The sequence below is a fragment of the Enteractinococcus helveticum genome (genome assembly GCF_001657475.1).
In the GTDB taxonomy this organism is placed as follows: Bacteria; Actinomycetota; Actinomycetes; order Actinomycetales; family Micrococcaceae; genus Yaniella; species Yaniella helvetica.
Genome location: NZ_LXEY01000018.1, coordinates 57,672 through 220,755 on the forward strand (window position 1 = coordinate 57,672; position 163,084 = coordinate 220,755).

Here is a 163,084-nt window from a genome sequence, read left to right on the forward strand (position 1 = left end):
CTCATGAAGGATTAGATCTGGTTGCTCAATCAGAAGCGGAAGAACGCACGGCGAGTTTAGCCGGTACACCGCTGCCGCAAGTTACGGATGGCAAGGTCACCGAACTCTTTGCCGAAAACCCAGCGGTTGATCATGTAACGTTGCGTGCCGAACCGCCCCACGGTCTGGTAGTTATTGTCCATGAGCACAAGCCCATTGCGATGAGTCCAAGTGGCAAACAATACGTGGTGTTTTCTGACGAGGGCACAGAGCTTGCACAGATTCCATCACAGCGAGCTCAAGAGTTTGACCTACCGGTTGTGGCTTCGGCATCGGATGTGACCGACCAAGAAGTCTTCGACACCATTACCGCTGTGCTGGGCTCATTACCCGAAGACCTACGCGAGCAAGTTCGTGCTGCGTCAGGGTCGTCAATCGATTCCATCGAACTCGAACTGAGCTCGGGCAAAATGGTCATGTGGGGAAATAGCGAACAAGCTGAGAAAAAAGCTCAGGTCTTGAAAGCGCTGTTGGGCCTAGATAAAGCAGAAGCGGCGCAAATCTCCGAGTATGATGTTTCTGCCCCGGACTTTCCGGTCACTCGATAGCTTTTCGGCTGTATTTTGCACGATCGTGCCGACACACGGCCGATGGTCATTGCTCCGGTGCGACCTGCAGCATATCGTGTGCTAATGAAGGAAACTTGGACGCAGCTGGAACTTCGTCCCACCACGAACGCAGAATAGGGATCATATCGTGACCTCACCCCAGAACTACCTGGCCGTCATCAAAGTTGTTGGTGTCGGCGGCGGCGGCGTGAACGCTGTCAACCGAATGATCGATGTCGGATTGCGCGGCGTTGAGTTTATCGCCATTAACACCGATGCACAGGCACTGCTGATGTCCTCTGCCGAAGTGAAACTCGACGTTGGGCGCGAGCTCACCCGTGGACTAGGTGCGGGTGCCGATCCAGAAGTTGGTCGTCAAGCTGCCGAAGACCACGTTGAAGAAATCGAAGCCGCGCTCAAAGGCGCAGACATGGTATTTGTCACAGCTGGTGAAGGTGGCGGTACCGGTACCGGCGCTGCACCGGTTGTTGCTCGTGTAGCTCGTTCACTGGGTGCCCTCACGATTGGTGTCGTGACACGTCCTTTCACCTTCGAAGGACGTCGTCGTGCAACAAACGCCGAATCCGGCATCGAAGCACTGCGTGACGAAGTGGACACGCTGATCGTGATTCCAAACGACCGTCTGCTGTCAATTTCTGATCGCTCGATTTCCATTATGGAAGCCTTTGAAGAAGCCGATAAAGTCTTATTATCCGGTGTTCAAGGTATTACCGACTTAATTACCACCGCAGGCTTGATCAACCTTGACTTTGCAGACGTGAAGTCCGTGATGCAGGGTGCTGGTTCTGCCTTGATGGGTCTGGGTGCTGCACAGGGCGAAAACCGTGCCGTGGAAGCTACCGAGGCCGCGATTGCCTCTCCGCTCCTGGAAGCCTCAATCGACGGCGCACACGGTGTGCTGCTCTCCATTCAGGGTGGCACCGATATGGGCCTATTCGAAATCAACGAAGCAGCCCGCATGGTCCAAGAAGTGGCTCACCCAGAAGCCAATATCATCTTTGGTGCCGTGATCTCCGACAATCTCGGTGACGAAGTACGTGTTACAGTGATCGCCGCAGGTTTCGATGATCCGGTTCCCGCCGCTCAGGAAACACCACAGGCACAGGTTGCCTCCCCAGTCGCATCCGTGTCTGCCATCAGCCCGGTCGCAGCACCAGAATCCAATCACGTTGGCCAAACTCACGACGCTGCTTCCAGTCCGCAGGAAGACACCGAGAAATCCAACGTCGAGCCATTGCCTACCGTTGTGGAATCCTCCAGCCGCCGCAACGACGACCTGGATGTGCCAGATTTCCTCAAGTAAGCCACTGATCTACCAGCACCGCACGGACACCGGCCACCAGGTGGGATTCACTTCCGCTGAGGCCGGTAACATGTCCATGACGGTGCTGGCTCAGTCTGAAACGAGTCAAGACACCGCCGACAACCGACGTGAGCTTGAACGCAAGCTTGGCATTGCTCCAGGCACGACTCAATTTGTGTCCCAGATTCATTCCACCACCGTGCTGGCAGCCGGTGACAGGGGATGGGCACAACAGGACACGATCGGTGAAGGCGACGCAATTATCTCACCGGATGGCACTGATCCCATCGCCATTCTGGTGGCCGATTGTTTGCCTGTTGCCTTCACAACCGACTACGGGCCCACCGCAATAGCTCACGCAGGGCGTGTTGGACTATTGGGTGGGATCCTACAAAACACGGTACAGCGACTGCGTGCATACGATGACGATGGCACTGGCAAAATCCAAGCCATCATCGGACCTGGCATTTGCGGTCAATGCTATGAAGTTCCCGAATCCATGCGCACTGAAGCATCTCGCGAACATCCCGAGATTGCCAGTGTGACTTCGTGGGATACTGCCTCCTTGGATTTGCCAGCAACAGCAGAACGAATCCTGCAAGCCGCAAACATCGATGTGCATCGCGTCGCCGAATGTACCTATACCAACCAGCAGCTGTATTCGCACCGCCGGGAACCCGGCATTGGGCGGATTGCCGGTTTTGTCTGGAAACCCTAAAGTTCTCGTCGAATAGTGTGCGACACACCGCACCAACGTGCGTATTTCCAAAGATTTTTGGTGTTTGTCTACTAGGGTCAATAGTGTCCTAGAACCATCAAGGATTTGAGGTGCGCATGGTTAGCGGATTCAAAAAGGCCATGATCCGAATGGGTCTGGCTGATAGTGACGAAGCCTATGAACAAGAGCTTCTAGAAGAAGAACGCAAGACAAGTCCTGCACTAGCTGACGTCCCGGAAAAGTCCGAGACGTCTGAAGCAGCACCAGAACCCGTCAAGCCGGTGGAATCCAAGCCGTCTGGCCCTCGTGCGGTGCCTGACGACAAGGATGACTACCGTGCACCGGTCACACCGATTAAACGTGTGGTCCAGTCCCGAGAGGAAAGCGCTGAAGTGCACAAATTGCGTACTATCCATCCGCGTTCGTACAACGACGCCAAGCTCATCGGTGAAGCGATTCGATCCGGCATGCCCGTGATCATCAACGTCACTGATATGGCAGAGTCGGAAGCGAAGCGGTTGGTGGACTTCTCCGCAGGACTAGCGTTTGGTCTCCACGGTGCGATTGAACGAGTCACCAATAAAGTGTTTCTGTTGACGCCGACGAACGTAGAAAACGTTATTGACGGTCACTCCAGTGCAAACCAGGACGAAGACTTCTTCGACCAGGCATAATGTATGTAGCTGACCACGAAACGCATCGACGAAGAAACTGAGGACTCGTGCAATTACTTTGGACCCTGGTGTACTTGGTGACCACCATTTACTTCTTCATCCTCGTAGTACGAATTCTCTACTCCTTGGTCAATGTCTTCGTACGGGACTGGCGGCCGCGCGGCATGAACTTGATCATTGCTGAGCTTGTTATGACGCTAACCGACCCTCCGCTGCGCTTTTTCCGCCGTTTCATACCGCCACTGCGACTCGGGCAGGTCTCTTTGGACCTGTCTTTCATCGTGGTATTTCTTATCGTGATGATTATCAGATTCATCGCACTTCAAGGCGCCACAGCCTGATTAGAATCAAGTAATATTGCTCAATACAACAGAGATTTAGTCGTAACAGCCACGTCAACTACTCGTTTAGTGATTTACGGTGCTAATGTTATCTAACAGAGACATAAGTAGACGTGAGTTATGCACTCAAACTACTCATCAGAAAACAAAATGTTTTCGTATTTTGTACAGGACCACGTAATTGGGGTGACCACATGGCTCTCACGCCGGAAGTTGTAGTCAATAAGAAATTCCAAGTCACGAAATTTCGTGAAGGCTACGACCAAGACGAAGTAGATGATTTTCTCGATGAGATCGTTGAGGAATTGCGCCGTCTCAATCAGGAAAACGACGAACTGCGCCGTCAAGTAGCGGAGCTAGAAGCTCAAACCGGTGAATCTGCACCCGTACCAGCCCCTGTACCTGCGGACGGTGTTGATGACGAATCCACCGCTGCAGATCTGCCAGTAGTCGAGGCTGAACCAGTCGTCGAAGACGCTGCTGTAGGACCAGAGCCTGAGATTGTTCAGGCTGCTCCTGCCGCACCAGCTGCCCCTGCAGAATCCGCACCTGAATCTACCGCTGAATCAGCAGCCGGTGTGTTGGCCATGGCACAGCGTCTGCATGATGAATACGTTGCCGAAGGCGAGCGTAAGCGCGACGAGATCATTTCTGAGGCCGAGCGCGAAGCAAACCGCATGGTGACCGAAGCGCAAGAAACCTCCCGCAAGACCCTCGAAGAATTCGAAAAGCGCAAGACGACCTTGGAACGCGAAGTCGAAGAACTCCGTGGCTTCGAACGCGATTACCGTTCACGTCTGCGTGCTTTCATCGAAAACCAGCTGCAAGACCTCGATTCACAAGCTCGGGTCACAGACTAACTATTGGCACCTACCCGACAACCGCACGTTGTCGACGCCATCACCAATGGTCGGCTATTTCGCAGAAAATAGCCGACCATTGTGTTTGCAAAACTCTTTCTTGCCCTAGGAGCACCTGTGGCCAAAACCGCTGAGCCAGTTTCTCAACGTGCCTGGTGGATCGCACTGATCCCGATGGTCATTGCGTATATCGCTGACCTCTGGACGAAGCAAGCCGTGCTCGCAAACATGACGGAGGGTCAACGGATCCCCGTCATAGAACCCATCTTGTCCTGGCACTTCATCCGCAACCCAGGTGCTGCATTCTCCATAGGTACCGAGTACACCTGGATTTTTACCATCATACAAGCGGCCGGACTCGCTATTGTCTTGTACCTCATCGTTTTTCGGGCTCGTACCCTGCCTTGGCTGATCACCCTGGGCTGCCTAGGCGCTGGCATCGCCGGCAACTTAACTGATCGACTATTCCGCGAACCTGGTTTCGGCATAGGGCACGTGATCGACTTCATCGCCCTCCCCAATTTTGCAATATTCAATGTCGCAGATTCGTTCATCGTGGTTTCGATCATCGTGATTGTGATTCTCGTGATGATGGGTAAAACACTTGATGGACAACCCGAGACTGATGCCACAACACAAAACCAGTCGGACGACTCACCGGCACCTGGAGATCGTGACTAGGGTAGTGGTATGACCACATCCAAACCACAGCGTCTCACGGTCGAAATACGCGATCGAGGTCGCGCAGACGCTGCTGTAGCCCTGGCAGCGGATATTTCGCGGACCAAAGCGGTTGAATGGATTCAACGCGGACTGGTGTCGATCAATGACGCAACCGCCGTAAAATCCACCAAAGTGCGTTCCGGTGATATTCTCACCATAAGTATTCCAGATGATCCCGACCCGCTTGAGGTGAAAGCAGAACTCGTGCAAGACCTAATCGTCGTTGACGACGAAGTACACTACGTTGTCATTGATAAGCCAGTGGGAGTTGCGGCTCATCCGTCACAGGGTTGGCGTGGTCCCACCGTGGTTGGAGGTCTCGCTGCGCTGGGTATCGATGTGGCAACGTCTGGTCCGCCCGAGCGTCAAGGCATCGTGCAACGGCTAGACGTTGGAACATCGGGACTCATGGTGGTGGCCAAAACCGAAATTGCCTATAGCCGTCTGAAACAAGCTTTTCATGATCGCACCCCGACGCGGAACTATCATGCGATGCTCGAGGGGCTGCCAGATCCACTCAACGGTACGATCAATGCCCCCATCGATCGCATGCCTGGACACGAATGGCGTTTCGGCGTCGTCGAGGGTGGCAAAGAAGCGATCACAGATTATGAAACTTTGGAATCGTTTGGCACCGCGACATTAGTTGATGTGCGGCTTCGGACCGGAAGAACCCACCAAATCCGGGTCCACTTTTCGGCGCTGAACCACCCGTTAGTGGGGGATCTCACCTATGGTGCAGATCCTAGGCTCGCGGCTGAACTTGGTCTGACGCGTCAGTGGTTACATGCCGTAGGGCTTGGGTTCCACCACCCGGTGACAGGTCAGGTCGTGACCTATACCGCGGATTACCCCATGGATCTGCAATACGCGCTCGACCGCCTAAGAGATTAATTATAGAAAACGACTAGACTATCTGACGCGAGTCAATCAACTATCCGGAGGTCGATCGATAGATGGCTGGGGGCAGCGCCCAACGCGATGGTTTTGTTCACCTTCATACGCACACTGAATATTCGATGCTCGATGGTGCTGCAAAACTTGATGAACTATTTGCCGAGGCGAATCGTATCGGTCAAGATGCTCTTGCCATAACCGATCACGGTTATTTATTCGGTGCCTATGATTTCTGGAATAAGGCCCAACAGTACGGCATCAAACCCATCATTGGGATGGAAGCGTATCTGGCACCTGGTCACCAGCATCGAACCGATAAAACACGTATCCGATGGGGAGACCCTGACCAACGTGGCGATGACGTATCTGGCGGTGGTGCCTACACGCACATGACCCTGTTGTCCAAGAACAACACCGGCATGCATAATCTGTTTCGGATGGGTTCATTAGCCTCACTGGATTCCGTTTATGCCAAATGGCCCCGTATCGATCGTGGACTGCTCAATGAGTACTCTGATGGTTTGATTGCTACTACCGGGTGTCCGTCCGGGGAAGTGCAAACTCGATTGCGCCTTGGCCAGTACAAAGAAGCCATCGATGCTGCAGCAGAGTTCCGCGACATTTTTGGCAAAGAAAATTTCTATGTTGAAATCATGCAACACGACCTAGAAATCGAACGCCGGATCTTCAAAGATCTGATTCAACTGTCAAAAGATCTTGCGCTGCCACTGGTAGCAACCAACGACCTGCACTATACCCACCAGCATGACGCCAAACATCACGAGGCGTTGCTGGCTCTACAATCCGGCTCAAAACTCAACGAACCGACCTACGATGAAGGCGGATCACGCTTCGCTTTCACCGGCAATGAGTACTACCTGAAATCTGCGGCTGAAATGCGTGCACTGTTTTCAGAGTTCCCCGATGCCCTGGATAATACGTTGGTGATTGCTGAACAGTGTGACGTCAGCTTTAACACCAATGCCAACTACATGCCAAAGTTCCCCACCCCGCCGGGCGAGGACGAAACCAGCTGGCTCATCAAAGAAGTCAACAAAGGGCTTCGTAACCGTTACCCCCAGGGGGTGCCAGCCGATGTCCAAAAGCAAGCTGACTACGAGCTTGAAGTCATTATTAATATGGGCTTCCCAGGCTACTTCCTCGTGGTGGCAGACTTCATCAACTGGGCCAAGGAACAAGGGATCCGAGTTGGTCCAGGTCGAGGTTCAGGTGCGGGGTCCATGGTGGCGTTCGCGCTTCGCATCACGGAACTAGACCCGCTGAAACACGGGCTGATCTTCGAACGGTTCTTAAACCCAGACCGTGTTTCCATGCCCGACTTCGATGTGGACTTTGACGATCGTCGTCGTAACGAAGTTATTGAGTACGTGACGGAAAAATATGGCGACGAACGCGTGGCCATGATCGTCACATACGGGACCATTAAGACCAAGCAAGCTCTCAAAGACTCCGCCCGAGTATTGGGGAAACCGTTTTCGATGGGCGACCAACTGACCAAGGCGCTGCCGCCAGCTGTCATGGCCAAAGACATCCCGTTGGCCGACATCGAAAACCCAGAGGCACCCCGCTATTCCGAAGCAGGAGACTTCCGGGAACTGTTGCAAACGGATCCAGAGGCACAAGAAGTCTTCGAAACCGCAAAGGGCATCGAAGGCCTGATTCGTCAGTGGGGCGTCCACGCTGCGGGTGTGATCATGTCCTCGGATCCGATCATCGACATCATTCCGATCATGCGACGCCTCGTCGATGGACAGGTCATCACTCAGTTTGACTACCCAACCGCTGAGACGTTGGGCCTGATCAAGATGGACTTCCTGGGACTGCGGAACCTCACCGTGATCTCTGATGCGGTAGAAAACATCAAGCTCAACCGAGACTTCACCCTAGATCTTGAAGGTCTTGAGCTCAATGACGAAGCATCCTATGAACTGTTGGCCCGCGGTGACACGCTGGGTGTGTTTCAGCTCGACGGTGGTCCGATGCGTGCACTGTTGAAGCTCATGCGTCCCGACAACTTTGAAGATATTTCCGCAACACTGGCCCTGTATCGTCCAGGGCCGATGGGCGCGAACTCTCACAACAACTACGCACTGCGCAAAAACGGGTTGCAAGAGGTGACGCCTATTCACGCAGAGCTCGCAGAGCCGCTCGAAGACATTCTTGGCGTGACTTACGGCTTGATCGTCTATCAGGAACAGGTCATGTCGATTGCTCAGAAGGTCGCAGGGTACTCCTTGGGCCAGGCCGACATTTTGCGTCGTGCAATGGGTAAAAAGAAAAAGTCAGAACTGGACAAACAATACGCAAGCTTCCAGCAGGGTATGTTGGATAATGGCTACTCACAAGAAGCCATTACCGCCTTGTGGGACATCTTGTTGCCGTTCTCGGACTATGCGTTTAACAAAGCACACTCGGCCGCTTACGGGCTGGTGTCCTACTGGACGGCCTATCTAAAAGAGCATTACCCTGCCGAGTACATGGCCGCGCTCTTAACCTCGGTGTCTCACGACAAAGACAAGCTGGCCATCTATCTTAACGAGTGCCGGCGGATGGACATCAAAGTCCTGCCACCCGATGTCAATGAGTCTGAACAGAACTTCACCCCTGTTGGCACCGACATTCGTTTTGGGATGGGAGCGGTGCGCAACGTTGGTGCCCACGTGGTGGCCGGAATGGTCAAGGCACGCGAAGAACAGGGTGCGTTCACAACCTTCCAGGACTTTTTCAAAAAAGTTCCGCAAGAAGTCTGTAATAAGCGAACCATCGAATCGGTGATTAAAGCCGGTGGGTTTGACTCCTTGAACTATACGCGCAGGTCATTGCTTGCTGTGCATGAGGAAGCCGTTGACGCGTCCATGGTGCAGAAGCGTCAAGAAGCCAACAACCAGTTCGACTTTTTCTCCCTGCTGGAAGACACTGAAGATGCAGGAATTGATACCGGCTTTGGTATTACCGTCCCAGATCTCCCAGAATGGGATAAGAAAACAAAACTGGCATTTGAACGAGAGATGATCGGGCTGTATGTGTCCGACCACCCGTTGCAAGGGCTGGAACAAGTCTTGGATCAGCACGCTGAACAAACGGTCAGCCAGATTCTTGATGATGAAGGACCGGCTGACGGCTCATTTGTCACGATTGCCGGGCTCATCACCTCGCTAGAACGTCGAGTCGCCAAAACCTCAGGTAACCCATATGCTCGCGCAGAGGTAGAAGACCTTGCTGCATCCATTGATGTGATGTTCTTTGGCAGAGTGTATGAGCCGATTTCCAGTGTTATTGCAGAAGACCTTGTCGTCTCCATCAAGGGCCGAGTCCAACGTCGTGATGATGGCTCCGTGGTGATCTCCGCTCAAGAAATGACTATCATTGACACCACAGATCTCGGTTCTGACGGTCCGTTGAACTTGACGATTCCGTCATTCAAAGCCACCGAACCATTGATCCGGCAACTTGGTGATGTGCTGCGAAACCACTCTGGTACAACGGATGTGAACATCAAGCTCGTGGGCAATCTCAGTATGGAAATCATGCGAGTCGGACCCCAATATAAGGTCAATCCGAATCCGGCCCTCTATGGAGACTTAAAGGTCCTGCTAGGACCTTCTTGTCTCGAATAGGATCGCTTGACACCTCTCGTAAATGCCACCTAGACCTATCGCTTCACTATATGTAGTACCTGTAGGGGTTGAACTACAACTACATGTAGGGATAGTATTTGCTTAGACCTAATTCATAGAGAGGTTCACTTCCCCCATGCACTGTCCTTTTTGTCGACATGAAGAATCCCGAGTAGTAGACTCGCGGTCATTAGAGGACGGTTCGGCAATTCGACGCAGGCGCGAATGCCGGTCGTGCGATAAACGTTTCACCACGATGGAAACCACATCCTTGAGTGTCATTAAGCGCTCAGGTGTGGCCGAACCGTTCAACCGTGCCAAAGTCATCAATGGCGTCCGGAAGGCCTGTCAGGGCAGACCGGTTTCTAACGATGACTTAGCGAAACTGGCCCAGGAAGTTGAAGAATCAATCCGAGCAACCGGCCATGCCGAGATCGATGCTCACGAAGTCGGCCTAGCGATCCTCGGACCGCTGCGTCGACTAGATCAAGTAGCGTATTTGCGCTTTGCTTCGGTGTATCAAGACTTTGACAATCTGGCCGACTTCGAAAAAGCCATTCAAGAATTACGGGAACGCCCCGAAGCGCAGGAACCCCTGCAGACTAAACTGTTCGTTCGCTAAGAGAATCCGGTGGGGCCTGGAAGGGGAAGCCAGGCTCCACCGGTATGCGCGTGTTCAGTTAGCCAACAGTCGTCAAGATCTCTGCGCCGTCGTCAGTGACAACAATCGTGTGTTCGAACTGGGCACTGCGTTTGCGATCTTTGGTCACAACCGTCCAGCCGTCGTCCCACATCTCCCAGGCAATGCCACCCAGGGTTAACATTGGTTCAATCGTAAAAACCATGCCTGGGACCATGACTTCATTGTGACGTGGCGCTGTGTCATAGTGCGGCACGATCAGTCCCGAGTGGAACTCGCGGCCTACACCGTGTCCAACAAAATCTTCGACGACACCATAACCAAAACGCTTCGCGTAGGTTTCGATTACGCGACCAATCACATTAATTTCGCGACCAGGTTTGACTGCGTTAATCGCGCGTTCCAGCGCTTTTTCGGTGCGCTCGACGAGCAGCTTCGACTCTTCGTCCACGGTCCCCACCACAAATGTCTTATTGTGGTCTCCGTGGTGGCCATCCTTATACACGGTGATATCAATATTGACGATGTCGCCGTCTTCTAGCATGGTGTCGTCAGGAATCCCGTGGCAGATCACTTCATTGAGCGAGGTGGTCATGGACTTGGGGAATTCCTTGTAGCCCAGCGTGGAAGGCCATGCGTCCTGAGCGATGATGAACTCGTGGCCAATACGATCCAGCTCAGCGGTAGTGATTCCGGGCTGAATGTGTTGTGCCACCAGATTCATGGCCTCGGCTGCCAAACGTGAGGCCGCGCGGATCTTTGCGATACCTTCGGCATCATACACATCGCCGTGTAGGCCCTCAACGGCCTCTTTTTTCCCCACATAGTCTGGACGTTCGATGTGCTCGGGGACTGGTAGTTGCGGGGCAACATAACCAGGGGCCAACCGGCCTTGCGGCGCGAGTGATCCTGGTTCACCACGCGGTGGCGAAGCGACCGGGTGATTATGAGAATCGGCTGAGCCAGGCTCAACCAAGGAACGAGACGCAAGGTTCGGTGGTGTAAAAGTCATGAACACAAGTCTATCTGCCCGCTAGCTCTATCTGGTATGAAAGAAGTATGACCGAAGAGAAACGCTACTGGTACAACGTCAAAACTGGGGAAGTCGAAGATGGTCCCCAGTCATTTTCCAAAGATCGGATCGGTCCCTTTGCGACGCGTGAAGAAGCCGAACACGCGCTTGAGACCTACGCTCAACGCAATAGGGCCTGGGACGAAGAGGACAAGGAGGATGATGAGTGGGGGATTCTCTAAAAGCTATGATCGTTGTCAGGGAACTCAGCTTTAAGCACGTCCTGACGGTACTGTTTGGCTGCATCTGACAGTACTTGGCCGACATCAGCATATTTTTTAACAAATGACGGAACGCGTCCACGATTGAGTCCGAAAGCATCCTGCCAGACCAAAACCTGACCGGTGGTACCGTTGCCGGCGCCAATCCCAACGGTTGGGATCGTCAGAGCTTCATCCACTGCGGCAGCAACGTCGGCAGGAACCATTTCCATTAGTAACATCATGGCCCCGGCATCCTGCAATACAAGAGCTTCTTCAACCATGCGAGTGGTGGCATCGGCTTCGCGCCCCTGGACGCGATAACCGCCCAGCACATGCTCTGACTGCGGGGTAAAACCGGTGTGTGCTACCACCGCGACCCCGGCGGCTGTGAGTGCTTGAATATGGGGTGCATATTCCACGCCGCCTTCCATTTTCACCGCAGAAATACCGGTTTCTTTGACTAACCGGATGCCTGACTCCACTGCCTGCTCAACGGAAGCTTCATAGGATCCGAACGGCAGATCGGCCAGTACAAAGGCGCGCTGAGTTCCGGCAACCACCGCTTTAGAAAACGTGATCATATCTTCCATGGTCACGCCCAGCGTGGAGTTTTGGCCCTGGACGACATTGCCCAACGAATCGCCAATTAATAAGGTCTCGACCCCGGCTTCATCAAAGATGTGAGCCGTTGTCGCGTCGTAACACGTCAACATGGCAAACTTGCCGCCGGCGTCTTTAATTTGTTGGAAGTGGACGGAACGATACCGTGCTGGAGTCTTTTTCAATACTGAGTACGGGGAATCAACCATGCCAACAGTCTAATGGCACATTGCTATTGTGGTAGGTGAACCCCAGTTTTTGACCGATCGGAAGAGATACCGCAGCCATGGATCGTCAGCAAGAATATGTTCTCCGCACCCTTGAGGACCGTGATGTGCGATTTATTCGTCTATGGTTCACCGATGTGGTTGGTGCACTGAAATCTGTGGCGCTAGCCCCCGCAGAAGTCGAATACGCGTTCACCGAGGGACTGGGCTTTGATGGGTCCTCCGTTGAGGGATTTACCAGAATCTTCGAATCCGACATGCTATTACAGCCCGATCCTACGACCTTCCAGATCCTGCCGTGGCGCGGGGACGAAGAGCAAACCTCACGTATGTTCTGTGACGTCAGAATGCCTGACGGCGAACCCTCGATGGCCGATCCTCGCAATGTGTTACGCCGCACCCTGAACACGGCGGCGGACATGGGATTTAGCTGTTATTTGCACCCAGAAATTGAGTTCTACTTATTCAAAGCGGACCAATGGGATGATCAAGGTGCGCCCGTACCAGTGGACCAGGCTGGGTATTTTGACCATGTGCCGGGCGGCGTTGCCCAGGATTTCCGGCGTGAAGCAGTCTCCATGCTGGAAGCCGTCGGCATTTCAGTGGAATTTTCCCATCACGAAGCCGGATCAGGACAAAACGAGATTGACCTACGCGCTGCAGATGCCCTGTCGACGGCAGACAACATTATGACCGCGCGCACCGTCATCAAAGAAGTAGCCACCCTGCGCGGTCTCCACGCCAGTTTCATGCCCAAACCGTTAGGTTCACAACCCGGCTCAGCGCTCCACACGCACTTTTCGTTATTTGAGTCCGACGCCAACGCGTTTCACGAGCCCGGCGCCGAGTACCAGCTGTCCACAACTGCGCGTCGGTTTATCGCAGGGGTCTTACGGTATTCTCCGGAAATTACGGCGGTGACCCACCAGTTTGTGAATTCGTATAAACGCTTATGGGGTGGCAAAGAAGCACCATCATATGTCTCCTGGGGACATAATAACCGTTCGGCCCTGGTGCGCATCCCACTGCACAAACCGAATAAGGCCGGCTCGGCCCGGATCGAATATCGAGGCATTGATGCCGCCTCCAACCCGTATCTGTCCTATGCGCTGATCATCGCGGCGGGCCTGAAAGGTATCGAGGAAGAGTACGAACTCCCAGAGGCCGCAGACGAAGACATCGGAGGCTTGACCACGCGTGAACGCATGCTCATGGGACATGGTTCGCTGCCAACAACTTTGCATGACGCACTCGGGATGCTCGAGGAATCTGAATTCGTCGCCGATGTGCTGGGTGAAACGGTGTTCCAATCCTTCTTGCGTGCCAAACGCGCCGAATGGGATGAATATCGAGTCAATGTATCGCCCTTTGAGATTCGGCGGTATCTGGACGCCATATGAGTCAGCCTCTGAGCCAACGAACATTATTATCTGCTGGACTGCAAGATACTACCCGTGCTGAATCCCTGTTGCAGTCCAAAGAACTTGCAGGCCTTGACCTCGAGGACTTGCTGAGACAGCTGGCAGTGGCCCCCGATTCGGATACCGCGCTGTTGTTGCTGATTCGTCTGATCGAACGCGACCCCACGGTGGCCCAATTGGTGACCGACGACGCCGCTCGCCCCTTGCTCCGTCTGCTGGGGGCCTCTGAGGCGCTCGGCGAGTATCTGATTCGGCGCCCCGAACACCTCGATATCTTCCGCAACCCGCAGGTGGAGTCGACCCCGGCCAGCGGGGGACTAGTCGATGCTCACGGCCACCGGGTTGACGGGGCAGAGATGCTGCGAGCGCGACTGCTGGAATCGGTTGGCGCAGACCCACACGATCCGACTCCAATCGCCACGATCACTGGCAAGGACGCCTCGGTGGCTCTGCGCATTGCATACCGCCGTCAGCTGGTAGCCATCGCCGTTGAGGATTTGATTGCCGAAGACCCGGTGGAAATGCAACCGGTGGTGTCTGTGTGGTTATCGGATTTGGCAACGGCGGCGCTGGAAGCGGCCCTGGCGGTATCGCGTGCCGAGACGCTTACCCGGCACAACGATGCCAACGACGTGGAATTGACGGTCATTGCGATGGGCAAATGCGGTGCCCGGGAACTGAATTACTTTTCCGATGTTGATGTCATCTTCGCTCACGATGTGCTCGAAGGCTCCCAGTTGACCCGTCAGGACGCCACAGACATTGCCGTGGAGCTTGCAGCAGGCATATCAACGGTGGTCAATCAGCCGGCCCGGGAGCCAGCCCTGTGGGAGGTTGATACGAATCTGCGTCCTGAAGGCCAAGACGGTGCGTTATCCCGCACGATTTCCTCCCACCTAGAGTATTACCAACGCTGGGCGCACACCTGGGAGTTCCAGGCACTACTGAAAGCCCGACCTGTCGCCGGAAGCCTTGAGCTCGGTCAGCGCTACCTGGACACGTTGCACCCACTGATATGGCAGGCTTCCACGCGTGAGGGGTTTGTACGTCAGGTCCAGCGGATGCGTCACCGGGTGATCGACCATATCAGCCATGATCAACGCCAACGTGAGATCAAACTGGGTCCAGGGGGACTGCGCGACGTCGAATTCCCGGCTCAACTGTTACAACTGGTGCACGGCAAGACCGATCCGGAGCTGCGCGTTCGTGCCACCGAAGACGCGCTAGAGGCCCTGCAAGCTGGGAGTTACATTGGACCCAGTGACGCACAAGTGATGACCAATAACTATCGGTTCCTGCGGCTGATTGAGCATCGGGTGCAACTGGTCCAACTGCGGCGCACCCATATGATGCCCGATACCGAACCCGAGTTACGGATGCTGACTCGGTCGGTGCGCCCGATGGGCGGGAAGTGGCCCAAGGACCACGAGCAGTTAGTCAAAGCCTGGCAGGCCACGGTGCGATCGAACCGAACCCTCTTTGAACAAATTTTTTACCGTCCACTGCTACCGTCGACTGCAGCATTGTCACCGGATGATGCTCGGCTGACTCCCGAGGCCGCCACAGCGCGACTTGCAGCGCTAGGGTATCGGGATCCACAGGGCGCGGTCCGCCACATCGAATCGTTGACCTCAGGTGTGTCGCGCCAAGCCAAACTTCAGCGCCAGATTCTGCCGGCCATGTTGGGTTGGCTAGCTTCTGGGCCTGATCCCGATGGGGGACTGTTAGGATTTCGCAAACTCAGTGAGTCGGTGGGCGGATCACACTGGTATTTACACATGCTGCGAGATTCCTCAGCAGCCGGCGAGCGCTTAGCCCATGTGTTGTCCTCATCGCGATATATCGCTGACATGTTGGAACACACCCCGCAGGCTGCCGCCTGGATGGATCGGGATCAGGATCTGATGCCGTTGAGCCTAGAAACCATTCAGACGGAAATGACCGCCCTGATACAGCGTCACCCCAATTTGCCCGACGCCGCACGTTACGTACGAGTGGTGCGCCGTCGGGAAATTCTGCGCATTAGTTTGGCCGATGCTTGCGATCTGGTCGAACAACAACAGGTCTCTGAAGCGCTCGCAGCAGCCGATCAGGCGGCAGTCGAGGCGCTATTACAGTTGGTCCAGGATCACGTCACCGAAAAATGGGGCGGTGCTGGCCCGCGTGCTGAAGTCGCCGTGATCGCAATGGGGCGGCAGGGCGGATATGAGGCCGGATATGGCTCTGACTTAGATGTGATGTTTGTGCATCAACCAGCCCAAGATGTTGCCGTGGATGAGGCGAGCCGTTTCGCGGTGGACGTGGCCAAGGCGCTGATGAGCTTTATGAAGATGCCGATGCGGCCGCCGATCGTATTAGAGCCCGTGTTGGAAATCGATGCGGACCTACGGCCAGAAGGACGACGTGGTCCACTGGTGCGGTCCTTGGACTCCTACCGGGCCTATTACGAACAGTGGGCCGATACCTGGGAGATCCAGGCCCTGCTCAAAGCACGGGCGATCGCCGGACCGTTGCACCTGCAAGATGCCTTCACGCAGTGGGCGGATTCGGTGCGGTACACACACGGGCTCAATGACAGTCAGGCCCAAGAGATTCGGCGAATGAAAGCCCGTGTTGAGGCGGAGCGACTACCCCGTGGCGCGGATCCGGCGCGGCATCTGAAACTTGGTCGAGGTGGTCTCACGGATGTTGAATGGCTGACCCAAACCCTGCAGTTGCGACATGCCCCAGAGCATGCCCAATTGCGCACCACCAATACTCTTGAGGCGCTAGAAGCCGCACGGGCAGCGCAGCTGGTGACAACCCAGGATGCTGAGATTTTGATCCATGCGTGGAGTTTTGCCACCAGGATTCGCTCCGGCATTGTCATTTCGACGGGCAAGGTGTCAGATGTGTTGCCCACCAACCGCGAACAGCTGGAAGCGCTGGCCCGCTGGACCGGGTATGACGCGGGCGAGGTGGGCGAATTTGAAGACGACTACCTGCGCATTACGCGTCATGCCCGAGCGGTGTTCGAGCGGATATTCTATGGGACACCCAGCCCGCGCACGGTCTGAAGATCTTAGCGTTGGATGATGTGCTCAGACATCAGCTGCAGAGCCCGTCGGCGATCTTCTAAAGGACCGGCCATATTCGTCACGATGAGCTCATTGGCGTTGATCCGGGACGCGAAATCATCCAACCAGTCCCGCACCACATCCGGGGTGCCAACGGCCGTCATCTCCAGCATTTGCAGGACCTGTTGACCGGCAACGGAATGGACCAGCTGTTCGACGTCGTCGTCACTCAGCTGGCGGCCTCGGCCAAGCATGGTGCGAATGCGGGCTCGTTTGGCACGCTCCCACAGTTCTTCGGCCCGCTGTTGAGTGTCTGCGATGATCACATTGGCCGCAGCAATAAAGTACGGTTCGGCCAGGTCCTTGGAGGCCGTGAACTCGCTGCGATACAGGGCTGCGGCGGACTCGAGCATTTGCGGGGCAAAGTGGGAAGCGAAGCTGTAGGTCAGACCGAGTTGAGCTGCCAGCTGCGCCCCGAAATGTGATGAACCCAGGATGACCAGTGGCACATTGGTACCGGTGCCGGGGTAGGCGTTGATACCCGGAATACGCGACTCGCCCTGGAGGTAGCTGTGCAGCTCTACTACGTCGGAGGGGAAGCGATCGGCTGATTGGTTGGTGCGTCTCAGGGCCATCAGGGTTTTTTGGTCGGTGCCCGGGGCGCGACCCAAACCTAGGTCAATGCGGTCGCCGTAGAGTTCGTGCAGGGTGCCGAATTGTTCGGCGATCACCAGGGGAGCATGGTTAGGCAACATGATGCCACCGGCTCCCAGGCGAATGTTGGTGGTATGTGCACCCATGTGGGCCAGGAGGACCGAGGTGGCCGATGAAGCGATGGTTTCCATATTGTGGTGTTCGGCAAACCACAGTCGACGAAACCCAAGTTCATCGGCCAAGACGGCCAGCTCCGTGGATTCTTTGAGCGATTCAGCAATCGATTGGCCGTGGCGAACGGTTGCTAGATCGAGAATGGACACGGGGTAGGGTGCAGTCAAGGTACCTCCAGAAACGTTTGATATCTAGAACGTACAGCACCAAGTGAGCCCGGAATTATTCCGCCAACTTCTTGACGGTCACCGCCAACTGCAGGGCTGCTTCGGCGGCCTCTTGGCCTTTGGATTCGTTGGAATCATCCAGCCCCGCGCGATCCAGGGCTTGTGCGTCGTCGTCGACGGTGAGAATGCCGAAGCCCACCGGTTTGCCTGCATCAAGTTGGACTCGGGTCAGACCGGAGGTCACCGCGTCGGAGACGAATTCAAAGTGCGGGGTTTCCCCACGGATGATGACCCCAAGGCACACGACGGCGTCATAACCGTTGGCCAGGGCGGCCTGGGCGGCCAGGGGGATCTCGAAGGATCCGGCAACGGTGATTATATCGTAGGTGGCACCGGAGGATTCCAGGGTGGATTTTGCCCCATCGATCAGTCCGTTCATCACGGTGGTGTGCCATGATCCGGCGATGATGGCGACGTTGAGTCCGGTGGCGTCGACTGCAAGCTGGGGTGCGCCGTGTTTGGCCATGGTGAATGTGCTCCTTAAAGATTTTGGGTGGGAATGACGTGATCGAGTTTGGTGGCCTTGGTGGCCAGGTAGCCAAGATTTTCGGGGTGTTGGCCCACGACCAGCCCGATGCGTTCGGTGACGGTGATGCCGTTGGCCTCCAGCTGGGTGACCTTATCCGGGTTGTTGGTCATGAGTTTGACGTTGTGGATGCCCAGGCTGTCTAGAATTTCTGCGGCGGCCGTGTAGCTGCGTGCATCGATGGGCAGCCCGAGGTGTTCGTTGGCTTCAATGGTGTCCAGGCCGGTGGATTGCAGCTGGTAGGCACGGATTTTGTTGCCCAAACCGATGCCGCGGCCTTCTTGACCACGCAGGTAGATGACGATGCCGCCGTGGGTGCCGATGTGCTCCAGGGAAGCATCGAGCTGGGCGCCGCATTCACATTTCTGGGAGCCAAACGCTTCACCGGTCAGACACTCGGAGTGCACGCGCACCACCGTGGGTTCTGGCGTTGCCAGGGTTGTCTCGGGACCAATCAGCGCCAGGTGTTCGACGCCGGCCTTGCGGTCGCGATAAACCTTCATAGTCAGCGGTCCAAATTCGGTGGGGACCAGGGCCTCGGCGCGCTGGGAGACGTGGCGGTGGGTGATTGTTGCCGGCGCGGTTTCGGGATGGTGATCGTTGAGGGAGGCGATGAGGGCTTCGATCGTAATGACCGGAATGTTCTGGTCAGCCCCCATTTCGATCAGGCCGGGCAGGCGCATCATATCGCCGTCATCGGCTACGATCTCTGCGATCACACCCACCGGGGCAAGTCCTGCTAGGTGCATGAGTTCCACGGCGGCCTCGGTGTGGCCCGGACGCTGCCGGACCCCACCGGATACGGCGCGCAGCGGCAGAATGTGGCCGGGGCGGTTCAAATCACCGGGGGCGGTGTGTTCACCGGCCAGCAGGTTCACGGTGTGGGCGCGGTCGGCCGCTGAGATACCGGTGGTCACGCCCTGAGCGGCGTCCACGGTCACGGTGTAGGCGGTTTGGCGCACGTCCTGGTTATTGGTTACCATCATCGGTAACTCCAGGCGGTCGGCAATCTCATCCGACATCGGCGCGCACAACAGCCCCGAGGAATGTTCGACCATAAAGGCGATGGTCTCGGTGGTCGCCAGTTGGGCGGACAGGATCAGATCTCCTTCGTTTTCGCGGTCTTCGTCGTCGGCGACGATCACTGGTTGTCCGGCGGCGATGGCTGCGATAGCGGCGTCAATGGTGTCGAGTTTCATTTTTCCTCATTGGTTTGGAACTGGATCATGCGGGCAAGGTGACGGGCCAGCAGGTCGGTTTCAAGGTTGACGACCGTGCCCACTTCAGCGATGCCCAGGGTGGTGGCTTCTAAGGTTTCAGGAATTAAGTAGATATCGAAAAAATGTTCAACCGCGCCTGGTTCCGACACCTTGGCCACGGTCAGCGAGATACCGTTGACGGTAATGGAACCTTGGTCGATCAAATACGGTGCCAGCTGCTCCGGCAGACTTATACGCATGCGCGTCCACTTGTCGTCCGGTTCAATTTCGACGACGTTGCCGACGGCTTCGACGTGGCCCTGTACGATGTGGCCGCCAAACCGGTCGGTGACCGCCATGGCCGGTTCGACATTGACCTCATCGCCTGCGGATTTGGTGCCCAACGACGTCAGATTCAGAGTTTGGACCATGACATCGGCGGTGAAGGTCTCAGCGGTAAAATCGGTAACCGTCAGGCACACCCCGTCAATGGCGATGGAATCGCCGCGCGAGACGTCAGTGAGCACTTTGGGCGCACGAATAGTCAAGGCCAGGGTATCTTCCGAGGTTTGGGTGATCTCGGTGATGATGCCGCGGGTCTGTATGATGCCGGTGAACACTAGTGATCCTTCCGCAAGGTGGTAACAAGGTCGGTGTCCAGTCGGTGGACCCCGTAAAAAGTGAAGTTCAAGCGCTCTTCGAGCGTGGAAATGCCGATGTCGCCGATCGCGTGATACGGCCCGCCCAGCACGGTTGGCGCGGTGTAGATCAGGAGCTTATCGACCAGCCCGGCGGCCAGCACTGAGGTGAGAAATCGTGGACCGGCCTCTAAGAAAACGCGTGGTGGACAGCCCACCAGCTCGGTGAGCTGTGCAAAGTCTGCCGCCAAATCGGTGCCGGTATATTGCGGGGCGCGGTCTAGACCACGGTGGTGCAACGCCGGATGTGCATGGACTTTGGCGTCATCGTCCAGCGGGCCGGTTCCAAACACCACCGGCAGGGGTTGATCTTGTGCTGGCACCAGTAGATCACCGGCTGCATCGCGCGCAGTCAAACTTGGATTATCTGCTCCCACCGTGGCTGTGGTGGTAATAATGACGTCGGCCAGCGCGCGTTGGACGTGCACGTGCCGGCGTGCCGTGGCTGAGGTAATCCACTGGCTGGTGCCATCGGCGGCAGCCAGTCGACCGTCTAGGGATTGGGCCCATTTGGCAATGACTTGATCTCGTGACTGGTTGGTAGTGGCGTGCCACGGTGCGATGAGATCTGCGGTGGCAGCCGATTCGATGCCCCCAATAACCTGACGTCCGTGGGCAAACAGTGTGGTTGCGCCACCGCTGGAGTGTGCACCGATATCGGGTTGACCATACACAATGGTGCCAATGCCCGAGGCCAGTAGGGCCTGGGCACAGGGTGGGGTTTTGCCGGTGTGATTGCAGGGTTCCAGGGTGACCACTGCGGTCAGTTCAGCCGGGTCCAGTGAGGGATCGAGTTCGGTAAGTGCGACGATCTCGGCGTGGTCGGTGCCAGCTCCATTATGGAAACCTTCGGCCACGACGGTTCCGCCAGCATCCACGATCACGCAACCCACCTGTGGGTTGGGGTCGTGTGCTGGGCCACGGTGAGCAAGCATAATCGCATGCTGCATTGCCGTAGCAAGCTGGGTGTGGGATAACATCCGGCGTGAATCTCCTATAGAAACAGGTGCGCCGGGAAATGCCGCCAATCTGTGGCGGCGCGTTCCTCTCATCCGGACTAAAGCATTTCGCTTATCACCGTCGGTACCAGAATTTCACTGGATCAGCCCCGCAGGCGCGGGGGTCGCGGACTTTCACCGCCGGTTCGGATTCTCACCGACCCCGGAACACAGGAACTACTGTACACAATGTGGATCACAATTGGCAGTGCTGGACTCTGATATTCGTCATCCAGAGAAATCTTCAGGACATCAGACTGGATCGCCCGGTGCCAATACCCTTGCCGGGTACGGCCCTGCAGCCGCCAACTGCGAGCGCAGTGCCGCAACCTCGGCGTGGTCAGTGGGCAATCCCGGCCCGGCAGCCAACACGGCGTTGCCGGCTAACCGTTGCTCAAGGGTTGACGCATCTGCCAGGGTCCAGACACCACTGAGGCCAGCACTTACGGCCGCCCGGTGCAAGACTTGTGATTGCTGGTCAAAGAATTCCTGGCCGTCGTCGTCACCGATATTTACAAGTAGTACACCCTGTGATGTCAGATGTTGGAGCGTCTCGTGATAGAAATCCGCATCGCTGAGGTGTGTGGCGGTGTCCTTGCCGGTGAAAATGTCAACGATGATTGCATCAAAGCAGGCGTGTTCTAACCTGGAAAGTTCACTCCGGGCATCACCGGTGATCACCGTGAGATCTGTGCCCTGTGGTAGTGGTAGCTCGGTAGTGACCAGTCTGATCAGATCGGGGTCGAGCTCGATGACGGTCTGGCGAGAACCTGGACGCGTTGCCTGCCCATACCGGGCCAGCGTGAGTGCACCAGCGCCCAAATGTAGAAGTCGGATCGGTTGGCCTTTAGGCCAACATGAATCCAGAACATTGCCGATGCGGCGCAGGTACTCGAATCGGATCAAACGGGGATCGTGTAGATCGACATGTGATTGAACGTCGCCATCGATCTCTAGAATCCAGCCGCCGTCATAGCCGGAAGGCACGATTCGAATGCGCTGGGAAAATTTACTCATCACGTACTAGGGTAGCCGCAGTTTCTAGGGGAGTGATCACCACAGCTGAAGATCTCTCCCAATGGTTGACCATGGTCACCAACCACGGCCCAGTACCGTCTGGTGAGCAGCTGTTAGCACCAGAACTTCTTGAGGAAGCACAACGCCCACAGCCGGGGACCGATGGCGAGTGACTGGGCTGGCATCGCAGCGTCGAAGATGTGGAATCAGCCCGTGTAGGGCACTCCGGAGCGATCAGCAGTTATGGCGCGCAGCTCGATGTTGTTCCCAGCAGCGGATACGGCGTGGCAATACAACTCAACAGCTACACGCCAAGCTTGGAACACTACGACAGCATCAACTCGGGGATTATTGACCTCACCGAGGGCAACACACCGCAAGTCGGGACACCGGTGCCAACGATTCGGGACGCAGGCCTGGGACTATTGACCGTGCTGGTCGTGATCCTCATGGTGCGAGGTATCCAACGAGCCGGCGTCTGGGCACAGCGTCGAGCAGCATGGCTGACGTGGCGTTACGGGCTGCGGCTCTTGCCGCAGGCCATCGGGCCGATACTTGCGCTGCTACTGTTTGTGGCGCTTCCGAACATCAAGAACACCTCGATGACCACGCTTGATGTTTTCGGGTCTGGCCAGCTGCGATGGTGTTGGTGCTTGCGCTCGCCGTAACTGGCGCGGCGCTACTGACTGTTCGAATCATACACCGTAGTGCCACAACAGCTAGGTGCCAACTGACCAGAGGTCAGAACAGTCGTGAAGAGCAGTTAAGACTCTAAGCCCCTACCCGGATGCACCGTGATGGTGATCGGGCAGGGGCTCAGAGTATTGGAAGGTCTAGCGGTTAGACGCTGTAGTAGAGCTCAAACTCTTTTGGTGACACCATGGCTTCCATTGGTGCGATCTCAGTTTCGCGTTTCAACTGGATCCAGGTCTCGATGATGTCCTGGGTGAACACGTCTCCAGCCAGCAGGAAGTCGTGATCTGCTTCGAGCGCATCGATAGCCTCTGCCAGCGTGCGTGGTGCCTGCTGAATGTTGGCCGCTTCTTCTGGTGGCAGCTCATAGAGGTCTTTGTCGATGGGCTCTGCCGGTTCGATGCGATTGCGAATCCCATCCAGGCCAGCCATCAATTGCGCAGCGAATCCGAGGTAGGGGTTGCCCGATGGATCCGGTGCCCGGAATTCTAGACGCTTTGCTTTCGGGTTGGACCCGGTGACTGGGATGCGAATGGCTGCTGAACGGTTGCCTTGTGAATAGAGCATGTTGATCGGGGCTTCGTAGCCTTTGACCAGACGCTTATAGGAGTTCACCGTTGGATTGGTGAACGCAAGAACGGCTGAGCCGTGTTTGAGCAAGCCTCCAATGTACCAGCGAGCGGTATCCGATAGGTTGGCATAACCGCGTTCGTCGTAGAACAGTGGTTCGCCGTCCATCCACAATGACTGGTGGCAGTGCATGCCGGAGCCGCCATCTCCAAAGATGGGTTTCGGCATAAAGGTTGCGGTCTTTCCGGCCTCGAGCGCTGCACCCTTGACAATGTATTTGAACAGTTGGACGTCGTCGGCAGCACGCACCAGGGTATTGAACTTGTAGTTAATCTCGCCCTGACCGCCGGCGCCGACTTCGTGGTGAGAGCGTTCCACCTCGAGACCAACCTGGCCCAAGAGCAGGGAAATATCGTCACGCAGATCAGCGTGTTTGTCCACTGGTGGGGTGGGGAAATACCCCTTCATGGTTCTGTTGCGGTGGCCTAAGTTGCCGCCTTCGATCTGTGTGCCGTCATTCCAGTAGGCTTCATCAGAATCGATGGAAACAAAGGTCCGGTTGGGTTGGTCTGTTTCAAAGCGGACACTGTCGAAAATATAGAATTCGGCTTCAGCCGCAAAAATTGCGGTATCGGCAATGCCTGTTGCCGCAACGTAGTCTTCAGCGCGCTGGGCAACCGAGCGGGGGTCTCGCACATAGGCTTCACCGGTGCGCGGTGACAAGATGGAAAACGACATACACAGGGTTTTATGTTTCCGGAAAGGATCCACAAACGCTGTCCCGACATCAGGGATGAGCTGCAGGTCGGAGTCGGCGATGCCGGCAAACCCTGGGATAGATGATCCGTCGAAGAGCTGGCCGGTAGTGAAGAAGTCCTCGTCTACTGATTCAGCGGGGACGTTAAAGTGGTGCTGGCCGCCGATCAAATCGGTGAATCGAATGTCAACGAAGACCACCTCCTCGTCCCGAATATAAGATAAGACTTCTTCTGGTGAGGTGAACATTGTCACTCCATTCATTGCGGACACGATGGTTCAAGCTTAACGACTTTGCACTAGACAATGAAGTTCTCAGCCACACGAGAGGCAGAATGCGGTCTGGCGCACATTGGACTTGCATCGACCAATATCCTGCCGACGACGCGGAACAACTAAGCTGGAACCGATGAGCAACGCACAATATTCTTCTAGAGAACCTCGGTGGGCTGGCGAGTTTTTGGGCCTTCCGGAAACCGGTCCTGCCTCTGCAGCGTCCTATCCGCGCCGAATTGGCGCCCTGTTTGTTGATTGGTTTATTGCTTCAGGTATTGGTTTGATGCTTGCGGCCGGGAATCAGTGGCTGGTGCTGGGCATCTTTGTCGTCATGCACTTCGCACTGTTGTGGTTGTTTGCTACCACTCTTGGCAAATTGCTATTTCGCATTCAAGTTGTTCAAGTTGGTGGGGCTCCAGTCAAGCTGTATCAGGCCGCCATCCGTGCGGTACTGCTCGGTTTGGTCGTACCGGTCCTGATCATCGACCGAGACGGTCGGGGTCTGCACGACAAAATGGCCGGCACCGTAGAGATTCAAATGTAATCTCCACAGTACCGGCCAGTCACCAGCACAAAGGGGGAGCCGGGCTAGCGGCCTCGCATGGACTTGCGGTCTGGACGCATCCGGTAAGGGTCCACGCCCTTTGGAATACCGAGGTTATTCTTTGGTAGTGAAGAAATACGCTGCTCAACTGCACGCACTTCGTGACGGTTCAATGTCTTCTTCATACGTTTGATGGTCGATTTGACCTCGTGCAATTCCACTTCGCTGGGTCCCTTGCCAACTTGCAGTACACGGATCTCAACGTTTGGCAGAAAACGTTCCATATGCTTTCGCTGCTTGTCCGCAAGTTTCTTGGCGCGGTTGTAGTCGCCGTCAGCGACCAAGACGACGCCGGCTTTACCGGTGGCGCGGAACACGGTTTCTTGAGTGCGAGGATTCACAGCGATTGGTTCGTCTTCAACGACCCAGCCGCGACCCAATTGCGACAGGGCAGCACCAGCAGCGCCTGGACGCCCATCAATCTGCGCAAAGGCTGCCTTCTCGGCCTTCTTGTTCATGATGATGATCGCAGCTAGCAGACCCAGTGGAATGAACATCAGCGTCCACAACACCGGTGAGCCCGTCAGCAGACCAATCACCAGACCGACCACCAGTGCAGCGACGAATGCGCCTACCATCCACCAGACCACTGACGGATCGTATTTGCGCGTCATTTTAAAGACATCGCCGATTTGCTTAAAGAAACCACGCTTATTGGCCTTGCCAGCCTTCTTGCGTTCCTTTGCTTCGAGTTTCTCAGCCCTACGGCGGGCTTTTTGGTCAGCCTTGACGGTCTTTATATCCTTTTTTGGCGCTTGTGCTGCGCCGGAAGATTTCTGTTCAGCCATGATAAACCTATTCTAGCCCTAACCCCTGTGGATAACTTAATCGTACCTATGCGCTTTCGGGCATGATAGAGCATACCCGTCCCAGGAGGTGAATCGTGAATGTACCCTTAGCCCAGCGCACCAGCTTGTTGATGGAACGGGTGTCTCCACGGTTAGCACCGAAATTGCTGGAACCACTTGATCAGTGGGAAGTGATACGGCATCTGGGGTCGGGCAGTAGTGCTGAGGTTTGGCTACTTGAGGATAAGATTCGTCGTCGCCAGGTCGCGTGTAAGACACCACGCGATAGTGGCCTCGCTGCGGAACTTTCGCAGGAAGCCAAGCTGGCAGAGCAGCTATCGCATGAAAACATCATCAAACCGATCAATGTCAGTGATGACCCAGAACTGAGTTCCATAAAGGCAGCAACTTTTTGGGAGTTTCTTGCCGGAGGTACTCTGACTGACCTGGTGGGGGCCACGGGCCAGCTGGGCGTGGCTCAGACTGTGACCGTTGTCCTACCGATGATTCAGGCAACCCAGTACCTGCTGGCTCGACAAATCGTGCACGGGGATATCTCACCGCGCAACATTCTGTTTGACCTCACTGGACGTCCTGTGTTAATTGATTTCGGCGCCACGCGGGCTACGGCCCATCACCATGCGCGTACCGGAACACCGGGATTTGTCGCCCCCGAACTCGTTCTGCCATCATCTTCGAAGATGGGGCTGGAAGCTGGCGCGGACATTTATGCTGTAGCCGCAGTGGCGTGGTTCTGTTTGACCGGTACGGTCCCGGGTTCACCCGAGCACCGGGTCCCTTTGACCACGCTGCGGCCCGATTTAGAGGACGAAATCCTGGAGGTATTGGAAACAAGTTTGAGTGCAGATCCGACGATGCGTCCAGATCTCGAGCACCTGCTGGATTCGGTTGCACAATGGGCAATTCCAGAACCCGTCGATTTGTATGCATCGGTAGGGGAGCAATACGAGCTAGTCCTGCCCACCCGACAACCGGAACTCGACACTCCACGAAAGCGGACTTTCAAACGTGATAAGTCATCTACGGCAAATCTCGGTGGGAGCCCTGGCAGCCGCACTACTCCTAGCAAGGGCCGAAGCCGAGTGCCCCAGCGGCTCAGTGTCGCTCTTGGTACTCTTCTACTGGCCTGTGGGGTGGCACTAACTATGACTTATGAATCTGATTCTGTTCAATATTCTTCAACCGCACAAGCCGAGAGCACCCAAATTGCCGGACCGGAAGATTTCCAAGCGGTCATGGACGAGCTTGTAAAAGCACGAAGCACTGCGTGGGCAGCAACCGCACCGGACCAGGTGGAACAGTATGCGTTCATTGATTCAGAAATTTATCATGATGATGCAGAACTTCTCAGCGTGCTGGCAGAGGCAGGACAATACCTCGAGGGGATCCGCATGCGTGCGGTTGTAGACCAGGTGAAACGAACCGGAGACATGACCGTGTTGTCCGTGACGTGGCGGATCGATGGCTACGTGCAGCGCGATGCAGCTGGCGAAGCGATTGAACAGATAGAGCCTCGCCAGGAGGCTATTGAACTTGAGCTCGTCGAGACAGCCAACGGTTGGCGCATGGTAGCCGTTCGGTAGGGAAGCTACCGCGATTCGGCAAAACAAATGCCGCAGAGAAAAATTCTCTGCGGCATTTGTGCGATATCTACACTGCTAGAAACGCCATAGCGTTGCGACCAGGGCTGCGATCACAGCGGTTCCACCGGTGGCATGAGCCAAGCCAGTAGAGATTTCCTCACCACGGTTGATCTTGCGACGACCAAGGAGTGCGGTAACGAAAACCATCACACCCAAAATGAGTTTAATGGTCAATTTGATACGCAGTGCTCCATCAGGGTCACCCATCATTTCAGTGAGTCCGAATAGGACGACGCCGGAGATGATCATGAAGATCGCTCCATACCACTGGGATTTGGTCACTGTTGGGTTCTTGAAGTTGGCGAGCCAACCCCCAACGATGGCTGCCATCGACAGGATGTGAATTGCAATGAAGATTGTCTGAACAATTTCCATAAAGTTACTGTGGTTCCTTTCAGAGGCCCAGCTGGCCGCCGAATTCGCCGCCTTCTAGACGGTTCTTCAACTGGGTCATAAAGCGGCCGGCATCCGCGCCGTCAACGATACGGTGATCGTAAGTCAGCGAGAGGTACATCATGTGGCGGATAGCGATAACATCGTTGCCTTCAGCATCGGTGCTGACCACCGGACGTTTCACGATGTTACCTGGACCAAGGATGGCGACCTGTGGCTGGTTGATGACCGGAGTATCAAACAGCGCACCGAAGGAACCAAGGTTGGTAATCGAGAACGTACCACCGGACAGCTCGTCTGGTTTGACCTTGCTGTCGCGAGTACGCAGTGCCAGATCGGAGATCGCGTTAGCAATACCGGACAGGTTCAGGTTGCCGGCACCCTTGATAACTGGAACCATCAGTCCGCGTTCAGTATCAACGGCAATGCCGATGTCTTCGCGGTCATGGTAGGTGATTTCCTTGGTTTCAGCGTTGTACTCAGCATTGAGTGCAGGATGTGCACGCAGAGCTTCAGTAGCAGCCTGGGTAATGAACGCCAAGAAGGTAAGGTTGACGCCGTTTTCAGCTTTGAAGCGTGCCTTTACTTGGTTGCGCAGGTTGACGATGCGCGTCATATCGATCTCGTGGACCTGGGTCAGCTGTGCTGAAGTCTCCAACGATTCGATCATACGATCGGCAATGACCTGACGAATGCGAGGCGCCTTTTCAGTGGTACCACGCTTGGACGGATCGACTGACGAAGCTGGATCTTTTGGAGCAGGGCGAGAAGCGGCAGGAGCGGCTGCGGCTGGTGCAGCGGCGGCTGGAGCTTCCTGACGTGCTTCATATTCCTTAGCTGCAGCGGCGGCCAGGACATCCTGCTTGCGGATGCGGCCACCAACACCGGTACCGGTTACCTCGGCAAGGTCGACATCCTGTTCACGGGCCAGACGACGGACCAGTGGGGTGACGTAACCATCGCCACGTGGTGTCTCTTCCGGTGAGGACGGGGCTCTTTCTGCTGCTGGTGCAGGAGCCGGGGTTGGCTCTGGGGTTGGTTCTGGTTCCGGTGCAGCTTGCTGTGCGGGTTCCTCAGCAGGTGCTTCTTCAGCGGCGGGTGCATCTTCGGCAGGAGCCGAAGCTGGTTCTGGGGCTGATGCTGTGGGAGCTCCGTCAGATGAACCGACTAGAGCCAGAACCTGTCCTACTTCAACATCCTCATCCTCTTGGACTTTGATCTCCAGAACAGTACCGGCGACCGGGGATGGGATCTCGGTATCGACCTTATCGGTGGAGATCTCGACAATAGGTTCGTCGACTTCGACTTCGTCGCCGACCTCTTTCAGCCAACGGGTGATCGTACCTTCGGTGACGGATTCGCCAAGTTCAGGCAGGGTGACTTCTTGCGCGTCGCCGGAGCCACCACCGCTTGCTGGAGCGGAGGCCTGTTCAGCCGGTGCTTCCTCAGTAGTCTCTTGCGCCGGTTCTTCTGCTACAGGAGCTTCTTCGGCTGCCGAATCATCAGCAGGTGCGTCCGAAGCGGATTCACCTTCCTCACCGATGACTGCCAGTGCCTGACCGACTTCGATGTCTTCGTCTTCCTGGACCAAAATTTCCAGGACAGTGCCGGCGACCGGGGATGGGATCTCGGTATCAACCTTGTCGGTAGAGATCTCCACAATAGGTTCGTCGACCTCGATAGTGTCGCCTACTTCTTTGAGCCAACGGGTTACGGTACCTTCAGTTACCGATTCGCCCAGTTCTGGCAGAGTAATGGTTTCAGACATTCCGTCCGGTTTCCTCTCTATTCCTCTTCTAATGCTCACACGTTCGGTGTTTATGCGCTGGTGGCTGCCATGGTGGTGCAACCATCCGGATGACTAGGCGTGCAACGGGAAGCCGTTGAGCATCATGGCTGCTTCACCCAGGGACTCGTTCTGAGTTGGGTGGGCATGGATGAAGTGGGCGACATCTTCTGGGTATGCTTCCCAGTTGACGATCAGCTGCGCTTCACCAATTTGTTCTGAAATACGGTCGCCGATGCCGTGTACACCAACGATTGGGCCGTGTTTCTGACGAACCATCTTGATAATACCGGTGGTACCGATAATGGATGACTTGCCATTGCCGGCAAGGTTGTATTCCACGGTTTCGACGTTATCTTTCCCGAATTCTTCTTGAGCAACCGGTTCGGTCATACCCACGGAGATAATTTCTGGGGTGGTAAAGGTAACGCCAGGGATGTTGCGGTCTTCGACCTTCAGTGGGTTATTGCCCATGATCTCTTCGATGACGAAGTTACCGTGCTGGTAACCGCGGTGGGCCAACTGCTTACCCTTGACGATGTCGCCGATCGCGTAGATGTTGCCAACACCGGTGTGTAGACGATCGTTGACGGCGACGTGGGCACGATCCATTGGGATGCCAACTTCTTCGTAACCCATGTTTTCGGTATTTGGTTTCCGGCCGGTTGCAACCAAGCAGATTTCGGCTTCGAATTCTTTGCCGTCTGCCAAGGTGACTTTCACACCGTTGTCGGTTTCTTCAACTTTTTCGAAGAAGACGCCCAGATTGGATTTGATGCCAGCCTTGCGGAAGTTGCGAGTGAGCTGCTTGATGATCGCAGGATCTTCGTTTGGTACCAGCGAATCCAAGCCTTCGATGATCGTCACGTCAATGCCAAAGGAGTTCCATGCGGAAGCGAATTCAGAGCCGATCACACCGCCACCCAGCACGATTGCAGATTTTGGTGTGTAATCCAGCTGCAGTGCTTCGGTGGAGGTAATGATTTTGTCCGAGACGGTCAGACCCATGGTGTTGGAAACGGAACCGGAGGCGAGGATGATGTGCTTACCGGTGTATACGGTGCCATCAACATCAATTTGATTTTCAGATACCAGGCGACCGTTGCCGGCAATGGTGGTCACCTTGCGCATTTTCAGTAGCCCCTGCAGGCCTTTGAATTTTCCGTCAACAATGCCGTTTTTGTATTCGCGCACGGCAGACATGTCGACGGTCTCGAAGCTGGCTTTGACGCCAAACTTCTCAGAAGACCTGGCGTTATTTGCCACATCAGCAGCATGCAAGTAAGCCTTGGTTGGGATACAACCATAGTGGAGGCAGGTGCCACCAACCTTGTCTTTTTCAATAAGACCTACGGTTAGCCCGTGGTGTACGGCGCGTAAAGCCGCACCATAACCGGCGGATCCACCGCCGAGAATTAGTACGTCGAATTCTGTAGCGGTTTCAGTCACGATTGATGCTCCTCATCTATGCGGAGGTTCGCCCCGCAGTTGTCCTCGTAAATGGTTTCCAACCACGCGTCCTTTGACTTAGAAATGCCTGGAGTTACCACGGCAGTTTTTTGGACACTTGGTCTTAACCTTATCGGTTCGTACCGGTGTTGTTCCATAAGCTGAGCCACGTTAACTCAGTTGAGGGATTTCTCATGAATCTGGGCCTGATACCTTGTATCAAACATAAGGCCGCTGGGCTACCCCGATCGGTAACACAGCGGCCTTATGGAATGTATTTAGTTGTCGCGATTGGCAACAAATTCGATCAGCGTACGAACCATGGCACCGGTGGCATCTTTGGCAGTGTAACCACGTGGGCTGGATTCATTAAATGACGGTCCAGCGATATCCAAGTGCGCCCATGGTGTGTCACCGACGAACTCTCGCAAGAAGGCTGCAGCCCCTTGCATCCCACCGTAGCGTTCACCGGTGTTCTTCAGATCGGCGACGTTGGAATCGAATCCTGCACGAGCTTCTTCTGGAATCGGAATATCGACGACGATCTCGCCGGTGGTTGCGGCAGCATCAGCCAGTTCCGAGCGAACGTCCTCGGCACCCATGATGCCGGTGGTCCGTACACCCAGGGCAACCATCGCAGCACCGGTCAATGTGGCGATGTCGACGACGACGTCAGGGTTTTCTTCGGTGGCGGCCACTAGTGCATCGGCCAGTACCAGACGACCTTCAGCATCGGTGTTCATAACCTCAACGGTGGTACCACCACGAATCGTCAAGATATCTGAAGGCTTAATGCCAGTGCCCGATGGCATATTCTCTGCCATGGCCAGCCAACCGGTGACGTTGACGTCCAATCCGAGTTCGGCAACAGCATGCAGCACACCAGCTACCGTGGCGGCACCTGCCATATCCGATTTCATGGTTTCCATGGAACCAGCGGGCTTCAATGAGATACCACCGGTGTCGAAGGTAATGCCCTTACCCACCAGAGCGATGTGACCTTTGGCATTATTTGGAGTGTATTCCAGCTTCACTAACCGTGGTGGGTTCGACGAACCCTGGCCCACACCCAACAGGCCCCCGAAGCCACCTTCGGCAAGCGCTGCTTCGTCGTAAACAGTGGCTGTTACGTCGGAATTCTCTACGAGGGCTTCGACTTCTTGAGCAAACGTGCCAGGGAACAGATGCGATGGTGCGGTATTGACGAGATCGCGAGTAATAAAGGTTGCTCGTGCAACGGCAGTGGCGCGCGCCAGCAGCTTGTCGGCATCGGCAAGTTCAGTGACGATCTTCAGGTCTACACCGTTGGTTTGATCTTCTTCGCCGTTGTCTTGTTGGGTTTTGTATCCGGCGAATGAATAGGTGCCAAGCACGGCCCCTTCGGCAATTGCGGTCAGACGCGCAGCACTATCGGCCGGCAGTGCCATGGTGATTTCTGCGGTCCCAGCTAATTTCGCGGTCGCTGCGCCAGCAGCCCGCCGCAGTGCTTCAGCAGAAATCTCACCTGCAGGGGAGTTATCCAACATTGGGGTGCCTTGAGCAGGTGCTTCGGTGGAGCCCAGCCCGGTCAGCACCACGATCTTTGCATCGAAGCCGGTGGTTGAACCAGCAATCCGGGTGACTTCATCGGCCTTGCCTTTGACCCCGAGTGCTTCAAGCTGGTCTTGAATACCAGTCACCGCGTTCTCGTCGAGTCCGGCGGCAACGACGACCGGACCATCGTCGGTGGATTCCACACCAAGTACCAGGGCCTCGGTCTGATCGATTGTGGTGATAGCGGTCAGTTCTGTAGCGAATTCGGCGATGAAACCATTGGAAGCGGCGTTTTGGGCCACGAAATCACGTCCTTGGGATTGCAGAATAGTTACGATTGGTGACTCCATCATAACGAGCCAGCCCAGCTTGCCGGTGGAATAAGTGACATGGGCCTTGTGTTCTGTTAAATAATGTCAATGCAGCATTGTGTCCACTAGATAACGTGAGGAGTCTGCGTGCTCGATCCGATTGATCTGATTCGAATGTCGTCGTCAGCTAAGGAATTACTGGCTGGCAGAAGCCAGACCGACGACGGCGACGACGAATCCCCGGCCCTACACGGCCTTGATTTGCTGGTCGTATTCTCCGGGTATCTCGATGCGGGCAACGTTTCGACGCAATTAGAAAATGTGCTGCTAGAGCGTCTCGATCACCAACGCATCGCCACCTTTGATACAGACCAACTCCTGGACTACCGGGCACGCCGTCCACACCTTCGTTTTGATGGACAGCGCTTCTTCGACTATGAGGCACCCGAATTAGCACTGCATCTGCTCAAAGATCAGATGCAAAGACCCTTTTTGATGCTCAGCGGCCCAGAGCCCGACTATCAATGGGATCGTTTCGTAGCGGCCGTGATGATTCTGGTGGACCAGCTCGATGCAAACCTGGTGACTTTTGTGGATGCTGTCCCACTGCCGGTGCCCCATACCCGCCCACTGGGCGTGACCACGCATGGCACGGCCAAAGAACTCCTTGAAGGACTGGCGACCTGGGCGCCGAAGGGCCGCATTGCCGCAGGTGCCGCACAACTGCTGGAACTTCGAGCAGCCGAAGCTGGGCGCCGCGTCAGCGGCTACACGGTGCATGTGCCTCATTATCTGGCTGATGCAACCTATCCACAGGCTGCGGTTGCCGCGCTAGAGTACATTGGTGCTGCCATGGGGCTGATGCTGCCAACCGAGGAGCTGCGCGAATCGGGACGTGAAGTCGAACAACAGATTGCAGCACAGGTGCAAAACCGGCCCGATATCGCAGCGATGCTGCAGCACCTGGAACAACGCTTTGACGACTACGCGAAAGAACATCAAACCCGCAGCCTCCTTCTGGATCAGGACCAACAGATGCCAGACGCTGAAGAAATTGGCTCGGCGGTTGAATCCTATTTGAGCGATCAGGTTCAACATGATGATGCAGGTCTGGACGACGACGATCGTGGCACAATCGTGAATACCGGCAACATTGATGAGTCACCTTCTGAACCTATGCGGCCTTCTCGCGCCGATGTCAGCCCCAATAGCGTCGAATTCATCACCGACTTCTTTGACGCTAGCGAAGATGATGAAGACTCCGAAGACGCTGAAGACGACGAGACTGACTGATCATCCACAGCCGGTCCGATAACACGGACCGGGCGCCGAGTTATCCACATTCGGCAACCGAGCTCACCCGTAGTCACCGGAAGTGTTTCATGCTTGGGTCATGAGACCTGAGCAAGATGATTTTTCTGTTCCTATTCCAAACGACCCGGCCCAGACCGCATCTCATCATCAAACACCGACACGATATGCGCTCACCGGTGAGCCCAGCACAGAGGTTTTGGCCGATGAAGCCAACCATGACCCGGCCCGTCGTCTTCGGGTGGGCGCTCCCGAAGAGCTACTGGCCTACGTTCAAAGCACCTTGGGATTTCGGCCAACCAATTCTTTAGTCATGGTGGCGTTTGCCCAACGCCAGCTTTCCACGGTAGTTCGCTGCGATCTACCAGAAGCCCTGCACAAGATGCTGCAGTCCGACACCCTTGAAAGTGTTACCTTCTTTGATTTTGGTATCACCGAGACACAAGAGCGCCAGCTGATGGAACTGGGCAAATATCTGGGCCAACTGATGGCTCGTGAACCATCAACCACTGGATGTCTCTTGGTCTATCTGGCCACCGAGGTGAGTGTCTCAGATCCTCACGCGCTCGCAGTTACAGGCACGGTCAACGCGATGTTGACCGCCCAGTTCGGACTGCAAGGCATCCCAATCGAAGAGTCTTGGCTGATTCATCACGACCAGCTGTGGCATTTGCGTTGTGCTGTCACGACCGACTGTGAAATTCAGGGAGAAATTCTGGGTGCTCCTGAATCTACGGAACTGTTTCAGGAGCTCGATCCACAGGGGCAAACACGGTGGCGACCTCAGGGACCAGCTCAAAAGATGATCTTCCCGCCAGCATCATCGGCTGGCTCGAAAAATACTGCACCAACCCAGGAGCTCTTGGAACAACGGCCCAAGGTTGTCCTCAATTGGCTGCAGCGCTGGGACGATCACCTAAGTCATGGTCCGCAAATGCTACACACCGATCAGGTAGCTGAGTTGTTATCGGCAATAGAACACCCGAGACTTCGCGACGCAGTGCTCGCCGTTGCATGTTTTGATCTTAAAACTTCGATTCGCGGCATGCTGGCACTGGAACAATTTCCCAACCAGTTAGCACTCGTTTCAGGCCAGCAGAGTAACCTGCAAGATGGCTTAGCTATTAGAGGATGCCTGTTGGGGGAATCCGAGCGGATTCCGGACTGGCAACGCATCGCAGCCCTAGAGCGCCTGTGCCATCAGTTGCTACCTTTAGCCGATCATCTTTCCGGCGGCGGGGTCGCGGGGATGCTGGTGTGGATTGAGTGGGTGCGAGGTCGAGGCAGCCTTGCTTTGGACTATCTTCGCCAGGCTCGTAAGCATTTCCCCACAGAACAGGTCTTGATCAGCTTAGAAAACGTTCTACGTCATGGCAGAGTCGCGGCTTGGGCCACGCGAACGGAAAGCGCATGGTCGCCACGACACGCAGCCTGAGCGGTGCGAGACGTCAAAGGCGCGCAACCGCTGGGACCTGTGGCATAATGTTCTGGTCTAACGGCTGTGTGGAAAAACTTTTTTGAAAGTTTTTGTCACGATGGGAACAATTCCATCACTTAGCGCGTTACACGTACCAGAGACCCTGCATCCGTACTCGTACATCGGTCGACACCTTGTGTGAACCGAGATGTATTGTGATTACTTCACAACGGACTTGACAGGGTCATAGGTGTGTTGATCGTGTGTGAGCTTATTACTCATACGGCTGCCAAGGAAAGGACCTGAGTGACTACTACTCCAAAACAGGCTACTGCCCAGAAAGCTTCTGCTGTAAAGAAGAAGACCACAGCTAAAGGGACGACAAAGAAGGCAGCTGCTACCAAGAATGGTAAGAAGGCGACCATGGCTTCCGAAGAATCAAACCTTGAAGAAGAATTCGTTGAAGACGTCGATATAGATGTTGAAGACGAAGAAGACTTAGAAATTGACGACGAAGACGAAGAAGTCGTCGACGGTGCAGAAGACGAAGAAGATGACGAAGAGGACGAAGACGAAGAAGTAAAGAAAACAGCTGGTCCTGAAAAACCAGACGTTGCATCCACCATCAGAGCCGGTGGTTTCGTTGTCTCAGAAACAGAAGAAGACGCCCCGCAACAGCGTGCAGTCAATATCGTTGGTGCAACTGCCGACCCGGTCAAAGATTATTTGAAGCAGATCGGTAAAGTCGCGCTGCTTAATGCGGAAGAAGAAGTCGATCTTGCAACCCGCATTGAAGCTGGCCTATATGCCGAGCATAAGATGCAGACAGAAGACATGACCGACCCACGACTTCGCCGTGATATGCAGCTGATCGTTGCTGATGGTCGTCGTGCAAAAAACCACTTGCTGGAAGCAAACCTTCGTCTGGTCGTGTCGCTGGCCAAACGCTACACCGGTCGTGGCATGCTATTTCTGGACCTGATTCAGGAAGGTAACCTCGGGTTGATCCGTGCAGTCGAAAAATTTGACTACACCAAAGGCTTCAAATTCTCGACCTATGCCACCTGGTGGATCCGTCAGGCTATCACCCGCGCCATGGCAGATCAGGCTCGAACCATCCGTATCCCTGTGCACATGGTCGAAGTCATTAATAAGCTGGCTCGTGTTCAGCGGCAGATGCTGCAAGATCTCGGCCGTGAACCTACCCCCGAAGAATTGGGCACCGAGCTGGACATGACTCCTGAAAAGGTCATCGAAGTTCAAAAATACGGTCGCGAACCAATCTCGTTGCACACGCCACTAGGTGAAGACGGCGATTCGGAATTTGGTGACCTCATCGAAGACTCCGAAGCGGTTGTGCCAGCTGATGCTGTTGGATTCACACTGCTGCAAGAACAGTTGCACTCTGTTTTGGACACGTTGTCAGAACGTGAAGCCGGTGTGGTTGCTATGCGTTTCGGCCTCACCGACGGACAACCGAAGACTTTAGACGAAATCGGAAAAGTCTACGGCGTGACGCGCGAGCGTATTCGTCAAATTGAATCCAAGACGATGTCCAAGCTACGTCACCCATCCCGGTCACAGGTCCTGCGCGATTACCTAGAGTAAATCGAGCATTAGTCTGAAACAAAAAATCGAGTGACTGTTCAACGTCGCTCGATTTTTTGTTGACCGAAGTTAGCCCGGTTCTGTCCTGAGACACGAAAAACCTCCGCGCCAACGCTACGACGTTGGTGCGGAGGTTTTGTATTAATAACCGTGCGCGGTGTACTAGTTACAACCGGCCAAACCTATAGACTCGCAGAGCGTTCTTCTTCGAGACGCTTGGTCTCATCCTGCCACACAGCAGCTTGCGGACGAAGGCTCTCTTCAACCTGGCGCGCGTGGTGAGCACAGAAGTACAGTTGGCCGCCCGAGGGTAGTACTGCACGAACGTAAGCTTGGGCTCCGCAACGGTCGCAACGATCGGCGGCGTTGAGGGTTGGCTGCTCAAGACTAGTTGCCGTGGACATTGGGCCTCCTAATTTGTGGTCCAAACTCTGTTAGGTTGGTCCTTCCATCCTGACAGGTTATTTCATTCCTGTGTAGAACAACGCACTGACCATATGTTTTATGCCCGATTGTGCTGAGGTAGCCGCCGGCGAACACCAAGCATAGTGTCAACGTTGAATTCCACTGGTCATGCATGCATATCCAGTGGATCTATATTGCCAGTTGGTGGCGGATTCTCAAAGATCTGGTCAGCGCCATACGCGCCAGGCGAAAGAAGCCCCCTGGTTGCTTCGCTTTGCGTTCAGAGACAGCGTAAATCCCAAACCTCCGGCAGAAACCCACTATTCTTACTTATGTCGACTCGTCGTAAACAGCAGATGAATGCTGTTGAGAACGAGCCAGACTTTTGGTGAACTATCCTCTGAAAGGGTTCAACACTTCGTGGTCAAACAAGCCGAGTACAGCGCACGAAACCTATCAGTCCTGGAAGGACTCGAAGCGGTGCGTAAACGTCCCGGGATGTATGTCGGGTCCACCGATTCACGCGGCCTCATGCACTGCCTTTGGGAGATCATCGACAACTCCGTCGATGAAGCGCTTGCCGGTTACGGTCAGTCCATCGATATCACCTTATTTGCCGATGGATCAGTTGAAGTTGCAGATAATGGCCGCGGTATCCCTGTAGACATTGAACCACGCACCGGTCTTTCAGGTGTAGAAGTCGTATTCACTAAGCTGCACGCCGGCGGCAAATTCAGCTCGGAATCCTATGCTGCAGCAGGCGGGCTGCACGGTGTGGGGGCTGCAGTTGTCAACGCGTTGTCATCACGCCTGGATGTTCAGGTTACTCGTGGTGGGAAAGTCCACCAGTTGAGCTTCCAGCGAGGTAAACCCGGACAATTCCACGATAAAGGAAAACCTCAGCCTGAGGCCGCCTTTACGCCGCTGAAATCAGGGTCTGAAGTCGACGTCGTCGGTAAGGCCAAGCGCGGATTGACCGGCACCAAAGTCCGGTATTGGGCCGATTCGCAGATTTTCACACCAGATGCCCGTTTCCTATATGAAGAATTAGAACAACGCGCACGTCAAACCGCGTTCTTGGTGCCAGGACTGCGCATCACTATTCGGGACGAACGCAACATCGCCGACCCAACCGGTGATGGCCAACCCCGCGAGGAAGTCTTCCAATACGACGGTGGAATCGCCGAATTCGTTGATCACCTGTCTCAGCTGAATCCGGTAACAGATGTCTGGCGTCTGCATGGCGAAGGCACCTTTAGCGAACGGATACCTGTCCTAGACAGCTCAGGGCAGGCCCAAATGCAAGATGTCGAACGTACCTGTGAAGTCGACGTCGCGCTCCGGTGGGACGTCGGTTACGATACGAAAATTCGAAGCTTTGTGAATATCATCGCCACCCCAAAGGGCGGCTCTCACATGACCGGCTTTGAACAATCCCTGACCCGAGTATTCCGCAAGACGGTCGAGGCGAATGCCCGCCGCTTGAAAGCAGGCAACGACCGAGTCGAAAAGGATGATATCCTCGCCGGTCTGACCGCTATCGTCACCGTGCGTTTGTCAGAACCTCAGTTTGAAGGACAGACCAAAGAAGTCCTGGGCACACCGGCAGCTCGCCAAATTGTCTCGAAAGTGGTTGGCGACCAACTCACCGAGATCCTGGCGTCACGCAAGCGTGACGTCAAACAGCAGGTCGATACCTTGCTGGAAAAGATTGTCGCTGAGATGAAGTCGCGCATTATGGCGCGTACCGCCAAAGAAACCCAACGACGCAAGACCGCATTAGAAACCTCTGCGCTGCCGGCCAAACTTGCTGACTGCCGATCGACTGACATTGAGAACACTGAACTGTTCATTGTTGAAGGGGACTCAGCGCTGGGCACGGCCAAACTTGCCCGGTCCTCGGACTATCAAGCGTTGCTGCCCATCCGAGGCAAAATCCTCAACGTCCAGAAGGCGTCTGTTGGAGAGATGCTCAATAATGCCGAGGCATCAGCGCTCATTCAGGTCGTTGGTGGGGGATCTGGACGAAGTTTTGATCTTGAATCTGCGCGGTATGGCAAAGTCATTTTGATGACCGATGCCGATGTTGATGGAGCACACATTCGAACGCTGCTACTCACGCTGTTTTTCCGCTACATGCGACCCATGGTCGAAGAGGGGCGGGTGTATGCAGCTGTGCCACCCTTGCACAGGATTGAGGTCATCAACCCTGGTTCAAAACCCAATGAGGTCATTTACACTTATTCGGAACAAGAGCTGCACACGCGCCTGGGCCAGCTTGAAGCGGAGGACCGGAAGATCAAAGAACCCATTCAGCGGTATAAGGGTCTGGGCGAGATGGACGCAGAGCAGCTTGCTGAAACCACCATGGACCCGCGGCACCGTACCCTACGACGGGTCAACATCGAAGAACTCGAAAAGGCCGAAGAGATCTTTGAGCTACTCATGGGTCGTCACGTGGCGCCCCGCCGTGACTTTATTATTTCGGGCGCCGAAGAGCTCGACCGACAAGAAATCGATGCCTAGCGCTGGTAGTACTGTGCGGTGAGTCGGAAACCCTCTTCCAAAGAGATCCGCGGTTTCCAATCCAGTACTTCCTGTGTTCGACGCTGATCGAACCAATGTGCTGTCGACATTTGTTCAGCCAGAAAGCGCGTCAGCGGGGGTTCATCCCCGCGCTTTTCGGCATCCCAGAATGATTCGATGACACTACCGGCGGTCTTTGCCAACCCGGAGGGCAAGCTCAGGGTCGGTTCGTTTGCCCCGCCTGCGGCAGCAATGCGGCGAAGCATCTCACCGATGGGTCGGGGCTGCCCATTGGTCAAAACCAGGGCTTCACCGTGCGTGCGATGCACTGCCCCAAGACCCGCCACGATCGCTTCGACAGCGTTGATCAGGAACAATGTATCAACCAGTGCGGTGCCACCATCCAGTAGTGGCAGGCGATGCTGTCGTGCCCGATCAATAATTCGTTCTGTCAGTTGAGTGTCGCCTGGACCCCACATCAGGTGTGGGCGCAGCACCAGAACCCGAAAATCATCGGAGTCTGCTGCTAGTGCTAGCAATTCTCCTGCTGCTTTGGTCGCAGCATAATGACCGCGTGCGGCTTCTGGATTAGCAGGGCCAGCCCCTTCGCCAATGATCGAATCACCACTGTGCGCTACGGAGGGTGATGAGATGTGTATCCACCGGGAAACACCTGCCTGCTGGGCCGCTGCCAGCAGGGTCCGGGTACCTTCGATGTTGACGTGTTCATATTCCTCACGAGGCCCAGAGACTGAGACTTTTGCGGCGATATGAATCACGGAGTCCACGTTGGCGACGGCTCGTGCTACCGCGTTAGGGTCGGTGACTGATCCACGAATTTCTTGGACACCATCGAGGCCGGATGCTGAGCGCTGCAGCACGGTCACATGGGCTCCCGCCTGGACTAGCGCCCGGGCAACTCCGGAACCCAAAACACCCGATGCACCGGTCACCAGGACCCGAGAGCCTGTAAAATCATCAGTTTGATACTCAAAATCCACGGATGCAGTTGGCATTATCGGTGCGTCACCTTTCCACCGGCCAGGACCTGAGATGCCCATTGGGCAAGCGCTGGACGGTTGATCTTAGAGTTGTGTCGAATATCGACCGGAACATTGTCTGTGATCAGGACCGCTGCGATATCAACCTCAGTTGCGCCTCGCACCGCATCGGTCAGCTCCGTGGGCGCAAGTCCTGGTTTGAGCGTAGAATCCGTGGGTTCAACGACGGCCACCACTGCTTGAGTGCCCACTGGACCCACACCGACGATAGCAACCCGACGCACTTCTGGCAGGCGTTGAATGTCGTCTTCCGGGCCACCGGGACCAAGGGCTCCGGTCGGGGGTGTCACAATGTGATAGGTTCGTCCTTCGATCCACAGGCGCCCGGCAGCATCAAAATGGCCGATGTCGCCGGTACGGTGCCACTGCAAAGCATCCACGTCGTCGACACGAGTTTGACGGTTGGTGTTGTAAAGCTTGTCATATCCTGCCAGCATGTGCGGTGTGGAGATGACAATCTCGGAGAGTTTCCCGACAGCCTCGCCTGGCTCCAGAAGCTCATCGGCCGGACGCCCTAAGAAGTCCAACGGGGCCATGGCAACTCTGACGACGTCAAGCGGTTTGCCTACACAGACGCCGCGATCTGGTTGGTTGGCAATGGCATGCTGGGTGTGGTGATCAATATCTGTGATCAGCAGCGATTCAGTCATCCCGTAGGGGGAGTGGAATTCGGCATGCGGTACCAGTTTTAATACGTCGTCCATCAACTGGACGGGAACCGGCGCTCCGGCCGAGAGCAGCATGGAGATTTTCTCCAGAGCTTTGCGGTGTTCGGCGGTGAGCTCACCGGCGGTGTCGACCACGTTGTGCAATGCTGCAGGCGAGGCGAAGATCATGGTGGTGTCACCGGCGATCGCGGCATCGGCAAGCGCAGTTGCCGTGAGGGTCGCCGGTTTTGTGACGGACATTTTAGGAGTCACAGATGTTGCACCGATGGCGGGACCCAGCAGCGCGAATGGCGCAAACCCGGCTAACAGGCTTGATCCGGGAGCCACCTTGAGCGTGTGCTGTAGCCGCTGGGTCAACGCCGAGAGTTTCTGATGGGTATAGCGCACGCCTTTTGCAGGGCCGGTGGAGCCAGAGGTGAATAACACGGCAGCTTCTGCTGACGGTTCAGGGTCAGGATGGGTCTCGGTGGCCTGGTAACGTTGCCCGGCATATTCGGTGGCGAAGCGATACATCGAACCGGACAGTCCCAGGGCTCGGTGGGCCAGCGGGTCCATGGTGTGGACGCTGAGGCGCTTACCCGGCAAGTTGGTGGCTCGAGCCAGTGTGAGGCCCGGGGTTTGGCCGATGATCCATGAGGGGGCGGCCGAACGGATTGCGCGGGTCATGCCCTCGATGCCGAGGCCAGCGTCAGTGACCACCGCGACGCCGCCCACTCGTAGCACGGCATATAGAGCAGCGGTGAGATCACGCCCTGGTTCGACAAGCATGGAGACGCGGTCTCCAGGGCGCATGCCGGCCTTTCGCAGGCCGATGGCCATGGCATTGACGATTTCAGCAAGTTTCGCCCAACTGACCTCAAAGGGTTTGCCGCCTCGGTCGGTCACGGTCATGTCGACCAGGGCCTTTGTTGAGGACTCGGCCCAGCGATCCAGGTATCCCCACAGTGGGGAATAGGTGCCCACGGCCCCAGATCCTTTGGTGGCCGTTGGATCCGGGGTGGTGGCACCGGCACCGTCAAGTTGTTGGCGGACCCAACCAAAGATGGGCTCGACGATATCGCGGTCCTCTGCCAGTAGGTGCCCAGCCGTATTGTAGCGATGGATGTCGATGTGTTGGATGCGCTGTAATAAGTCGAGTTGATACCGGTCGAGGAACACCGGATCTTTAGCGCCCCACAGTAACAGCGCTGGGGTCTGGGTGGTCGCTAGGTTATCGGCTACGCGCCGCAAAGCGGGTCGAGACCGGTGGCTATCTTGAGCCGGTATGTCGGCAACGAATCCGCCAATGCCACCACGACGGCTGCGCAGACTATAGGGAGCCTTATATGCGGTTTTGATGGTTCGGTCCAGGGGCGGATTGCCCAGGGCCAGGGTGGTGTCTAAGAATGCGGAGGTGGCCACCGTGGAACCTGGCAGGAGCGGTCCGGCCAAGGCGGCCTGCAATGGTGCTGGAATGGGATCGGCTTCATCATGCCAGACGGCGGTGTTCAGTGAGATCATGCCGGTCGGTGTGAGCCCGGAACCTGCCTGTCGCAGTTGGTCATCGGCAGCCCAACCTAAGGAGACGACGCCACCCCAGTCATGGCCAAGGCTGAAAATTGGGGGTGTGGGGCTGGCGCCCAACACGGTTGCCACCAGTGCATCTAGATCGCGGATGCGTTGAGCAAGTGTGCGATAGGTGGTGGTGGCTCCGGCGGCGGAAGGTAGCGCGTCATGCGTTAATCGTTCAGAAAAGCCCATGTCGAGCTGGTCCGGGGCGATGACCCGAATGACCGGGGCTTTCGGCGCACCGGGACCAAGATCCAGGTTGCCCAGTGCCGCGTCAACCCCGGCCTGTGCCACGTTGCGCCACAAATATGACCAGGTGGGGTTGCCATGGACCGCAACGATGATGGCATCCACATCATCTGGACCATACCCGTGATCTGCTAGGACAGCAGCATTATCTAAGACATGGAACGTGCGGGTGCCGTCAAGGGTTTCAACGTCAACGAGTCGTGACCACCGAGGATCCCACCCCGGCAGGTTTTCAGGAGCAATAATTGCATGTGGAAAGTGCGCCGGTTCTGGGGAGATCATGGGGGACGGGTTCACCACTCTATTTCTAGCATTGCGACGTTGAGACCGGATCCTACACCCATGGTGAGAATGCGATCACCAACTTTGAGGGAGTCGAGTTCTCGAGCCAAGGTAATGGGCAGGGCGGCCGGGCCGATATTGCCCAGTTGTGGGAAGGTTGTCGGAATCCTTGTGCGGTCGATGCCAGCGGAATCGATGATTGCATCGGTATGCATTTGTGATACCTGATGGGTGATGTAGCGATCCATGTTGCGCCAGTTCCAGTCGGCCGGGGTATCGTTCCAGGCATCCATGACAAGTTCGAGGCCATTTTCTAATAGGGCACCAGAATCGGTGTACATGCCATCGTGACCACCTTGGCATAGACCGTGGTGTTGCGTTCCGGCGCGAGTGACGCCGCGCAGAATTTTGTGGCCTTCAGGGTGTTGGTCAGCGCGACCCAACACTGCGGCAGCCGCTCCGGAGCCCAGGGTGAGGGAAGCGAATTGCTGCATGAAATTATCGCGCGTGGTTTGATCGCTCAGCAGATTTTTGACGGTTGCTTCTTGAACGTTTTTTGCATCTTCGCCGGCAACCACGACGGCGTAGTCGATTTGGCCTGCATCAATCAGGGTTGCTGCCAGATCCATGCCATTGACAAAACCAAGGCAGGCATTGGTGATATCGAAGTTGGTGGCCGATGGGGCCAGTCCCATCGTGTTGTGGATTTGCACCGAGACGGCTGGTTCAAGCTGGGTACGAGTCACCGAGGTATTGATCAGCAGGCCCACGGCGTCAGGAGAGACTCCGGCCTCGGCCAGGGCTTTGACACCGGCTTGGGCTGCACCGTGAATATAGTCTTCTGGACCTTCCCACATGCGACGGGCCGTGACCCCTGCGACACGTTCTAGAAGTCGTTTTGGAAGGCGGAGGCGTTTGAGTACGGCTGCGAGTCGTTCATCGAGCATATCCGAGGTGACTTCTAGCGGAGCGGTCACTTCGACCACAGAGAGTAAAGCTGCGTTGTGGTGAATTGAAACCGCATTAGAACTCACGTTGGACTGTCCATTTCTGTGTACTTGCATCGAAACCGGCGCTCGAGCTTCAGTCTCTTGACTTGTCATAACTTCTCAGCTTAGCGCGGTTTTTAACCCCGCGCGATTCACATGAGGTCTCATCACCTTGCAGCATAGTTTCGCCTGCAGTGGACCAAATGTTTGGGGTCACATCAAACTAATGAATGCTGGCACCGTGATCACTAAGACCGCCAGAATTACGACCAGGCCAACCTTACCTGAACTCAACGCGTCTTCGGGATTTAGGAGCCGCAGTAACCGTCGAGATGTTGGAGAGTTGTCTGCTGCATTGGACGGGACGGTTTCGGCGGCGAAGGTTTCGGTTGTATTTAACGTATGCACCAGTGCAGTGGTGAGGTCAGTTCGCTGATGCTGCATCAGGGCTACATCATCGGCCAAAATCTCGGTGAGCTCGGTGACCTCATTAACGGCAACGCTGGTCACCGGGAGCCATGGAGCCGCCTTATGCCAGGCCTGAAATGCCAGACGCAACAGATCGTGGCGCTGTGTCAGGTGAGCGGCTTCATGCGACAGGACCGCATTGAGCTGTGGCGTTGATAATTTATCCAGCAACCCCTGAGAAACGATCGTAAGCGGTTGGTTGACCCCCGGCAGGCAATACGCCAGGGGGTGGTCAACCGGGAGAACGCGGGTGGTTTGCGCCGAATGTGAACCGTCGAGTAATTCGCGGTCATGCTCCTGCAACGAGGCCGATAACAGTTCGACGAATTCACGATGTTTTTTGCGTTGGGTAAAGGTTCGATAGGCGGTGTGCACCAGTACAAGGGCCAGATGTCCAAAGATGATGCACCCCAGTGTGATGGCGGCAAAGCCTAATGGGTGCCATCGCGGGTCGTAAGCCAGACCTTCGATCCCGTCGGATTGGACTACGCGCCATAATTCGGAGCCCCCGCTAAGAATGCCGGGCCCAAAGGGCTGGAGCCCCCAGGTTAGAGGTGCAGTCACCAAGGACAGGCCACCGCTGATACCGATGGCTTGCCAGAGGATCAGTGCTGCACCTGGCGCGCGAGAGGGCCACTTGGCTTGCTGTAGCCACAGTGGCACAGGCCAGGCCAACAGGATTGCTAGGACTGCGAGCGCATACGGTGTCAGAATAGACCTCCGGTCGGCTGGTATCTACTGGTCGCGCGAGCTCAGCAGCTGCTGGACTTTTTGCGCGTCCGACGGATCGATGCCACCAATAAATCGTGCCAACACAGCGTGTTTGTCCACGGCGGATCCCAGCACGTCATTCAATAGCTGAACGGTGTGTTCTTCGCGAGAGGTTGTGGCCGAGAATTCGTGAGGTCGACGAGCATCATCTTTGACGACAAAGCCCTTTTTATGTAGCCGTCCAAGCACGGTGAGGACCGTGGTGATCGCAGGGCCACTTTCATGGCGCTGGGCCAACAGGTCGCGCACCTGGTTTGCGGTCATCGGCTCGGCTGCATCCCACAGTAAGTCCATAATCGCTTGTTCAAGTTCGCCCAATGAGATCCCTTCTATCTTCATCGCAAAAAGCGGTTGGTGTCAGTGATGATCGGCCGCATGAAGCGGCCAGTGTGAGTTCGTCATTCATTGTAGCGGGGTTGTGAGAGGAATTTCTACGTCACGTAGAAACATGATTTCTACAATGCGTAGAAATCTGGTTATGATGAGCGTGGAATGGCTGAAAAGCAGCCGGTATCTGTGCGCTCAACGAACTAAGAACTCCATGTGGCGTGGCGCAAATGTACTTTCCGACGTTTCGATCATCAGCAAGTTGTGCTGGTGGGGAGGGACCCTAATGGATCCTCTTGAGGTAGCTCGGTGGCAGTTCGGAATCACAACGGTCTACCACTTCTTGATGGTGCCGTTGACCATTGGCCTGGGCATCGTCTTAGTGGCAATGCAAAGCGCCTGGCATCGGACAGGTAAAGAACATTACCTGCGGATGACCAAATTCTGGGGCAAGATCTTCATGATTAACTTCATCATGGGTGTTGCCACCGGTCTGGTCCAAGAATTTCAATTCGGTATGGCTTGGAGTGAATACTCCCGCTTTGTGGGCGACGTCTTTGGCGCACCGCTGGCCATGGAAGCACTCATCGCCTTCTTTCTAGAATCGGTCTTCATCGGTATCTGGGTCTTTGGCTGGGGACGCGTGAACCCCCGCATCCACCTGGCAGTCCTGTGGCTGGCCGTACTAGGGTCGGTGATCTCTGCGTACTTTATTCTGGCCGCCAACGCATTCATGCAACATCCCGTTGGCATCGAGCTCGTTGACGGGCGCGCCGAAATGGTTGATTTCTGGGCCGTGATGACCAACCCGACCCTGCTGATCCATTTCCCGCACACCATCTTTGGGGCACTGGCGGTTGCCGGATCGATGCTGTTGGGCATCGCCTGGTACCACCTATGGAAGCGCCGTAAAGACGGCATCGATACGGTGGATGAACAGGGCTACGTCGTCGTTGGCTCCTCCGGCTCCAAGGCCCGGGACGAAGCAGACTATCGCGGCTGGCGCTCATCATTTCGCTGGGGCGGGTGGATCGCCATCGTGGCATTTTTGGGTACGGCCTTTACCGGGCACACTCAAGCCCAGATGATGATCGAACAACAGCCACTCAAGATGGCCTCGGCCGAAGCCGCCTGTCACGACGGCACTGGATTCTCGGTGTTGTCAGTCGCTAGCGGCGACAGCGGCGGGGCTACGACCTGTGACGACGTCGTCGGGGTATTTGAAATCCCAGGGCTGTTGTCCTTCCTTGCCCACAACGACTTCACTACCCCGGTTGAAGGCGTCAACACTCTGATCCCGAAGTATGAAGAAGCCTTCGGCACGCACCTGCCCGACGATCCACGCTACGGCGAACGCGCCGGTGCAGAGATCGAATACCTGCCGATCATGGAAGTCACCTACTGGGGCTTCCGTCTGATGATCACCTTTGGTGGAATTGCCGCTCTGGCGGCAGCCATCGGCCTATTCATCGGACGAAAGGGCACGGTGCCGTATGACAAGACGCTGATGAATATGGCCTGGCTATCGATTCTGGCGCCGTTTGCCGCCAACTCGACGGGTTGGATCTTCACTGAGATGGGCCGCCAACCATTTACCGTGGCGCCCAATCTCAACGGTATTGATCAGGTGTGGCAATTCACCGCAGCGGCAGTGTCACCCGGGGTCAGTGGCGAGGAAATCTTGTTCTCGCTGATCGCCCTGACGTTGATCTATGCGCTGTTGCTCGTCGTTGAAATCGTGCTGTTAGTGCGCTATACCCGGGGTGGCCACCCAGCAGGTATGCCGGAACTGTTAGCCGATGAGCAACACGATGACGACGACCGCGATAAGCCATCGTCCGATGTGTTGTCCTTCGCATACTGATGCGGGCCACAACAGCAATAGAAAGGTAATACATTCTCATGGAATTTCTTCCAACGTTGTGGTTCATTCTGATCGCAGTGCTGTGGATCGGATATTTGGTCCTGGATGGTTTCGACCTCGGCGTGGGCATGCTGCTCAAAGGCTGGGCCAAAAACGAATCCCAGCGCCGCGTGCTCCTCAATACGATCGGACCGGTGTGGGATGGCAACGAGGTGTGGCTGGTTACCGCAGCCGGAGCGACCTTTGCCGCATTCCCACATTGGTATGCCTCCATGTTCGCCGGGCTCTACATACCGTTGACCATTGCACTGCTGGCGCTGATCTTGCGCGCGGTCTCTATCGAATACCGCGGCAAATCCCATAGCCAACGAGCCCGCAATATTTGGGACTGGTGCATGGCCGGGGGTTCCTTCTTTGCAGCTTTCGCCATCGGCGCGATGCTAGCGCTGACCTCAACAGGCTTGCCATTAGACGAATACGGCGACCGAGTCGGCGGACCATTTGCCTGGTTCAATGGCTGGGCTGTCATCGGTGGACTGTCCGTTGTCGGCGTCTCACTGGCCATGGGCTGGGCATTCCTATCCCTGAAGACCCTGGGCGCGCCTCGCGAAGCAGGCAACCACCACCTGCGCCGCTACCTGCCGATCTACCTGCTGCCGGCTGCCATCTGGGTCATCGGAGTGGTGCTGCGCTATCCCAAGGTCGCCTCAGGAGGTATGGTCGTGCTGGCAGCAGCCGGAATGATCATCTCCTGGTTCGCCTCGCGCCAGCGCAAAGAAGGCCTCACCTTCACCGGCATGGTCATCTTCGTAGCCCTGGGTGTGGGAGCGATCTTTACCTCGATGTACCCCAACGTGCTACCGTCTACGATCGATGCGGCCTACAACCTCACGGTGACGTCTTCGTCGTCCTCGGATTACACCCTGACCATCATGGCGATCGTCACCGCGATCTTCTTACCGATCGTGCTAGCCTATTCCGCCTGGAGCTACTGGATGTTCCGCAAACGCCTCGGCGAACAGCACATCCCTGAATCTGCAGTGGTGACGCCGGTCTGATCCCAGAACTCCCAACCTCACGCACCGGACGTCGAGCCTTCATCGGGCTCGGTGTCCTCGCCGCGGTCAAACTCACCGGGTGGATCCTCATCGCCGTGGCCCTGGCTCGCGGCATCAGCCACCTGGCAGCCTCGCTGCCCGCATCCGACGCCGCGCAGCTGCTGCAGCTGCTGTTCAACTCACCGCGCACCGCACCAGGGCTCATCGAATCCCTGATGCAATACACCACCAGCAGTCACTTTCTGACCACCCTGGCGCTCGGCTTTAGCGGTGCCCTCCTCCGCGGACTGGCCCAATGGGGCCAACAGGTGCTGGCCACCCGCGGGGCACTGGGTGAAAAAGAACACCTGCGCGAACAACTCGTTCGCCACCGTCTGGCCGCAGCCGGCGCCCACGCCGACCGGGCCGGTGAAGACACCATCCTGGCCTCCAAAGGCCTCGACGGGCTTGACGACTACTACACCGACTTTTTGCCCGCCCTCGTTTCGGCGGCAATCATTCCCTTAGGCCTGGGCATTTGGATCCTGGTACACGACTGGGTCAGTGCCGTCGTCCTCGTATTGACCCTCCCGCTGATCCCCATGTTTATGATCCTGATCGGCCGCTTCACCGAACACCGCGTCGACGAGGCAGCCTCCGGATTGCACAAACTCTCCCAACACCTGTTGGAACTGGCCCGCGGTCTCCCCGTGCTGGTGGGACTGCGCCGGGCTGGAATGCAGCGCAAAGCGCTCGCAGACGTGTCGAATAGCTATCAGCGCACCACGATGAACACGCTGAAGGCCGCGTTTATGTCGGGGCTGGCGCTCGAGCTGATTTCCACGCTGTCGGTGGCCATTATTGCGGTCTTTATCGGGGTGCGCCTGGTCAACGGCTCCATGGAGCTCTACGCCGGCATCATGGTCCTCACCCTGGCCGCAGAAGTGTATCTGCCATTTCGAGATATTGGCTCGGCCTATCACGCCTCCGAGGACGGCGTCGAAGCGCTCAAACGCGCCAAAGCACAAATCAACCAGCCGGTACCTCACACGATGGCACAGCTGCTGGACACGACAAACCGCGACGAGGACGCCGTTGAATTGCGCGACGTCACGATTGCTTATAAGGCGTTGCGCCGGATCGAGCACCCAACCTACACGGGCCCGGAATATCTGACGCCGCATCAATACGCTCAAATCAAACAGGACAAGGCTGCTTCTGACGACGCCGAGGAGACGGTCTCGGTGCCGCGCTATGCGGTAGAAGGGTTGGAACCGGTGGTCCGGGACTTCAGTATTCGACTCACCCCCGGCCAGTACACGGTATTCGGTGACGCCTCCGGCACCGGTAAATCCACCGTGCTCAAAGCCCTGGCAGGCCTTTTGACCGACACCGAGGCGACTTTTGACGGTCAAACCGCTGGGTTGACTGATCGTCCCGTGGCCTATCTGAGCCAGCACCCCACGTTTGTCAGCGAAACCGTGCATGACGAACTCGGCCTGGCCGCCCAAGCAATCCAACCAGAAGCGGCAGGTGAAACGGCCATGGGGCTGGGGCTGGAGTCCGCCGGACTGGCCGGATACCAGGCCCGACGGATTGACGATTTATCACCGGGGGAGCGACGTCGCCTCGGCTTTGCACGCGTGCTGGTCCGACTGCTCGCCGCCGTCGCCCAGCCCGATTCACAAGGCACCTGGCTGGTGGTATTGGATGAGCCCACCGCGCACCTCGATGCTCACTCAGCCGCCCGCATCCGTACCATGCTGCGGGGACTGGCCGCCGGAACCCTACCGGATGGCTCCCAGCTGCCGATTATTCTGCTGGTGTCCTCACACGATGAACTGATCCATCAAGATGCCCATCAGCTGGTTGGCAACACCGTGGTGGGTTCGCAGCTCGAAGTCGGAGATGACGAAACTCCAGCCGCCGAAGCTGACACCCAGCCCGTCGTAGTGGATGCCGCGCCACGACGCACGGTCGGCTTGGCGGACTGGTTGCGCTTCCTACCGTTGAACGACGGCAAATTCATTGGTGGCATCGGCTGGGCCGTGGCCGCACTGTTATCAGGCGCCTTATTGTCTGCCTTATCGGGGTGGCTCATCGTCCAAGCGTCCTACGAGCCACCCATCTTGTACCTGCTGGCCGTCATTGTCGCAGTGCGCTTCTTCGGCATTGGACGAGCAGTGTTCCGGTATGCCGAACGACTCGCCGTCCACGATGCGGTCCTGAGCTGGGCCAATCGCATCAGACTGAAAGTCTGGGATGCCCTGGGCAGCCAAGCCGGTCAGTGGAATCGGCTCACCCGCTCCGGTGGAGCCCTCTCGGTGCTGATTTCTGATGTCGATCAGCTCCGGGACGCCGTGCCCCGTGTTATTGTGCCGATACCAGCGGCCATTCTGACCTGGTTGGTGAGCACCGGCATTGTTGCCTACATGGCTCCCGGGTCGTGGTGGCCCGCCTTGGTTGCAGGGATTCTGGCCTTTGGCGTGGTGCCCATTGTCGTTCACCTCGTGGATGCCAAAACCACCACCCAGCTGGCGGACCACCGCACCTGGCTGGTTTCTGCCGTCTGGCGGTTATTCGGTTCAGCAGCTGACACCGCAGACAACGGGATGGCGACACGCGCCGCCGATCTCTTCGTAGCATCCGATGCGCGCACATCGGCACCCCTGAAGCGCAGTAGCTTGGCCGCGGGCCTGGGGGAGGGGCTGGCCACTTTGATCTCGGCCTGGGCTGCGGTCCAAACCATGTGGGTTGCGATCAGCAATGGTATTTCCGCGCCGAATACCGCACTGGTTGTGATGCTGATGCTCGCCCTTGCTGAATCCTTCGGATTATTTAGTCAGGCCGCCCAAGAATCTCGTATCCTGAACCATCAGCTGGCCAAACTCTTGCCCTTGTTACAAGAAAGCTCCACGCCCGGTGCCAACTGGGTTGAGCTCGAAAACACCACGGAGACCGGTATTGACACGCTGCGCCTTGATGATGTCACGGTGCGCTATGGACCGGATGCCCCGGTCGTGCTGGATGGGTTATCCCTGACGGCGTCCAAGGGGGATTTCGTGGTGGTCACCGGTCCGTCGGGATCCGGAAAGTCAACGCTGCTGGCCGTTTTGCTCGGGTTCTTACAGCCGGTGGATGGCACGTACCGGTTGGCTACCGCAACCACTAATCCCGCCGAAGCACTGCAGCATGTGGCTTGGTGCCCGCAGGAAGCCTACCTATTTGACTCCACGTTGCGCTCGAATCTTGCCCTGGCCAGAGAACCTTCCCAGCGCCCCACCGATGAAGAACTCTTCGCGGTGCTCGACACGGTGGGACTCACCGACTGGATGGCAAGCACACCAGAAGGCCTCGACACCCGTCTGGGACCGTCAGGGCATTTCATTTCTGGCGGCCAACGTCAACGCGTAGCCGTGGCCCGGGCACTTCTGGCCGACGCCCAGGTCGTGTTGCTCGATGAGCCCACCGCCCACCTGGGGGCCGATGAAGCCGCTGCACTGATCGCCGACCTGCAAACCGCGCTGGCCGACAAGATCGTCATCATGGTCACCCACGACCAACGTTTCGCTTCGATGGCCGACTCCCTCCAACTGCGCTAGGCCAGCCGGGGGAGTCACACCGTCGGGCTAGCCCTGATCAGCGTCCTGGGATGGCAGCACCGGCGAAGCACCTCGGCCGATCACACCGATGGCCGAATCCAACATAATGCCCGAAGCATCGCGTTCGGAGTGCTCCTGCGGCAAGGCCCGAGCCACCCCGCCGGTGGTCGAGGCCAGCGGGTGCGGTCCTGCCCACGCCAGTTCTAACGCAATCTCGCCGCGTAAGAACCGATGCGCGCGCACCCCCTGGGTATTGCGGCCCTTGGCTGCAAACTCTTCCAACGTGGTCACCTTGGCCGTCGGGGAGGCATCTAACATGCCATCCTCGGTCTTGGTGACGGTCACCACCACCGACTCGTCGAGTTCAGCCGCCGGAGCCACACTAAAGGACAACACCTGATCGTTGTCTACCAGTTTCATGCCGGCAATCCCGCCACCAGAACGGCCCTGTGGACGCACCAGCTCGGCGGCAAAGCGCAGCAGCTGACCCGACTCGGTCACAAATACCAACTGGTCGTCATCCTCCGGCGATGCAGCAGCACCAACCACGGTGTCACCGTCTTTGAGGGTAATCGCTTCAAACTCATCCTGGTTCAACGGCCAGTCATCGGCACGAACCCGCTTCACAACACCATTGCGGGTCCCAAGCGCCAACACTCGATTCAACGGCACCATCGCAATGATCTTTTCGCCGCGCTGCAATGTAATGAAGTCACTGACTTTGACCCCGTCGGTCATCGCCGGAGTCCCGGTAGCCTCCTGTAACGCCGGAATCTCCACCACATTAAGGCGAATAATCCGCCCGGTGTCCGTCAGAGCACCGACCTCGCCGCGAGCAGTCGTAGCCACCACCGAGGTATACACATCATGCCGACGACGGCGACCCTGGCCCGTCAGCGGTGTCTGGTCTTTGGTGCGCAACAGGCGACCTGAGGCCGATAACACCACCCAGCACGGATCATCGGGTACCAAGAGTGCGGATGCGGCCGCAGCACGATCAGCCTTCGACGACGACGCCGTCACAGCAGGCGCCAACTCTTCGGATTTGACCAGTTTCGTGCGGCGGGGATCATTAAACTTTTCGGCCATTTCGGCCAGTTCATTCGAGACGGTTTCGCGCAATACCGCATCCGAACCCAGAATCTTTTCCAACGCCTCAATGGCAGCCAGCAGGTCATCGCGTTCAGTTTCTAAATCGATGCGCGAGAACTTCGTGAGCTGTCGCAAACGCAGTTCCAAAATATGATTAGCCTGAATCTCGGTGAGATCAAAGACCATCATGAGCCGCTGGCGTGCAGCTGAGGCATCATCCGACGTGCGGATGATCTCAATGACCTCATCAATATCCACCAGGGCCAGTAACAAGCCCTCAACCAGGTGCAGACGGTCTTTGCGTTTGCCAAGGCGGTGCGCTGTACGACGTCGTACCACCGTGAGACGGTGATCGACATAGACGCTCAACAGATCTTTCAACCCCAGGGTCTGTGGCTGGCCATCGACCAGCGCCACATTGTTCATCCCGAAGTTTTCTTCGAGCGGGGTGTGCTTATACAGCTGGGCCAGCACGGCCTGGGGATTGAAACCGGCCTTGAGTTCAATGACCAGTTGCATCCCGTTGTGTCGGTCGGTCAGGTCTACGACGTCGGCGATGCCCACGACTTTTTTCGCATTCACGGCGATCTTGAGTCGATCAATGATGCGTTCAGGACCGACCCCATAGGGCAGCTCGGTGACGACCAATCCGGTGCGTCGAGCAGAAACTTGTTCAACGTTTACGGTCGCGCGCATCGTGAACCGACCGCGCCCGGTTTCATAGGCTTCCTTGATGCCATCCAGCCCCACAATGCGCGCCCCAGAGGGGAGATCCGGGCCGGGGACAAATTTCATCAGGGCCTTGGTATCGGCCTCGGGATGCTCAAGTAAATGCCGTGCCGCAGCAATGACCTCACCTAAGTTGTGGGGCGCCATATTGGTGGCCATACCAACGGCAATACCCGCCGCACCATTGACTAACAGGTTCGGGAAAGCCGCAGGCAACACGGTGGGTTGTTGCATCTGGTTGTCATAGTTGGGCTCAAAATCCACCGTATCCTCGGCCAGATCCGCCGTCATAGCCACCGCGGCCTGCGACATGCGGGCTTCGGTATACCGAGCGGCTGCCGGGCCGTCGTCAACGGAACCAAAGTTGCCGTGGCCATCGACCAACGGCAAGCGCAGGTTGAAATCCTGGGCTAGACGAACCATCGCATCGTAGATGGCCGAGTCCCCGTGCGGGTGGAGCTTACCCATCACTTCGCCAACCACACGAGCAGATTTAACGTGGCCCTTATCCGGGGTCAGGCCCATCTGGTTCATCATGTACAGAATGCGCCGTTGCACGGGTTTCAGCCCATCACGTGCATCAGGAAGGGCACGCGAGTAGATCACCGAATAGGCGTACTCCAAAAAAGAGTGCTCCATTTCGGATGCAACATCAATGTCGATAATGTTCTGGTCTTCGGTTGGTACCACTGCAGTACTCGAATTCGCCGAAGCCTTAGATTTTGAACGTTTTGACATCTGACCTTTCCCGTCACGTGGATACCACGTCCTGATTGTGGCTTAAGATAATCATATGGCTGAGCAGATAACCAAACGCCCGTATCCGGCCCACTGGGAAGCTGACGTGCTGCTGCGTGATGGCGCTACAGCCCGATTGCGCCCGGTTTCCCCAGATGACGCCGAGGCATTACAAAAAATGCACGAGGGTCAATCCCAAGATTCTATCTACTTTCGCTACTTTACGTATAAGTCCCAGCTTTCAGCCAAAGAACTCGAGCGTTTCACCGTAGTTGATTACGTGGATCGTGTCGCATTTGTGATCCTCCTTGGCGATGAACTCTTGGGGATCGGCCGCTATGACCGGCTCAGTGAATCAACTGAAGCCGAAGTGGCTTTCAATATTGCCGATGCCCATCAAGGACGTGGGCTGGGCTCAATTCTCATGGAACACCTGGCCGCAGCCGCTCGAGAAAACGGTATCCGCTCATTTGTCGCCGAGGTGCTGCCAGAAAACCGCAAGATGCTGACCGTCTTTCAAGCTGCCGGTTTCGATATTAAACGATCTTTTGAAGACGGCGTCGTCGTCGTCGAATTCCCCGTTGACCCCACCGCCAGAGTCCGTGCCGTCATGGAATCTCGTGAGCACCGTGCTGAAGCCCAATCGGTTGCCGAATTGCTGCGGCCTGAATCTATCGCAGTCATCGGTGCCTCCCGACAGTGGGGCTCAATTGGTTTTGCTCTGATCGAGAACATTATCGAAGGCGGGTATACCGGACCCGTGTACGGGATCAATAAAGATGCCTTTGAAGTTGCCGGCATGATCTCACGGGCCTCTCTTGCTCAGGTGCCCCAACACATTGATTTGGCAGTCATTGCGGTCCCGTACGACCAGATCCGATCGGTGGTGCAAGACTGCGCCGCACACGGCGTCAAAGGCCTGTTGATTGTCACCGATGGTTTTGACGGGGAAGAAGGACTGGCCGAACAACGCCGATTGGTTCGTGTGGCCCGTGCCCACGGCATGCGCGTTATTGGTCCTGCCTCGGCCGGGATCATCAATACTGACCCACAAATCAGCCTCAATGCTTCGGTCTCACCGGCGCTACCGCAACACGGGTCCATAGGATTGTTCTCCCAGTCGGCTCCCATTGGAGCAATGCTATTTACCGCCGCCACCCAGCGGGGCATCGGGATTTCTTCGATGATCAATGCGGGCAACCGCGCAGATGTCTCAGGTAACGACGCCATGCAGTACCTAGAGGACGACCGCAGCACGAGTGCTGTAGGGCTCTATTTAGAATCGTTTGGTAATCCACGCAAGTTCTCGCGCATCGTACGACGTCTAGCGCGCAAGAAACCCGTCGTGGTGTCGCGCTCCCACGGGATGGGGCGCCGAATCCCACCGGGGCACGCGACCCGGACCACCGAGGCGCCGCACGGCACGGTACCATCCATGCTGCGCCAAGCAGGGGCAATTGAAACCGACAGCTACACCGCCATGATGGACATTTTGCAGGTGCTGGCTTGCCAACCCGTACCCGCTGGACCACGATTGACCGTGATCGGCAACGCACCGGCACTGAACCGTCTGACCGTAGAAAACGCTCGCACCGCGGGTTTGGAGGTCGTTGGCGTCCAAGACATTCGGATGCTTGATGCCGAACATCCCGTTGAAGAAACCATCCAAGCCGTGACGCAGACTATCGAAACCGTGGTGCAATCTGGACAAACCGATGCCATCATCGCGCTGGTGCAATCGGGGATGTACCAACAGGAAGGAGACGCGGTCAAAGTCGCTCAGGCGATCAACGAGGTTGCCGGGGATACCGATGTGACCATCTTGGCGTCGTTTACCTCGGTGTTGGAAAAGAACTTCCGACCAACATCGGTCATCAGCAATGGCAAACTCCGACAGGGGCCGGTCGATGAGGGTGACGACGCCGAGCGGGTGAAACCCAAACAATTTGGGCTGCCCATTTACGCCTCGGCCGAACAAGCTGTGCACGTGCTCTCCGAATTGGTCCAATACCGTGCATGGCGTGAAGCCGAACGCGGCATTGCGATCGAATACGAAGACATTGATCGGTATAAAGCCGAAGAGTTGGTCAATGAGTGGACCCAGGACGCTACCGGAACCGAACTGGTGAAATTGTCACGAGCCCAAACCGATGAACTGTTGGAATGCTACGGCATTAACGTGCTGCCGTCGCGTCGTTTCCAAACCATCGAAGAGGCCTTGGACTACGCTGACGAATTCGGGTACCCGGTAGCACTGAAAGCTGACAACACCATTTTGCGCCACCGGTTAGATCTGGGTGGTGTGCGACTGAATATCGAAACCCCAGAAGGATTGCGAGCCAATATTGAATCCATGCGTGAGGTACTTGCCCCATATGGTTCCCCGTCAATCGAGGTGCAAACGATGGCGCCAGCCGGACAAGGCTGTATCGTTGCTGCTGTGGAGGACCCGCTGGTTGGACCAGTGATTTCCTTTGGCATCTCGGGTGATGCAGTTGAGCTGCTTGATGACTGGGTGCACGTGGTACCACCGCTGTCTGACCAGGACCTCGAACGACTTATCCGAACACCACGTGCTTCGGCTAAACTATTTGGTTACGGTGATATCCCAGCGGTAGACGTTGAGGGGATCAAAGACCTCCTGGCACGAGTGTCACAGCTCAAAGACGATCTTCCACAGGTTGCCCGCATCCGGTTCAACCCGCTGCTTGCCGCTTCGGAAGCCACCACCGTATTGAAAGCCGAAATCTATATTGCAAATGCTGCAGTACGTACCGACTCGGCACGCCGTGCGCTGCTGAATCATTAATCGTGCAAAGGACGAAAACACATTACGATGCCGTATCCCGTATTGCCAACTGATTTGGCACTCGACATTCAACGTGCTGGTTTCTACCCGCAGCTCGTGGCCGATGTGATGGGCCAACAACTGGGTGACCGGGAGATTCTGAGTCACTATGTACACGTCGAAACCCACTTCAGCTACGACGACTTGCACCGACACATCACGGTTTTGGTGCTAGCACAAGGTAACCTCCTGGCAGCCCTGCACCTCAACGACCTCGAAGATGAAATGGAAGAGGGCCCGGCCAAGGCTTCGGTGGCTACCGAAATCATCCCACTGTCCAAAGTCGGTTCCTGCGTGCTGACCACCGGCTATGATAATCCGCAAAATTACCAGCCCGGCGACCCACCTTCCGAAGTCACCCTGGTGCTCAGCTGGGCCGGAGGCGCACGCATGGAATTCGTGCCCAATCTGTGTGATGATCCCAACTGCGAAGCCGACCACGGCTACTTAGGAACGCGAATCTCAGAGGATCTTGTGCTGCGCATTGCTGGGAAGGCCGACGGCCAAGAAGCCGTCAATAAAGCCCTGGCATTTAGCCGTAAACTTCGCGACGCCATCCTTGATAACGCCTCATGAGTGCCCCGATCCCTGCAGGCTATAACTCTCAGCGTAACCTCACACACGTGATACCTTCGCTTGCCGCAAGCCTTGGTGCACCATCACACAACCATTTGGAGTTACCGCTAGCATCGTCGGCGATCTTGCTGCTTGTTGACGGTCTCGGGCTGGAACAGCTCGAACACTATGCCGCCCACGCCCCAACTTTCCGTCGGGTGATGAAACACCAAGCGGCAGCCCAAACCGAAATGTCATCGGTCTATCCCTCAACGACTGCAGCGGCACTGTCCTCGTTGGGCACAGCCTTGTCCCCGGGCCAACACGGCCTGGTAGGCTACGACGTCTACGACCCCGACCGTCAAGTTGTGATTAATCAACTTGGTGGGTGGGATGAGCGTACCGATCCAGAAACCTGGCAATCGGCCCCAACCGTTTTTCAGCAACTCAACGAAGAACGACAAGCGGGCGTTCACGACATTTGCCCGGTGACGATCTCGTTGTCGGCGTTTGAAGATTCAGCCCTGACCAGAGCTTCGTTACAGGGCCCTCGTTTTGTCGCAGCCGACGATCTTGGTGAACGTTTTATGCAGGCCGCGGAAGCAGCTCAGCAGCCAGGGAATCTGATCTATCTCTACGTCAATGAGCTCGATAAGGCCGGTCACCAACACGGGCCGGGTTCTACGACGTGGTTGGAAGTCTTAGAAGAAATTGATTCACAGGCTCGGCGATTGATCCGAAAACTTCCGACCAGTGTGTTGGTGGCGGTCACCGGAGATCACGGCATGATCGAGGTGAGACCAGAACATCGGATCGATTTTTCTCAGCACGAGGAACTTATTGAACATGTTGCTCACACCGCCGGTGAGCCACGTATGGTGCAGCTGCACTTTGAGACTGCGGCGACTGATGAGCAACGACAAGCCACACTGGCGGCATGGGTTCGACGGTTCGGCGATCAAGCCTGGGTTTTGACTCGACAACAGGCTATTGAAACCGGTTGGTTCGGCAGCGTGACATCTCGGGTTCAACAGCGGATCGGCGACATTCTGGTAGCAGGCTTTGAGCCAGTGGCCTTATACGACGGTAGGCGAGCGGCGCCACATAGTTTTAAAATGGTCGGACACCACGGAGCGCCGACCTCGGCCGAAGTGCGAGTACCGTGGTTGGTGCTGCAAGCGCCCTAAGCTGCCGGCAGCTCAGGCCAGCGCCTGAGCACGACGCGGCTAAGAGTCTTTTCTTGTGCCGAAAATAATCTCGTCCCAACTTGGGACCGTCGGGCGTTTGCGCGAACGACTCGGCTGCTCAAGTTTCTTCGGCTCGTCGCTGGTTGCCTCATCATCAGTATCCTCAGAAGTCTCTGCTTGAGCAGGCTTCGGTACTGGTGCATGCGCTTCTTGTGGTGCTTCATCGTCGTCTGGCACAAATTCGCCTGCTACGACTTCACGTCCATCCCAATGCGCCGGGTCTTCTGCTTCGTCGTCGGACCAGGCGACTTCCACTTCGGTGGTAACTGCCGAAACCTCGTGGTCTAAATCGTCATAGTCTTCTGAGACGATTAACTTAGGTCGGTGGGGGATCGCGGGCTGTTCTTCGCGAGTGATCATCGCGGCCAGTTCGTCATCGGATTCTTCGTCAACTCCTAGACGTTGTCCGCGGCGAGCGTGTAACACATCTAGGAGTTCTTCCTGTGCCTCATTCTGGGCATGAGGTTCGCGTCCTGGAAAGCTATCAGACTCAACATCAAATGGATGATCGCCTACCGTCGTTAAGAAGCCTCGTGTGGACGTCGACGCCAACGGAGAGTCCGCAGGCCCAAATTCACTGAGTACTTGGGCCCAATGGTTGGCATTGTCTAGATGTTGAGATTGCAGCTTGTAGTTCCACAATGCTGGGGGAGGATCCCCAATCGAGGAGTCCGCCAAGCCTTGAACCGAGAAGTTTGCTGAAACGGTCCAGAGAGTGGAATCAGCATCTCGCCAGGCGTCCCACTCAAGAGTCTCTGGATCCAGCCCCATGGCTTCTAGCCGGTGGCTCACCATTTCGCCAAGGAGTGCTGGTTCATCACCAAACACCGCTTCGTAGGCCTGGTTGCCAAGCTGTGGTGCCGCGACTTCAATGTCTTGAGCCTGGCGAGCAATCCAATCACGCTCGGCAATGATCGGTGTGGCGTACACTTCCAGGCTGCTGCGATCATGATCGTGTTGCTCGGCAAGTTCGTCCACTGTCGCGCCGGCGCGCAGCATCGATTGGATTTCGCGCGGAGAAAGCTCTTTGGCTGCCTCGTCGGCGGCGGCAGCTGATGGTCTGCCGATTGGTCGCGTGGCAGCGTTGCGTAACGCGTCGGTGATAGGCAGGTAAAACTCTTCACCGTCACTGTTAGACAAGACCAACTCGTCTGCGTTATCAGCAACTCCCACTAAACGAAGCCGACGAGCGGAATCGTTCCTGATAGTTGAACCCATGCAAGGCCTCCGAACCTATCTACTGCTTCTGTGTGAACTCTGCCATGTATCCTGGTAAAACGCAGGGAATTTACGCGGTGTGGCGCATATTTCAGCGGTCATCTTAGCCACACTCTTGACATCTCGTGATCCCAATTTGCAAACTAGCCCTCAATAAGGTTAGATCACCACGAAACGCGAGACAGAATCTGCCTAAGGTGAATCTGCCTCGCAGCTGTTCACCTTCGTGATAGAACGTAGATCAGCATCTGAAAGAATGCATCAAAAACTGATGCGAACACCTAACCGAATGCGAGATTCATGGCTACGGATTACGACGCTCCCCGCAAGAACGACGAAGAGCTTCGCGAGGACTCCATTGAGGAATTACAGTCACGCCGCACTGACACGCAGTCTGCTGTCGTAGACGAAGATGAAGCCGAAGCGGCAGAAGGATTTGAGCTGCCCGGTGCAGACCTGTCCGACGAAGAGCTGCAAGTGACTGTTCTTCCCGCTCAGCAAGACGAATTCACTTGTGCTTCATGCTTCCTGGTTCGTCACCGTTCGCAGGTCGCGCTTGAAGAAGACGGTCTGCTGTACTGCACCGACTGCGAAGGCTAACACCAGGCGCCCGAGGCGCGACTGTTTAATGCTTTATTGTCGATCAGACAACAAAGGGGCCTATCCGTGATCTTCACGGTTGCCCCTTTGCCTGTTTTAACAGTGAATATCAGCGCACGCCATTATCGTTTGGCTGTTCGCGATTGTCTTCAGCTTGTTCTGCTTCCAGTCGCTGTCGCTCGGCTTCGATTAACCATTCTGGAATATCTTCGTCGTCAGCCTGGACGTCCTCGACCACGTGCATGGAACCACCCAGTGCAGACACCAGCTCTTCTGGGTTGCGAGTCGATGTCAACCAGTACGGGGTACGGTCCTGAGCATCTTCGATTTGAATGCGGACCACTGGTTTAATCCAGCTGCGAAGATGTAGGTAAGCCAGTCCATGGAGTTTTCGGCCTCGCTGAGCGAATGCCTCATCGCCTACGTAACCCATCACCGCGCCAACATGCTCACGCCCAATGGTGGCACGTCCGACCTGGATATGAGTAGTGGTCACGGTAACGTCCGAGGATGAGGCAAATAGCCCGAACGCTGCAATACCAGCCACAATCACACCCGACACAACGCCCCAGCCAATACTTAAGGGAGCTAATGTAAGCCAACCAAGCGCCGCGGCAAGTAATACCAATAACCACATAGACCATGAGGGTCGAAGCGTCTCTTGATAGACGATCGGTGAACCTCCCGGTCCTATTCGTTTGTCCGCATTTTCTGTCATGATCTCCAGCCTACAGGCCTGGCCGAGGAGACTCCTATTTTGGGTGTTACTCACTACCGACGACTAGACTGTGGACCGATACTATTGAACATAAGCGCCAGGAGAGTGCACTGCATGCCAACCTCACCGTCTGACCATGATCGTTCCCCACATCAGCTCAACATCGAGCTGCAACTTCTGGACGACGGTATTGCGCCTCCAACCTATGCGCTCCCCGGTGACGCCGGAGCAGATTTGGTGACCACCATCGACGTGACGCTGGTACCGGGTCAGCGCCAACTCGTCCCGACCGGTGTTGCCGTAGCTATCCCGAATGGTTTCGCTGGTTTCGTTCATCCGCGCTCCGGTCTGGCAACACGGGCGGGCCTGAGCATCGTTAACGCTCCAGGTACCATTGATGCCGGGTATCGAGGAGAAATAAAGGTGGCGCTCATTAACTTGGATCCCAACGAAACCATCGAGCTCAAGCGCGGCGAACGCATCGCACAGTTGGTTATTCAACCGGTGTATCAGGCTGATTTTATGATCGTTGATGAGCTTCCAAACTCCATCCGTCAGGATGCAGGTTTTGGTTCCACCGGTGGTTTCAGTGCTCGGCAGTAAGCTAGAAGCGCCGTCGGGAAGAATTTAAAGGAGAAGTTGTACGATGCTTTTTGGACGCAATAGACACGTTCAAACCGAAACTGTTGTCTTGCCTGAACACCTACGGGACGCAGAAGACGACCCCGTCGCTGATCAACGTCCAGAAGGTCCCTTCGATATTTCCGAAGTTGAGACCCATGACTTCAGCAAGGGCTACATGGACCTGGGGGCAATCAAAGTTCCCGTACGCAAAAATGTTTCCTATCGATTAGAACAAGAACAGTCGAAGCAAAAAGTATTCGCTGTTTCGGCCGTTCATGACAATTCCACGCTGCAAATTCAAGCATTTGCCGCTCCGCGCTCCGGGGGTCAGTGGGAAGAAATTCGTCAAGAGATGTATGACCAGAATAAGAGCGCTCAAGGCGCATCGGTCACCGTCCAAGAAGGCGAATTTGGCAATGAACTGCTCATCCGAATTCCAGCTGAACTTCCAGATGGCCGTAAGGGCGAACGCATCGCACGATTTATTGGTATTGATGGTCCCCGGTGGATGATTCGAGCAATGCTTATGGGCAAAGCAGCCATCCAAAAAGACGAAGCCGACGTACTCTACGACATTTTGAAAAATACCGTGATTGACCGCGGTGAACGTCCGCTACCTGCCCGTCAGATGCTGGAGCTGATACCACCTGAAAGCGTGGTGACGGCCATGCGAGAAGCTGCAACGCGTCGACGCCAACAAGCAAAACAACAACAGCCAAACGCCCAACAATAGGCGCCGGTCAGGAACAATTTATTGCATAACGAACCGGAAACGAGCACGGTCATGGACAACGCGGAACACGAGCCAACAAATAACAAAGAACAGCTCGAACAAGTCGCAAAGAAGCTTGCAGGCCGAACCGCTGTGACAAGATCAGGCGAACTAGATCTTCTGGCGTCAGTCGGTGGGTTTCGCGGCATTGCCGAGGCTATTGTGCCGGCGCTGGTCTTTCTCATCGCGTTCATCATCACCACCGACGTGTGGACTTCAGCACTTTTCGCAGTAGGCCTGGCAGCACTAGCCAGCCTCGTGCGCCTTCTACAAAAACAACCGCTCACACAAGCCCTAGCCGGGGTCTTAGGTGTGGCGGTGTCTGCCGCAGTGGCATTGCTCCAAGATGATGCACGTGGCTATTACGTGATCGGCTTTTACATCTCGGCGGCATATGGGGCGGTCTTCGCTTTATCGATGGCTGTGAAATGGCCCATCATGGGACTCATCTATGGATGGATCCGCGGCGAGGGAATTGGTTGGCAAAAGGACCTCATTCGTCGAAGAAAATACCAAATCGCAACCCTGTTGATGGTGCTGGTCTTTGGGTCTCGTCTGCTTGTCCAGCTCCCAATGTATTGGGCAGATGATGTAGTAGCCCTGGGGACTGCACGTCTTGTCATGGGTGTACCCCTCTACGCGCTGGTCTTGTGGTTCGGCTGGCTGATCTCAAAACCGGCGAAAAACCGACATATGACACGAGCCCAATTTTCATCAGATGCTAACACCCCAGGTGAGAGCGGGACCGAGCCAAGAATATGAACTTACACGTCACGGTGATACATCACACAATGCGAAGCGATACTATGGTGAATGGACATTGATAAATGAATTCCGCGTGAAATTCGGTTTGCCGAGTTACACAATCCAGTACCACTCACACCAAGATTTGAAGCAGGGCGATCAATGACAAGCACAGGTTCACAAACTGCCGCGCATCTGGCAGCACATGACAAAGATGCTGGCCAGATCCTCACACTTGAAGTAGGCGCCATGGCCCACGGCGGGCATTGTGTCGCTCGCTATGATGGTCGAGTCGTTTTTGTACGTCATGCGATCCCAGGTGAAATCGTCAATGCGGCAGTCACGGCAGGGGGAGACGACGCCCGGTTCTGGCGTGCGGATACTGTGTCAGTCGTTCGGCCTTCCGAATTTCGTCGTTCACACCAGTGGAAGCTCGCGGATTCCATCCGTGCCCACGCTTCCGGCCGCTTCCCAGTTGGGGGAGCGGAATTTGGCCACATTACGTTAGAGCACCAGCGCCGTCTCAAAGCGCAAGTATTCCGTGACACCATGACCCGCATTGGCAAGCTCAATGTGGAAGCCGCAGTTGTCGGTATTACCGAAGACGAACCCACTGGATTGCACTGGCGGACGCGCAATGCTTTCTCAGTAACCTCCACAGGCCGGTTAGCAATGAATGTGCATCGTTCGGCCACAGTCGTCCCGGTACGCAATATTCCGCTGGGCGTTCGTCAACTTGATGCCCTGCAGCTGTGGGACATTGATTTCACAGGTGCTGCGCGTGTCGAAGTCGCCACGCCTGCTCACGGTGAAGAAGTCCTCGTGGTGGTCTTCCCGCTGGAGGCTGTTGCAGCAAATAAAAAGCAACTCGAGCAGCATATTGCCCAGTGGCGTAAGCGCATGATCCACCTTCCATCCAAGGTCTCGGTGGTTGTCGGCCTGCGCGGTAAGCAATTTGGGCCACTGGAAATGGTGCGACTACGCGGTCGAACCTGGTTGACCGAGGTTGTTGAAACACAAGGGTTCGGAACCCACACATTTCGGGTATCCGGTGATGGTTTCTGGCAGGTACACCGCGATGCCCCATCAACGCTGGTCGAAGCTGTCATGGACGCGTTGGATCCACAACCAAGTCAAGTCATAGCGGATTTATACGCCGGTGCTGGACTATTCTCGAAGTTCCTTGCCGAGTCAGTTGGCAATGACGGTGTCGTACTGTCTGTTGAGGCTTCTCCTGGTGCTTCGCGTGATGCGCGGAAGAACCTGCACGACCAGAAGCAAGCTTATGTGATCAATGGTCTCACCGATCGCATCATTGGGTCTTGGCTGCAGCGCCCGAAGGCTGCGATGGCCAATGGTGGACTCGACGGTCGTCGAGTCGATGCCGTGGTCCTTGATCCACCGCGGGCAGGTGCAGGTCGAGCCACGATTACGAGAATTCATCAACTCGCTGCTGAAAAGATCGTTTATGTCTCGTGTGACCCCGCATCGTTTGCGCGTGACACGAAATGGCTTGTCGAACACGGGTGGGAAATTGAAGACAGTACGATTTACGACCTGTTCCCAGACACCTATCACATGGAGACGGTGACCACTTTTCGGCCATCGGCTACATTGAGACAATCGCGCGACCTCGGCTAAGTCGCGTTAGAATAAAAGCCACACCGCCCACGCATGCTGTGACCGGGCTGGGCGGTTCGCACCGGCAGTGCCCCTGACGTGTCATTTGCATGCGTTGCGCGACACAGCTTACACAGGACAAAGAATCGCCCCTCGTGGGCGGGAAAAGAGGAGTCCACTGTGACTACAGTTGATAGCTTCGGTTCCAAAGGCGTCTTGGACGTCGATGGTGCTGAGTACGAAATTTTTCGACTCAATAAAGTCGAAGGTTCTGAGAAACTTCCGTTCTCGCTGAAAGTTTTGCTTGAGAACCTGCTCCGCACAGAAGATGGTGAGAACATCACCAAGGAGCAGATTGAGTCTCTGGCCAAATGGGACCCGTCGGCTCAGCCAAACACCGAAATCCAGTTCACTCCGGCCCGCGTGCTCATGCAGGACTTCACCGGTGTGCCCTGTGTTGTCGACTTGGCCACCATGCGCGAAGCCATTGTAGATCTGGGTGGTGACGCTGAACTCGTCAATCCACTAGCACCGGCGGAACTCGTCATTGACCACTCGGTTCAAATTGACCATTTCGGTACCCCAGATGCCGTTGAGCGCAACGTCGAAATCGAATACCAACGCAACGGCGAACGCTACCAGTTCCTGCGCTGGGGCCAGACCGCATTTGACGACTTCAAAGTTGTTCCTCCTGGCATGGGTATTGTTCACCAGGTCAACATCGAATACTTGGCACGCACCGTCATGACTCGCGAAGTCGACGGCGTCCTGCGCGCCTACCCAGATACCTGTGTTGGTACTGACTCCCACACCACCATGGTCAACGGTCTCGGTGTTCTCGGCTGGGGCGTTGGCGGGATTGAAGCTGAAGCAGCAATGCTCGGCCAGCCAGTCTCGATGCTGGTACCGCGCGTTGTCGGTTTCAAACTGACTGGCGAAATCCCAGCAGGTGCCACCGCTACCGATGTGGTCCTGACCATCACCGAATTGCTGCGTGAACATGGCGTCGTCGGCAAATTCGTTGAGTTCTACGGCGAAGGTGTCACCTCGGTGCCCCTGGCAAACCGCGCGACCATCGGAAACATGTCGCCAGAATTCGGCTCGACCGCTGCGATGTTCCCGATCGACCAGGTTACACTCGACTACCTGCGCCTGACCGGTCGTTCTGAAGAAGACATTCGCCTGGTTGAGGCCTACACCAAGGAACAGGGCCTGTGGCACGATCCGTCCAAGGAGATCGAATTCTCGGAATACATGGAACTGGATCTGTCCACCGTCGTCCCATCCATCTCGGGACCACGTCGTCCCCAGGATCGCATCATCCTGGACGACTCTAAAGACCAGTTCCGCAAAGACATCCACGATTTCGCAGACACCGATGAGGCCGGCAAGGGCCGCCCATCCCGCACCGCTGAGGTCGCCCTGAGCGACGGTCGCGAATTCGAACTGGATCACGGCAAAGTCGCGATCGCCTCGATCACCTCGTGCACTAACACCTCCAACCCATCGGTGATGATGGCTGCAGCTGTCCTAGCACGCAACGCCGTCGAGAAAGGCCTGAGCTCCAAACCTTGGGTCAAGACCTCGGTTGCACCGGGTTCACGTGTGGTGACTGAATACTACGAAAAATCCGGTCTGATCCCACACTTGGAAGAACTGGGCTTCTCCATCGTTGGGTACGGTTGCACCACCTGTATCGGTAACTCAGGACCATTGGCACCCGAGATTTCCAAGGCGGTCAACGATAACGACCTGGCAGTAACTTCCGTGCTGTCCGGTAACCGTAACTTCGAAGGCCGTATCAACCCGGACGTCAAGATGAACTACTTGGCTTCACCGCCACTTGTTGTTGCCTACGCGCTGGCCGGCACCATGGACTTTGACTTCGAAAATGATCCATTGGGCCAGGACTCCCAGGGCAACGATGTCTACCTAGCAGACATCTGGCCAGACCCAACTGAGGTCGAAGAAATCATCGGCAAGTCGATCGATACTGAGATGTTCACCGAAGAATACTCGACGATCTTCGAAGGTGACCACCGCTGGAAGGGCCTCGATACCCCAGAAGGCAGCACCTTCGCTTGGGATCCAGAATCCACCTATGTGCGCAAACCTCCGTACTTCGACGGCATGACGCTGCAGCCAGAACCTGTCCAGGACGTTACTGGAGCACGTGTTCTGCTGAAACTGGGCGACTCGGTCACCACCGACCACATCTCCCCAGCCGGTGCTTTTAAGTCCGACACCCCTGCCGGTCAGTACCTGCTCGAGCACGGTGTAGCACGCAAGGACTTCAACTCCTACGGCTCCCGTCGCGGTAACCACGAAGTCATGATCCGCGGTACCTTCGCGAATATCCGCATCCGTAACCAGATGCTAGACGGCGTAGAAGGTGGGTTCACCCGCGACTTCACCCAAGAAGGCGGCCCACAGGCATACGTTTACGACGCAGCCATGAACTACCAGGAAGCCGGCACGCCGCTGGTTGTTCTGGGTGGTAAAGAATACGGTTCCGGTTCATCCCGTGACTGGGCAGCCAAGGGTACCGCCCTGCTCGGCGTCAAAGCCGTCATCACCGAATCATTCGAACGTATTCACCGTTCGAACCTGATCGGTATGGGTGTGCTCCCACTGGAATTCCCAGCCGGTGAATCAGCCGACTCGCTGGGCCTTGACGGTACCGAAACCTTCGACATCTCGGGTGTTTCGGAACTCAACAACGGAACGACTCCAAAGACCGTACACGTCACTGCAACCAAGGAAGACGGCACCAAGGCCGAATTCGATGCAGTGGTTCGCATTGATACACCAGGTGAAGCGGACTACTACCGCAACGGTGGTATTTTGCAGTACGTCCTGCGTCAGATGGCCGCCAAGAACAAATAAGCGGAACACTCAGCTGACACGTCGAACCCTTTGACGTAACGATGGCCCGGTACCCAGACGGTGGGTGCCGGGCCATTACGCTGTATGATGCACCCGAAACCTCCCGGTAGTATCAATACTGCTATACACCCGTATCTATCTCTAGGATTCCTGTGAGCATTCTTCGTATGTACCACACTGCCGACGGCGCGCAACGCCCAACCCACTACCGCGAAGCCTGGTGGGAAGAAGAAGCCGGTGAATTTGTGCTTCACCACGGATCAGTGGGTGACACCGGGACGACTACGGTCGAAAAAGTCGCCGATGCAGCCGAAGCTGATGTCCTGCTGGCATCTTTTGAACAACAGAACCTTACCGATCATTATGTGGATGTAGTCGATACTGAACACGAGACAGTGACGGTCAAAATAAGATTTAAGGGGACAACCCCTACCCAGGTCGAAATGACCAATGCAGAAAAATTCACCATAGCGTATTCGGGACTGCTCGGCTGGAGAGGTCTGGGCACCGTTGATGCATATCAAATGGCACCCGATGAACCGGCGTTTAGTATCGCAGTGCACACGGTGCACCGTAGCAAGGCGATGAAGCTTGCACAGGAAGCGCTTAAGAAGACTGACTTCCGAAGTGACCGGTTGCGGGTAGAACGGAGCTAAACAATGCAATATCGCCGTGTTGGCCATTCTGGACTGGTGGTCTCTGCCGTCGGTTTCGGCTGCAATAATTTGGGACGCTCACAATCTGCTACAGAAGAGCCCGAAGAAGCAATCCGAGTTGTCAACGCCGCCGTTGATGCCGGTATTACGTATTTCGATACGGCTGATACCTATGGCAAGACTCCTGGCCTTTCCGAACAGTACCTCGGACAGGCTCTGGCTACGAGACGAGATCACGTGGTCATCAGCACGAAATTTGGGATGGACATGAAAGGCGCCAATGGACCAGACTTTGGTGCACGAGGATCCCGCAGCTATATCATCACGGCGGTTGATGCGTCTTTGCAGCGCCTCAAGACTGATTACATCGATTTACTGCAATATCACACCCCAGATCCGCTGACACCGATCGATGAGACGCTGGCTGCCCTTGACCATCTCATTACCGAGGGTAAAGTCCGCTACATTGGGCATTCAAACTTTGCTGGCTGGCAAATTGCACAGGCCGAATACGTCGCTCGAGAGTTGGGCACAGAACGGTTCATTTCTGCCCAAAACCACTACAACCTCATGGATCGCAGAGCGGAGTTGGAGGTTCTGCCTGCAGCACGGGCTTTTAACTTGGGGGTGTTCCCATATTTCCCCTTAAACAATGGCCTATTGACCGGAAAATACAATCCCAGCGGAGGACCGGCTGGTGCCCGACTATCGTATGTTCGTCAACACATGGTCAAAAATGCTGACTGGGACCAGCTAACTCGCTATGCACAATTTGCCGAAGAACGCGGCATGAGTCCGGTCGATGTAGCATTTGGTTGGTTAGCGGCGCAAAATCCCGTGGCATCTGTGATTGCCGGAGCTACTCGAGTGGAGCAAGTTCAACAGAATGCGCGAGCTCTTGAATATCAGTTCACGGCGGATGACCTCGCGGAGTTAGACGAGATCTTTCCTGCCGTCGAGAAGATTGCCCTATTCTAAATAGCTCGCGTCGTACGAAAGTAGTTGATCATCAGTACATTCTTCGACATCGCCATAAACATCGGGGCGATCGGGCTCGTAGCGATCATGGTTTGGTCGTTGTGGAGCCTGACGAAGGCACCCCTGAACGCAGTACAACGTCTATGGTGGGTGTTGGCCATCTTCATTTTGCCCGGTATCGGCTCCATCGCCTGGTGGTGGTGGATTAAACGCTATTATCCACGTCGGCATGCCGAGGATCCAACCTGGGACCCGGCAACGAAAGCCTCAAATCAGCAGGTTATGGGGCGTCCACGTCCGAGCCGAGGCCGTTATTCAAATCCGCGGGATTGAGCGCTAGGCCGGTTCGACCTGAACGAGGATCCAGCCGTCTTCAATGGCTGTCTCATGTCGGGTTAACGGCCGTTGGGCAGGACCAGCGATCGCATCGCCCGTCAACTTGTCAAAATTCGAGGCGTGACATGGGCAAACAAACGGAGATGAGGCGTCGTGGTCTTTAACACCTACGATGCAGCCTTGATGCGTGCAGACTGCGGAATAGGCATGCACAACATCCTGGCTTTCGCGATGTATCAACACCTGATTGGCCCCCACTGCCATCTGTACTGATTCGCCAGGTTGCAGATCGTCTAATGCCAGCGCTTTGGTCAAAGCTCCACCGGAGAAGGTGTCTTGTTCAGGGCCGGGTGAACACGCTGATAAGGCGACGGCTGCGGTTGCAGCGGCTCCAGTAGCAGCTAAAAATGTGCGACGGTTCGGTAGTTTTTTACAGCAGCTCATATCGTGTTCAATCCTGGTTTTAAAGCTGGATCTGATGGTGGACTGGATTATTTGTCGAGGGGATCCGGGTCCAAAAGCGCAACTGTGATAACCGCTGAGGTTGCTTGCACTTGCCATGGACGAGCCCCGAGGTCCCGAAGGCGGCGTTCGATTGACTCCGGGGTGATCGGCTCAGGCGGACGCCAACATAACTCACGAAGAGTCTCGGGCAATAGGAGATTTTCTAGTGGCATGCTCTGTTCTTCTGCGACCCTGGCAAGCCGTTTGCGACTTGTTTGCAGACGCCGCGCGGCCAGCGGGTCTTTTTCCCGCCATGCCTTGACCGCTGGGGGAGCCTGAGAAGAAATTCGTAGTGGCGGGACTTTATCAGGGTCCTGCGCAATTTTGATACCGTCTTGGATTGCTTGTAGCCAGCGACGAGCATCTTTAGCCGCAGCACGACGACGCATGCGGGGGATCTTCATGAGTTGGGGGACCGTTCGTGGCCTAGCCTTGGCTACTGCAATCAGGGTGCGGTCATTGAGGAGTTTCCCAGGTGGGAGATCACGAGACTGAGCAAGCTTTTCCCGTGTGGTCCACAGAGAACGAACAATAGCTAGCGCTCTACGATCGGTAATCTCGTGGATCCCTGAGGTCTTGCGCCAAGGATCTTTCCGTGGCGGTTTGAGCGGGCGCGTTAGTAGGGCATTGAACTCTTCATAGGCGATTTCAAGTTTGTGCTCGCTCTGGAGCTCATCAATCATTGCTTCACGCAGTTGGTGGAGCAGCTCAACGTCAAGTGCGGCGTAATTGCGCATGTCTTCAGTCAGTGGTCGTACAGACCAATCCGCTGCCGAATGCTCTTTGGCTAACGTGACGTTGAGTTTGCGCTCCAACAGGGCAGACAGACTTACACGAGGATACCCGAGCAGTCGGCCAGCGAGTTCAGTGTCGAAGAGTTGATCAGGCCACAGACCCGCTTGCCGTAGCGAAGGTAAGTCTTGAATGGCCGCATGTAGAATCCACTCGACTCCCGTCAAGGCTTGCTGTATTGGTTCAAGATCATCCAGGGCTTCAGAGTCAATGAGCCAAATCGTATCGCCATCGCGTTTGAGCTGAATCAGAAAAGCCCGTTGCCCATACCGGTAACCGCTGGCTCGCTCGGTGTCTACTGCAACAGGTCCGGTGCCAGAGCGGAGTTTGTCTGCAGCGTGCTGGAGCTGAGCCGGAGTGTCGATCACTGATGGTATCCCGGCGATAGGTTGGTCGATGAGAACAGGGTCGAGAACCTGTGAGGTCTCAGCGGCGTGCTGAGATTCCTCGGAATCGCCTGCCGTGAGATGCGTGCTAGAAATCGTTACTTCCTTCGATGTGGGCTAAACGGAATGACACCCTCGGTTACGGGTGGTAATCCGGCGAATGTGCAGACCATATCACTCCACGCAGTCAGATGCCGATCAAGATAGTCACCTTCTGGAGTCCAGGACGCACGTAGTTCTAAGTCTATCGTCTCGATTTGCTGATCCAGCATGCCAAACCCTTGGGACAGCACTCGACTTGCGGTACCACCGGGTTGACGGTAGGTGGCTTCAGCGTCATCTAGAGCCTCAACCATCCAAGTCCAAGCGACTTCTGAGACGAGCGGATCTTCTCCCAAATCCGACTCAAGGCGAGTTTTGATATACGTAACAATTCGGAAATTTCCGTCCCAGACTTCCGAATATTCAGGATTGTAGAGCATGATGAAGCGACCAACTGCTAGTGCTTCGCCGTTGCTGGCTGCCACATCAGCAGACATTGCCACCGCATACGGAGCAAGTTTTGCAGGCGCAGGAACCTCGTTGAGCTCGACCTCATCGCGCGTGTTGGCTTGACGCAACTGATCAAGGGCCACTCGAAATGTCTGCGGAGCGGCCTGCAAAGCTTGCGCATGAGACTGTCGTGGATTCACACTCCCAGATTAAACCCCCACTTGAAGGATTTTGTGGACGGCGCGCCGAAAACCTGCTACCGAGAAATTAATCTTGCGATTTTGTCAAATTTAGGCTCAGGGAGTTGATGCAGTAGCGAAGGTCAGTTGGCGTATCGAAACCCTCGCCGGCAAAAACGTGTCCTAGATGTGAGTCACAATTGGCGCACCGTACTTCCACGCGTGTCATGCCTAGAGAATTGTCTTCGATATAGACGATACGTTCATTATCGGTTGGCGCATAGAACGATGGCCAGCCACATCGGGCATCAAATTTGGTCGTTGAAGCAAATAGTTCCTGGCCGCAAGCCCGGCAGGAGTACACCCCAGCATCTTCAGCGTCCCAGTATTCGCCGGTGAAAGGACGCTCGGTCCCAGCTTGGCGTAGAACTTGGAAGGCTTCGGGGCTCAATCGCTGGCGCCATTGGTCTTCCGACAAGGATCGTGCTTGTTCAGCGGCTAGTGGCTCATTGGCTGACTGGGAGAAATCTGATGTGCTTGTCATGTCGCCAATCTATCGTTGGTGACTGGCCAAATCTACTGTTTTGCCTCACTGCAAAACTCGCCATACGCAATCAGGCGAAACGGGTACGAGTGGCTGGCAAAAAACTGTACTTCACGTCAGAATGTTAGGCATGGGTGACAACAACCTGGGTAATTTTGTCCGAACGCCATTTTCCTACACCCAAAATCGTCGAACGAAACGTACCATTCGCTGGTCAGCCGTGGGAGCTATCACTGGGGCCCTGGCAGGCACTGTGCTAGCAGCGATTCCCACGCTTGCGTCCATTTTTGCTCGTACGGTGGTCACTCCGGAGCCACATCCGGCAGAAGATGTTCGCATCTATCGGTATCGGCCTTCCACCGATGACAGGACTCCGGATCTCGTTGACCTTGCGATTACGAATCAGACCACCGTGCGCGGGCAATATGCCTTGGTCTTTCACGAGAGCCAAGGGGTAGCTCGCATCGGTGAGGTCGTGTCAATCGATCGTAAGCAACAAATTGTCACGCGGCAGGTAGAAGAAATTTACAGTGGTGACCTGTCCCAAGCCGTACGCGGTCGCTGGGCGGGGTTCGTGTGGCCTACGCCGCGAGCAGCGGGTTACACGTCCCAAGATGTATGGATTCCGGTAGACAACGGTCTCGCCCCGGCATGGTTTATTCCGTCTAGTCGTCAAACGCAGTTCCATGATACGTGGATGATTACCGTTCACGGGCGAGGTTCTAAACGCAACGAAGGATTGCGGATGATGGGCATTGCTCAACGGATGGGTATGCCAGGATTATTAGTGTCTTACCGCAACGACGGTGAAGCACCGGATGCTCGGGACAAACGCTACGGGCTGGGGGCCACCGAGTGGCCGGACATTGAGGCTGCAATCTTATATGCACTCAATAACGGTGCAACATCTGTTGTCCTGGCTGGATACTCTATGGGGGCGGCGGTCAGCTTACAGCTAGCTCAACGCTCCTCACTGGCCCGTTACGTTCAAGGGCTTGTGCTGATCGGTCCGGTTATTGATTGGTTAGATGTGTTGCGTCATCAAGCTCGGGTCAATCGACTGCCCCATCCGGCCGGCAAATTAGGGCGCTGGCTGATCGAATCACCCTGGGGACGCACCATCACAGGACTGGCAGCCCCGCTAGATTTTCGTCAGCTCGATTGGGTCAGCCGCTCCGGTGATATCACCCACCCCATCTTGATACTGCATTCCCAAGACGACGACTTTGTCCCGATTGGTCCGTCGGAAAAATTAGCGCATAAGAACCGTCGTCTTGTCAGCCTGATTCGATTCCAGCAGGCTCGTCACACGCGAGAGTGGAATGTTGATCCAGTACGGTTTGAATCAGCCGTATTGACCTGGTTGCATGTTTTACTCAATGGGATCTCCCCTTCGCGGCTCAGCCTGGCAGGCACAACACCTGCTGAATAACGGCTAAACCTCTATACTGGGAGGCATTCAATCTACCCCTGACGCCCGTTGTGTTAAACGGGAGAGGAGTTCACTACAGTGGCAGGTCACTCAAAATGGCATACAACGAAGCATAAGAAAGCCGCGCTGGACGCCAAACGCGCCAAAATGTATGCCACCCACATCAAGGCTATTGAAGTTGCTGCTCGGGCCGGTGGGGCCGACCTGGACGGAAACCCTGCGCTAGAGGTGGCGGTTACCAAGGCCAAGAAACAATCTGTCCCCAATGACAATATCGATCGGGCTATTAAGCGCGGCGCCGGGTTGACCGGTGAAGTCGTTGACTATGTCGAAATCATGTATGAAGTTCGTGGTCCGGTAGGATCTGCGCTGCTCATCGAATGTCTGACCGATAACCGAAACCGTGCCGCGTCTGAAGTACGAGCCACCGTTACTCGTAATGGCGGACAAATGGCTGACCCTGGGTCCGTCGCCTTTATGTTTGAACGCCGTGGAGTGGTCCGAGTACCGGCAGAAAACAATGAAGAAGACGACGTCATGATGGCAGTTATCGAAGCTGGCGCCGAAGAAATCGTTCGCTCAGGTACGGCATTTGAAATTATTTCCGATCCATCAGATGTACAAAGCGTCTCAAAAGCTCTTGATGATGCAGCCATCGAATACGAATCTGATGATGTGGAATTCTATGCGGAGATGAAAGTTGAACTGGATGCGAAAGCAGCGAGCTCCTTCGTGCAACTTTGGGACGCCGTTGAAGAACTCGATGACGTGCAAAACGTTTATACCAACGTCGAAATCTCTGCTGAGGTGCTTGAAGAAATGGCAGCCCAGGACGCCTAAGTGACCAATCGACGTGTCCATACAAAAACAGCCGCCGGGATACTGCGTGTCATCGCCGTTGACCCGGGGCTGACGCGCTGCGGTATTGCAGTCGTCGACATCGCTGCGAATCGCAGCGCGCAGCTCGTTGATGTGACCGTGGTAGGAAGTCCAGGTACGGAATCTATAGGTCATCGGTTGTCAGTTATCGACCGAGCCATGGATGAATGGCTTGTGAAGTATCAGCCGGACCACCTTGCGGTCGAGCGAATGTTTGCCCAGCATAATACCCCGACGGTGATGGGCACAGCCCAAGCCTCTGGTGTGGCTATTGCTGCGGCGGCTCGCAAAGACATTCCTACCGCACTATTGACGCCTTCTGAGGTCAAAGCTGCAGTGACCGGTTCGGGCAGTGCAGATAAGCAACAAGTTACTGCCATGGTGACTCGCATATTGAATCTCGAAACCCCTCCGAAGCCTGCCGATGCAGCTGATGCCATTGCGGTGGCTATTGCACACGCGTGGCGTGGGGGACTCTTTGGTCGAGGCCTAGACACGGGCAAACTAACCAGTCCAGCAAGAAAATCTAGATTCGAGAACAAACCTGCGAATTTGACGCCTGCTCAGAAGCTGTGGCTGGCAGCTGAAAAACGAGCGAAATAGGCCTCGAGCCGCCGCCACGACCACAGTCAAGGCGTATAATCACGTGAAAATGATGGTGGATAGCCGTCAGAGGGAGAGCATATGATCTCGTCGCTAACCGGCGAAATCCAACATATTGGGACCGATAATGCCGTGATACAGGTTGCCGGCGTCGGCTACGTTTTTTCGGCTAGTCCCAACACTCTGTCGGCACTACGGCTCGGCAGCGAAGTTACGGTTCAAACATTGCTGATGATCCGTGACGACAACCCAGTCCTTTTCGGATTTGGTACCGCCGATGAACGTGAGATCTTCGAGACGATGATGACCGTCTCAGGCATCGGGCCGCGAATCGCGTTAGCGGTGTTGTCCGTTTTTGACCCCGATGAGGTCCGACAGCACATCGATCAACAAGACGATAAAGCCTTTACCAAGGTTCCGGGCATCGGGCCGAAGTCTGCACGGCGGATCATACTTGAACTGTCTGGCAAACTTGTCCCACGGGATGAGCCAGATCAGCCTTCGACAACAACTAGCCGTAGTAAAGAGCCAGCATGGAAAGATCAAGTCCAACAGGCGCTTATTGGTCTTGGCTGGAACGAAAAAGATGCGCTGAAGGGTATTGCCAACGCGTTGGAAACGAATCCAGATCTGGCAGAATCCCCTGACGTTTCAGCTGCTCTGCGCGCAACCCTACAAAATCTTGGCGAAGGCCAAAGAAGGCAACGGCTCTAATTCATGACAGACTCAAGTTTCTCCCCGCACAATGAAGATCGGATCGTGACCGGTAACGCGTCCACCGAGGAACGCGAAGTCGAAGCCGCCTTGCGACCCAAAAACCTTGCGGATTTCGTGGGGCAACACCGCGTTAGACAACAACTAGCTCTCGTGTTAGAAGCAGCCAAGCTCCGAGGCGCAACCGCAGATCACATTCTGTTGTCTGGTCCTCCCGGCTTGGGCAAAACGACGCTGTCGATGATTGTGGCCGAGGAAATGGGCGCACCGTTGCGAATCTCCTCTGGACCAGCGATCCAACACTCTGGTGACTTAGCCGCCATCTTGTCTTCGCTGACGGAAGGCGAAGTGCTCTTCCTGGATGAAATCCACCGCATGTCTCGACCAGCGGAAGAAATGCTCTATATGGCAATGGAAGATTTCAGGGTCGATATTGTGGTGGGGAAAGGCGCAGGCGCGACGTCTATTCCACTTGAATTGCCCCCTTTTACCATTGTTGGCGCAACCACTCGAGCGGGCTTGCTGCCGGCTCCGTTGCGGGATCGTTTTGGCTTCACCGGACATTTAGACTTTTATTCGACCGAAGAGCTCGAAATGGTGATTCGTCGATCTGCGGCCATGCTGGATATGAGTCTGACCAATGAGGCGTTTACAGAGATTGCCTCCCGTTCTCGTGGCACCCCGAGAATCGCTAACAGGCTATTACGCAGGGTCCGCGACTGGGCGCTCGTCAATAGCTTGGCTTCAGTGGACGCACGCGCAGCGGCTTCTGCCTTAGAAATGTATGAAGTTGATTCTCGTGGGCTGGACCGACTCGATAGGTCGGTGCTGGATGCCCTGTGCACGAAGTTCAATGGGGGACCGGTAGGGCTGTCAACGCTTGCCATCGCCGTCGGAGAAGAAATTGAAACTGTTGAGACCGTGGCAGAACCATATCTCGTACGGGAAGGTCTGTTAGGTCGGACTCCCCGGGGGCGGATCGCTATGCCGGCTGCGTGGGAACATCTTGGCCTTAAGCCTCCCGAGGATACTGCCTCAGAAAGTCTGTGGTCGCTGTTGCCGGAAGGTACGGCTCGTGAGCCAGAAGTTGATGGGCACCATGACGTACCAGAAAACTACATGCCGCAGGAAGATACAGAAGGAATGCTATTTTTTGATGACCGAGACTGAGTGACATAACATTCACCGGTTACCGCTGGGTAGCGACATGAAATTCACGCTATTTAAGTCAGGCCATTAGGATAGGCTCAGACATTGTGTGTAATTGCCGTAAGACCGGCAGTTTTCCGTGAGTGCATAGCCCTGCACTGTATGACGACAAGATAGTTGGTAGATGATTAATGACCCATAACGCTGAATTCGCCACCGTTATCGCACAAGCCGAAGGCGGCCAAGAAGGCGGTTCGAGCATGTTCATGCTCCTCATGTTGGCAGTACTTGGTTTGCTGTTCTTCATGATGATCCGCCGTAGCCGTAAAGCTATGAAAACTCAACAACAACAGCGCGCCTCGATGGAACCCGGCATGCAGGTCATGACTACGTTCGGACTCTACGGAACCATCATCGAAGTTGATCGTGATGACAATAAAGCCGTCATCGAACTGTCTCCGGGACACTTTGCGACTGTTCACCTTCAAGCGATCGGACAGGTCGTTGAGGAAACGAACGCTGAGGAACTTCCTGAATCTGATATCACCGTCGATGATATTCCAGATTACCCAGAGCAAGCTTCGCCGGACACTCCAGATACCGATTACGGTTCAGAATACAAAGACCCGCGCGACGACCGCGACCGCTAAGCCCGGCAGTAACAGTTCCTCCTTGTCAAATAACATATTGAAAGCCCGTTATATCCATGGCGTCTAAGAACCCACAGTCCCGTGCTCGACGTTCGCTGGCATGGTTGACAGCAATAATTGTTGGCCTGGGTGTCATCATGGGCATTGGCATTGCCACCAACAATTCCAATGGTCTACCGCTGCTGGCCCTAGATCTCGAGGGCGGTACCCAAATGGTTCTGTCCCCAGAAACGTCGACGGGCGAAGCGGTTACCTCCGAACAAATGAACCAGGCCGTTGAAATTATTCGTCAACGTGTCGATGGTTCCGGTGTTTCAGAGGCCGAAATTAATACACAAGGTGACAACAATGTTGTTGTCTCTATGCCTGGCACTCCGGATGCCCAGACCCGCGAATTGATCCAGGCCTCAGCCAACATGGAATTCCGGTCGGTTCTCACCTCCGGACCGTTCCAGGCCACTCCCGAAGAAGAACGCCTCGATATTTCTGAAATTCGAGAACCCGAGGCGACCCCTGAGAACGGCTCTGATCCGAATTGGATTACTCCCGAAGTCTATGACGAGTTCCAAAGCACAGACTGTACGGCCCCGGAAGCTGGACAGGTGCGTGACGACCTACCGGCAGACGAGGCAGTTGTAGCGTGTGACTTCAGCACGCAAACCAAATACATTCTGGGACCCCTTGAAATTTCCGGCGACGAGATCGATTCCGCCGAGCACGGGATGGCTTCGACCCCAACAGGTGTTTCTTCCAATCAGTGGGTCGTAAACATCAGCTTTGAGGATGAGGGTGCGGAAAAGTTCCGTGAAATCACCCAGCGACTGACTGGCATGAGTTCGCCGCAGAACCAGTTCGCGATTCTGCTCGATGGCCAGATTGTGTCTGCACCTGCCTCGCAGGCCGTCATTCTTGACGGCCAAGCGCAGATTTCTGGCAACTTTACAGAAGAAACTGCAGCGCAGCTTGCTGAACAGCTCCAATATGGTTCGCTGCCTATCTCCTTTGAAGTTGAATCAGAGCAACAGATTTCAGCCACGCTGGGTCAAGATCAGCTGTTCTGGGGACTGATCGCAGGTCTGATTGGTCTCGCACTGGTTGCGATTTATCAGTTCTTCCAATACCGTGCCCTCGGTCTGGTCACTCTGACATCCATCGTCATTATGGGCATTTTGACCTATCAAGCCATTGTCTTACTGGGCTGGTCTGATAACTATCGCCTGTCACTGGCGGGGATCGCGGGTATCATCGTCTCGATTGGTCTGACCGCGGACTCGTTTATTGTGTATTTCGAACGTATTAAAGACGAAATGCGCAACGGTAGACCGTTCGAGGCCGCCGTTAACTATGGGTGGGATCGAGCCAAACGAACCATTACCGTTTCCAAGCTGGTCAACATCCTTGCGTCAGTAGTGCTGTTCTTCGTGGCAGTAGGTAACGTTAGAGGATTTGCCTTCACTCTCGGACTGACCTCGATCGCCGACCTCATTGTGGTGTACATGTTCACCCACCCGGTCATGCAACTGCTTGCCAAGACGAGATTCTTCGCATCAGGACACCCGATGTCGGGTATGGATCCGTCGCTTCTAGGCCAAAAACCCTTATATCAGGGGGCAGGACGAATTCGTGAGTTCCGTCCCGAACAAGAAGTCGTTGAAGTTCGGGCCAAGAAAAGCAAACGGTCTGGCAAAGAAGCTGCACGGCGTCAGACAATTGCCGAACGCCGTGCAGCAGAGCGTGAAGCAGCGCTGCAATCATCCAGAACATCAGATAGCGAGCCTGCACAGGAGGACTCATGAGTCGCTTAGCAACCTGGGGTAACGAACTCTATGCGGGCAAAAAATCATACCCGTTTGTCCAGAAATGGAAAACCTGGTTTGTCGTTGCATTGATCCTTTTGGTCGTGGCCGGGGGCATTACCGCACTTCGCGGGGGCTTCAACCTTGGTATCGAATTTCGCGGAGGTTCTGAATTCACCGTATCGGCCGTAGAAAATACTGATCCATCGATTGGTGAACAAGCCGTCTCGGAAGTTCTGCCAGACGTCGAAGCTACAGCTACCACCATCGCGCCGGGAACAATCCGCGTTCAAACCGCTGAATTATCTGACGATCAAACATTACAGGTCGCCACGAATCTTCAAGAAGGCTACAGCGTTGCTCCAGAACAGGTGACGTCGAACTTTGTCGGACCGACCTGGGGTGAGGCCGTATCGCAGCAGATGCTGATTGGCCTGATCGTGTTCCTGGTACTGGTCGCACTGTATTTAGCGATCTATTTCCGAACCTGGAAAATGTCAGCTGCGGCCATCGTTGGCCTGATGTATGTTGTCGCACTGACTGTTGGTATTTACGGGGCAGTGGGCTTTGAAGTAACGCCACCAGCTATTATCGGTTTTCTGTTGATTCTGTCCTATTCGCTGTATGACACCGTCGTGGTGTTCGATAAGATTCGCGAAAATACCCAAAACCTCGACGAGGACAGGAGGCGGACCTTTGATGAGCTGGTTAACCTAGCCGTCAACCAAACATTGGTTCGCTCGATTACGACCTCCATCGTGGGTATTTTGCCGGTGGGGTCCATCCTGTTCATCGGTGCAGGACTGCTTGGTGCAGGAACACTTCGCGATATTTCATTGTCGATCTTCGTTGGCATCATCGTTGGCACTGTCGCCACACTGTTTATCCAGGCGCCACTGTATGCGCTGTTCCGGAGAAACGAAGAAGCCATCCAAGACCGTGATGCCAGAATTCTACGTCGCCGGGGTTCACAAGAACCGCAGGGCGAGGATGTTGAAACTGCGGCGTCGTCGCAGAAGTAGTCGCTCCACGGCCGATTACCTGGTGTCCTATAGCCTCGAACCGGAGGTTATAGGACACTGTGGTTTTAAGCTGATATGTTCGAATCCATCAATTAAGTGTCACCAAAGGTTTATGACACACTAAGCTAGGTGACTAGATCGAAGTTCATGGTAAGGGGAGGGTTTGTGGCTTCATCACAACCAACATCACCTCAAGGTGGACAGCAGGGTCCCGATGCCCTGACTCCAGCGCGAGGTTTTGGTCGTTTCGCCCGTCTTACAGGACGAGGCTACTCGCCGCTGCTTGAACCCCTGATCCGCACCCTAAAAGTTCGGAACCCCAAAGACGATATCGGACCAATCATCCGAGCTTTCAATGTGGCGAATTATCACCACCGTGAGCAGTACCGGAAATCGGGTGACCCGTACATTACCCATCCGGTAGCGGTAGCCACAATTCTTGCCGAACTCGGACTGACCGGTGAAACACTCATCGCAGCGCTGTTACACGATACGGTCGAAGACACCGAATACACGCTTGAGCAGCTCACGAAGGACTTCGGCCCAGATGTTGCACTGCTAGTTGATGGTGTCACAAAACTTGACCGGGTGGATTTCGGCTCTGCTGCAGAAGCAGAAACCGTTCGCAAAATGATTATTGCGATGGCCAAAGACGTCCGTGTGTTGATGATCAAACTTGCCGACCGGCTCCACAATGCGCGCACATGGCGTTATGTTGCCCCCGAATCATCCGCTCGAAAAGCCAAAGAAACCCTGGAAATCTATGCTGCGCTGGCACATCGCCTGGGGTTGAATACGATCAAGTGGGAGCTGGAAGACCTCTCATTTGCGGCACTGTCACCAAAAGTTTATGCAGAGATCGTTCGGCTCGTGGGGGAGCGGACGCCTCAACGCCAAAAGATCGTTGCCAATTTGACGGAACAAGTCGATAAGGAACTTCGCTCTGTCAAAATTAAAGCCACGGTGACTGGTCGATCGAAACATTATTACTCGATCTACCAAAAGATGCAGGAACAGGACAAAGAATTCAATGAAATCTACGACCTCCTGGGCATTCGCGTGCTCGTCGACTCGGTTCGTGATTGTTATGCCGTTTTAGGTGCGCTACACGCTCGGTGGTCACCGATTCCGGGGCGATTCAAAGACTACATTGCAATGCCGAAGTTCAACATGTACCAATCACTGCACACCACCGTGATCGGGCCAGGCGGCAAGCGTGTTGAAATCCAGATCAGAACCCATGAAATGCACCATCGAGCCGAATACGGCGTCGCTGCCCACTGGGTTTACAAACGCGGCGGAACGGCCGATGCCGAGACACCCGGGTGGCTCAAGACGGTTCTCGACTGGCAGCAAGACGCCTCGGATCCGAATGATTTTCTTGACTCCCTGCGTACCGAAATCGGTTCAGCAGAAGTTTATGTTTTTACCCCGAAGGGGGAGATCAAAGCACTGCCGTCCGGCTCCACGCCTGTGGACTTTGCATACAGCGTTCACACACAGGTCGGACACCGCACCGTTGGAGCACGCGTCAATGATCGTCTAGTGCCACTCAATACAGTGCTCAATCACGGGGATACCGTTGAGATCTTCACCGACAAAGGTGAAAATGCTGGCCCCTCACAGGACTGGCTTGGATTCGTACGATCAGGCCGAGCACGCAACCGCATACGCCACTGGTTCTCGAAGGAACGCAGGGATGAGGTTATAGAGCGAGGCAAGGAGCTCCTAACCAAAGAGGCTCGCAAACGCACCCTTCCACTGCAGCAGATGCTCAGTACTGATACGCTCACCAAGGTCGCAGAGCAACTCAACCACGAAGACATTCAGGGGCTCTACGTGGGTGTCGGCGATGGAACATTGTCACTAACAAATGTTTTGGACCGGATTGAACGTCTCCTGTCTCCGGAAGACGAAAAAGCGGAACCAGAACCTGACACGGTGTCGATCCCGACCATTCCACCGCCATCGCGACATACCGACTCTGGCATTGTTGTTCCTGGAGCCGGCGACGTAATGGCTAAACTGGCACGGTGCTGTGCGCCAGTGCCGCCGGATAGCATCATCGGGTTTGTGACCAGAGGCTCAGGGATCTCGGTTCATCGCAAGGATTGTTTGAATATCGTCAATACCAACGAACAAGATCGGCTCATTGAGGTGGAGTGGGCTCCGACTTCCGATACGACCTTCAACGTTGATATTCTCGTGCTGGCATTAGACCGCAAGCAGCTGTTGTCAGACTTAACTGCGGTACTGGCTGACCATCATGTCAACATTCTCAGCGCCAATGTGAAAACTCGTCGCGATCGCGTGGCTGAGACGAGCTTCGTCTTTGAAATGGGCGACACCGATCATCTTGAGCATCTTATGAACGCAGTGCGTCAAGTTGATGGCGTTTATGATGTCTATCGGCGTTCTGATCGCAGCAAAAACTCCGCCGCGACCTAAACTACCATCCGATGAATACTCTGGTATTGGCGCACGAGGGATTCGAAAAGTTGCTGCGCGGTCCCTATATCGGGTAAGGCACTGTGGGCATCGAAACGTTGCCTCAACGAGTCAATATTAACTCTATCGAGGAGTTCATACGCTCGATCTTGGTGTCGTTGTGTGCCACCGATTCGCAACAGATCCATGATGGTCAATTCTGGTGCTGTGACGACAACACCGCCGATGATTTGCAGGTCCTCGTCTGAGATATCCGAGCGTTCCAAGTAATCTGACTGTCGAATGGCTGACGACATGATTCGCGATCTCTTCCTCTGGCGTGTTGTGCAAGCGGTTGCTGCCTCGAAGAATTCTGGTGCCTGACCACCTAAATGAATCCATGCTGCGGTCAGTAAGGTTGCAGTCCAGCTGCCAGAGATGAGACGTTCGCCAATCATCCGTACACTTTTAGCTCGCTGTGATGCCGTATCCGGCAGGTCAATATCTACGTAAAATGGTCCAAATTGTGGGCGGAGCATACCATGATACGCCATGGCAGACAGCTCTGATGCGTTATACGGATTGTTGGGTACATAGAGGTGGTATTCGTTCGTAATCGAAAAGGGTGCATCATTGTGTGAAGTAGTCATGAGACTCATGATGACAAAAAACAGCTCCGGCCGACGGCGTGTCGACCGGAGCTGTGGATAACTTCGCCTGTGTGGCTAGCTGGGGTTATTCACCAGCAGCCTGAACTACTTCTAACCATTGGCGGCGTGCCTCGAGCGCCTCTTGGACAGAAGCGATTTTCTTCTGATCTCCGGACTGTTCGGCTGCAGCTAGGTCAGCTTCTAATTGAGCAATCGTGTCTTCCAACTGTGACAAGGCAGAATCGGTACGCGCCTTGGTTTCTGGATCCGTCTTGCGCCAGTGTTCTTCTTCGAGATCGGTCAGATTCCGTTCGAGCTTGGTCATGGCTGCTTCCATGCGGCTCATGTCTTTGCGCGGCACACGTCCAGCTTCATCCCAACGCGCGCGGAGGTCTTTCATAGTGGCGCGTGCTGATTCAAGATTCTTGAAAGGGAGGTGCTGTTCAGCATCTTTGAGAATCTGTTCTTTGACTGCAAGGTTTGCTTCGTATTCACGATCCAATTCAGCATTCGCGGCATCACGAGCATTGAAGAAGACATCCTGTGCGGCCCGGAATCGTGCCCATAGTGCATCGTCATCTTTTCGAGAGGCACGCGGCGACTTTTTCCACTCGGTCATTAGGTCCCGGTACTGGATCGTCGTGGGACCCCAGTCGGTGGAATTCTGCAAGGCTTCAGCACGAGCGATCAAGTCTTCTTTGACCTTCTTTGCTTCCGCATTTCGTGCGTCTAATTGAGAAAAGAATGCTCGACGATTCTTTTCAAACGTATTGCGAGCTGAACGGAAACGCTTCCACAACTCGTCTTCCGTAGCTCGAGGCAAGCGTGGCCCAGTTTTTTGAACGGTACGCCATTGGTCGAACAGTTCACGCATTCTCGCGGTGGACTGTTTCCACTGGGTCTTGTCAGGATCTTGGCCAGAGACTTCTTCGGCCTCAGCGACGATCTTTTCGCGAGCAGCCTGCTGTTCGGCGATGGCCTGCTCGCGCTGAGCCTGCAATTTGGCCTGTCGTTCCACGAGATCATTGCGTAGTTGCCTCGATAGGTCACGAAGTTTCGCCATATCGCCGACCAGCTGTCGGGCAGCAATCGTTTCATCGATCTGATCAAGAGTCTTCTGCAACTCCTGATTCGACACATCAGTGTCAAGGCGCTGTTTGAGTAACTGCAGCTGCGTCATAACGTCGTCATACTTACGAACGTAGTAGGCAAGCGCGTCCTCTGTTGAAGCTTCTGGCACCTGACCAACTTCGACCTTTTCTTCGCCATCGAGAAGGGTTACAACCCCGTCGTCAGATACCTCAGCAAACTGCTTGGCTTCCCCAAGATCAGAGGTGTAGGCAGGCGTTGGTGCCACCGGTGCAACCGGCGGGACTTCAGCTGGGGTAACAGCGCTTGGTTTAGGAGCTACTGGTTTTGGGGCGTCGGGTTGTTGACTCGTTGTCACCGCTATAACTTTCTTCCGTAGGTGGAGATCCCGTCAGCCATCGGATGACTGTGATGAGATGGTCACTGATAGCTTACGCGAAACGCATACAATGGCAGAGTACTTTAAATAGGATGCGTAAGTCTGCGCATTGCACTACCCACCATAGAACTCTTGGAGATCACACCGCTATGTCCCGTAAGACTTCACTTTCTGGATTCCACGAATGGCTGCCTGAAGAGCGTCTCGTAGAACTCCATGTGCTCAATACACTGGCAGAAGTCTTCGAACTCCACGGCTTTTCCAATATTGAAACACGGGCTGTCGAAACGCTGGGGACGCTCCTGCGCAAAGGGGAAATCGACAAAGAGGTGTATACGGTTTCGCGCATTCATGAAACGGATGCCCCAGATCCTGCAGATACTTCGCGTTTGGCATTGCACTTTGACCTGACAGTACCGTTTGCCCGCTACGTGATAGAAAATGCCGGTCACCTAAACTTCCCGTTCCGTCGTTACCAGATCCAAAAAGTCTGGCGCGGTGAACGCCCCCAGGAGGGTCGTGCACGGGAATTCACCCAGGCAGATATCGATGTTGTCGGGGACGGCGCACTGGACTTCCGCCACGACATCGACGTCGCTTTGGTGATGGCCGAAGCACTATCCAAACTGCCGATCGGTCAATTCATTATCCGGATCAATAACCGCAAGCTAGCTGAAGGCTTTTACCGCGGTATCGGTCTTGATGACACCGCCGGAGTGTTACGCAATATCGACAAGCTAGAAAAGATCGGTGCCGAGGAAGTTTCAAAGGCCCTTCAGGAAGAATTAGGCGCTAGCGCGGAACAGGCTGAATTGGCTCTGGCGCTTGCTCAGATTCGTACTGAGGACTCCTCGTTCGCCGACCAGGTCCGCGCACTGGGCGTGGAGGATGAGCTGCTTGAAGAAGGCATCCAAGAGCTTGCAGAAGTTATCGACCAACTGCATAAGCGCGTTCCCGGAACCGCGGTGGCGGATCTGTCGATTGCTCGCGGCCTGGATTACTACACCGGCACCGTGTATGAGACGAACCTGGTGGGCCATGAGCAACTGGGCTCGATCTGTTCCGGTGGCCGATATGATGCACTGGCAACGAAAGGTAAGCGCAGCTTCCCGGGCGTCGGGCTATCAATCGGTGTCACACGATTGATCACACGAATGTTTTCTCAAGATATGGTTGAGGCAACGCGCAAAGTTCCTACCGCAGTCTATGTCGCACTGACCTCAGATGAAGATTGGTCAGCGGCTCAAGACGTGGCCCAGCAGCTACGCTCTCGAGGAATCAATACCGAAGTGGCCACCAAGGCTGAGAAGTTTGGCAAACAAATTCGGCATGCTGATCGTCGGGGCATCCCGTATGTCTGGTTTACCAACTTTGACAACGGCCAGACCATTCACGAGGTCAAAGACATTCGTACCGGGGAACAGGTAGCAGCAGACCCCACCGCCTGGATGCCACCTGCAGAAGATCTTCAAGCCATGATTCTCAACACCGTTCAGCACAACGACTGATTGCGCTGAACGGTAGACTAGCTTCGAATATCACAGAATTTCAATCAACACGTAGAACTCAAAAGGGGAAACACAACGTGCTTCGCACCCATCAACTCGGCAAACTCAACGCCGAACACATTGGCCAAACCGTGACCGTGGCAGGCTGGGTGGCTCGCCGTCGCGACCATGGTGGTGTAGCTTTCATCGACCTGCGTGATGCCTCCGGTATCGCACAAATCGTAGTGCACGATGAATCCCAGTTCGATCACCTGCGCAACGAATACGTCCTGCAGGTTACCGCTGAGGTAAAGGCGCGTCCTGAAGGTTCGGAGAACGCAAATATTGCATCGGGCGATGTTGAGCTCTACGCCTCTGAAGTCACCGTGCTCAACACCGCAGCAGCGCTTCCATTCCAAATCGATGAGCACGTTGAAGTCGGCGAAGAAGTTCGCCTCAAGCATCGCTACCTAGACTTGCGTCGTCCTGAGCCAGCTCGCATTATGCGCTTGCGTTCGGAAGTTAACCGCATTGCCCGCAACCTGCTGGCGGACCATGACTTCATCGAAGTTGAAACGCCAACGCTGACTCGTTCTACGCCAGAAGGCGCGCGCGACTTCCTGGTCCCAGCACGTTTGGAACCGGGCTCCTGGTATGCCTTGCCACAGTCGCCACAGCTGTTCAAACAGCTACTACAGGTCGGTGGCATTGAGCGCTACTACCAAATCGCACGCTGCTATCGTGACGAAGACTTCCGCGCAGACCGCCAGCCAGAGTTCACCCAGATGGATATCGAAGCATCCTTTGTCGAACAAGACGACATCATCGAACTCGCTGAAAACCTGCTGACGGAGATTTGGAAACTCATCGGCGTGGAAATCTCCACACCGATTCCACGGATCACCTACAAAGATGCCATGGAAAAATACGGCACAGACAAACCAGATCTGCGATTCGGTCTGGAACTGACCGACATGACCGAATACTTCAAAGACACCCCGTTCCGGGTATTCCAAAACGAATACGTCGGTGCAGTCGTGATGCCAGGTGGAGGCGCACAGCCTCGTCGTCAGCTGGATGCATGGCAGGAATGGGCAAAACAGCGCGGTGCCCACGGCCTGGCCTATGTGCTGTACAAAGAAGACGGCGAAATGACCGGCCCAGTGTCCAAGAACATCACGGAAGCAGAACTTGCCGGTCTGGCTGAAAAAGTTGGTGCGAACCCTGGCGATGCGATCTTCTTTGCTGCCGGTGATCCTGCCGCTTCACGCGCCCTGCTGGGTGCAGCCCGTGTTGAAATTGGTCACCGCGTTGGGCTAATCAAAAACAACTCTGAAGTACCAGCAGAAGAACAAGACTGGTCCTTTGTGTGGGTCGTTGATGCCCCGCTGTTTGAACCTGCTGCCCTGGCTGAAGCCGAAGGTGACGTCGCAGTCGGCGATGGTGCCTGGACTGCTGTACACCACGCGTTCACTTCGCCAAAACCTGAATACCTCGACACCTTTGACACCAACCCGGGTGAAGCGTTGGCCTACGCCTACGACATCGTCATCAATGGCAACGAAATCGGTGGCGGGTCAATTCGTATTCACAACCAGGAAATCCAAAAGCGGGTCTTCAAGGTCATGGGTATCTCCGAAGAAGACGCCCAAGAGAAGTTTGGCTTCCTGCTAGACGCCTTCCAATACGGTGCTCCACCACACGGTGGTATCGCCTTTGGATGGGACCGCATGATCTCATTGCTTGCTGGAACGGATTCCATCCGTGAAGTCATCGCCTTCCCGAAGACCGGCAACGGCCACGACCCACTCACCGACGCACCCGCTCCAATTCCCGATGAGCAGCGTGCCGAGACCGGTGTGGACTTTGTACCAGAAGAAGACGACATGACAGAAGAAGTCAACGCCTAACAACTGCTTTGACCTTGATCAAAACGCCGGTCGGACTTGCGGGTCTGATCGGCGTTTTGTTGCAAAATCGAAACGACTGTCTTGTTGTCGTCACTTTGACTGAGTATTCGGCATGTTTCGGACACCTAGAATCTGCAAGCGCATGGTTATCAGGGGTACCTTGAGCCTAGAATTTAAGCCATGACACTGTTCTTACTAGTGATTGCGATTGTCATTATCATCTACCTGCTGCGCACGCGAAACAAACAGCAGGGTTATGATCTCGCCAGTGAAAACCGGTCGATTGCAGAAGTGCGCCGCCGCGGATCGAGGCAAAGTTGGAACGATGGGACGACTGGCGTAACCGCTCATTACCGACCGGCACCCAACGTAGCCGTTGATCTCCGAGATGACGCCGACAGAGTGTTCCGTGTCGTAGCCACCAGCCACTGGGTGGAAGCTGACACCATGGGGCGATATGCCGCTGATTATTTCTTCTTACACCGCGAGCCAGATAATGAATATGATGCCAACGCGGTGGCGGTCTACGGGGGAGATCGAAAATTTGGATACCTCGAGGCAGCCGCAGCAGCAGAGTACGCGCCACTATTTGATCAAGTGGGCTCAGATTTCATCGTCGCTCGCGACCAAACCTACTACGGCGGAGATCAATTTAGACTCCCGCACGTCCCGATCCTTCGCAAAATAATCGACGACGGTCCTCCGCCCTACTGGAACTCAGGGCCCTAGCTACTCACGAACAGTGGTCAGGTCACACCGCGAGTGGGATCACGCGCGGCGCGGAGCAGCCAATTCATCCGAATCAATAACCAAAGTAAACGGGCCACTGTTGACCAGGGCAACATCCATCATGGCACCAAATTCACCGGTTGCTACGTCCAAGCCCTGGTTACGAAGTTGCTCCACGAAATACTCATACAGCGGCTCCGACTGCTCCGGCCGGGCAGCCTTCGACCACGATGGGCGACGTCCTTTGCGCACATCCGCATAGAGGGTGAACTGCGAAACCACCAGGACCGGTGCGTTGAGCTCAAGCGCAGACTGTTCGTCGCCGAGAATTCGCAGGTTCACGATCTTTTGTACTAGCGCATCGGCTTGTTCTGGGCCATCATCAACGGTGACCCCCAATAAAACCATCAGCCCAGGGCCTGAAATCTCACCGACTGTACGTTCCTCGACGGTGACACTTGCTGACGAAACGACTTGAATAACTGCACGCATGGCTTCAAGTGTAGTTGCGGATATCATCAGTCCGTTGCAATCACTAGAGTAGAGGCGTGCAAGATTTGTTCTCCTCGGCCCATGATGATGACGACGACCGTACGACGACCACCGGTAGAGCCTCTGCTGGTGCCCCCTTGGCTGTGCGGATGCGTCCAAGGACCCTGGATGAGATCGTCGGCCAGCAGCATCTGCTGACGCCAGGTTCACCGCTACGAAAACTCACAGAAACTACCGGTGCCAAGAACATCGGCCCGACTTCCATCATCTTGTATGGTCCGCCAGGCACCGGTAAAACCACGCTCGCCCATGTCATTTCGCAGGCCCCGGACCGAAAGTTCGTCGAGCTGTCGGCCATCTCAGCCGGAGTTAAAGACGTTCGTCAGGTCATGGACCAGGCTCTCGATAATCGCGACCTTTACGGTCGGACCACCATCCTATTTCTGGACGAAATTCACCGTTTCAACAAAGCACAACAGGATGCCCTGTTACCCGGTGTCGAAAATGGCTGGGTGATTTTAGTTGCTGCCACCACCGAGAACCCATCATTTTCTGTCGTGGCACCATTACTGTCACGGTCCATCATGCTGACTCTTGAACCGTTGACCGATGAAGATATCGACTTACTCATCGAGCGAGCATTAGTCGATGAGCGTGGGCTCAATAACACCGTAGAGCTTGATGACGAAGCTTCGGATTACTTGATTCGGATGGCTCAGGGCGACGCACGCCGGGCATTGACAACCCTGGAGGCCGCCGCCGGAGTGGCCGTAGATCAACACGGTACCGGCAGCGGTCCGGCTGGCATTACCGTCGAGCACGCGGCCCAGGCGATGGACCAGGCGGTGCTGCGCTACGACAAAGATGGTGATCAGCACTACGACGTTATTTCCGCGTTTATCAAATCCATCCGTGGCTCGGACGTTGATGCCGCTTTGCATTATTTGGCGCGCATGATTCATGCCGGGGAGGACCCGAGATATATTGCCCGGCGTCTTATCGTTCACGCTTCGGAAGACGTGGGTATGGCCGACCCCACGGCTTTGCAAACGGCTATTGCCGCGGCGCAAGCCGTTCAACTCATTGGGATGCCAGAAGGACGTATTCCATTAGCTCAGGCAGTGGTGCATTTGGCAACCGCGCCGAAATCCAATGCGTCCTATATGGCTATTGATGCCGCTTTAGCGGATGTAAAGTCAGGTCGTGCGGGGACTGTTCCGAAACCATTACGCGATGCCCACTATCCCGGAGCTAAAGCGCTCGGCCACGGGGTGGGCTATAAATACCCACATTCATACCCACACGCGATCACCGACCAGCAATACTTGCCCGATGAACTCCAGGGACGCGAGTATTACCAGCCCACCGGCAACGGCCGAGAACAGATGCTGGGGGAGCGGGTCGACCGACTCCGTGCCATATTACGGAACCAACCCATGCCCCAACCTCAGCCGGCACCTGAGGCAGAACCCAAAACATCTGAGCAGCAGGAACCCAAGTCGGCAAAGGACAACGTTGCTGACGATTAGGGGTCAAGCTCATGAGTCTGCTAAACTTGCCCCTTGTCTGGCACGTTTCTGCAGTTTTTGGAGAAACGGTAGTAATGACGGTTGGCGGTATAACCCTCAGCTCTCTGGAAAACAACGACATCAGAGGCCAGGATTCACAAACAGCAATAGCTAGTCGGCTCTGTCCTGTGAGTGATAACAAAACCAAACGATTCCGCATGACAAGAAAAGGAAGCCACCATTATGGCTAAAGGTCTTCGTACCCGCCGCACAGTGCGCCACTCGCGTGCACTCGGTATTGCCCTGACTCCAAAAGCTGAAAAGTACATGGAGCGCCGCCCATACGGTCCAGGACAGCACGGCCGTGCCCGTCGTCGTCAGGATTCTGACTACTCGGTACGTCTGAAAGAAAAGCAGCGTCTGCGGGCTATCTACAACATCCGTGAAGCCCAGATGGTGCGCTACTTCAAAGAAGCACGCCGCCGCTCGGGTCTGGCCGGTGAAAACCTGGTCGAAATGCTGGAATCACGTCTGGATGCCCTGGTACTGCGTGCCGGTTTTGCCCGCACCATCGCACAGGCCCGCCAGCTGGTTGTTCACCAGCACATCCTGGTTGACGGTCAGCGTGTTGACCGCCCATCATTCCAGGTCAAACCAGGCCAGCTGATTCACGTTGCACAGCGTAGCGAAACCATGGTCCCATTCCAGATCGCTGCCACCGGTGCACACCAGGAAGTCCTGCCAGACGTTCCAGGCTACCTGGAAGTAGAAATCGACAAACTGCGCGCCACCTTGGCTCGTGAACCAAAACGCGCTGACATCCCAGTGTCGATTCAAGAACAGCTGGTTGTCGAGCACTACTCGCGCTAAGCCTAGTATTCAATTAACATTCCCGGCTCGGTGTCCCTTGCTTTTTGACAAGGCACCGGGCCGGAGTTGTTTCCCTACAAATCATGTCTTCAAAATCTAATAGGCTTACCAGATTGGTAGAGTAGGGACGATCCAGAATCAGAAAGGGACTGCGGTTGTGAAACGAGTTTTACTTGTGGGAGTCGGAGCGGCACTCGGGTGGTACGGTCACTCGAAATTATCTAAGGGCCGAGACGAAGCCGCCATCCGGGCAGAAGAAGCCCTACGCACCTCGCTGGCACCGGAAAATATCGGACGCAGCATCGGTGAAGGCGCCGCCCAAATTATCGTGGAATCCACCAAAGCGTTCTTCACCACCGTACGAGACCAAATCCCCGCGCTGAACAAAGCAGAACCCGCCCCACCGATTGTCGAAAACCTCAACGGGGTTGAGCCACTGCAAGGCGAAGTAACGAATGTAGCCTCGGTACGGGCCGAGTAATCCCTAACTCTAAGAACTATTCAATCAAACCGGTAGCGTCACCGGTTTCTAGCTCGTGATGGAAAACAGTTATGCAAACTCATGAAATTGCCCGCCGCTGGACTGCGTTCTTTGAAAAGAAAGCTCACACCGTAGTTCCCTCGGCGTCGTTGGTCTCCCCAGATCCATCGCTGCTGTTCACCGTCGCCGGCATGGTCCCGTTCATCCCATACTTCCTTGGCCAGCAGACCCCTCCGTATCAGCGTGCGGTCTCAGTCCAGAAATGTATTCGTACCGCTGATATTGAAGAAGTGGGCAAAACCGCTCGTCACGGTACGTTTTTCCAAATGGCGGGCAACTTCTCCTTTGGGGACTACTTCAAACACGACGCCATCACCATGGCCTGGGAACTGCTCACCACCTCGCAAGAGGACGGCGGCTACGGTCTGGATCCCGAGCGTCTCTGGGTCACCGTGTACCAAGAAGATGATGAAGCCTATGAAATCTGGCGCGACGTCGTCAAAATCCCCGCCGAACGAATTCAACGCATGGGCAATGAAGATAACTACTGGCACACCGGCCAACCCGGTCCAGGCGGCCCATGTTCCGAAATCTACTACGATCGTGGCCCCGAATACGGTTCCGAGGGCGGCCCTGCAGTCGATGACACTCGCTACCTAGAGATCTGGAACCTCGTGTTCATGCAGTACCAACTGGGTGAGGTGCGCAGCCAAGCAGACTTCAATATTGTGGGCGAATTGGCCAATAAGAATATCGATACCGGTTTGGGTATGGAACGTTTGGCCATGATCCTGCAGGACGTCGAAAACATGTACGAGACTGACCAGGTTCGTCCTGTTCTGGACCGTGCAGCAGAACTTGCTGGCGTCAGCTATACATCGACCGAAGATCCTAAAGATCCACAATTTGCTAACGATATGCGGCTGCGCTACATCGCCGACCACGTACGTTCAGCTCTGATGCTCATCAGCGACGGCGTCATCCCGGGCAACGAAGGCGGCGGCTACGTCTTGCGCCGTTTGATTCGTCGCGCCGTTCGCGCGATGCGCTTGATGGGCGTGAACACTGCAGTGCTGCCCGAATTACTGCCGATCTCGCGTGATGCCATGCGCGGCTCGTATCCAGAAGTCGCCGAAGACTTCGAACGGATCTCACGCATTGCCTATGCCGAAGAACGCGCGTTCCTGCGTACGATCGCAGCCGGTACCACGCGGTTAGAATCCTCCGTTGCACAAGCACGCGACGCCGGAACCCCACTGTCTGGGGATGCGGCGTTTGAACTGCATGACACTTACGGTTTTCCCATTGACCTCACGCTGGAAATGGCTGAAGAAGTCGGGGTTGCCGTTGACCAAGACAAGTTCATGGAACTGATGCAGGAACAACGCGAACGGGCCCGGAAGGATGCTAAGTCCAAGAAAACGGGTCACGCTGACACCAGCCTGTACTATGAAGCCCACGCCGGTGAAGACACGGTATTTACCGGATACACCGAGCACACCACACAATCGCGAATTCGCTCCCTGTTGGTTAACGGTCAGCAGGCACCAGTTGCTGAACAAGGCCAACACATCGAATTGGTACTGGACGCGACACCGTTTTATGCCGAAGCCGGCGGCCAAGCCGCGGATTCTGGATTGATCACCGGTGACGGCTTTGTCATCGAGATCACCGATGTCCAGTCACCTATCAAAGGCCTGTCGGTTCACCAGGGCATTATTCGTGAGGGCGAAGCAGCACTGGGGGCAGAAGCCGTGGCAGCGATTAATCTGCAGCGACGTTTGGACGCCCAGAAAGCTCACTCCGCGACGCACATCGTTCATGCGGCACTGCACCAGATTCTCGGACCGGAAGCCGTGCAGGCCGGCTCGTTCAATAAAGAGGGCTACCTGCGCTTTGACTTCCGGTGGCAAGATGCGTTGTCCGATGCCGCACGTCGTGAAGTTGAAGAACTTTCCAACATTGCTATCCGGGATAACTTCCCGGTCTACACCGTGGAAACTAGCTTGCAAGAAGCTAAAGACATGGGGGCTATGAGCCTGTTCGGAGAAAAGTATGGCGACCGCGTTCGGGTTGTCGAAATCGATGGTGCCTGGTCGCGTGAGCTGTGTGGTGGCACCCACGTTTCAGCCACGGCCGAGATCGGCACACTGGCGCTGCTCACTGAGCAGTCAGTGGGCTCAGGGAACCGACGAGTCGAAGCGCTGGTTGGACTCGATGCTTTCGAACACTTCGCTGCCGAACGGACGCTGGTCAATCAGCTGTCTTCCATGCTGAAAGCACCGACAGCTGAAATCCCGGGCCGCGTTGAGCAAACCCTGACCCGTCTGCGCGAGCTAGAAAAAGAGCTTGCAGCACTTCGTGCACAACAAATGCTTGCACAAGCAGCAAAACTTGTGGATGAGGCAGAAACCGTTGGAAACGTGACCTTGCTTGCCCAGAATCTGGGCGAGGTTTCCAGTGCCGATGACCTACGCGCCACGGTGATGGATCTACGCGATCGCCTGGCCAAGGCGGGTCATCAGAACATTGTCGTGGCATTAATTGGTGTGGCAAATAATCGCCCACTGGTGGTCATTGCGGTCAATGAAAGTGCACAGGATCTGGGACTGAAAGCAGGTAACCTAGTCAAGGCTGCATCACAAGTCTTAGGTGGTGGCGGCGGTGGCAAGCCAGACCTTGCTCAAGGCGGGGGACAGGATGCTGCCAAGATTACCGAGGCGCTGACAGCACTTCGCCAGGCAGTGGAAACTGCATAACGAAACCGACAACGAAACGCTGATTAGAACTATTCAATGACAGATACACGCGACAATGAGCCGGTAAGAGGCTCTCGTCTGGGAGTGGATGTCGGACGTGCCCGTGTGGGCCTTGCGGCAACCGATCCGGCTGGCATTATGGCCAGCCCGGTGGCCACATTGACGAGAGACCCCAAGAATTTTCGTGACCTGCATGCAATCGTTGATGAAGCGATTCAACGAAATGCTGTTCGCGTCTACGTCGGGGATCCAATTAACCTGAAGGGCCAAAAGACTGCGTCGACTCAGGACGCTCATACTTTTGCCCAACAGCTGGCAAAGATGCTTGCTGAAGCAGAACTGTCCACCCAGGTTCGGCTCATTGATGAACGGCTGTCTACGGTGAGTGCGACACAGCAACTTCGCCAGGCCGGTGTGTCATCGCGTAATCAGCGTTCTGTGATCGATCAGCTTGCCGCCGTGGCCATTCTGGAACATGCCATGGTGCTGGAGAAAAATACCGGGGTTAACACCGGCGTCCTAGTCAGCCTAGACGAGGAGGGTGAAGTTGACGGATAACAATCTGCCAGAAGAATCTTCCGAACCACAGTTCCGTTCCCGCCGAGAGCGTCGGGAATATGAACGTGCGCGGCACGAAGCCCGGCAGATGACAGGCGAGCTCACGGTCACCCAGGAGTATTCAGAGGAGCACCTCCCAGAAGCCGAAGCGTCACTGTCTGAAGCTGAAACGTCCGAAGCTGAAGCGGAGTTTCGTCCGCAACCGTTAGCTGCTGACGGCCCTGGCGGTCTCCAAGATGCCCCCAGTCGTCCGGTCAATTACTCCCCAGCTCAGTCAGCAGAAGAGCCTGAGAGGCTTTTCTATGACTCCATCCGTTACGACAATGCTCCAACGGCACTGCCACAACTTCCCGAAGATACCCGCGCATATCCCGAACTTTCCGGTAATGTCGACCCTGACATCGAAGAACAGCCCGGTGAGAAGACGGCCGATGACAACCCGCTAGGTTACATGCTGGTTGGTGACGGTATGCAGTTGCCGGAGATCGACGAGGAAGAAGTGAAGACACGGAAAACTCGTAAACGTCGCCGGACCATCATCATGCTCACCAGCTTTGGGGTGTTTTTGGGTCTTCTTGCGATCGTCGGCATTGGGGTAGGCCAACTGGTGGGTTGGAATAATAAAGACTTCCCTGGCCCAGGTGGCGAAGAAATCGCCTTTGAGGTCAACCCGGGCGAAGGCCCCATCGTCATCGGCAATCGCCTGGTGGAAGAAAACATCGTAGCCTCCACCCGAGCATTCCGTGACGCGGTCGAAGCAACCGACACCACAGCACAAATCCAACCCGGTGAATATACCCTGCGCTATGAGATGCCGGCCCGAGATGCAGCCGAAGTGTTACTGGGGGTTGGGATTCCGGGCATGAACTATGTTCACGTCAACTCCGGCCACCGGATTGATGATGTCTTCGCACACATTGCCGAGCGAACTGACTACAGCGTCGAAGAAATTGAAGAGGCAGCAGATCCAGCCAACTTCGATGTTCCCGCAGAAGCCTCCACCCTGGAGGGGTATATTGCGGTCGGGGAGTACCATTTCCCGCTGGGCGCCTCCATCCAAGAAATCTTAGAAATCATGATCGAACCGACCATGGAAGAATTCGATCGCTTAGGCGTGACTGAAGGAGCCGAACAGCACCGGCTCGTAACAGTTGCATCAATCGTCGAGGCCGAAGCACGGCCTGAAGATTACGCCACGGTGGCCGGCATCATTGAAAACCGTCTGGATCAGTCCAATCCAGAAACTGCAGGATTCTTACAAATCGATGCCACCGTTATCTACGGTATGGGCGTGCGGCAGCTACAATTTACTGCCGAAGACCGCCACGACGCATCCAATGAGTACAACACCTACGCCCACCGCGGATTGCCACCGGGACCGATTGGTGCACCTTCAATCGCAGCACTCGACGCCGCGGCAGCCCCTCAGGATTCGGATTACTACTACTGGATCACCACCAATATTGAGACTGGTGAAACGAAGTTCTCCTCAACCTACGCGCAGCACCAGGAGTACCAGGAAGAATATCGGGCCTACTGTGACGATAACGTTGAGATCTGTGGTCGTGGATAGCCAGAGGACACATGACTGATCAGACATATCACGCAGCCGTGCTCGGCTCACCAATTGCGCATTCCAAGTCCCCAGCGATGCACCAAGCTGCCTACCAGTACTTGCAAGCACCCATCGATTACGACCGGTTCGAGGTGGCAGTGAACCAGGCAGCGGAATTTTTCGCTTCACTGGACCAACGTTTCGGTTCACGACGTCGTCTTGCGGGATTTTCCGTGACGATGCCCCTCAAAGCCGTTCTGGTACCCCACATGGATCACCTCTCGACTCGAGTGCAACGCCTTGGTGTGCTCAACACCGTGGTATTTGATGAACACGGTGCAGCTTACGGCTACAACACGGACGTCGACGGCGTCCGGCTGGCATTAGCCCAGGCCGGGTTCACCAGTGCTGCTGGCGGCTCAATGGGTATCCTTGGAGCCGGCGGCACAGCCACGGCGGCTGTGGCGGCTGCAGCAGATATGGGTCTGACGCAAGTTGTGCTGTATGTGCGCAACCCACAACGGGCCCAAGATGCGCTCGAGGTCGCTGAGCACTTTGGGCTGGAAGCTCGGGTCGAACGGTTAGAGACCTTCGTCCAGCAAGTGGTCCACCATGCGGCCGTCGTGGCCACTTTGCCGGCGCACGCGGCAGATGCGCTGGCCACTGAACTACCATCGGCAGGGCTGCCACCGCTGCTTGATGTGATCTATGATCCCTGGCCCACGGCGTTGGCCGCGGCCTGGCAAACAACCGGTGCACGGGTGGCATCTGGACTCGACATGCTGCTGTATCAGGGCGTGGAGCAAGCCAAATTATTTACCCAAAAAGTGGTTGTCAACCCAGAAACTATTGACTGGGATACCGCAACACAACACATGGCGGCAGCACTAGCTCTTGACGTGAGCTAATGTGCAACCGCACTGACAAACATCGACATGAAGCAAGCGCAACTGCGCAGAGCATGAAAGAATCGGGCCTATGATGCGTTGGTTAACAGCAGGGGAGTCGCACGGCTCCGGACTCGTAGGAATTATTGAAGGCCTACCGGCGGGGATTGAAAACACAACCGCCGATATCCAAGAAGCCCTTATGCGGCGCCGTTTAGGATACGGCCGCGGAGCGCGAATGAAATTTGAAAAAGACGAAGTCACCATCATCGGTGGTGTTCGTCACGGTGTGACCCTCGGCTCGCCCATTGCCATCCACATCGCCAACACCGAATGGCCAAAGTGGGAAAAGGTAATGAACCCTGATCCCGTTGATCCTGCAGAACTTGAGGGCCTGGCCCGCAACGCCAAACTCACCCGCCCTCGCCCGGGCCACGCCGATATGGCCGGCATGCAAAAATACGGCTTCGATGAAGCCCGCCCACTGCTGGAGCGCGCCTCGGCCCGCGAAACAGCAACTCGTGTGGCCCTGGGTCGGGTAGCCCAGCACTTCTTAGCTCAGCTGGGGATTACCACCGTGTCGCACACCGTGCGTATGGGAGAGGTAGCCATACCAGACGGCTATGAATTTCCCACCGCCGAAGACGTCGAATCACTGGACGCCGATCCACTGCGCTGCATTGATCCAGAGGTCTCGGCCAAGATGGTCGAAGTTGTCGATGTGACCAAGAAATCTGGAGAAACCCTGGGCGGAGTGGTCGAAGTTCTCGTACACAATGCACCGGTTGGACTGGGCTCCCACATCCACTGGGATCGTCGTCTGGATTCAAAACTGGCTGGCGCGCTGATGGGCATCCAAGCCATGAAGGGTGTTGAGGTCGGCGATGGTTTCGACATTGCCACCCGGGTTGGTTCAGATGCCCATGATGAAATTGTGCGCAACCCTGATGGCTCAGTTGCCCGCACCACCCACCGCGCCGGTGGGATTGAAGCCGGCATGTCTACCGGAGAACCCATCCGTGTGCGCGTGGCCATGAAACCGATTGCTACCGTGCCGCGTGCGCTTCAGACAGTTGATGTCGCAACCGGACAGGCCACGAAGGCCCACCACCAGCGTTCCGATGTCACGGCGGTCCCAGCCTCTGGTGTCGTCGCCGAGGCCATGGTGGCACTGGTGATCGCCGGTGAAGTGCTCGAGAAATTTGGTGGCGACTCCGTTGCCGAAACCAAACGCAACATGGACAGCTTCATTGCAAATATTGCTCGTTTGCCCGAACCAACCTCGGATGACGCCGTCGATGATCACCTGGGTGACCCGCTATAACCATGCCAGCACCTAGCCTTCCGATCATCCTGATCGGACCCATGGGATCGGGTAAAACCACCGTGGGCAGACACCTTGCACAGCGCCTTGAAGCCAACTATGTAGATACTGATGATCTGTTTGTGGCCGAACACGGCCACATCGGCCAGTTCTTTACAGCCCACGGTGAAACAACATTTCGTGACAACGAACAGCAGGTCATTGCCCAAGCCCTTGCCCGCGATGATCTAGGCGTCATTTCATTGGGCGGGGGAGCCATCATTCGGCTGGCTAACCGCGAAATTATCCGTGAGCGTGGTTACGTTGTATTCCTCGACGTCAGCGAATCAAAAGCACTCAATCGGCTCGGCGATGCCAGTGATCGGCCCGTGTTGGCAGGCGATGCAGCAGGTAATTGGTCGCGGATCCGGGCCGAACGGCTCGACTACTTCACCCAGTCAGCACATCAAGTGGTGGATACCACTGGACTGGACGTTGACGCTGTGGCGACTAAGATCGTCCAAGGATATCAATCATTTTTGTCAAGGGATTCGACCGCAGTTATGACCGAAAACACTACAAGCGCCACCACTGAACAGCCCACGATCATCAAGGTCGCTGGCGGCTCAGCAAACGAAGTCAACGGCGGTTACGACGTCGTTATTGGCCGCGGCCTGCTGACCCAGCTTCCAGACATTCTCGGGCCTCAAACCCACCGGGTGGCCATCATCCTGCCGCGTGCGCTGCGCGCGACCGGGGACGTTGTGAAGTCATCGCTGGATGAGGCCGGTTTCAATGCGATCCTGGTGGAAATCCCGGATTCAGAAGAAGGCAAACACATCGAAGTTGCCTCCTTCTGCTGGCAAGTCCTGGGACAAAGTGACTTCACTCGCTCAGATGCCATTGTCTCCGTCGGTGGGGGAGCAGTCTCCGACCTTGCAGGATTCGTTGCCGCAACCTGGTTGCGTGGCGTGCGCGTCGTGCACATGCCCACCACCCTGTTGGGCATGGTGGACGCTTCCGTCGGAGGAAAAACTGGTATTAACACCGCCGAGGGCAAAAACCTGGTGGGCGCATTCCACCCACCGGCTGGCGTACTAGCTGATCTCGATACACTGTTGACCCTGCCAAAAAACGAGGTCATCTCCGGACTGGCTGAAGTCGTGAAATGCGGTTTCATCGCCGATGCGACGATCTTGGACCTGATCGAAGACAACATCTCGCAGGTTTCCAACCCGCACGCGCCGGTATTGCGTGAACTCATCGAACGCGCTATCCAGGTCAAAGCCGATGTCGTAAGCCAAGACCTCAAAGAATCCAACCTGCGTCAGATGCTCAACTACGGGCACACGCTGGGTCACGCGATCGAATTGGCGGAACGCTACCAGTACCGTCACGGCGCAGCCGTCGCCGTCGGCATGGTCTTTGCCGCAGAACTTGCACGCTCGGTCGGCCGCCTCGATGATGCTACAGTGGACCGCCATCGCAGCATCCTCGAGGGCATCGGTCTGCCAACCAGCTATGTAGGAGACCGCTGGGCGACCCTATTGGATGGGATTCGTCGTGACAAGAAAAACCGCGGCGAACAGCTGCGCTTTGTGATCCTCGAAGATCAAGGCAAACCAGTCATCTACGATGTGCCCGATGAATCCTTGCTGTTTGCCGCATACCAGGAGATCGCCGAGTAACCACTCGAAAATTTCCCCGGTCGTCTACACTAGAGAAGGCCGGGTTCTGCGAACCTGCCTACAATCTGCCAGAATAGATACCCGACTTTCAAGACTTATACGGAGAAATCACCACCATGGTCATGCTCACCAGTAACGATATTAGAAACGGTTCCGTCGTCGTCGTCGACGGCCAACTCTGGCAGGTACAGGAATTCCAGCACGTCAAGCCCGGTAAAGGTGGTGCTTTTGTGCGCACCAAAATCAAAAACCTGACCTCCAACAAGATCGTGGACAAGACCTGGAACGCTGGCGCCAAGCTGGAATTTGCAACCGTGGATCGCTCCGAATACCAGTACCTCTACCGTGACGGCGATGACTTCGTGTTCATGGACCTGAAGACCTTTGACCAGATCATGGTCCCATCATCCGTGGTGGGCGACGCTGCGAACTTCCTGCTGGAAAACGAAAACGCCCAGATTGCGATGTCTGATGGCGCGCCACTGTACTTAGAGCTGCCACCAACCGTGGTACTGGAAGTCACCTATACCGAACCGGGTCTGCAGGGGGATCGCTCCTCGGGCGGTACCAAACCAGCAACGGTCGAAACCGGCCTGGAAATTCAGGTTCCACTATTTGTCGATGAAGGCACAAAAGTCCGCGTGGACACCAAGAATGGTGAATACCAGGGCCGGGCCACTGAGTAATCATTGGCGCGGAGTATAACTACATTGACAAAGAACGCAAAAGACCAGCCACGTAAGATCGGTTCCCGAGGACGGGCCCGACGTCGTGCCCTTGAAATCCTGTTCGAAGCCGAACATCGAAACACCACACCGCTGTCGGCGCTGCAACGTCGACGCGAATTCACCGACCAAACAATCAACCCGTATACGGCACAAATCATTGACGGGGTAATTACCCACCAGGAGCAGATCGACGAACTGCTGGCACAGTACGCCCACGGTTGGACCATGGAACGCATGCTAGCCATGGACAAGTCCATACTGCGGTTGGGCGCCTGGGAACTGTTGTTCAACGACGAAATGCCCGACGCCGCAGCGGTCAACGAAGCAGTCAATATGGCTCGGGAGTATTCCAACGATGACTCCCCGGGCTATGTCAATGGTGTTCTTGGACGCTTACAAGACCTCAAACCCACGTTGTTCCTGTAAACATCATGGATGTGACGCACACCGGTGCTACAGTTACATCCAGTGAAACTGACGGGAACACCACATACCCGCAGATCCTTTAAAATCCGTCCTGTGAGGCGGGAAAGGAGACAATCGTGGTGCAAGAACCCGTGCGCAAAGCACGCACCGTGATGTCCGAATCGGATATAAATCGGGTCCTCACCCGCATCGCCCACGAGATCCTCGAGGGCAACCGCGGCGTTGAGAACCTGCTCATTTTAGGCATCCCACGCCGCGGTGTCCCGCTGGCCAATCGCCTGGCGGCCAAACTGGCAGAAATTGACCCAGCCTTCATCATCGAAGAACGCAGCGGGCAACTCGACATCACCCTCTACCGGGACGATCTGGCCCGCGCCGGATCGCGAGTACCCGCATCCACCATCATCCCGCCAGCCGGTGTTGATGACGCCGTGGTCGTACTCGTAGACGACGTCCTGTATTCCGGACGCACCATCCGCGCAGCCCTGGATGCACTGTCTGCCATCGGGCGGCCACACACCGTGCGCCTAGCGGTCTTGGTTGACCGAGGGCATCGCCAGCTGCCCTTACGTGCCGACTATGTGGGCAAGAACCTACCAACGGCGTCATCCGAACACGTCCGGGTCCATCTGGCCGAAATTGACGGCGACGAAGACTACTACACCACTGACCAAGTACAAATCGTGGATGTGATGGACTAATGCGACACCTACTGGCAACCAGAGACTTGTCCTATGACAACGCGCTAGCAATCCTCGACACCGCCCAGGAAATGGCCACGGTCTCGGATCGCTCCATCAAAAAGCTCCCGACCCTTCGCGGCCAGACCGTCGTCAACCTGTTCTTTGAAGACTCAACCCGCACCCGCACCTCCTTTGAAGCCGCAGCCAAGCGCCTGTCGGCTGACGTATTGAACTTCGCGGTCAAAACCTCATCGGTGTCCAAGGGGGAGTCCCTGAAGGATACCGTCCAAACCCTTGAAGCCATCGGTGGCGATGCGATCGTTATGCGCCACTGGGCCTCCGGCGCCGCCCAACAGCTCGCGAATTTCGGTTGGTCATCATCGGCGGTCATTAACGCCGGCGATGGCACCCACGAACACCCAACCCAAGCGCTGCTGGATGCGTTCACCCTACGCAACCGTCTGTATGGTACCGAAGCCACCGGCAAAGACCTCAACGGCCTGCACGTGGTGATCGTCGGCGACATCCTGCACTCCCGGGTGGCGCGTTCAAATGTGTGGTTACTGCACACCCTGGGGGCCAAAGTCTCATTGTCCGGGCCACCGACCCTCATGCCGGTGGGTGTCAACACCTGGCCGGTTGACGTCAACTACGACCTCGATGCTCTGCTGGCACAACGTGTCGACGCCGTCATGATGTTGCGCGTTCAAGCCGAGCGCATGGCCGGAGCCTTTTTCCCCTCACCAGCCGAATACACTCGCGGCTGGGGGCTGACCAACGACCGGTATCAGACCATTGCCGGAACCGACACGCTGATCATGCACCCGGGGCCCATGAACCGCGGGTTAGAGATTTCCGCGGCAGCCGCCGATTCAGCACAAAACACCGCACTTGAACAAGTTGCCAATGGCGTCTCTGTGCGCATGGCAGTCCTCTACCTGCTCCTGGCAGGCCAACTAGGGCAATGAAAGGCCAATTAATGACTCATACCTATGTGATTACCGGTGGCACCACCCCCGACGGCGTGCAGACCGACGTGGCCATTGACGCCAACGGCAGCATTGCCCAACTTGGCCAACAACTTGCCACCGACGGCGCCGAGGTAATCGACGCTACCGGCAAGATTGTGCTGCCCGGACTTGTAGACCTGCACACCCACCTCCGCGAGCCCGGCAACGACGACGCCGAAACCGTAGAAACCGGTACCCGAGCCGCAGCCAAAGGCGGATTCACCGCCGTTCATGCGATGGCCAACTCCAACCCGGTGGCCGACACCGCCGGTGTCGTAGAACAAGTGCACCGACTCGGTCGCGCTTCTGGCTGGACCGACGTCTACCCGGTGGGGGCCGTAACCGTAGGCCTGAAAGGCGAACAGCTGGCCGAAATCTCCGCCATGCACGATTCGGCCGCCAAGGTCACCATGTTCTCCGATGACGGCATGTGCGTCTGGGATCCCGTGTTGATGCGCAGAGCCTTGGAATACGTGAAATCCTTCGACGGATTCATCGCCCAACACGCCCAAGAACCGCGCCTGACCGAGGGCGCACAGATGAATGAATCTGCACTCTCATCGGAGCTCGGCCTGGCAGGCTGGCCCGCCGTCGCCGAAGAATCCATCATCGCCCGAGACGTATTGCTGGCCCAGCACGTAAATTCTCGTGTACATATTTGCCACGTCTCCACCGCAGGATCGGTTGAGCTGATCCGCTGGGCCAAATCCCAAGGCATCAACGTCACCGCCGAAGTCACCCCGCACCACTTATTACTCACCGAGGACTACGTCAAAACCTATGACCCGGTCTATAAAGTGAACCCTCCACTGCGCAAAGACTCCGACGTCCACGCGCTGCGCCAAGGCCTGGCCGATGGCACGATTGACACGGTTGGCACCGATCACGCACCACACACCGCAGAGACCAAACAATGCGAGTGGGTCGTAGCAGCCATGGGCATGACCGGACTGGAAACCGCACTGCCCGTCATTCAGCACACCATGATCGACACCGGCCTGCTCGACTGGCATGCGGTTGCACGTGTGATGTCGGTCAATCCGGCACGCATTTACCGCCATGCCGACCAGGGCCAACTCACAGACACCGGTAGTCTGGTACAGGGCGCAGTGGCGAACCTGGCCATCTACGACCCAAGCCACACCTTTGTGGTCAACCCGGCCCAGCACGCTTCAAAATCCGCCAACTCGCCGTATAAAGACATGGAGCTGTCCGGACAAGTAACCGACGTGTTCTATCGCGGACACCGCGTCGTTGCCGAGGCCGAGCTGACCACACCGTACCAACACAGCTAATAAGGAAGCGCCAGTTTTGGACGAGACAACATTTATTGTCACCCTGACCTCAGCCATTGTTGTGCTGATGATCCTCGGGATCATCTTCGGACGTCGCAACCGCACCAAACGACAACAATACGTCCCTATACCGCATGAGGTTCCTGCAGCACTGTTGGAAAAACAACCACAAACCGCTGTAGAAGGCACCTATGTCTCGACCGTGTTGGGCCAAGAACTCCTAGAACGCGTGACCGCCCACCGCCTGGGCAACCCCGCCGAAGCACAAATCGAAGTGCATCACGACGGCGTTGCTCTGCTGCGCGCTGGTGAACCCAATATCTTCATCCCCACCGCAGACCTCGTCACGGTCTCCACGGTTTCGGGCATCGCCGGCAAATTCGTTGAAAAAGACGGAATCCTGGCCATCACCTGGAACCTCGGCGACGTCGAAGTCACCACCGGACTGCGCATCGAATCCATCACCGCACATCAACAACTTCTCACCGCACTAGAACAACTTACGAACGGAAGGCAGACCGCATGAGCGCATCAGCCAAACTTGTCCTGGCAGATGGCACCATCTACGCCGGCACCACCTATGCAGCAACCGGTACCGTCTTTGGGCAGCTGGTCTTTGACACCACCATGACCGGTTATCAGCACAGTCTGACCAACCCAGCCAATGCACACACGCTGATGGTCTTGACCTTCCCGCACATCGGTAACGTCGGTGTCAATGACGCCGAAGCCGAATCAAACGCGTATTGGCCAGCCGGCGTGATCATCCGCGAACCGGCCCGGATACGGTCCAACTGGCAGTCAGAACGTGACCTGGACGCTGATCTCACCGCCGCCGGTGTGGTCGGCATCGCCGGAATCGACACGCGAGCACTCACCCGACGCATCGCTGGCGCCGGGCAAGTGGCCGCCGGGATATTTGCCGGTGACGACGCCCAAGCCGCCGACGCCGAGCTGGTCGCCCAAGTCCAGAACTGGTCACAACCTGCCACCGAACAACTCCTGGCTGAAGTCACCACCGGCACCGCCTACGAGGTCGCCGCCGATACACCGCAACACACCGTCGCGCTGATCGACCTGGGCGTGCGCCGTTCCACCATCAATCAGCTGGTGCAGCGTGGCAACACCGTCAAGGTGCTACCGGCAAGCGCCACCGCTGACGATATCGTGGCAGCCAAGGTTGACGGCGTGGTCTTCTCCTCTGGCCCAGGTAACCCAGCAGAAGCCACCGCACAAATCGACCTTGCCACCGCCCTGCTGGATGCCAAGACCCCACTATTGGGTATCGGGCTAGGCCACCAGATTATCGCTCGGGCACTGGGATATGACACCGCATTGCTAGCCCAGGCCCAGCGTGGTCCCAATCAGCCGGTCTATGATGTGGCCTCCGGGCAGAGCATCATCACCTCCCAGAACCACCAGTACGCCGTCGTCGCCCCGCAAGGCACCGCTACCGCACCGAACGCCACCTACGGCGAGGTGACCGTGACCCAGTACAGCCTCAACGACCAATCAGTCGAAGCGCTACGCGCCGAGGCGCTGCCGGTGGTCACCGTGCAGTACTACCCAGAAAACACCGCCATTACCGTAACCGAAGCACACCCGGTCTTCGATACGTTCGCAGTCCTGATGGCCACCGGAAAATAAGACTTTAGGAAACACCAGATATGCCAAAACGCACAGATCTCAAATCCGTATTAGTCATCGGCTCCGGTCCCATCGTGATCGGCCAGGCCGCCGAATTCGACTACTCAGGAACCCAAGCCATCCGGGTGCTCAAAGAAGAAGGCATCCGCGTGGTGCTGGTCAACTCCAACCCGGCCACCATCATGACCGACCCGGAAATGGCCGATGCAACCTACGTTGAGCCCATCACCGCCGACGTCGTCGAGAAAATCATCGCAGCCGAGCGCCCCGATGCGATCCTGCCGACCCTGGGCGGGCAAACCGCACTGAACACCGCTATCCAACTGGATGAACGCGGCGTATTAGAAAAATACGACGTCGAACTCATCGGCGCCAACATTGCCGCGATCGAATTGGGCGAAGACCGCGAACAGTTCAAAGGTGTTGTTGAACGTTGCGGTGCCGAATCTGCCCGCTCCGTGATTGTTCACTCCATGGATGAGGCCCTGGAAGCCTCCAAGGAACTGGGCTACCCAATGGTCGTGCGCCCATCATTCACCATGGGTGGACTCGGCTCGGGCATGGCCTATAACGAAGCCGACCTGCACCGCATCGCCGGCGCTGGCATCCAGTACTCTCCAACCTCCGAAGTCTTATTAGAAGAATCCATCCTGGGGTGGAAAGAATACGAATTCGAAATGATGCGCGACAGTGCTGACAACGTCATCGCATTGTGCTCGATCGAAAACTTCGACCCGGTGGGCGTGCACACCGGAGATGCCATCACCGTGGCACCAGCTGTGACCCTAACGGATACTGAATTCGCCAAGATGCGCGACATCTCCATCAAGATCATCCGTGAAGTCGGCGTGGCCACCGGTGGCTGTAACATTCAGTTCGCCGTCAATCCCGAAGACGGCCGCATCGTCGTCATCGAAATGAACCCCCGCGTCTCGCGGTCCTCGGCACTTGCTTCCAAAGCCACCGGGTACCCTATCGCCAAAATCGCGACCAAACTGTCGCTGGGCTACACCCTGGATGAGGTGCTCAACGACGTCACCGGCACCACAACCGCCGCGTTTGAACCGGCACTGGACTATGTGGTCGTCAAAGTCCCGCGCTTTGCGTTTGAGAAATTCCCGGCCGCTGATGCCACCCTGACCACGACCATGAAGGCCGTGGGCGAGGTCATGTCCTTTGGCCGCAACTTCTCCGAGGCCCTGCAAAAGGCGCTGCGCTCTTTGGAACAGACCAACGACGCCGAACTGGATTTCACCGTGCCAGACGCCGCAGAAGTTGCCCAGCTACTGGAAGCCGCGAAAACTGCCACGACATCGCGTCTAGGCCAGATCCAGCGTGCACTGCTTGGGGGAGCGACCCCACAGGAGATCTTTGACATCACCATGATCGATCCGTGGTTCATTGATCAGTTGGTGTTGATCAATGAAGTGGCCACCGATATTCGCAACGGCGATGAACTGACCAAAGACCTGCTGATTCACGCCAAACGCCATGGCTTTTCCGATCAACAAATCGGCCAGCTGCGACATATGGACGAGGCCGTCGTCCGCGGCGTCCGCCACGCGCTGGGCGTGCGTCCGGTCTATAAATCCGTTGACACTGCCGCCGGTGAACACCTCGCTCAGGCGCCGTACCACTACTCGTCCTACGACGGCACCGAAACCGAAATCACCGAACACACCCGACCAACCGCGATCATCCTGGGCTCGGGACCAAACCGCATTGGTCAGGGTGTGGAGTTCGACTACTCGTGTGTGCACGCGACCATGGCCATGCAACAGGCCGGCTATGACACCGTATTGGTCAACTGTAACCCGGAAACGGTTTCGACCGACTCGGATATGTCCGATCGTCTGTACTTCGAACCCTTGACACTGGAAGACGTGCTGGAAATCATCCACGCCGAAGAACAAACCGGTCCGGTCGAAGGAGTCTTTGTCCAGCTCGGTGGGCAGACGCCGTTGAAGCTGGCCCAAGATCTCGCCGATGCTGGCGTGACTATTCTGGGTACCTCACCGGAAGCCATTGATCTGGCCGAACACCGCGGCCTGTTCTCCCAGGTGCTACAAGAAGCCGGACTGACCGCACCAAAGAACGGCACCGCGGTTTCTTTTGAAGATGCCAAGGCCGTTGCCGATGAAATCGGCTACCCGGTGCTGGTGCGTCCATCCTATGTGCTGGGCGGCCGCGGTATGGAAATCGTCTACGACGAAGCCCAGCTGGAGTCCTACATTGAAAACTCCACGGCAGAAATCACCGCCGAACACCCGGTGCTGGTTGACCGGTTCCTCGACGACGCCATCGAGATCGACGTCGATGCCCTGTATGACGGCCATGAACTGTTCATGGGCGGCATTATGGAACACATCGAAGAAGCCGGGGTGCACTCTGGTGACTCCGCGTGTGTCCTGCCCCCAACCACACTGGCACCCGATGTGTTGGCCCGGGTGCGTGAAGCAACCGAAGCCATCGCCAAGGGCGTGGGCGTGCGCGGTTTGATCAACATCCAATTCGCGCTGGCCGCTGATATCCTCTACGTCATCGAGGCCAACCCGCGTGCATCTCGGACCGTGCCATTCGTTTCGAAAGCCACCGGTGTGGCACTGGCGAAAGCTGCAGCCAAGATTGGTGTCGGATCTACCATCGCTCAACTGCGTGAAACCGGGGATCTGCCGGCCACCCACGACGGCTGGTCGCTGCCGCTTGGCGCGCCGATCGCCGTCAAAGAAGCCGTTTTGCCATTCACCCGCTTCCGCACGCCCGAAGGCCGCGTTGTGGACTCCCTGCTGGGACCAGAAATGCGTTCGACCGGTGAGGTCATGGGCATCGATAAGTACTTCGACACCGCCTATGCCAAATCTCAAGACGCCGTTGGCGGCCGTTTGCCAACCGGTGGACGCGTGTTCGTGTCGGTAGCCAACCGCGATAAACGTGGCATCGTGGCCCACGCCAAACGTCTGACTGATATGGGCTTTGAGCTCGTGTCAACCGGTGGAACAGCTGATGTGCTGGCTCGCAACGGCATTACCACAGAGATCGTGGACAAGATCACCAGTGATGTTGAAACCACCGGTGAAACGATCCTGGACCAATTAGAAGACGGTCGCGTAGATCTGGTGATCAACACCCCATCGGGTTCTGACGCCCGTGGTGACGGTTACGAGATCCGAGCCGCTGCGAACTCGCTTGGTGTGCCACTGGTGACCACCTTGGCCGCGGTCGGTACCGCGCTGCAGGCCATCCAGGCACAGCGTGAGTACTCCTGGGACGTCACCAGCTTGCAAGAACATGATCGCCGTTTGGCCGAAGTCATCAAGAACCAGCAGTAGGAAGCCATGTCACAGCCATTTGGAAGTCGTCTTGCCCAAGCCATGGACCACCACGGTCCACTGTGTTTGGGTATCGACCCACACCGCCAGTTGTTGAACGCCTGGGGTCTCAATGACGACCCGGCTGGGCTGGCAACCTTTTCTAAAATCGTCATCGAAGCCGCATCCGAAACCACCGGAGTCGCTGCCCTGAAACCACAGGTCGCACTCTATGAGCGGTTCGGCTCGGCGGGCTTCGCGGTATTGGAAGAGACACTGCAGTTGGCACGTGAAGCAAACATCCTCACGATCGCCGACGCCAAACGCGGCGATATCGGATCCACCATGGAAGGGTACGCACAAGCGTGGCTTGCTGACGGGTCAGCATTAGCCGCTGACGCGGTGACCCTGACGGCATACTTGGGCTATGAATCGTTGCGTCCGGCAATCGATCTAGCCTTATCCCATGACAGGGGTGTGTTCGTCCTGGCCTTGACCTCGAATCCCGAAGGGGCATCTGTTCAACATCTTGGTCCCCAAGGTGACTCCGTTGCCAAGAGAATTGTCGATGCCACAGCGCAAGATAATGCAACGGTCACAGGCCTTGGATCCATCGGATTAGTCATTGGCGCAACCGTTATAGACGATGCCAAAGCACTCAATATTGATCTGGTTAGGGCAAACGCGCCCATTCTTGCACCAGGGTACGGGGCTCAAGGCGCACAGGCAGCAGATATGCGGGAGGGCTTCGGCGAGGCTTGGAAGAACGTCCTAGTCAACTCGTCACGTGGCATCTTGCAACACGGGCCCGAAGTAGCGGACCTTAAGTCGGCTATAGACGACGCCCGCAAAGACATCAATGTGAAGTAGAATACATTTCACTAGGTAGAACAGGTCAAACACCCTGGTGGTTACAGACCTCCTGGGGTGCGACTGTCCTCACCGTTACGCTAGAAACGGGCACGAAAGGGCAAAGCCAATGGTTCTCAAAGATTTGACACCCGCCGAACGTCAAGCCGCTCGACAAAAAGCGCTCGATGCCAGGACGACACGGGCAAAAGTCAAAGCGGACTTCGCTGATGGAAAGCTGACACTGGCAGAGGTTTTTGAACGATCTGACACAGACGAGGCTGTCGCCCGGATGCGTACCATCGACCTTCTCACCGCCATAAAAGGTATTGGTGAGATCCGTGCCCAAAGCATTATGGAACAGTGCGAGATTTCTTTGAATCGGCGTCTGCGCGGTCTTGGTCACCGGCAGCGTCACGCACTCATCGATGCCCTAGGCCGGTAGAAAAAATCCCACATAAATCGGCGGTCTCTTTTGTGAGATCGCCGGTTGTTGCGCTAATCTACACGTATCGCATTAGAGCGCAATCCACCCAGAAACACCACGAGGAACATCTTGCCTGATCAGACGCCACCGGTCATTCCCGGGCCCCGAGATTTGACCTTGCGTCCTGAACACGCAGGAACACGACCTGCCGTAACCGTGTTAGCCGGTCCAACCGCCGTCGGCAAAGGCACCGTGAGTCAATACATCCGGGAGCACTACCCACAGGTCTGTCTTTCCGTGTCAGCTACCACCCGGGAGCCGCGTCCCGGTGAAATTGATGGTGTGCACTACTCATTTGTGTCCCATCAACAATTTGACGAACTCGTTGAACAAGGCAAGATGTTGGAATGGGCACAAGTCCACGGCCAGAATAAATACGGCACGCCCCGTTCCATGGTCGAAAATGCCTTAGCAAAAGGACAACACGTCCTGTTGGAAATCGATCTACAGGGGGCTCGCCAAGTGCGACAGACCCTGCCAGAAGCTACTTTCGTGTTTCTGGCACCACCCAGCTGGGAAGAATTAGTGCGCCGCCTCGTTGGACGCGGCACCGAATCAGCCGAGGAACAGCAGCGCAGATTAGAAACCGCTAAACTAGAACTTGCTGCAGAACCAGAATTTGACGCCGTGATTGTCAACGATACAGTTGGACAAGCATCTGCCAGGCTGGTAGAAGTCATGCAATTGACTACACCGCAGCAGTAGCCGCGGCAAAAAACAAATACATCCACAATCTCCGGTCGCTCCGGAGAAATTTATTGGAGAGTCAGTGACTGAACAAAAAATTGAAGGTATCGTCAACCCATCGCTCGATGAGCTCATCGACAAGGTTGACTCCAAATACGCTCTGGTGCTTTTCGCTGCACAGCGCGCCCGCCAGATCAACGCCTACTACTCCCAGCTGCATGAAGGGCTCTTCGAATACGTTGGCCCACTCGTGGACACCGAGCTCAACGAAAAGCCCCTGTCGATTGCACTACGTGAAATCGATGACGGGCTGCTAGAAATGAAGCCGGTTGAAGAAGTCCGTGCTGCAGCCGCTGATGAACTGGCCGAAGAATTCCCAACCTTCGAATTGCCAGCCAACGAAGACGATCCCTTCGCACTGCCAGAAGAACCTGCAGCCGGCTCCGAGGACTAACACCACATACCCAGAGGCTTGAAGAGGGGATCCATGCGGATTGTACTAGGCGTTACCGGCGGTATCGCCGCATATAAGGCTGCACTCCTACTGCGACTTATGACCGAAGACGGCCATGAGGTCCACGTGGTCCCCACCGATTCGGCCCTGAAATTCGTTGGCAAGCCTACTTGGGAGGCCCTATCGGGCCAACCGGTGTACAACGATACGTTCGAAGCCGTCGAAGACGTCAACCACGTGCTGCAGGGACGTAGAGCCGATGTAGTCGTGCTTGCGCCAGCAACAGCCAATTCAATCGCCAAAGCTGCCGCAGGTCTAGCTGAAGATCTCCTGGGCAATATCCTGCTGACGGCCACAGTTCCGGTTGTCATGGCTCCGGCCATGCACACCGAAATGTGGGAAAATCCTGCCACTAAAGCCAACGTGGCGACACTGCGCTCGCGCGGTGTGCACGTTATAGAACCAGCCGTTGGGCGTCTGACCGGCGTTGATACCGGCAAGGGACGCTTTCCTGATCCCGAAGACATTTGGGCCCAGACACAACAGATCGTTGCCCAAGCTCAGACCGGGGACCAACTTGCTGGCAGATCAGTTGTGATCAGTGCCGGCGGGACCCGCGAAGCGCTTGACCCCGTGCGGTATTTGGGGAATCGGTCCTCCGGTAAACAAGGTGTAGCACTGGCAAAGGCTGCTGCTGCACAGGGTGCACAGGTCACGCTGATTGCCGGGGCCATGGATGTCCAGGCGCCGACTCACCCCAATATCACCGTCGTGCGTATTGAGTCCACGCGGGAGTTGCTGGACGCCGTACTGGAACATGCTCAACATCAGGATGCTCTGATTATGGCGGCGGCTGTTGCTGATTTCCGACCGGCCAGTGCCACCAACGAGAAGATTAAAAAACAAGACGACGCTTCGGCTCCAACGATTGTTCTTGAACAAACCGAAGATGTCTTACGTACCAGCGTAGAACAACGTGCCGCAGGTCAACCGCTGCCACGAGTCATCGTAGGATTTGCTGCTGAAACCGGCGACGAGACGACCAGCCCACTGGAATACGGGCGTGCCAAGCTGCAACGCAAGGGTTGCGAAATACTGGTCGTCAATGAAGTCGGTGTTGGCAAAGTCTTTGGCCAAAACGACAACGACGTCACCATACTGTTTGCCAACGGACGCGAAGAGCTCTCCGTTCAAGGCAGCAAAGATGTGGTGGCCGAAGCGATTATTGAACAGCTTGCTGTCGCATTGGCATAGAGTTTTACGATCCGTGAACTGTAGCCTTGTCGAGGCTGTCTGAGGGGGTAAACTCTCATACTGTGACTGCTAAAGATACTTCTTCCATGTATGAGCCCTACGAGGGCATCGGCGACGGCCAACTTCGGTTATTTACCTCTGAATCCGTGACCGCCGGCCACCCCGATAAAATTTGTGACCAGATCTCCGATGCGGTGCTTGATGCCATCATCGCGCAAGACTCCAACGCCAAGGTTGCAGTCGAGACCCTGGTGACTACCGGACTGGTCCAGGTCGCCGGGGAGGTCAATACTTCCGCATACGTTGAAATCCCAGATATCGTGCGCCAGACCATCTTGGACATCGGCTACAATTCCTCAGCTAACGGCTTTGACGGTGCCACCTGCGGTGTCAACATTTCTATCGGACAGCAGTCATCCGACATTCACCACGGTGTCTCCACATCGCTGGAAGCCCGTGACGGCTCCGTCGATGAAATCGACAAACAAGGTGCCGGCGACCAAGGCATCATGTTCGGCTATGCCTCCAATGAAACCCCGGCACTCATGCCCGCCCCGATCTACCTGGCCCACCGGCTGTCCGAACGCCTTACCACCGTGCGTCAACAGGACAACTCACCGATGCCATACCTGTTGCCAGATGGCAAAACTCAGGTCACCATTGGCTACGATGAACACCACGTGCCACAGTCCGTTGAAACCGTGGTCTTATCCACCCAACACCTAGCCGATGTTTCTCAGGAACAGCTCCACGCCGATGTGATCGAACATGTTATCAGACCTGTGCTGGTCAATTTTGGTCTGAATTCTGACAACGCTGAATTCATCATTAACCCCTCCGGTCCATTTGTTATCGGTGGACCAGTTGGTGACGCTGGCCTGACCGGCCGGAAGATCATCGTTGACACCTACGGTGGCATGGCTCGCCACGGTGGTGGTGCCTTCTCGGGTAAAGACCCATCGAAGGTTGACCGCTCGGCCGCATATGCCACCCGCTGGGTTGCTAAGAACATCGTTGCAGCAGGTTTAGCCGCCCGCGCTGAAGTCCAGGTCGCCTACGCGATCGGCAAGGCCCGTCCAGTTGGCCTGTACGTGGATACTTTCGGCACCGAAAAAGTCAGCCACGAACAAATCGTCAACGCCATCAACGAAGTCTTTGACCTGCGCCCAGCAGCCATCGTCCAAGACCTCCAGTTGCTGCGCCCCATCTACCAAGCCACCGCCGCCAACGGTCACTTCGGTCGCGAACTGCCAGATTTCACCTGGGAACGCACCGACAAAGTCGATCAGTTGCGTGCCGCGGTAGGCTGGTGATGTGCCACAAACAGATGCTTTATTCGACCTACCGGAACACCGGGCGACCCTACCGCCGGCACCTGATGGGTGGCCAAAACAACCGGTAGCCAAAATCCTGCTCGAAGCACCGGTACTGCATCTGGACCGGCACTTCGACTACCTGATCCCCAAAGAACTCGATGCTGCAGCCCAACCTGGGGTTCGAGTAAAAGTCCGGTTTGGGCACCAGCAGCTCTTCGGGTGGCTCATCCGGCGCACCGACACCATTGAGACCGCAGCGCGTCTGACGACCATCAAAACGGTTGTCTCCGCACTGCCCGTACTCGAAGCCAAGGTGTTTGAGCTGGCACAACAGATCGCGCAACACTATGGATCCATTACCGCCGATGTGTTGCGCGTCGTGGTGCCTCGTCGTGTCGCCGGGGTGGAACGCGAAATCGCAGAGCAAATAGCAGATCACAGCATCCCGGCACCGCCGCCCATCCCCGAAGCCAAAGAAGCACCGCTCACCGATAGCGGTGCACCAGATTTCCGGTGGGATCTACTCGACGGTGCCGAACAACTCTTCACCCCAGAACACCACGGCCACTATGCACTCACGCTACCCAGCGCTCATGGGAGCTGGGATGCGATGGGTGTCCTTGCTGATGCCGCACATCGACTGGCCGCCAGCCAACAAAACACGCTCATTGTCGTACCAGACCATAAACACCTCTCCAGGCTGCAACGTCACCTTGAGGATCGGATCGGGTCGCGTGCTTTTGTCATGCTCAGCGGCGAACAGGGCAATACCGCCCGCTACCGGTCGTTTTTGAAAATCCTGACCGGCCAACACCGAGTAGTGATCGGTACCCGCTCGGCCATCTGGGCCCCCCTGGAACACATCGACGCGATCGTGGTGTGGGAGCCCACCAGCGAGCATCTCATTGAACCGCGCACGCCGTATTTCCATGTCCACACCGTGGCACGGTTCCGCGCGTCCCAACACGGAGCTCGGCTGGTGCTGGCCTCCACCTCACGAGCGCTGGAAATTCAACACCTGGTTGCCAACGGACAACTCCAACAAATCGGTGCGGATCGACCAACACGCAAAGCTCTTGCGCCCAGGGTCGTGGCTACTGCTGACTCATTTCATGCCGAGCGCGACCCACTGGCCCAGATCGCCCGCATCCCACACCTGGCGCACCAAACAGCCCGTGAAGCCCTCGATGGCAAACACGGACGCCCCGGACCCGTCCTAGTACAAGTCGCTCGCGCAGGCTTTATCCCCGGACTATTCTGTACCAACTGCGGTGAATCAGCCCGGTGTCGACACTGCACTGGCCCACTTGGATTCACCGATCGGTTTGCCGTCGAACGCCACGAGGCGACCTGCCGTTGGTGCGGCATCAAAGAACGCCATTTTGCCTGCACCAACTGCGGTGGTCGACAGCTGCGTGCCGGAGCTCGCGGCGTACGCCGTACTGCGGATGAATTGGGGCGCGCTTTTCCCATGACACCTGTGATGTCATCCTCGGCTGACCACATGCTTGTCACCGTGGGGGAGCAGCCGGCCATTGTTATTGCCACCCCAGGTGCCGAACCGGTCGCCACCGACGGTTATGCCGCAGCACTCCTGCTCGACGGCGATGCACAACTCCAGCGAGAAGGACTCAATGTCCCAGAGCAGGTGCTTGGCCACTGGATGCGAGCCGCAACGTTAGTGCGGCCTTCCACCCAAGGTGGCACCGTCGTCGTGACAGCAGAATATGACGACGCCGTGGCAGCACTTGTTCAAATGAATCCCATTGCCTGGGCCACCCGTCAACTGGCACAACGTCAACAATTGGGTCTACCTCCTGCCATGCGTGTGGCCGAGTTGATCGGACCATCCCATGAGGTACAGAAAACGATTCGGAATACTCCGCTGCCGTACCAATCGGAAGAGTCTCCGTGGATCGGGCCGGTGCCGGTGGATGAAGCTACGCATCGAGCGCTGTTATTCTTCCCGGATCATGTCGCAGAACAGGTCGTGGGAGCACTAAAAACGACTCGTGCACAACTTTCGGCGCGCGGGGAGACAACCTCCGTGCGCTTGCGCATAGATCCCACCGATGTGCTGTAAGCCATTGGTGGAACGGGGCGCTCATAAGCCTCAGGCCGAGCGCTCTGGCTTCTCAACAGAGGACTGCGCCGTGGGATGCAGCGCTGACCAGTCACACTAGATCGTCGACCTGTCCAATGAATTCCCTCTTCTTGATGAACCGCCCAATATTGTCGATTTGGCCCATATCGACATGCTCCAGGCGATGTGAAGCGCAACCAAGGTCACAGGGGTTTTCAGGAGTCTTCGGTATTTTCAATCTGATCGAACGCTGCCGAGAGTTCATCCTCACCCGGTAAACCTTTTTTCTCATCCGTTGGTAAGGACTCATAGGTGTAGGTTGCCACTGCCATGGGCGAGTCTGACCGGCTGAGGGCATAGCGGACGCTGTGGTCGTTTTTGCTGCCGCAGATGAGGATGCCAACCGTCTGGTTATGTGCTTCGCGTTTGAGCTGATCATCGACGACTGCTACATAGAAATTCAGCTTGCCCGCATATTCGGGCTGGAATTTGCCGGTTTTGAGTTCGATGACGAAGTAGCGCAGCTGTTCGACATGAAAGAACAACAAATCGATGTAGTAGTCGTCCCCACCGACTTCGATGTGGACTTGGCGTCCTACGAACGCAAAACCAGGTCCCAGCTCACGCAAAGTCTCAACGATTCGATCGGTCAGCGCTTGTTCGACATCCCGTTCGGCGACTTCGCCAGACAAACCCAGAAACTCGAAAGCATATGGGTCTTTGGCCACTTGCTGTGTCAGCTCGGATTCGGCAGCGGGTAGGCGTTGAGGGAAATTCGACGGCGCGGCACCGGTGCACTCGATCGTATTGTTTTTGATCATGTTCAGCAACACATTGCGTGACCACCCGTATTCCACGGCTGCAGCCGCATACCACCGCCGTGCTTCATGGCTTAAAGGCTTGTCTAACAGGGTCCGAATGTGGCCCCAGGGTCATTGCGCCACAGGCTGTGGCGCAATTTGTTCCACGTTCCAATGCCGCGCAAAAGTGGTCATGTATTGAAGGTTGCGAGGCGAGAAGCCCCGCATATCAGGGAACTCGGCCCGTAGGTCTTCGGCGAGCCGTGCGATGACTTTGCTGCCCCAGCCCTGTGCTTCTTGCCGCTGCAGAATCTCTTTGCCGATGGATCAATACAGTTGGATCAGTTCGGTATTAATTGTGCGCCGAGCCTGGAGCTGGGCTTGGTGTACACGCTGTTTGAGCGCTTCAAGAGTCTGGCGGTAGTCGTTGGGAAGAGCAAGATCTGCAGAAGCCATGTTCTTATTCTCCAGCCTGGCCTTATCGTCCATGCGCGTATGTCGTAGTACCGGTCTGGGTAATGGCCGCGCCACCATGAACCAATGGGAACATGACAGCCGAACTACCTGTCAGATTCCCGAGGTGTCCCTCTTGGCTCGTCTGCCGTGGCGTTTCACAGCTTCGTTCATCAGCACGAGCATCATGATGAGCAAGCCCACACCGGCTATCGGTACCAGGTCAAGTGGCAGAGTAGCAAAGCTGCCAAACTCACCGGAGGATTGCCCGTCGGGTAACAGCTCTTCGAAGTACGCCAGAACCCGATCTTTATCCTTCGGGGCAAATTTCCGACCACCATCTGGCCGCGGGGCATTTGTCACGATTTCTACAACGGCGGACCTCAGCGGTGTGGGTGCGAACAAATTGCAGATTCGCCTCCACGTAGCCGGCCACCTTGGCACTAACTGTAGGCGCCACGGATAGCCGTGTTTCAATGGCTGATCCTGCACGAGTGTAGACATCGAGGACCACGTGTTGCAGTAAATCGTCTTTGCCATCGAAGTAATAGAGCACGACACCTTTGCTCACTTGGGCTCGGCGTGCGATTTCTGCTAGTGAAGCCCCCGAGTAACCCACCTCCGACAACGTGTCGATGGCACAGCCAATGATCTATGATCGTCGAACTGATTCAGTGAATGTCGGAGCTTTATTAGAAGGTTCTAACCGTATGACCAAATCCGGCACGAGAGGTCAGAGTCGACAAGAAAAATGTGATATTTTTCTCCAACTCTGATGAGTTGTTGGGCAAATATGTGGCCAGGTAGTGAGGGGGACAGTCGCCTTGGTGCATCGTGGGGTGGTGACAGCGCTCGCAGAAGACAGCGTACATCTAGTGATCTGCAGATGCGTTAGAAGGGGCCGACAGTCGGTAGGTACGGATGCGTCTGACGTGCTGGGATGGCAGCTGTTTATCTAGATAGTTCAAGTGCGTCAACAACTTCAGCGACGCGTGCTCGTTGACTGTGCGACAGGCCTTGGATCGGCAATGGCAAACTCTGGTACGGCACCAGACCCAGGTATTCGGCGATTGCTGCGGTCACGCGCAGGCTTCCACCGAATCCTGTAAATAGGTTCCATAACGGGGTCAGGCGTTGAGCTTCTTGCAGCGCGTCGTCGTTTCGGTGTTGTTGTATGGCTCTTGTGATGGCCAGTGCGAGATCGGGTAGCGTCCCGCCAATCACTGAATACCATGCATCACAGCCCGCAGTGAGACCATTGGCTGCAAACGCGTCGCCTGACACCCCAATGGTGACGTGATCAGGAATGATGGCTCGTATCGCGGTGACATGCTCGCGTGCTTTCGCCGGTTCGGCTGGTACTCCAGGGATCCTGAGTGATGCGATGCCCGGCAACGCTGCGATACGTGCGTAGAGCTCGGTGCTGAACGTGAAATGCGTGGTCCCAGGATTGTCGTAGACGATGATGGGCGAATCGGTATGTTGTGTCACCGTGTCAAAGAGCTCCAAGACATCGTGTTCGGTCAGTGGCTGGTAGGTCATCGGAGCCAAGAGCAAGCCAGCGACTCCGGCACGTTGTGCGCTGTCAATATTCGTAAGGATCTGCGATGTCCGAAGCGCCCCAATGCCAACGAACACCGGTGTGGTTCCTGCGTGTTCGACTGCTAAGTGCGCGATGCGATCACGTTCATGGGCAGTCAGATAGGCGTAGGAGCCAGTGGATCCAAGGACGGTGATGGAATCGACGCCTGCTGTAGATAATCGCTGTATCAAGCCGACAAAAGCAGCCTCGTGGATCTCGTAATCTGCTAGTGGGGTGAGTGGGAATGCGCTGAGACCAGTAAATAATGACATGTGGATTTCCTCGTGGGGTCAGGCCTGAGAAGTTCTGTCGACTCAATCTACCGTCTACATAGGCACCTGTAGCCGTTTGCCATGGGGTTGCGAGGTTTTGATCTGCCATGCCATGGCGTATCGTTGGGCTGACTAATCTGAAGAGCGATCACTGGGGGTTCCATGAGGATTCCGACAACGATGCGAGCAGCCGTGATCCACGACCACGGCGGGTACGAAGTCCTCGAGGTCAAAGACGTCGACGTGCCATCCGTACAGCCCGGCGAGGTCCTCATCGAAGTTCGTTCTGCCGCATTGAATAATACCGACCTGTGGACCAGACAAGGTGCATACGGTAGCCCCGAGAATCCCAACGCCTTGTCAGGCTGGCGGGGACCCATAACCTTCCCACGCATTCAAGGCGCCGACGTCGCCGGACGGGTGGTTGCAGTCGGTAGCGCTCAAGATGAACAGCTCATCGGCGCCAGAGTGGTCATTGATCCGGCAATCTATGACACTGCCAGCCCAGATGCCAACCCTGTGGGCCTGATGGGTAGCGAGCGCGATGGCGGATATGCCCAATATGTCACCGCACCAACCGCACGAGTCCACGACATGACAGATGCCCCGTTGACCGACGACCAGTTGGCAACGCTGCCCACCGCCTACGGCACGGCCCTGGGCATGATGGAGCGTGGAAGAGTACAAGCGGGGCAGACCGTCTTAGTCTCGGGCGCTTCCGGCGGTGTAGGACTGGGGCTGGTGCAACTGGCTCGCGCTCGCGGTGCTCGCGTATTGGCCATCAGCAGTGGTTCAAAACGTAAAGCTGTCCAACAGGCCGGTGCGCATGAAGTCCTCGACAGGGCGTATAGCATCGTCGAACAGGTCCACGCTGTGGCACCACAGGGTATCGATATTGGACTTGATGTGGTCGCCGGTGACCTGCTCCGTGATGGCTTGCCGCTGCTCAAGGAAAGTGGCCGGTGGGTCGTGTCGGGAGCACTGGGCGGTTACGATGTGCGCTTTGATGTCCGTCGTCTGTATTTACACAATGCACAGCTCATCGGATCCTCCATGCACACGCCAACACACTTTGACTTATTGATGCAGCTGGCTCGTAGCGGTGCCGTTGATCCCGTGATTGCAGCTGCCTATTCGCTGGACGACGTGCATCAAGCGCAGCAGACGCTGGAACGCCGGACGCACGTAGGCAAAATCGTGTTACATCCGTGGCCATAACATCCTAGAGAATCCGGCAGGTTACACAACATCGCCTGTCAGCTAGGCTAGGAGACAAGCTGCGGAGGTGACCTATGCGACGCCGTATCATGATCGGGCTAGGCATTCTAGTAGCCCTGGCCGGATTGCTGGTCGTGATGCTCATGGGCATAGCGCGCGGATGGAATCTGGGCGGTATCGTCTGGATGGTGCTGAGCTGTCTGTTCATTATTGGGCTCACGGTGCGCTGTATCCGTGCGGCACCCGGACGGCGCATGCGCGAGACCTTCGGCCCGATCGTGGATGCCGGGGATGTCTACCAGAAGCATCTGATGGGGCGCCCGACAGCACAAGAAAGTCTCTACGAAGCATCCAAGTTGATCCCGCGCGATAAATACAGTTCTGAAGAAAGGCCAGAACGGTGAGCCGCTACTAAGCATCCGTCAGGCGAGACACCATCAACACTGCCACGGCACCCGACCGTTCGTAATGCATCAGGTGTCCGGTGTGCTGCAAAACGTACGTTTCGACGTCGTCGGTGGCCAACACCTCGGCCAGGACTGATATATCCTGCGGGGATGACAGCTCGTCGTCGGCGCCACCAATCATGGTCACCGGCACACACAAGCGATCAGCGAAATCAGCCACCGTGTGCGTGATGGAGGCCTGATAAGCCTCCAACAGCGTTGCCGGGGAGTCAAAGCCGGAGAAGTATGCCTGGTGCTGATCATGGGTATAAGCCAACACGCGAGGATCATCGGTTTTGGTCATGAACGCGCCGGTGGCCCACACAATAAGCTTATTTCCCAGCAGGCGACGCCCCACCGCTGACGGCAACGCCGCACAGAGCCGATAAAACCCATCGGTCACCAGCGTTGCGGCACGGTCCACCGGTGTTCCAGCGTCCAGGGCTGGTTTGGCAATCGGATTCAATAACACCAGGTGCGGGTAATCCACCGCGTCGGCAGCCACCGCGGCGGCTGCAGTGACTGACCCAAAAGAGTGGCCCACCAGGATAGGGGAGGTCATAGACTTGGCGATCTGGTTGACGATGTGCCCATAGTGTTCAACGCTGTGGGGGGCATCAGGCATCGCGCCCGAAACACCAAACCCCGGCAGATCAGGCACCCAGACCTCATATGGGGTCAACCCATCGACAATCAGCTCCAGCCCGTGGTGATCGCCGCGGAACCCATGCACCGCCAGTAACTGCGGTGCACCAGGCGGCCCGGGGTATTTGAACACGGCCACCTCAAAGGGCACCCCTGAGACCGGGTCGGTGACCGTCACCCCGAATCGCTGAGGATCCCGCTGGACGTGTCCGGTTAATACGGCGCGGTCACGAACTAAAAACCGCGGTCGCAACCGGGCGGCAATCCCATCACTCATAGCGACCAGTCTATAGATTCAGCACACGACATCGCTGCACGAGTGACCTAGGGCGCAGCAATGTGGTTAAGTAACGCTTATGGTTGCAGCATCAACACCGACGATCATCATGGCCCTTGATCTGGGCACCACCTCCACCCGGGTGGCCCTGTACGACGCCGAGGGCAACACCGTCACCATCGTGGCCCGCGAACACCAACAGTATTTCCCGCAGCCCGGCTGGGTGGAACACGACGCCACCGAGATCTGGGCCAATATCCGCGAGCTGTCGGCGCTCGCATTAGCCCGCGCCCACCTGACCGCCGCCGATATCGCTGCAATCGGAATTACCAACCAGCGCGAAACCATTGTCGCCTGGGATGCCACCACCTCGGTGCCCGTGCACCGGGCGATCGTGTGGCAGGATGCTCGCACCGATGCCCACATCGAACACCTGATCGCAAACGGCCACAACTCCGCGATGCAGCAAGCCACCGGGCTGAACCTGTCAGCCTATTTCTCGGCGCCCAAAATGGCCTGGTTATTAGCAAATAACGACGACGCTGCCCGCTTAGCCCAAGCGGGCACCCTGCGCTTTGGCACGATTGATTCCTGGATCATTTGGAACCTGACCGGTGGGACCGTGCACGCCACGGACATTACCAACGCCTCACGCACCTCGCTGATGAATATCCACACCGGGGCCTGGGACTACCAGCTGGGCCGCGTGTTCGGCATCGAGCCCAAGATACTGGAATCTGCCCTGCCACAGATCCACCCCTCGGTCCACGATTATGGCACCGTGACCCCGGGCCTGGCCGTTGCAGGGGTGCCGATCACCGGCGTACTGGGCGACCAGCAGGCGGCAAGCTTTGGTCAAACCATCTTCTCGGCCGGTGAGGCCAAGAACACCTACGGCACCGGGTGTTTTCTGCTGTATAACACCGGCCACGAACCAGTGTTATCGTCGTCGGGATTACTGACCACGGTTGCCTACCAACTGCCGGGCCAAGACCCCGTCTACGCGCTGGAAGGTTCGGTGGCCCAGGCCGGTTCGGTCGTCCAGTGGCTGCGCGACCAGCTGGGCATTATCCAGCACTCGGCAGATATCGAAGCCCTGGCCAATAGCGTCGAAGACCACGGGGGAGTGTACTTCGTACCGGCATTCTCGGGCCTTTTTGCACCGTGGTGGCGCCCGGATGCCTCCGGAACAATCATCGGGCTGACCAGTTATGCCACCGCCGGCCACATCGCCCGCGCCGCCCTGGACGCCACCGCGTATCAAACTCTCGACGTGGTAGCGGCCGTGGAAGCCGACACCGGAGCAACACTGCGCCGCCTGAATGTTGACGGCGGTATGAGCATTAACGATCAGCTGATGCAATTCCAAGCCGACATTCTCGACGTCGAGATCCACCGCAACGCCGATGTGGAAACCACCGCCCGCGGCGCTGCTTATGCAGCCGGTCTGGGTGCCGGCATTTGGGCCTCAACCCAGCAGCTTCGCGCCCTGTGGCAGTCCGGTGGCCACTGGAGCCCACATATTGACCCGGATAAACGCGCCCGATTGATCTCCGGCTGGCACGCTGCAATTGACCACGCGATTGGGTGGCCAGTTGAACAACCGGGTTAGAATACTAGTCTTAGACTAGATTTGACCTTTTGACCGAGTGTAGACAGGACATCGTGACGAACACATCGAAGCAAGCCGCAACCGAGCGTGAAGAATATTCGTTTGCAGCCATCGAGAAGCGCTGGGCCGGCTATTGGGAAAAGAACAAGACTTTCAAAGCCGCCGACGACGGTAAACGCCCCCGCCGCTACGTGCTGGATATGTTCCCCTACCCCTCTGGTGACCTACACATGGGCCACGCTGAGGCATTTGCCATGGGCGACGTCGTCTCCCGCTACTGGATGCTGCGCGGCTACGATGTGTTGCACCCCATTGGCTGGGACTCCTTTGGTCTGCCCGCCGAAAACGCCGCGATTGCCCGCGATGCCCACCCGGCCGAATGGACCTATAACAACATCGCCACGCAGCGCTCCTCGTTCGAACGCTATGCGATTTCAGTCGACTGGGACACCATCCTGCACACCTCTGATCCCGAATATTACAAGTGGACTCAGTGGCTATTTCTGAAGTTTTATGAACGCGGCTTAACCTACCGCAAAAAATCCCAGGTCAACTGGTGCCCCAAAGACCAAACCGTGCTGGCTAACGAGCAGGTTGTTGACGGCGCGTGCGAACGCTGTGGCACCGAAGTGACCAAGAAGGCCCTGGAACAGTGGTACTTCAAGATCACCGACTACGCCGAACGCCTGCTGCAAGACATGGACGCGTTGGAAGGCCAGTGGCCAGAGCGCGTGCTGAACATGCAGCGCAACTGGATTGGTAAATCCACCGGCGCGACCGTGACCTTTGCGATCGAAGACGGCCCCGAGATTGAGGTCTACACGACCCGTCCGGACACGCTGTACGGGGCAACTTTCATGGTGGTGGCCGCCGATGCTGATCTGGCCGAAGAACTGGTCACCGAAGACCACGCCGAAGCCCTGGCCAGCTATCGCGAAGAACTCAAACACGTTTCCGATATCGACCGCCAGTCAGCTGACCGACCAAAGACCGGCGTCTTTTTGGGTCGCTACGGCATCAACCCGCTCTCCGGTGAACGCGTCCCCGTCTGGGCCTCCGATTATGTACTGGCCGACTACGGTACCGGTGCGATCATGGCGGTTCCTGCCCACGATCAGCGCGACATGGACTTTGCCCGTGCCATGGACCTACCGGTACGCACGGTGGTTGATACCGGTGAAGACAACCCCGAAGACACCGGGCTTGCCACCACCGAGACCGGCACCAACATCAACTCTGGCCAACTGGATGGCCTGTCCGGACAAGCCGCGATCGACAAAGCTATCGAGCTGCTGGCTGCCAAAGGCACCGGCGAAGCCTCGGTCAACTACCGCCTGCGTGACTGGCTGCTATCTCGCCAGCGTTTCTGGGGGACCCCCATTCCGATCATCCACTGTGATGACTGTGGCCTGGTCCCCGTGCCTGCCGACCAACTGCCAGTCCAGCTGCCAACCGACCTACACGGTCAACAGTTGGCGCCCAAGGGCAAATCGCCACTGGAAGCTGCCGAAGACTGGGTCAACGTCGAATGCCCGACCTGTGGCCGTGCCGCCACCCGTGACACCGACACCATGGACACCTTCGTGGACTCATCCTGGTACTACATGCGCTTTACCGACTCCAATAACAGCGAACAAGTCTGGGACCGCGACCGCCTGGATCGCTGGGCGCCAGTGGACCAATACGTCGGCGGTGTTGAACACGCGATCCTGCACCTGCTCTACTCGCGCTTCTTCACCAAAGCCCTCTACGACATGGGACTGGTCAGCTTCACCGAACCATTCGCACGATTGCTCAACCAGGGCCAAGTGCTCAACGGCGGCAAAGCGATGTCCAAATCACTCGGTAACGGTGTCGATTTAGGTGTACAACTCGATGAATTCGGGGTCGACGCCATCCGACTGACCATGGTATTTGCCTCACCACCAGAAGACGACATCGACTGGGCCGACGTCGCACCCGGCGCCTCCCTGAAATTCCTGGCCCGTGCTTGGCGTCTGGCCCAAGAAGTTCAGTACGCTGACTCAGCAGCCGGCACCGACCCATCCACCGGGGCATTAGCACTGCGCCAGACCACCCATAAGATCGTCCACGAAGCCCAGGGCCTGTTGGACGACCAGAAGTTCAACGTGGTCATTGCCCGCACCATGGAATTGGTCAACGCCACCCGTAAGGAAATCGACAATGGTGCCGGGGCCGCCGATCCGGCAGTACGTGAGGCAGCCGAAGTAGTTGCCCAATTGCTGTCACTGGTGGCTCCATACACCGCCGAAGACATGTGGGCCATGCTGGGCCATGAACCATCAGTGTCCCGGTCGACCTGGCTCAACGTCGATGAATCCCTGCTGGTCGAAGACAAGATCACCGTCATCGCCCAAGTCCAAGGCAAATTGCGCGACCGCTTCGAAGTCCCCGCCGATATTTCCGAACAGGACCTGGAAACCATGGCACGCGACTCACAAAATGTGCAGCGCGCCATCGGCGATCAACAGATTCGCAAAGTCATTGTGGTCAAAGGCAAGCTCGTGAACTTCGTGGTGGGCTAACCCCACCATGACCGAAATTGCCCCGTGGATCGCCCGACTGACCGTTCGCTCGCGTGAAGTACGCAGCGAAGCGGTCGGTTGGGCACGCTACATCAAACCGCAGCGACGCGACCGGGTGGCCATTGTCACCGACACCTCAGCAGCCCTACCCGATGAAGTCCACAAATTACCCAACGGATCAGAGCTATTTATCATCCCCATTCCGGTGATGATCGGTGATCAGATTTATAACGAGGACGACGACACGCTTCACCACGATCTGTCCATCGCCCTGGCATCCGGCACCGCACTGCGTACTTCGCGCCCGTCACCAGGCCAATTCTCTGCCCTGTATAAACACATCGCAGAACAAGGCTATGGCCACATTCTGTCGATCCACCTGTCGTCAAAATTATCCGGCACTACGGACGCCGCACGCGTGGCTGCTCAGACCTCGTCGATTCCTGTGACAGTCCTGGATTCGCATAACGCTGGCCTATCGTTGGGAAATGCTGTGCTGGACGTGCTGATCCGCACCCGATTAGGTCTCTCACCGCAATACCTAGCCAATATCGCCACTCGACAGACCCAGGTGGGGCAGACGGTCTTTACCGTCCCAAACCTGGAAACCCTGCGCAAAGGTGGTCGTATCTCAGCATTGGCCGGCATCCTGGGACAGCTGCTGCAGGTACGTCCGGTCATGCAACTCAACGACGGCGCCATCGAACTGCTTGACCGGCCGCGTAGTGAAGTCAAAGCACTGTCGATCATCACCGATATTGCCACCTCGGTCCCACCACCCGTTCGACTCAGCGTGCAGTCCTACGGCGACTACGACACTGCCCACCAGATCGCAGCCGAACTCCAAGAGCACTCTTCGATGCCAGTCCCTGTCGTGCGTTTACCCGCCGTCCTTGCCGCCCACTTAGGCTTGGGTGCACTTGGGGTCTCCATGAGCCCAGACCTCGACTATGCCAGCTACGGCACCGCCTAGATCGGTTATCCCCAGCAAGCGTCATCAGAGCCCTCCTATCCACAATGCCTGGGGTAGCTTCCGTCAGTAGACGTCACAGTCTGCACGCTAGATGGTATGGCAAAACATCTGGCCGAACCCATCGAGTCATCGCGACAAGCGCCGATCTGGCGTACCAAGATCGCATTATCGGCTGTGCTCATGGTGATCGTTATTATCCTGACGGTCCTGGGCTTTCGGTGGCTTACGACTGACCATGAGGCCACACCAGACTCCGCCCTCACCGTCAACAACACTGAGCCAGAACCATTTGATTCACCCTCTGATGATGCATCGGTTTTTGAGGAGACACCAAACGAACTACTCGTCGTCCATGTCGCAGGCGAAGTACAACAGCCCGGCATAGTTGAACTTGAACCCACTGCCAGAGTCATTGATGCCATTGAGAGCGCCGGTGGACCAACCGACGAAGCACAGCTGGATGCATTAAATCTCGCCGCGATCGTCAATGATGGTGAGTATATTTTGGTACCCGATCGCCAAAGCACCGCTGCAACACCAGCAAACCCACCGGCCGCTGGTGGGACGGGACCAGCCGGCAACAATGCCACGGTCAACCTCAATACAGCTGATTCCACAGAACTGGAAACCTTACCGGGTGTTGGTCCCGCGACTGCAGAAAAGATCATCGCCCATCGGGAACAACACGGAGCTTTTGCACAATTATCAGACCTTGAAGCCGTTTCCGGTATCGGCCCCGCCACCTTAGAACGACTCGATGGGCTTGTGACCTGGTAATGCAGCAGGACCACATTAAACCCGATGATATTGCTGCCCCCATTGATATACGACTGCTTCCTGCCGCAGTCCTTACCGTCGCCTTATGTTTTATCGGGCCTGAACTACCTATTGAATGGGTACAACGAGTCCCGTGGATTCTTGGTATCACAGGTGTGGTGACGTTGCTTGTTGTTGTGTGTTTCCGGAAGTCACGTGGCAGACGCATCGTCCAGGGTGTACTTCTCATGTCGATTGCGTGCTGGACTGCGACTCCTGCAGCAGTGATGGTGCAGCATCAACAGACAACAGCCGAAGCCTCCGGCTGGTTGGACTTTATTGACACCTTGGGCACCGCACGAATGTCCGTGCGTCTAGCCACCGACCCCGTGAAACGCGATGGACCATTTGGCACCAGTTGGTTTGTCACCGCCGATGTCGAAGCCTTTGGCAAAGACCTTGTCCTCACACCCCACCCAGCTAAGATCGTAATTTCCGGGGACCATAGTTGGAATGACCTGGCAGCCGAAGACCAAGCGTGTTTCATCGGTCGCGTCACAGACAATGAATCATCAGTATTTGTTCAAGCCACCGCAGCAATACAACCTGGCAGTTGCGCCCACGGGGCGAGTGAACCAACGATAACCGGCCGCGATACGCTTCGAGAAACACTGCGAACCCAAGCCAATCAGACCATCAGCTTCGCCCCAGAACTCCTACCCGGGCTCATTCTCGGAGACCGGTCTCAACAGTCAGAACAAATCGACCACGCGATGAAAGTATCGGGTCTGAGTCATCTCTCGGCGGTTTCAGGCGCTCACACGTCACTGATCGCATCGGCAGCAACCATATTATTTCGCAGCCTACGTCTGCCGCGTTCCGTTGTTATCGCGGCATTCCTGGCCACGTTGGTGTTGTTTGTTCAAATTGTAGGAATGCAGCCGTCCATTATTCGCGCCGCAACCATGGGCGCCATCGGCGCGTGGGCCCTGTTTTATGGTCGCGGATCTCAAGCACTACCGATCTTGGCATTATCAACCATCGTCATCCTCACAATGTCGCCGGAACTGATACACGAGGTCGGCTTTCAATTATCTGTGGCAGCCACAGCAGGAATTGTGCTGGGTGCTCAGCCACTCGAGGCCTGGTGCCGCCCGATTCTGGAGAAAGTCCTTCCGAACTTCTGGGCAACGATGCTCAGCTCCTCTTTTGCAATCTCTGCAACCGCACAACTGGCCTGTCAACCACTGCTGCTAACGTTCATCGATTATGTCAGTCCATATTCTTTGCTCGCCAACCTTTTGGCCACGCCGCTGTTGCCAATGATCACTATTCCCGGCACGGTGGCTGCCGGATTATGCATCGTGGCTCCTGGCATAGCGCAAGTCTTACTGCATGCCGTTTCACTACCAACAGCAGCCATCGGCTGGATCGCCACCAGTGTTACCGACCTGCCCGGATCAATGCTTCCTTGGCCGGAAGGATTGGCAGGAACCGTGCTGATTGTATTGCACTGGACCGCCAGCTGCATTGTCTTGGTAAAACTCCTACGCCGCCAACGACATTCAAAACCAGCAGTCAAAATTGATTCGCCCCAAGCACGGTGGTTCGGCGTCCTCACCGCTGCAGAGCAGCGGCTCACCATGGCCAACATTATTCAGTTGAGTTTGGTGGTTGTGGCAGTCGTTGCCCACGTCGTGACGTTCTGGCCTATGCGACCCACGACAGTGGATGCCGATTGGGACATTGTCGGCTGTGATGTCGGCCAGGGCGATATGTTCCTGATCCGCACAGGATCCGACTCGGCCATGGTGATTGATACTGGACCGGATCCAGATCGTGCCCGACAGTGCCTAGACACGGCAGGCGTCGAACATCTTGATCTCGTCGTCGTGACGCACCTCCATGCAGATCATGTGGGAGGAATACAAGGCCTATTAGATATTGCCCCATCACAGGACATAATATTCTCAACCGGTTCGGATGACACCTATTCGCCAGCATCAACGGACCTGCCCGACACAGCTCGACAGGTAGACCAACCGGTGGTTGGCGTGATTGATCACGCACGACATGATCCAGACCATGCGGTGCAAGTACGCTGGTCGATTCTAAGCGCGGACAAGACCGCTCAGAACGAAAACAACGCCTCGATTGTGTTGTTTCTGGAGATCTACCGACACGGAGGGACCATTACCGCACTGTTTACTGGTGATGCTGAAGAAGACCTTGCGGCAAAGCTCTTGGGTGAACAGCGCATCCCGGCGGATGTCGATATTCTCAAATTGTCACACCACGGCGCAAAAAATGGTGGAACTGACCTGATTGAACATACCAGCCCCAGGATGGCCCTGATCGGGGTGGGGGAGGACAACACCTACGGTCACCCGCACGACGACATAGTAGAGGCGTTGGGGCCAAGAATCCAACTTCACCGAACGGATCTCGACGGCACCTTTGGTGTGACGTTTCAGCACAGTCACGCATTGGTTGCTGCAGAACGATAGACTCGAGATCATGGCCGCAACTCGACGCACAAAAACTTCTGATACATCCTGGCGCAATGTGATGGTGAGCCCGCTAATCCTTGTGCAGGGCAGCGAAGAATACATTCACTCGGCCGTCACCGAATCGGTGAAATCGCAGCTGAGAAAAGACGAGCCCGACACGGAAATCCATCATCTCTCAGCAGCCGAATATCAAACTGGAGAGCTGCAAGTCCTCGCAAGCCCCTCACTATTTGGCGAGAAGAAGTTGCTGGTCTTTGCGGACATGCAAAAGATGACCGACGCTTTTCTAACTGATGGGTTAGCCTATCTCCAAGATCCCAACCCTGATGTAACGTTTTTAGGCTTGCACGGTGGTGGGACACGCGGCAAACGCCTGTTGGATGCACTAAAGAAAACGGGTCAATTTGTCGAGGCTAAACCGATCAAATCCGATCGGGACAGAATGGAATTTTTGCAGACAGAATTCCGAAACGCCCGTCGGAAAATCGACCCAGACGCCATTCGCTCCTTAGCTGATGCCATTGGCCAAGACCTTGGAGAGCTCGCCGCTGCTGCGAGCCAGTTGATCGCCGACACCGAAGGCACCATCAGCGTGGAGATCGTCGAAAAATACTACGGAGGTCGAGTCCAAGCCACCGCGTTTAGAGTCGCCGACGCGGCCTTAGACGGACAGCTTGGACCTGCCATCGCCTTACTACGCCATGCATTGGCAACCGGTGTGCAGCCAGTGGCCATCAGCGCATCATTTGCGCTGAAGGCTCGACAGGTAGCACGGATTATTGATGCAAAAATGCCCGGCGGCCAAGTCGCCTCGGCGCTGGGCATGGCTCCATGGCAAGCTCAACGCGTTACCGCCACAGCTCGGCATTGGACACCGGTAAATATTGCCGGAGCCATCGAACTGATCGCTAGGGCAGATGCTGAAGCCAAAGGCCAGGCACGTGATGCAGACTTCGCAGTCGAGCGTATGGTCACTAAAGTCGCAGGTCTTGCCAAACACCGTTGAACGGTGGATTAAAGAATTGAGGCCGTGACAATCATCATGATCGTCACGGCCTCAACGCGTGTGTTTTGTTCTATTCGAACTTAGGCATCCATAGCGTTAACGCGAGCTGCAGCACCGGATTTACGGTTTGCAGCGTTATTGCGATGGATAGCCCCCTTGCTCACAGCCTTGTCCAGCTTGCGGCCGGCAACTGTCAAAGCCTGTTCAGCGGCGGCTTTATCGCCTGACTCAACGGCTTTGTTGACTTTGCGAAGCGCAGTCTTCAGTTCAGACTTGATCGCAGTGTTGCGTTCACGACGTTTTTCGTTCGTGATCGCGCGCTTTTTTGAAGATTTCAGATTAGCCAATTACTGGTCCTATCCATTCGAAAAATGTGGGTCGTTGAGGGGTATTCCTGCCGAAGCGACTGAGCGGTGTGGGGGCACCTTGGAAAGCCCCGGCAAGAGTGCCCGTCGACCTGCGCGGACACACAGCGGGTAATTCTATCAAACTCTGACCTAGACAGCGAATTGCACAGACTAACAGCAGGACGCGCCCAGCTGTTCGCTACCAGGCAGCTGGCCATACTCGATATGTTGTCGCTCCAGGCCCTGAAACGTGAAACAATAGTGCAACAAGAAAATTTAGTTGCGCTGCAACCGGTTTGACCTGCAGCCAATGTACACGAGAAGGATGGTGCACGTGTCGCCAGTGGCGTCCAACCCGCCTCAGCCCGGTTCTACCGATCCATCGGTTATTCGGAACTTTTGTATCGTCGCGCATATTGACCATGGCAAATCCACCCTTGCAGACCGCATGCTGCAAAACACCAACGTGGTTGCGCCACGCGACATGCAAAATCAGTTCCTTGACAGCATGGACATCGAACGCGAACGCGGGATCACCATCAAATCTCAAGCCGTGCGCATGCCATGGCAAGTCGATGGCCAAGACTACATTCTCAATATGATCGACACCCCCGGGCACGTCGACTTCGCCTACGAAGTATCACGATCCTTGGCCGCCTGTGAAGGGGCAATTTTGCTAGTGGACGCCGCGCAGGGTATCGAAGCCCAGACGCTGGCAAACCTCTATATGGCCATGGAGCATGATCTTGAGATCATCCCTGTTCTCAATAAAATCGACCTGCCTGCAGCAGATCCGGAGCGCTATGCGCTCGAGATCGCCAATCTGATCGGTGTCGATCCAGATGACGTTCTGCGAGTCTCTGGTAAGACCGGTGAAGGTGTCGAAGCTCTACTCGACCGCGTGGTTGGTGCTGTCCCTGCGCCGTCTGGGAACGTCGATGCGCCAGCGCGCGCTATGATCTTTGACTCGATCTATGACACCTACCGCGGAGTCATTACTTATGTCCGGATGGTTGATGGCAAGCTCACTCCTCGTGAGGGAATCCGGATGATGGCCACTGGGGCTGAATACGAGCTCCAAGAAACCGGTGTCTATTCGCCCGTGGCCATTCCTGGTAAAGGTCTGGGCGTGGGAGAAGTCGGTTACCTGATCACCGGTGTCAAAGACGTCTCTGAATCAAAAGTCGGTGACACCGTCACCACGAAGAACAAACCCGCCGAAGAACCCATCGGTGGATACAGTGAACCGCAACCTATGGTGTTTTCCGGCCTGTATCCGATCGACGGATCGGACTACCCGGCACTCCGAGAAGCTTTAGAAAAATTGCAGCTCAACGACGCCGCACTGAGCTACGAGCCGGAAACCTCCGTTGCACTTGGCTTCGGTTTCCGTGTAGGTTTCCTCGGCTTACTGCACTTGGAAATCGTCCGTGAACGACTTGAGCGTGAATACAACCTCGATCTGATCTCGACGGCACCAAACGTTATCTATAACGTCACCACCGAAGATGGCACGGTGGTACGCGTGACGAACCCTTCGGAGTTTCCTGAAGGAAAGATCATGGAAGTCGAAGAACCCATGGCGATGGCGACCATTATCGTCCCATCGGAATTCATCGGCGCCGTGATGGAACTGTCGCAGAGTAAACGCGGTCAGCTTGACGGCATGGATTACCTATCCGAAGAACGCGTTGAGATCCGCTACTGGATCCCGCTGGCAGAAATCGTCTTCGACTACTTTGACCTATTGAAGTCCCGCACCAAGGGCTATGCTTCCCTGAACTGGCAGCGACAAGGTTCACAGGTGGCCGACCTGGTCAAGGTCGACATCTTATTGCAAGGCGACACCGTGGATGCGTTCTCGGCGATTACCCACCGTGATCACGCATATTCCTATGGCGTCAAGATGACCTCGAAGCTCAAAGAGCTCATTCCACGACAACAATTCGAAGTGCCCATCCAAGCCGCTATTGGATCACGGATTATCGCTCGCGAGAATATCCGAGCGATCCGCAAAGACGTGCTCTCGAAATGTTATGGCGGCGACATCTCGCGTAAACGCAAGCTGCTCGAGAAACAAAAAGAAGGCAAGAAGCGCATGAAGATGGTCGGCACCGTCGAAGTGCCTCAAGAAGCCTTCATCGCCGCTCTCTCAACAGATACGGATAGCAAGTAGACCTTGAGTCAAACCGATACTCCACCTACCACCGGGGTGCTCCCGGAATTCGTTGCACCGGCTGCTAATGACACAGATCGGACTTTTTCACTGTACGTGCATGTGCCGTTCTGCGTCAGCCGATGCGGCTACTGTGATTTCAATACCTATATTTCACCCGATCTGGGACCCGGTGCCTCGCACGAAAGCTACGCTGACACCGCGATAAAGGAATTGGAATTTGCAGCCGACGCCCTAGAACAATCTGGGGTAGACGCCAAGCCGCTGCATTCGGTGTTTTACGGTGGCGGAACCCCCACATTGCTGGCAGCCCAAGATCTCAATCGAATTCTTCAGCGTGCCAGGGAACTCTTTGGCATCGAACCAGGGGCTGAGATCACCACAGAAGCTAACCCTGACTCGTTGTCCGCAGAAGCTGTGCAGATACTCGCCGAGGGCGGCTTCAACAGGATTTCGATGGGAATGCAGTCTTCGGTATCCCATGTGCTCCAAGTCTTGGAGCGGACTCACAACCCAGACAATGTCCACGCGGCCGCAGCATGGATACGCGATGCGAACTTGGACTTGTCACTGGACCTAATCTTTGGCACACCAGGGGAGTCCATTACGGACTGGCACCAGTCGCTCGACGCCGTCCTGGCCGTACGCCCGGACCACGTTTCTGCCTATGGACTCATCGTCGAAGAAGGCACCAAACTTGCAGCCCAAATTCGACGCGGTGTTTACCCGAACACCGATCCAGATGATCAGGCAGATAAATATCTTGCCACCGAAGAGCGTCTCACCACAGCCGGATACCGTTGGTATGAAATATCCAACTGGGCCTACGATCCGCAGGAACAAGGCATTCATCAGTCCCAACACAACCTCGCCTACTGGCGAGACCAAGACTGGTGGGGGATTGGCCCCGGAGCGCATTCGCATGTGGCCGGTGTGCGCTGGTGGAATGCCAAGCACCCAGCAGCTTATGCCTCACGCGTTCTGGACAACATTTCGCCAGCAATCGGTCGCGAAATTCCCGACGATGAGGCACGACTGCTAGAAAAAATCATGCTGGGCGTGCGGCTCTCCGAAGGCCTCGAATTATCGGTGCTGACAGCACAGTCAGAGTCTGAAGCACAGGAGGCACTGGCCGAAACCCGACGCCTAGCAGATCAGGGCTTGATCCAGACAGCAGCACTAGAAGACGGCAGAATTGTGCCGACCCTTAAGGGGCGTTTGCTTGATGACGCGATCACCCGACAGCTTGCCGGGTTTTAGGATCTGAGTTGACTAGCGGATGATCCGCAGATTGAAAGGGTAGCGGTAGGGCCGACCCTTATTGACCTCGATGCCCGCAATGACGCCCGAAATTGTCATGAACAGCCACAGCAACACCGCGACCACCCCAAAAATAGCGCCCATCACGGGGAGGAACGCCAGGATATTCATGGCCAGAGCAACGATCGTCAAGGGGAGGGTGAAGTTGAGTGCTTCTTTGGACTCTTGTTCGCAAAACGGGCCACGAGATCGGAACACAACAAATATCACCAACGATGGCACAAAGCCCAAGAACGCCCCGAAATGAGCAACGGTCGCCCATTGCCGGTCTTCAGATGGTGTAAGTGGACCACGCGAGGTGGTATTACGGCCATAACCTGAGGTGCCAGGGGTTTGTGACACGGCGGGTATCCTTTGCATTGTGGTTTAGCTGATATTCATGCGCTAGAGGTGACAAGTTAACAACAGTCTAATGCTGTTTCACCCTGCGCCCGGGCAGAACAACACCGAGCACGCCGAATTCTGCTAATCGTGGACGGTGACGAAATCGATCATGTGTTCCACCCGGCCCAGGAGGTCGGCTTCAAGGTCTTTAAAGCTACTGACTCGAGACAAAATCTTTTTCCATCCCAGCCCAATATCAGCAGGTGTTTGGTGAGGTAAACCCAACCGAGCAAGCATACCGGTTTTCCAGTCTTCATTGCGGGGGATTTTTGGCCATGCACGAATACCAATGACTTCGGGTTTGACCGCCTGCCAGATATCAACATACGGGTGGCCCACGATTAACACGTTGTCTTTGGCACCAGAGGCCTTCATGGCCTCTGCGGCAATCCGCTGTTCTTTTGATCCATCCACCAAATGGTCTAATAGCACCGCTAGCCGTCGTTTTGGTCCGGGCTGGAACTGTTTTACTGCTCCAGAGAGATCATCAATACCGTGCAATGGTTCCACGACGATGCCCTCGACGCGAAGGTCATCTCCCCAGATTTTCTCTACGAGTTCGGCATCATGAATACCTTCCACCCAAATTCTGGAAGCTTTGGCGACTGCTGCGCGTCGTGACGCTACGGCACGGGAACCAGATGCGGTGCGAGTGGGACGCGATGGTTGTTGTTGGGTCGGCACCACAAGATTGACTGCGGAGCCATCAATCATAAAACCTAGCCCTAACGGGAACGATCGAGTTACGCCCTTGCGGCCTTCTAGAACGACCAGGTGTACTCCACCAGATTTCTCTACGCGCACCACCGCCCCGGTAAAACCCGATGCGGCATCTTCAACCACCAGACCGCGTGCAGCGGCGACCTGTTTCGGTGCTGAACGCTGGCCTGTGCGGGTCATCTCCGTTGGTCCCCACTGGTCCCAGTTCATGATTGTGTATCTCTTTCTTTGGTCTTGGCTCTCCGAGGGTATCAAAGCTTGATCAGTCAACAGCGAAGAACATCCGTTGAGTGCTGCCACCGTCGAAAAAATCCAGCTAACATTAGCACTATGCTATCGACAGTGCTAACTTTCTGGGGGAGGGTAAATGATTGATCAACCACGTCGAATGAAAGTTCTACAAGCCATTGTGGAAGACTACGTGGCCTCCCGGGAGCCTGTCGGTTCAAAAGCTTTAGTGGAACGACATAACCTCGGGGTCTCTTCAGCGACGGTTCGAAATGACATGGCCGAGCTCGAAGATGAAGGGCTCATCGCAGCTCCACACACGTCCTCAGGTCGCATCCCAACCGATAAAGGCTATCGCTACTTTGTCGACCGAATCTCAGAGGTTCGACCACTTTCCATTGCCGAGAAGCGTGCAGTCCAACGGCTGCTCGACAACTCCGATGGTATCGATGACATGATGGCCGCCACGGTGCAAGTCCTATCGCAGCTGACCCGCCAGGTCGCCGTCATTCAGTACCCTCACATGGATTCTTCAGTCATTCGACGCGTTGAGTTCGTGTTGCTATCAGAAGACCGCATGTTAGCTGTGTTGATTCTTTCAACAGGACGGGTGGATCAGAGGGTGGTCTATCTCAATGAAGTCGTGGATCAGCCGACCTTAGATGTCTTAGCTCAGGTATTTATGAAGTATCTGGACAACGTCAGCCCGTATAACCTCTCGCAGGCATTGGCTGATGTGCATGCCGCAATCCCACAAGAACACCAGTCACTGGTCCGCGCCCTTGGCAACGCTGTGCAGTTGTTGGCCGAAGCAGGACACCGGGATCGCATCTTGTTAGCGGGGACTGCCAATCTGGCCCGTTCTCCACAGGACTTTAGCCATTCCATTGGTCCGATTCTTGAAGCCCTGGAAGAACAGGTTGTGCTCTTGAAACTGTTGACCGAAATGGAAAACGATGTGCACGGCTTATCGGTGCGGATTGGCGACGAAAACTTCGGTTCGTTGGGTGACACCTCGGTTGTAGCGGCAGGTTACGGACCTGGTGATGCGGCAAAAATTGGCGTCGTCGGACCCACCCGAATGGACTATCCCTCGACGATGTCGGCCGTGCGAGCTATCGCTCGGTACCTGTCTAGGATTTTGTCTAGTTAGCTCATGACCGGATAATAGACTCTGACCAGAACACGGTTTCAAGCTCCCGATGCTTGAACTGAAAGGAACACGACCAACAAGTGGCACAAGATTATTACCAGATCCTGGGTGTTGACCGTAACGCCACAGAACAAGAGATCAAAAAGGCCTATCGCAAAAAGGCCCGCGAACTGCACCCGGATCACAACCCGTCCGAAGAAGCCGCAGAGCAATTCAAGTCTGTCACGCACGCCTATGAAGTGCTATCAAACGCCGAAAAACGGCAGAACTATGACGCCACCGGCCACGAAGATGGTCGACGTGCAGGTGGTTTCGGTGGCGGCGGTTTTGGTGGATTCTCCGACATCTTCGAAACCTTTTTTGGTGGGGGAGCAGGTGCTGGCCCGGCATCCCGCGCACGTCGTGGTCAAGATGCTCTGATTGCGACACATATCGATCTTGAAGAAGCAGTCTTCGGCACAGAAAAAACCATTGAGGTTGAAACGGCAGTCCGCTGTGAGCGCTGTGATGGTTCTGCGATGGAACCTGGTACGCATCCAGAAACATGTACCACCTGTCGCGGTGCCGGACAGATCTCGCGTCCAGTGGATTCAATCCTGGGGCGCATGATGACCACAGAAACCTGCCCAACCTGTCGGGGTTACGGCGATGTCATCACCGATCCATGTGGGCAGTGTTCCGGCCAGGGCCGCGTACGCGAGCGGGTGTCCTTCACCGTCAAAATCCCAGCCGGTGTCCGTGACGGCACGCGAATTCAACTGGCCGGACGAGGTGAAGCTGGGGTGGCAGGTGGACCAAACGGCGACCTCTACCTTGAGATTCGAGTCCGTGAGCACGAGGTCTTTACCCGCCAGGGCGACAACCTGCATGCGACAGTGACCGTTCCGATGACCGCTGCTGCGCTAGGTACGGAAATCAAGATTGACACTTTCGACGGGGAACAAGCCTTCACCGTAGAACCTGGAACCCAAACCGGCTACGTCGTGACGTTGCGGAATCTGGGTGCCTCACGACTTCAGGGCAGCGGTCGTGGTGATATGAAGATCACCCTCAACGTCTCGACGCCGACAAAATTGAATGACGAACAGCGCGAGTTGCTCACCCAGCTGGCTGAACTTCGTGCCGAGGACATTGCCAACGGACAGGTGGAGTCTCGAGGTTTCTTTTCGCGTCTGAAATCCGGGATCGACAACATGTTCTCGCATGATGAATCGTGACACACCCACTGTTCTATAGTCCTCAAGCAAGCGGGATCCGCATCGATGATCTCGTCAGTCTTGATGAGGCGACATCTGGTCACGCGATTCGTTCACAACGCCTGCAAGCCAATGACCCGGTGCTGGTATCCGACGGTGCCGGGACTCTGGCCGAAGGGGTAATCCAAACTGCCGATCCTCGGAACACGCAAATTCGGGTCACCCAGGTCAGTATTGAGCCGCAGCCCAGTGTGCGCATCAATTTGGTACAAGCCTTAGCCAAAGCTGATCGTGATCTTTTGGCTGCTGAGATGGCCACCGAGCTGGGCGTCGATGCCGTGACACCGTGGCAAGCCCAGCGTTCAATAGTTCGCATTCGTACAGACCGCGCTGAGAAAATGTTAGGGAAATGGCGCTCGAAACTTCAGGCAGCTGCTCAGCAGTCGCGTCGCGCCATAATCCCCGACCTCATGGACCCTCTGGTCACGACAGAGGTCGCTACGTTGCATGATCCTGAAAACGGCCAGTATATTGTCGTACTGCACGAAGATGGCATAACGAATATCGATGACGCAGTCGCCCTGACGTCAGGTGTCCAGATGTTTCATATCGTGGTGGGACCGGAAGGCGGGGTGGCACCAGAGGAGCTGGCTGCTATTGAACAAGCTGGTGGCACCGCAGTGAAAATCGGCCACAACGTCCTTCGTTCATCTACTGCCGGACCGGTAGCCATCACCTTGCTAAACCAGCTCCTGAAGCGTTGGTAAACCGAGCCAGCCTGTAAAACCCCATACGGATCCTGCACAAAGATAGACCATGCGCTAGTGACCACATAGACTGGATGCCACAGCACAAACGAGTAATGGAGTCGACCTGACAGAACACACTCAACCCGATCACACAAGGCGCAAGACCATCACATTCACCACTCCGGCCGCCATGGTGCAAACATTTGGTCCACAAGACATGCTGCTTCGTGTCCTTGAAGGCGTGTATCCGGACCTGAAGCTACTGGTACGAGACCAGCAGCTCGACATCTCAGGTGCCCCAGAAGATGTGGCTGAAGTCGTCAAGATTGTCCATGATCTACAATCTGTCGCCGGTGCAGGCACAACAGTAGGCCCAGAAATTATTGAGGCAACCATCGCAGGGGTTCGCGCCTACCCCGATGACATAACCATGAGCATGCCTGCCGAGCTGATCGTCTCAGCGCAGGGTAAGAAGATCCGCCCGAAGACTGAAAACCAAAAAGCGTATGTCAACGCGATCAACAACAACACCGTGGTGTTTGGGATCGGCCCGGCGGGTACTGGAAAGACGTATTTGGCCATGGCCAAAGCTGTTCAAGCGTTGCATACCCGGCAAGTCAACCGAATTATTCTCACCCGACCTGCAGTAGAAGCCGGGGAGTCGTTGGGTTTCTTGCCAGGTACACTCAGTGAGAAAATCGACCCCTATCTGCGCCCGCTGTACGATGCGCTGCATGAAATGGTCGAACCAGACTCCATCCCACACCTGATCGAAGTCGGCACCATCGAAGTGGCACCATTGGCCTATATGCGTGGACGCACCTTGAACGACGCGTTCATAATCCTGGATGAAGCCCAGAACACGTCGGCAGAACAAATGAAAATGTTCCTCACTAGGCTGGGATTCAACTCTCATATGGTCATTACCGGTGATGCCTCCCAGATCGACCTGCCTCGCGGAACTGACTCGGGTCTGGCTCAAGCCGTGGATTTCCTCCAGGGCATTGATGACATCGCCATCATTGAATTGAAATCTTCAGATGTGGTTCGCCACGATCTGGTCTCAAAGATTGTCGATGCCTACGATCGCTATCAACCCGAACCTTCACGTCCACAACGATCCGGCCGGAATCGAAATCGGTAAAGGAACATGGCAATAGAAGTACTTAATGAAACTGCTTTCGACGTCGACATTCAACGGGTCATGACGCTGGGCAAACACCTGTATACCAACCTTCACATCCATCCGGCATCCGAGCTGGCAGTGGTATTTGTTGATAACGACGCTATGAGTCAATTGCATCAAGACTGGATGGGTCTAGACGGCCCCACCGACGTCATGAGTTTTCCGATGGACGAGCTGCGCCCTGGCACCCAACAGCAACCGGCCCAAGGATTGCTGGGCGATATCGTGATCAGCCCTGAAGTCGCTGCGGAACATGCCGCACGTGGCGGCCACAATGTGGCTGACGAGGTGGCGCTGCTGGTAACCCACGGATTGCTTCATCTGCTGGGATACGATCACGATGATCCCGAAGAAAAAGACGAAATGTTCAGCTTGCAAAACCGACTTCTCCAAGAATTTCTAGGCTACGCGCCGCCAGAGCTCCAGGATGAGGAAGCATAAACGCTGTGGCCATACCTATTACCATGGCGATATTTTTTCTCGCCAGTCTTATTTTAACCTGGGTGTTAAACCTTGCCGAATCGGCGTTTGACTACATCTCCTACCGAGAAGCAGAAGCAGTCGTAGCGAAACGGCCAGGCAACCCCATCTTGCAAGTGCTCGATCGGCTACCCGAACATCAGTTGGCCGTCCGGTTCTGGAGCAGCGTTTTCCTGGCGACCTCCGCAGTGCTCATTACGGTGTTTATTGACTACTTCGTCAATAACGTGTGGCTTTCGGCTGCCGGCGGCATCCTGGTAATGGGAGTCATGACGTTATTGTCTGCCTTCCGTAGTCCACGCAAAATTGGGGCGAAACACTACGAGGTTTCAGCACAAGGCACCGCATGGCTGGTCCGTCTGTTGACCGTCATCCTGGGCCCCATCCCGCGACTGTTCATCACGGACACCGACACCGAAAATGACGACGAAAACGACGAAGCCGATCTGGAAGAAAAACACTTCCGGGAATACGTCTCACGCGCATCCAAAGCCGACGTCTTAGAAGACGACGAAGCCGAAATGATTCAATCGGTCTTTGAAATGGACGACACTTTGGTGCGCGCCATCATGGTGCCGCGTACCGATGTGGTGTGGCTTGAATCGGGTACCACTCTGGCTGATGCTACAGAAATCTTCATCGATTCCGGTTTCTCCCGCATTCCCCTGATTGGTGAAAGTCCAGACGACGTCCTAGGCATCGTCTTTCTCAAAGATATCGTGCGTGCCACCCACACCCAGCGGTTATCCCCGCAGGAGCAAGTCAACGTCTTGGCACGTGAGATTCGTGTTGTTCCCGAATCCAAATCCGTCTGGGATCTTTTGCAAGAGCTCCAACGTGAAGCCATTCACGCGGCCATTGTCGTTGACGAGTACGGTGGCACCGCAGGACTGGTCACACTGGAAGACCTCATTGAGGAACTCGTTGGCGATATTTCGGATGAATACGACGACGTCGAAATCGCTGACGTGATCCCACAACCCAACGGCGAATTCCTGGTGAATGCTTCAATGTCGGTCACAGACTTCTCCGAAGCGTTCAACTTATTCTTAGACGATGACGAAGACGTTGACACCGTGGGCGGGCTGCTGGCCAAGAGTTTAGGTAAAATTCCGGTTGAAGGCTCGGTCACGGAGATTGAAAACCTCACACTGACCGTTGCCTCACTTGTCGGCAAACGCAATCGAGTCGATACGATCAAAGTCACCGTACATTCATCTTCCGAGGAGACCACAGCATGATGCCAACCGAGTATCCCGAACACTTTCGTTCCGGATTCGTCAGCCTTGTCGGTCGACCCAATGTTGGAAAGTCTACGTTGACCAACGCGATGGTTGGCTCAAAGATCGCCATCACCTCATCCAAACCTCAGACCACCCGACGGGTCATCCGTGGGATCGTATCTGGCGATGATCATCAGCTAATCTTGGTCGATACACCGGGTCTTCACCGACCACGGACCCTACTCGGGGAGCGTCTCAACGAACTTGTTGCAGAAACTCTTGCGGGAATGGATGCTGTGGCCATGTGCATACCGGCCAATGAAAAAATTGGTCCCGGGGATCGGTTCATTGCCGAACAGCTAGCGAAACTGCACAAGACGCCGATCATTGCCTTGGTCACGAAAGTCGACACGGTCACTCGGGGAGTTCTGGCCGACCAGCTGATCGCCGTCCAACAGCTTGGTGAAGAAATATTGACGCCCGATACCGGTGAAGGATTCACAGAAATCGTTCCGGTCTCGGTCCAAGGTGATGTCCAAGTCGATACGGTTGTTGAAGTCCTGACCAAGTCCCTGCCGAAATCACCGCCGTTGTATCCGGACGGTGAAGTCACCGATGAGCCCGACGACATTATGGTTGCCGAACTTATTCGAGAAGCAGCTTTAGAAGATGTCTTTGATGAACTGCCGCATTCCCTGGCGGTTGTCGTTACCGAGATGGGGCTTCGCGAGGGCGAGCCTGAAGATCAGCCCATCACGGACATTTACGCTGCGATCTACGTGGAACGCGACAGTCAAAAAGGCATTATCATCGGCAAAGGTGGTCAGCAGCTCCGGGCTATCAGACAGCGCGCGCGTAAGAACATTCAAAAACTCCTTGGCACACGGGTATATCTGGACCTCGTTGTTAAAGTTGCCAAAGAATGGCAACGCAATCCTAAACATATGAATCGTTTGGGATTCTAAGGACCCGGTGTTAGGCTAACCACATGCATTGTGTTCAGAGCACCCCACAGCACGGTCTTCACCGTGCACTTCTTGGTGCTCTACTAGGTCTACTACTACCGTGCCGTAGCGGGGCCTAGGTTCTTCAAGCACACGCTTTGAACGCCATCAGGTAGCGTCGACCCCGTTGCGGAGCGAAACACACGACCTGCCACCGGTGAGACATGAATGCTCACACACCGGTTTGTCATCATTGGTCCACTAAACTCGTCACAGGACCAGGCAGTTTCAAAGAATGAGGAAAGACTTTGCGGAATTTTCAGCAACCATCGGGCATGAACTTTAAAAAATACGTCCCTTTCGAACAACAAATTGCCGTAAACCTGCCGGATCGTACTTGGCCAGATAACGTCATCACGAAAGCTCCTCGCTGGTGCGCGGTCGATTTGCGGGATGGGAACCAGGCCCTGGTCAACCCCATGGACCCAGAACGCAAAATGCGGATGTTTGAACTGCTGGTCGGTATGGGATACAAAGAAATCGAAGTTGGGTTCCCGTCGGCATCACAAACCGATTACGATTTCGTGCGTCAGTTGATTGAAGAAGATCGCATCCCCGACGATGTGCACATCCAAGTGCTGACACAGTCCCGGGAACACCTCATTGAACGCACCTACGAAGCGTTAGAAGGCGCCCCGCGTGCCATCGTGCACCTGTACAATTCCACTTCGGTTTTGCAGCGACGCGTAGTCTTCCGCGAAGACAAAAACGGCATTGTCGACATCGCTACGCGCGGTGCCATGCTGTGTCGCAAATACGAAGAACAGCTGACCGATACAGAGATTACCTACCAGTACTCACCAGAATCCTTCACCGGCACAGAATTAGAATTTGCCGCTGAAATTTCCAACAAGGTCGCCGAAATTCTGGAAGCATCCACCGACCGTCAGATGATTCTCAACCTGCCTGCCACCGTTGAAATGTCCACCCCGAACCGGTATGCCGATCAGATCGAATGGATGCACCGCAACATTGAGAACCGCGATGCGATCATCCTGTCACTCCACCCGCATAATGACCGTGGTTCCGGTGTCGCAGCTGCTGAACTTGGCTACATGGCTGGAGCCGATCGAATCGAAGGTTGCTTATTCGGTAACGGAGAGCGCACCGGTAACGTTGACCTTGTGACCCTCGGAATGAACCTGTATACGCAGGGGATTGATCCAGAAATTGATTTCTCCAACATGGACAAGATCCAAGAAATCTATGAATACTCGACTCAGATGAAGGTGCATGAGCGTTCCCCATGGGCCGGCGAACTGGTTTTCACCGCGTTCTCCGGGTCGCACCAGGACGCGATCAAAAAAGGCTTCGAAGACATGGAAGCCCGCGCAGAAGAATCGGCCGTTACAACCGAAGACATCGACTGGGGTGTACCATATCTGCCGGTTGACCCAGAAGACATTGGTCGCACCTATGAAGCCGTTATCCGGGTGAATTCGCAGTCGGGTAAAGGCGGGGTCGCCTACATGCTGAAGTCCGAGTACAACTTGGATCTGCCACGGCGCGCCCAGGTCGAATTCTCCGCGGTCATCAAGGACTACACCGATACCCACGGCGGGGAAATTTCTTCTGGAACCCTGTGGGGAGTCTTCGCCAACGAGTATTTGCCAACTGACGATCCACAAGATCGTTGGGGCCACTATCATCTCGTGTCCTCGACTTCTTCCACTACTGAAGATGGTGACTTCTCGATGGAAGTCAAAATGGAGCGCGAAGGCGAAGTCGTCACCCGTAATGCCACCGGCAACGGACCGATTTCTGCACTGGTGAAAATGTTCCACCAGGCCGGCGTCGACGTTCGCGTCCTCGACTACACCGAACACGCCCTGACCGAAGGTGGCGAAGCCATGGCCGCAGCATACGTTGAGGCGGCCATCGGTGATCGCATCCTGTGGGGTATCGGATTGGACCACAACCCCTCAACCGCCTCACTGCAGGCAGTCACCTCTGCAGTCAACCGGTACATGCGTGACGTGAAAGCTGAACAAACCGCTGAATAAAACACCCAGGAAAAGATCCCGTGGATCCGGTACGTACATTTCGCAAAGTTACCGGACCCACGGGATTGTACTGCGCACTTATAAACTGGCCGAAGCGGACCGAATCATTGTCATCCTGACCGCCGATCACGGTCAGATTCGAGCCGTTGCTAAAGGTGTGCGTCGTACGACGTCGAAATTTGGGTCGACGTTGGAGCCATTTATGCACACGAGATTGCAGCTTGTGCCTCGACGAAATATGCACATGATCGTCCAAACGGAGACCATTCACCCCTATGGCATGATGCTCACCAATGACTACGACAGCTTCGGCGCTGCCTCCGCGATGGTCGAAACCGCTGAACAACTCACGCGAGATGAAGACATCACCGGTGCATCCCAACAATATCGGCTGTTGCATGGTGCGATCGCTGCTTTGGCTCGACGAGCCGCTTCACCGATCATGTTGCTCACCTCGTATCTATTGCGTGCTCTTGCTATCGCAGGGTGGGCGCCAACGTTTGATGAATGTAGTAAATGCGGTGTCGAAGGTCGCCACAACTGGCTGTCGGTACCTCTAGGCGGCGTCGTGTGTGACGACTGTGCGCCGCCGCAGACACCCTATGCCACGGATGATGTGGTAGCACTGTTGGCCGCATTACTGGCGGGGGATTGGAAGGTTGTTTCGCAAGCAGAACCGGCACAAACCCGACAGGCCACCAGTTTTGTAGCACAATATTTGCAGTACCATCTAGAGAAAACTCTGCAGTCACTATCGGTGATGGACCAGGGCTAGCCACCACAGGAGCCACCAATGCGTTACCAGAACCCAGCGCCCCACCCTGATGGTTTTGTCATGCCAAAAATTGACCCGAAATTCATTCCACAACACATAGGCATTGTGATGGATGGCAACGGTCGATGGGCGAACCAGCGAGGCTTACCTCGAACCGAAGGGCACCGGGCCGGAGAACAAGCTTTACTCGATGTAATGGCCGGAGCCGTCGAGATGGGCATCAAATACGTCTCGGTCTACGCGTTTTCAACAGAAAACTGGAAGCGATCACCAGACGAAGTTGCCTTTCTGATGGGCTTCTCACGAGATGTCCTGCGGCGTCAACGTGACACACTGAACTCCTGGGGAGTCAGAGTGCGCTGGAATGGTCGCAAACCCCGGTTGTGGAAGTCAGTAATCAACGAGCTACAGGCTGCTGAAGAACTCACCAAGGACAACGATCGCACAACGCTGGTGATGTGTGTAAACTACGGTGGCCGAGCAGAGATCACCGACGCGATCCAAGCCATCGCCGAACAAGCTGCCAAGGGCAAGCTCAGTCCTCGCTCGATTAACGAAAAGACAGTTGGACAACACCTGCGCCATCCTGACGTGCCGGATGTCGACCTGTTCCTGAGAACCTCCGGTGAGCAGCGGCTGTCCAACTTTTTATTGTGGCAGTCGGCCTATGCTGAGCTGGTCTTTCTGGATGTGTTGTGGCCCGACGTTAATCGGAAAACCCTGTGGGATGCGGTTGAGACATACGCGTCCCGAGATCGTCGTTACGGGGGAGCGATTGACGCTCCATCTGCTGCCCGGTGAAATAATTTAACCACTCAAACGTGGCGGCGAAAGCTTGGTCGCGAACCGGACGTGCCGAGGCGTAAACATCGTGAATGGCGTCCGGAATTTTATGGATCATCACCGTATTGCCCAGATGCGTTGCACGCTTGGCCGTAGCCTCAACATCTAGGACGCTGTCGGCCGTTTGCATCTTAGAAGAATACTTGGCGCCAAAATGGGTCTTCGTGGACACCAGCACCAAAACGGGGACATCAATGGATAGGCCTTCGCGAACTTTGGAGTGGCCCTCAAGGATTGCTGACAGCCAGCCTCCATGAATGTCGAAGGAGTACCTGGGACGCCATAACGGGTGTAACACCCATTCGCCATGCTCGTTGGACGATATCGTCCGGTAGAAAAAGTCGACCTTGGGCAATAGCAGCTTGCGCTCGGGCATACTGCGCCACACGGGGTCAGCCACCGTATTGGCAAATCCGCGCAACCAGGTATTGCCCTGGAGGGTCAACCACGGGGCATTGAGCACCAAGGTCCGTAGGCGCCCGGGATACCGATTCGCCCACAGGGCTGCGACCAACCCACCTGTTGAATGCGCAATCATGGCTGGCTGTTCGCCAGGATGTTCGTGGGCGATCAAATCCAGAGCGGCGTTAATTTCTTGGTCATATTCGGATAAATGGTCAATATAGCCAGGCTGTTGCCTGGGTCGCAAGGACCGACCGTATTTCCTCAGATCCAAGGCATACAGCTGATGACCGTGGCGAGCTGCGGCGTCGGCCAGTTCGGTGTTGTAAAAATAGTCCGACCATCCGTGAATGTAGAGCAGCGGCAGACCTTCGACGTCGTCATGACGCACCAGTGTTGCGGTCACGGGGCCGTCTGATTCCTCATGAAGGGGGATGCTTTGACGCGAGAACCCCTCCAGGACGTCAGGCAACCACTGGCCCGGGGGCGTATCCTCAAGTAATCCGTAGTGCATTAGCGGCTTCCAAACATGACAAACCCGGTGCACAGTTGCACAAGGCGTTGATCCATATGGTTGACTACAAGCTATGACCAACCTACTTGCTGCACGCCTTGTCGGCCAATCTCCAAAGCTTTACCCACACGTTTTTAATGCGGTTTTTGCAGATATGGATGCCGAGCGTGCACACGAGATAGGTTTCGGTGCGATTCGTATCGCAGAAAAAACTGGTGCCTCTAAAGTGCTTCGCGCCGCGCTTGGCCCCAAGGAAAGCCTTCGGACACAAGCCATGGGCTTGACCTTCCCATCGCCTTTTGGTCTCGCTGCGGGCTTCGACAAAGCCGGCATTGGCACAAGCGCCCTGGCGGATCTAGGCTTCGGACACATTGAAGTCGGCACGATTACCGGACAAGAACAGCCCGGTAACCCCCAGCCGAGACTTTTCCGACTACCCGAGGACCGCGCCCTGATTAACCGCATGGGCTTCAACAATCATGGCGCCCAGCGCATTGCGCCTCGGTTGGCGACAACCCGCAAGACATTGACGCGCCGATTTGGTCAGTTCCGTCCGATCCTGGGCGTGAATATCGGCAAGTCGAAAGTCGTGGAGTTGGAAGACGCCATTGACGATTATCTTGTGTCCACCCAGCTGCTCGCACGTCATGCCGACTACCTGGTCGTGAATGTCTCAAGCCCAAATACACCGGGGTTGCGACAGCTTCAAGCTATTGAGTCGTTAGCACCACTGTTGGCTGCCGTGTCAAAAACCGCAGATGCGGTGACCGGTCGTCATGTCCCACTTGCCGTCAAAATCGCCCCCGATTTGGTCGACGACGACGTCATTGCCGTAGCAGACATGGTGTCAGAGCTTGGCTTGGATGGCATCATTGCCACCAACACCACGATTTCTCGAGACGATTTGACCGCCGACCCAGCTGAAGTTGAAGCACTGGGCGCCGGGGGAGTATCCGGTGCGCCACTCGCCGCCCGATCCATGGAAGTCCTTGATCTGTTGGCCAAGCACGTCACCTCAGCCAGCATCATTTCCGTGGGTGGTGTCACCACGGGACAGGATGTCATTGACCGTCTCGAAGCCGGTGCAACCCTGGTTCAGGGTTACACCGCCTTCCTCTACGAAGGGCCGCTGTGGGCCGGCCGCATCAACGCGGCACTAGAAAACCGTTAGCTGGGAAACTGGCCGCGTTTGACCTGCGGCTTCGGTAACCGCATCCGACGCATCTGGGTGGAGCGCATCGCAGCGTACCACCGGGTGCCCGGTTCCATCTCGCCGAATTTTGCTTCCAAACGCTTTTTCACCTGGTGACCGACCCAGAAGCCCTCAAAGATCACCAGAAACACGAAGGCCAGCATGCCGATGGTCGATGCCATCTGCATCGTCGGCGTTGGCACAAAGCTCAATCCCAAAAAGACCAGCACACCAATAATCAGCCATTCACCCAGGCCCCAGCGCGCATCTACGTAATCACGTGCAAACCGACGCTGCGGGCCCTTATCGCGTGGCGGCAAATACTTCTCTTCGCCAGTATCCAAGGCACGGCGCATTCTGGCGCGTTCTTCGGCAACAGCCTCGCGATGCTGCTGGCGAGCTACCTTACGGTCATCCGAGATTAACGGACGACGATTCGCGGCCTCTTGGTCGCGCCGTTTTGGTGTGGGGCGTCCCTTGCCCTCGGATTGAGACTTTGCAGTGCCCCGGTCTTCTTCGGTCATTTCTTCTCTTCTGTTGTTCAGCATGGACGAATGTGTTGCCTCTATTCTAGGTGTTCCAACCTCACTGTCATCCCGACTACGCTAATGACCATGAACGCATCTCTATCAGCTGCCAATACGCCCAATCCGCACAGTCAAGAATTCATCTCAGCCGTCAAAAACTGGGTCGATCAGCACTTTTCGGGCATCGTCACCGACCTCTGCCAACTGGTGACTTACCGTTCCTTAGCCTTTGACGGTTACGACAGAGCGCCATTGGAGTCGTCGGCAGCAGCCGTGGCGGAGCTATTCGAAAACCTCGGGTTCAAGCAAGTGCACCAACTTACCGAAACAAATAGCGACGGCGAGCAATCCGGTCCGGCCATTATTGCCCGCTCGCCTGCCCAAGGGGACAAGCCAACTGTCTTGTTATATGCACACCACGATGTTCAGCCAGTCGGCGACTGTGAAGCCTGGGAAACGGATCCTTGGGTGGCTACCGAAAAATCTGGTCGGCTTTATGGTCGAGGCACCGCGGATGACAAAGCCGGTATCGTTGTCCACCACGCTGCGATTCGAGCCCTGCAGGAGCTACTGGGTGACGACCATGGCTTGGGTGTGACCGTATTCATCGAAGGTGAGGAAGAAGTCGGCTCACCTTTCTTCGCCCAGTTTTTGCAGGAGCATCAACAACTTCTCGCCGCCGACACCATCATCGTTGCCGATTCCGCGAACTGGTCGGTCGAGATCCCCGCGCTGACTACATCGCTACGCGGATTGCTCGACGGCGTCATAGAAGTTACCGTGACTGAGCATCCTGTGCACTCCGGGCTATTCGGGGGACCAGTGCTTGATGCCAACACCATATTGGCCCGAATTATTGCAAATCTTCATACCGCTGACGGCGACGTAGCCATACCCGGACTCGACCAGACGCGCTGGGCCGAAGTGGCCTATGACGAAGAGGAGTACCGCCAACAAATTGGAGCTGTTCAAGGCTTAGAACTGGCTGGTACTGGTGGTCTCGCTGATCGACTATGGAACAAACCGGCGCTAAATATCATCGGCGTTGACACCACTTCAATAGCTGAGTCTTCCAACTCTATTGTCCATACCGCTCGTGCGAAATTCTCCATGCGCCTTGGCCCGGGTATGGATCCACAGCATGCCATGGACACTCTTACCGCTCATGTACAAAACACGCCAGCTTTTGGTGCAACAGTAGCCGTCCATCCAGGCGAACAAGGCAAGCCGTTTGTTGTGGAGGCAACCTCACAAGCCAGTGCCATGATGAAACAGGCCCTGTCTGAGGCGTGGGGGACTGACGCCATCGAGACCGGCATGGGTGGTTCCATTCCATTCGTGGCTGATCTGGTCGAAGCATTTCCAAATGCAAGCATTTTGCTGACTGGCATAGAAGATCCAGACACGAAAGCACATTCGCCCAATGAATCATTAGACTTGTCTGTATTACGCCATGCGATTGAAGCAGAGATACTATTGCTTGCCAGAATGGCCCTAGACCATGTGGAATAAAGACTACGGGCAATAACGTTGCATCATTTGACCGCAGGTGTCACATTTTCAGAGGAGTACACGATGTCCCAGACAGATAATATTGCCGACCAGCTGCCACAAGCGGCTCCCGCTGAAGGACTGCCGCAGCACGAGATCGTGCTAACCGACGTGGCTGCCTCCAAAGTTCGCGACCTCTTGGTACAAGAAGGCCGTCCGGATCTGCGCTTGCGTATCGCTGTACAGCCGGGTGGATGCTCCGGCCTGATCTACCAGCTGTACTTTGACGAACGTGTGCTCGATGGCGACGCCGTCAACAGCTATGACGGCGTTGAAGTCATCGTCGACAAGATGTCGGTGCCTTACTTAGCAGGGGCTTCTATCGACTTTGAGGATTCCATCACAAAGGTCGGTTTTACGATCGATAACCCTCAGGCTGCTGGCTCTTGTGCCTGTGGAGACTCGTTCCACTAGACATGCTTCAACAGTAATTTCCTGCAAAACGGCGGGTTGACGTCACATAGTACGTTGACTCGCCGTTTTGCTGTCATGGTCCAACTTTCCGATAGAAAAAGCACTAAGCTAGACACAGCAAAAGTTGTTTTGCCTGGATAACTCTCAGTGCGACGTGAGAGTAGGCTAATGACACAAGGCAAAACACTCGCACTGGACAAAGAAGAGGAAGGGCCGTCTGTGAGACTGCTACAACGAGCCGGCAGCCGCGGCAAGAGACTCCTAAAGGGGGGAGTCATTGGCGCTACGGCTTTGCTGTTCTTGACCGCGTGTTCAGAACATGCAAAACGAGGCTGGTATCCCGGATCTAACGAGACAACCAACCACAACGAGCTACTCACCAACCTCTGGGTTGGAACATGGGTAGCCGCACTTGTGATTGGTGTCATCACCTGGGCATTGATGCTCTGGGTCATCGTGGCCTACCGTCGTCGTAAAGGCGACAAAGGTTACCCACGCCAACTCGCATACAACGTCCCCATGGAAACCATGTTCACCGTGATTCCAATTATCTTGGTTCTCACCCTATGGGGCTTCACTGACCGCGTTGAACGCACTATTAACACGCCGGTAGAAGACTCGCCACTGGTGGTTACCGTGCACGGTAAACAGTGGGCCTGGGACTTCGATTACGAGTACACCACGCCAGATGGCCAAACAGAAGAACGCCACCTGTACGGTATTCAGGGCCAACTAACCGGTGAGGAAGGTGTTGAAGAAACCCTTCCAACCCTGTACCTTCCGGTCGACGTACCAGTTGAATTCCAGTTGAAATCACGCGACGTCATCCACTCGTTCTGGGTTCCTGCCTTCTTGCAGAAACTGGATATGGTTCCAGGACAGACCAACCGCATGTACCTCACTCCGGGTGAGACTGGACACTTCCAAGGTAAGTGCGCCGAACTTTGCGGTGAATTCCACTCTGAAATGCTGTTCAACGTCGAGATCGTTGAAGAAGCAGAATTCCTCAACGAAATCCGCCAGCTTCCAGAGGGACTGTCGGGTGCGGAACTGAACCGTAACCCGAACGAGAACCCTGATGGTCAGCGCGATCAAGAGGTACCTCTGGGCGATCCACAGCGGATCGAGGAGTAAGGTAAATGACTACTTACGAATACACACAAGACGACACTCGGTCGCGTGTACGGCCTCAGGTAGTGCCGGTCTCCAAAGGCCGCATTATCGTCAACTGGCTGACCACGACCGACCATAAGACCATCGGGTACCTGTACCTGATGACGTCATTCATTTTCTTTGGCCTCGCCGGCGTCATGGCGTTGCTTATCCGTGCTGAACTGTTCTCACCAGGTATGCAGGTCCTGCAGACTAAAGAACAGTTCAACCAGCTGTTTACTATGCACGGCACATTGATGCTGCTCATGTTCGCGACACCGCTGTTCATTGGTTTCGCAAACGTAATTATGCCGCTTCAGATCGGTGCACCAGATGTGGCCTTCCCACGTCTGAACGCCTTGGCATACTGGTTCTTCCTGTTCGGGTCGCTCATTGCTACCGCAGGATTCCTCACCCCACAGGGTGCAGCATCATTCGGTTGGTTTGGATACGCTCCACTGTCGAATGCAACGTACTCACCAGGTATTGGTGGAGACATCTGGGTCTTCGGACTTGGCCTGCAGGGCTTCGGTACCATTCTTGGTGGCGTGAACCTGATCACCACCATCATTTCGATGCGTGCCCCAGGTATGACGATGTGGCGTATGCCGATCTTCACCTGGAACACTTTGATCACCGGTATCTTGATCCTCATGGCCTTCCCGCCACTTGCTTCGGCACTGTTTGCGCTGGGCCTGGACCGTCGTTTCGGCGGACACATCTTCGATCCGGAAAACGGTGGCGCCATCCTGTGGCAGCACTTATTCTGGTTCTTCGGTCACCCCGAGGTTTACATTATTGCGCTACCGTTCTTCGGTATCGTTTCTGAGATCATTCCGGTCTTCTCGCGGAAACCAATCTTTGGTTACAAATCCCTGGTATTTGCGACCGCAGCCATTGCAGCACTGTCCATGACCGTGTGGGCACACCACATGTACGTCACCGGTTCAGTACTGCTGCCATTCTTCTCCTTGATGACTATGCTCATCGCCGTACCTACCGGTGTGAAGTTCGTCAACTGGATTGGAACCATGTGGCGAGGATCAATCACTTTCGAAAACCCGATGCTGTGGACCCTCGGATTCATGGTTACCTTCCTGTTCGGTGGTCTGACCGGTATCATCCTGGCCTCCCCACCGCTCGACTTCCAGGTCTCTGACACCTACTTCGTAGTTGCACACTTCCACTACGTAGTCTTCGGTACGGTAGTCTTCGCAATGTTCGCCGGCTTCTACTTCTGGTGGCCTAAGTTCACCGGTAAGATGCTCAACGAAACCTGGGGCAAGATCCAGTTCTGGATGCTCTTCCTCGGTTTCCACGGCACCTTCCTGGTCCAGCACTGGCTGGGTGTCATGGGGATGCCACGTCGTTACGCCGACTACATGGTGGAAGACGGCTTCACTCTCATGAACCAGTTCTCGACCGTATCGTCGATGCTACTGGGCGCGTCGATCATTCCATTCCTCTGGAACGTCTACTACACCGCCCGCTACGGCAAGAAGATTACTGTTGATGACCCATGGGGCTTCGGCGGCTCGCTCGAATGGGCAACCTCTTGCCCGCCACCACGTCACAACTTCCACGCACTGCCACGGATCCGTTCTGAACGACCTGCACTCGACCTGCACCATCCAGAACTGATTCCACTAGAGCGTCGTGAACATATGACAACGAAGGCAGGTGCATAGCGCGTGAAGATTAACCAGCAGCTATTTGCAATTCTGGGAACGTTCTTCCTCGCAGTAGCCATCGTGTACACAATCTGGACCCGCGGAACCGAATGGGTCGGGATCCCTGCCCTGTTCGCTCTTGCCGGTATGCAGTACATGATTGCTTACTACCTGCGTTTGGTAGAAAAAGAGTACAAAACGGGTGTCGACGATAAAGACGACGGAGAGATTGAAGAATACTCCGGAACTTACGGTCGTTTCGCCCCTTGGAGCTGGTGGCCACTGGGCCTCGGCGCCGCAGCCGCAATTGTAGTACTCGGTGTAGCTATCGACTGGTGGATTTTCATCATCGGTATCGGCGCCGGACTATTCTTTGTAACCGGTTGGGTATTTGAATTCTCACGGGGACAGCACAAACACTAACGTGTAGTGGCAAGCCTCTATGAGTGGAGGGTCTCAGTCTTAGGACTGCGACCCTCCACTTTTTTAACCTCATCACCTGCGCAATATCAGTCCAAGCCGTTTGTACGGTCGTACTTGCATGTTCGAGAGGCTGTGCAAACGACCGAGCGAGCATTGCCTCACTAGGGATCGTATCTCGACACGGACATTCACAATTGGCCTCCAATACTCATTAGAGATTGCGACCAACTTGTATTCAGCCCAATGAGCATGGACAGCCGATTAGCTCAGCGCTAGCTTGCCTGCAAAATAACGATATGAATCCTGCCATCCACGCACTGCGATGTGGGTAGTTTTCAAGCGACAGGGTCACTCAGCTGCTCACGGAGTCCGAGACAGTCGGACACGCCAAAGTCAATTATCTGATCGCAAGTTAGTGGAGTGACAGATTAGATCGCACGAATGGAGACATGTGCTTACGCGGTCCGATGGGATTCGGCATCAGTATCTATTCCAAGTCTGCAAGCGGGGTTTCTGGTGCCCGGTGCGTCATCGTAACCAATTTTGCCTGACCAGCACTGCGTGAGCGGATTGGTCTACACACGGCGCTACCGAACAGTGTGAATACTTCCACGGTCTACTCGCTGACGGAGCTGGATCCCGTCCAGGATCTTGCTGCTGCCTGCTGCGAGCATCCAAAGTTGCCACTTTGATGTCCTTTGTTGAACCGCCCGGCTTCTAGTTGATCACACACTTACAGCCAGTATCAACTGAGCAGTCTGGACATCATTGATCACGCTCAGACCTCGTGTTGCCTGACGATGTGGGCACAGGAAGAACCGATCTAGGTACTGGTCGGGCCTTGGCGGGATGTTACCAGGGCATTCCCGCCAAATGTTTCTGCTTCGCCATCGCCTCGCTTGCGACAGATAAAGATAGTGATCGACTCGACAAAGAAATGGCTCTGCTGGCCCATAGTAAGCGACGGGTTTGGTTACCTGCCTATCGACGCCGACTGTGCCCAATTGCTGTTTCATGTCAACTCCGATGGATAAGAGCAAGGCAGCCTGGCGCTGACCATCAAAGTGGATTCCTCCCGCTGGGGCGCCGTGTTTAGCGACGGGTACCATGGTCGGTGCTGTCACCGACCGCATCGTGCACCACGGGAGGTTGGTATGGTTTCGCGGCGAATGCTACCGCGTCCAATACGCCCTGATGAAATAGTCCCTTAGCGCTATTGTGGCTGGACTCTTACCGCTCTAATGGCCGGCTTCTTGTAGATATCTATTAGACGCTTCGGAAGTTCTCCGCACGCAGGACAAACTATGCAGGGCGGCCTCCACTACGGTTACTTGTCTTCTGAAATGATCAATCATCTATCATCCCCCAGTTTGTTCTAGCGGAAATCACTTGGGACGGCTGAAACGATTTCGGTCACAAATGAGAATCTTTAGCAGGAACGAATCGACAATGGTGCTTGGCACGATGCAGTCGACGCCAGTCTGGCCTAGGCCGCACAATTATTCAGCTTTCCAGAATGCAGGAATGAGAGGGCAATATTCACCCGTCGTTGACAAGGGGCGCTATTGACACGACGGTCGACCTGGAGACTAGGGAAGTTGTTTCTCTGGATTTCTGCGAAGGAATATACAACCTTTATGGAGGGTTCTCGAACACCAAACTAGAGTAGTATCGCCGCTAAGTGAATATTTGCAGTACTGGAGTCCACTCATGGTGTCATTGAGAGCCACAGCCTCAATGTAGTGTTGGGCTTGCTTGGAGCCATCAATGGTGGCTTTGAGAGCCACCTGCGGTTTGGGCTCCTTTCGTCATGTGCCAATCCACATGACGAAAGGAGTGCCCTATTATGGTACGCAAAATTCCAGCGAAGTTAGTCCTAGAACTTCGTGCTCAAGGGTTGTCAGCCTGATCCATTGCTGCGGGGCATGGCATCTCGCGCAATAGTATCGCTGCGGTATTCGAAGCCGTAGACCGCGCCCACATCAAGTGGGATGATCTTGCCGAGCTGTCCGAGGCCGAGGTGTATCAGGTGGTGTTTCCGCACCGCGGTGAATACCAGAGCGTGTATGCCCAGCCGGATTGGGACGCGGTGCACAAAGAGCTGGCCCGGGTCGGGGTCACACTGAAGTTGCTGCATAGCGAATACGTCGATGAGCACGCTTCAACGAACCAGCCGGTCATGAGTTATGACCGGTTTTGTCGGATCTATCAGAAATATGTGCTGCAATCGGGTGTGACCTCACGGGTCGGGCATAAAGCCGGCCAGACGGTGGAAGTCGACTGGTCCGGGCCTACGATGCGGCTGGAGGACCCGGTCACGGGCAAAACGCAGACGGTGTATCTGTTTGTCGCGTGTTTGCCGTTCTCGCGGTATGCGTTTGTGGAACCCACCTTGGATATGCAACAAAATACGTGGCTGGCCGCCCATGTGGCCATGGTTGAATTTTTTGGTGGTTCAGTGCCACGGATTGTGTGCGATAACCTAAAAACCGGAGTCATTCAGCGCCCGCGCGAAGGCGAGATCGTGCTCAATACGGCCTACCGCGAGATGGCCGCGCATTATTCTGCAGCGGTATTGCCCGCAAGAATCCGAGCTCCCAAGGACAAATCCAGCACCGAAAACACGGTGGGCTATATCGCGACCTGGGTCATTGCAGCACTACGCAAGCAAACCTTTGCGACCCTTGGCCAGCTGCGCCAAGCAGTCCAAGAACAACTGGCCGCGTATAACCGTGAGCCGTTCCAAAAGCGCGCTGGCTCACGTGCCACGGTCTTCGACGCTGAAGAGCGTCACTTGTTGCGGCCCTTGCCCGCAGCAGCCTACGAGATCAGTGACTGGGTTTACGGTCGGAAAGTGGCCCGCAATAGTCACATCACCTGGGCCAAGAATTATTACTCGGTGCCCTATACCCATATTGGCGAAAAAGTCGATGTGCGCATCACCGGCACCACAGTGGAAATATATCGCAATCACCAACGGTTGTGTTCTCACCTTCGCCTGCCGGCCACCGCGGTCAATGAATATGCCACCAATGATGCCGACCTGCCACCAGGTGCTGGTTATCAGCCCTAGGACCAAGACCGGGTTCGTGCCTGGGCGCAACGGATCGGCGCCAACACCCAAGAGGTCGAGGACCGGATCTTTGCCGCCGTCCCCATTGCTGAACAAGGACTGGATCCAGCCCTGGCAGTACTGCGCTTAGCGCGGCGGTATTCCCATCAACGCTTAGAAGCTGCCTGTGCTGTGGCGCTAGCCAGCCGGGTGCCTTCGCCACGTTATGCGCATTTGCGGCCTATCTTGGAATCCGGTCAAGACAAAACCGGAGAGGTGCTCTTACCAGGAGACGATCACGAGACCACCGGCTACGTTCGCGGCGCAGACTACTACGCAGGAGACACTAAATGAGCAGTATCGATACCGACACCCGCCGCAAACTGCGCGACATGGCCGCCGGCCCACTCCTTGACGCGATACTGGCCCAAAACGACACGCTGACCCTGGGCATGTCGTTTGAACAACGCATCCAACTGGTCGTGGATGAAGCCCACAGCGCCTTCACCCATGCCAAAGTCGAAGGACTGATCCGCCGCGCCCAGCTGCGCTACCCCAACTCGGATCTGCGCCGGTTAGACATGCTCGAAGAACGTGGCCTCAACCGCGAGGTCATCACCCAGCTAGCCACCTGCTCATTCATTGACCGACAACACAACGTGGTCTTCCAAGGCTTCACCGGCTCCGGGAAATCCTACCTGGGCTTAGCGTTAGCCAAACAAGCCTGCACGATGCGCATCCGCGCCCACTATGTCAGGATGCCAGATCTGGAAGAAGCCTGGATCCAAGCAGCAGACAAGCCCCAAGGCCAAGTCAAACTGCTCAAAAAATACGCCAGCTTCACGTTGTTAGTCATCGACGAATGGCTCCTGGACTCACCCAATGAGTCGATGCGCAGCATGCTGCTGGAACTACTGGAGCGGCGCTACGATAACGCCTCCACAGTGTTCTGCACCCAATACGCCAAAAAGGACTGGCATCAGCGCCTGGGATCAGGTGTTCATGCCGATGCCATCATGGATCGAATCGTGCACAACACCATTTGGGTAGAAACCGGAGGCTACAACATGCGTGAACATACCGCCAACATCAACGCCTAACTCCGGTGGTGGGCGTCGGTGGCTCTCAACCACACCATCACCGGCGCCCACCGGCACCAATGCCGGCTTCTGTCGACGACGCGTGAATAATGACCCTCTAGGGACGGATGAATGTTGACCCCTCATTCGTTCAAGCTCGGTGGCGTGATGAGTGTGGAAGATTGGGCAGAGATCCGTCGGCTGCATCGCGCCGAAGGTGTTGCTATCAAAGAAATTGTCCGCCGGATGGGGATCAGCCGGAATACGGTGCGCAAGGCGTTAGCGTCTGATGA

At 55.8% G+C, this 163,084-nt stretch carries 142 protein-coding genes, 2 pseudogenes and 1 riboswitch (1 of these 145 running past the window's edge); of the genes and pseudogenes, 102 read left to right on the forward strand and 42 right to left on the reverse strand.

What is annotated here, in order from left to right; all coding sequences use genetic code 11:
- The 10 genes from A6F49_RS07375 to nrdR form a co-directional block, all read left to right on the forward strand.
- Positions 1-587, forward strand: the 3' portion of a protein-coding gene (locus tag A6F49_RS07375) for a cell division protein FtsQ/DivIB (RefSeq protein WP_043057880.1). The gene continues 427 nt to the left of window position 1, outside the view; the window shows 587 of its 1,014 coding nt (coding positions 428-1,014); the start codon falls outside the window, past its left edge; its stop codon occupies positions 585-587.
- Positions 588-735: 148 nt separating this feature from the next.
- Positions 736-1,911 carry a cell division protein FtsZ gene (gene ftsZ, locus A6F49_RS07380; protein ID WP_043057881.1) on the forward strand — a complete coding sequence of 392 codons (1,176 nt, stop codon included), beginning with the start codon at positions 736-738 and terminating at the stop codon, positions 1,909-1,911.
- Positions 1,889-2,629 (forward strand): polyphenol oxidase family protein, encoded by a 741-nt coding sequence (locus tag A6F49_RS07385; protein ID WP_043057882.1) that lies wholly within the window; start codon positions 1,889-1,891, stop codon positions 2,627-2,629. The genes ftsZ and A6F49_RS07385 overlap by 23 nt, the downstream gene beginning before the upstream one ends.
- Before the next feature lie 116 nt (positions 2,630-2,745).
- Positions 2,746-3,303, forward strand: coding sequence for a cell division protein SepF (locus tag A6F49_RS07390; protein ID WP_043057995.1), 558 nt, complete (start codon positions 2,746-2,748; stop codon positions 3,301-3,303).
- A gap of 47 nt (positions 3,304-3,350) precedes the next feature.
- Positions 3,351-3,644 (forward strand): YggT family protein, encoded by a 294-nt coding sequence (locus A6F49_RS07395; RefSeq protein ID WP_043057883.1) that lies wholly within the window; start codon positions 3,351-3,353, stop codon positions 3,642-3,644.
- 194 nt (positions 3,645-3,838) lie between these two features.
- On the forward strand, positions 3,839-4,504 hold the full coding sequence (locus A6F49_RS07400; protein ID WP_043057884.1) for a DivIVA domain-containing protein: 666 nt from the start codon (positions 3,839-3,841) through the stop codon (positions 4,502-4,504).
- Between the two features lie 117 nt (positions 4,505-4,621).
- The gene (lspA, locus tag A6F49_RS07405; protein ID WP_043057885.1) at positions 4,622-5,185 is read left to right on the forward strand and encodes a signal peptidase II; all 564 of its coding nucleotides are present in this window, start codon (positions 4,622-4,624) and stop codon (positions 5,183-5,185) included.
- Positions 5,186-5,194: 9 nt separating this feature from the next.
- Positions 5,195-6,121, forward strand: coding sequence for an RluA family pseudouridine synthase (locus A6F49_RS07410; RefSeq protein WP_043057886.1), 927 nt, complete (start codon positions 5,195-5,197; stop codon positions 6,119-6,121).
- Between the two features lie 62 nt (positions 6,122-6,183).
- Positions 6,184-9,762: a DNA polymerase III subunit alpha gene (dnaE, locus tag A6F49_RS07415; RefSeq protein ID WP_043057887.1), complete on the forward strand. Its 3,579-nt coding sequence runs from the start codon at positions 6,184-6,186 to the stop codon at positions 9,760-9,762.
- A gap of 136 nt (positions 9,763-9,898) precedes the next feature.
- Positions 9,899-10,384, forward strand: a complete 486-nt coding sequence (gene nrdR / locus A6F49_RS07420; protein WP_043057888.1) for a transcriptional regulator NrdR — start codon at positions 9,899-9,901, stop codon at positions 10,382-10,384.
- Between the two features lie 58 nt (positions 10,385-10,442).
- Here nrdR and map read toward each other — a convergent pair whose 3' ends face one another.
- Positions 10,443-11,414, reverse strand: a complete 972-nt coding sequence (gene map, locus A6F49_RS07425) for a type I methionyl aminopeptidase (RefSeq protein WP_082911669.1) — start codon at positions 11,412-11,414, stop codon at positions 10,443-10,445.
- A gap of 47 nt (positions 11,415-11,461) precedes the next feature.
- Between map and A6F49_RS07430 the strand changes: the two genes are divergently transcribed.
- On the forward strand, positions 11,462-11,656 hold the full coding sequence (locus A6F49_RS07430) for a hypothetical protein (RefSeq protein WP_043057889.1): 195 nt from the start codon (positions 11,462-11,464) through the stop codon (positions 11,654-11,656).
- Here the strand turns inward: A6F49_RS07430 and panB are convergent.
- Positions 11,653-12,486, reverse strand: coding sequence for a 3-methyl-2-oxobutanoate hydroxymethyltransferase (gene panB, locus A6F49_RS07435; RefSeq protein WP_043057890.1), 834 nt, complete (start codon positions 12,484-12,486; stop codon positions 11,653-11,655). The two genes, A6F49_RS07430 and panB, sit on opposite strands and share 4 nt — an antisense overlap.
- A 77-nt stretch (positions 12,487-12,563) precedes the next feature.
- Between panB and A6F49_RS07440 the strand changes: the two genes are divergently transcribed.
- A complete protein-coding gene (locus tag A6F49_RS07440) occupies positions 12,564-13,904 on the forward strand; it encodes a glutamine synthetase family protein (protein WP_043057891.1) in 1,341 nt (446 codons plus the stop codon).
- Entirely contained in the window at positions 13,901-16,981 is a 3,081-nt protein-coding gene (locus A6F49_RS07445) for a bifunctional [glutamine synthetase] adenylyltransferase/[glutamine synthetase]-adenylyl-L-tyrosine phosphorylase (protein WP_043057892.1), read from the forward strand. The genes A6F49_RS07440 and A6F49_RS07445 overlap by 4 nt, the downstream gene beginning before the upstream one ends.
- 5 nt (positions 16,982-16,986) lie before the next feature.
- On the opposite strand, the gene A6F49_RS07450 is transcribed toward A6F49_RS07445, so the two are convergent.
- From A6F49_RS07450 to A6F49_RS07475, 6 genes are all read right to left on the reverse strand, one after another.
- Positions 16,987-17,976 (reverse strand): LLM class flavin-dependent oxidoreductase, encoded by a 990-nt coding sequence (locus A6F49_RS07450; protein ID WP_043057893.1) that lies wholly within the window; start codon positions 17,974-17,976, stop codon positions 16,987-16,989.
- A gap of 55 nt (positions 17,977-18,031) precedes the next feature.
- Entirely contained in the window at positions 18,032-18,502 is a 471-nt protein-coding gene (ribH, locus tag A6F49_RS07455) for a 6,7-dimethyl-8-ribityllumazine synthase (protein WP_043057894.1), read from the reverse strand.
- Between the two features lie 14 nt (positions 18,503-18,516).
- Positions 18,517-19,761, reverse strand: a complete 1,245-nt coding sequence (locus tag A6F49_RS07460; RefSeq protein WP_067605687.1) for a bifunctional 3,4-dihydroxy-2-butanone-4-phosphate synthase/GTP cyclohydrolase II — start codon at positions 19,759-19,761, stop codon at positions 18,517-18,519.
- Positions 19,758-20,381: a riboflavin synthase gene (locus A6F49_RS07465; RefSeq protein ID WP_043057896.1), complete on the reverse strand. Its 624-nt coding sequence runs from the start codon at positions 20,379-20,381 to the stop codon at positions 19,758-19,760. The genes A6F49_RS07460 and A6F49_RS07465 overlap by 4 nt, the downstream gene beginning before the upstream one ends.
- A complete protein-coding gene (ribD, locus tag A6F49_RS07470; protein ID WP_043057897.1) occupies positions 20,381-21,439 on the reverse strand; it encodes a bifunctional diaminohydroxyphosphoribosylaminopyrimidine deaminase/5-amino-6-(5-phosphoribosylamino)uracil reductase RibD in 1,059 nt (352 codons plus the stop codon). Before ribD ends, A6F49_RS07465 begins: the two co-directional genes overlap by 1 nt.
- Before the next feature lie 56 nt (positions 21,440-21,495).
- Positions 21,496-21,632, reverse strand: a riboswitch (FMN riboswitch).
- Between the two features lie 77 nt (positions 21,633-21,709).
- The gene (locus A6F49_RS07475; RefSeq protein WP_043057898.1) at positions 21,710-22,474 is read right to left on the reverse strand and encodes a spermidine synthase; all 765 of its coding nucleotides are present in this window, start codon (positions 22,472-22,474) and stop codon (positions 21,710-21,712) included.
- Positions 22,475-22,506: 32 nt separating this feature from the next.
- Here A6F49_RS07475 and A6F49_RS18050 point away from each other — a divergent pair, with 32 nt between their 5' ends.
- Positions 22,507-22,647, forward strand: a complete 141-nt coding sequence (locus A6F49_RS18050; RefSeq protein ID WP_161485788.1) for a hypothetical protein — start codon at positions 22,507-22,509, stop codon at positions 22,645-22,647.
- 27 nt (positions 22,648-22,674) lie between these two features.
- Positions 22,675-23,142: a hypothetical protein gene (locus tag A6F49_RS07480; RefSeq protein ID WP_150119420.1), complete on the forward strand. Its 468-nt coding sequence runs from the start codon at positions 22,675-22,677 to the stop codon at positions 23,140-23,142.
- 172 nt (positions 23,143-23,314) lie between these two features.
- On the opposite strand, the gene glnA is transcribed toward A6F49_RS07480, so the two are convergent.
- A complete protein-coding gene (glnA, locus tag A6F49_RS07485) occupies positions 23,315-24,742 on the reverse strand; it encodes a type I glutamate--ammonia ligase (protein WP_043057899.1) in 1,428 nt (475 codons plus the stop codon).
- Between the two features lie 160 nt (positions 24,743-24,902).
- Here glnA and A6F49_RS07490 point away from each other — a divergent pair, with 160 nt between their 5' ends.
- Positions 24,903-25,313: an RDD family protein gene (locus tag A6F49_RS07490; RefSeq protein ID WP_043057900.1), complete on the forward strand. Its 411-nt coding sequence runs from the start codon at positions 24,903-24,905 to the stop codon at positions 25,311-25,313.
- Positions 25,314-25,357: 44 nt separating this feature from the next.
- On the opposite strand, the gene A6F49_RS07495 is transcribed toward A6F49_RS07490, so the two are convergent.
- On the reverse strand, positions 25,358-26,161 hold the full coding sequence (locus A6F49_RS07495; RefSeq protein ID WP_052504864.1) for a DUF4191 domain-containing protein: 804 nt from the start codon (positions 26,159-26,161) through the stop codon (positions 25,358-25,360).
- Positions 26,162-26,256: 95 nt separating this feature from the next.
- Here A6F49_RS07495 and A6F49_RS07500 point away from each other — a divergent pair, with 95 nt between their 5' ends.
- Positions 26,257-27,765, forward strand: coding sequence for a serine/threonine protein kinase (locus tag A6F49_RS07500; protein WP_052504865.1), 1,509 nt, complete (start codon positions 26,257-26,259; stop codon positions 27,763-27,765).
- 75 nt (positions 27,766-27,840) lie between these two features.
- Here A6F49_RS07500 and A6F49_RS07505 read toward each other — a convergent pair whose 3' ends face one another.
- The 4 genes from A6F49_RS07505 to A6F49_RS07520 form a co-directional block, all read right to left on the reverse strand.
- Positions 27,841-28,200, reverse strand: a complete 360-nt coding sequence (locus A6F49_RS07505; RefSeq protein ID WP_043057901.1) for a hypothetical protein — start codon at positions 28,198-28,200, stop codon at positions 27,841-27,843.
- Positions 28,201-28,219: 19 nt separating this feature from the next.
- Complete coding sequence (sucB, locus tag A6F49_RS07510) at positions 28,220-29,986, reverse strand: 2-oxoglutarate dehydrogenase, E2 component, dihydrolipoamide succinyltransferase (RefSeq protein WP_043057902.1); 1,767 nt, start codon at positions 29,984-29,986, stop codon at positions 28,220-28,222.
- A 93-nt stretch (positions 29,987-30,079) separates the two neighbouring features.
- Positions 30,080-31,453 carry a dihydrolipoyl dehydrogenase gene (lpdA, locus tag A6F49_RS07515; protein ID WP_043057903.1) on the reverse strand — a complete coding sequence of 458 codons (1,374 nt, stop codon included), beginning with the start codon at positions 31,451-31,453 and terminating at the stop codon, positions 30,080-30,082.
- A gap of 278 nt (positions 31,454-31,731) precedes the next feature.
- Positions 31,732-33,288 (reverse strand): leucyl aminopeptidase, encoded by a 1,557-nt coding sequence (locus tag A6F49_RS07520; protein ID WP_327019955.1) that lies wholly within the window; start codon positions 33,286-33,288, stop codon positions 31,732-31,734.
- Positions 33,289-33,444: 156 nt separating this feature from the next.
- On the opposite strand from A6F49_RS07520, the gene A6F49_RS07525 reads away from it, so the two are divergent.
- From A6F49_RS07525 to A6F49_RS07535, 3 genes are all read left to right on the forward strand, one after another.
- Positions 33,445-34,590 carry a PAC2 family protein gene (locus A6F49_RS07525; protein ID WP_067605690.1) on the forward strand — a complete coding sequence of 382 codons (1,146 nt, stop codon included), beginning with the start codon at positions 33,445-33,447 and terminating at the stop codon, positions 34,588-34,590.
- 100 nt (positions 34,591-34,690) lie between these two features.
- Positions 34,691-36,043: a DUF4192 family protein gene (locus A6F49_RS07530; protein ID WP_043057904.1), complete on the forward strand. Its 1,353-nt coding sequence runs from the start codon at positions 34,691-34,693 to the stop codon at positions 36,041-36,043.
- 288 nt (positions 36,044-36,331) lie between these two features.
- A complete protein-coding gene (locus A6F49_RS07535; RefSeq protein WP_082911649.1) occupies positions 36,332-37,633 on the forward strand; it encodes an RNA polymerase sigma factor in 1,302 nt (433 codons plus the stop codon).
- 182 nt (positions 37,634-37,815) lie between these two features.
- Here A6F49_RS07535 and A6F49_RS07540 read toward each other — a convergent pair whose 3' ends face one another.
- Positions 37,816-38,037, reverse strand: a complete 222-nt coding sequence (locus A6F49_RS07540) for a DUF7455 domain-containing protein (protein ID WP_043057905.1) — start codon at positions 38,035-38,037, stop codon at positions 37,816-37,818.
- Positions 38,038-38,458: 421 nt separating this feature from the next.
- Between A6F49_RS07540 and A6F49_RS07545 the strand changes: the two genes are divergently transcribed.
- On the forward strand, positions 38,459-40,564 hold the full coding sequence (locus A6F49_RS07545; RefSeq protein ID WP_043058002.1) for a DNA gyrase/topoisomerase IV subunit B: 2,106 nt from the start codon (positions 38,459-38,461) through the stop codon (positions 40,562-40,564).
- Here A6F49_RS07545 and A6F49_RS07550 read toward each other — a convergent pair.
- From A6F49_RS07550 to A6F49_RS07570, 5 genes are all read right to left on the reverse strand, one after another.
- The gene (locus A6F49_RS07550) at positions 40,561-41,580 is read right to left on the reverse strand and encodes an NAD-dependent epimerase/dehydratase family protein (RefSeq protein WP_043057906.1); all 1,020 of its coding nucleotides are present in this window, start codon (positions 41,578-41,580) and stop codon (positions 40,561-40,563) included. The genes A6F49_RS07545 and A6F49_RS07550 overlap by 4 nt on opposite strands.
- A complete protein-coding gene (locus A6F49_RS07555; protein WP_327019956.1) occupies positions 41,580-44,387 on the reverse strand; it encodes an alpha/beta fold hydrolase in 2,808 nt (935 codons plus the stop codon). The genes A6F49_RS07550 and A6F49_RS07555 overlap by 1 nt, the downstream gene beginning before the upstream one ends.
- Positions 44,384-45,436 carry a 3-oxoacyl-ACP synthase III gene (locus A6F49_RS07560; RefSeq protein ID WP_043058004.1) on the reverse strand — a complete coding sequence of 351 codons (1,053 nt, stop codon included), beginning with the start codon at positions 45,434-45,436 and terminating at the stop codon, positions 44,384-44,386. The genes A6F49_RS07555 and A6F49_RS07560 overlap by 4 nt, the downstream gene beginning before the upstream one ends.
- Before the next feature lie 138 nt (positions 45,437-45,574).
- Entirely contained in the window at positions 45,575-46,492 is a 918-nt protein-coding gene (locus A6F49_RS07565) for a M56 family metallopeptidase (protein ID WP_161485789.1), read from the reverse strand.
- A 72-nt stretch (positions 46,493-46,564) separates the two neighbouring features.
- Positions 46,565-46,939, reverse strand: a complete 375-nt coding sequence (locus tag A6F49_RS07570) for a BlaI/MecI/CopY family transcriptional regulator (protein ID WP_043057908.1) — start codon at positions 46,937-46,939, stop codon at positions 46,565-46,567.
- A 274-nt stretch (positions 46,940-47,213) separates the two neighbouring features.
- Here A6F49_RS07570 and A6F49_RS07575 point away from each other — a divergent pair, with 274 nt between their 5' ends.
- The 3 genes from A6F49_RS07575 (at position 47,214) to cydC (ending at position 53,430) form a co-directional block, all read left to right on the forward strand.
- Complete coding sequence (locus A6F49_RS07575; RefSeq protein WP_043057909.1) at positions 47,214-48,791, forward strand: cytochrome ubiquinol oxidase subunit I; 1,578 nt, start codon at positions 47,214-47,216, stop codon at positions 48,789-48,791.
- A gap of 38 nt (positions 48,792-48,829) precedes the next feature.
- Positions 48,830-49,849: a cytochrome d ubiquinol oxidase subunit II gene (cydB, locus tag A6F49_RS07580; RefSeq protein WP_043057910.1), complete on the forward strand. Its 1,020-nt coding sequence runs from the start codon at positions 48,830-48,832 to the stop codon at positions 49,847-49,849.
- 95 nt (positions 49,850-49,944) lie between these two features.
- Positions 49,945-53,430 (forward strand): thiol reductant ABC exporter subunit CydC, encoded by a 3,486-nt coding sequence (gene cydC / locus A6F49_RS07585; RefSeq protein ID WP_052504866.1) that lies wholly within the window; start codon positions 49,945-49,947, stop codon positions 53,428-53,430.
- 27 nt (positions 53,431-53,457) lie between these two features.
- On the opposite strand, the gene A6F49_RS07590 is transcribed toward cydC, so the two are convergent.
- Positions 53,458-55,989: a DNA gyrase/topoisomerase IV subunit A gene (locus tag A6F49_RS07590; protein ID WP_043057912.1), complete on the reverse strand. Its 2,532-nt coding sequence runs from the start codon at positions 55,987-55,989 to the stop codon at positions 53,458-53,460.
- Between the two features lie 55 nt (positions 55,990-56,044).
- Between A6F49_RS07590 and A6F49_RS07595 the strand changes: the two genes are divergently transcribed.
- Genes A6F49_RS07595 through A6F49_RS07605 form a run of 3 tightly spaced genes read left to right on the forward strand, consistent with a single transcriptional unit; the run spans position 56,045 to position 60,579 of the window.
- On the forward strand, positions 56,045-58,798 hold the full coding sequence (locus A6F49_RS07595) for a bifunctional acetate--CoA ligase family protein/GNAT family N-acetyltransferase (protein WP_043057913.1): 2,754 nt from the start codon (positions 56,045-56,047) through the stop codon (positions 58,796-58,798).
- 27 nt (positions 58,799-58,825) lie between these two features.
- Positions 58,826-59,413, forward strand: coding sequence for a DUF5998 family protein (locus A6F49_RS07600; protein WP_043057914.1), 588 nt, complete (start codon positions 58,826-58,828; stop codon positions 59,411-59,413).
- Complete coding sequence (locus A6F49_RS07605) at positions 59,410-60,579, forward strand: alkaline phosphatase family protein (protein WP_043057915.1); 1,170 nt, start codon at positions 59,410-59,412, stop codon at positions 60,577-60,579. Before A6F49_RS07600 ends, A6F49_RS07605 begins: the two co-directional genes overlap by 4 nt.
- A 39-nt stretch (positions 60,580-60,618) precedes the next feature.
- Here A6F49_RS07605 and sepH read toward each other — a convergent pair whose 3' ends face one another.
- On the reverse strand, positions 60,619-61,857 hold the full coding sequence (gene sepH / locus A6F49_RS07610; protein ID WP_082911652.1) for a septation protein SepH: 1,239 nt from the start codon (positions 61,855-61,857) through the stop codon (positions 60,619-60,621).
- A 300-nt stretch (positions 61,858-62,157) separates the two neighbouring features.
- Here sepH and A6F49_RS07615 point away from each other — a divergent pair, with 300 nt between their 5' ends.
- Positions 62,158-62,457: a DUF4193 domain-containing protein gene (locus tag A6F49_RS07615; RefSeq protein ID WP_043057917.1), complete on the forward strand. Its 300-nt coding sequence runs from the start codon at positions 62,158-62,160 to the stop codon at positions 62,455-62,457.
- A gap of 109 nt (positions 62,458-62,566) precedes the next feature.
- Here the strand turns inward: A6F49_RS07615 and A6F49_RS07620 are convergent, their stop codons facing one another.
- On the reverse strand, positions 62,567-63,175 hold the full coding sequence (locus A6F49_RS07620; protein ID WP_082911653.1) for a DUF3093 domain-containing protein: 609 nt from the start codon (positions 63,173-63,175) through the stop codon (positions 62,567-62,569).
- Between the two features lie 114 nt (positions 63,176-63,289).
- Here A6F49_RS07620 and dut point away from each other — a divergent pair, with 114 nt between their 5' ends.
- From dut to A6F49_RS17695, 8 genes are all read left to right on the forward strand, one after another.
- On the forward strand, positions 63,290-63,778 hold the full coding sequence (gene dut, locus A6F49_RS07625; RefSeq protein ID WP_043057918.1) for a dUTP diphosphatase: 489 nt from the start codon (positions 63,290-63,292) through the stop codon (positions 63,776-63,778).
- An 88-nt stretch (positions 63,779-63,866) separates the two neighbouring features.
- The gene (locus A6F49_RS07630) at positions 63,867-64,532 is read left to right on the forward strand and encodes a DUF3710 domain-containing protein (RefSeq protein ID WP_161485790.1); all 666 of its coding nucleotides are present in this window, start codon (positions 63,867-63,869) and stop codon (positions 64,530-64,532) included.
- A gap of 21 nt (positions 64,533-64,553) precedes the next feature.
- The gene (locus A6F49_RS07635) at positions 64,554-65,333 is read left to right on the forward strand and encodes a DUF3159 domain-containing protein (protein WP_052504867.1); all 780 of its coding nucleotides are present in this window, start codon (positions 64,554-64,556) and stop codon (positions 65,331-65,333) included.
- 144 nt (positions 65,334-65,477) lie between these two features.
- Positions 65,478-66,956: a class I SAM-dependent RNA methyltransferase gene (locus A6F49_RS07640; RefSeq protein ID WP_082911654.1), complete on the forward strand. Its 1,479-nt coding sequence runs from the start codon at positions 65,478-65,480 to the stop codon at positions 66,954-66,956.
- Positions 66,957-67,115: 159 nt separating this feature from the next.
- The gene (gene acnA, locus A6F49_RS07645; protein ID WP_043057920.1) at positions 67,116-69,821 is read left to right on the forward strand and encodes an aconitate hydratase AcnA; all 2,706 of its coding nucleotides are present in this window, start codon (positions 67,116-67,118) and stop codon (positions 69,819-69,821) included.
- Between the two features lie 152 nt (positions 69,822-69,973).
- Positions 69,974-70,477, forward strand: coding sequence for a hypothetical protein (locus tag A6F49_RS07650; protein ID WP_150119421.1), 504 nt, complete (start codon positions 69,974-69,976; stop codon positions 70,475-70,477).
- Between the two features lie 3 nt (positions 70,478-70,480).
- A complete protein-coding gene (locus tag A6F49_RS07655; protein ID WP_043057921.1) occupies positions 70,481-71,455 on the forward strand; it encodes an aldo/keto reductase in 975 nt (324 codons plus the stop codon).
- Positions 71,456-71,479: 24 nt separating this feature from the next.
- The gene (locus tag A6F49_RS17695) at positions 71,480-71,788 is read left to right on the forward strand and encodes a PLD nuclease N-terminal domain-containing protein (RefSeq protein WP_150119422.1); all 309 of its coding nucleotides are present in this window, start codon (positions 71,480-71,482) and stop codon (positions 71,786-71,788) included.
- A 3-nt stretch (positions 71,789-71,791) separates the two neighbouring features.
- On the opposite strand, the gene A6F49_RS07660 is transcribed toward A6F49_RS17695, so the two are convergent.
- From A6F49_RS07660 to msrB, 4 genes are all read right to left on the reverse strand, one after another.
- The gene (locus A6F49_RS07660) at positions 71,792-72,235 is read right to left on the reverse strand and encodes a QcrA and Rieske domain-containing protein (protein WP_043057922.1); all 444 of its coding nucleotides are present in this window, start codon (positions 72,233-72,235) and stop codon (positions 71,792-71,794) included.
- A gap of 47 nt (positions 72,236-72,282) precedes the next feature.
- Positions 72,283-73,455, reverse strand: coding sequence for an HRDC domain-containing protein (locus tag A6F49_RS07665; RefSeq protein WP_235604909.1), 1,173 nt, complete (start codon positions 73,453-73,455; stop codon positions 72,283-72,285).
- 116 nt (positions 73,456-73,571) lie between these two features.
- Entirely contained in the window at positions 73,572-74,165 is a 594-nt protein-coding gene (locus A6F49_RS07670; protein ID WP_327019957.1) for a DUF3000 domain-containing protein, read from the reverse strand.
- 67 nt (positions 74,166-74,232) lie between these two features.
- Positions 74,233-74,688 carry a peptide-methionine (R)-S-oxide reductase MsrB gene (gene msrB / locus A6F49_RS07675; protein WP_043057924.1) on the reverse strand — a complete coding sequence of 152 codons (456 nt, stop codon included), beginning with the start codon at positions 74,686-74,688 and terminating at the stop codon, positions 74,233-74,235.
- 130 nt (positions 74,689-74,818) lie between these two features.
- On the opposite strand from msrB, the gene A6F49_RS07680 reads away from it, so the two are divergent.
- The 9 genes from A6F49_RS07680 (at position 74,819) to A6F49_RS07720 (ending at position 85,381) form a co-directional block, all read left to right on the forward strand.
- Positions 74,819-76,120, forward strand: coding sequence for an alpha/beta hydrolase family protein (locus tag A6F49_RS07680; RefSeq protein WP_043057925.1), 1,302 nt, complete (start codon positions 74,819-74,821; stop codon positions 76,118-76,120).
- Positions 76,121-76,198: 78 nt separating this feature from the next.
- Positions 76,199-76,960 (forward strand): YebC/PmpR family DNA-binding transcriptional regulator, encoded by a 762-nt coding sequence (locus A6F49_RS07685; protein ID WP_043057926.1) that lies wholly within the window; start codon positions 76,199-76,201, stop codon positions 76,958-76,960.
- Positions 76,961-77,602, forward strand: coding sequence for a crossover junction endodeoxyribonuclease RuvC (gene ruvC, locus A6F49_RS07690; RefSeq protein ID WP_235604911.1), 642 nt, complete (start codon positions 76,961-76,963; stop codon positions 77,600-77,602).
- A gap of 81 nt (positions 77,603-77,683) precedes the next feature.
- Positions 77,684-78,316: a Holliday junction branch migration protein RuvA gene (gene ruvA, locus A6F49_RS07695; protein ID WP_043057927.1), complete on the forward strand. Its 633-nt coding sequence runs from the start codon at positions 77,684-77,686 to the stop codon at positions 78,314-78,316.
- Positions 78,317-78,319: 3 nt separating this feature from the next.
- Positions 78,320-79,486, forward strand: a complete 1,167-nt coding sequence (gene ruvB, locus A6F49_RS07700; RefSeq protein ID WP_082911656.1) for a Holliday junction branch migration DNA helicase RuvB — start codon at positions 78,320-78,322, stop codon at positions 79,484-79,486.
- 170 nt (positions 79,487-79,656) lie between these two features.
- Positions 79,657-80,115, forward strand: coding sequence for a preprotein translocase subunit YajC (gene yajC, locus A6F49_RS07705; protein WP_052504869.1), 459 nt, complete (start codon positions 79,657-79,659; stop codon positions 80,113-80,115).
- A 56-nt stretch (positions 80,116-80,171) separates the two neighbouring features.
- Positions 80,172-81,911 (forward strand): protein translocase subunit SecD, encoded by a 1,740-nt coding sequence (gene secD, locus A6F49_RS07710; RefSeq protein WP_043057928.1) that lies wholly within the window; start codon positions 80,172-80,174, stop codon positions 81,909-81,911.
- Positions 81,908-82,933, forward strand: coding sequence for a protein translocase subunit SecF (secF, locus tag A6F49_RS07715; RefSeq protein WP_043057929.1), 1,026 nt, complete (start codon positions 81,908-81,910; stop codon positions 82,931-82,933). Before secD ends, secF begins: the two co-directional genes overlap by 4 nt.
- Before the next feature lie 165 nt (positions 82,934-83,098).
- Positions 83,099-85,381, forward strand: coding sequence for a RelA/SpoT family protein (locus A6F49_RS07720; protein ID WP_407643831.1), 2,283 nt, complete (start codon positions 83,099-83,101; stop codon positions 85,379-85,381).
- Here A6F49_RS07720 and A6F49_RS07725 read toward each other — a convergent pair.
- Together A6F49_RS07725 and A6F49_RS07730 are read right to left on the reverse strand one after the other, a co-directional pair.
- Positions 85,378-86,010, reverse strand: coding sequence for a hypothetical protein (locus A6F49_RS07725; RefSeq protein WP_043057930.1), 633 nt, complete (start codon positions 86,008-86,010; stop codon positions 85,378-85,380). The two genes, A6F49_RS07720 and A6F49_RS07725, sit on opposite strands and share 4 nt — an antisense overlap.
- An 85-nt stretch (positions 86,011-86,095) precedes the next feature.
- Positions 86,096-87,457, reverse strand: coding sequence for a DUF349 domain-containing protein (locus tag A6F49_RS07730; RefSeq protein WP_043057931.1), 1,362 nt, complete (start codon positions 87,455-87,457; stop codon positions 86,096-86,098).
- 170 nt (positions 87,458-87,627) lie between these two features.
- On the opposite strand from A6F49_RS07730, the gene hisS reads away from it, so the two are divergent.
- The 3 genes from hisS to A6F49_RS07745 all read left to right on the forward strand — a co-directional run bounded on the left by hisS (position 87,628) and on the right by A6F49_RS07745 (position 91,604).
- Entirely contained in the window at positions 87,628-88,986 is a 1,359-nt protein-coding gene (gene hisS, locus A6F49_RS07735; RefSeq protein WP_043057932.1) for a histidine--tRNA ligase, read from the forward strand.
- 77 nt (positions 88,987-89,063) lie between these two features.
- Positions 89,064-90,875 carry an aspartate--tRNA ligase gene (aspS, locus tag A6F49_RS07740; protein WP_043057933.1) on the forward strand — a complete coding sequence of 604 codons (1,812 nt, stop codon included), beginning with the start codon at positions 89,064-89,066 and terminating at the stop codon, positions 90,873-90,875.
- 180 nt (positions 90,876-91,055) lie between these two features.
- On the forward strand, positions 91,056-91,604 hold the full coding sequence (locus A6F49_RS07745) for an HIRAN domain-containing protein (RefSeq protein ID WP_043057934.1): 549 nt from the start codon (positions 91,056-91,058) through the stop codon (positions 91,602-91,604).
- 39 nt (positions 91,605-91,643) lie between these two features.
- Here the strand turns inward: A6F49_RS07745 and dtd are convergent, their stop codons facing one another.
- On the reverse strand, positions 91,644-92,096 hold the full coding sequence (gene dtd / locus A6F49_RS07750; RefSeq protein ID WP_043057935.1) for a D-aminoacyl-tRNA deacylase: 453 nt from the start codon (positions 92,094-92,096) through the stop codon (positions 91,644-91,646).
- Between the two features lie 56 nt (positions 92,097-92,152).
- Here dtd and A6F49_RS07755 point away from each other — a divergent pair, with 56 nt between their 5' ends.
- The 25 genes and pseudogenes from A6F49_RS07755 (at position 92,153) to A6F49_RS07870 (ending at position 119,932) form a co-directional block, all read left to right on the forward strand.
- Positions 92,153-93,625 (forward strand): replication-associated recombination protein A, encoded by a 1,473-nt coding sequence (locus A6F49_RS07755; protein ID WP_082911658.1) that lies wholly within the window; start codon positions 92,153-92,155, stop codon positions 93,623-93,625.
- A 222-nt stretch (positions 93,626-93,847) separates the two neighbouring features.
- Positions 93,848-94,474 (forward strand): 30S ribosomal protein S4, encoded by a 627-nt coding sequence (rpsD, locus tag A6F49_RS07760; RefSeq protein WP_052504870.1) that lies wholly within the window; start codon positions 93,848-93,850, stop codon positions 94,472-94,474.
- A 157-nt stretch (positions 94,475-94,631) separates the two neighbouring features.
- A complete protein-coding gene (locus A6F49_RS07765) occupies positions 94,632-94,955 on the forward strand; it encodes a hypothetical protein (RefSeq protein ID WP_150119424.1) in 324 nt (107 codons plus the stop codon).
- Positions 94,956-95,026: 71 nt separating this feature from the next.
- Positions 95,027-97,714, forward strand: a complete 2,688-nt coding sequence (gene alaS / locus A6F49_RS07770) for an alanine--tRNA ligase (RefSeq protein ID WP_043057937.1) — start codon at positions 95,027-95,029, stop codon at positions 97,712-97,714.
- Positions 97,715-97,750: 36 nt separating this feature from the next.
- Positions 97,751-98,272: a Holliday junction resolvase RuvX gene (gene ruvX, locus A6F49_RS07775; RefSeq protein ID WP_043057938.1), complete on the forward strand. Its 522-nt coding sequence runs from the start codon at positions 97,751-97,753 to the stop codon at positions 98,270-98,272.
- Positions 98,262-99,845 carry an endolytic transglycosylase MltG gene (gene mltG, locus A6F49_RS07780; protein WP_052504871.1) on the forward strand — a complete coding sequence of 528 codons (1,584 nt, stop codon included), beginning with the start codon at positions 98,262-98,264 and terminating at the stop codon, positions 99,843-99,845. Before ruvX ends, mltG begins: the two co-directional genes overlap by 11 nt.
- Before the next feature lie 11 nt (positions 99,846-99,856).
- A complete protein-coding gene (locus tag A6F49_RS07785) occupies positions 99,857-100,735 on the forward strand; it encodes a shikimate dehydrogenase family protein (protein WP_043057939.1) in 879 nt (292 codons plus the stop codon).
- A gap of 70 nt (positions 100,736-100,805) precedes the next feature.
- Complete coding sequence (aroC, locus tag A6F49_RS07790) at positions 100,806-102,038, forward strand: chorismate synthase (protein WP_067605696.1); 1,233 nt, start codon at positions 100,806-100,808, stop codon at positions 102,036-102,038.
- Positions 102,039-102,079: 41 nt separating this feature from the next.
- Positions 102,080-102,529: pseudogene (locus A6F49_RS18415) on the forward strand (shikimate kinase); the annotation flags it as partial.
- Between the two features lie 51 nt (positions 102,530-102,580).
- Positions 102,581-103,705, forward strand: coding sequence for a 3-dehydroquinate synthase (aroB, locus tag A6F49_RS07795; protein WP_043058017.1), 1,125 nt, complete (start codon positions 102,581-102,583; stop codon positions 103,703-103,705).
- Between the two features lie 122 nt (positions 103,706-103,827).
- Positions 103,828-104,391, forward strand: a complete 564-nt coding sequence (efp, locus tag A6F49_RS07800) for an elongation factor P (RefSeq protein WP_043058018.1) — start codon at positions 103,828-103,830, stop codon at positions 104,389-104,391.
- A gap of 57 nt (positions 104,392-104,448) precedes the next feature.
- Entirely contained in the window at positions 104,449-104,859 is a 411-nt protein-coding gene (nusB, locus tag A6F49_RS07805) for a transcription antitermination factor NusB (protein WP_043058019.1), read from the forward strand.
- 152 nt (positions 104,860-105,011) lie between these two features.
- Positions 105,012-105,560, forward strand: a complete 549-nt coding sequence (gene pyrR, locus A6F49_RS07810; protein ID WP_043058020.1) for a bifunctional pyr operon transcriptional regulator/uracil phosphoribosyltransferase PyrR — start codon at positions 105,012-105,014, stop codon at positions 105,558-105,560.
- The gene (locus A6F49_RS07815; RefSeq protein ID WP_043057941.1) at positions 105,560-106,510 is read left to right on the forward strand and encodes an aspartate carbamoyltransferase catalytic subunit; all 951 of its coding nucleotides are present in this window, start codon (positions 105,560-105,562) and stop codon (positions 106,508-106,510) included. Before pyrR ends, A6F49_RS07815 begins: the two co-directional genes overlap by 1 nt.
- Before the next feature lie 11 nt (positions 106,511-106,521).
- Positions 106,522-107,847 (forward strand): dihydroorotase, encoded by a 1,326-nt coding sequence (locus tag A6F49_RS07820; RefSeq protein WP_043057942.1) that lies wholly within the window; start codon positions 106,522-106,524, stop codon positions 107,845-107,847.
- A 16-nt stretch (positions 107,848-107,863) separates the two neighbouring features.
- Positions 107,864-108,373, forward strand: coding sequence for a PH-like domain-containing protein (locus tag A6F49_RS07825; RefSeq protein ID WP_052504872.1), 510 nt, complete (start codon positions 107,864-107,866; stop codon positions 108,371-108,373).
- Positions 108,370-109,494 carry a glutamine-hydrolyzing carbamoyl-phosphate synthase small subunit gene (gene carA / locus A6F49_RS07830; protein WP_043057943.1) on the forward strand — a complete coding sequence of 375 codons (1,125 nt, stop codon included), beginning with the start codon at positions 108,370-108,372 and terminating at the stop codon, positions 109,492-109,494. Before A6F49_RS07825 ends, carA begins: the two co-directional genes overlap by 4 nt.
- A gap of 20 nt (positions 109,495-109,514) precedes the next feature.
- Positions 109,515-112,823, forward strand: a complete 3,309-nt coding sequence (gene carB / locus A6F49_RS07835) for a carbamoyl-phosphate synthase large subunit (protein ID WP_043057944.1) — start codon at positions 109,515-109,517, stop codon at positions 112,821-112,823.
- A gap of 6 nt (positions 112,824-112,829) precedes the next feature.
- Positions 112,830-113,672: an orotidine-5'-phosphate decarboxylase gene (gene pyrF / locus A6F49_RS07840; RefSeq protein ID WP_043057945.1), complete on the forward strand. Its 843-nt coding sequence runs from the start codon at positions 112,830-112,832 to the stop codon at positions 113,670-113,672.
- A gap of 109 nt (positions 113,673-113,781) precedes the next feature.
- A complete protein-coding gene (gene mihF, locus A6F49_RS07845; protein WP_043057946.1) occupies positions 113,782-114,096 on the forward strand; it encodes an integration host factor, actinobacterial type in 315 nt (104 codons plus the stop codon).
- 135 nt (positions 114,097-114,231) lie between these two features.
- The gene (gmk, locus tag A6F49_RS07850) at positions 114,232-114,843 is read left to right on the forward strand and encodes a guanylate kinase (protein WP_043058022.1); all 612 of its coding nucleotides are present in this window, start codon (positions 114,232-114,234) and stop codon (positions 114,841-114,843) included.
- A gap of 64 nt (positions 114,844-114,907) precedes the next feature.
- Positions 114,908-115,279 (forward strand): DNA-directed RNA polymerase subunit omega, encoded by a 372-nt coding sequence (gene rpoZ / locus A6F49_RS07855; RefSeq protein ID WP_043057947.1) that lies wholly within the window; start codon positions 114,908-114,910, stop codon positions 115,277-115,279.
- Between the two features lie 33 nt (positions 115,280-115,312).
- Entirely contained in the window at positions 115,313-116,533 is a 1,221-nt protein-coding gene (gene coaBC, locus A6F49_RS07860) for a bifunctional phosphopantothenoylcysteine decarboxylase/phosphopantothenate--cysteine ligase CoaBC (protein WP_043057948.1), read from the forward strand.
- Positions 116,534-116,619: 86 nt separating this feature from the next.
- Positions 116,620-117,846 carry a methionine adenosyltransferase gene (gene metK / locus A6F49_RS07865; protein WP_082911661.1) on the forward strand — a complete coding sequence of 409 codons (1,227 nt, stop codon included), beginning with the start codon at positions 116,620-116,622 and terminating at the stop codon, positions 117,844-117,846.
- A gap of 1 nt (position 117,847) precedes the next feature.
- A complete protein-coding gene (locus tag A6F49_RS07870) occupies positions 117,848-119,932 on the forward strand; it encodes a primosomal protein N' family DNA-binding protein (RefSeq protein WP_052504873.1) in 2,085 nt (694 codons plus the stop codon).
- A gap of 215 nt (positions 119,933-120,147) precedes the next feature.
- Here the strand turns inward: A6F49_RS07870 and A6F49_RS07875 are convergent, their stop codons facing one another.
- The 6 genes from A6F49_RS07875 to A6F49_RS07885 form a co-directional block, all read right to left on the reverse strand.
- Positions 120,148-120,753: a PDDEXK nuclease domain-containing protein gene (locus A6F49_RS07875; protein WP_327019958.1), complete on the reverse strand. Its 606-nt coding sequence runs from the start codon at positions 120,751-120,753 to the stop codon at positions 120,148-120,150.
- A 111-nt stretch (positions 120,754-120,864) separates the two neighbouring features.
- A complete protein-coding gene (locus A6F49_RS18960) occupies positions 120,865-121,056 on the reverse strand; it encodes a DUF1016 N-terminal domain-containing protein (protein WP_327019959.1) in 192 nt (63 codons plus the stop codon).
- 3 nt (positions 121,057-121,059) lie between these two features.
- Positions 121,060-121,188 carry a hypothetical protein gene (locus A6F49_RS18590; protein ID WP_268751183.1) on the reverse strand — a complete coding sequence of 43 codons (129 nt, stop codon included), beginning with the start codon at positions 121,186-121,188 and terminating at the stop codon, positions 121,060-121,062.
- A gap of 111 nt (positions 121,189-121,299) precedes the next feature.
- Complete coding sequence (locus A6F49_RS18195) at positions 121,300-121,548, reverse strand: hypothetical protein (RefSeq protein WP_043057949.1); 249 nt, start codon at positions 121,546-121,548, stop codon at positions 121,300-121,302.
- Complete coding sequence (locus tag A6F49_RS18845) at positions 121,496-121,813, reverse strand: TetR/AcrR family transcriptional regulator (RefSeq protein WP_407643832.1); 318 nt, start codon at positions 121,811-121,813, stop codon at positions 121,496-121,498. Before A6F49_RS18845 ends, A6F49_RS18195 begins: the two co-directional genes overlap by 53 nt.
- Before the next feature lie 323 nt (positions 121,814-122,136).
- The gene (locus A6F49_RS07885) at positions 122,137-123,039 is read right to left on the reverse strand and encodes a dihydrodipicolinate synthase family protein (protein ID WP_043057950.1); all 903 of its coding nucleotides are present in this window, start codon (positions 123,037-123,039) and stop codon (positions 122,137-122,139) included.
- A 162-nt stretch (positions 123,040-123,201) separates the two neighbouring features.
- Between A6F49_RS07885 and A6F49_RS07890 the strand changes: the two genes are divergently transcribed.
- A complete protein-coding gene (locus A6F49_RS07890; RefSeq protein ID WP_043057951.1) occupies positions 123,202-124,257 on the forward strand; it encodes a zinc-binding dehydrogenase in 1,056 nt (351 codons plus the stop codon).
- A 74-nt stretch (positions 124,258-124,331) separates the two neighbouring features.
- Positions 124,332-124,661: a hypothetical protein gene (locus tag A6F49_RS07895; protein ID WP_043057952.1), complete on the forward strand. Its 330-nt coding sequence runs from the start codon at positions 124,332-124,334 to the stop codon at positions 124,659-124,661.
- A gap of 7 nt (positions 124,662-124,668) precedes the next feature.
- On the opposite strand, the gene A6F49_RS07900 is transcribed toward A6F49_RS07895, so the two are convergent.
- Positions 124,669-125,625 carry an alpha/beta fold hydrolase gene (locus A6F49_RS07900; RefSeq protein ID WP_043057953.1) on the reverse strand — a complete coding sequence of 319 codons (957 nt, stop codon included), beginning with the start codon at positions 125,623-125,625 and terminating at the stop codon, positions 124,669-124,671.
- Between the two features lie 79 nt (positions 125,626-125,704).
- Here A6F49_RS07900 and glpK point away from each other — a divergent pair, with 79 nt between their 5' ends.
- The 6 genes from glpK (at position 125,705) to holA (ending at position 135,028) form a co-directional block, all read left to right on the forward strand.
- Positions 125,705-127,237 carry a glycerol kinase GlpK gene (gene glpK, locus A6F49_RS07905; protein WP_043057954.1) on the forward strand — a complete coding sequence of 511 codons (1,533 nt, stop codon included), beginning with the start codon at positions 125,705-125,707 and terminating at the stop codon, positions 127,235-127,237.
- A gap of 53 nt (positions 127,238-127,290) precedes the next feature.
- Complete coding sequence (gene leuS, locus A6F49_RS07910; protein WP_043057955.1) at positions 127,291-129,783, forward strand: leucine--tRNA ligase; 2,493 nt, start codon at positions 127,291-127,293, stop codon at positions 129,781-129,783.
- A gap of 7 nt (positions 129,784-129,790) precedes the next feature.
- Positions 129,791-130,756: a DegV family protein gene (locus A6F49_RS07915; RefSeq protein ID WP_043057956.1), complete on the forward strand. Its 966-nt coding sequence runs from the start codon at positions 129,791-129,793 to the stop codon at positions 130,754-130,756.
- 96 nt (positions 130,757-130,852) lie between these two features.
- On the forward strand, positions 130,853-131,533 hold the full coding sequence (locus A6F49_RS07920) for a helix-hairpin-helix domain-containing protein (protein WP_052504874.1): 681 nt from the start codon (positions 130,853-130,855) through the stop codon (positions 131,531-131,533).
- Between the two features lie 227 nt (positions 131,534-131,760).
- On the forward strand, positions 131,761-134,019 hold the full coding sequence (locus A6F49_RS07925) for a ComEC/Rec2 family competence protein (protein ID WP_161485792.1): 2,259 nt from the start codon (positions 131,761-131,763) through the stop codon (positions 134,017-134,019).
- 10 nt (positions 134,020-134,029) lie between these two features.
- Complete coding sequence (holA, locus tag A6F49_RS07930) at positions 134,030-135,028, forward strand: DNA polymerase III subunit delta (protein WP_043057958.1); 999 nt, start codon at positions 134,030-134,032, stop codon at positions 135,026-135,028.
- 80 nt (positions 135,029-135,108) lie between these two features.
- On the opposite strand, the gene rpsT is transcribed toward holA, so the two are convergent.
- Positions 135,109-135,375 carry a 30S ribosomal protein S20 gene (gene rpsT / locus A6F49_RS07935; protein ID WP_043057959.1) on the reverse strand — a complete coding sequence of 89 codons (267 nt, stop codon included), beginning with the start codon at positions 135,373-135,375 and terminating at the stop codon, positions 135,109-135,111.
- A gap of 334 nt (positions 135,376-135,709) precedes the next feature.
- Between rpsT and lepA the strand changes: the two genes are divergently transcribed.
- Entirely contained in the window at positions 135,710-137,551 is a 1,842-nt protein-coding gene (lepA, locus tag A6F49_RS07940; protein WP_043057960.1) for a translation elongation factor 4, read from the forward strand.
- A gap of 3 nt (positions 137,552-137,554) precedes the next feature.
- On the forward strand, positions 137,555-138,811 hold the full coding sequence (gene hemW / locus A6F49_RS07945) for a radical SAM family heme chaperone HemW (RefSeq protein ID WP_052504875.1): 1,257 nt from the start codon (positions 137,555-137,557) through the stop codon (positions 138,809-138,811).
- Positions 138,812-138,823: 12 nt separating this feature from the next.
- Here the strand turns inward: hemW and A6F49_RS07950 are convergent, their stop codons facing one another.
- The gene (locus A6F49_RS07950) at positions 138,824-139,213 is read right to left on the reverse strand and encodes a DUF4870 domain-containing protein (protein ID WP_043057961.1); all 390 of its coding nucleotides are present in this window, start codon (positions 139,211-139,213) and stop codon (positions 138,824-138,826) included.
- Between the two features lie 123 nt (positions 139,214-139,336).
- Positions 139,337-140,185, reverse strand: a complete 849-nt coding sequence (locus A6F49_RS07955; protein ID WP_043057962.1) for a DUF3097 family protein — start codon at positions 140,183-140,185, stop codon at positions 139,337-139,339.
- A gap of 160 nt (positions 140,186-140,345) precedes the next feature.
- Here A6F49_RS07955 and hrcA point away from each other — a divergent pair, with 160 nt between their 5' ends.
- The 10 genes from hrcA to A6F49_RS17300 all read left to right on the forward strand — a co-directional run bounded on the left by hrcA (position 140,346) and on the right by A6F49_RS17300 (position 150,773).
- A complete protein-coding gene (gene hrcA / locus A6F49_RS07960; RefSeq protein ID WP_043058027.1) occupies positions 140,346-141,356 on the forward strand; it encodes a heat-inducible transcriptional repressor HrcA in 1,011 nt (336 codons plus the stop codon).
- Positions 141,357-141,436: 80 nt separating this feature from the next.
- Positions 141,437-142,573 (forward strand): molecular chaperone DnaJ, encoded by a 1,137-nt coding sequence (gene dnaJ / locus A6F49_RS07965; RefSeq protein WP_043057963.1) that lies wholly within the window; start codon positions 141,437-141,439, stop codon positions 142,571-142,573.
- A complete protein-coding gene (locus A6F49_RS07970) occupies positions 142,570-143,319 on the forward strand; it encodes a 16S rRNA (uracil(1498)-N(3))-methyltransferase (RefSeq protein ID WP_043057964.1) in 750 nt (249 codons plus the stop codon). The genes dnaJ and A6F49_RS07970 overlap by 4 nt, the downstream gene beginning before the upstream one ends.
- Positions 143,320-143,425: 106 nt before the next feature.
- A complete protein-coding gene (locus A6F49_RS07975) occupies positions 143,426-144,445 on the forward strand; it encodes a PhoH family protein (protein WP_407643833.1) in 1,020 nt (339 codons plus the stop codon).
- 6 nt (positions 144,446-144,451) lie between these two features.
- Positions 144,452-144,928 carry an rRNA maturation RNase YbeY gene (gene ybeY / locus A6F49_RS07980; protein WP_043057966.1) on the forward strand — a complete coding sequence of 159 codons (477 nt, stop codon included), beginning with the start codon at positions 144,452-144,454 and terminating at the stop codon, positions 144,926-144,928.
- A gap of 23 nt (positions 144,929-144,951) precedes the next feature.
- Positions 144,952-146,208, forward strand: a complete 1,257-nt coding sequence (locus tag A6F49_RS07985; protein WP_043057967.1) for a hemolysin family protein — start codon at positions 144,952-144,954, stop codon at positions 146,206-146,208.
- On the forward strand, positions 146,205-147,155 hold the full coding sequence (gene era / locus A6F49_RS07990; protein ID WP_067605701.1) for a GTPase Era: 951 nt from the start codon (positions 146,205-146,207) through the stop codon (positions 147,153-147,155). Before A6F49_RS07985 ends, era begins: the two co-directional genes overlap by 4 nt.
- 314 nt (positions 147,156-147,469) lie before the next feature.
- A complete protein-coding gene (gene leuA, locus A6F49_RS07995; RefSeq protein ID WP_067605704.1) occupies positions 147,470-149,197 on the forward strand; it encodes a 2-isopropylmalate synthase in 1,728 nt (575 codons plus the stop codon).
- Between the two features lie 37 nt (positions 149,198-149,234).
- Positions 149,235-149,972: a DNA repair protein RecO gene (recO, locus tag A6F49_RS08000; RefSeq protein ID WP_327019960.1), complete on the forward strand. Its 738-nt coding sequence runs from the start codon at positions 149,235-149,237 to the stop codon at positions 149,970-149,972.
- Between the two features lie 18 nt (positions 149,973-149,990).
- Positions 149,991-150,773: an isoprenyl transferase gene (locus tag A6F49_RS17300; RefSeq protein ID WP_043057971.1), complete on the forward strand. Its 783-nt coding sequence runs from the start codon at positions 149,991-149,993 to the stop codon at positions 150,771-150,773.
- Here the strand turns inward: A6F49_RS17300 and A6F49_RS08010 are convergent.
- Positions 150,679-151,731, reverse strand: coding sequence for an alpha/beta hydrolase (locus A6F49_RS08010; protein ID WP_052504878.1), 1,053 nt, complete (start codon positions 151,729-151,731; stop codon positions 150,679-150,681). The two genes, A6F49_RS17300 and A6F49_RS08010, sit on opposite strands and share 95 nt — an antisense overlap.
- A gap of 73 nt (positions 151,732-151,804) precedes the next feature.
- Between A6F49_RS08010 and A6F49_RS08015 the strand changes: the two genes are divergently transcribed.
- A complete protein-coding gene (locus A6F49_RS08015; RefSeq protein WP_043057972.1) occupies positions 151,805-152,902 on the forward strand; it encodes a quinone-dependent dihydroorotate dehydrogenase in 1,098 nt (365 codons plus the stop codon).
- Here the strand turns inward: A6F49_RS08015 and A6F49_RS08020 are convergent.
- A complete protein-coding gene (locus A6F49_RS08020; protein ID WP_043057973.1) occupies positions 152,899-153,471 on the reverse strand; it encodes a DUF3043 domain-containing protein in 573 nt (190 codons plus the stop codon). The genes A6F49_RS08015 and A6F49_RS08020 overlap by 4 nt on opposite strands.
- A gap of 66 nt (positions 153,472-153,537) precedes the next feature.
- Here A6F49_RS08020 and A6F49_RS08025 point away from each other — a divergent pair, with 66 nt between their 5' ends.
- The 8 genes and pseudogenes from A6F49_RS08025 to A6F49_RS17305 form a co-directional block, all read left to right on the forward strand.
- Positions 153,538-154,962 carry a dipeptidase gene (locus tag A6F49_RS08025; protein WP_150119426.1) on the forward strand — a complete coding sequence of 475 codons (1,425 nt, stop codon included), beginning with the start codon at positions 153,538-153,540 and terminating at the stop codon, positions 154,960-154,962.
- Positions 154,963-155,025: 63 nt separating this feature from the next.
- Positions 155,026-155,415, forward strand: coding sequence for a HesB/IscA family protein (locus tag A6F49_RS08030; RefSeq protein ID WP_043057975.1), 390 nt, complete (start codon positions 155,026-155,028; stop codon positions 155,413-155,415).
- Between the two features lie 168 nt (positions 155,416-155,583).
- Positions 155,584-156,549, forward strand: coding sequence for an aa3-type cytochrome oxidase subunit II (gene ctaC / locus A6F49_RS08035; RefSeq protein ID WP_082911664.1), 966 nt, complete (start codon positions 155,584-155,586; stop codon positions 156,547-156,549).
- A 5-nt stretch (positions 156,550-156,554) separates the two neighbouring features.
- Positions 156,555-158,255, forward strand: coding sequence for an aa3-type cytochrome oxidase subunit I (gene ctaD, locus A6F49_RS08040; RefSeq protein WP_043057976.1), 1,701 nt, complete (start codon positions 156,555-156,557; stop codon positions 158,253-158,255).
- 3 nt (positions 158,256-158,258) lie between these two features.
- Positions 158,259-158,660, forward strand: a complete 402-nt coding sequence (locus tag A6F49_RS08045) for a cytochrome c oxidase subunit 4 (protein ID WP_043057977.1) — start codon at positions 158,259-158,261, stop codon at positions 158,658-158,660.
- Positions 158,661-160,506: 1,846 nt separating this feature from the next.
- A pseudogene (gene istA, locus A6F49_RS08050) lies at positions 160,507-162,066 on the forward strand (IS21 family transposase).
- Positions 162,063-162,812, forward strand: coding sequence for an ATP-binding protein (locus A6F49_RS08055; protein WP_043057978.1), 750 nt, complete (start codon positions 162,063-162,065; stop codon positions 162,810-162,812). Before istA ends, A6F49_RS08055 begins: the two are co-directional and overlap by 4 nt.
- A gap of 144 nt (positions 162,813-162,956) precedes the next feature.
- A partial coding sequence (locus A6F49_RS17305) for a helix-turn-helix domain-containing protein (RefSeq protein ID WP_150119312.1) occupies positions 162,957-163,084 on the forward strand: 128 nt, incomplete at its 3' end.

Coding starts and splice junctions, on each gene's coding strand:
- A6F49_RS08010 (WP_052504878.1), bottom strand. CDS start 151,731: ATGCACTACGGATTACTTGAGGATACGCCCCCGGGCCAGTGGTTGCCT.
- A6F49_RS07400 (WP_043057884.1), top strand. CDS start 3,839: ATGGCTCTCACGCCGGAAGTTGTAGTCAATAAGAAATTCCAAGTCACG.
- A6F49_RS07655 (WP_043057921.1), top strand. CDS start 70,481: ATGCAATATCGCCGTGTTGGCCATTCTGGACTGGTGGTCTCTGCCGTC.
- nrdR (WP_043057888.1), top strand. CDS start 9,899: ATGCACTGTCCTTTTTGTCGACATGAAGAATCCCGAGTAGTAGACTCG.
- ruvX (WP_043057938.1), top strand. CDS start 97,751: ATGACAGATACACGCGACAATGAGCCGGTAAGAGGCTCTCGTCTGGGA.
- A6F49_RS08020 (WP_043057973.1), bottom strand. CDS start 153,471: ATGCTGAACAACAGAAGAGAAGAAATGACCGAAGAAGACCGGGGCACT.
- dnaE (WP_043057887.1), top strand. CDS start 6,184: ATGGCTGGGGGCAGCGCCCAACGCGATGGTTTTGTTCACCTTCATACG.
- carB (WP_043057944.1), top strand. CDS start 109,515: ATGCCAAAACGCACAGATCTCAAATCCGTATTAGTCATCGGCTCCGGT.
- A6F49_RS07900 (WP_043057953.1), bottom strand. CDS start 125,625: ATGAGTGATGGGATTGCCGCCCGGTTGCGACCGCGGTTTTTAGTTCGT.
- A6F49_RS07985 (WP_043057967.1), top strand. CDS start 144,952: ATGGCGATATTTTTTCTCGCCAGTCTTATTTTAACCTGGGTGTTAAAC.
- aroC (WP_067605696.1), top strand. CDS start 100,806: ATGATGCGTTGGTTAACAGCAGGGGAGTCGCACGGCTCCGGACTCGTA.
- cydB (WP_043057910.1), top strand. CDS start 48,830: ATGGAATTTCTTCCAACGTTGTGGTTCATTCTGATCGCAGTGCTGTGG.
- ribH (WP_043057894.1), bottom strand. CDS start 18,502: ATGGCCAAACACGGCGCACCCCAGCTTGCAGTCGACGCCACCGGACTC.
- A6F49_RS07595 (WP_043057913.1), top strand. CDS start 56,045: ATGGCTGAGCAGATAACCAAACGCCCGTATCCGGCCCACTGGGAAGCT.
- glpK (WP_043057954.1), top strand. CDS start 125,705: ATGGTTGCAGCATCAACACCGACGATCATCATGGCCCTTGATCTGGGC.
- pyrF (WP_043057945.1), top strand. CDS start 112,830: ATGTCACAGCCATTTGGAAGTCGTCTTGCCCAAGCCATGGACCACCAC.
- efp (WP_043058018.1), top strand. CDS start 103,828: ATGCTCACCAGTAACGATATTAGAAACGGTTCCGTCGTCGTCGTCGAC.
- A6F49_RS07475 (WP_043057898.1), bottom strand. CDS start 22,474: ATGAGTAAATTTTCCCAGCGCATTCGAATCGTGCCTTCCGGCTATGAC.
- ribD (WP_043057897.1), bottom strand. CDS start 21,439: ATGTTATCCCACACCCAGCTTGCTACGGCAATGCAGCATGCGATTATG.
- A6F49_RS07570 (WP_043057908.1), bottom strand. CDS start 46,939: ATGAAGATAGAAGGGATCTCATTGGGCGAACTTGAACAAGCGATTATG.
- secF (WP_043057929.1), top strand. CDS start 81,908: ATGAGTCGCTTAGCAACCTGGGGTAACGAACTCTATGCGGGCAAAAAA.
- A6F49_RS07660 (WP_043057922.1), bottom strand. CDS start 72,235: ATGAGCTGCTGTAAAAAACTACCGAACCGTCGCACATTTTTAGCTGCT.
- A6F49_RS07390 (WP_043057995.1), top strand. CDS start 2,746: ATGGTTAGCGGATTCAAAAAGGCCATGATCCGAATGGGTCTGGCTGAT.
- A6F49_RS07440 (WP_043057891.1), top strand. CDS start 12,564: ATGGATCGTCAGCAAGAATATGTTCTCCGCACCCTTGAGGACCGTGAT.
- sepH (WP_082911652.1), bottom strand. CDS start 61,857: ATGGGTTCAACTATCAGGAACGATTCCGCTCGTCGGCTTCGTTTAGTG.
- ctaC (WP_082911664.1), top strand. CDS start 155,584: ATGACACAAGGCAAAACACTCGCACTGGACAAAGAAGAGGAAGGGCCG.
- leuA (WP_067605704.1), top strand. CDS start 147,470: ATGAACTTTAAAAAATACGTCCCTTTCGAACAACAAATTGCCGTAAAC.
- A6F49_RS07620 (WP_082911653.1), bottom strand. CDS start 63,175: ATGACAGAAAATGCGGACAAACGAATAGGACCGGGAGGTTCACCGATC.
- A6F49_RS07895 (WP_043057952.1), top strand. CDS start 124,332: ATGCGACGCCGTATCATGATCGGGCTAGGCATTCTAGTAGCCCTGGCC.
- A6F49_RS07490 (WP_043057900.1), top strand. CDS start 24,903: ATGAGCAACGCACAATATTCTTCTAGAGAACCTCGGTGGGCTGGCGAG.
- alaS (WP_043057937.1), top strand. CDS start 95,027: ATGCAAACTCATGAAATTGCCCGCCGCTGGACTGCGTTCTTTGAAAAG.
- A6F49_RS07460 (WP_067605687.1), bottom strand. CDS start 19,761: ATGAAACTCGACACCATTGACGCCGCTATCGCAGCCATCGCCGCCGGA.
- A6F49_RS18590 (WP_268751183.1), bottom strand. CDS start 121,188: ATGGCTTCTGCAGATCTTGCTCTTCCCAACGACTACCGCCAGACTCTT.
- hisS (WP_043057932.1), top strand. CDS start 87,628: ATGTCCCGTAAGACTTCACTTTCTGGATTCCACGAATGGCTGCCTGAA.
- A6F49_RS07615 (WP_043057917.1), top strand. CDS start 62,158: ATGGCTACGGATTACGACGCTCCCCGCAAGAACGACGAAGAGCTTCGC.
- A6F49_RS07820 (WP_043057942.1), top strand. CDS start 106,522: ATGACTCATACCTATGTGATTACCGGTGGCACCACCCCCGACGGCGTG.
- A6F49_RS07540 (WP_043057905.1), bottom strand. CDS start 38,037: ATGTCCACGGCAACTAGTCTTGAGCAGCCAACCCTCAACGCCGCCGAT.
- aroB (WP_043058017.1), top strand. CDS start 102,581: ATGACCGAAAACACTACAAGCGCCACCACTGAACAGCCCACGATCATC.
- A6F49_RS07560 (WP_043058004.1), bottom strand. CDS start 45,436: ATGCAAGTACACAGAAATGGACAGTCCAACGTGAGTTCTAATGCGGTT.
- msrB (WP_043057924.1), bottom strand. CDS start 74,688: ATGACAAGCACATCAGATTTCTCCCAGTCAGCCAATGAGCCACTAGCC.
- rpsD (WP_052504870.1), top strand. CDS start 93,848: ATGGCTAAAGGTCTTCGTACCCGCCGCACAGTGCGCCACTCGCGTGCA.
- A6F49_RS08030 (WP_043057975.1), top strand. CDS start 155,026: ATGTCCCAGACAGATAATATTGCCGACCAGCTGCCACAAGCGGCTCCC.
- A6F49_RS07785 (WP_043057939.1), top strand. CDS start 99,857: ATGACTGATCAGACATATCACGCAGCCGTGCTCGGCTCACCAATTGCG.
- coaBC (WP_043057948.1), top strand. CDS start 115,313: ATGCGGATTGTACTAGGCGTTACCGGCGGTATCGCCGCATATAAGGCT.
- A6F49_RS07745 (WP_043057934.1), top strand. CDS start 91,056: ATGACACTGTTCTTACTAGTGATTGCGATTGTCATTATCATCTACCTG.
- ctaD (WP_043057976.1), top strand. CDS start 156,555: ATGACTACTTACGAATACACACAAGACGACACTCGGTCGCGTGTACGG.
- dtd (WP_043057935.1), bottom strand. CDS start 92,096: ATGCGTGCAGTTATTCAAGTCGTTTCGTCAGCAAGTGTCACCGTCGAG.
- A6F49_RS07885 (WP_043057950.1), bottom strand. CDS start 123,039: ATGTCATTATTTACTGGTCTCAGCGCATTCCCACTCACCCCACTAGCA.
- A6F49_RS07915 (WP_043057956.1), top strand. CDS start 129,791: ATGACCGAAATTGCCCCGTGGATCGCCCGACTGACCGTTCGCTCGCGT.
- yajC (WP_052504869.1), top strand. CDS start 79,657: ATGACCCATAACGCTGAATTCGCCACCGTTATCGCACAAGCCGAAGGC.
- ruvA (WP_043057927.1), top strand. CDS start 77,684: ATGATCTCGTCGCTAACCGGCGAAATCCAACATATTGGGACCGATAAT.
- A6F49_RS07430 (WP_043057889.1), top strand. CDS start 11,462: ATGACCGAAGAGAAACGCTACTGGTACAACGTCAAAACTGGGGAAGTC.
- ruvB (WP_082911656.1), top strand. CDS start 78,320: ATGACAGACTCAAGTTTCTCCCCGCACAATGAAGATCGGATCGTGACC.
- A6F49_RS08025 (WP_150119426.1), top strand. CDS start 153,538: ATGAACGCATCTCTATCAGCTGCCAATACGCCCAATCCGCACAGTCAA.
- A6F49_RS07920 (WP_052504874.1), top strand. CDS start 130,853: ATGGCAAAACATCTGGCCGAACCCATCGAGTCATCGCGACAAGCGCCG.
- A6F49_RS07890 (WP_043057951.1), top strand. CDS start 123,202: ATGAGGATTCCGACAACGATGCGAGCAGCCGTGATCCACGACCACGGC.
- A6F49_RS07495 (WP_052504864.1), bottom strand. CDS start 26,161: ATGGCTGAACAGAAATCTTCCGGCGCAGCACAAGCGCCAAAAAAGGAT.
- A6F49_RS07605 (WP_043057915.1), top strand. CDS start 59,410: ATGAGTGCCCCGATCCCTGCAGGCTATAACTCTCAGCGTAACCTCACA.
- A6F49_RS07600 (WP_043057914.1), top strand. CDS start 58,826: ATGCCGTATCCCGTATTGCCAACTGATTTGGCACTCGACATTCAACGT.
- sucB (WP_043057902.1), bottom strand. CDS start 29,986: ATGTCTGAAACCATTACTCTGCCAGAACTGGGCGAATCGGTAACTGAA.
- A6F49_RS07590 (WP_043057912.1), bottom strand. CDS start 55,989: ATGTCAAAACGTTCAAAATCTAAGGCTTCGGCGAATTCGAGTACTGCA.
- A6F49_RS07725 (WP_043057930.1), bottom strand. CDS start 86,010: ATGACTACTTCACACAATGATGCACCCTTTTCGATTACGAACGAATAC.
- A6F49_RS07640 (WP_082911654.1), top strand. CDS start 65,478: ATGACAAGCACAGGTTCACAAACTGCCGCGCATCTGGCAGCACATGAC.
- A6F49_RS07385 (WP_043057882.1), top strand. CDS start 1,889: ATGTGCCAGATTTCCTCAAGTAAGCCACTGATCTACCAGCACCGCACG.
- A6F49_RS07445 (WP_043057892.1), top strand. CDS start 13,901: ATGAGTCAGCCTCTGAGCCAACGAACATTATTATCTGCTGGACTGCAA.
- glnA (WP_043057899.1), bottom strand. CDS start 24,742: ATGTTCACCTCACCAGAAGAAGTCTTATCTTATATTCGGGACGAGGAG.
- A6F49_RS07815 (WP_043057941.1), top strand. CDS start 105,560: ATGCGACACCTACTGGCAACCAGAGACTTGTCCTATGACAACGCGCTA.
- A6F49_RS07505 (WP_043057901.1), bottom strand. CDS start 28,200: ATGGAAATTGTTCAGACAATCTTCATTGCAATTCACATCCTGTCGATG.
- A6F49_RS08015 (WP_043057972.1), top strand. CDS start 151,805: ATGACCAACCTACTTGCTGCACGCCTTGTCGGCCAATCTCCAAAGCTT.
- A6F49_RS07925 (WP_161485792.1), top strand. CDS start 131,761: ATGTCGATTGCGTGCTGGACTGCGACTCCTGCAGCAGTGATGGTGCAG.
- metK (WP_082911661.1), top strand. CDS start 116,620: ATGTATGAGCCCTACGAGGGCATCGGCGACGGCCAACTTCGGTTATTT.
- carA (WP_043057943.1), top strand. CDS start 108,370: ATGAGCGCATCAGCCAAACTTGTCCTGGCAGATGGCACCATCTACGCC.
- panB (WP_043057890.1), bottom strand. CDS start 12,486: ATGGTTGATTCCCCGTACTCAGTATTGAAAAAGACTCCAGCACGGTAT.
- A6F49_RS07680 (WP_043057925.1), top strand. CDS start 74,819: ATGGGTGACAACAACCTGGGTAATTTTGTCCGAACGCCATTTTCCTAC.
- dut (WP_043057918.1), top strand. CDS start 63,290: ATGCCAACCTCACCGTCTGACCATGATCGTTCCCCACATCAGCTCAAC.
- pyrR (WP_043058020.1), top strand. CDS start 105,012: ATGTCCGAATCGGATATAAATCGGGTCCTCACCCGCATCGCCCACGAG.
- ybeY (WP_043057966.1), top strand. CDS start 144,452: ATGGCAATAGAAGTACTTAATGAAACTGCTTTCGACGTCGACATTCAA.
- A6F49_RS07530 (WP_043057904.1), top strand. CDS start 34,691: ATGAGACCTGAGCAAGATGATTTTTCTGTTCCTATTCCAAACGACCCG.
- secD (WP_043057928.1), top strand. CDS start 80,172: ATGGCGTCTAAGAACCCACAGTCCCGTGCTCGACGTTCGCTGGCATGG.
- A6F49_RS08055 (WP_043057978.1), top strand. CDS start 162,063: ATGAGCAGTATCGATACCGACACCCGCCGCAAACTGCGCGACATGGCC.
- A6F49_RS17300 (WP_043057971.1), top strand. CDS start 149,991: ATGCGTTACCAGAACCCAGCGCCCCACCCTGATGGTTTTGTCATGCCA.
- A6F49_RS07875 (WP_327019958.1), bottom strand. CDS start 120,753: ATGATCAAAAACAATACGATCGAGTGCACCGGTGCCGCGCCGTCGAAT.
- A6F49_RS07575 (WP_043057909.1), top strand. CDS start 47,214: ATGGATCCTCTTGAGGTAGCTCGGTGGCAGTTCGGAATCACAACGGTC.
- mihF (WP_043057946.1), top strand. CDS start 113,782: ATGGTTCTCAAAGATTTGACACCCGCCGAACGTCAAGCCGCTCGACAA.
- A6F49_RS07955 (WP_043057962.1), bottom strand. CDS start 140,185: ATGAACTGGGACCAGTGGGGACCAACGGAGATGACCCGCACAGGCCAG.
- map (WP_082911669.1), bottom strand. CDS start 11,414: ATGACTTTTACACCACCGAACCTTGCGTCTCGTTCCTTGGTTGAGCCT.
- A6F49_RS07550 (WP_043057906.1), bottom strand. CDS start 41,580: ATGCCAACTGCATCCGTGGATTTTGAGTATCAAACTGATGATTTTACA.
- A6F49_RS07410 (WP_043057886.1), top strand. CDS start 5,195: ATGACCACATCCAAACCACAGCGTCTCACGGTCGAAATACGCGATCGA.
- holA (WP_043057958.1), top strand. CDS start 134,030: ATGGCCGCAACTCGACGCACAAAAACTTCTGATACATCCTGGCGCAAT.
- era (WP_067605701.1), top strand. CDS start 146,205: ATGATGCCAACCGAGTATCCCGAACACTTTCGTTCCGGATTCGTCAGC.